Here is a 226,479-nt window from a genome sequence, read left to right on the forward strand (position 1 = left end):
CGCCCTGCGGGAGGACAGGAAGCGCACGAGTTCGATCGCTTCTTTCTTGTGCCTGGAATATTTCGACACGGCGAGGTTCCAGCCGCCGAGACAGGGAGCCGACCGGCTGCCGGGCTCGGCCGGCAGCGTCGTCACCTCGAACTTGCCTTTGACCGGAGAATCCTCGCCGTTCGACAGCGCATAGGCGTAAGGCCAGTTGCGCATGAAGACGGCATTGCCGGTCTGCCAGACGCCGCGGGCCTCCTCCTCCTTGTAGGCGAGCACACCTGCAGGGGCGATCTCCCTCACCCAGCCATGCGCCCGCTCCAACGCCCGGGCGGCCGCCTCGTTGTTGATGGTGATCTCGCCCTCAGGCGAAACGATCTGCCCGCCGCCGCTCGAGGCGACCCATTCGAGGCCGTTGCAGGTGAGGCCTTCATAGGGGGCGCCCTGAAAGACGAAACCGTAGATCTGACGGTTGCCGGCGGCGCGTTCCTGATCCTGGATCTCTTTGGCGGTTTCGGTCAGCTCCTCCCACGTCGTGGGCGGTTTCCTGCCGTATTTTTCCAGGAGGTCCTTGCGGTAAAAGAGCGCCGGCGCATCCGTATACATCGGGAATGCGACGAGCCGCCCCTCGACGGTCTGTGATTCGATCACGGAGGGGAAATGGTCGCCGATAACGTCGGCCATGGCGTCGCGCAGGTCGACGAATTGATTGGCAAGCTGCGGCGCCCAGATGACGTCTACACGGTAGATGTCGATATCGTCGGTGCCAGCCGCCAGCCACAAGCGATATTGCCCGAACTGGTCGCTCGTCGAAGCCGGCATCTCGACGATGTCGACCTGGTGGCCGGTCTCCGCCTCGAATTCCGCAAGCTGCGTACGCAATTCCTGAATATCGGCACCGACGGAGCCGGAGACGATCGAAAGCTCGGCTGCAGAAACCTCGCCGGTGCCAAGAGCCAATGTCGCAGCAACGGCCATCGCCGCGCGGCCAAACCGCATGTTCCCCTCCCATCCGGCCGGTATTTCCCGGCTCTTTCCTGCCTTGCGTTGCGATCTCAACGATCGTCCGCAGCGCTGGTTGCGGGAAAGTCTAGCCGGTCACGGCGGCATATTGGGAGTCCTTTGCGGGAAGGCTGGCCGCGATCTTGTCGATTCTGTGCTTTTCTTCCTTCCTTGGATTGCGCGAAAGCTGGCCGCGACCAATCGACCGTGATCGTCCCTCAGATGCTCTCAAGGCCGGCCACGTCACTTCAATGTCATGTTTTTCTTATGGAATATGGCAACTCTGGTCGATGTTGGCGCGATCGTTTAAGGAGAGCGCATGAGATCGAGATTCCCCAGGGGCAGGGAGGCCATGCAGGGACGGCATCATCTCTCTCCACGACGACTGGTGCGGCGTTTTGCGCCCGGTCTCGGGAGAGCTCGGGGCAGCGGTTTCGTCCGCCCATTCGCAAAACCGGGTCGCGCCCCTTGGCGGGCGGCCCGCCATATCGGAACCCTCGGACGGCTCGGAGATCTCGAGGCGCGGCTTGCCCGCTCTCCCTCGGAGATCCGCCGCTCGCAAGGGCTGCGCTATCACGTCTTCTACGAGGAGATGGCGGCCGTTGCCGACGAGGAAACCTATCAGCGCCGGCGCGACGCCGACGCTTACGATCTCATCTGTGACCATCTTCTGGTGCTCGATCACGCCGTGCCACGGCGACCGTTCCTGCGCTCGAAGCCCGAGATCGTCGGGACCTACCGGCTGCTGCGGCAGGAGATCGCCGAGATCAACGGCGGCTTCTATTCGGCCGGCGAATACGATGTCGGATCACTCGTCGCGCGTTATCCGCATCTGCGATTTCTGGAGCTCGGTCGCTCCTGCGTGCTGAAACCCTACCGCGACAAGCGGACGGTTGAGCTCCTCTGGCACGGCATCTGGAGCTACGTGCTGATGCACGGCATGGACGTGATGATCGGTTGTGCCAGCATTCCGGGCACCGATCCCGACAAGCTCGCTCTGCCTTTGAGCTTCCTGCATCACAACGCGCTGGCGCCGGAAGAATGGCGGGTGCGGGCGGTCGAGGAGCGTTACGTCGAGATGAACCGCATGGCGCCGGATGAGATCGACGCCAAGGCGGCGCTTCGGCAACTTCCGCCGCTGATCAAGGGATATCTCCGCCTCGGCGGCTATATCGGTGAAGGTGCCGTCGTCGACTATCAGTTCGGCACGACGGATATCCTGATCATCCTGCCGGTCAGCGCGCTCAACCCGCGCTATGTGGACCATTTTGGCAATGATGCGAGCCGGTTCGCAGCGCCTGCTCCGCCGTCCGGACGGCGGCGGTTCGTGCCGCTGCGGCGCAACCTGACGTAAAGCGCCCCCTCGCCTCCGTGATGGCGGGAGGCGTGCTCATAAGCGACGACGAGTTCGCGGAACGCGGGCTCTGCGAGCCATCGCGGCACCATCGTTTTCAACACCCCCTCGCCCTCCGAACGGCCTTTGCCGGTGATGACGAGGACCAGGACATGGCCGCGCGCCTGCGCGCCCCCCAGAAAAGCCAGGAGGCGATCATGGGCGCGTTGCTGGGTCATGCCGTGCAGGTCGATGCGCGCATCCGGCTCAGTACGGCCGCGCAGGAGGCGGCGCTTCAGCCGGGGTTCCAGCGCTGCCGCAGCACGCGGTGCGGAGCGAGGTTTCGGCTCTGAAGAGGTTATGGCGTCGACCGGAGGTGGCGCCGGGCTCCGCTTTCCGGACGTGAGGGCGGCAGCGCTCGTCTGCGGGACCACGTCACCATCCGGCATCGTGCCCTCGGCAGCGAGCTCGTCGCTGAGAGACCGGCTCCTCAGGGGCCGCACGGTCCGGCGAACCTTATCCCAAAGCGCCTTGTCCTCGGGCGAAAGCTGTTTGCGGGCCATCTCAGGCGTTCGCTTTCGGGAGGAGAAGACGGAGGACGCCGCGATGTCGGATGTCGCCGGCGGCCTTCCCAGCGTCCTCGCCTGAACCTGCAAAGATATCGGCCCGCCCCGCGCCCTTGATCGCCGAGCCCACATCCTGCGCGACCATCAGGCGGCAGAACGGGCCTGGCCCGAAGCCTGGAAGCGGGGGCGCGGAGACGAACACCGGCAGATGGAAGGCGGCAAAGCGCGGATCGACGGCGAGGCTGCGCCCGGCGCTGAGCGGGACACGTGCCGCGCCCAGAGGGCCGTCGTCGGAGGCGAGATCGACGATCTCTTCGAAAAAAATGAACGAGCGGTTCTCGGCCATGAGGCGGCGTCCGGCCTCGCGATGCGCCTTGAGCCAATGTTCGAGGCCGGCTTTCCCGGCAGCGTCTTTGGCAAGATAGCCGCGCTCGACGGCGAGGCGGCCGATCGACGTGTAGGCGTGCCCCGATTTTCCGGCAAAGCCGATGCGCATATGCCGGCCGTCACCGAGAGAGAGGCGTGCGGAGCCCTGGACATGGATGAAAAAGAGATCGACGGGATCCGCCACATAGGCCAGTTCCAGACCGCGGCCCGCCAAGGCGCCGGCTTCGATCGCTGCACGATCGGGGCAAAGCGGAGGCCGGTCCGTGAGCTCGATTTGGACGGCCTCCTCGGGCGGCCGATAGATCGGCACGCCGAACGCCTCGGAAAGCCTACTCCGGGCTTCGATCACGGGTTCGTAATAGCCGGTAAGGAGGCCCTCGGCGGCGGAGGGCGCCAGCGCAAAAAAGGTCTCGAAGAAGCTGCAAGCTTCGGCGGATGACAAGTCGGCCTGCAGACGCAATGCAGCGCCCGCGGCTGCCTTCAGACCCGGAAGGGTGTCCGGCGAGGACGTGTCCTCAGCGCCGAGCCGTTCCGCCGATTTGCGGAAGGCCCGAAAGGCGGCGCGATGATCGTCCTCAGCCCAGCCTGGGAGGGATTTGAGAGACGGCTGACGACGCCCGTCCGCGTCGGAGGCGGACGAGGTCAGCGTTGCGATGGGCGAGGTCGGGGCATCTCCAGCCACCTTCGGCGCTCAGCTGGAGCCGGTGGCGACCAGCTCCCAGTTGGGATCGCGGCTCGTCGTGGCACGGGCGAAGGTCCAGACTTCGTCGGGCTTCTGGACCGCATTGGGATCGCCCTCGATCACCCGACCCTCATTGTCGTAGGTGACGGAGACGATCTCGGATTTGAAGCGGACGGAGACACGCGCAACCTTGTCTTCGAGCTCCGCCTCGGTGAGCTTGGCGCTCTCGAAGCCGACAAAGCTCGTCTCGAGCCTCTCGCCACGCTGCTCCCGCTCGCTCATGGCGGTGGCGAAGCTCTCGTAGACGTCGGCGGAGAGAAGGGACCGCAAGGTCGTGCGGTCGCCCGCAGCGAAGGCCTGCACGACCATCTCGTAGGCGGCTTTTGCGCCTTCCAGGAAAGAATCGGGCTCGAATGCGGGATCCGCGCGGCTAATCGCCACAAGCCCATCATAAAGCGGCGTATCGGGCTTGGCATGGCGCTTCAGAGCGCTCCAATCGGGGGCGCTCGGCATTTCCCGCTCGGGCACCTGACCGGGACGCGGCAGGGTCACGACGTTCTCGGCCGTATGACGGGCCGCGACAGGCGGTTTGCGGCCGTTCTCATAGGGCGAAGGTTCGCTGCCGGTGCGACGGCCCAGGACGCTGCCGAGACGCATAAAAATGACGACCGCGATCACCAGGAAGATCAGAGAATAAATGTCGAAAAAGCCGCTCATGCCGATATCGTGCACGCTCCCTACGGGCGTTCGCTTTCTTTCCCGGCAATGTAAGCACGATCCTGGCCGAGTCCAGCAGGTCACAGGAAAGTCTTTAAAAAACCGGCCGAGACACCATATCGCAGGATCAGGATTGAACCCATGCCAATTTTCCTTCTCCTCCTCCTCATCCCGCTGATCGAGGTCGGCACGTTCGTCGTCGTCGGTCAGTATATCGGCCTCGCGCCGACGCTGCTTCTGACGCTGCTGACGGCGATCCTCGGCACAGCGCTTCTGCGTCATCAGGGGCTGAGGACCATTTTGCGCATCCGCAGTGATCTCGAATCCGGGCGCATGCCGGCGCGCAATCTCGCTGATGGTGCGCTGATCGCCGTGGCCGGGGTCATGCTTTTGACGCCGGGCTTCGTCACCGACACGCTCGGATTTCTGCTGTTCGTTCCGGCGGTGCGCGCTCGGATCTGGCAGTTCATCCTGTCGCGGGTCGATCTTCGCGTGGTCGGCACGCAGAGTTATCAGTCCGCCAATTATCAGTCGACACGGCGTGGCCCCAACGGGGAGACCGTGGTCGACCTGGATGAGGGCGAGTTCGAGGTCCGCGAGATCGATCCGGATCAGAACCGCCGGCGCTGAAGACTGGGGCGCGATCGGCGCCACCCGGCTGCCGACCAAAAATGGCGCAGTGGCGCCGGAAAGTCGCCTGACGGGGCAAACCGGGGGCAATCACGGGCGGTGCGCGGTTGTGGCTCACCGTCCCGCATGCTAGGCGCGGGCAACCGTTCCCAATGACAGCTTTGGAAAGACGATATGGTCAATAATGCCAGCAATGGCGGCGAGCAGGCCGCCGGCACGGATGCGAAGAGCCAGGCATCGGCGCAAGGGCCGGGAATTCATGTGCTTGGCCAGTACATCAAAGACCTTTCTTTCGAAAATCCCAGCGCGCCGAACTCGTTGCGGCCGGCGAGCGCCAATCCGTCGCTCGACGTCAATGTGAACGTCAACGCGCGTCCGATCGCCGACGGTCAGTTCGAAGTCGAGCTGAAGCTTGATGCGAAGGCAAGCCGCGGCGATGAGACACTTTTCGTCACCGAAGTCGTCTATGCGGGCCTTTTCCAGATCCGCAACGTTCCGCAGGAGCATCTCCATCCGATCATCCTGATCGAATGCCCGCGTCTGCTCTTCCCCTTCGCGCGCCAGATTCTCGCCGACGCGACCCGTCAGGGCGGTTTCCCGCCGTTGATGATCGATCCGGTGGATTTTGCCGCGCTTTATCGCCAGCGGGCCGCGCAGGCTCAGGCGGACGCCCCGACCACGGCCTGAGGCTTCTGAGAGACGCGCTCGTCTTCGTCCTTCCAGACGTTCAGCCAGAGCGCGTCCTCACCCATTTCAGCTTCCACGAAGGCCCGGTGTGCGGCGCGCATCTCCTCGTTCAACCGCGAGGGCAAAGCGTGCGGCCGCGGCCCCACCTGCCGGAGCGTGCCGGTATTCGTCGCGCCTTCTGAGAAACTGCCCAGCGCGAGCAGCGCCTGGCGGCCCCCCTGCAATTCGACATAGACCTCGGCGAGGATCTCCGCATCGAGGAGAGCGCCGTGCTTCGTGCGTTTGGAATTGTCGATGCCGTAGCGGGCGCAGAGCGCATCGAGAGAGTTCATGCCGCCCGGATGTCGGCGCCGCGCCAGCATGAGCGTATCGACGAAGCGATCATCCGGAATGACGGAATAGCCGGCCTTTGCGAGCTCCATATTGATGAAGCCGCGGTCGAAGGATGCATTGTGCGCGACGAGCGGCGCATCGCCGACGAATTCCAGAAAGTCGCCCACGCATTCCAGGAACGCCGGCTTGTCGCGCAGAAATTCCTCCGTCAGGCCGTGGACGGCAACCGCGTCCGGACTGATCGCGCATCCTGGATTGATATAGGCGTGATAAAAGCGACCGGTGGCGATCCGATTGATGATCTCCACGCAGCCAATCTCGATCAGCCTGTCGCCCTTGAGCGCGTCGAGGCCGGTGGTTTCCGTATCGAAGACGATTTCCCGCATGACCCGATCATGGATTTTGGAGCGCTCGGACACAACCGATCGGAACGCGAAAGGCAGCTTTTTCCTGGGTGATTCTCGGCGGCCCGTTCTCGCCGCGGAACGCGCTCTCAGATCATGGTGGAGGTGGCGCGCAGGATCGTATCGACATCGCGTTCAGCCGCCTCGAAACCAAATCCCGTATCGATGACGAAATGCGCATGGCGGCGTTTGTCGGCGTCCGGCACCTGTCTCGCCAGAAGCTTTTCAAAAAGCTCCTCTGTCATGTCGCGGCGGGCGAGGACCCTTTCGCGCTGCGTTTCGGGTGCTGTCGTCACGACCACCACACAATCCATCCACTGCTCGGCGCCGGTTTCAAACAAGAGGGGAATGTCGAGAACGATGATCGGCGCGCCCTCGCGGGCGGCCTGTTCGCCGAATTCGACCGTTTTCGCCCGCACGAGAGGGTGGACGATCTGCTCCAGGCGCGCGAGCTGGTCGATGTCGCCAGCAAGGGCCGCGCCGAGCTTTTTCCGGTCGACTTCGCCGTCTGTCGTCACCCCCGGAAAGGCATGTTCGATCGGTTCGACCGCGGCGCCCCGATAGAGGTCGTGCACGGCACGATCGGAATCGTGCACGGCAACCCCACGGCGCCGAAACATCGCCGCCGTCGTCGACTTCCCCATGGCCATGGAGCCGGTGAGTCCAATTACGAACATGAGTCCCTTTCGCGTAGATCGGCGACAACGACATCCCGCAGCTCCGCGTCCACGACGGGACGGACGCCGAACCAGCGCTCAAACCCCGGCACCGCCTGATGGAGCAGCATGCCGAGGCCGTCGACCGTGGTCAAACCGACCGAGGCGGCGCCGCGAAGAAACGGCGTTTGAAGCGGCACATAGGTGAGATCGGTGACGATGGCTGAGTCCTTGGCACGATCCCAGGGGACCAGTAGCTCCGCCCCGGAGAGCCCCGCCGAAGTTGCGTTGATCACTAAATCAGCCGACGAGAGTCGTGCTGGGAGAGCGTCGAGGCTAAAAGCCCGGACCTTGCGGGGAAAGCGTTCCGCAACCTCACGGGCACGGGCTTCCGTGCGGTTGAGGAGCTCGACCCTCCCCACGCCGCGTTGCACGAGCGCGTCGATGACGGCGCGGCTCGCACCGCCCGCGCCGACAATGAGTGCGCATTCGGTCTTTTCCGTCCAGTTCGGGGCCGCCTGATCGAGCGAGGCGAGGAAGCCGATCCCGTCGGTGTTGTCGGCCACCAGCCGACCGTCTTCGAGCCAGAGCGTATTGGCAACGCCCAGGCGTTCTGCTGCACCGCAGCATGTCGATGCTGCAGCACAGGCGACCTCTTTGTGCGGTACGGTGACGTTGGCGCCGACATAGCCGGAAGAGGAAAAAGCGCCGTAGAACGACACCGCCTCCTGCGGTGAGACCGGACGCGCACTATAGTCGCCTTCAACGCTATAGCGTTTAATCCAAAAGCCGTGGATCAGGGGCGAACGCGAATGTGATACGGGCCATCCCGTCACGCAGGCGCGGCGCATTTCAGAAGGTCCCGAGGCCGTTTTCGCGCAGGAAGCCGAGGAGCGGCAGCAGCGGCAGGCCGAGGACGGTGAAATAGTCGCCCTCGACACTTTCAATCAGGCGAATGCCGGGCCCCTCAAGCTGATAGAGACCGACGCTGGAGAGAATCTGCGGACCTGCGGCCGCAAGGTAGCGACCGACTTCATCGGCCCGGATCGCACGCAAAGTGATGCCCGCGCTGTCACGGGCTTCAAAGAGCGTCTTGCCGGCGCGCATGCAGGCAACGGCTGAATGAAGATAGTGCGTCTTGCCGGACAGCTCGAGCAGCTGCTGGCGGGCAGCGTCCATGTCCTCGGCCTTGCGGAACAGGCGCCCGTCGAGCTCCAAAGTCTGGTCGGCAGCGATGACGAGAGCCTGCGGCTCTGCCTCGCTCGCCAGCGTGGCTTTCGCAAGGGCGAGCGTGGAGGCGATATCGCCTGCTCCGGCCCCGGCCCGGAGCAGAGGTTCGGACGCCGCCATCTCGTCGAGATCGGGCGAGACCTGGCGGAAGGCGAGCCCCGTGCCCGCAAGCAGGGCTTTGCGGGCCTTGCTGCCCGAAGCGAGAACAAGCTCTGTCATGCCATTTGCTTTCCGCGCCGTTCTCCGAGAAGCGCCAACACCGCGGCTGCCGTTTCCTCGATCGATCGCCGGCTCACATCGATCAAAGGCCAGCCGTATTTCGCGCACAGGCGTCGTGTCTCCAGAACCTCCTGGGACACGGCCGTGCGATCGAGATAGGCCGGGTTGTCATCCTCCGGCGAAAGGCTCAAGACCCGGTTTTGGCGAATTTGGACGATGCGATCCGGGCTCGCGACGAGCCCGACCACCAGGCAGCTCTTGGCACGCGTCACCAAAGCGGGGACGGGAATGCCTTTCACGATCGGCAGGTTTGCCGTCTTGATGCCGCGATTGGCGAGGTAGATCGACGTCGGCGTCTTCGACGTGCGGCTGACGCCGAGAAGCATCACATCGGCTTCGTCGATATCGCGCGGCAGCTGGCCGTCATCGTGCATCATCGTGAAATTCAGCGCTTCGATGCGCTCAAAATAGCTCGCATCGAGCGCGTGCTGGGCGCCGATTCGGCCTGTGGATCGCGTTCCGAGATAGGCCTGAAAGGCCTGCAAGACCGGATCCAAAACCGACACGGCCGGGATCGACAATTCGTTGCAGCGGGCTTCCAGGAGCTCCGCCAGCTTCTCGTCGACGAGAGTGTAGAGGACGATCCCGGGCGAGTTTTCCAACTCAAGCACAATGCGCTCGATCTGCTTGGCCGTGCGCACCAGGGAGTGAATGTGTTCGACCGCATGAATGCCGGCATACTGGGCCGCAGCGGCACGTCCGACGTTGATCAGGGTTTCGCCCGTCGCATCGGAAATGAGGTGGAGATGAAAGAACCGCGTCGGCGCCAAGGGGATGACCGTGGATAAAGGGGCCGTTTTTTCACGTCGGGAGCGAACGCGCCGTTTGCGCCCCCACTGTCCCGACGACGATCCACAATTTGGATGGCGCGGACACGATTGGCAACAGGCTGTGGGAAGGAGTCGACAACGCGATGCGATTCACAGCACGTGCGATGAGATGGAAAAGCGCGGTGTGCGGCCGTAAAGGCTTTTTCTGCGCGGCTTCCGGAGAGTCACTTGCGCCGCTATCCCCGGTGTTTTCCCCTGGGGGAGCACGAAGACGGGGCGCCTTTGCCGCGGATTGATGTGTTGTGGGGGGAATTGAATCCGGCTAATCCACCGCCCAATAGAAACAGAAGAATCCTTAAAACCTTTAATTTGGGGTTAAGAGCACCTGTGGCTTCGGCAAGATCGCTTCTTCGAGTCCTCGACGGCGAAAGCCTAGAGACACCTCCGCTTTGGATGATGCGCCAGGCAGGACGCTACCTGCCGGAATATCGGGAAACGCGCAGTCAGGCGAACGGGTTCCTGGACCTGTGCTACACGCCGAAACTCGCAACCGAGGTGACGCTTCAACCGATCCGCCGTTTCGGTTTCGACGCAGCCATTCTGTTTTCCGACATCCTGGTCATTCCCGATGCGCTCGGTCAGAAAGTGGCTTTTGAGGAAGGGCACGGACCGCGCCTGGAACCGATCGACCCGGCGCGCATCGGAGAGCTCGCTGGGAAAGACGTCACGGCGTTCCTTGCACCGGTCCTGGAGACGGTCGAGCGGGTGCGGACGGAACTTCCCCAGGAGACGACGCTCCTTGGCTTCTGTGGCGCTCCCTGGACCGTGGCGACCTACATGGTCGCCGGCACGGGCACGGGCGACCAGGGGCCGGCTCGGCGCCTCTCGCTTGGTGAGCCGGACCGCTTTCAGGCGCTCATGGATATCCTCGTCGACGCTTCCGCGCGGTATCTCGTGGCGCAGTTGAGGGCGGGTGCTGACGCGGTTCAGATCTTCGACACATGGGCGGGCGTTCTCGACGAAAAAGGTTTCGAGCGCTGGGCAATCGAGCCGGTGCGCGCCATCATCGAGAAGGTTCGGAGCGAAGTGCCAGGCGCGAAGGTGATCGCCTTTCCGAAGGGCGGCGGAGCACGGCTGACGCGTTATGCCGAAGGAACCGGCGCCGATGCGATCGGGCTCGACTGGTCGACGCCGCTTGACGATGCGCGGAAGAGTGCGGGCGGGAAGCCCTTGCAGGGAAATCTCGACCCGATGCGCCTCATCGTCGGCGGCAAAGCTCTGGAGGACGGCGTGCGCGGCATCCTCGAGGCGATGCGCGGTTATCCCCATATCTTCAATCTCGGACATGGGATTACGCCGGACACGCCGGTGGAGCATGTCGAGGCGTTCGTAAAGCTCGTACGAGGCCAATAGACGATGGATGGCCTTGTCGCGGCAGTCTCGGAATTCTTCTGGTATGTCAATCCGTTATGGATCAAGGCATGGCATGTGATCTCGATCATCGCGTGGATGGCGGGGCTCCTCTATCTGCCGCGCCTGATGGTCTATCACACGAAAGTCGCCGCGGGTTCGGAGCAGTCTGAACTCTTCAAGGTGATGGAGCGGCGGCTCCTCAAGGCGATCATGACGCCTGCGATGGTTGCGAGCTGGATCTTCGGCCTTTGGGCGGCGACGATCACCTATGCCTGGGACCAGGGGTGGTTCCATTTCAAACTGGCTCTTGTCGTCCTGCTGACCATCTCCCATCTGTTCATGGCACGGTGGGTGCGGGAGTTCGCCGAGGATCGCAATGCGCGGCCCGAGAAGTTCTATCGGGCGATCAATGAGGTGCCGACGCTCCTGATGATCGGTATTGTGATCCTGGTCATCGTGCGGCCGTTCTGACGCGGATGAATTAGCGCTTGTGATTCCGGTCGGACCGGGTTAAGCGGAAAGAACTGGCGTGAATGGCTAGCTGCGGCGCAAGCTGGGGGCCGGCCGTTAGTTTCCCGCACCGGGGCGGTGCCTCCCTTTTACCCATGCCTCCTCTACCGTGTTTTGCACGGGACTCAATCACATGGCAGAAATCAGACTCCAAGACCTGAAGGCGAAGTCGCCTACCGATCTTCTTGCTGTTGCGGAAGAGTACGACGTTGAAAACGCCAGTACTTTGCGCAAACAAGAACTTATGTTCGCGATCCTGAAGAAGGTCGCGGAACATGACATTACCATCATTGGGCAGGGCGTTATTGAGGTTCTGCAGGACGGCTTCGGCTTTCTGCGGTCTCCTGACGCGAATTATCTGCCCGGGCCCGACGATATCTATGTTTCGCCGTCGCAGATCCGACGTTTTTCATTGCGAACCGGCGATACGATCGAGGGCGAGATCCGGAGCCCGAAAGAGGGTGAGCGCTATTTTGCGCTTCTCAAGGTCAATACGATCAATTTCGAGGAACCGGACAAGGCCAAGCACAAGGTCCATTTCGACAATCTGACGCCGCTTTATCCGGACGAGCGCTTCAAGATGGAGCTCGACGATCCGACGGTGAAGGACATGTCGGCCCGGGTCATCGATCTGGTGGCGCCGCTCGGCAAGGGACAGCGCGGACTGATCGTGGCGCCGCCGCGAACCGGCAAGACGGTTCTGTTGCAGAATATCGCGGGCTCGATCACGTCGAATCATCCGGAATGCTACGTCATCGTGCTTCTGATCGACGAGCGGCCGGAAGAAGTCACGGATATGCAGCGTACGGTGCGCGGCGAAGTGATCTCCTCGACGTTTGACGAACCAGCTGTGCGGCACGTGCAAGTCGCCGAGATGGTCATCGAGAAGGCGAAACGGCTCGTCGAACATGGCCGTGACGTCGTCATCCTGCTCGATTCGATCACGCGTCTCGGCCGTGCCTACAACACGGTCGTGCCGTCTTCGGGCAAGGTGCTCACCGGCGGTGTCGACGCCAACGCGCTGCAGCGGCCGAAACGTTTCTTCGGTGCGGCGCGCAACATCGAAGAGGGCGGGTCGCTGACGATCATCGCGACGGCTCTGATCGATACGGGCAGCCGCATGGACGAGGTGATCTTCGAAGAGTTCAAGGGCACGGGCAATTCGGAAATCGTGCTCGACCGCAAGGTTGCCGACAAACGTGTCTTCCCGTCGATGGACATCCTCAAGTCCGGGACCCGAAAAGAAGAGCTGCTGGTGCCGCGCGCGGACCTGCAGAAGATCTTCGTCCTGCGCCGAATCCTCGCTTCTATGGGTGTGGTGGACGCGATCGAGTTCCTGCTCGACAAACTCCGACATACCAAATCGAATTCCGAGTTCTTCGATTCGATGAACACCTAGAGCGGCCGAGGCGTCTGAGAATTCAGGCGCCTTTGCCCTATCTGGGCTGTGCTTTGCCGGAAGTGTGGCCGCTGCGGGTGCGCGAGAGGAGGTCGCCGATCTCCTCGGAGCGTGTGACGTCCGGATAACATCTTTCCATATCGCAGAGCCTGAGCCCCGTCTCTGTGGCGGTGGTTGGCGTTCGATATTCCGCGATCAGAGCGGGATCGGCTTCCGCGGCGATGATGTCGTGGAGGGCCGTCTCCGTCTGTGATCTGGATGCAAAGACGGTCAGGTGGCGAGCGCGGAGGAGCGTGTCCCAGGCATTCTGGAGACTGGCCGTCGCGATGAGATTGCGGGCGACCGACCGCGTCTGGTGGCGAAGGATCGTCTCTGCTTGCTCGAGATAGCGTCTCTCCCCGGTGAGCAGAAAGAGTCGCGTAGACGCTTCCGCGATCACGCCTGTAGCCGCCGGCGTGGCTTCATCAGAGTCCGAATGAAGACGCGCAAAGAGCGCTTGGTTCTCTGCATTTCCGAGATAATAGGAACCTGAGTCGTCGTTGTAGTAGGATGCTTCAAGCTTGCTAAAGTGGAACTTTGTTGAGTCGATATAGTCTTTTTCTCCTGTCGCGACGTGCAGTTCCAGGGCGGCCCGCATCATCTGCGCATGGTCGGTCGCAAGGGCGTCGGCAGTGATTCGGCCATCGCACCAGGCATGAGGCAGGGATCCGGTCTCAGCCCGAAGTTTGGTGAGAAAGGCGAAAGCCTCAGAAGCGGCTCTCAGGAGATCGGGACGGGACAGCACGGCGGAGGTGCGTGCGAGAGCCGCGATCAGAACGGCGTTCCAATCGGTCAGAACTTTGTCGTCGCGTGAGGGCTGGGGACGGCGGTTGCGAACCTTTAGGAGGCTCTCGCGATAGCGGGTGAGGGTGGCCTCCTCGTCTGCTCCACGCCAGTCAAAGGCCGTGGGGCGGAGGCGATTGAGGATGTTGTGGCTCTCCCAATTACCGCCCGGAGTTACATCGTAGATCTCGCAAAAATGGCGGGCGGCGTCGGGTCCGAGGACGTTTTCAATCTCTTGGGCGCTCCAAACATAGGTAGCACCTTCCTCATGGTCGGTGTCTGCGTCGAGGCTGGTCGCGAAGGCGCCGCAGGGGAGGCGCATCTCTGTAAGAAGCCAATTGGCTGTTTCCTCCATGCGTGCACGGAACAGAGGCGCTTGAGTCTTTTCGTAGGCAAGGCAGAGAAGATAGAGAAGCTGTCCATTGTCGGAGAGCATCTTCTCGAAATGCGGCACGAGCCATGTGTCGTCGACCGCGTAGCGTGCGAAGCCGCCGCCCAAATGGTCGTAGATGCCACCCTGGCAGATATTGCGGAGCGTGATCAGCACAGCGTCGGAATAGGCGGTGTTGCCGGTTCGCAAATGCGCACGCCAGAGCATTTCAAGTAGCGGTGCCTGAGGAAACTTTGGAGCGCCGGAAAGACCGCCACGGTCGAGATCAAAATGGGCGAGGATCTGGGCCGCGGAGGCGTTGAGAAGCTCTGGGTCGGGAAGGTCCTCGGGCGGGGGCGCGGAGTGTTGTCCGCGCGTGAGGTGGGTCGTGATGGCCTCTGTATTCGTGGTGACCGTTTCCGGCTTATGATGCCATGTCTCCGTCACGGCCTGGAGGACCTGGCGGAAGCTTGGACGACCCCAACGCGGCGTCGGGGGGAAATAGGTGCCGCCCCAGAAGGGTCTTGCCTCTGGCGTGAGGAACATGGTGAGCGGCCAGCCGCCGGGCTCGCCGAGGGAGTGGAGGGCGGCCATATAGACTTGGTCGATATCGGGGCGCTCTTCGCGGTCGACCTTTATGTTTACGAAATTCTGATTGAGATAATCTGCTGTTCCAGGATCGGAAAAACTCTCGTTTGCCATGACATGGCACCAATGGCAGGCGGCGTAGCCGATCGACAAGTGAATGGGGAGCCGGCGGGCGCGCGCTTCTGCGAGCGCCGCGTCATCCCAAGGCTGCCAGTGGACGGGATTGTCGGCATGCTGCTTGAGATAGGGACTGGCGGTCTCGGCGAGGCGGTTGCGGGCCATAATGTCTCCGGTGACGTGGCATAGGGCGACTACAGAAGACATGGACACGATTTACGCATTGTCGAGCGGGGCGCTGCCCGCCGGCGTCGGGATTGTTCGAATTTCCGGACCGGACGCCGGGATGGCCCTGCGCGCACTTGCCGGGGGTTTGCCGGAACCTCGGCGGGCTGTGGTCAGAGCGTTGGTGGACCCAGAGAGCCGGGATGTGATCGATGTGGGTCTCGTCTTGTGGATGCCTGGGCCGGGGACTTTTACCCGGGAAGATACGGTGGAGCTGCAGTGCCACGGGAGCCGTGCTGTGATTGCGCGGCTGATCGAATCGCTTGCGCAATGGCCGGGACTGCGTATGGCGGAGCCCGGAGAGTTTGCCCGTCGAGCGTTCCTGAATGGTCGGCTCGACCTGACGGAGGCTGAGGGTCTTGCGGACCTCGCGGCGGCGGAGACCGAGGCTCAAAGGCGGCAGGCGCTGAGCCAGGCGAGGGGCGCTCTCGCAGAGAGGCTGCTGGCCTGGCGGGAGACGTTGCTCGGATGCGTGGCCGAGGTCGAGGCCCAGCTCGACTTTTCCGACGAGGGGGATGTCGGGTCTGAGGTCGAGGTTGCGAGCCGGTTGCGGGGCGTCCTTCTGGAGGTGCGTGAGCTTCTCTCGGGGGCGCGCCTTGCGGAGCGGGTGCGGGATGGGTTCGTCGTCGTCCTGGTCGGCGCACCCAATGCGGGGAAATCGACCCTGCTCAACGCGTTCGCGCGGCGTGACGTCGCCATTGTCAGCGCAGAGCCTGGGACGACCCGGGACCTCGTGTCCGTACCGCTCGAGCTTTCCGGTTACGCAGTGACGCTCATCGATACGGCGGGATTGCGGGAGACGGTGAGTGCGGTCGAGGCTGAAGGGGTTCGGCGGGCGCGTCTTGCGGCCGAGGAGGCGGATCTGGTTCTGGAACTCGTGCCTGCTGGTCAGAACGCGCTAGGTGCAGATTCGCCTGCGACGTCCGGTGGACCCGATCGTTGGGTGATCGAGACCAAAGTGGATTTGGTCGAGGGCGGTGATCTCCAGGGGGCTGGGCGGCACAGGGTTTCGGCGGTGACGGGAGTGGGCCTGCGGGAACTTGAATTGGCGCTTGGCGAATGGCTGGCGCGTCAGGGTTTCGGCGGTTCGGCCGGAGGGGTGGGTGCGGTCGTGGCGAACGCACGTCAGAGAGAGGGGTTGCTGCGCTTGGCTGAGCGCCTCGAATCGGTTCTGAAACGAGGGCAGTCTCGTGGGGTCGACGAGCTCCTGGGAGAGGAGCTGCGCGGGTGTCTCAGAGCGATCGGCCGGGTCAGCGGTGAAGTCGACCCAGAGAGCGTGCTCGGTGCCATCTTTGGCCGGTTTTGTATCGGAAAATAGAATCGGAGAGGCGAAATGTGTTTCACGTGAAACGCGGATTGAACCACCGGCTTTCGTTCCACGTGAAACATAACTTCCCATTCGAGCCAGAAGGCACTAGATCGTCAGCATGATTTCCAATTGCGACGTCATTGTCATCGGCGGTGGGCACGCCGGGTGCGAGGCCGCGGCCGCCGCCGCGCGTGCCGGGGCGCGCACGATCCTTGTGACCCACCGAGCGGACACGATCGGAACCATGTCCTGCAATCCGGCGATCGGCGGGTTGGGCAAGGGACATCTCGTGCGGGAGATCGATGCCCTTGATGGCCTGATGGGCCGGGCCGCGGACGCGGCGGGGATTCAGTTTCGCATGCTCAACCGGCGAAAGGGTCCCGCGGTGCAGGGGCCACGCGCTCAGTCGGACCGTGCGCTTTACCGAGCCGCCATGCAAAGCGTGCTTGGCGGGCAGACGGGGCTCGCGGTTGTCGAGGGTGAGGCCGCCGACATTCTTATTGGTGCGGGACGGGTCGAAGGTCTGGTCTTGTCGGATGGGCGTGAAATCCATTGCGCCTCGGTCGTCATCACCACGGGCACTTTTCTTCGCGGGATGGTCCATATTGGCGAGCGTTCCTGGCCCGCGGGTCGTGTCGACGAGAAGCCGTCGCTTGCTCTCGCCGAGACGCTCGATCGCCTCGGGTTGCGCCTGGCGCGTTTGAAGACTGGGACACCGCCTCGTCTCGACGGGCGAACGATCGATTGGGCGTCACTCGACATGCAGCCGGGGGATGACCCACCCGAGCCGTTTTCGGCGATGACGGACCGGATCACGACGCCGCAGATAAAATGCGGGATCACGCGGACGACCGACGCGACGCATGAGATCATTGGGCGCAATCTCGCGAGGTCGGCGATCCATGTCGGAAATATCTCCGGCCGTGGTCCGCGATACTGCCCGTCGATCGAGGACAAGGTCGTGCGGTTCGCAGACCGAGAGAGCCATCAGATCTTTCTGGAGCCCGAAGGACTCGGAGACGATACGGTCTACCCGAACGGCATCTCCACATCGCTTCCGGCTGAGGTTCAAGCGGCGTTCGTTCGAACTATACCCGGCTTGGAGAAGGTGGAGATCCTGCGACCGGGTTATGCGATCGAATATGACCATGTCGACCCGCGGGAGCTCGAAGCGACGCTGGAGCTAAGGCGACTGCCGGGGCTCTTTCTCGCCGGGCAGATCAACGGCACAACGGGATATGAAGAGGCCGGGGCGCAGGGTCTCGTGGCCGGCGTGAACGCTGCGCGTCGGGCCGGGGGCGGCGAGGGGATCACGGTCAGCCGTTCGGACGCGTATCTCGGTGTGATGATCGATGATCTCGTGACGAAGGGGGTCAGCGAGCCCTACCGAATGTTTACGTCGCGTGCCGAATATCGTCTGGCGCTGCGCGTCGACAATGCTGATGAGCGTCTGACGGGGCTCGGTGAGGAACTTGGCCTGGTCGGGCCAGAGCGGTCGAATCGGTTCCGGAAGAAATCGGAGAGCCTCAGGCGCTTTCGTGCGCTCCTGAGGGAGTGCAGTGTCACGCCGAGTGAGGCGCGGCGGCGGGGCCTCCCGATCAATCAGGATGGGATCCGTCGATCCGCGTTTGAGCTCCTGGCGTATCCGGAGATCGAATGGTCGGCGGTTGCCGCGATATGGCCCGAGCTCGGCGAGGCGGATTCCGCGACCCAGAAGCACCTCACGACGGACGCACGATACGCTGTCTATCTGGAGCGGCAGGAGGAGGACGTGGCGGCTCTGCGGCGCGATGAGGCCATCGGGATCCCGAGTGATTTTTCCTACGCCGATCTCTCCGGCCTCTCCAACGAGGTGCGTGAGCGGCTCGAGCTCGTGCGGCCGGCGAGCCTGGCGCAGGCGGGTCGTGTCGAGGGTGTGACGCCGGCGGCACTGACGCTCATCCTCGCCCATCTCAGGCGTGCTGCGAGGGATCGCCGTGCGGCCTGAGAGGGTGGATGCTTCACGTGAAACAGTGCTGACGCGTTGCCGCGATTTTGTGACGCCAGAGACGGAGGCCCGGCTTGTTGCGTTTGTCGAGCTTCTGGAGACGTGGCAGCGCACGCACAATCTCGTCTCACCACGAACCCTTGATGAGGTGTGGGGCAGGCATGTTGGCGACAGCCTGCAGCTTGTCCCGATCGCGCTCGCGCACAAGCCTTCCTCCTGGCTCGATATCGGGAGCGGGGCGGGTTTTCCAGGCTTGATCGTTGCAATCGTCCTGCGGGACAGGTTGGAGACCGTCGGGCTCGTCGAAGCCAATCACAAAAAAGCGGCGTTCCTCCGTCAGGCTGTGCGGGTCTGCAGCCTTGATAATGTCACCATCCATGCACGGCGAATTGAGGCGCTGCATAACGACTTTGCGGGGCGCTTCGATGTCGTCAGCGCTCGGGCGCTCGCCCCTCTGCCGAGCCTTCTTGGCCTTGCGGCACCATTTCTCACCGAAAACGGTCTTGTCCTTGCGATGAAGGGCAAGGAATATGTGCATGAAGAAGTGGCGGCGTCTGACATCTGGCAGTTCGATCGGATATTGTATCCGAGCGTCGCCGAGGGCGACGGCACCATCGCCGCCATCTCCCATCTGAAACGCAGGAAGGCCTAGACCATGCCGCAAGCCTTGGAGCGGCTCCCGAGCGTTCCCCGAATCCTTGTCGTGGCCAACCAGAAAGGCGGGGTCGGCAAGACGACTACGGCGATCAATCTCGGTACCGCGCTGGCAGCGATCGGCGAAGACGTCCTTATCGTGGACCTCGATCCGCAAGGCAACGCATCGACCGGGCTTGGGATCGGCCGTGAGAGCCGGGCGCGCTCCACCTACGATATCCTCATGGACGGGATGCCCGTGCACGACGTCGCGCTCGAGACCGTCGTGCCGCGTCTCTCCATCGCGCCTTCGACGCTCGATCTCCTGGGTGTCGAGCTTGAAATCGCCGCTTTCCAGGATCGTGCCTATCGCCTGCGGCATGCGCTGACAGGGCTCGGAGGGCAGGGGCAATCGCCCTACACTTACGTGCTGATCGATTGCCCGCCGTCGCTCAACCTCCTGACCATCAATGCGATGGCCGCAGCCCATGCTGTGCTCGTGCCGCTGCAGTGCGAGTTTTTCGCGCTCGAGGGTCTGAGCCAGATCTTGTCGACGGTCGAGCGGGTGCGCCGCGGGCTCAATCCGGAGCTGTCGGTCCATGGCATCGTGCTGACGATGTTCGATGGGCGCAACAACCTGTCCGGCCAGGTGGTGGACGACGTGCGCTCGCATATGGGCGACAAGGTGTACAACACCGTCATCCCCCGTAATGTGCGGATTTCCGAGGCACCGTCGCATGGAAAGCCGGCGATCCTCTATGACATCAACTGCGCCGGCAGCCAGGCCTATCTGCGGCTCGCCAGCGAGGTTATTCAGCGCGAACGGCTGCTTCGGGCGGCGTAGCGCGCGATCAAGGGAGTGTTGAGTGATGGCTGCTGAACCACCACGGCGCCTCGGACGCGGCCTCGACGCGTTGCTTCAGGACTATGCCGTGCCGGACATGCAAGAGGCGCCGGCAGTCCCGCAGAAGCCTCAGACCGCGCTCATCGCTACCGTTCATCCCAATCCGCGAAACCCCCGGCGTGAGTTCTCCGGGGAGGAGCTCGAAGATCTTGCGGCCTCGATCCGGGCGCATGGCCTGGTTCAGCCGATCGTGGTGCGGCCGAAGCCCGGCACGCCCGGCGAATTCGAGATCATCGCCGGCGAGCGGCGCTGGCGAGCAGCACAGCGGGCCGGCGTCCACGAGGTCCCGATCACGCTGCTTGAGGTGTCGGATCGTGAGGCGCTGGAACTCGCGATCGTCGAGAACGTGCAGCGGAGCGATCTCAATCCTCTGGAAGAGTCGCTTGGCTATCAGGCCTTGATCGAGGAATTCGGCTACAGCCAGGGCGATCTCGCCGATGTCATTGGCAAGAGCCGCGTCCACGTCACGAATACGCTGCGGCTCCTGAAGCTGCCGGAGAAGGTCCGTGACCACCTTCGGACCGGCAAGCTGACGGCTGGCCATGCGCGGGCTCTTATCAACACGGTGGATCCGGAAAAGCTCGCAGAGATCGCCATCGCCAAGGGGCTGTCGGTGCGAGACACCGAAAAGCTCGCACAGAAATCCGACGAGCCGGATGTCAAATCGGGGTCTCGGAGCCGAGAGAAGGACCCCGATACGGTTGCGTTGGAGCGGGAGCTGGGAGACCGGCTGGGCCTCCTCATCGACATCCGTCACAAGGCGGACGGGAAGGGCGAGGTGCGCATCAAGTACCGGGATCTGGAGCAGCTCGATATGCTGTGTCAGAGGCTGAAGGTCTAAGAGGGCTTAGCGGCGACCCACACGGCGGGCGACTTGTGCAAGACGCATGAGCGCGAGAGAGGTGATTGCGTAATCGAGGGCCGGGAGTTTCCGTGTCTCCAAGATCGCTTCGTCGATCGAGGCGCGGGCGCGTCGTAAGGCTTCGGGCGACCAGATCTGCAGCGCGCGCTTGACGCTGTCCTTTCTACGGAAATGCAGGGGCGGACGGGCTCGATCGACTGCGGCAGCGAGCCCGCTTTTGCGCACCTCAGCCTGAAGCCCAGCCAGCATCAAAAGATGGTTGAGCATCTGGGCGAGGAGCGCCGAAGGGGAGGCGCCCTCGGCCTCGAGACGCGAGAGGTCGGCGGCAACCTCCTGGATGTCGCCGGTCAACGCCCGGTCGATGAGGCGATCGTTGCGAAGCTCGGTGCTCTCGCCGACGACCGTCGTCACCTCATTAAGAGTGACCTCGGCCCCATCGCCTGCATAGAGGATCAGCTTTTCGATCTCACGCCGGGCGACGCCGCGGTCGGTGCCGAGATGCACGATGAGATAGTCGAGCGCGTCGGGCTCGATCGTTACGCCTGCCTCTCGGAGCAGGCTGCGGGCGAGATCGGCGATGTCGCCGGCGCTGCTCTCATAGAAGGGGATCGCGGCCGCGTTGGGTGAATCCTCGAACAGCCGGCGGAGCGGAGCGCCGGCCCGAAGCTCGTCGGCTTCCACGACAATGATGGCGGCTTCAGGTGGGTCTTCGACGAGGGGTCGCAGCGACGGAACGACATTGTGGCGACCGTCGAGGATTTTCAGGCGGATGAGCGGCGCGCCGCCAAACAGCATGTCCGCATGGGCTTCGTCGGCGATGCGGCCAGGATTGCCTGAGAGCTCGTCGGAGCCGATCCGGAGAACCGTGGCGCCCTGCGGGTCCCGCGCCGACAAGATCGACACGAGAGTCGCAGCCCGTTCGGAAACCGCACCCTGATCCGTGCCGTAAAGCAAGAAGAGTCGCAGGTTTGCCGGCGGCTCTGTGGTGAAGGCTGTGGCCTGGGCGGCCTTAACGGCCACCATCGTCAGTTCCGTGCGAGATAGCTTGCAAGCCGCGTCTTCAGGATGCCCGCAAGGGTCTCGGCGACCCGGTCCTCTGCGTCGCGCTCCGCCCGCAGCTTTGCGAATGCCTGGCTGGAGCGGTCATAGGACGCGACCGTGTTCAGGACGGCACCCAGCACCTGGTGACCCGTCGAAATGTCGAAGAGACGATATTGCAGGCGCCCGGAGAGCTGATAGGCGGTCGGAACACCAGTCACGGCCTCGATGCCGACAGAGCTCGAGTTGAGCGCGAGCGTATATTCGAGCCGATATTGCGGAGGGACGGTTTCGCCGTCCTGGAGGCCGAACAGCAGCGAGTTTCGGAACACCTGTTCCGGCCGCGTGGTCGGCATTTCGACCTCGATGGCGCGGAGTTCTTCTTGAACTGACCGACCGCTCGCATCGGGCGCATAAAGCGGTCGGACGGTGCAGCCGGCGACGACGCCGGCTGCAAGAAGGATGAGAAATCCGCGCCTAGCCGACCACATTCACGATCCTCCCAGGAACGACGATCACCTTGCGTGGGGGACGACCTTCCAGAAACCGCTGGACCGTCTCAGAGGCAAGTGCAGCCGCCTCAATCGTCTCTTTCGATGCGTCCCTGGCGACGACGAGATCGTCGCGCTTCTTGCCGTTCACCTGCAAGGGGAGGGTGACTTCGTCCTCGCGAAGAAGAGCTGCATCGGCCTCCGGCCAGGCCGTTTCGGCGACAAGCTTGTCGTGCCCGAGCGTCTGCCAGCAGGCTTCCGCCAAATGCGGCATGAAGGGTGCGCTCAAGAGTACGAGGGCCTCCAGGGCCTCCCTGTGAGCCCACCGACCCGAGTCGCGATCGCCGCTATCGTGACTGCCGATCTGGTTCGCCAGATCGTGCACGAACGCAATGGCGCGGTTGAAGCGCAGGTTCTCGATCGCGTCGGTCACATCGCGGATTGCGGCATGTGTCGCTCGCCTCAGGGCCTCGTCAGCTTCGCTGAAGCTCGATGGCAGAGCCGACCCGGCCGGCGGCAGAGCGTCTTGTGCCGAGGTCACGAGCCGCCAGACCCGCTGCACGAAGCGATGGGCGCCTTCGACGCCCGCTGCCGACCATTGCACGTCGCGTTCGGGCGGCGAGTCCGACAGCATGAACCAGCGAGCGGTGTCGGCGCCATAGTTGCGGCTGATCTCTTCAGGACCGACCGTGTTGCGCTTCGATTTCGACATCTTCTCGATGGGACCGATCTCGACGGCCGCACCCGTCTTCGCATGTCGCGCGCGCCGCGCCCCTTCCGTCTCTTCCACAACCACATCTTCAGGCGGCAGGAACGGTCCGTTCGGTTCGCGATAGGTTTCGTGCACCACCATGCCCTGCGTGAAGAGGCCAGCAAACGGCTCTTTCAGGTCGAGATGGCCGGTCTTCTGCATGGCCCGCACGAAGAAGCGGGAATAGAGAAGATGCAGGATCGCGTGCTCAATACCGCCGATATACTGGTCGACCGGAAGCCAGGCGTCGGCAACATCCGGGATGGTCGGCGTGTCAGCCTTCGGTGCCGTAAAGCGGGCGAAATACCACGAGGAATCTACGAAAGTGTCCATCGTGTCGGTTTCGCGCCGGGCCGGCTTGCCGCATTTCGGGCAGTCGACATTCTTCCAGGTCGGATGACGATCGAGAGGATTGCCGGGCTTGTCGAAATCGATGTCGTCCGGGAGTTGGACCGGCAGATCCGCAATCGGCACCGGCACCGATCCGCAGCTCTCGCAATGGATCATCGGGATCGGGCAACCCCAATAACGCTGCCTGGAAATGCCCCAATCGCGCAACCTGAAGTTGACTTCACGGGCTGCCTGAGGGCCGTCCCCGACCGTGCGGGCTTCCAGGCGACGGGCAACCGCGTCCTTGCCTTCCTCGATGGTCATGCCGTCGAGGAAGTCGGAATGGAACAGGCGTCCAAGTCCGGTATAGGCTTCGTCCGTAACGGCAAAAGTCTCGGGATCGGCGTCTTCCGGCTTCACCACCGGCTTGACCGGCAGGCCGTAGCGGTTGGCGAAATCAAGGTCGCGCTGATCGTGTGCCGGGCATCCGAAGATCGCGCCGGTGCCGTAACCCATCAAAACGAAATTGGCGATGTAAACGGGAAGGACCGCTCCCCCGATGAAGGGATGGCGGACCCTGAGACCCGTGTCGTAGCCGCTCTTCTCCGCCGTTTCGATCGCCTCCGCGGACGTGCCGCGGCGATGACATTCGGCGATGAAGGCGGCGGCCTTCTCGTCCGTCGCCGCGAGCTTTGCCGCGAGCGGATGGTCGGGGGAGAGCGCCATGAAGGCGGCGCCGAAGAGGGTGTCCGGACGGGTGGTGAAGACTTCCAGATACGCTTCGTCGGCGGGTGTGTCGTCGGCGAACTCGAAGCGGACCTTCAGCCCTTCGGAGCGGCCGATCCATTTCTCCTGCATGACGCGGACTTTTTCCGGCCAGCGGGAAAGGCCCTTCAGCTCTTCGAGAAGATCATCGGCGTAATCGGAGATGGCGAAGAACCACTGCGTCAGCTCGCGCTGCTCGACGACGGCTCCCGAGCGCCAGCCGCGGCCGTCGATCACCTGCTCGTTGGCGAGCACGGTCTGGTCGACGGGATCCCAGTTCACCTTGGCGCTCTTGCGCTTGACGAGGCCGGCTTCCAGGAAATCCAGGAAAAGCCGCTGCTGCTGGGCGTAATAATCCACGTCGCAGGTGGCGAACTCCCTGGACCAGTCGATCGAAAAGCCCATCAGCTTCAGCTGGTCGCGCATCGTGGCGATGTTCGCGTAGGTCCATTCCTTGGGATGGACCTTGTTCTGCATGGCAGCGTTCTCCGCCGGCATGCCGAAGGCGTCCCAGCCCATCGGGTGCAGCACGTTGTAGCCGCGGGCACGCCGATAGCGGGCGACCACATCGCCCATCGTGTAGTTGCGGGTGTGACCGATATGGATGCGTCCCGACGGGTACGGGAACATCTCCAGGACGTAATATTTGGGCCGTGGATCCTCGTTGGAGCAGCGGAAAAGGCCGCGCTCCTCCCAGATGGATTGCCAGTAAGCCTCGACGTTTCGGGGATTATAACGCTCTGTTGACGCAGTCATGAACGGCATGGTTGTTGGGAACGGGCGAGCCGCCTTTGCAGCGGCCGAAGAGCTTCAACACGATTGCCAGAGCCGGTCAACCTCGCCGCGCGGCGATCGGTTGTGCGCACAGTGCGGGTAGGACATGGACAAGGCAAACAAAGAGCACGAGGCGTTGGCTGAGATCAGACGCCGGGTCGACGCTGCGGCGCGTGAGGCGGGGCGTGATCCTGAAAGCGTGACGCTGGTCGCCGTCAGCAAAACCTTCGATGCGGACGAGATCGAGCCCGTCATCGCCGCCGGCCAGCGCGTCTTCGGCGAGAACCGCGTGCAGGAGGCGGCCGGGAAATGGCCGGCTTTGCGTGAGGCGACGCCGGACGTGACGCTGCATCTGATCGGGCCATTGCAGTCAAACAAAGCTTCCCAGGCCGTGGAGCTTTTCGACGCCATCCATTCCGTCGACCGCGACAAGATTGCCGGTGCGATTGCCAAGGAGATCGCGGCCCAGGGGCGATCGCCGGAGCTCTTCGTTCAGGTCAACACCGGCGAGGAGCCGCAGAAGGCGGGCATTACGCCGCGGGAGACGACAGATTTCGTCCGCCGCTGTCGCGATGAACACGGACTTGAGATCTCAGGTCTCATGTGCATTCCGCCGTTCGAGGAGGCGCCCGGGCCGCATTTCGCGCTCCTGGCAAAGCTTGCCGGCAAGCTCGGTCTCAAGAAGCTCTCGATGGGCATGAGCGCCGACTTCGAGACGGCGATCGCGCTCGGCGCCACCCATGTGCGCGTCGGCAGCGCGATCTTCGGCTCAAGGCCGCGTCCCTGAGCGGTCGCTCGCTGTCGGTCCTCACACGCGCTTCGGGCGACCGGCATCTGCCGGCGCCAGGATGACCATCTGCGTCCTCTCCGACAGAAACGGCAGGATCCGGCGCATGGCCGAGCGTGGTATGGCGACACAGCCTTCCGTCGCTTGAAGACCGGGCCGCGCGAGGTGGAAGAAGATGGCACTCCCCATCCGTCGCTGCCGTGGCGCGGTGTTGTGGGAGAGGCCGATCACCGCATCATAGAGCCCGTCCGGTCGCCACATCGCTTCTGCCGAGATGCTGACGGGCAGGCGCACGGCGCGATTGTAGGCGGGCGAGGTGGGCTCGTCGCACCAGCCGTCGCTTCGCCGCAACACGATCGTCGGAAGCTGCGAGCGCGGCATTGGCGGCCTTCTGTCGGGCCGCAGGGCGCACCATTCGAGGACATAGCGCCCGATGGGGCTCTTCCCGTCGCCTTCGCGCTTCTGCTTCGCGTGCGTCACGCCAGTGCGGCCGATGGCGCAGCGCAGGGTGAGGCCGCGAAACGTCAGCAAGGCGGCGTGCGGAGGGCTCGGCAACGGCCGCACATAGATGCGTTCAGGGTCGGCGGATTGAGGCGCCGTGCGGCGTGACGACGCGGCAGCCCGTTTCGGCTGTTTGCGGCGCGATTGTGGGCGAAAGCGGGGGTCGGGAGGCAACATTGTTCAAGAATGCGTGCTTGATGGGCTGAGGTGCAAGGCTGGCGAGGGCAGGGAACTTAGCCTAAATTGCAAAATTGACGATTCCGGGCGGAGATAAGGCGCGAATGACGGCCAGACGAATTCTCATTGTCGATGATGACAAGGAACTCTGCGGAGCATTGACGGAGCAGCTCGCGCTTTACGAGGAGTTCGAGCTCGCTTCGGCAACGACCGCTGCGGCCGGCATCAAGAGCGCCAAGGAAACCCATGTCGATCTCATCATCATGGACGTCGAATTGCCGGACATGGACGGACGAGAAGCCGTCAAATTGCTGCGCAAGAGCGGCGTCAATGTCCCGATCGTGATGCTGACCGGGCACGATACCGATTCCGACACCGTGCTCGGCCTCGAGGCCGGGGCCAACGATTACGTCGTGAAGCCGTTTCGTTTCGCGGTCCTCCTTGCTCGTATCCGGGCGCATCTGCGCCAGCACGAACAAAGCGAGGATGCGACCTTCGCCATCGGTCCCTACACGTTTCGTCCCGCCGCAAAAGTCCTCCTCGACGCGTCTGGCGGAAAGGTCCGCCTGACGGAAAAAGAGACGGCGATCTTGAAATATCTCTACCGCGCCAGCGAGGCGACGGTGTCCCGTGACACGCTTCTTTCGGAAGTGTGGGGCTACAATTCCGGGGTCACCACCCATACGCTCGAGACCCATATCTACCGCCTCAGGCAGAAGATCGAGAAGGATCCTTCGAACGCCGAGATCCTCGTCACCGAGGCCGGCGGCTACAAGCTTGCACGCACCTAGGAGAGCCGCGTGAGCCTCGGATCCGACGTCCAGCTCCTGCACGAATCCGCCTTCTTCAGGGGCTTCGAGGACGATCATCTGCGCTTGATCGCCTTCTCGGCGGAAAGCCGGCATGTGCGCAAAGACGAGGTCGTGGTGGAAGCGGGGCGGCCGCAGCACTCGGCCTATCTCGTCAGTGAGGGCCTCCTCCTTGCGCGCAGCGACCGCCGGGGCGGCGAGGAAGAGGGACGACCGGCGCGGCGCTTCGAGCGAGGCGCCCTCATCGGCGATCTCGCACTCATCACCGAGATGAAGGCGCACGAGACCATCGTCGCAGCGGAAAATTCCAGCGTGCTGCAGATCCGCCGGTCGATGTTCAAGCGGCTTCTGGACGAATATCCGGATATCGCCGAAGCCTTGCGCGACAAGCTGACGGAAGGGCTTGCCGACACGGTCGAGGAGATCAAACGGGCCGGGCTGCGCCTCGGCACTGCGGGATCATAAGCCCTTCGTTGTCTGGACGTTTCAGGCTTCGGCGAAGGTCGCGATCACGGGTACGTGGTCGGAGGGCCGTTCCCATCCGCGCGCTTCCTTGATGACCTTGATGCCTTGCGCACGGGCGGCCACATCGGTTGCTGCCCAGATATGATCGAGACGTCTCCCACGGTCTGAGGCTTCCCAATTGGGCGAGCGATAGCTCCACCAGGTGAAGAGCTTGTCCTCCGGCGGGACGAACCGGCGCATGACGTCGACCCACGGGCCGGCCGCCTGGAAGCGCAGGAGCCCCTCCGTCTCGACGGGGGTGTGGCTCACGACTTTCAGGAGCTGGCGGTGCGACCAGACATCGGTCTCGAGCGGGGCGATGTTGAGATCCCCCACCAGGATGGAGCCGGGCTGTGCCAGCCTCTCTGCGGCCTGCGTCAATTCCTCGATGAAGGCGAGCTTGTGGGCGAATTTCACGTTCTTGTCGGGGTCCGGCTCGTCGCCACCCGCCGGGACGTAGAAATTGTGCAACGTCACATGCTGCTGGCCGGACTCGACCTTTGCCTCGATGTGACGGCAATCGATGCGGTCGCAGAAATGATTGCGATCGACGCCGAAGAGGGGACGTCGCGAGACGATGGCGACGCCGTTGTAGCCCTTCTGCCCGGAGAGGGCGAGGTGGGGGTAGCCCGCCTCGCGGAAGGCCTTCTCCGGGAAGAGAGCGTCCGGGCATTTGGTTTCCTGCAGGCAGAGCACATCCGGCTCATGCTCGGCAAGAAACTGAAGAATGAGACCGATGCGCAGACGCACCGAATTGATGTTCCAGGTGGCGATTGAGAGTGACATCTCTTCCGAATGGCCTGCCGTGACACGGAAATCCAGTCGCTGCGCGCGAGGTCAACAGGAAAGCCCAGAACTTTTCTGAAATAGAAAGGCGCCCAAGCGTGGAGCCTGGGCGCCTTCGCGGGAACGAACCGGATAAAATCCGGCTGATCAGACCCGAGCGAGACGGGGGGCGTTGTATCGGCCGGGTCGATCTCCGCGGCGGAGAGATGGGGCTTCTTGTCGCTGAGACAACCCCAGCTTCCGACACAAAGATTTGTAGCCTGAAAGAAAGGCGAAAAAAATATCTCTCAGAAAGATTTAATCACCAAGAGACCGCTCGCGGGCGCGGTTCGTGACGCCGCTGTAGTTGATCTTGAAAAGCTCCGGCGAAAGCGGTCGGCCGGTCTCCACATTGTAGAGCGCGACCGTGGTGTCGAGGCCCTGTGCATCGCGCACCGTCCATTGACGAAGCTCGTAAGTGGACGGATCGAAAAACAATGTGAGCGTCCCGCCGCCGAACTGCGCATCGTCGACGACGACTACCTGGATCAGATCGGATTCGACCTGAACGCCGCGCACCCGGCTCGACTTGGCGAGATTGAGCTGATCGTCGAGGAGGAATTTGAGGGGCGTTTTGGACAAAGGCCACAAATCGTCGGTCTTCATGCTCGCATCGCGCACGAGAACCGATTTGCCGTCCGACTTCACCTTCAGCTTGGAGGGCGGGTCGTAGTCGAAAAGGATCCGGCCGGGACGCTCGATATAGAACTTGCCCTGGCTCTTCTCGCCGGTCGGGCCGAACTGGATGAACTCGCCATGCATCGTCTTGAGATTGGCGAGCTTGGCTGAGATCGACGCCAGCGCCTGCTGCTGGTCTGCGGTGAAGGCAAAGGCGGAGCCGGCGGCGAGGCCGAGCGCCACGACGCCGACGGCCATGGCGGCGAGTGTCTTCGATAGAATGCGCATCAGATCCTCCAAGGATCGCAAAGGTCGTGAACCGGAAATGTCGGGCATGAAAACGGTAAGACCAGCCAAAGGTGGCGGAAATCCGCTCAGGCTGCCTCCTCGCCGACCAGGATCTCACGCTTTCCTGCGTGGTTGGCCGCGCTGATCAGCCCTTCGTTTTCCATGCGTTCGATAATGGAGGCGGCGCGGTTGTAGCCGATCGAGAGCCGCCTCTGGACATAAGAGGTCGAGGCCTTGCGGTCGCGCAAGACGATGGCGACCGCCTTGTCGTAGATATCGTTGGAATCGTCGGACCCGGCGAGTGCGTCCCAACCCGTTTCGCCTTCCGCTTCCTCGTCGGTGATGGCGTCGCGGTAATCGGGCACGCCCTGGCCCTTCAGATGCGCCACGACCTCTTCGACCTCCTCGTCGCTGACGAAGGGGCCGTGCACGCGCTGAATGCGGCCGCCGCCCGCCATGAAGAGCATATCGCCCTGGCCGAGGAGCTGTTCGGCGCCCTGCTCGCCAAGGATGGTGCGCGAATCGATCTTCGAGGTGACCTGGAAGGAGACGCGGGTCGGGAAGTTCGCCTTGATCGTGCCGGTGATGACATCGACCGAGGGGCGCTGCGTCGCCATGATGACGTGAATGCCGGCGGCGCGGGCCATCTGGGCGAGACGCTGCACGGCGCCTTCGATCTCCTTGCCCGCCACGATCATCAGATCGGCCATCTCGTCGATGATGACGACGATATAGGGCATCGGCTCGAGCTCGAGCTCTTCGGTCTCGAAGATCGCCTCGCCCGAATCGTGGTCGAAGCCGGTCTGCACGGTGCGGCGAATCACTTCGCCCTTCTTCTTTGCCGTGGCGATGCGCTGGTTGAAGCCGTCGATGTTGCGGACGCCCACCTTCGACATCTGCTTGTAGCGCTCTTCCATCTCACGGACGGTCCATTTGAGCGCGACGACCGCCTTCTTCGGGTCGGTGACGACGGGGGTGAGGAGGTGCGGGACGCCGTCATAGACGGAGAGTTCCAGCATCTTCGGGTCGATCAGGATGAGGCGGCACTGCTCCGGCGTCAGCCGGTAGAGGATCGACAGAATCATCGTGTTGATCGACACCGATTTGCCGGAGCCCGTGGTGCCGGCGACGAGCAGGTGAGGCATCTTGGCGAGATCGGTGATGACGGGTTCGCCGCCGATCGTCTTGCCGAGCGCGAGCGCCAGGCGTGCCCGGCTCTTCTCGAAATCGACCGAGCCCAGGATCTCCTTGAGGAAGACGGTTTCACGGCGGGCGTTCGGCAATTCGATGCCGATGACATTGCGCCCGGGGATGACGGCGACGCGGGCCGCGATCGCGCTCATGGAACGGGCGATGTCGTCGGCGAGGCCGATGACACGCGAGGATTTGATGCCGGGCGCGGGCTCAAGCTCGTAAAGCGTGACGACCGGTCCGGGGCGCACATTGATGATCTCGCCGCGCACGCCGAAATCTTCCAGGACGCCTTCCAGAGCGCGGGCGTTCTTCTCCAGGGCTGCGGGGTCGTGATTGAGGCTGCCCTTGGGGTCCGGATCGGCGAGCATGTGCAGGGGCGGGTGTTCGTAGCTGTCGGAGGGCAGAAGCGACGGCTGCGACTCGCGCTTGGCGCGACGGCTCGGCTTCAGTTTCGGCGCCGGCGCAGTGACGAGCGAGGAGGCCTGCGGCTCCTCGTAGGTCTCTTCGTCGTCGTAGTCTTCTTCCTCATAGGCGTCGAACGGCGCCTCGCTTGCGGCCAGCGAAGGTTCGTGGCGGGTGCCCGCGATGGTGGCCGGGCGCTCGGAACGTTCCAGCGCTGCGCGCACGGCGCGATGCGAGCCGCGACGCAGACCACGGCTCACCGCAGAAAGCGCTGAAAAGCCGTGATGCATGACGAAGCCTGCGACCACGGACAGGCCGCCGCGCGGCGCGTCCTCATCGGAGAGGTCGATGTCGTCCTCGTCCTCGGCTTCATCAAGGGCTGCGGGGGTGTTCATCGGCGCGTGGGCCGCGTCACCGATCGGACGGGACCTCGCAGCGGCAAAGAGAAGGCCCAGGCCGATGCCGGTCGCCAGGACGCCGATCGCCGCGCGCATGCCGATGATGAGAGGATCGCCAAAGATCCAGGTCGGCAGGCGCAGCATGATGTCGCCGACCGCGCCGCCGATGCCGATCGGGAGAGGCCATGATTGCGGCACCGGCAGACAGGCGAGTGCCAGCGCCGTAACGGCCGTTCCCGCAAGCCAGAAGCCCAGCTGCTGGAAGGGCTGGGCGGGGACACGCATGCGCAGAAGCGCCAGCGCCAGAAGCGCGGGCGGCAGAAGGAGCGCGATGATGCCGAGCCCGAAGAACTGCATGGCGAGGTCAGCGAAGTTCGCCCCCCATGCCCCGAGGAGATTGCCGACAGGCGCATCGGTGATGTTCGAGAGGCTCGGGTCTGCGACCTTCCAGGTGGCCAGAGACAGCACCATCATCGCCAGCAAAAGGAAGAGCACGAAGCCCGCCAGCTGCACGATGCGCCGAACCGCCATGCGACGGAGGGCATAGGTGGAATGGAAAAACTCGCTGCTTGCGCCGAAGGCCATGGGAGATCGTTCGTCCCTGCGTTGGTGGACTTCCGCGACAATAGGCGGGCTGGGTTAAACGCTTGTTAACCAGAGCGGCCCTGAGCGCCCTTGCAAAATAAAACGGCCCGGGCGTGGTGCCCGGGCCGCATCGCAGAAAGCTTTGAGTGGAATTTAGACGCGCTGCGAGCCGACGCCGAATTCCGGGTAGGCTTCGACGCCGATTTCCACCGCGTCCAGACCCAGAGCCTCTTCTTCCTCGCTGACCCTGAGGCCGACGGTGAATTTGAGGACGAGCCAGATGATGGTGCTGACGACGACGCAGAAGACGCCGATCGAGGCGATGCCGATCGCCTGGGTGACGTAGTTCGTGTCGGCGTTGGACAGCGGCACGATGATCGTGCCCCAGATGCCGGCGACGAGGTGGACCGGGATGGCACCGACGACGTCGTCGATCTTCAGCTTGTCGAGGAGCGGCACGACCAGGACCACGATGAGGCCACCGACGGCGCCGACGAAGAGAGCGGTCGGCACGGTGGGGGCGAGCGGTTCGGCCGTGATCGAGACGAGACCGGCGAGGGCGCCGTTGAGGGCCATCGTCACGTCGACCTTCTTGTAGACGACCTGGGTGAGGATCATCGCCACCACGACGCCGGACGCGGCGGCGAGGTTGGTGTTGACGAAGATGCGCGAGATCGCAGAGGCGTTCTCGAACCCGTCAAGGGCGAGCTGGGAGCCGCCGTTGAAGCCGAACCAGCCGAGCCAGAGGATGAAGGTGCCGAGCGTGGCGAGCGGGATCGAGGAGCCGGGGAAGGGGTGCACGGCGCCGTTCGGCCCGAACTTGCCGCGGCGGGCGCCCAGAATGACCGCGCCGGTCAGGGCACACCAGCCACCGACGGAGTGGACGAGCGTGGAACCCGCGAAGTCGGAGAAGCCCATCTCGGACAGCCAGCCACCGCCCCACTGCCAGGAGCCGGTGATCGGATAGATGATGCCGGTCAGGATCACGGTGAAGATCATGAACGGCCACAGCTTGATGCGCTCGGCGAGCGTGCCGGAGACGATGGAGGCTGCGGTGGCACAGAACACCATCTGGAAGAACCAGTCGGACGCGGCCGCATAATCGCCGCTCGTCTCACTGGCCGGATCCGGGATCGCCTTCGGGATCGGGACGCCGAAATAGCCGCCGTCCACGTTCATGTACATGAGGTTGTAGCCGATCACCCAGAACATCAGACCTGCGACCGAGTAGAGGCCGATGTTCTTGAGGCACTGCATGGAGACGTTCTTGGAGCGTACGAGCCCCGCCTCCAGCATGGCGAAGCCTGCTGCCATCCACATCACGAGGAAGCCCGTGACGAGGAAGGAAAACGTGTTGAAGGTGAAAGCGATAGCCGCCGCATCGGCGGCCGGAGCAGCCTCGGCCGCAGGCGCTGCAGCGTCCTGTGCCAGGGCCGGCTGCACGGCGGCGATGGCGGCAATGGCCGCAATCGCCGGCACCGCCTTAAGCCAGTGTTTGTTCTTCATGAAGTGTCCCTCTCTCCCGTTCTCCGACGTCATTGTCAGAGAGCCTCCGCGTCGGTTTCCCCGGTGCGGATGCGCACCGCCTGTTCGACGTTGACGACGAAGATTTTGCCGTCGCCGATCTGGCCGCTCTTGGCGGCGGCGGCGATCGCCTCCACCACCCGATCCGCATTGGCGGAATCGACGACGACCTCGATCTTCAGTTTGGGCAGGAAGCTCACCGCGTATTCTGCGCCGCGGTAGATTTCCGTGTGCCCCTTTTGCCGGCCGTAACCCTTCACTTCCGTCACGGTGAGGCCCTGCACCCCAAGCTCCGTGAGGGCTTCACGCACCTCGTCGAGCTTGAAAGGTTTGATGATCGCAATGATCAATTTCATCTCGGTCACAATCTCCCTTTGGCTGGGCCGGCGTGCGGCCGACCATCCGGACGACGCGTCTGGACCGCCGCCTTACGTGACTTTCTTTACAAGCCGCGTGCCAGAATGGGGAACGATTTGCTAAGTGCCCTGAGTCACTTACGGAATCCCCACAAACTGGAGTGGCTTGCAGGTCGCGTCGTGAAAAGTGCCTACGAGATGTGCAAAATTGCAGTTTTGCCCAAAGTTGCGCCAGTGAATGCGGCGGCAGGGCGGCGCAAAGACGGCAGAAGAGAGTAGTGGGGCGCGTCTCTTCGCCAAGGGCAAAAATAAAACCCGGCCGCAGTGCGGCCGGGTCGTTCGATAACGTGCTCGCGGGTGTTTACTGAACCACTTCGCCGTGGAGATTGACGTCGAGACCCTCGGTTTCGACTTCCGGCGAGACGCGGGTGCCGACCGTGATATCGATGACTTTCAGGATCACGAACGAGCAGATGGCCGTCCAGGCGATCGTCGCCGCGATGCCGTAGACCTGCGTCATCACCTGGCCCGCATTGCCTTCGATGAGGCCCGGCGTGCCCCCGATCGCTTCGCGGGCGAAGACGCCGGTCAGAAGCGCTCCGACGATGCCGCCGACAGCGTGCACGCCGAAGGCGTCGAGCGAATCGTCATAGCCGAGCATCGGTTTCAGCCAGACCACCGCCCACAGGCAGACGAGGCCGGCGGCCGCGCCGATGATGAGCGCCCCGGTCGGATCGACGAAGCCCGAGGCCGGGGTGATGGCGACAAGGCCTGCCACGGCGCCGGAAATGATGCCGAGGACGCTCGGCTTGCCGCGCACGGCCCATTCGCCGAACATCCAGGCAAGAGCTGCGGTTGCCGTCGCGATCTGCGTCACCGCCATCGCCATGCCGGCGGTGCCGTTGGCGGCAAGCGCGGAGCCCGCGTTGAAGCCGAACCAGCCGACCCACAGAAGCGAGGCGCCGATGATCGACAGGACGAGGTTGTGCGGCGCCATGTTCTCCGAGCCGAAGCCGCGGCGCTTGCCGAGAACGAGGGCTGCCACGAGGCCGGCGACACCGGCATTGATGTGGACGACCGTGCCGCCCGCGAAGTCGAGCACGCCCGCATTGGCAAGGAAGCCGCCGCCCCAGACCCAGTGGGTGACGGGGGCATAAACGATGAGGCTCCACAAGCCGATGAACCACAGCATGGCCGAGAACTTCATGCGGTCGGCGAAAGCGCCGGTGATGAGGGCCGGCGTGATGATCGCGAAGGTCATCTGGAAGGTCATGAAGACCGTCTCGGGGATGGTGCCGCTCAAAGCGTCGCTGCCGACGCCCGCCAGAAGCATTTTCGACAGGCCGCCGACATAGGCGTTGAAGGCGCCTCCGTCGGTGAAGGCCAGCGAATAGCCGCATACCATCCACAGAACCGTCGCCAGGCAGCAGATGGCGAAGCTTTGCATGGCGGTCGCCAGAACGTTCTTCCTGCGCACCATGCCACCGTAAAACAGGGCGAGCCCGGGTATCGTCATCATCAGCACGAGTGCGGTCGATGTCAGCATCCAGGCGGTGTCGCCGCTGTCGAGGGCCGGCTCTGTCGCGTCCTGGGCCCAACTCGGCTCAGCACCGAGCAAGGCGAAGGCGCCGATCAGGCCCGCCCCCCATAAAATTCCCCGCTTGTTCATTGACTGTCCTCTCTCCCAAAAGCCTGTTGCCGTCAGAGCGCCTCGTTGTCGGTCTCTCCCGTGCGGATGCGGACCGCCTGTTCGACGTTGACGACGAAAATCTTGCCGTCGCCAATTTGACCGCTTTCGGCGGCGGCCGTGATGGCTGCGACCGCGCGGCCCGCGCTCGCAGCCTCGACGACGACTTCGATCTTCAGCTTCGGCAGAAAGCTGATTGCATATTCCGTGCCGCGGTAAACTTCCGTGTGTCCCTTCTGGCGTCCGTAGCCCTTCACCTCAGAGACGGTGAGGCCCTGGACGCCGATTTCGGTAAGCGCATCGCGCACTGCATCGAGCCGGAAGGGCTTGATGATCGCCATGATCAGTTTCATCGCTTCGATCTCCCCAGCTGCGGCGGCGCGGGCGAGCTCAGCGCTGCCCGTTCTTTGTGCCGCCGTGGTTGCGCCTGCCACTATCGACGCTCCCGCAAGGATGCGGGCTGCGGCATAATGCTTGAGCATTCGCCGCGCCGAAAGGCAGGGCTTCCCTGGGTTCTGGAGAGACGAGAGATGCGATCCGCGCCCTCAGGCGCGTCAATTGCCTAAAAAAGCATCACTCTTTTCGGGGGCGCGGCCGGATGAGACCTTCCTGGGCAACGGAGGCCACAAGCGTGCCATCACGCGTGTAGATCGCGCCGAGCGACAGGCCGCGGGCGGAGGAGGCCGACGGGCTCGTCTGGGTGTAGAGAAGCCAGTTGGTGGCGTCGAAGGGGCGATGGAACCACATCGCATGGTCGAGGCTTGCCACCTGCATGTCGACGGAGAAAACCGAACGTCCATGCGGAAAGAGCGCCGTATCGAGGAGCGTCATATCCGAGGCGTAAGCGAGGGCGCATTTGTGCAGGGCACTGATGGCCGGGATCGGCCCGTTGGCGCGGAACCACACGTCCTGGCGCGGCGGCAGGGCACGCCGTGCCACGTAATGATCGAGATCGACGGGACGGAATTCGATCGGGCGCTCGCGGCTCCAATAGGCTTTGACCGCGTCCGGCGCCTGGCTCTTCATCACCAGCTCTTTGAACTCGGCCTCCGACATCAAATCCTCAGGGGCCGGTACGTCCGGCATGGGTCGTTGATGCTCAAAGCCGTTTTCTTCCTTCTGGAAGGACGCCGACATGGTGAAGATCGCTTCGCCATGCTGGACGGCGATGACGTTGCGGGTCAAAAAGCTCGAGCCGTCCCGGATGCGGTCGACCTCGTAGATGATCGGCACCGTGGGATCGCCGGGGCGCAGGAAATAGCCGTGCAGCGAATGGGCGTGGCGATCGAGAGGCGCGGTGCGCGTGGCCGCAACCAGGGCCTGTCCGATCACCTGGCCGCCGAAGACGCGCTGCCAGCCCACCTGCGGGCTGCGGCCCCTAAAGAGGTTGTGCTCCAGCGTCTCCAGGTCGAGAATGTCGAGCAAGGTTTGAATTCCGTCCGTCATGTTGATGAACCCGGAGCATAATCCTAAGGCGGGATCGGCAGAGCCGAAGCGGGCGCAACCGTTGTCGCGCGGCGCCTGGAAGTCAAGAAGGGCGGAAGCCTGAACAGAGATGGCGGCCTCGTCGTCGCCGATAAATGAAAGAAGAGGGCGAGAATGGCGGACAGCAAGCGTGCGGATGTGGTGATTGCGGGTGGTGGGTCGGCCGGGCTTACGGCGGCGCTTGCCATCAAGCGCGGCGCGCCGGACCTCGATGTCATGCTCATCGATGCCGCCGGGAGAAAACCTGCCGGCGCCGATCAAAGGGCTTCCGCGATCGCGGCGGCGGCCAAGCGCATGCTCGATACGCTCGGTGTCTGGGGGCACGTGGCCGACGAGGCGCAGCCGATCAACGCCATGGAGATCACCGACAGCGCCACCAGCGATGCCGTGCGCCCGATTTTTCTCACCTTCCAGGAGCCGCTCTCCGATGGCGAACCCTTCGCCCATATGGTGCCGAATGGCGTTTTGACCGGGGCCTTGCAGGACGCGAGCGTTGCGGCGGGCATCGAGATCATCGCCCCGGAGACGGTGCGCGACTTCACCGTCGAGGGAAGCTCAGTCACGCTCTCGCTTGGCTCCGGCAAACGGGTCGATGCGCGCCTTCTCGTCGCTGCCGACGGCGTGCGCTCGGGGCTGCGCGGCAAGGCCGGGATCGCCACCGTCTCCTGGCGCTACAAGCAGATGGCGATCGTGGTCACGGTCGCGCATGAGCGGCCCCATCACGGTGTCGCCCGCGAGCATTTTCTGCCCACGGGCCCCTTTGCCATTCTGCCGCTCAAGGGCAACCGGTCCTCTCTCGTCTGGACCGAACGCGAGGCCGACGCCAAGAAGCTTCTCGCCGAAGACGAGTTCGTGTTTCAGATCGAGCTGGAGCGGCGCTTCGGCCATCATCTCGGCGAGCTTTCGCTCGACGGTCCACGGCAGGGCTATCCGCTCGGGCTCACGCTGGCGCGCGATTTCGTGCGGCCCCATTTCGCGCTTCTCGGCGATGCGGCGCACGGCATTCATCCGGTTGCCGGCCAGGGGCTCAATCTCGGTTTCCGGGATGCGGCAGCCCTTGCGGAGATCGTCGTCGACGCCAATCGCCTCGGCCTCGATATCGCGCATATCGAGACCTTGAAGCGCTATGAACAATGGCGGCGGTTCGACAGCTGGCAGATGGGCGTGACGACCGATGTCCTCAACCGGCTCTTCTCCAAGGAAAACAAGATGCTGCGGACGGCCCGCTCGGTCGGCCTCGGGATCGTCGACCGTCTGCCCTTCCTGAAGCAGAATTTCATCAAAGAGGCGGCTGGTCTTGGCGGCGAACTGCCCCGGCTGATGCGCGGCGAGGCGCTTTAGCACAGAGGGATGCGCTAGAAGCCTGTCGTTCGTCCCGGATCGGCTGAGAGCGGGGCTCCCGCTCTCTCGCTGCGGCTCTGTCGTGCCGCCTCGCGGAAAAGCGCGCGCATGTCCTGAAGCGCCTGTCTGAGCGGTGCCTCGTCGCGGCGCGCTTCGGCGAGGGCAATGCCGCCCTGCCACAGAATCAAGGCTTTGGCCGCAGATGCCTGAGCGTCGGCCGGGCGCGCGCCGATGCGCGCAAGCTCGTTTGTGAGCCAGGCTTCGAGATGGGCGAGGATTGCGGCGGCCCGTGCCGATGCCTCGGGAGCCGGATCGCGAAACTCCGCCGAGGCTCTGCGGATCGGACAGCCGCGCTCGGTGCGTGTCGCGACGGAATGCGACAGAAGATCGACGAGGGCGGCGAGACGCGCATCAGGTGAGTCCGCAGCTGCGGCGATCTCCTCGAGCGCCGCCTGCATCTGCTCGGCCATGATCGCGGCGACCGCCTCGGCGAGAGCCGACTTGGAGCGAAAATAATAATAAATGTTGCCGAGCGGAATGCCCGCTGCCGCACCGATCTCGGCGAGCGAGGTCGCCGCAAAACCCTTTTGCCAGAAAAGATCGGCAGCGGCGTTGACGAGCCGCTCGCGGCTTTCCGCGCCGCGCTTTTTTGCCACCTGCGCCCCCCTGCTTCCGCCTAATCTTCCAGGCGACGGGCCTCTTCCTCAAGCAGAATTGGAATGCCGTCGCGGATTGGATAGGCAAGCCTGGCAGCGCGGCTGACGAGCTCCTGTCGCTCGCGATCGTATTCGAGCGTCGTGCGGGTGACCGGGCAGACGAGAATCTCCAAGAGCTTCGGATCGACCTGACGCTGGCTTGACGTTTCATCCGGCGGTCTGGCGGCCTCTTCGCGCATCATCCTGTCCTCCTGCATGTCCTCGTCTCGGCCGACTATTGCACGGGGGCCTGATCGTGCGAGCCTGCCAGCGACAATTCGGCGATGGCGATCAATGTCTCCGCCCGCTCTTTCAGGCTCGGCGCCTCCAGAAGCGCCTGCTTTTCGGCCGGGCCCCACGGGCTCATCATGCACAAAGCCGTGAGCAGGCCGACATTCGAGGCGCGTTCCACGCTCTCCCAATCGGCTTCGAGGTCGTGGGCGGTGAGATAGCTGCGGAAAGCCGAAAGAAGAGCCGCCCGATCGATCTCCTCCTCGCCCTGGCGCGGCTGAAAGTCAGACGTGAACTTCTCAAAACACACCTGACAGGCGCGGTAGTCCGCTTCCGTTTCCAGCTCCTGCCGGATCACGAAGCGCGATACACCGGTGAGGGTCACGAGATAGCGGCCGTCGCCCGTTTCGGCGATCTGGGTCAGCCGCCCGGCGCAGCCCACCTGGCAGAGAGGGGCCGTGTGACAATCCTCGCTGCACCCGATCACCGGCTGGATCATCCCGATGAGCCGCTCTCCGCGCAGCGCGTCGTCGATCATGGCGACGTAGCGCGGCTCGAAGATGTTCAGCGGCAATTGTCCACTCGGCAGCAGCAAAGCGCCGGAGAGCGGAAACACCGGGATCCGGTCGGGAAGGTCGGATGGATCTCTGTAACAGCGATTTCCGGCCTGGATGGCCATTCGCAACACCTCGTCGAATGCTTTCCAGTCTAGAACTAGGCGAAAAGCAGAGACGACAAGCGCTGACGGGACTTAGCCGTCGCCGGATCCTTGGTTCCCCAGGCTTCGAAGAACTGCACAAGCTGCTTGCGCGCCGCCTGATCGTTCCATTCGCGGTCGCGGCGCACGATCTCCAGGAGACATTCCGCCGCGCCCGTACGATCACCACGTGCATTGAGGATGAGTGCAAGGTCGAAGCGTGCCTGATGGTCTGCGGGATCCTGCTCGAGCCGCACTTTGAGAGCGTTGGGGTCGCCGAGGCTTTCAGATTGCTCCGCGAGTTCGAGTGCCGCACGTGCCTGCACGAGAGCTTCGTTACTGGCGAGCGCCGGTTCGATCCCGTCGAGCAGCCCCCGGGCCGCGTCAAGATTGTGGAGGCTGATCTCGCAGCGCACGAGGCCGGCCAGGGCTGCCGCGTTCTCCGGCTCTTCCTGCAGCGTCTGGGCATAGAGATTGGCAGCCCCTGCCGGATTGCCGCCTTCGAGTTCGGCATCTGCCGCGGCGAGGGCCGCCTCGGCGGAACTCGGCCCGACGGGGCCCGCAATCCGTTGCAGGAAATCCATCACCTGGCTTTCGGGAAGAGCGCCCATGAAGCCGTCGAGAGGTTGGCCGTCCTTGAAAGCGATCACGGCCGGGATGGAGCGAATCCCGAGCTGGCCGGCGATCTCCGGGTGATCGTCGATGTTCATCTTGACGAGCTTCACCTTGCCGCGGGCCTTCTTCACCGCGGCTTCGAGGATCGGCGTCAGCTGCTTGCACGGGCCGCACCAGGGGGCCCAGAAATCGACCAGAACCGGAACCTCGCGCGAGGCCTCCATAACGTCGACGCGAAAGGCCTGCGTTGTGGTCTCCTTGATGAGCCCGGAGGCGTCGTTTTGGGACTGCGGGGCGCTCGTCTGGCCGCCGAGGATGAATCCTTCTGCGCTCATTTGCGGCTTCCTTCCATGTGTCGTGGCGATATGTGGCGATCGTAGCCGGGAAAGCAATTGGGTCAGGCGTCGCCTTGACGGGCGATGTCGCCGCGCACCCGCCTGTCGCTCGAACTTTCATCCGAGATGGCGAGTTCAAGGATGGGGCGTGTCCATGAGACGGGCCCGGAGGCGGGCTCCTGACCAACGACCCGCGCGCCCATCTTTTCGTAGAAGGCCTGCGCCGGCGGATGCGAGATGATCTTGATGGCACGGATGCCGCGCGCGGCCGCTTCACGCTTCAAATCGGCGATGAGGGCGGCACCCAGCCCGGTTCCCTGCGCCTCGTCGGCGACGAAGAGGAGGTCGAGCTCAGGCGCCGGCGTCGTCGTCAGGCTGTAATAGCCCAGGATTTTGCCGGCCTGTTCCGCCAGGACAAAGATGTCCTCGGCGATCTGGGATTCACTGATCGCATAGCCGTCCAGCATCGCCCGGTAGGCTCCGCGATAGGCGGTGGAGGCCTGCGTCAGGGCGTTGAGGGCGGCGCGGTCGTGCTCTTCAGCGCGACGCAGGATGATCGGATCAGGCCGCATCGCCGGACGCGGCAAGGATTTGCGGCTCGTGGCCGGTCGCCTTCAGAAACGTGAAGAGATCGTCGCGGCCGATCTTGGTCGTCGCGGTGTTTTCCAGCGGGTGGAAGTTCAAGACGTCGTAGGAGAGGAGAGGTTCGTCCAGGATGACGGTGACGCGCTGCTCCGTGTCGTTGATGACGGAGAACGGCGTGACGGAGCCGGGGCGCACCCCCAAGAGCTCTTCCAAAAGCTCCGGCTTGCCGAAGGAGAGGCGCGCCGAGCCGAGCCGCTTATGAAGCGTCTTCATATCGATCTCGGCGTCTTCCTTGGCCACGAGCAGAAAGACCTGGTCCTTCTTGTCCTTCAAGAAGAGGTTCTTGGTGTGGGCGCCTTCGATCGTGCCGCGCAGGCGTTTCGATTCCTCCACGGTGAAGAGCGGCGGGTGTTCCATCGTTTCCGTCGAAATGCCGATCTCTTCGAGGAACGCCATCAGTTCGGCGCGACCTTTCGCCATGTCTCTTGCCCCGCAAGCTTCGTAAAGGCGTCGCCATAACCAAGGCCGGACACGGGCACAAGCCAAGGCGGCGGCGACAGGCCCCGGCGGGCCGTGCGCAGGAGAGAGGAGGGTGGAAGAGCGGCCGATCTCCGTCCGAGAAAATTGTTCTCGCGATCAACGCATTTCAGGTGTTGCAATGGCCAATCGCTTGCGCCATATAGGCGACCGCTCCCGCCGCACGGCGGCGCAGCGATGGATGCGGGTGTAGCTCAGGGGTAGAGCACAACCTTGCCAAGGTTGGGGTCGTGGGTTCGAATCCCATCGCCCGCTCCAGTTTCTCAAGAAAATCAAAGGGATTGAATGGCGACCCTCAGGGCGTCACCCTTGATTTTTTTTCAAAGATTCCACCGTCGGTTTTCTGTCAGCGGGATGTGTTGGTCGGGGCGACGTCGGTCGTTGCCTTCGAAACCGGCACCCCTGTGTCTGTAGCCTCGATGGTCTGCATCTGCAGAGGTGCGGAAAAGGCGAGTGGAGAAAGAGCTGCGCGCTCCCTCGATCGCGTCTGTGCCTGCCTCAAGCCCGAACCGATCCGAGTTGCTGATGTGCCAGCCGGCCCGCAGAGACGTTGCGGGCTTCATGACGCGGTTTTGACGAAATCGACGAAAGCCCTCACGGGTGCAGGAAGCAGGCGGCGGCTTGGATAATAGAGAAAAGGACCGCTGAAGCTCTGCCACCAGGGTTTCAGTACTGGCTCCAGAAGCCCTTTTTTCAAATATGGGGCCAGCCAGCCTTCGAAGAGATGGATGATGCCGATGTCGGCAATGGCCGTTTCAACGATGAGATCGCTGGAGCCGCCGGCCTGCACCGTCAAGGGACCGGACGGATCGATTCGCAGAACTTCACCGTCGCGTTCGAATTCCCATGTCGCCATGACGCCGCTCGGAAAACGAGCGCAAAGACAGGCGTGAGATAACAAATCGCGAGGATGCTCCGGTGTGCCGCGGCGTTTCAAATAGCCAGGGCTGGCCGCAGTCGCAAAACGCTGCGATCGCGGTCCGATCGGAACGGCAATCATGTCGGCTTCGAGGCGTTCTTCGTATCGGATGCCTGCATCGCATCGAGACGCCATGAGATCGGCATAGCTCTCGTCGACCACCACCTCCACACGGATATCCGGATATACGGCCAGGAAGGGTGGAAGGATCGAAGGCAGGATCAAGCGCGTCGCAACCGTCGGCACGTTGAGGCGAACGGTGCCGGCGGGACGATCCCGATAGCCGTTTATGACTTCGAGCGCCGCATCCATTTCGGAAAATGCTGGCGCCAGTCGTTCCAGAAGCCGGCTGCCCGCATCGGTCAGGGCCACGCTGCGTGTCGTCCTATTGAAGAGGCGAACGCCGAGTTCATCCTCAAGACTTCGCACCGTCTGGCTGAGCCAGGACGGACTTTTCCCATTCAGTCGCGCGGCGTCGCGAAAGCCGCCTGCCCTCGCCACATCGACGAAAATCCTGAGCTCATTAGGCTCAATCTTCATTGTTCACTACACCATACAGCCTGTTCGGATTGTGCCGTATTGTTTGTGCAGGATCAACGCGCCACCTATCGAGGATCGCGTATGAGGAGATGATCCGATGACAAAGATTGCTTTGGTGACCGGCGGAAGCCGTGGTCTCGGGAGGAGCGCCGTTATCAATCTCGCCAAGAGCGGCGTGGATTCAATTTTCACTTATCATTCAGCGGAATCGGAAGCGAAGGATGTCGTTGTGTCGGCGGGGAGGGCGGGCGCCCAGGCCATCGCCCTCAAACTCGATACCGGTAACACGGGCAGCTTCGACGATTTCGTCGCGCAGGCGAAAGACGCGCTGAAGCAGCTCGGAACGAACAAAATTGATTATCTTGTCAACAATGCCGGTATTTCGAACCACACGGCGTTCTCCGATGTGACACCTGACGAATTGGACAAGCTATACAACGTCAATTTCAAGGGTGTGTTCTTCCTTACTCAGAAACTTCTGCCGCTCATCAATGACGGCGGGAGCATCATCAACATCTCGTCGGGCGTCACCCGTTTCGTCAATCCGGACAGCGTCGCGTATGCGGTGTTCAAGGGCGCCGTAGAAGTCTTCACGCGATATCTGGCGCATGACCTGGGCAAGCGGAACATCAACGTCAATACGGTCGCTCCGGGTGCTATTCAGACCGATTTCAGCGGCGGCATCGTTCGGGACAACCCAGACGTCTACAAGATCGTCTCCGAGATGACGGCGCTCGGTCGCCCCGGGCTGCCGGAAGACATTGGCAAGATGATCACGTCGCTCCTTTCCGATGGAAATCACTGGATTAATGCGCAGCGCATCGAAGTCTCCGGTGGCATGCGCCTGTGAAGGATCGGTGATAACGACGGCTCTCTCCTGCTTGTGCAGGCAGAGAGCGCAACAGGCCGGATAATGCGAATTTGACAGAAAGACCTTTGGTGACGCACGCAGGCCGCGGTCTCGGTAAGGCCGTCGTGGAAAGCTGTGCGGCGATGGCGAGGCAGTGCTCGATCAGTTCATTTATGATCGCGCGGACGATCACGCCCATCGGCTTTGGTCGTTCCGGTCACGCAGCCAGCCGCGGCCGTGCCATGGCGTTCCGAAGCTGCCGTGCGAGTTCGTCGAATATCGCGCCGCGAGCCCCATTCGCTCTGTGAAGGGTGATCGCAAAGGATGGCAACGGCGGAAGGCCTGCATCTTCTGAGATGATGTCGAAATCGGCAGGAACGGTGCTCGCCAGCCAGGCGGAGATGGCGAGGTCCATTTTGACGATGATGCGCGTCGCGTCGAGCCCACCGGTCTCAAACACCATGCGGCTGGCAAGCTTCTCTTCCGCAAGCGCCTCCGATACGGCTGGCCGGAACACGCAGGTCTCACCAACAAGCGAGATCGGCAAGGGGGATCGCTTGTGTGCCTGACCGGCGCGGGCTCCGACCCATACGAGACGATCGATCGCCAACACTTCGCCCCCCTCCGAATCGACCGCCCTTTCGATCACTGCAAGGTCCAGGTGTCCGCGCCCGACCATGTCGAGAAGATCCGGCGACGCGGCGCAGACGAGTGTCAGCTCGACCTTCGGAAAAGCCTCGCAGTAGCTCTTCAAGCTGGCTGCGAAGCAGGAGTCGACCAGATCGAAGGGCAGGCCGAGCCGGACCGGGCCAGAGACGTCGCCCCGCTCGATCTCGGACCAGATCTCGTCGTTGGTGATGATCAGGGGGCGGATTCGTCCAAGGAACCTTTCACCGGCGGGCGTAAGCCGCAGGCCGCGCGGGTGGCGCAATAGAAGCGCGGTACCGACCAGGGCCTCGAGCCGTGCGATCTGCTGACTGATCGCGCCCTGGGTCAAATGCAGAATATCGCTTGCTCGCGTCATGCTGCCCTGGTCCGCAACGGTCGCGAAGGTCCGGAGAAGGGCGATGTCGAGATTGCGCGCCATGTCTCATTAATGACACTAATATCGAGCTTTAGCAAGATTAGCTTCGCTGCATCCACTCGGGACGGTAACGAACGGGGCCCTGCAACTGGATCGCTCGTGATGGACGCCCTCGCTTCCCTCTTGCTGTTTGCCCTCATCGCAACCGCCAGCCCTGGTGGCGCCACGACGTTGGCTACGATCTCCGGTGCCAATTTCGGCTTCCGTCAGTCGCTTCCGTTGATCGTCGGCATCTCGGTCGGCCTGGCCTCGATGGCCGCCTTGGCAGGCTTTGGGTTGGCCGGTCTCCTGCTGACGCTGCCCTCGCTCGCCCTCGGCATGAAGATGGCGGGCTCGGTCTATCTTCTGTGGCTTGCCTGGCAGACCGCTCGCCGTGGCGCGCCACGATTGGACGGCAACGCCAAGCCGAACGGGTTCTTCGCGGGTCTCTGGATGCTCTGGCACAATCCGAAGGGATGGGCGATGACGACGGGCGCGGCCGCCGCCTTTGTCGCGATGGCGTCCAGTCCGGGCCAACTCGGTGTGCTGCTTGGCACCGTGTTCGGTACCTTCGCTCTCGCCTCTCTCTCCTTTTGGTGCGTGGCGGGCTTGATGCTCGCCCGTGCGGTCCGCAGCGACGGACAGTGGCGCATCCTCAACAGGGCGCTCGGCCTGCTTCTGGCATGCTCCGTCGTGCCCGTCTGGCTCTGAACGCAACGGCGCATTTTAAGGCGCCGTTTCCGCCGCCACGGAACGGTCTGCTTCGAAGCTCACCGGGCGCAAACGCCCAGCGTTGGCCGACGCGGACGGAAGGCCAGCGGGGCCCGGGATGTGACAATCCGGAAATCGCCTTTCTCTCACCCGCAGCTCTCCCGGCTTTGTACGGGTGAGATAAATATGACACATTTAGTTAGGTTTTATCCTGCGGACGGCGTTGTGCCATCTGCAAATGTTGACTCCACTCGTCAGGTTTTGCACGGCGGCTGCCGGCATTCTGAAGAAGAGAGAGCACATGATCCTCCACCGCACCCGTCTGGGCTTCAACGTCGCCGCTCTCGGCTCATTCGTCCTGATGGGCGTGCCCGGAAACGTTCACGCGCAGGATCTGGACGAGCCGATCGCACTGCAGCCGATCGTCGTCGAGGCGGAGAGCGATCAGATCCTGAAGCAGGATGGCTATGTCGCCAAACAGGATCGGGCCGGCACCAAGGTCGATACGCCGATCGCGGACATTCCGCAGGCGATCACGGTGGTCACGCAGGATCAGATCGAGGACCAGGAGCCCCGGACGCTCAACGAGACGCTGGGCTATACGGCCAGCGCCAATCCCAACAATTTCGGTTTCGATTCACGCTTCGACGCGTTCACGCTGCGTGGGTTCAACGCCTATTACAACGGCATCTTCCGTGACGGGCTGCGCCAGTACAATTCCCCGACGGCACTCTTCAAGACGGAGCCTTACGGCATCGAAGGCATCACCATTCTGAAAGGGCCCGCTTCCTCGCTTTATGGCGTCAGCGGCCCGGGCGGCATCGTCAACATCGTCACCAAGCGGCCGAAGGAAGAGACCTTTCGCGAGGTGGAGCTCGTTGGCGGCAGCTACGACCGCTATCAGATCGGCATCGATTTTTCGGGACCGGCGAACGATTCCGGGACCCTGCTTTACCGGCTGACCGGGCTCGCACGCGATGCCAACGCGGAACTGCCCTCCTATCCCGACAACAAATACTATCTGGCGCCGGCTTTCACGCTGAAGCCCAATGAAGATACGACGCTCACCGTCTTGAGCGAGTTGTCGCGCACGATCACGGGCGGCACGGCCTCCTATTACAATCCGGCCTATGGCGTCGTGTCCGATCTCTACGAGGGCGATCCCGACTACAACGACTTCGTTCAGAACCAGGGGCGGATCGGTTACGAGCTGGAGCACCGCTTCAGCGATCTTCTGACGGTCCGTCAGAATCTGCGCTACAGCAAGGTCGATGCCGACCTCCAGTATTCGGGCCATTATGCGAGCGGCGCCGATCTTGCCCGCTACTGGGGCCATTACGAGGAAGACGCGGCCTCCTTCGTCGTCGACAACATGGCGCAGTTCACCTTCGATACGGCGGCGATCTCGCATACGGCGCTTGCCGGGATCGACTACACATGGGCTGAATACGACGCTTCGAGCGCGCTCTCCTATGCCTCGATCGACGACATCGCCAGCGCCCCGCTCGCCTATGACGGCGGCCAGGAAATGAACGGCATCGGCGCCTATCTGCACGACCAGATGGAATGGAACGGCTTCACCTTGTTCCTGAGCGGCCGCTACGACTGGGTCGAGACCACCTCCATCGACACCGACCGCGTCGAAACCGACTATGACGATGAAGACTTCTCCGGCCGCGTCGGGCTCTCCTATCGCAGCCGGTGGGGCGTCATCCCCTACGCCAATTATTCGACTTCCTTCTCGCCGAACATCGGCCGCGTCTACGACGATGTGACGAGCGACGAGAGCCGAGCGGCGCAGCCCACCATCGCCGAGCAGCTCGAAGTGGGCGTGAAATACGAGATCCCCGACACCAATGCGATCGTGAGCGCCGCCTATTTCAACATCGAGCAGACGGACGGGGTGGTCTTCGACACGACGACGGGAATCAACCGGCAGCGCCAGCTCGATCTCACCTCGGAGGGGATCGAATTCGAGGCTCAGGCCTCGCTCGACAACGGCCTCAATCTGATCGCCTCCTATACGCATCTCAAGATGACCATCGACAAGGGCGCGACCGGCACTGCCGGCAACGAATTGTCCGGCGTGCCCAACAACATCTTCTCGCTGTGGGGCCTTTATCAGTTCCAGCCGGGCTCGCCGCTTGCTGGTCTCGGGATCGGGGCAGGCGTGCGCTATGTCGGCGAAAGCTATGGCGACGACGCCAACACGTTGAAGAACGACGATCGCTACTTCATCGACGCCTCGCTCTCCTACGATTTCGGCGCCCGCGATCCGCGGCTCGCCGGGGCCAAATTGCAGATCAACGCCAAGAACCTGCTGGATGAGCGGGAGCCGGTGTGCACCTCCGGCTATTGCTACCGCGACGAGGGGCGGACGATCATCGGCAGCCTGCGCTATCGCTTCTGATGGCGGCAGACGAGGGGGCGGAGACGGCACGTCAGAGCTGGCTGATCTCACCGATCGCCACGCTCGCGGCGATCGGCGGCCTCTATGTGGCGCAAAGCGTTATCGGCGGGCTGACCTGGGTTGGCCTGCCGGCGGTGCTGCGCAATGAAGGTGCCGATCTCGGCGATATCGGCCTCGTCTCGCTGATCGCGCTTCCCTGGGCGCTCAAATTTCTCTGGGCGCCTTTGGTGGAGCGCTACCGGCTGCCGCGGCGCGGGCGCAATCGTTCGGGTGCGATCGTGCTTGCAGGCACCTCCCTGGTCGTCGCCACTTTCTGGCTCATCGGGGCGCTGCCTCTTCACGCGCTTTGGCCGATTTTTGGGCTTCTCACGCTCGCCGCCTTCGCCACGGCGACCGTCGATATCGCGTGCGACGGCTATGCGGTGGAAAATCTCTCCACGCGACAGCAGGGCTGGGGCAACACCGCCCAGGTGGGCGGTGCCTATCTCGGTTCGGCGCTCGGTGGTGGGCTGTTTCTGGTGATCGTCGGCCACAGCGGCTGGACCGCGGGCGTATGGACGATGGCCGTTATGGTGATGCTCCTCGCGTTGCCCTTTCTCATCCAATCGCGGGCCGCCAATTTCGAGGCCGAGCGGACGCATCTTCCCTCGCTTCGGGCGGCGCTCGCGCGTCCTGAAATCCGCCGAGGTCTCGTCGTGGCGGCGGTCTACGTCGTCGCCCAGAAGACGGCCTTCAACATGCTGTCGCCCTATCTTGTCGACCGTGAGGTCAGCCTCGCCACGATCGGTATCCTCAATGGGCTCGGCTCGATTTTTCTCGGCGTTTCCGGATCACTTCTGGGGGGCGCCTGCGTGCGCCTCTGGGGGCCACGGCCGGTTCTGGTGGCGGCTCTGGCTCTGCAGGCGTCCGTTCTTGCGTTTCTCTCCTTCTCGGCGACGGCGCCGTGGATCCCACTCTGGCTCGTCATCGGCGTGGCATTGGTGGCGACGTCGGGGCTGATGGCCTTCGGTTTCGTGGCGCTTTATTCGCAGTTCATGCGCTGGTCCGATCCGCGCCAGGCCGGGATCGATTTCACGCTCTTCCAATGCGTCGATGCGCTTCTGTCATTGAGCGGCGGGGTCGCGGCCGGGTTTCTCGCCGAACGTTTCGGCTATTCGCTCTTCTTCGCCGGGGCCGCCGGTCTCGCGGTTCTGGCCTTGCCGGCGATTGCTCTGGTGGCGGGCGGCAAGGCGCCGGGGGCCGTCGACCCTCGGTCTTGAATGCCCACTCCAAATCGCCGATGCTCGCGCAACTTCCCGCCACAGGCTGCCGAGTGAGACGTGATCGCCCCACCCGAACTGCATGAAGCCGCCGCGTTTTTCGTGCCTGAAGCCGCGATGGCGGAGATGTCGCGTCGGGCCGCCGATGACGGGAGCCCAGTCTCCGTGCTAGAGGCGGCGCGCGCGGTGTTCGCTTCGAGACCCCGCCGCGGATCGCCGCCGCAAGGTTCTGCCCAGCACCCAGGCGGAAGGTCCCTGTCGGGTTTCAAGGCAGATGTCTGCGCAGTCGCGGGCTCCTCCTCCCCTCTGCCCGCCAGCGGATCTTCGTGATGGATTTCTCCGCCCTCCTTACCGGCCTCGATCCCGTCGCAAGCGGCCTCGTGGTGCTTTGTCTCGTCGCCGTCACCGGCCTTGCTCTCGGCAATGTGCGGATCGGCTCCGTCTCCCTCGGCATTGGCGGCGTGCTGTTCGCCGGCATCGTCTGGGGTCATCTCGGCTTCACCGTCGACCCGGAAGTTGCGCATTTCCTGCGCGAATTCGGCCTCATCCTTTTCGTCTACTCGATCGGCATCCAGGTCGGGCCGGGCTTCTTTTCGGCGCTCAAGCGCTCCGGCCTCGCGCTCAACGGGCTCGCTGCCGGTCTCGTCTTTCTCTCCATCCTCGTCGCGGCCGCATTGCACCTTATCGTCGGCGTGCCTCTGCCGGTGATGCTCGGCCTGATGTCCGGGGCGACGACCAACACGCCGTCGCTCGGTGCCGCCACTCAGATGCTGACGAGCGTCGGGGCGGGTCCGGAGGCGCTCGCCGCACCTGCGCTCGGCTATGCCGTCGCCTATCCTTTCGGCATTCTCGGCATTCTCCTGACCATGGGGATCGTGCGGGCCGTGCTGCGCATCCGGCCCGAAGCCGAGCAGGCGGCCTTCGAAGCAGAGCGGGCCGCCAAACAGCAGGGGCTGCAGACCGTCAACGTCAAGGTCACCAACCGCAACATGCAGGGGCTGACGATCGGCACCCTGCCGGGGCTCGAAGAGATGAGCCTCGTCGTTTCCCGCATCATGCGCGACGGTGTCGTGGAGGTCGCGCATCCGGAGACGGAGGTGCGGCTCAACGATGTCCTGCTTCTCGTCGGCCCGACGGAGAAACTGCCCGGCATGGTCCGCATCCTCGGCCAGCAGGCGAAAACCGATCTGAAGGCGATCCCGTCCGACGTGAAGTGGAAGCGCTTCGTCGTCACCAATTCCAACGTTTTTGGCGCCTCTCTCGGCAGCCTCGATCTGCTGCACCGCCACGATGTCGTCATCAGCCGGGTCACGCGCTCCGGCATCGAGCTCGCCCCGCATGACGGGCTGCGCCTGCAATTCGGCGACATCTGCACGGTCATCGGCCATCCGGAAAACCTCGACAAGGCCGCCCAGGTCCTCGGCAATCGCAGTCAGGCTCTGGAGCAGGTGCAGATCCTGCCGATCTTCCTCGGCATTGCGCTCGGTGTTCTCTTCGGCTCCATCCCGGTCGCTTTTCCGGGCATGCCGGCGCCGGTGAAGCTCGGGCTTGCGGGCGGCCCGCTGGTCGTCGCCATCATCCTGTCGCGCCTCGGCCATATCGGCCCGCTCGTCTGGTTCATGCCGTCGAGCGCCAATCATGCCTTACGTGAGATCGGCATCGTGCTCTTTCTCGGCATCGTCGGGCTCAAGGCGGGTGAGAGTTTTGTCTCCATCCTCGTGGAGGGCGACGGGCTCGTCTGGCTCCTTTATGGCGCCCTCATCACCATCATCCCGCTTCTCATCATCGGCTTCATTGGCCGCCTCGTCGTGCGGCTCAATTACCTGACATTGTGCGGGCTTCTCGCCGGCAGCATGACCGATCCGCCGGCGCTCGCCTTCGCCAATGCCATCCGTCCCTCCGAGGCGCCGTCGCTCGCCTATGCGACGGTCTATCCGCTCGTCATGGTGCTGCGCATCCTGGCGCCGCAGGTCCTCGTCCTGATCTTCTGGTTCTGAGGCGCTCGCAGTCTCAGAAGAAAAGCTTCACCAGAGTGAGGCTGAACGTCGAGATGAAGAGGAAGGCGAGGAGGCCGAGAAGCGCGGGGCGCAGGCCCTCCGCCTTGAGCTTGCGCACATCCGTCTCAAGCCCCATCGCGGCGAGCGCCATCGACAGAAGAAAGGTCGTGGCGAGGGCGATCTCGCTTTTGGCCGTCTCCGGGATTTCCACGAGGCTGTTGACGCCGACGAGCGCGATGAAGCCGAGCACGAACCAGGGGATGGGCGCGCGGGCGGCGGAATTGCCGGAGGCGGCGAGACGCTCGCGGGCGAGAATGCCGAGGCCGAGCACGACGGGGGCCATCATCATCACGCGCGACAGCTTGGCGATGGTGCCGAATTCGCCGGCCTCCGCACCGTTCTGATAGGCGGCCGCGACCACCTGGGCGATCTCGTGCACCGAGGCTCCGGTCCACAGCCCGAATGCATGCGGTCCGAGACCCAAGAGCGGAGCGAGGAACGGGTAGGCGAACATGGCGATCGAGCCGAAGATGGTGACGCAGGCGACCGCATAGGCGACGTCCTCGTCATGGGCGTTGGTCACGGTGTTGGTGGCGATGACGGCGGAGGCCCCGCAGATCGACGTGCCGGCGGCGATCAGTTCGGCGAGCTTGCGTTCCACACCGAGCTTTTTCCCGCACCAGACCGTGAAGGTGAAGGTCGAAAGAAGCGTGGCGATGATGATGGCGACCCCGGTTCCGCCGACCTCGATCACCTGCGCAGCCGTCAGCTGCAGGCCGAGCAGAATGATGGCGAAGCGGAGGATGCGGCGCATGGAAAAGCCGACACCTGGCTTGGCGACGGCTGGCGTGCCGATGAGATTGTGAAACAGAATACCGATGAGGATCGCGATGATCATCGGGCTGAAGGCGCCGAGCCCCGGCAGCTGACGAAGCCCGAAGGCTGCCGCTGCGATCGCCGCGGCGAGACCCACGCCGGGGAGGATGCTGCCGAAAAACGAGCTGGGTGTCTCGGTCGCTGACGCGGCGAGGGATTCGTCTCGGTCTGCGTCGACAAAGGTGTCTGCGGTGATTTCGGGTTCGTCGCTCAATGCGGTCAAGATCGGTCTCCGTCCGGGAGGCCGATCTTTTCGCATTTAGCGCTTCAATCACTCCAACGCATAATTTCGGTTGTAGTGATCAAAAATATCTATGAGTCAGGCGTCTGGGAGGCCTGCGAGAATCTTGTCGAGAGTCGCCGGATAATCGCGTACCCGCACGCCGCAGGCGTTATAGATGGCGTTGGTGATGGCCGCCCCGACGCCCGCAAGAGCGAGCTCTCCGAGCCCCTTGCCGGCGAGTAGACTCGCCGCCGTGTCGCGCTCCTCAAGGAAGACGACCTCGAGCTGCGGGACGTCGGCGTTCACCGGAACGTGGTATTCGGCGAGGTCGTGATTGACCAGAAGGCCGGTGCGGGGATCGATCACCAGCTCCTCTTCGAGCGCCGAGCCGATCCCCCAGATCTGACCGCCATAACATTGTGACGTGGCCGTCTTCTCGTTGAGGATACGCCCGGCGGCGGCGACGGTCAGAAGCCGGCGCACCCGCGTCTCGCCCGTCACGGCGTTGACGGCCACCTCGCAGAAATGCGCGCCATAGCTTGCCTGATTGGTGGTGTCCGCTGTCTTCCCCGGCTCGATCGTGCCGCGGCCGGTAAGCGTCTCGCCTTCCAGAATCTCGTCGAACGGGATTTGCCGGTTGCCCGCGATCGCCTGGCCGTCCTTCAGCGTGAGGTCCGAGGCGTCGACCTCGAGGCGTTTTGCAAGCTCCGTCACGAGGTCTTCGCAGGCCAGATAGACCGACGACCCGGCGCTGTTCGCCCCCCAGGAGCCGCCGGACCCCGAGGAGGCTGGCAGTTCCGTATCACCCAAAAGCACGGTCACGTGTTCGGGCGGAAGTCCCAGCATTTCGGCGGTGATCTGCTGCAGGATTGTGTAGGAGCCCGTGCCGATATCGGTCATCGCCGTTTTGACCGTGGCGCGCCCGTCGGGAGTGAGCTCCACCTCGGCAGAGGATTTCATCAGCTGATGGCTGCGTGAAGCCGCGGCCATGCCATAACCGATCCACCATTCGCCCTCGCGCCGGCTTGCCGGCTTGTCGGGACGGTTCTGCCAGCCGAAGCGACGGGCCCCTTCCTCGTAGCATTCCAGGAGTTTTCGCGAGGAAAAGGGAAGGTCGTCCTGCGGCGCGGCTTCCGGTTCGTTCAGCTTGCGAAACTCGATCGGATCGAGGTTCAATCGGATGGCGAGCTCGTCCATGGCGCTCTCGAGCGACAGCATGCCGACGGCTTCGCCGGGTGCGCGCACCGAAGCCGTCATCAAGACATCGGTCTCTGCAAGCCGATGCGTGATTTTCCGGTTCTCGCCCGCATAGAGAAACACCGTCGAAATTGCGACCGGCTCGAAGAACGAATTGCCGGTCGAGTTGACGACGAAGTTTTCGTGCGCGAGCGCGGTGATGCGGCCGTCCTTCGTCGTGCCGATGCGCACGCGCTGGATGGTTTCGGAACGCCGGGAGGTCGTTTGAAAGACGTGCTGGCGGCTGAGCGCGACCTTCACCGGCTTGCCCGCCGCCCTCGCGCCGAGTGCCGCCAGAACGGCGTCCGGCCCAATGCCGAGCTTGGAACCGAAGCCACCGCCGACATAAGGGCTCAGAAGGCGGACGTTCTCGACCGGCACGCCGACGCCGTTGGCGATCTGAATGACGTTCGTCTCCAGAAGCTGGCACGACGACCAGACGGTCAGCTTGTCGCCGTCCCATTTGGCGACGCTTGCATGCGGCTCCATCGGGGCGGCGCTGTGGCTCGGCGTTGTATAGGTTTCGTCGAACTGAACCTCGGCTTCCGCAAAGACGGCCTCGAACTCCCCACGCAGATTGTCGGGCTGCATGGCGCCTGGCCCCGGATTGACCGCCTCGTTGAGCTGGTCGCGCAGGCTGTAGCGGCCCTGGCCGGGTTCGTAGAGGGTTTCGACGAGCGTGGCCGCATGCCGGGCCGCCTCGAAGGTTTCGGCAACGACGAGCGCCAGCGGCTGGCCATAATGGAAGACCTCGCCGTCGATCGTCTGCGCGGCCGGTGCCATCGGCAGGGCGGAGGCGCGCAGAACATCATTCCCCGAGATGACGGTCAGAACGCCTGGTGCCGCCTCCGCTTTGGATGTGTCGACGGACCGGATTTTCGCTCGCCCGATGCCTGCCGTCACCATGAAGCCGTAGGCGACGTCCTCACCGGCGAGATGCTCGTAAGCGTATGGCGCGCGGCCTGAGACTTTGAGGGCACCCTCGTAGCGGTTGAGGGGCTTGCCGAGAACGCCCTGCGCGCCGCGATCAAGGCGCGTTTCGCCGACCGCCTCGTCCATCGCATAGGTGTTTGCGTCGGTCATTGTGCGGCCTCCTTGGTCGCCTCGGAGAGAACGGCGATCAGCGTCCGCCGGGCGAGGGGGATCTTGAAATCGTTATGGCCGTGGCCTGTCGCCTCCTTGAGAAGCAGATCCGCGGCCTCTTCGAACAGCGCTTGTGATGGCTCCTGGCCGATCAGAGCTTCCTCGACCGCCCTGTCGCGCCACGGCTTGTGGGCGAGGCCGCCGAAGGCCATACGGGCCGAGGCGATGTTGCCGTTGTCCACGGCGACGATGGCGGCGACCGAGACGAGCGCAAATGCATAGGAGGCGCGGTCGCGCACCTTGCGATAGATGTGCCGGCCCTTCGGTGGTGGCGGCAGCACGACGGAGGTGATGAGTTCGCCCGGCTGCAGATTGCTTTCCACCTCCGGCGTCTGACCGGGAAGACGATGAAAATTCTTCAGCGCGATCGTCCGGCTTCCGCCGTCCGGGAGCCGGGTCTCGACGCTCGCGTCGAGCGCCAGCATGGCGACCGCCATATCGGAGGGATGAGTGGCGATGCATTGATCGCTTGCGCCCAGGATCGCGTGAATGCGGTTGAAGCCGTCGAGCGCGGCGCAGCCCGAGCCCGGATTGCGTTTGTTGCAGGGCGCGGATGTCTCGTAAAAATAGTAGCAACGCGTGCGCTGGAGGAGATTGCCGCCGGTCGTCGCCTTGTTGCGCAGCTGTGCCGAGGCGCCGGCCAAAAGCGCCCGCGACAGGACCGGATAATCGCGCCGCACGGCCTCATCGGCGGCGAGATCGGCATTGGTCACCATGGCTCCGATCCTGAGGCCGCCATCCTCTGTCGCCGAGATCTCCGTCAAAGGCAGCCGCGAGACGTCGACGAGCGCCTTCGGCGTCTCGACTTCGAGTTTCATGAGATCGAGAAGATTGGTGCCACCGGCGATGAAGCGCCCGGTCTGCTCTTCGGCGAGGCGGCCGGCTTCCTCAAGATCGCCGGCGCGCGAATAGGCAAATTCCCTCATGCCGGCTCCTTGCTTTCGGCCTTGGTGACGTGTTGGGCCTCGCCGGCACGTTCGTCGCGGGCGGCGCGGATCGCGTCGACGATGTTGGGATAGGCGGAACACCGGCAGATATTGCCGCTCATGCGCTCGGAGATCTCTTCGTCGGAGAGGTCCGTCTGGCCGTCCAGGCTTGCGCTCACGTGGCTCGGCCAGCCGGCGCGAAACTCGTCGAGCATGCCAAGCGCGGAGACGATCTGGCCTGGCGTGCAGTACCCGCATTGAAAGCCGTCATGGTCGAGAAAGCTCGCCTGCATCGGGTGCAGGGCTTCGGGTGTGCCGAGGCCTTCGATGGTGGTGACGGCATCGCCGTCATGCATGACCGCAAGCGTCAGGCAGGAATTGATGCGGCGGCCATTGACGAGGACAGTGCAGGCGCCGCACTGGCCGTGGTCGCAGCCTTTCTTGGTGCCGGTGAGCGCGAGGTGGTCGCGCAACGCATCGAGAAGCGAGGTGCGCGGATCGAGGTCCAGCTCATAATCGGTCTCGTTGACGGTGAGTGTGATCACAGATCGTCCTTTCTTGCAGACGGCGCCCTGTCTCGCTGCGCGGCGGACAGGACCGGGACGAGGAAATGGACGTACCAGCCAAGCCCGGTCGATGGGTCGAGGCCCGTCCATTGCGGGCAATTCCCGCGATGGGTCTGTTGCAAGAACACATGAACGGGAAAGGCGTTGCTTCTGGCCGTCGTGCCGGGATCTGTTTCCGTGAGCCGGCGAAGCGCCACCCGCCTCAGAGAGGATCGGTCAATTGCGCGTCATCGAGCGCCGAGGCGCGGAGCCGCGCCGCATCGCGGGCGGGAGGGGCACCGAAGAAACGCGCATATTCGCGGCTGAACTGGGACGGGCTCACATAGCCCACCGCGAAGCTGACGCTGCCCGCATCGGCATTTTGCGTGAGGAGCATGTGGCGGGCGCGCTGCAGCCGAAGCTGCTTCTGGTATTGCAGCGGGCTCATGGCCGTCACCGCCTTGAAATGGCGATGAAAGGACGAGGCGCTCATGCCGGCGATATCGGCTGCGTCCTCGATCCTCAGGGGGCTGTCGAAGCGCTGTTTGATCCACGCAATGGCGCGGCTGATCTGACTGAGCCGGCTGTCGGACAGAGCAATCTGCCGGAGCGTGCCGCCCTGCGGTCCTCGCATCAGCCTGTAGACGATCTCCCGCTCAATCAGCGGCGCGAGGATCCGGATATCCCGAGGTCGGTCTAAGAGGCTGACAAACCTCACAATTGGATCCAAGAGCTCAGGAGTCAGAAAGCTAACTGAGAGGCCCGGAGCGAGCGTTGTCTCGGCCTCTCCATCGCCCATTTCCAGAAGCATCGCGGCGAGGAGCTTCGGATCGAGACGCACCGCCAGGGCGAGATAGGGCTCTTCCCGGCTCGCTTTGAAGATCTCCCCCACAACGGGGAGATCCACCGAGACGACGAGGTAGTTGCCTTTGCCATATTCGAAGAGCTTCTCGCCGAGCATGGCGCGCTTGGCACCGCCAGCGATCACGCACAGAAGCGGCTCGTAAATCGAGGCCGTCGGGTGCGTCATCCCATCCGACCGCACGAGGGTGAGGCCTGGCACCTGGGTCTGGCAGCGGTGGCCATCACAATGGCGGCGGATCAGCGTGCTGAGAGCATCGAGGCCCGCAAGGGATTCCGGCATGAGCATTGTCCGCGAGAGTGCAGGGCAGAGATAGATGCTTGCGGGTCAGGTTGCCACAAGGAAAGCTCGCGGCTGAGAGGATCAGGCAAAAAGGTGACAGCATCCGCGTGGCGACCGGGCGGCCGGCACGCCATTTCGGTCCCGATCCGTGAAGCCGTCGCTCCGACGCGTCCGGGTAAATCCGGCGGGATTGCAGAGAGCGACGCATCGCCGTCGCGGCGGCGACCGGTCGGATTTCTCGGCCCGGCGGATCCACCATTTGCGGCCTCGTCTCGGGCGAACCGGCGAGGCCGACCCACGCGAAAGGATGAATGCATGCGTTACAATCCGCTCGGCCAGACCGGCCTTCTTGTCTCGGAACTGTGCTTCGGCACCATGACGTTCGGCGGCAACGAGGGGCTCTGGGGCCAGATCGGCAATCTTGGACAGCAGGATGCCGATGCACTTCTCAGCCGCGCCCTCGATGCCGGCGTCAATTTCATCGACACGGCCAATGTCTATGCCGAAGGCCGCTCGGAGACGATCACCGGGCAGGCGCTCAAGAATCTCGGTGTGGCGCGCGACGAGGTCGTGGTGGCGACGAAGTTTCTGGGGCGCGTCGGTCAAGGACCGAACGGCGCCGGCGCCTCGCGCTATCACATCCTCGCTCAGGCCAAGAAGAGCCTCACACGTCTGCAGCTCGACCACATCGATCTCTATCAGATCCACGGATTCGACCCGCTGACACCGATCGAGGAAACGCTCGAAGCCCTCGATACGCTCGTGCGCCAAGGTCTTGTCCGCTACGTCGGGGTGTCGAACTGGGCGGCCTGGCAGATCGCCAAAGCCCTCGGGATCTCAGAACGCAAGAACCTCGCACCGTTTCGCTCGCTGCAGGCCTATTACACCATTGCCGGGCGCGATCTCGAGCGCGAGGTCGTGCCGATGCTCACCTCCGAGAAGGTGGGGCTGATGGTGTGGAGCCCGCTCGCCGGCGGTTTCCTGTCGGGCAAGTACAGCCGTGACGATGAAAAATCGGGCGACGGACGACGCGCGACCTTCGATTTTCCGCCGGTCGACAAGGACCGTGGCTATGCCGTCATCGACGAGATGCGCAAGATCGCCGAGGCGCATTCCGTGAGTGTCGCACAGATCGCGCTCGCCTGGCTCCTGCACCAGAAGGTGGTGACGAGCGTCATCATCGGTGCCAAGCGTATGGAGCAGCTCGATGACAATCTCGCTGCCGTCGATGTGCGTCTCTCCGACGACGAGCTCACGACGCTCGATCAGGTGAGCCGGCTTGCCCCGGAATATCCGGGGTGGATGCTGGAACGGCAGTCGAGCTACCGCAAGTCTGAGGCCTGAGCCGTTTCGGTCGCGAGCCTGGGGGCGGCTTCGGCCGCCCTCTTTGTCTCCGAAGAGCGCTGAAAGAGGTGAGCCGCCTTCAGGAAAGCGGGTCTGGCGCCGTCGGCTCGAAACGTTCGGCCTCTTCGAAAAGCCAATCGAGGAGAAGCGTGAGGGCGGCCGTCGGGCGCGGTCGCCAGAGCGCGATGTAGTCGTTGCCACTCGGGCAAAAGCCGAAAGGTGCAACGAGCCGGCCCGCCGCGACATCGTCCGCCACGAGCGGCCAGGGTCCGATCGCCACGCCAAGGCCAGCGGTCGCCGCTTCCAGGAGATAGTAGAAACGCTGATAGACGGTCGCCGCCGGGGCGGCTTCGAGTTCACTGGCGGGATTTCTCTCGCCGCTCGCGCCCGCCCATTGCACCCAGGCGCCCGGCCGCGTGCGCGTGTGAAGAATGGGCAGGCCGGCGATGTCCTGCGGAAGGAGCCGCGCAATGGAAGGGGAGAGAACGGGCCCGATCTTTTCGGCAAAGAGGGGCCGGGTCAGAAGGCCGGAGGGCCAGGGACCGGTGCCGACCCTAAGCGCGAGGTCGAAATCGATGCGCGCGAATTCTTGATCGTGATCGCAGGCCGTCAGACGCACCTCGATCTCCGGGTGCCGCTCTTTGAAGACGTGGAGACGGGGGATGAGCCAGCGCATGGCGAGCGTCCCGCTGCAGGCGAGATCGATGAGTGAGGACCGCCTGGTCGCGACGCGTGCCACAGCCGCCTGCAGTTGATCGAAGCCGGCCGTCAGGCCGGGGAGGAGCGCCCGCCCTCCCTCCGTCAGGCGGATGGCGTTCTTCGGCCCTTCAAAGAGGGAAACCCCGAGAACGTCTTCAAGCTGCTGCACCTGACGCGAGACCGCGCTGTGGGTGACGTTCAGCTCTTCGGCGGCCAAAGACATCCGGCCGTGCCGACCGGCGGCCTCGAAGGCGCGCAGCGCGTTGAGTGAGGGAAGGCGTCGCGTCATGTGAGTTTATCGAACATTGCCTGTACGAGAATATCGTTTTTCAACGAGGCAACAAGCGACTTCTATCGTCATATGGACGATAGGCGAGTTCTAAAAACGCACTTCGAGAACGATTCGGCAGCTCGGTGCTGGCATTGGCTGAGCCTTTGCGTGGCGCGTTCACGCCAGCGCCGGCGGCTGTCGGAGCTGGAGGAGTGGCAACTCACCGACATGGCAATTTCGGATCCGGAACGAAAAACCGAGTGCCAAAAATGGTGGTGGCAGTCTTGAGGCCGTGATCGAGCAATAAGAACTTCCGTCAGCCCACTTCGGGGGTGAAACCTCAGCGGCTGTCGGCGAGATCCATGCTGGCCGGGAAGAATTGCGAAATCCAGGTCTCCGTCAGCGCCTCGCCGTCCTTTTTGAGGAAAAGCCGCAGGTCCACCGGCTCTTTTCCGGTGACGTGAACTTCGAAGGCCGCCCGGAAAAGGCCGTTGCTGTCGACGACCGGATAGGCGCTGCAGCGCCCCAATGTGCCACGTGAAACATTAACCATGGCGGTCACGCCGTCTTCGCGCGTGAAGCGGTGGAGATCGCCGCCGGTGAAGTCGACGACGAATTGATAGACGTCCTTCGGACGCGGCTGCCCCGGAACGCCGCCGGCCCCGATAAAGGTGTCGACGACCCGCCCGGCCTTCGTCGCGTAAGGCTCGTCGAATCCCCAATGCAGGCGGTACTTGAGATCGAGCGTCTTGCCGGCCTCGACCTTCTCCTCCGGTGTCCAATAGGCGACGATGTTGTCGTAGATCTCGTCGTCCGTCGGGATCTCCACGAGTTGCACCGCGCCCTTGCCCCATCCTTCGAGCGGTTCGACCCAGAGGGAGGGGCGGCGGTGATAGAAGACACCGTCGTCCTGGTAATGGTCGAAATGGCGATCGCGCTGAAGCAGCCCGAATCCCTTCGGGTTGTCATCGCTGAAGCTGTTGGTCATCACGGCGGGCGGATTGTTGAGCGGGCGCCAGATGCGTTCGCCGCTGCCGGTCCACATGGCGAGCCCGTCGGAATCGTGGATCTCGGGCCGCCAGTCTTTCGCGTGCTGTCGGTCTTTCTGCGAGTACCAGAACATCGAGGTCAACGGGGCGATGCCCAGGCGGGTGACCGCCTGGCGCGGGAAGAGGACCGCTTCCGTCTCCATGACGACGCGGGCCTCGCGGGCGCAATCGAAGCGGTAGGCGCCGGTGAGGCTCGGACCCTCAAGGAGCGCGTAGACGGTGAGCCGGTCGGGATCGCCCGGCACCCCCTCAAGGAAGAACCGGCTGAATCGCGGAAATTCCTCGCCCGTGGCGAGTCCGGTATCGATGGCAATGCCACGGGCCGACAGCCCGTACTGCTTGCCACTTCCCGGCGAACGAAAATAGGAGGCGCCGAGGAAGGACAGCCAGTCCCATTTGAGGTCTTCCGCCATCACCCGGAAACCGGCAAAGCCGATGCTTTGCGGCAGGCTGCGGGCGATGTGGCCCGCCGGCATATCGAAATAGCTCTGGCGGTAAAGAACCTCGTGCGCCTTGCCGTCTTTGACCACGGCGACGGTGACGGGGTCCTTCTGATAGCGGCCGAGATGAAAAAGCTGGATCGGTGCCCCGCTGTCCCCGCCGAGATGCAAGGTCCGGTCCTTGCGATAGCTGATCTGGAAATAGGCGTCGTAATCGATCTTATCGAGGATTTCCGCCATGGCGGAGGCGGGCGGCTCCCAGGGCGCTTCAGAGAGCGTCTTCGCCGTCTCCTTCAGAAGATCGAACGAAAAGGGCTGCGTCGGCCCGTAAAGGATACCGTCGGTCTCGACATTGGGCGCTGCGAAGCTCCGGCTCGCAAATGGGCTGAGGGCGAGCGCTCCCCCTCCGGCGAGCGCAGCGCGGCGTGAAATCTTCATCATGTGTCGTCCAGGCGGGTGTCGTTTCTTGCCGGCTAAGATTGGTCTGCGGCAGAAAGGTGACGAAACGGCAGGTTTTCTCACCGAAGCGACGCAAACCTCACCCTGTGGTCGAAAACGTTGCTCGGCGTACAGTGTGGGGTCGCAGATTGTAGCCCTGCCAGGGCGAAGGCGACGGGCGAGCGCCGCTTAGTCGGCCCCGCCTTCCGGGCTGGCGCGAAGATAGCGCGCCGTGCGGCTTGCCGGTCCGAGGCTTGCCGCCTCGCCGCGCGTGACGAGATCGCAAAGATGCGCGAGCGTCGACTGCGCTGCGGCCTCACGCAGGTTTTCGGCGATGCCTTGATAGACCCGCTCGACGATCGAATCGATGGTCAAAGGCTCCTCGCCGAGGGCTGCAAGGATGGTTTTCTCGCGCTGGCGGCGATGTTGGAGGAGCGCACGGACAAGCCGTTTCGGTTCCGTGACGGGGCCGCCATGACCGGGCCAGTAGATGTCGTGGTCGCGATCGAGCAGGCGTCTCAGGGAGGCCATGTAGTCGCCCATATTGCCATCCGGCGGGATCACCACCGAGGTCGACCAACCCATGACGTGGTCGCCAGAGAAGAGGGCCCTCTCTTCCTCGAGCTCATAGCAGAGGTGGTTGGCGGCGTGGCCGGGGGTCGCGAGAGCTGTCAGCGTATAATCGGGCCCTTCGATCTTTTCACCGTCCTCAAGCACGCGGTCCGGCTTGTAGGCGAAAACGCTGTCATGCGTGCTGCGGCAGCCGGCAACCAACGCCCCCGTCGCTTCGGCGAGGGGGCCGATCGCCGGGTAGTGGTCGCGGTGCGTGTGCGTCAGCAGGATATGACGCAGCTTTTTGCCCGAAACGGCTGCCAGCAGCGCCTCGATATGGGCGGCATCGGCGGGACCCGGGTCGATCACCGCAACCTCACCGGTGCCGATGATGTAGGTGCAGGTGCCGCGAAAGGTGAAGGCGCTCGGGTTGGGCGCGAGCACCCGGCGCACGCGCGCCGACAGGCGGACGCATTCGCCGGGAGCGCCCTCCAGCGTGAGGTTGAATGGAAGCTCGCTCATCGTCGCCCGGCTCCTTCTTGTTTCGCGTCTTCAGCCGGCCTTGCTGCCGCGCAGTTCGCTCAAAGTGCGCGCGGGGGTGATGGCTTCCGGATCGATGAAGCAATGCAGGATCGCCGGCTTGCCGGAGGCGAGCGCCCGCTCAAACGCCGGCGCGAATTCCTCCGTCGTCGCCACCGTCTCGCCATGGCCACCGAAGGCGCGGGCATAGGCGGCAAAATCGGGATTGGAGAGCCGCGTCCCAGAGATGCGGTCGGGATAGCGCGATTCCTGATGCATCCGGATCGTCCCATACATGCTGTTGTCGACGACGATCACGATGATCGGAATGTCGTGCTGCACGGCGGTCGAGAATTCCTGGCCGTTCATCAGGAAGCATCCGTCGCCCGCGAACGCGACGACGATGCGCTCCGGATAAAGGCGTTTGGCAAGAACCGCGGCCGGCACGCCATAGCCCATGGAGCCAGAAACCGGCGCAAGCTGCGTCGCAAAGCGGCGGAAACGGTAATAGCGGTGGATCCAGCCCGCGTAATTGCCGGCGCCGTTGCAGATGATCGTCTCGGGGGGCACGCGGTCGCGCAGCCAGGTCATCGCCTCGGCATACTGGAAGCGGCCCGGCACAGGGAGCGGCTTGCCCGACCAGTCGAGGAAGTCTTGATGGGCGGCGCCAGCCTCCTGCGCGGGGGCGCCGACATCGAGTTCGGCCCGCACGAGTGCCTTTGCGAAGGCCTGCGGCGTCGCCTGGATGGCAAGGGTCGGCTGGTAGACCCGACCTAGCTCCTCGGCCCCCGGATGCACGTGCACGAATTTCTGGGCCGGCACGGGCACGTCCACAAGCGTGTAGGATGACGACGGCATTTCGGAGAAACGCCCACCGACGAGGAGAATGAGGTCGGCCTGGCGCACGCGTTCCGCCAGCTTGGGATTGGGCCCGATACCGAGATCGCCGGCGTAGTTGGGGTGATCTGAGGGAAAGAGATGGGCGCGGCGGAAAGAGGTGGCGACGGGAAGGCCGGTGCGCTCCGCAAAAGCCGCGAAATCCGCAACGGCCGTCTCGCTCCAGCGCGAGCCGCCGAGAATGGCCATCGGGCGCCGGGCGCTGCGGAGAAGATGGCCGAGCTCCTCGAGATCCTCGGCCCCTGGCCAGATCTCGGCCGCTTCGACGCGCGGCGCATCCTCGACGACCGCCTCGTCGACAAGCATGTCCTCGGGCAGAACCACGACGACCGGGCCGGGACGGCCTTGCATGGCCGTGCGAAAGGCGCGGGCGACGAGCTCCGGCAGGCGCTCCGCATCGTTCACCTCGACGACCCATTTGGCGAGGCCGCCGTAAAACGCCTTGTAATCCACCTCCTGGAAGGCACCGCGCTCCCGCATGCCACGCTCCACCTGCCCGATGAACAGGATCATCGGCGTGGAATCATGTTCGGCAATGTGAATGCCATGGCTCGCATTGGTGGCGCCCGGCCCGCGAGTGACGAAACAGACGCCGGGGCGGCCGGTCAATTTGCCGTAAGCTTCGGCCATCATCGCTGCGCCGCCCTCATTGCGGCACACGAGCACATCGATGGCGCGGTCATGCATCGCATCAAGGGCTGCGAGATAACTCTCCCCCGGCACGCAGGTGAGACAGCTGACGCCCTGCGCAACCAGCTGATCGATCAGGATCTCGCCGCCAGTGCGGGATTTCGATCCGGTCTCAGTCACTCGCTTTTCCATTCACCCCTCGTCTGTCTCGCACTTGCAATCGATGCCCTCATGCGCGCAAGAAGAGGTTGGCGCAAGCCGGCCGAAGCTTTCTGCAGCCCTCAGTATGCGGTAAGCGGATGATCCGGGTCCACCTTCCGCCCATGTGAATGGCGGTTCTACGCACGGCGAAAATCTATGGTTCAGCTGACTCTTCCGAAAAACTCGACAGTTCACCGCGGCAAGGTCTGGCCGAAGCCCGCGGGCAGCAAACACAAGGAATTCCAGATCTATCGCTGGGATCCCGAAGACGGCCGCAACCCGCGTCTCGATACCTATTATGTCGATACCGACGATTGCGGACCGATGGTTCTCGATGCCCTGTTGTGGATCAAGAACAAGGTCGACGCGACTTTGACGCTGCGCCGCTCCTGCCGGGAAGGCATTTGCGGCTCTTGTGCCATGAACATCGACGGCTCGAATACGCTCGCCTGCACGACGGGCTGGGGCGATATCAGCGGCGTCGTGAAGATCTACCCGCTGCCGCATATGCCGGTGGTGAAGGATCTGGTGCCGGATCTGACGCATTTCTACGCGCAGCATGCGCTGATCGAGCCGTGGCTGCAGACGGTGTCGCCGACGCCGGAAAAGGAGCACCTGCAGAGCCACGAAGACCGTGAAAAGCTCGACGGGCTCTACGAGTGCATTCTCTGCGCCTGCTGCACGACCTCATGCCCGAGCTATTGGTGGAACGGCGATCGCTATCTCGGCCCGGCGGCACTGCTGCAGGCCTATCGCTGGATCGTCGATTCGCGTGACGAGCGCACGGGTGAGCGTCTCGATCAGCTGGAAGATCCGTTCCGGCTTTACCGCTGCCACACGATCCTGAATTGCGTGCAGGTCTGCCCGAAGGGGCTGAACCCGGCAAAGGCGATCGGCGAAATCAAGAAGATGATGGTCGAGCGGCGCGTCTAGGCGACGCCGGCCTCCCGCCAAAGACAGGCATCGCGGTTTTTCAGGCGGCGGTGCCTGAGGCAAAAAAAAGCCCCGCAGCGTGAAGCTGCGGGGCTTTTTCGTGTTGTCTTGCGGCGATCTAGATGATCGGCGATCCCTGCGGGAAGAGCCAGGTGCCGCCGTCGGCCCACTGGCGCTCCGGCAGGCGGGCGCGGAACCACTTCACCATCGCGTAGTAGAAGCTCTCCTCGCTGCGCGCGGGCGTGCGTGCTGCAACCGGAGCCTGGGCCGGTGCCTGCATCGGCCGCTGCTGCCGCACCTGGATCGGTCGGCCGGCCTGGCGCGGCACGCTCGGCACCGTGCGATAGACGCGGGCACCGTTCTGCGCGGTTGCCTGGGCCGTGTGCGCCGCGGGCTTCTGCTCTACCGGACGGACGCTCGGGAAGAGCCAGGACGAACCATTCACGCGCGTCTGTGCGACGCCGTTGGTCCGGGCCGTTGCCGTCGCGCGGCTTGCTGCCTGCTGCGGCTGTGCCTGGCGGGTCGCACGGATCGGTGCGCCGGCGTTCGAGCGGTAGAGATACCCCGCGGTCGCGACACCGTTCGTGGCGCGAGCCGGTGCGGTCTGGCGACCATTGGACTGCTGCTGGGCCGGCCTTTGCGCCGTCTCAGCCTGTGCACGCTGATGTGTCCCCGGGAAGAGCCAGCTGCCGCCGGTCTGGGCCGCGCGGGCTGGTGCCCTCTCGCGACTTGGTTGCGCGGCCGTGCGGAAGAGCCAGCTCGTCTGGCCTGCACGGGCGGTTTCCGCCGCTTTTTCGGGTTGCGATTGGGCAGGCTTGCCGTTGGTCTGAGCCTGGGCGCGCTGATGCGTGCCAGGGAACAACCAGCTTCCGCCGGTCACAGCCGGCTGGGCCTGCTGTTTGGCGGCCTTTTGTGCGCCGTTCTGTTTCTGTGAGCCGTTCTGAACCGCAGCATTGCGATAAAGCCAGCTTCTCTGCGGCGTGCCATTGGCGGCTTGCGCTTGCGGCTCGGCTTTGACAGCCTGGCCGCGCCCGTTCGGGAAGAGCCAGCTGCGCTGAACCACCTGCGGGGCCGGTTTTGCAGCCTCGGCTTTGCCGTTCGTGCGCGTTGCGCCATTCTGGGGCGCGGCGTTGCGGTAGAGCCAGCTCGCCTGCGGAGCGCCGGTCTGGCGTGCGGGTTCGGCTTTCTGGCTCGATGCCTGCGGTTGAGGCGCAGAATTGCGGTAAAGCCAGCTCACCGGTGCCTGGGGCTTCTGCGGCTCGGGCTTTGCATCTTCCTTCGCCTTGGAGCCGCCAGTGAACCAGCTGCTGATGGTTTCGAAGGGCGACCCGAGCGACGATGCTTCGGCCTTGCCCTTTTCCTTGGCTTCGGCGGCGAGACGGTAAACCCAGCTCATCACTTCGGCCGGGGTCGACTGTTCGGGCTCTTCGCTCTCCTGCGGCGCAGGCTTGCGATAGAACCAGCCCTGAGGCGCCGACACTGCGGTGTCCTTGAGCGCCGCCTTGCCGTTTGCATGGCCGTTCGCCTTGCCATTCACCTGTGCGGCAGGCTTACGGAAAAGCCAGCTCGACGGGGTCTCGGCGGGCGCAGCCTGCGGAGCGGGGGTCACCGTGCCGTTGGTCTGCGGCGCGGCGGACTTGCGGTAAAGCCAGCTCGGAGAGGTTTGTTCTCGAGCCGGTGGTGCGGCTTTCGCCGCGGCGGCGGGACTCTGGGCAGGCGCGCTCCGCGCCTGTGGGAAGAGCCAACTGCCACCGTTGTTTGGCGCTCGGGCCGGCTGGCCGCGCGCGCCATTCACCGGTTGGGTGGCGGGCATCATGTTCCTCGTGTTGATGGGCTGAGAGGCTGAGCGGTTCGCGGACGGGCTGAAGGGGGGATTGCCCCCGTAGGCCGACCTTGGGGTGGGCGCCTGCGATTGACGGGCCGGGCGCGCGGCCGAAACTTGCTTGTCATGTGAAGACGCAGCGGAAGCCGGGCGCGCCATGCGCGGCCGAAGCCAGCTTGCCTGCTGTTCGTCGCCGCGGCGATCGCCGCGCGAGATGTCGGGGGTTTGGATGTCGCGTGTCGTGCGCGCCGACCCTACCGGATGAGGGGTTGCGGGATGAGGGGTTGCCGGACGAGATGCGACAGCGCCGCCGTCAGGGCGGGCGGCCCGCCCGTCCTCCCGATTGAGACGGCTCGTCAGGTTCCGACGGAAGAGATCTGCGATCTCCCGCATCGGCTCCTGCAGCCGTTTGGCGACCATGTCCTCCATCGAGAGGCCCTGCCTTATCGCGATCGTCATCATGTCGAAGAAACGCAACAGGAGTGCAGCCGAACGAAATTCGGCCGAATTCGGCCAAGTTCGTCGATTGCAAGAGGGATTCTACAACGATTCACGCCTTTTCTCCAGGAGGGGCTCTGATCGAAACCGTCGCGGAGGCGAATCGAGTCGGCGCCAGGGAAGCTGCACGCCGCCGGAACCGCCGATGAGCGCGCTTTCGCTCCGTCCTGTCCGCGCGCTTGTGCCGCTGCGCAGCCGTACCCGGCGCTCAGCGGTCCATGCACAAGGACAAACGGTGCTGGCATTCAAGTTTCCCCTTCGAAAGCACGCCTGGAATGTGGCTTTTCAATCCACTGACACCGGCGAGTCTAACCTGTCAAGAATCCTCCAGACAGGTTTCGTACTCTACTGACTCTGGATCATGTCAGCGAATATTTCTTAATGAATAATTAACGCTAGTAATGGTCGAAGTATTAACCAAACTGAACCGCCTGGGGTAGAGTCATCATAGGTCCGCCAACAGAGGAGTCGGTTCTGCCGCGAACAAGTTGTGGCGGGTCGCTTGAGCACGGATCAGGCGAAAAGCCGTTGCGCCATACCTGCTATCGACGCTGCCAATTTCGCCAGGTCTGCACCTCCTCAGGACGTGGCCACACCAACTTTTCAGCGCGAAAGCCTGCAAAACCGCGCGAATTGATTCGCTTTCCGCACCAAAACGGGGATGAGCTCGCTCCGGAGGCGTGCCCCCAGAGAGGCGATTGCGAGGTCCGTTCGCAGCCGACGCCATCTCTGCGGAGGCCTTCCTCGCGCAGACATAGCTTACGAAGGAAAGCGCCGGCCATGATCGACCATCTCGGCATCACCGCGAGGGATTTCGCAGCCTCTCGCCTTTTCTATGAAAGAGCTTTGGCGCCGCTGGGCATGGAGGTGATCATGACGGTCGGCAAGGAAGAAACGGGCGGCTATGAAGGCGCAGGCTTCGGCGCCCGCGGGAAGCCCTGTTTCTGGGTCCAATCCGTGCCGGACGGGCAGATCTCAGGCGTTCATGTGGCCTTTGCCGCGCCCGATAGAGCGGCGGTGGACGCTTTTTACGAGGCCGCTCTCACAGCTGGCGGACGGGACAATGGTGCACCCGGCCTGCGGCCACACTACCATCCGAATTACTACGGCGCCTTTGTCCTCGATCCTGACGGCAACAATATCGAAGCCGTCTGTCACCGGCCCGCATGAGCGGAAGAACGGCGTGCCCATAGGCAGCCGTATCGCAGGTGGTTTCGGTCTCGCGTCCGATCCTCAGCCCAGAACCGGATCGCCGCCACCGGCCGGCTTGAAGACGAGGGCGACACCGTTGATGCAGTGACGCTTGCCGGTCGGCTTGGGTCCATCGTTGAAGATGTGACCGAGATGCCCGCCGCAATTGGCGCAATGCACTTCCGTGCGCGGATAGATGAGCTTGAAGTCGCGTGAGGTCGCGACGGCGGTGGGCGCTATCGCCTCATAGAAGCTCGGCCAGCCGGTGCCGGAATCGAACTTGGCTTTCGAGCTGTAGACGGCGTTGTCGCAGCCGGCGCAGTGGAAGACACCCTGGCGATGTTCGTCATTGAGGGGTGATGTGTAGGCGCGCTCGGTCCCTTCGTCGCGGAGCACCGAAAACTGCCGGTCGGTCAGCTTCTTTTTCCATTCGTCACGGCTCAGCGTCACCGGAAAGTCGCCGGCGGCTTCAGCATCCGCCTGGCGCGGCGAGAAAACTCCGAGCCCTGTCAGCGCGGCCACCGCCGCGCTTCCGGCAAACAGACTGCGTCGTGAGAGCATGAGGCTCCTCCTTGAATGGACCCGATCTAAAATGGGTGCCTTACAGGAGGAGGGAAAGGGGCTTCACCGGCTCGTGAGGAGCGGTGATGCCGGGGTCAGCTTCCGACGCGCTTTGGCTGCCCGGTGGCAAAATCGGTGGTGATGAGCGGAAGGCCCGCCTGCTTCCAGGCAGCAAGGCCGCCTTCAAGATGAGCCGCCTTTTTGAAGCCCGCCTCGATCGCCTTGCGGCTGGCAAATTCAGAACGCTTGCCCGAACCGCAATGGAAAACGACGTTCTTGCCGGCCTGTGTCGGCAGGCTCGTGACATCCAGCTCCGACATCGGCGCCAGCAATGCGCCAGGAATGCGCTCGAAGGCAAATTCCGCCGGTGTGCGCACATCGATCAGAACGATCTCGTGCGCATCGAGCGCCTTGCGCACTTCCTGCGGCGTCATGATCTCGAAGGGGACGCCGTTGATATCTTCGGTCTTGCTCATGTGTTGTCTTCCTTCGCAGTGAAGGGGAGGTCGGGGTCCTTGGCCAGGCTCTCGACGCAATAGGTCTGCAGCTGTTCGGTCAGCTTGGCTGCGCTCCCCTGCAGTGCCGTATGCGGGATGAGCGGCCCGAAGTTGATCTTGAAGGTCTTGCCGCGCTTGTTGAGCAGCTCGTGGAACACGGTCATGTCCCTGAGCTCCGTGAGCCCCTGGTTGCCGAAGAGATAGAAGAGCCAGGAATTGCGCGCGGTGACGCGGCAGGGGAGGACCGGGACCTTGTGCTTCTGGGCCAGCGACACGGCCGAAACCTGCCACGGCCGTTCGTTCAGACGGCCGCCCTGCCAATAGGCGATGCGGCCCGCAGGAAAGACCACGATGGCACGCTCTTCGGCGAAAGCCTTGGAGGAGAGCCGCAGCGTCTCGCGCGTTTTCGTCAGGCTGCGATGCTCTTCGCGCCATTCGACCGGAATGAGATGTTCCACCAGACGTTCGTTCACGCGCACGGCGTCACGGTTGGTGAAGATGGAGATGTCGCCGCGCACCTGGCGCACGGCATCATAGACAGCGACCCCGTCGGCGATGCCTGTCGGGTGGTTTGCCGCAATAATAAAGCCGCCCTCACGCGGAATGCGCGAGATCCCGGAGATCTCCAGGTTGAGGGACAGAAGCTCGCTGATGTAGCGCATCCCCGCCGTGCCGGGCAGCGGCCCCAGCGTATCGGCCATCTCGACCGCTTCGCTATAATGGAGGATTTTATAAAGGAGTGGCCGGTAAAGCGGCCAGAGAGGATTGGCGACCAGTCCAATGCCGCGTTCGGCGATGAGCTGATCGACGATATGGCCACGCCTTTGACGGACCGCCGTTCTCAGCGCCCGCTGGCGCGCCCTCTGCATCCAGCCTAGTTCAGCCATCGCCATCTGCGCCGCCCTTCGTGACAAACCGCCTAGGACGTGCCAGAAGTCGGGTCAAGTCGAGTCTCAGGCTCTCCTGCCAAAAGGCTCGCCAGGTGTTGCACCATCACACGAGAGTCTCGTCATGTCGCATTCCTGGCGCGCGATCGCCGCAACCGCCGCGCTTGCAGCCTCCCTCGCCGCCTGTCAGTCCGCCTATTTCGGCGGCCAAAGCAGCAATCGCTATTCTCCGCCTCCTCCGCCGCGGCCGTTGACGGCAGCGCCGGTCGGAACCGTTTCCCAGAGCGAGCTTCCGCCCCCGGGCGGGGCAAGCGCCTCCAACGATCCGATGATGGGTGAACCGCCGGATCTGCGGCCGGGCTCCGACGGCAGCGTGCAGACGGCGACGGCCACGCCTCCGTCTTCGGGCGGCGCCGCTATCGGCCGCACCGATCTTCTCGGCGGCTGGACGGTGTCCTCCGGCGGTGACAGCTGCCAGCTCTTCATGTCCTTGACGAGCTGGTCGGGCGGCTATCGCGCCTCGACGCGTGGGTGCACCTCGCCGGCGCTTCAGAACGTCTCCGCCTGGAACCTTTCGGGCAATCAGGTCACGCTGCTTGACCAGGGCAGCAGCACGGTCGCTCGCCTCTATTCGACCTCCAAGACTCAGTTCAATGGTCAAACAGAGGCAGGTGCCGCAATTTCAGTCGCCCGTTAGCCTGCTTATTGTGCATGTGCTGTTGCACAAATGCGGCAGCACTCATCAATTGGTTTGGTAGCGATTTCAATAGATTGTCGCCCTTTCTTGGCTTTGTCACACTTCGATGACGCCGAGTTCTTCGCGTCGGTCTTGCCGGGGTCAAGCTTCCGGCAAGCTCGTCACGTGAAGCTCGGTCGAACGCAAGGAGTGGATGATGAGAAAGCCATTTGCAGTCGGGGCGCGCATCGTTCGCCCCGCCGTTCTGGCCGCAGCGGCCGCCGCGCTCTCAACCAGCGCCATGGCGACAAGCCCGATGCTGTCCGTGCCGAAATGCGCCGAGCATGACGACATGGTGCGGATCCTCGCGAAAGAATACAAAGAGACCCCAAAGGCCCTCGGTCTCGTGGGCGGCCAGCGCGTCATGCAGGTCTTCGTCTCCAAGCAGGGGACGTGGACGATCGTGGTGACCCGCACCTCCGGCGACACCTGCATCGTGGCGGCCGGCCAGAATTGGGAAGAAGTCCCGATGGAAGTCGGCCAGCTCGATCCGCGCGCCTAAGCCACCCGTCTCGAACGCCCTCCCGACACGGCGATCGTGTCGGCGAATCTCTGCCCGACGAATTCACACTTGCACCCGGGCGCCGGCCATAGCACATCGCGGGCGATGAAAAATCCGGTTTCCCGCACCTATGATCGCCTGGCGGCGGAAGGTGGCATCACCCCCGATCCCGTCCAGAAGGAGCTCGCTTCCCGGCTCGATGCGCTTCTTGGTGCGCTTGCAGACGAGCGCACCAAATCGAAAAAGAGCCCGCTCGGATGGCTGTTTTCCAAGGGGCGCCGACCCGAGCCTGTTCCCGGCCTCTACATTTGGGGCCCGGTGGGGCGCGGTAAGACGATGCTCATGGACATCTTCTTCCAGGCCGCCCCCAACACCCGCAAGCGCCGGGCGCATTTCCATGATTTCATGGAAGACGTGCACGAGCGGATCGCCCGCTTCCGCCAGCGCCTCAAGGCCGGCGAGGTGGACGGCGACGATCCGATCAAGCCGGTGGCGCGCGATATCGCGGCCGAGACCCGGCTCCTTTGCTTCGACGAATTCGCCGTCAACGACATCGCCGATGCCATGATCCTCGGCCGGCTTTTCGAGAAGCTTTTCGCGGAAGGGGTGACGCTCGTCGCCACTTCCAACGTGCCGCCCGACCGTCTCTATGAGAACGGCCTCAACCGGCCGCTTTTCGTGCCGTTCATCGACCTCATCAATAAGTCTAATGCCGTCTTCCATCTCGATGCGCCGCACGATTACCGCCTCGACAAGCACGGCGAGGAGCCCCTCTATGTGACACCGCTCGGAGAGGCGGCCGAGAATATCCTCGACGCGCATTTCGAGCGCCTTTCGGGCGAAGCCCGCGGGGCGCCTCAGCAGCTCAGCCTGCGCGGCCGTCATCTCGACGTGCCGGAAGCGGCCGGCGGCGTCGCCCGCTTCAGCTTTCACGAGCTTTGTGAAAAGCCTCTCGGCAGTGCCGATTATCTGAAGCTCGCCAAGACCTTCCACACGATCATCGTGTCCGGCATCCCGGTCATGAGCCCGCAGACCCGCAACGAGGCGAAGCGCTTCATCAATCTCATCGACACGCTCTACGATCAGAAGATCCGCCTCATCGCGTCGGCAGAGGCAGAGCCGGATGCCTTGTGGCAGGGCACGAGCGGCGCGGAAGCCTTCGAGTTTCAGCGCACGGCCTCGCGCCTCACAGAGATGCGTTCGGACGCCTGGCCGGGCGAGGCATCCGAGCGCCAATGAGCGAGGCCGGGCTCTCACAGGCCCGGATCGGTGCGCATTTCCGCGCCCGCTGCAGAGCTGGCCAGCGCTTGCCACCGTGCGACATTCGCGCTACTCCGCGCACTCTCTTTTGAGAGTTCTTCGCTCTCGTTATCTACGTCTAGGGAAGGTTCTTCATGGCTCGCAGCAAGATTGCGCTCATCGGTGCTGGACAGATCGGCGGCACGCTCGCCCATCTCGCCGGACTGAAGGAGCTCGGCGACATCGTCCTCTTCGATATCCAGGAAGGTATTCCGGACGGCAAGGCGCTCGATATTGCCGAATCCTCTCCCGTCGACGGTTTTGATGCCCGTCTCGTCGGCACCCAGTCTTACGAGGCAATCGAAGGCGCCGACGTCGTCATCGTGACGGCTGGCGTGCCGCGTAAACCGGGCATGAGCCGCGATGATCTTCTCGAGATCAACCTGAAGGTGATGGAGCAGGTCGGTGCGGGCCTCAAGAAATACGCTCCCGATGCCTTCGTGATCTGCATCACCAATCCGCTCGACGCCATGGTGTGGGCGCTGCAGAAATTCTCCGGCCTCCCCGGCAACAAGATCGTCGGCATGGCGGGTGTGCTCGATTCCGCCCGTTTCCGCTATTTCCTGGCGGAAGAGTTCAATGTCTCCGTCGAAGACGTGACGGCTTTCGTGCTCGGTGGCCACGGCGATTCCATGGTGCCGCTGGTACGCTATTCGACGGTTGCCGGCATTCCTCTGCCGGACCTCGTCAAGATGGGCTGGACCACGCAGGAGCGCCTCGACAAGATCGTGCAGCGCACCCGTGACGGTGGTGCCGAGATCGTGTCGCTGTTGAAGACCGGCTCGGCCTTCTATGCGCCGGCGGCTTCCGCCATTGCCATGGCCGAGAGCTATCTGAAGGACAAGAAGCGCGTTCTCCCCTGCGCTGCGCAGCTTTCCGGCGAATACGGTCTCGACCAGATGTATGTCGGCGTGCCGACGGTGATCGGTGCCGGCGGTGTGGAGCGTGTCGTCGATATTTCGCTCGACCGCAGCGAGCGCGCGGAATTCGAGAAGTCGGTTTCCTCCGTGCAGGGGCTCATCGAGGCCTGCCGCAAGATCCAGCCGGCGCTCAACAGCTAAACGGCGGGGGGCCGGGATGAATATCCACGAATACCAGGCAAAGGCCGTCCTCAAGGAATACGGGGCACCGGTCGCTGCCGGCGTCATGATCACGTCAGCCGACGAGGCGGCAGCGGCAGCCAAAAAGCTGCCGGGTCCGCTTTATGTCGTCAAAAGCCAGATCCATGCAGGCGGCCGCGGAAAGGGCCGTTTCAAGGAGCTCGGCGAGGATGCCAAAGGCGGCGTGAGGCTCGCCAAGAGCGTTGAGGACGTCGTCGCCAACGCCAAGGAAATGCTCGGCCACACCCTTGTCACCAAACAGACGGGGCCGGCGGGCAAGGTGGTCAACCGGCTCTACATCGAAGATGGTGCCGACATTGCGCGAGAACTCTATCTCTCGCTCCTTGTCGACCGCGGCACCGGCCGTGTCGCCTTCGTGGCCTCGACCGAGGGCGGCATGGACATCGAAACCGTCGCCGAAGAGACGCCGGACAAGATCCTGACGCTGCCGATCGATCCGCTTTCCGGCGTCAGTGATGCCGATGCGGCGAAGCTCGCCGAGGCGCTCAAGCTCGAGGCCCCGGCGAAAGACGAATTCGGGCAGCTTGCCCGAATTCTCTACAAGGCCTTCTCCGACGAGGATATGAGCCTTCTGGAAATCAATCCGCTCATCGTCATGAAGGACGGGCATCTTCGCGTGCTCGACGCCAAGGTCTCCTTCGACGGCAACGCGCTCTTCCGGCATCCGGAGATCGTCGAGCTTCGCGACAAGACCGAAGAGGACGCCAAGGAGATCGAGGCTTCCGAGCACGATCTCGCCTATGTGGCGCTGACCGGCGATATCGGTTGCATGGTGAACGGCGCTGGCCTCGCCATGGCCACGATGGACATCATCAAGCTCTACGGCGCGGAGCCGGCGAACTTCCTCGATGTCGGCGGCGGTGCCTCCAAAGAGAAGGTGACGGCCGCCTTCAAGATCATCACCGCCGATCCGAATGTGAAGGGCATCCTGATCAACATCTTCGGCGGGATCATGCGCTGTGATGTGATCGCGGAAGGCGTCATTGCCGCCGTCAAGGAAGTGGGCCTCAAGGTTCCGCTGGTGGTTCGCCTCGAGGGCACCAATGTGGCGCTCGGCAAGAAGATCATCGAGGAAAGCGGCCTCAACGTCATCGCCGCCGACGATCTCGATGATGCGGCCAAGAAGATCGTCAAAGCCGTCAAAGGCTGACCGATGGCTGAGTTCATTGCCGTCTGGCTTCCTCTGATCTGCATCTTTCTCGTTTTCGGCGGCTTGATGGTGATCGTGTCGAGAAAACAGATGCGCAGCTATGCGAAGCATGTGGCAGAGGTGAAGGCGATCAACGACGAGATCGTTGCCGTCAACCGTGATGTGATCGCCGAGCTTCGGGAGATCAAACAGATTCTGAAGGACAAGAACTGATGTCCATTCTCGTCGACAAGAATACCAAGGTCATCGTCCAGGGGCTGACGGGCAAGACCGGAACGTTCCATACCGAGCAGGCGCTCGCCTATTACGGCACCAAGATGGTTGCTGGCGTGCATCCGAAGAAGGGTGGCCAGACCTGGGAGAACGGCGTCGAAGGCGCCGCCGAACTGCCGATTTTCGCCTCCGTCGCGGAAGCCAGGGAAAAGACCGGCGCCACCGCCTCCGTCATCTATGTGCCGCCCGTCGGGGCGGGCGCTGCGATCGAAGAGGCGATCGACGCGGAAGTTCCCTTCATCGTCTGCATCACCGAAGGCATTCCGGTGATGGACATGGTCAGGGTGAAGGCGAAGCTCGACAAGTCGAAGTCCCGGCTTCTCGGCCCCAACTGCCCGGGCGTCTTGACGCCGGAAGAGTGCAAGATCGGCATCATGCCCGGCTCCATCTTCAAGAAGGGCTCGGTCGGTGTCGTGTCGCGCTCCGGCACGCTCACCTACGAAGCGGTGTTCCAGACGACGAATGCCGGGCTCGGCCAGACGACGGCCGTCGGCATCGGCGGCGATCCGGTGAAGGGCACGGAATTCATCGATATTCTGGAAATGTTCCTCGCCGACGACGCGACGGAATCGATCATCATGATCGGTGAGATCGGCGGTTCGGCGGAAGAAGACGCCGCCCAGTTTCTCGCCGACGAGAAGAAGAAGGGGCGGTGGAAGCCGACCGTCGGCTTCATCGCCGGACGCACGGCGCCTCCGGGACGCACCATGGGCCATGCCGGTGCCGTCATCTCAGGCGGCAAGGGTGGTGCCGAAGACAAGATTGCTGCGATGGAAGCGGCAGGTATCGTGGTTTCTCCCTCGCCTGCCAAACTCGGCGATACGCTCGTGGAGGTTCTCAAGGGCTGAAGCCTTTTGCGCCGCGCCGCGAGCCGTGCGCGGGCGGCGCCCCTGCCTCTCGAGGCGAAGACGTGGAGCGGAATTTTCCGCTTTTTGGATCGTTTCGCAGTTGGCGAAAGCGGCCGATTACACTAACTCCGCGTTTGCAAAAGGCGTATAGATTGCGCCAGGTCGTCGCAGGGGCGGGCGTCGGCGCAAACCGGGAAAGGCGTAGGATCAGTTCCTGCGGAAGGCTATGGCACGGCAAATCTCGAACGAAGCCCTCCGACAATCTTCGTTTCTTTATGGCGGCAACGCCGAATACCTGGAGCAGCTTTATGCGCGTTACCAGGATGATCCTGCCTCCGTCGGCGACGGATGGCGGGATTTTTTTCAAGAGCTGAAGGACGAGAAGAACGACGTCATCCGTGAGGCGCGGGGCGCGCCCTGGCAGCGCCCCGACTGGCCGATCGTCGCAAACGGCGAACTCGTTTCCGCTCTCGATGGCAATTGGCAGGGCGTCGAGCGGCATATCGATACGAAGATCCGTGCCAAGGCCCAGAAGGCCGGCGTCGATCTCTCCGAGCCGGAAGTCCTGCAGGCGACCCGAGATTCCGTCCGCGCGTTGATGATGATCCGCGCCTATCGCATGCGCGGCCATTTCCACGCGAACCTCGATCCGCTCGGCATCGCCGCCATGCGCGACCACGAGGAGCTGCATCCCTCCTCCTACGGTTTCACCGAAGCCGATTACGAACGGCCGATCTTCCTCGATTGGGTTCTCGGGCTCGAATTCGCCACCATTCCGCAAATGCTGGCGATCCTTCGGCGCACCTATTGTTCGACGCTCGGCGTCGAATTCATGCATATCTCGGCCCCGGACGAGAAGGGATGGATTCAAGAGCGCATCGAGGGCCCGGACAAGGAGATCACCTTCACCGATGAAGGCAAGCGGGCCATCCTCAACAAGCTGATCGAGGCGGAAGGCTTCGAGAAGTTTCTCGATATCAAGTATACCGGCACCAAGCGCTTCGGCCTCGACGGTTCGGAAGCGCTGATCCCGGCCCTTGAGCAGATCATCAAGCGCGGCGGTCATCTCGGCTTGCGGGAAATCGCCTTCGGTATGGCACATCGCGGCCGGCTCAACGTGCTCGGCCTCGTCATGGGCAAGCCGCTGCACGCCATCTTCCACGAATTCAAGGGCGGCTCGGCGCAGCCCGACGACGTTGAAGGTTCGGGCGACGTGAAGTACCATCTCGGCGCTTCCTCCGACCGGGAATTCGACGGCAACAAGGTGCATCTCGGCCTCACCGCCAACCCGTCGCACCTGGAGATCGTCGATCCGGTGGTGCTCGGAAAATCCCGCGCCAAGCAGGATCGCTGGGAAGACCCGAACGAGGAGGGAATTCGCGAGCGCTCGAGCGTTCTGCCGCTTCTCATTCACGGTGATGCGGCCTTTGCCGGCCAGGGCGTTGTCGCGGAATGTTTCGGGCTTTCCGGCCTGAGAGGCCATCGCACCGGCGGCTCGATCCATTTCATCATCAACAACCAGATCGGCTTCACCACCAATCCGCGCCTGTCGCGCTCTTCGCCTTATCCCTCTGATGTCGCGAAGATGATCGAAGCGCCGATCTTCCACGTGAACGGAGACCATCCAGAGGCGGTGGTGTTTGCCGCGAAGGTGGCGACGGAGTTCCGCCAGCGCTTCAAGAAGCCGGTCGTCATCGACATGTTCTGCTACCGGCGCTTCGGGCACAACGAATCCGACGAGCCGAGCTTCACGCAGCCGCTGATGTATCGGGAGATCCGCAAGCATCCCTCGACATTGTCCATTTACGGCAAGAAGCTGATCGAAGAGGGGCTGACGAGCGAAGAGCAGATCGAAGAGCGCAAGGCCGAGTGGCGCGCGCATCTCGACGAGGAGTTCGAGCTCGGCCAGAACTACAAGCCGAACAAGGCCGACTGGCTCGACGGCATGTGGATGGGGCTGACGACGCCGAAAGCCTCCGACGAGCGCCGGGTCGGGCGCACGGGCGTCGAGTTCGAACGCCTCAACCAGATCGGCATGGCGCTGACCGAAGCGCCGAAGGATTTCAAGATCCACAAGACCATCCGGCGCTTCCTCGACAACCGGCGCAAGATGCTGGAAACGGGCGAGGGCATCGACTGGGCGATGGGCGAGGCGCTCGCCTTTGGCAGCCTGCTTGCCGAGGGCCACAAGGTGCGGCTCTCAGGCCAGGACGTGGAGCGTGGCACCTTCTCGCAGCGCCACACGGTCCTCTACGATCAGGAGACGGAAGAGCGCTACGTGTCGCTCAACAATCTCGGCCGCAAGCAGGAGACCTTCGAGGTCGTCAATTCGATGCTGTCGGAAGAAGCCGTGCTCGGGTTCGAATACGGCTATTCGGTTTCCGAGCCGCGCGGCTTGACCCTCTGGGAAGCGCAGTTCGGCGATTTCGCCAACGGCGCGCAGGTGATCTTCGATCAGTTCATCTCGTCGGCCGAGCGCAAATGGCTCAGAATGTCGGGTCTCGTCTGCCTCCTGCCGCATGGCTATGAGGGGCAGGGGCCGGAGCATTCCTCCGCCCGGCTGGAACGCTTCCTGCAGATGTGCGCGGAAGACAATATGCAGGTCGCCAATTGCACGACGCCTGCCAACTACTTCCACATTCTGCGCCGTCAGCTGCACCGAAATTTCCGCAAGCCACTCATTTTGATGACGCCGAAGAGCCTGCTGCGCCACAAGCGGGCGGTCTCCAAACTCGATGAATTCGTGAAGGACACGTCCTTCCATCGGATTCTCTTCGACGATGCCGATCGCAACGAGGGCGAGGGCATCCGCTTGAAGCCGGATGCGGACATCCGCCGTGTCGTCGTCTCCTCCGGCAAGGTCTATTACGACCTCTTCGAGGAGCGCGAAGAACGCGGTATCGACGATGTCTATCTCTTGCGGCTGGAACAGTTTTATCCGTTCCCGATGACGGCGCTCACCAAGCAGATGGCACGCTTTCCGAACGCAGAGCTCGTCTGGTGCCAGGAAGAGCCGAAAAATATGGGCGGATGGGCTTTCGTGAAGCCGCGCCTGGTCAATATCCTGAACACACTGGAGTTGCCGCAGGAGAAGCCGCGCTACGCCGGCCGGCCGGCCTCGGCGGCGACCGCGACCGGCGTCATGTCGCGGCATCTGCAGCAGCGGGCGAAATTTCTCGACGAGGCGCTCGGCGAATAGGCCGGGCGCTCCATTGTAGCTTATGACAGGCGCCGCAACGGCGCGACGAAACGGGACGATCAATGACAACGGACATCAAGGTTCCGACGCTTGGCGAATCGGTCACGGAAGCCACCGTCGGCCAGTGGTTCAAAAAGGAAGGCGAGACGGTGTCTCGCGACGAGCCCCTCGTCGAACTTGAAACCGACAAGGTCACGGTGGAAGTGCCGGCGCCTTCCGAAGGCACGCTGGAATCGATCGTCGTCAAGGCTGGCGAGACCGTCGAAGTCGGCACGCTTCTCGGCTCCATCGCCGCGGGCGACGGCAAGGCCAAACCGGCCGAGAAGCCGGCTGCCGCAGCGTCTAATGGCAGCGGCAAGGCGGAGAAATCCGCCGCGGCGCCGAGTGCCGAGCCGGCCGCAGAGGATGAGGGCGGGGAAGGCGAGCTGATTGACATCGTCGTTCCCTCCGCCGGTGAAAGCGTGACGGAGGCCGATGTCGGCGAATGGCTGAAGCAGGAGGGCGACGAGGTCGCTCTCGACGAGGCCGTCGTCGAGCTCGAGACGGACAAGGCGGCGCAGGAGATCCCGGCGCAGGCCGCCGGTGTCCTGGCTGAGATCATCAAACAGCAGGGTGAGACGGTGACCGTCGGTCAGGTTCTCGGCCGCATCCGTGTCGGCGCCAAGGGGGCGAAGAAGGCGGAAGCTCCGGCGCCCAAGACGGAGAAGACGGAAGCGGCACCCGCTGCCGGCGAGCGCAAGCCCGCGCCTTCCGCCGCCAAAATGATGGCAGAGAAGGGCCTCGCCGCAGCCGATATGGATGGATCCGGCAAGAAGGGCCAGGTTCTCAAAGGCGATGTGCTGAAGGCGCTCGAACAGGGTTCCGAGCAGCCGCAGGCGAAGCCCTCGGCGCCTCGCGCCCCGTCGCCGGAAGCCGACGAGGTGCGTGAAGAACGGGTGAAGATGACCCGCCTCCGCCAGACCATCGCGCGGCGGCTGAAAGAGGCACAGAACACCGCGGCGATGCTCACCACGTTCAACGACGTGGATATGGGCGCCGTCATGGATCTCCGGAAGACCTACCGCGACCTCTTCGAGAAGAAGCACGGCGTCCGGCTCGGCTTCATGGGCTTCTTCGTGAAGGCGGCGGTGGCTGCCCTCAAGGAGATCCCGGCCGTCAATGCCGAGATCGACGGCACCGACCTCGTCTACAAGAACTATTACCACATCGGCGTGGCCGTCGGGACCGACAAGGGCCTCGTCGTGCCGGTCGTGCGTGATGCGCAGGACATGTCGGTGGCGGAAATCGAGAAGGAGATCGGCTCTCTCGGCAAGAAGGCGCGCGACGGTTCGCTCACCCTTCAGGATATGCAGGGCGGCACCTTCACCATCTCCAATGGCGGGGTCTACGGCTCTTTGATGTCGACGCCGATCCTCAACGCGCCGCAATCGGGCATTCTCGGCATGCACCGCATCGAGGAGCGGCCGGTCGTCAGGAACGGTCAGGTCGTGGTCCGCCCGATGATGTATCTGGCGCTCTCCTACGATCACCGCGTCGTCGACGGCCAGGAAGCCGTGACGTTCCTCGTCCGCATCAAGGAAGCCATCGAAGATCCGCAGCGTCTCGTGCTCGATCTTTGAGGCATCGCGGAGGGGGCCTGAATGGAAGCGGCAGCGGCCGGTCTACCCGTTGAGATGACGCTCCTTGGCTGGAGCGTCATCCTTCTCATCGTCCACATCATCGTTCAGTCCGGCGCGGCGACGCGGGAGACGGGGCTCGATTACAATGCGAGCCCGCGCGACGAGGGCAACAAGGCCTGGGGCGTCATGGCCGGACGTTCCTCGCGGGCGCTCAAGAATTTTCTTGAAACCTATCCAGCCTTTGTGGCGATGGCGCTGGCCCTTGCCGTGACCGACAAGACGGGCGGCCTCGGGGCGATTGGCGCGCATGTCTGGTTCTGGGGGCGTATCGTCTATCTGCCACTCTATCTTTTCGGTATTCCTTATATCCGCAGCATCGTATGGATGATTTCCGTCGGCGGCATTTTGTTGATGCTATGGGCGCTCTTCTTCTAGGACCGGCGCTGTAGGGTCAGGGCCGCGAGACAAGGGGGGCCCATGAGTGTCGAATTCTTCGTCACTTCGCTTTTGATCATCCTCATTCCCGGCACCGGCGTCGTCTATACGCTGGCGGCTGGTTTGTCCGGGGGACAGCGGCGCGCGATCATCGCGGCCTTCGGTTGCACGCTCGGCATCGTGCCGCATCTGACAGCCTCGATCCTCGGCCTGGCCGCACTCCTGCATGCGAGCGCCACGCTCTTCGCCTTCATAAAATATCTGGGCGTCGCCTATCTTCTCTATCTCGCCTGGCAGACGCTCAAATCCGCGGGACCGCTGGCGCTCTCGGGCCGAGAGGAGACGCCGAAGCGTGCGCTATCGATCGTGCGCAACGGTATTCTCATCAATGTTCTCAATCCAAAGCTGTCGATCTTCTTCGTCGCCTTCCTGCCGCAGTTCATCACGCCGGGGGAAGTCTCGCCGACGGGGGAACTCCTCGCCCTGTCTCTTCTGTTCATGGCGATGACGTTCGTCGTTTTCGTCCTCTATGGCGTGTTTGCGGCTGCCATGCGTGCAAAGGTCTTGCAAAACGCACGGCTTATGCGCTGGCTGCAGCGAACGGTGGCCATCGCGTTCGCCGGTTTCGGCCTGCGTCTCGCTTTCGCCAGTCGTTGATGCGGCCGGGCTGCCACCTACCTTAGTGACCTATCCTTCGAGAATTCTGGAGTAATCAGCCGACATGCCTGACACCTACGATCTCATCGTCATCGGCAGCGGACCGGGCGGCTACGTCTGCGCCATCCGCGCCGCACAGCTCGGGCTCAAGACGGCAGTCGTGGAAAAGCGCCCGACCTTTGGCGGCACCTGTCTCAATGTCGGCTGCATTCCTTCCAAGGCGCTTCTCCACACCTCCGAGATGTTCGAGCAGGCGGCGCATGGCTTTGCCGATTTTGGCATCAAGGTGAAGCCGGAGCTCGATCTGGAAGCGATGCTGGCGCACAAGGACAAGACGGTGAAGTCGAATGTCGACGGCGTCGCCTACCTCTTCAAGAAGAACAAAATCGACACGTTCGAGGGTGTCGGCCGCATCGTTCAGGCCGGCGAGGTCGAAGTGACGCCCGAGAAGGGAGAGGCGACGCGCCTTTCCACCAAGGCGATCGTCATCGCGACCGGCTCCGAATCGGCACCCTTGCCGGGCGTCGAAGTGGACGAGAAGAAGATCGTGTCGTCGACCGGCGCGTTGAAGCTCGGCAAGGTGCCGGAGAAGCTCGTCGTCGTCGGTGCCGGCATCATCGGGCTCGAACTCGGTTCCGTGTGGCGGCGGCTCGGCGCCAAGGTCACGGTCGTGGAGTTCCTCGATCGCATCCTGCCCGGCATGGACGGGGAGGTGGCCAAACAGGCCCAGCGCCTCTTCAAGAAGCAGGGGATCGACTTCCGTCTCGGCACCAAGGTGACGGGCGTCGAAAGCGAAAAGAAGGGCCTGCGTGTCTCCGTCGAGCCGGTCAAGGGCGGGGATGCGGAGAAGCTCGATGCCGATATCGTGCTCGTGGCGATCGGCCGGCGTCCCTATACGGAGGGGCTCGGGCTCGAAGAGGCGGGGGTCGCGCTCGACGAGCGCGGCCGCGTTGCCACCGCCAAGGATTACAAGACGAATGTCGAGGGCATCTATGCGATCGGCGACGCGATCGCCGGACCGATGCTCGCCCATAAGGCGGAGGACGAAGGCACGGCCGTTGCCGAAATCCTCGCCGGCCAGAAGGGTCACGTGAATTACGAGGTGATCCCGAGCGTCGTCTATACGGAGCCGGAAATCGCCGTCGTCGGGCGCTCCGAAGAGGAGCTGAAAGACGCCGGCATCGCCTATCGCAGCGGCAAATTCCCGTTCAGCGCCAATGGGCGGGCCCGTGCGATGAACGCCACGGACGGCTTTGTGAAAGTCCTGGCCGACGAGAAGACGGATCAGGTGCTTGGCGTGCATATCGTCGGGCGCGGCGCCGGCGAAATGATCCACGAGGCGGCTGTCCTCATGGAATTCTCAGGCGCCGCGGAAGATCTTGCACGCACCTGCCATGCGCATCCGACGATGTCTGAGGCCGTTCGAGAAGCGGCGATGGCGGCCTGGTTCAAACCCGTTCATATCTGAGGGCGGGACTGCCCCCAGCCTGGCCCCTGTCGGCCTGGCCCCTGAGAACCTCGGCCGAGGGCGTTGGGCCGGGCCCCCAGGGATGGCGAAAAGCGGCAAGGCAAAAAAAAGCGCCGGCTCTTCGGCCGGCGCAGACGTTATCCGGTTGCTATTGGCAACCTGGACTGGAGTACGTGAAAAACGCGTGGGCGCCTATTTGGTTCCGCCCATGCAGGCCGTGTCGCCCGCCGCACACTCTTTTTTTGGAGCGGCGTTGCGTTCGCTGCGGGTCGCGACTTGCGAAAGTGTTGTGGGGGTGGTTGCCATCGCCACCTTTTCCTCAGCAACCGGCGCTTTGGAGGCCATCACCTGCTGCCGGTGAAAGCTGCAATCGGCGCTGGCAGCAGATGCCAGCAGGAGGAAGGCGGCGGTCGCGCTGACGCATGTCAAAACCTTGCGCATGAATTTCTCTCCTTGTTCCCTCTTGTCTCTCCGCGGACAAAGCTTTCGCTCACGTCCGACGAAGAAAGTTAGGGCGGAAACAAGGCCGCGCTAAGATCGATTCTGCCTCAATATTCGTCATCTCGAAAACGTGATGACGCAAGAAGACGTGTCACGAATGCCGTTGATGCGCGGCACGGGGATGCGCCTTTGCATAGATATCGAGGAGCCGGGCGGCATCGACATCGGTATAAATCTGTGTCGTCGACAGGCTCGCATGGCCCAGAAGCTCCTGGATCGTCCTGAGATCGCCGCCGTCGCCAAGGAGATGCGTGGCGAAGGAGTGGCGCAGCGCATGTGGCGTGACGCTCGGCTCGAGACCCAGGGCAGATCGAAGCCGTTCCACCAGTTTTTGGACGATGCGGGGCGACAGGGAACCACCCTTGGCGCCGCGAAACAGGGGCTCGCTCGGCGCCAGAAGGTAGGGGCAGAGGCGGATATAGGCTTCGATCGCCTCGCTCACCTTCGGCAGAACCGGCACGATCCGCGTCTTGCTTCCCTTGCCGGTGACACGAAGCGTATCGCGGCCTCCGATAGGGGCATCGGCCCGCGAAATGCCGAGCGCTTCGGAGATGCGCAGGCCGCTGCCGTAAAGAAGGAGAAGGACGGCGCGGTCGCGCGCGGCGAGCCAGGGCTCTTCGGTCAATGTGTCGGCGGCGTCCGTCAGCGTCAGGGTATCGGTGACGGAGAGCGCCTTCGGAAGGCTTTTCTTCTGCTTTGGACTGCGCACGGCCTCGAAAGCCGAGGTGGTCGGGACGTCGTGCCGGGCACAGAAGCGGGCTAGCGAGCGGCAGGCGGCGAGCTGGCGGGCGAGGCTGCGCGAGCCTGCGCCGGATGCGCGCCGAGCGGCGAGGAAGGCGCGGATATCGGCCGGCGTCAAAGCGGCGATGTCGGCCGTTGTGGGCGGTGCGCCGAGATGCTTCGTCAGAAACTGCGCCAGCTGCGAAAGATCGCGCTCATAGGCTTCGAGCGTCTTTGGCGACAATCGCCTCTCGTCGCGGAGATAGCTCAGCCAGCGCTGCAGGAGGGCGGCGAGATCGGGTGCGAGCGCGACAAGGAATGCGTCTTTGGAGGCCATGGCGCGAGTATCACGCGCCATGGTTAAACAAATGCGTAGGGACGTAAGGCGTTGTATCGACGCCCTTTTCCATATGAGTCAGAGAATTGACTGACCCGCCTTCTTCCAATCCGCAAGGAAGGCCTCGAGACCCTTGTCGGTGAGCGGATGCTTGATGAGGGAGCGCAGCACCTGCGGCGGCACCGTCACCACGTCCGCGCCGATCATCGCCGCCTGCTTCACATGGTTGGGCGTGCGCACGGAGGCCGCCAGGATCTCCGTCTCGAAGTTCGGATAATTGTCGTAGATGATGCGGATCTCTTCGATCAGCTCCATGCCGTCGAGATTTATGTCGTCGAGGCGACCGATGAAGGGGGAGATGAACGCCGCGCCGGCCTTGGCCGCGAGCAGGGCCTGATTGGCCGAAAAGCACAAAGTGACATTCACCATGCGGCCCTCGTCCGCGAACGTCCGGCAGGCCTTGAGACCGTCCAATGTCAGGGGCACCTTGATCGCCACATTGTCGGCGATCTCGGCGAGCTTGTGCCCCTCCTTCAGCATCGTGTCGTAATCGGTTGCCGCCACTTCGGCCGAAACCGGTCCCGATACGAGATCGCAGATCTCTGCGATGACGTCGGTGATCGGGCGCCCTGCTTTCATGATCAGCGAGGGGTTGGTGGTGACGCCGTCGAGGAGCCCGGCTTCTGCAAGCTCGCGGATCTCGGCGGTGTCGGCGGTGTCCACGAAGAATTTCATAGCGTTTGCCTCATCGCTGCGCTTGTCGTCGCGCGTGATAATCGTCTGCCCTCTCTAGAGCTTTCGTCCACCCCTTTGAAGGCACGACGTGCATGGACGTCTTGCAAAGGTGCCGTGCGACCTTCGCGAATTTCGCGGCAGGCGGTCGTCGCAACGCCCTTAGAGCGCCAAGGCGGAGGCGAGCACGGCCCCCACATAAAGCACGAGAATACCCACTGTTTCGAAACCGACATTGGCGAAGCCGTAGCGCTCGCGGCGGATGAGGCCGAGGAGCAAAACGGCGGTCATGGCGATGCCGATCAGTGCCCAGAACTGCGTCGAGGGATCGATGGCGTTGTAAATCGACCCGTCACGATAGGCGACGTCGGCCGCCGACAGGAAGAGAACGTCGAACGTGTTGCCGCCGATAATGCCGCCGAGGGCGAGCTGCAAAGCCCCCCGCCGTACGGCAGCGAGCGTGGTCACGAGCTCTGGCAGCGAGGTGACGGTTGCCGTCATCAACGCGCCGATGACACTGCCACTGATGCCGGTCTTTTCGGCGATCGTCGTTCCGGTTTCCGCTACCACATAGCCGGCGACAGCCACCACGATCACCATCCCCGCAAAGGACAGTACGAGAGAGGGCGTCGAGCGTCCTTTCTCGTCTTCTTCCGGCCTATCGTGGCGGGTATCCTCCGTGTCGAAGGGTTTCCACATCGGCTGATCCCGGTCCTGACGGCCGAGCCTCAGGCCAAAAACGTAGATTGCGATCAGGATGATGCTCGCCGGGTGCACGCCGAAGAAGGTGACCGGCGGGAGCACGCCGGCGATCATCGGAATGCTCAGAAGAAGGATGAGCAGAGCCGATTGCGAGAGGTTGGTCGGGTCGGCGGCCGCATGTTCCAGATTGGCCTTCCGATAGGCGATGTCGGCAAGGGCGAGAAAGGCGGTCTGCGCGGCGATGCCGCCGAGCGAATTGGCATAAGCGAGGTCGATGTTGCCGGTCGCGGCGGCCGTGACGGAGGTCACCGTGCCTGCAGCGGATGTCGTCGCGCCCAGAAGCACCGCGCCCGCGATCGCCTCACCGAGACCCGTCCGGTCGGCCAGAACGTCGGCGACCGAGGTGAGCTTCGTGCCGATATAGGCGATGGTGGCCGCGGCTACGGTGAAGAGCCCGACAGCGAAAGTCAGAGAGAGTTCCGGCAAGAAAGATCCGCTTGGTTTGCCTAGCCAACTGAAGAGGCCATGCGCGGTTCCAGCTTTCCCGGACGCTCCTCATCGGCGCTGCAGTTCGGAACCTTGCGATTTTGCTTCATGCTTGCGAATCGCGGCGGGGCGCGCTTGGAAGGCGCTTCGGCGAGCGTTTAGGCTCGTTAAGCGGATTTAACGAAAGCCGAGGCTCGCTTGCCTGATACGTTTCCGCTCCAGGTGCTTCTCCCTTATGCCCTGGAGCGCAGCTACACCTATCTCGCCGACCGCCCTCTCGAGCCCGGAACGATCGTCGTCGTGCCGCTCGGCCCGCGCGAGGTCTTGGGTGTCGTCTGGGACGACGAGCCGCCGCAAACGCTCAACGCCGCGAGACTGAAGCCGATCGCAGCGGTTCTTCCGGCCTTGCCGCTGCCGCGTCCACTCATGCGCCTGATCGATTTCGTCGCCGATTACACCTTGTCGCCGCCAGGTATGGTGCTGCGCATGGCGCTGCGGGTGACGGCGGCACTCAGCCCGGAAAAGCCGGTTCCGGCCGTGCGCGTGACGGGGATGGCGCCAGACCGGTCGACCGCCGCCCGCCAGCGCGTTCTCGATCTGGCGGGCGATGGTCTCGCCTGGTCGAAAAGCGGCCTTGCCACGGCGGCGGGCGTTTCTGCCTCAGTCGTCGACGGGCTCGTCAAACAGGGCGCGCTGGAGATGGTGCTTTTGCCGCCGCGCCCCGTCACACGCTCGCCGGTCCCCGATTTCGCGCCGCCGGAGCTCTCCGGTGCGCAGGCCGAGGCCGGCGCGCAATTGCGTGCGCTGGTGCGCGATGAGGCGTTTTCGGTCGCTCTCATCGACGGCGTAACGGGCGCCGGCAAGACGGAGGTGTTTTTCGAGGCCGCGGCGGAAGCGTTCGAAAAAGGCCGTCAGGTTCTGATCCTGATGCCAGAAATCGCGCTGACCTCGCAGGCTCTTGAGCGCTTCGCCGGCCGATTCGGCACGCCACCGGCCGAATGGCATTCGGAGATGTCGCCGAAATTGCGCGAACGCGTCTGGCGCGGCGTCGCCGACGGGACGGTTCGCGCCGTCGTCGGCGCGCGCTCGGCCCTCTTCCTGCCGTTTTGCGAACTCGGCCTCATCGTCGTCGATGAAGAGCATGACGGCGCCTACAAACAGGAAGAGGGCGTCATCTACCATGCCCGCGACATGGCCGTCGCTTATGGCCATCTCGCTCATTTCCCCGTGGTGCTTTCGTCGGCGACCCCGTCCGTCGAAAGCCGCGTCAACGCGCAGCGCGGACGCTACCGTCATATCCATCTCGATCAGCGCTACAGCGGGGCGGGCCTGCCCGACGTTGACGTCGTCGATCTGCGCGAAGCGCCGCCGGAGCGCGGCCGCTCCTTGTCGCCGAAGCTCGTCGAAGCCGTCCGCCAAACTCTTGCGCAGGGCCACCAGGCGCTTCTCTTCCTCAACCGCCGCGGTTACGCGCCTTTGACGCTCTGCCGCCATTGCGGCCACCGCTTCACCTGCCCGAATTGTTCGACCTGGCTCGTCGAACATCGGTTTCGCGGCGTGCTCGCCTGCCATCATTGCGGCCATGAAGAAAGGCGCCCCGAAGCCTGTCCCGCCTGCGGCGCCGAGGACAGCCTCGTCGCCTGCGGACCCGGGGTGGAGCGGCTGCAGGAAGAGGCGCTCGATCTCTTTCCGGAGGCGAGGAGCCTCGTCTTGTCGAGCGACCTTGCCGGCGGCGTGCAGCGGCTGCGGCTGGAGCTCGCCGCTGTCGAAAAGGGCGAAGCCGACATCATCATCGGCACGCAACTCGTCGCCAAAGGCCACAATTTCCCGAACCTTACGCTCGTCGGCGTCGTCGATGCCGATCTCGGTCTGGCGCAGGGCGATCCGCGCGCGGCGGAGCGCACCTTCCAGCTTTTGACTCAGGTCGCGGGCCGGGCCGGACGGGCCGGCCAGTCAAGCCGAGCGTTCCTGCAGACCTGGCAGCCCGGCCATCCGGTCATGACGGCGCTGGCGGGCGGCCAGCCGGAGGCATTCTTCGAGGCCGAAGTGGAGAGCCGGCGCCGGGGCGCCCTGCCGCCGTTTTCGCGCCTTGCCGGGATCATCGTCAGCGGCCCTGAGCGCGCGGCGGCCCAGGAGCATGCGCGGGCGATGGCGCGGGCTGCGCCGCGCGAAGAGGGGGTAGAGCTCCTGGGGCCGGCCGAAGCGCCGCTGGCGCTCATCCGAGGCCGCTACCGTTTTCGGCTTTTGGCACGCGCGGGCTCGTCCAACCAGTTGCACCGCTGGCTGAGGGCCTGGCTCGCTGCGGCTCCGAAGGCCCGCGGCAACCTCAGGGTCGCCGTCGATGTCGACCCGCAGAGCTTCTTGTGATCCACGCGGGGAGAGGTCGCGCCCCGTTTTCCGAGCAACATTCGAGGCGATAACGATGATGTGAGGGCGCGCGGGCGGTGGGTCCTCAGGGGTGTCGGTTCGTCAGAAGGTGACGGCCGCCTGTGCGGTCACGCCGAACATGTCGACCGACCAGTCTTCGTCCTGAGCCGTGCCGCCCGCAGCGACGTTCTCAAAATGCGAATTGCCGTCGGTCTCCATATGCCAGTAGCGGCCGCCGAGGCCGATCGTGAAGCTGTCGGTCAGCCGGTAATTGACCATTCCCTCAAGCTGGTAGCCCCAGCCGGTGCCGGTTTCGGGGACTGAACCGGCGAGGTCGGGGCGCAGGTGATGCGTGTCGGCCCCGTCGAAATAGACATAGGGGAGGATTGCGCCCTCAGCGCTCACCAGGATGCGGTCGCCGATAAGAGCATCGGCTTTCAGGCCGATGCGTGCCGAGTGCCAGTCGTTTTCCTGCGAGATGACTTTTGCGCCGTCGGGGACATCGCCCGGCAGGCAGATCTCAAAAGCGGCTTCCTGCTGGCATCCGTAGGCGTGCACCTGCTGGCGCAGCCAATTGTAGCCGGCAAACACACCAAGACGCATGTTCGGCCGTTCAACGAGGTATTTGCCGCCGTCGATCGTGACGTAATAGACGTGACCGTCGTCCTGATCGCTTTTCGTGCTCGAATAGTCCGGAAGCGCCGGCGGAAAATCCTCGTCCTGCAGCGAACCGCGCAGGCTCCAGCCGAGGCCGGCATTGCCCTTGGCGAAAATCCCGTCATTGGTGATGTCACCGAAGACTTCTCCGGCATGGGTATCGAGATCGTCATAGGTGAGGCGGGAGAGCCTGATGTCGCCGGTCGAATCGTAGAGCGTTTTTTCGGTCTTGCCGGTCGCGTACCAGTATCTCGTCCCGAGCGTGGCGCTGTAGGAACGGTCGAGCGCGCCGGGCTTTCCGGAAACGCCGAAATCTGCGGCGAGTGCCGTCCCGTGAAAGGCCGCAAGGCCCAATCCCAAAGCGCAAGCGACCGAGGTTGTCGTTGTTCTTCCAAAACGCATTTGCCGCCCCCAGACTGCGTGTTGCGGTGACAAGCAATGCAGCGAAAGGTTAAAAGAAATGGTTAATCGTTTCTCTCTGCCGGGAAGCGCCAAAATCGCCCTGTATCTCGGCCCTCGGGGCGGCAAGCGAGCGGCGCTTTCGGCGGCTTCCGCGGAGGCAAACCTTTCGTAGGGGGTGGCGGCGTTTGTCGGCCTGCGGGCCGCTCGCCGTGTTGCACCCCCCAAAACGCTGTGCTAAGGGGCCCCCGGCTTGGCATGAGGGGGGCCCCGGCCCCTCCACGGTTGTCTAAACCCACCTGCTTCCGGAGCAACGATCCGGAGCTCTAGCAAGAGATAGGAAACGCGTGGCGGACTCCTCCTCCCCTGTATCTGGCGTGGCTGATCGGTATGCGGCGGCTTTGTTTGAGCTGGCGCTGGAGGAATCGGCTCTCGAACAGGTCGAAGCCGATCTCGATCGCTATTCGCAGATGCTCGACGAGAGTGCCGATTTCCGCAGGCTCGTCGAAAGTCCGGCTTTTTCCTCCGAGGATCAGCTCGGGGCGATGAAAGTGCTGAACGAACGCGCAGGCATTACTGGCCTTGCGGCGAACTTCGTCGGCGTTCTGGCGCAGAACCGGCGGCTTTTTACGCTGCCTGGCGTCATCCGGTCGTTCAAGCGGCGTGCCGCGGAGCATCGCGGCGAGGTGACGGCACAAGTCACTGCGGCGCAGGCCTTGAGCGAGGAGCAAAAAAGCGCCCTGAAAGCGGCGCTGAAAGAGCGCCTCGGCAAGGATGCCAATCTCGATCTCAAGGTCGATCCTGCGATTCTTGGCGGCCTCGTCGTCAAGCTCGGTTCGCAGATGATTGACACCTCGCTCAGGACCAAGCTCAACATGATGAAATCACGTCTTAAAGAGGCCAGCTGATGGATATTCGGGCCGCAGAGATCTCCTCGATCCTGAAGGAGCAGATCAAGAATTTCGGCAAGGAAGCCGAGGTCACCGAGGTTGGCCAGGTCCTGTCCGTCGGTGACGGCATCGCCCGCGTCTACGGCCTCGACAAGGTTCAGGCCGGTGAGATGGTCGAGTTCGACGGCGGCATCCGCGGCATGGCGTTGAACCTCGAAGAAGACAATGTCGGCGTCGTCATCTTCGGCTCTGACCGGGAAATCAAGGAAGGCTCCACCGTCAAGCGGACCGGCGCCATCGTGGAAGTTCCGGTCGGCAAGGGCCTGCTCGGACGCGTCGTCGATGGTCTCGGCAATCCGATCGACGGCAAGGGCCCGATCGATTCGACCGAGAAGCGCCGCGTCGACGTGAAGGCGCCGGGCATCATCCCGCGCAAATCGGTGCACGAGCCGATGTCGACCGGCCTCAAGGCCATCGATGCGCTCATCCCGATCGGCCGTGGCCAACGCGAGCTCATCATCGGCGACCGTCAGACCGGCAAGTCGGCCATCATTCTCGATACGATCCTCAACCAGAAGCCCGCCTGGGATCGCAAGGACGAGGACCGGATCCTTTATTGCATCTACGTCGCCGTCGGTCAGAAGCGTTCGACGGTCGCGCAGTTCGCCAAGACGCTCGAAGAGCGCGGCGCGCTGGAATATTCCATCATCATCGCGGCGACTGCCTCCGATCCTGCTCCGATGCAGTATCTGGCGCCGTTCACCGGCTGCGCGATGGGCGAGTTCTTCCGCGACAACGGCATGCACAGCCTGATCGCCTATGACGATCTCTCCAAGCAGGCCGTGTCTTATCGTCAGATGTCGCTGCTCCTTCGTCGTCCGCCAGGACGCGAGGCCTATCCGGGCGACGTCTTCTATCTGCATTCGCGGCTCCTGGAGCGCGCGGCGAAGATGAACGACGATTACGGCGCAGGTTCCTTGACGGCTCTGCCGGTCATCGAAACGCAGGCGAATGACGTGTCGGCCTATATTCCGACCAACGTCATCTCCATTACCGATGGTCAGATCTTCCTGGAGACGGATCTCTTCTACCAGGGCATCCGTCCGGCGGTGAATGTCGGCCTGTCGGTGTCGCGCGTCGGTTCGTCGGCTCAGATCAAGGCGATGAAGCAGGTTGCCGGTTCGATTAAGGGCGAGCTTGCGCAGTACCGCGAAATGGCGGCGTTCGCGCAGTTCGGCTCCGACCTCGACCGCGCCACGCAGCGTCTTCTCGATCGCGGTGCGCGTCTGACGGAGCTCTTGAAGCAGCCGCAGTTCTCGCCGCTCAAAACCGAGGAGCAGGTCGTCGTCATCTATGCAGGCGTCAACGGCTATCTGGACAAGATCAGGGTTGCGGACGTGCGTCCTTTCGAGGACGGGCTTCTGGTTCTGATGCGCAACGAGCACCAGGATGTGCTCGACCAGATCCGCACCGAGCAGCAGCTTTCGGACGAGCTCCGTGAGAAGCTGACGGCGATCCTCGACAAATTCGCCAAGAATTTCGCGGCGTAAAGCTCTGAGGAGAAGCGGCTCATGGCGAGCCTGAAGGACCTACGCAACCGAATCGCCTCGGTTAAGGCGACGCAGAAGATCACCAAGGCCATGCAGATGGTGGCCGCGGCGAAGCTGCGTAAAGCCCAAGAGGCGGCTGTCGCGGCCCGACCCTATGCGGAGCGCATGGAAAAGGTGCTCGCCAATATTGGGGCCTCGGTCGCCGGCAGCGAGAGCGCGCCGGCGCTCATCGCCGGAACGGGCAAGGACGACGTGCATCTGCTCGTCGTCTTTACCGCCGAGCGCGGCCTCGCCGGCGCTTTCAATGCCTCGATCGTCCGCAAGGCGCGTGTGGATGCGCGCCGGCTCGTGGGCGAGGGCAAGACGGTCAAGCTCTTTCTTGTCGGCAAGAAGGGCAATGACATGATGCGCCGCGAGTTCGACAAGGAAATCGTGGATCGAACGGACTTCCGCGGTGTGCGGCAGTTCGCTTTCAGCGATGCGCTCGGCGTTGCGGACAAGCTTCTCGCTATGTTCGACGCGGGCGCGTTCGACGTCGCGACGATCTATTATTCGCGGTTTGAATCAGTGATCACGCAGGTGCCGGTCGCCCAGCGGGTCATCCCCGTCGATCTCGGTGATGTGGAAGAGGCCGACACCTCGCTGCATTACGAGTACGAGCCGGACGAGGAGACGATCCTCGCCGATCTTCTGCCGCGCAATCTCGCCGTGCAGATCTTCCGGGCTCTTCTGGAGAATGCAGCCTCCGAACAGGGCGCGCGCATGACGGCGATGGACAACGCGACGCGCAATGCCGGCGAAATGATCGACAAGCTGTCCCTGTCGTACAATCGTCAGCGGCAGGCCCAGATCACGACAGAGTTGATCGAAATCATCTCCGGTGCAGAATCGCTTTAACGCGCCGATGAACGGCGAATATAAGAGATCAGTCCTGGGTTCGTGCGAGCGGCGCCCCGGGAGAGGACAAGGATAAAGGCATGGCTGAGACAAACATGGGACGCGTCGCGCAGGTGATGGGCGCCGTGGTGGACGTCGAATTCGACGGCGAGCTGCCGGCGATCCTGAACGCCCTCGAAGTGGACAACCATGGCAACCGTCTGGTTTTGGAAGTGGCGCAGCACCTCGGCGAAAACACGGTGCGCACCATCGCCATGGATCTGACCGAAGGCCTGGCGCGCGGCCAGGAGGTCAAGAACACCGGGCGTGCCATCGCGGTGCCGGTCGGCGACGAGACCCTGGGCCGGATCATGAACGTCATAGGCGAGGCGATCGACCAGGCCGGACCGATCAAGACGGCCGAGACGCGCGGCATCCACCAGGAAGCGCCGTCCTATATGGAGCAGTCGACGGAATCGGAGATTCTCGTCACCGGCATCAAGGTCATCGATCTGCTCGCACCTTACGCTCGTGGCGGTAAGATCGGCCTGTTCGGTGGCGCCGGCGTCGGCAAGACCGTGCTCATTCAGGAGCTGATCAACAACGTCGCCAAGGCGCATGGCGGTTATTCGGTTTTCGCCGGCGTGGGTGAGCGCACCCGCGAAGGCAACGATCTCTATCACGAGATGATCGAATCCGGCGTGAACAAGGATCCGAAGGAGAACAACGGTTCGACCGAAGGATCCAAATGCGCCCTTGTCTACGGCCAGATGAACGAGCCTCCCGGAGCGCGTGCGCGTGTCGGCCTCGCCGGTCTGACGGTCGCCGAATATTTCCGCGACCAGGGACAGGACGTTCTGTTCTTCGTCGACAACATCTTCCGCTTCACGCAGGCGGGCTCGGAAGTGTCGGCGCTTCTTGGTCGTATTCCCTCGGCCGTGGGTTATCAGCCGACGCTCTCCACCGATATGGGTGCCTTGCAGGAGCGCATCACCACGACGACCAAGGGCTCGATCACCTCGGTGCAGGCCATTTACGTGCCGGCCGACGATCTGACCGACCCGGCGCCGGCCACTTCGTTCGCCCACCTCGACGCGACGACGGTGTTGAACCGCGCCATTTCGGAAAAGGGCATCTACCCGGCGGTCGATCCGCTCGATTCCACCTCGCGCATGCTCGATCCGCGCATCGTCGGCGAGGAGCATTACGAGGTCGCCCGTTCGGTGCAGGAGACACTGCAGCGCTACAAGTCGCTGCAGGATATCATCGCCATTCTCGGCATGGATGAGCTCTCCGAAGAGGACAAGCTGACCGTGGCGCGGGCGCGCAAGATCGAGCGCTTCCTGTCGCAGCCGTTCTTCGTGGCCGAAGTGTTCACGAACACACCGGGCAAGCTCGTCGACCTCGCCGACACCATCAAAGGCTTCAAGGGCCTGGTCGCCGGTGATTACGACGATCTGCCGGAAAGCGCCTTCTACATGGTCGGTACGATCGAAGAGGCGCAGGAGAAAGCCCAGCGTCTGGCCGAGGCGGCCTAAAGCGGCTTTCAACCGGGGAGCCTTAAATGGCCGAACCATTTCAATTCGATCTCGTCACGCCTTCTGCCCTCCTCGTTTCCGAGGAGGTGCAGCAGGTGGTCGTGCCGGGGCAGGAAGGCTTCTTCACGATGCTGCGGCAGCACGCGCCGTTGATGACGACGCTGAAGCCCGGCTTCCTGGAAGTCCTGAAGACTGGCGGTGAGACGCAGCGCATCTATGTGCGCGGTGGCTTCGCTGACGCGACGCCCGACAGCCTCACCATCCTCGCCGATTTCGCGGTGCCGGAGACGGAGCTCAATGCCGATATCATCGACGAGCATATCCGTGAGGCCGAGGCGGAGCTGGAGGCGGCCGCCGGCGACATGAGCAAGTATCCGGTGGCGCATAAGCGCGTCTCCGATCTGCATGATGTGCGCCGCTGGATCATCCCGGCCTAGGCGCGGTTACGCGGCGATGCTGCGCCGCCACACGCAACAAGATTGACACGCTCGGGGGAGGCGCGTAACGCTCCGCGTGACCGCCTCTGCCGACGCTTGTATGCATCCGGGCCATTGAGCCCTTTCAACTGGACCTTTCTTAGCGATGGCATTGAAGATATCCGGCAAAAACGTCGATATCGGCGAGGCTCTGCGATCTCGGATCGAAGAGACCGTCGAGGCAGCGGTGAAGAAGTATTTCGACGGTGGCTATGCCGGCCACGTCGTGGTGGCCAAGAACGGCCGCAACTTCCACACAGATTGTTCCGTGCATCTCGATTCCGGTGCCGTCTTCGAGGCGAGCAGCACCAGTGCTGACGCCAATGACGGTTTCGATGCGGCGGCGGAGCGGCTGGAGAAGCGTCTGCGGCGCTACAAGCGGCGCATCAAGGACCACAAAGGCAAGCCGAGCCACAAGCTTGCCGGCGCGGCTGCGAACGCCTTCATCATCGAACCCCCGGATGAAGAGGAAGAGATCGGCGAGGAATACGCGCCCGCGATCGTTGCTGAGACCACGACGGAGATCCGCCGCATGACGGTCAGCTCCGCGGTGTTGCAGCTCGATATGACGGACGCCCCGGTCGTCGTCTTCCGCAACCATTCCCACGGCGGTCTCAACGTCGTTTATCGTCGGCCCGATGGCCATTTCGGCTGGATCGATCCCGTCTTGAACGAGCCTTCCGAGCCGAACAGCGGCGGAAGCTGATCGGGGCGTGGTGCACCCCGGCGATCAATCTTGGTGAATCCTCATGGACCTAAGCGACCTCCTGAAGCCTGAAGCAGTGGTGCCGAACCTCAAGGCCGTCAGCAAGAAGCAGGTCATTCAGGATCTCTGCGCCAAGGCCGCGCGGCTGACGGGTCTGTCGGAACGCGAGTTGTTCGACACGATCCTGCAGCGCGAGCGGCTCGGTTCGACGGGTGTCGGGCAGGGGGTTGCCATTCCGCATGGCAAGCCCCGGCAGATCGACAAGATCACAGGCGTGTTCGCGCGACTGTCGAAGCCGGTCGATTTCGAATCGCTCGATGATCAGCCGGTCGATCTCGTGTTCCTGCTGTTGGCCCCGGAAGGTGCCGGGGCCGACCATTTGAAGGCGTTGGCTCGTATCGCCCGCGTGCTGCGGGACGGTCAGGTGGCAGCGAAACTCCGTGCCACCACCGACCCGGACGCGATCTATTCGCTTCTGGTCGACCGCAGCACGTCGTCCCAAAGTGCCGCCTGAGGGCGCCCCGTTCGGGCATTAGGCCTCGAAGCGTCGGGCAAAGCGTCAGTGGACGCTGAGCGGTTCCAGATCGTTGCTGCGGGCATTGGCGAGGGCCGCGGCGCGCGAATCCGTCAACAGGATTGGCGTTCCATCGGCCGTCAAAAGGGCCCAAAGCTCGAGCCCTGGCGCAAGCTCAGGGGCGGAGGGGAAGAGGCTCGCCACATCATCCGACTTCACCGGTCGGACATAGGCGATTTCGCCGCCTCCGAACTGAGCGAATGCGGCAGTGTCTGCCTTGTGCTGTTCGCAATCCGTCATCTCGTACTCCTTTACGGCCGCCTGTGCGGCCGTGTCCTTCTTTGAAGCGACCTAGCGGCCGGACCCGAAACGGCGTGCCGGACGCAATCGGAATATGGGAACGCGTCGGGCCTCTCACAAGAAGCATGCCGGGATGGGCTGAGGCTGGTGTCGGTATCATCGGCTAAGCCTTTCACCTTGGTGATTGTGAGAAAGTTAATCATCTTGTTGGTCTATTGGGGTGGCTTGCACCCACAGCGGGTGCGGCGAATGGGTCACACTTCTTGAAAGCCTTCCGAGGATAGCTGTCGCCATCATCTTGGATCGTCTAGTTTTCTTCGGCGTGGCGAGCGCGGGGCGAGTTCGGGGTCGAGCGCAAAGTGCATGTCGGGAATACATATTTGAGGTCGTGCCTGCGGCTGGGCCTTCCGTCCCGCTTCGTTCTGAAGCGAGCAGCGCGTGTCGGCCTCATGGCGGGATGCGCGTTTCTTGTCTTTCAGGCTCCCGCGGCACAGGCCTTCGAGCTGTTCGGCTATCATCTTTGGGGTGACAAGGAGCCGGACGAGACGGTTCTCGAGCCGCAAACCTATACACTCACGCTCAACGTCAGCCCGGACGACGATGATATCGGCGATCGGATCGAGAACGCCTCGCAGCTCTATGGGAAGCGCGAGGAGCCGGCGGCTGGCACTGCCGGTTTCGTGTCGCGTGCGCGCGGCGATTATGCCCGCATTCTGACAGCTCTCTATGCGCGTGGCCGTTATGGCGGTGTCATCACCATCACGATCGGCGGACGGCCCGTCGAGCAGATCACGCCGGACGTGACGCTGCCGGCCGATGTCCCGGTGACAGTGACTGTCAATCCAGGCCCGGTCTATCACTTCGCCGCGATCGACATCGTCAATCCGCCAGATTTCAATACGCGCAAGACGCACCGGATCGATACGCCTCAGGAGCTCGGCCTGACCCAGGGCGCGGCGGCGGAATCCGGCGCCATTCTGAAGTCGGAAACGAGCCTGACCAACGCCTGGAAGCAGTTCGGATATCCCAAGGTGAAGGTCGAGCGTGAGATCGTTGCCGATCACGCGACGCGCACCGTCGATGTCCGCCTGGCTGTCGATACCGGACCCTACGCCCGCCTCGGTCACGTGAGCGTCAGCGGCACGGAGCGTATGGATCCCGGCTTCGTCGGCTACATGACCGGCATCAAGGGCGGAGAAGAGTACAACCCGGACCGGATCAACCGGGCGCGCGAGCGCTTGCGTCGGCTCGAGGTGTTCCGCTCGATCACCATTCAGGAGGCCGAGGCCGTCGGGTCCGACGGTTTCCTGCCTCTCTCCGTCCAGGTGGCGGAACGCAAGCGCCGGCTGATCGGCGGAGAGGCGAAATACTCCACCATCGATGGTGCGACGCTCGGCGCCTATTGGGTCCACCGGAATCTCTTCGGTCACGCCGAGCGGCTTCGCATCGAAGGCAGCGTCTCGGGGATCGACGGCGCCGATTACGAGAATTTCGATTACATGCTCGCCACGACCTTCACCCGGCCGGGCATCATCACTCCGGACACCGATCTCGTCACCAATGTCACCGCCAAGCGGGAAGACAACGACACCTACGAAGAGCAGAGCATCTCCGGTCAGGTCGGCCTCACGCACCGCTTTACCGAAGATCTCAGCCTCGATACGGCGGTGAAGCTGGAGCGCTCGCGCATCGAGGATGCGCTCGGCATCAATCATTATCTGATCGCCTCACTGCCGACGAAGCTCGAATACGACAGCCGCGACAACAAGCTCGATCCGGCCGAAGGTATTCACGCGACGCTGTCGGGCGAGCCATTTTACGAGTTCTACGAGGAATATCCGGCGCTGCGGTCTGAAGCGGAGCTCGCGGCCTATTACAGCTTCGACCGCCGCGGCTATTACGTGGTGGCGGCCCGTGCCAAAGCGGGCAACGTCGTCGGCCCATCGATCGACGATCTGCCGGCGAGCCGGCGGTTCCTTGCTGGTGGCGGCGGATCGGTCCGCGGCTACAGCTACGAGACGATCGGCGTCGATCTGCCGAACGGCGAGACCACGGGCGGCAAGTCGCTCCTGGAAGGCTCACTCGAATTTCGTGCGCGCGTCACCGATTCGATCGGCCTCGTGCCTTTCGTCGACATCGGAACCGTCAGTGAGGACGCCATTCCCGATTTCTCCGAAGATCTGAAGATCGGCGTCGGCCTCGGCCTTCGCTACTACACCGGTCTCGGGCCGATCCGGGTCGATGTGGCGATGCCGCTCGATGCCGGCAAGGACGATTCCGATTACGCCATCTATGTCGGCATCGGGCAGGCCTTCTGATGAAGAAACGGACCACCCTTCTTGCTTCTCTGGCCCTTGCGGGCACGATCGGCGCCGTGAGCCTCGGCGTCCCCCTCGCTCTGGCGCAAGAGAACGACAAATCCTGGCTGCAGAATTTTCTGGAGAGCAAGCTCTCCGCTCCTGGGCGGCAGATCTCCATCGGCGCCATCAGTGGAACTCTCTCCTCGAACCCGTCGATCGCCTCGCTCACCGTCTCCGACGATGCCGGTCCCTGGCTGACGCTGCAGGATGTCTCCGTCTCCTGGAACCGGAGCGCACTCCTGCGCGGTCGCCTCGACATCGACAGCCTCAATGCCGCCTCCCTCAATGTTGCCCGTAAGCCCAATCCCGGGCCGGAAACGGCGCCTTCCTCCGATTCCGGCGGTGGGGGGTTTTCTCTGCCGATCGACGTCAAAATCGATGAGATCGCCATCCCGCAGATTCATCTCGGGGCGCCCGTCATCGGACAGGAAGCCGACCTCAGCCTGAAGGGGGCTGCGGCCGTTACCTCAGACGAAACCTCGGCCTCGCTCCAGGTCGAGCGCCAAGACGATCCGGGCGGCAGCTTCAATGCCCGTTTCAGCCTTGTCCCTGGCCAGAACGTTCTCGACATCGAGGCGAGCTTCGATGAGCCGGCCGGCGGTCTCGTCAGCACGGCAGCCGGGATCCCCGGCGCGCCGCCGCTTGCGTTCGCGATCGACGGCGAAGGCCCGCTCAACGATTTCACCGCCCAGATCGCGCTGAGCGCCAAGGGCGAGGAGAAAATCAAAGGTCAGGCTGCCGTTCAACGTCAGGACGCGGCCTACCACATCACGGCCAACCTCTCCGGCTCGCTTTCAGGGATTGCAACCGGCGACAGCGCCCAGCTTCTTTCGGGAGAGAGCCAGCTTGCGGTCGACGTGTTGCGCAGCGACGATGGCCGGATCAGCATCCGTCGCGTCGATCTTCAAAGCCAAAGGGTCAACCTTTCCGCCACCGCTGAACTTGCCGCCGATGGCTTTCCGAGCCGGGGCGAGGTCAACCTCAGCGTCAATGAGGGACAGTCGGCTCCCCTCACGCTGCCGGGTTACAATGGTGAGGCCTCGATCGGCGGGCTCACCCTCACGGCTTCGCTGAGCGGGGATGACGAGAAGAGCTGGCAGGCGGAAATTGCTGCCAGGACCGTCACGCATCCGCAAGGCAATCTCGCGAGCCTCAACCTCCGCGGCTCCGGCCAGGCGCAGTCGCTCGGCGATCCGCAGGGGCGCCAGGCGACCTTCGATGTCCAAGGGCAGGCGGAGGGGATCGAGCCCCGCGACAGCGCTCTTGCGCAGGCCGTCGGGCAGGCGATCAGCCTGAACGCCAAAGGCAGCTGGCAGGCGGGCTCGCCGGTGCGCGTGGAAGAAAGCCGCGTTGTCGCCGGAAACACCGAAGCGAGCTTTACCGGCGCGGCGTCGCTGCGCTCGATCCTCGGCCGCGCCGCTTTATCGACCGCGGATCTTTCTCGCTTCTCCGGCCTCGCCGGGCAGGATCTCGCCGGTGCCGTCGATGTCGACGCCAATGGCAGCGTCGACCTCAAATCGATGGGCTTCGATCTGACCGTCGGCGCGAACGGCCGAGGGCTCGGCGTGGGTATCGCCCCTCTCGATGCCCTTCTCATCGGCCCGGTGCGCCTCGAAGGTGGTGTGGCGCGCAACGAGACCGGCGGCTTCGCCTTCCGCGATCTTCACCTGGATTCCGACGCCCTCGCCCTGACTGCGGACGGCAGCTACGCTGCGGACACCGTCGATCTCGCGCTGCGGGCCGAGATCGACGACCTCGCTCGCGCCACAGATCGCGCGAAGGGGGCGGCACGCCTCGTCGTCGATATTTCCGGCACGCAGGCGGCGCCCCAGATTTCCGCGACGGCGACGGGCGACAACCTCGTCATGATGGACAAGCGGCTCACCGGCGCCAAGGCGAGCTTCAACGGTACAGTTGCAGGCAGCAAGGTCGACGGTGAGTTCTCGCTTGCCGGCAGTCTCGGGGGCGTGCCGATCGACGGGTCGGGGCGCATCGCCTCGCTCGAGGGCGGGGTCCGGCAGCTGCAGGATCTTCTGGTCTCCGCGGGGGCGGCAAAGCTCGCCGGCGATGCTGCGATGCGTGCCGATGGCCTCGTCTCCGGTGATCTCAGCCTCGATGCGCCCAACATCGCCGCGATCGCGCCGCTCTTCCTTATGGAAGCGGAAGGCGCCGTCGATCTCGATATTGCGCTTTCCTCCGACGAGGGTCAGCAGGATGCGCGGGTTTCCGGGACCATCGACAATCTGAAACTGGAGCAGGCCTCGGTCACCTCGGGGCGCATCGACCTGTCGGGCGAAAACCTGCTTCAGGCGCCCGCTCTCCAGGGCATGTTCGATTTTCGCGGCATCCGCGCCGGCGGTTTCGACGTGCGCAGCCTGGAAGGAACCGCTGAGCAGACGGAAGGCAACACGGATTTCCGGGTGACTGCCGACACTGCGGATGGCGGAGGGCGGCTGGCCGGCCAACTTCAGCCAATCGACAAGGGTTTTTCCGTCAATCTCGAGACTCTCTCCTTCTCGCATCAGGGCGTGGCCGCCGAACTGCAACGTCCGTCGCGCATCGTCCTCGAAAACGGTACGGTCGGCATCGACGATCTGGCGCTTGCTGCGGGCGGCGGCCAATTGACCGTCAATGGCTCGGCCGGCAACGAGCTCGATCTCCAGGTCGTGCTCGATGCGGTCAATGCGGCGGTCGTCAACGCTTTTGCGCCCGATCTCGATCTCGCCGGCACCATCTCCGGTCAGGCGAAGGTCAAGGGAACGTCGGCTCGCCCGGAACCCGCCTTCGACGTCACCTGGCGCGGCGCGACGGCCGCCCCGGTTCGGCAGGCCAATGCCGGCCCGTTCGATATTTCTGCGAAGGGAAATTACGTCGACGGCTCCGTCGATATCGATGCTGCGATCAATGGCCGGCGTGGTGAGCGCCTGGAGGTGAACGGTACCGTGCCTGTCTCCGGCGCGGGCCGTATGGACGTGAACGCCCGTATCGTCAGTCTGCCGGCTGCGGCGATCAATGCCATCCGCCCCGATCTCGGCGCCGAAGGGAATATCACGGGCACGGCCAGCGCCCGGGGTACGCTTCAAGCACCTGCGGCGCGCTTCGATCTCACCTGGCAGAACGCCTCACTCCAGCAGACGCGCTCCATCGGTCTCGGCGCTTTGACGCTTTCCGCCACCGGCGCCTACGACAACGGCGCTGTCCGCTTGCAGAACAGCCGCATCACGGGCAGCGGCGTCGAACTCGCGATCAACGGCAGCGTCGCGGTGACAGGCAGCCAGAGCCTCGATCTCCGGGTCAACGGAACCGCGCCGCTTGAACTCGCCAATACATTCCTGGCAAGCCGCGATGCGGCGCTCAGCGGACGCGCGCAAATCGATGTCGGCGTGCGCGGCGCGCTCACCTCGCCGCAGATCTCGGGCAGCGCGACGACAAGCGGAGCCACTTTCGCCGATCCGGAAACCGGGACGGTTCTGCGCAACATCCAACTGCGCGCGAATTTCACCGGCGACCGCGTCGTCGTCGAAAGCCTCAACGCCCAGTACGCGCCCTCCGGCACGCTTTCGGGCTCGGGCTCCGTCGGCCTTTCCGGCGGCTACCCGCTCGATCTGACCTTGGCTGTGCGCAATGGGCGCTATTCCGATGGCGATCTCGCGACGGCGCGCTTCGATGCCGATCTTTCGATCCGTGGGGCGGCGCTCTCAGGGCCGACGATCGGTGGCGAAGTGCGGCTTCAGCGCGTCGATATCACGGTTCCCGAAAGCCTGCCGGGCGGGGCGCTCGCCCTCGATGTGGAGCATCTCCATGCGACGGCGGCGATCCTGCGGACGGTGCATCAGGCGATGCCGCGTTCGCGTCCGGCCGATGGGGCCGACACCGGCGGTGGCGTCAATCTCGACCTCCTCATCAACGCTCCAAACCGCATCTTCGTGCGTGGCCGCGGCCTCGATGCCGAGCTCGGCGGTCGTGTGACGTTGCGCGGCTCGACGTCCAATATCGTCGCCACCGGCGGCTTTGAACTCATCCGCGGGCGTCTCGACATCCTGACGAAGCGCATCACCATCGACAGCGGCGAGGTCAATTTCATTGGCGATCTCGATCCCTATCTCGATTTCTCCGCCACGACCGACAGCGGCGATATCACGGTGACGATCTTGATTTCCGGGCGCGCCTCCGATCCGGCGGTAACCTTCTCGTCCGTGCCACAGCTGCCCCAGGATGAAGTCCTGGCTCAGCTTCTCTTTGGCCATTCGCTCGCCGATCTGTCGCCTTTCCAGATTGCCCGCCTGGCGGCCGCCGCCGCAGAGCTCGGCGGTCTGACCGAAGGCCCGGGCCTGTTCGGTCGGCTGCGTGAGGCGACGGGGCTCGACGATCTCGACATCGTCACCGACAGCGAGGGCAACACCGCCGTCCAGGCCGGGCGCTACATCAGCGACAACATCTATCTCGGCGTGCAGAGCGGCACCGGGGCCGATTCGACCAAGGTGACGATCAATCTCGATGTCACCAAGGGCGTGAAGGTGCGCGGCGAGCTCGGGGCGGAGGGCGATTCCGCTCTCGGTATCGCGCTCGAACACGAATATTGAGGAAGCCCGCACAGGCTTCCTCTGCATTGCCTCGCGTTAGAACCAGTTTCTTTGTTTTCCTGATTTCTCGCTCAGACGTTGCTTTGAGAGATGCAATTTGCGTGGTCCTATAGAACGACGTTTCGTTCTAAGGGCATCCCATGGTCGTCTCCCGGTCCGAAAAGCTGCATGTCTTCCCGGCCTTCCACAAGGTGGCAGGGAGATGTGTCCTGGTCGTTGGCGGCGGCGACGAGGCGGCCGCCAAGGTCCGACTTCTCGGGGAGAGCCTCGCGGAGATCTCCGTCGTTGCAGCCGAGCTATCGCCGGCGCTGAAGGAGGCCATCGTCTCGACGGGCGCCCTCCATCTTCCCCGCGACTTTGAGGCGTCCGATGTCGAGGGCGCCGTTCTCGTCTTTGCCGCCTCGGGCGAAGAGGCGGAGGATCGCCGGGTCGTCGCGGCGGCTCGTGCGCGGGGCATTCCTGCGAACGCCGTCGACCGGCCCGAACTCTGCGATTTCTATACGCCAGCTCTCGTCAACCGGGCGCCTCTCGCCGTTGCCATCACCACCACGGGCGCAGCGCCGGTGGCGGCGCGGCGGCTGCGGGCGCGTCTCGAGGCGATGCTGCCGCGCGATTACGGTCGCTTCATCGCCTTTGCCGATTCCCTGCGGGGACGGGTGCGTTCGCGGCTGTCCGACGGGGTGGCGCGCCGACGCTTCTGGGCTGGTTTCTTCGACAGCGCGGCGCTCTCTCTATTTTCGGCGGGCGACCGGGACGGCGCGGTCCGCGAAGCCGAGCGCTTGATCGATCATGCGGCTGTGCCCGCCCGTGGCTTCGTCTCGCTCGTCGGTGCCGGGCCAGGTGCGGAAGATCTTCTCACGCTGCGGGCGCAACGTGTGTTGCAGGAAGCGGATATCATTTTCCACGATGCGCTGGTGCCGGAGGCTGTGATCGCTCAGGGCCGCCGCGATGCGGAGCGCGTGAATGTCGGAAAGCGGAAGGGCTGCCACGCGAAATCGCAGGAAGAGATCAATCGCCTGCTGATCGCTGCCGCGCGCGAGGGGCGTCGTGTGGTGCGGCTCAAGGCTGGCGATCCGATGGTCTTCGGTCGCGCGGGCGAAGAACTCGCGGCGCTCCGCGCTGCGGGTATCGCCCACGACGTGGTCCCCGGGGTGACGGCGGGGCTTGCGGCAGCGGCGGATCTCGAGCTGCCGCTGACGCTCCGGGGCACCGCGTCGTCTCTCGTCTTCACCACAGGTCACGACATGTATGGCGAGGCATTGCCGGATTGGGCGCGACTTGCGGCCGGCGGAATGACGCTTGCGATCTATATGGGCAGAAGCGTCGCCGCCGATATCGCAGCGCGGCTGGCCGATGCCGGCCTCAGCGAAGATACACCCGTTGCCGTCGTTGAAAATGCGAGCCGGCCCGACAAGCGCATGCTGGTCGGCACGCTCAATGATCTGCCGGCCCTTGCGGACCGCGAGGATCTCTCCGGCCCAAGTCTCGTCGTCGTCGGCGAGGCTGTTGCGGCCGCCCGACTCGATCGGGCCGAACCCCTCCACGTTTCAGAAAGGCTCGCAGCATGAGCGGCAAGCGCCAGGACCTTCAGGTCGTCACCGCCAACCGGCTCGAAGACGGGGCCGTCGTCTGGCTCGGTGCCGGAGGCCATTGGTTTGAAGATATCAACGCGGCCAAAGTCTTTGCGCCGGAGAAGGTTGCGGAAGGCCTTGCGGACGCGGATGCGGCAGTCTCACGCCAGGAGATCGTCGGTCCGGACGCCATCGCCGTCACGCAGGCGGAGGGCGAGATCGTGCCGGTGAGGTTGCGCGAGCGCATCCGGGCGCAGGGCCCGAGCATCCGGCCCGACGTCGGCCGCCTCGACGTCGACCGCCCGACAAAGCTTTTCGAAGACGCGGCCTAAACCGCTCTCTCCTTTTTTTCAGCGAACGGAAGTCTCATGTATCGCTACGATGAATTCGATCACCGCTTCGTGCAGGAGCGGATCCGGCAATTCCGCGGGCAGGTGGAGCGGCGGCTGTCCGGAGAGCTTTCGGAAGACGAGTTCAAGCCGCTCAGGCTGATGAACGGCGTCTATCTGCAGCTCCACGCCTATATGCTGCGTATCTCCATTCCCTACGGCACCCTTTCGGCGCGGCAGATGCACATGCTGGCCCATATCGCGCGCACGTATGATCGCGGCTACGGGCACTTCACCACGCGCCAGAACCTCCAGTTCAACTGGCCGCGGCTCGTCGATATCCCTGCGATCCTCGACGACCTCGCGAGCGTGGAGATGCATGCCATCCAAAGCTCGGGCAATTGCATCCGCAACGTGACGGCCGATCATTTTGCCGGTGCGGCCGGCGACGAGATCGCCGATCCGCGGCCCTATGCCGAAATCCTCCGGCAGTGGTCGTCGATCCACCCGGAGTTTTCCTTCCTGCCACGGAAGTTCAAGATCGCCCTCATCGGGTCGGAGCGGGACCGCGCCGCTATCCAGACGCACGATATCGGCCTCCAGCTGAAGCGAGACCAATCGGGCGCCCTCGGCTTCGCCGTCTATGTCGGCGGCGGCCAGGGGCGCACGCCGATGATCGCCAAGAAGGTGCGCGACTTCCTGCCTGAGGCCGACCTTCTCGCCTATGTGACGGCGATCCTGCGCGTCTACAATCTGCACGGGCGACGCGACAACAAATACAAGGCGCGCATCAAGATCCTCGTTCACGAGACGGGAACGGAGGAACTGAAGGGGGAGATCGAGCGCGAATTCACCGAGCTTCAGGGCCGCGACCTGACGCTTCCGGCCGAGGATACTCGTAAGATTGACGCGTATTTTGCGCTTCCCACGCTCGAGCCACGTCCGGCGCGTTCGGAGGCTTTTGAGCGGGCGCGCGCAGGAGATCGTGCTTTTGCAGCTTGGGTCGACCGCAATGTCGAAGCCCACAAACTGCCGGGCCATGCCATCCTGACGATCTCGCTGAAATCGATCGGAGCGGTGCCGGGCGATGCTTCCGCCGACCAGATGGATGCGATCGCCGATCTCGCCGAACGTTACGGCCACAGCGAAATCCGTGTCAGCCACGAGCAGAATCTCGTCCTGCCGTATGTCGCGCTCGACGATCTCAAAGCGGTCTACGATCAACTTGTCGCGATCGGCCTCGCGGAGGGCAATGCCGGGCTGATCACCGACATCATCGCCTGCCCGGGGCTCGATTACTGCGCGCTCGCCAATGCACGCTCCATTCCGGTCGCTCAGAACCTCTCCAAACGTTTCGGAGATCCAAATAGACAGCGGCAAATCGGGGAATTGAAGATCAAGATTTCGGGCTGCATCAACGCCTGCGGCCACCATCATGTCGGCCATATCGGCATTTTGGGGGTGGAGAAGAAGGGCCAGGAATTCTACCAGATCACGCTCGGGGGGTCGGGCGATGAGACCACCACCATCGGCGAGATCGTTGGCCGGGGCTTCTCGTCCGAGGAGGTAGTTGATGCAGTTGAAACCCTGGTCGATCGGTATCTCGATCTTCGGCTGGATGAGACAGAGAGTTTTCTCTCCGCTTACCGGCGGCTGGGGCAGGAACCCTTCAAGGAGGCGCTCTATGCGACCGTTTGAGCCTGCAACAGGATCAGCGGGGCCGCGCCGTGCGTGCGATGGCGATGTCGCCGCGCGTGCCGCCGACCTTGAGGCGCGCTACGGCGATGCGACACCACAGGAGATCCTGCGCATCGCACTCGACGAGTTCGATCTCGACGATATCGCGGCTGTGACGAGCTTCGGCGCCGAATCGGCCGTCTGGCTGCACATGCTGTCGGAGATCGAGCCATCGACGCCGGTGCTTTTCATCGACACCGGCAAGCATTTCCCGGCCACGCACCGCTATCGCGAGACGCTGACGGAGACACTCGGTCTCAAGGATGTGCGGCTGATCAAGCCCGACCCGGAGGATCTCAAACGCGAAGATCCGGTGGGGATGCTGTTTTCGCAGGATGCCGATCGCTGCTGCCATCTGCGCAAGACCTTGCCGCTCGCCGGTGCTCTTCAGCCCTTTTCGGCCTGGATGAACGGCCGCAAGCGCCACCAGAGCGCCACCCGGGCGCGCATGCCGGCCTTCGAGGTCGACGGGCCCAGGCTCAAGGTCAATCCGCTTGCCGGCTGGGGCCCTCAAGATATCCGCGCCTATTTCGAGCGTTTCGACCTGCCGCGCCATCCGCTGGTGGCGGAAGGCTATCCGTCGATCGGCTGCATGCCGTGCACGTCGCGCATCAAGCCGGGCGAGGATGAGCGGGCAGGGCGCTGGCGCGGGCGCGACAAGACCGAATGCGGCATCCATCTCGCTCCGTGATGCGAGCCGGTCGTCGACCGGAGCGATCTCAAGAAATGGCCCTCAGGACATGACCATGAGTGATGAGACGCGCCTTTGGCGCAAGGGCGGCTTTGCCGCCGATGAATGGCGCCTCCTCCAGGCTGATGAGGCCGTCGTGGCGGAAGACAAAGTCATTCTGCCCGCCGCCCGCCTGGACGAGGTGGTGGCGGAGGCGCGCCTCACTCCGATGGGCGCGCTTCTGAGCGCCGGTGAACCGGTCGATCTCCTCGTGCCGCATCTGGCAGGCCTTGAGCTCGTGGCGCTCGATTTCCCGGCCTTCACCGATGGACGCTCGTTTTCGAAGGCCGAGATCTTGCGCTCCCGTCATGGATTCTCCGGGGAGGTCCGCGCCGTCGGCGACGTCCTCATCGATCAGATCCCGCTGATGCTGCGCTGTGGATTCGACAGTTTTCTGGTGCGCAACAAGCCAACGATTGCCGCCCTCGAGCGCGGAGCGCTGCCTGGCGTCGATCTCTTCTACCAGCCCGGTCAGGGCGCGGAGGCGGCCGTAGCCGGGCGTTCCTGGGCGCGGCGCCCGGCGATCCGCGAAGCCTCGTTGCGCTGAGCCAACGCTCAGGTCTTGCGCTTGCGGAGCCGCGAGATGAGGCCGAAGGCGGCGTTTGAGGTGATGAGCACGATCAAGATCCGGGCGATGTGATGCGTCGCCACAAAGGCGACTTCCACCTGCAGCGAGAGGGCGACGAGGCTCATCTCCGTCAAGCCACCGGGCGAATAAGCGAGCATCAAGGCGAGCGCGTCGAAACGCGTAAAGTGTCCGATCGTGTAGGCAAAGCCGTAGGTCACGGTGAGCAGGATGACGGTCGAGCCCAGTGACAGAAGCATCACCTTCAGCACTGTTGCCGCCGGCGTCGAGCGGAAGCGGCAGCCGATGACCGTGCCGAGAACGAGCTGTGCGGCGATCACCAGCCCATAGGGCGGGACGAAATGCGTGACGCCGGAGAGATGAATGGCGGCGCTGACCGTCATCGGTCCGATCATCTCGGGCGAGGGAAAGCGAAACAGGCGCCCGATGATGACGCCCAAGACGGCCGAGACGAGGAACCAGAAGGCTCCCTCGATGAAGGGTGTCCCGGCTCCGGCGCTGCCCGTCCCGCTCGTGATCGTCTCGCCGGAAAGCCATTCGACCAGGAACGGCAGCGTCATGACGACGAGAAGGATGCGCGCGGCATGGACGAGCGCGATCATGCCGCCGTCACCGCCGCGCTCTTCTCCGAGCACCGTCATGACGACGAGACCTCCCGGCATGCCGGAGAAATAGGCCGTCACCCAGTCGAAGCCTGCCACCACACGAAAATAGGTGATGCACAAGACCGCAGAGACGGCGACGAACAGGACGAGTCCGAGAAGTGTCGGGATCCAGTCGGCCAGATGTCCCATCAAATCCGGCCGGAAACCAGATCCCAGCAGAACGCCGATGATGATGATCATCGGGGGGCGCACGATGGAGGGTGCTGCGATCGGCGCCTTCAAAAGCGCACCGATGGTGCAGAAGGTCATCGGCCCGAGCATCCAGGCGAGAGGCAGGCTGAAATAGTAAAACAGCGAGCCCCCCGCGCCACCGAGAGCGAGCGCGGTGATGAATTTGCGATAGGGGAAGCGCTCGCGCTTGAACGGCCCAAGGCTGGAGGCGAGAGCGCGGCGGTATCGGGGAGACGCTGGTTGCGCCGGAGAGGGGCCGAGGGAGTCGGGGGCGGGCTTGTCAGACAATCCTTTGGTATTCCACAACGATTTCAGGAAGCTCTGGGAACGGCGCCAAATGAGGAGCCGGAGGGGAGGAGAGGATCGAAATGGGTGTGCGGGTGCTGTCGATCGGCGAGTGCATGATCGAGCTATTCAAAACTAGCTTGGGTTCCTACGCCATCCAATATGGTGGCGATACCTTCAATACGGCCGTTTATCTCGCACGCGAGGGGGTCAAAACGGGCTATGCGACGGCCCTTGGCGGGGATGACCCGTTCAGCGGGGCGATCGTCTCTCTCGCTCAGGTGGAAGGTCTTTCCGTAGATGCCGTCCTGCGTGTGCCGGAGCGGCTTCCGGGCCTTTACGCGATCGAAACTGATTCGGACGGTGAGCGGCGGTTCTTCTATTGGCGGCAGAATGCGCCGGCCCGTCAGCTCTTCGAGCTCGAGGAGAGTTCGCGTATCGAAGCGGCAATGGAGGCGGCGGAATGGATCTATTTCTCCGGGATCACGCTCGGCATCTATTCCGACGCGGGGCTCGAACGTTTTGAAGCGGCGCTCAAACGCGCGCGGCAGGCGGGGACGAAAATCGCTTTCGACAGCAATTATCGTCCGGCCTTGTGGGCAGGCGATATCGAGCGGGCTCGCTCCGTCTTCCGCCGCTTCCTGCCGCTTGCCACGCTGCTTCTGCCGTCGTGCGACGATGAAAGGCTGTTGTGGGAACTCGATACCGATGATGACGTCATGGCCGCCCTGCAGGATTTCGGGGCAGAGGAGATCGTCCTGAAGCGTGGCGACGCGGGCGTGCTCGTGCGCCATGACGGTGGTGAGGTCGAGGTTCCGATCGGCGAGAAGGTCGTTCCCGTCGATACGACGGCGGCGGGCGACAGCTTCAATGCGGCCTATCTCGCCGCCCGTCTGCAGGGGACCGAACCCGAAGTTGCCGTTGCACGGGGACAGGCCCTGGCGCGTCGCGTCATCATGGTGCGCGGGGCGCTCATTCCGCGAGAGGAGGCCTGACGGCTGACGCCGTCAGGGGGCTGGAGGCGACCTCAGCCGATCGTCTGCAAGGAAGGGAAGGTCTCCAGGAGCCAATAAGACAGGCTCGCCATATCTCCGGTCAGGAAGAGAATGCCGGTCAGGACGAGGAGACCGCCCATCGCCTTTTCCACCGTCGCCATGTGGCGGCGGAAGCCGGAGGCCCAGCGCAAGAAGGGGCCGGCGAAGAGCGCCGCAATCAGGAACGGCAAGCCCATACCCATGCCATAGATGAAGAGAAGGAGCGCCCCTTCGGGGGCGGAGCCCTCGCGTCCGGCAAGGGCGAGGATGGTGCCGAGAGCCGGGCCGACGCAGGGCGTCCAGCCAAAGGCGAAGGCGAGGCCGATCAGATAGGCGCCGAAGAGCCCCGGTGGCTTCTCCCGCACCTGGAAACGCGCCTCGCGATAGAGGAAACCGAAGCGGAGAAGCCCCAGAAAATGCAGGCCGAAGCCGATGATCACGACGCCTGCCACGATCGCCAGCCAGTCCTTGTATTCCGCCAGGAGCCGGCCGATGCCGGAGGCCGTCATGCCCAACAGCACGAAGACCGTCGTGAAGCCCAGCACGAAGGCCAGGGCGGCGGTGAAGACCTTGCGCGTCAGGCCGGAAGGAACGTCCCCCTGACCTGAAAGCTCATCAAGAGACACGCCGGCGATAAAGCACAGCGAGGCCGGAACGATCGGAAGAACGCAAGGCGAGACGAAAGATAAGAGGCCGCCGATAAAGGCGCCGACCCAGGTGATGTCGAGCACGGTCTGTCCTCTGGGATGCGAAGGTTGCGCCCTGCGCATTCAGCGCTTGGGCAAAGTTTGAAGTTCCTCTACATATGGCTCGGATGGCGATAAAAAGAGATTCAAGAGAACGTTATGGTACCGCGCTGCGATGTCGCGGGCGAAGCGACCATAGCGCGCGACCTCATCGCTGACGAGAGCTGGCCAGGACCCCAATGCCTCTTGCAAGAACGCTGACAGAGACCGACGAGCCCGAACTGCCGAGCCTTGCCGAAAAGGCGGCCGCGGCGAGCGCCTTCCTGAAGGCGCTGTCGCATGAGAGCCGTCTGATGATCTTGTGTCATCTGGCCGACGGCGAAAAATCGGTGACGGAGCTGGAAACGCTCCTGGCGCTGCGCCAACCGACGGTGTCGCAACAGCTTGCGCGTCTGCGCCTGGAAGGGCTGGTGGCGACCCGCCGCGAGGGAAAGACGATCTTTTACAGCCTCGCCTCCGGGCGAGCCCGACGGCTCATCGACGTCATCTACGACATGTTCTGTGGCGAAGATGAAGGCTCCGCGTTGCCGGAGAGGAGCCGGCGGAGCTCTTCCACCAGCTCCTGAAAAGGCTGGCTGGTCCGGTAATCCGGCCGGCGTGGGCGCGCTGCGGTGTTTTTCACCTCACCGATGATGCGGCCTGGTCTCGGCGAGAAGACGGCGATGCGGTCCGCCAGAAACGCCGCCTCATACAGGGAATGCGTGACGAAAAGCACGGTGAACTGCTGCTCTGCCTGCAGCGCCATGAGCTCGTCGCCGAGGCGAAAACGGGTCATCTCGTCGAGCGCCGCAAACGGTTCGTCGAGAAGCAGAAGGTTCGGCTTCGTCACCAGCGCGCGTGCGAGCGAGGCGCGCATCGCCATGCCGCCGGAGAGCTGGCGCGGCAATGCCTCGGCAAAATCGGCGAGGCCGACATTCGCCAGCGCGGCTTTCGCATCTGCGTCGGCCGATTTTCGCGGCTGTTTGCGCAAGGTGAGCGGCAGGCGGACATTCGCAAGGACACTTGCCCAGGGCATCAAGGTCGGCGTCTGAAAGACGTAGCCGATCTCGGCGGGCCGATCGGATGCAGCACGCTCGACAGTGATGCGGCCCTCGCTCAACGGCTCCAGGCCCGCCGCAACCCGCAAAAACGTGGTCTTGCCGCAGCCGGACGGGCCGAGAAGCGCGACGAATTCCCCGGGCTCGACCTCGAGAGACACGGCTTCCAGTGTGCTGAGGCCGTCGGCAAAGGTCTTGCTCACGCTCTTGGCCGCGATACGTGCACCGGGAGATCCGGAGTTCGTGCCACTTATCATGCCCGCACCAGAGGGGCTCCCTTGACCGAGACTGGGGAATGTGGCGGAACGCTGGGACAAGTTGTCGCTTCTTTCTTCTCTGCAGGCTGTCTTCATGACCTACCGCGTCATCCCGGTCGAGCCCTTCGATTATATCGTCTTCGGAGGAACGGGCGATCTCGCCCGCCGCAAACTCCTTCCTGCCCTTTATCACCGCATGCGTGATGGCCAGATTCCCGCCGAAGGGCGGATCATCGCGGCCTCCCGCCGCAAGATGAGCGACGATGATTATCGCGCCATGACGGAAGAGGCGCTGACGGAGTTCGTACCGGAAGGCGAGCGCTCGCGCGAAACGCTCGACGCTTTTCTCGGAATGCTCTCATACCGTTCGCTCGATGCCTTGTCGGACGACGGCTGGGACGCGCTGCGCGATGAGCTCGATCGCGATAAAGAGCGTGTGCGCGCCTTCTATCTCGCGGTCGCTCCGAACCTCTTCGACGATCTGTGTCAGCGTTTCGCCCAGCACGGGCTGGTGACGCCCAATTCGCGGGTCGTTATCGAAAAGCCGGTCGGGCGCGATCTCGCCTCTGCGGTCAAGGTCAACGATGCCGTCGCTCAGGCCTTTCACGAGAGCCAAGTCTTCCGCATCGATCATTATCTCGGCAAGGAGACGGTGCAGAACCTGATGGCTCTGCGCTTCGCCAACACGCTTTTCGAGCCTCTGTGGAACTCTGCCCATATCGATCATGTGCAGATCACGGTGGCCGAATCGATCGGGGTCGGCTCGCGCGGCGATTATTACGACACGTCCGGCGCGCTCCGCGACATGGTGCAGAACCATATGATCCAGCTTCTGTGCCTCGTCGCGATGGAGCCGCCCGATTCTTTCGATGCCAATTCGCTCCGCGACGAGAAGCTCAAGGTTCTCCGAGCGCTGAAGCCGATCGATGCCACGAATTACGACCGCCTGACGGTGCGCGGCCAGTACCGCGCCGGTGCTGCGGAAGGCGGCGCGGTTCCCTCCTATGCGGAGGAGATCGGCGACAAGCGCAGCCGCACGGAAACGTTTGCGGCGTTGAAGGTCGAGGTCGCCAACTGGCGTTGGGCCGGCGTGCCCTTCTATCTGAGGACCGGCAAGCGGCTCGCCGACCGGGTCTCGGAGATCGTCATCACCTTCCGGGCGATCCCACACTCCATCTTTCCCAAGGATTCCGGCGTCATTTCGCAGAACCGGCTCGTCCTGCGCCTGCAGCCGGACGAAGGCGTGAAGCAGTGGATCATGATCAAGGATCCGGGCCCGGGCGGCATGCGTCTCAATTACGTGCCGCTCGATATGAGCTTCGCAGAATCCTTCCAGGAGCGTTATCCCGATGCGTATGAGCGGCTGCTCCTGGACGTCATTCGCGGCAACCAGACGCTGTTCATGCGGCGCGATGAGGTGGAGGCCGCCTGGGCGTGGACCGATCCGATCCATAATGCCTGGGACGAGGACGGCAGTCCGCCCGTGCCCTACACGGCGGGCACCTGGGGACCGTCGGCTGCCATCGCCCTTATCGAGCGTGACGGCCGCACCTGGCATGAGGATACCGATTGATGGTGCATAACTGGCACAATTTCGAGGACCGGGACGCACTCGCCGAAAGTCTTGCCGACCTCACGGAGCGCACCCTTGCCGCAGGTATTGCCAAGAACGGCGTGGCGAGCCTGGCACTCTCCGGCGGCTCCACGCCTAAGCTCTTTTTCGAGGTCCTGTCGCAGCGTCCGCTCGCTTGGGAGAAAGTCTTCGTTACGCTCGTCGATGAGCGCTGGGTGCCGGTAGAGCACGAGCGGTCCAACGCACGGCTCGTGGCCGAGCATTTCGGCAAAGGCCCGGCCAAAGCCGCCCGCTTCATTCCGCTTTATACGGGAGCAGACACGCCGGAGGATGGCGTGGGTGCGGCGACGCTTGCGACCGAAGCATTGCCGGAAACCTTCGACGTCGTCGTCATGGGCATGGGATCGGACGGCCACACCGCCTCCTGGTTCCCGGGCGGGGACAATCTCGCCGCGGCCATCGATCCGGCACAGGAGCTGCCGCTCCTGCCGATGCGTGCGGAGGCAGCGGGCGAGCCACGCATCACCTTCACTCTGCCCCGGCTTCTCAGCGTCAAGACCTTGATCCTGCATATCGAAGGCGAGGAGAAACGCGCCGTCCTCGACAAAGCGCGCCTTGACGGCGACATCGAAGAGATGCCGATCCGCGCTATCTTGAGACAGGACCGGGTCCCCACCGAAATCTTCTATGCGCCGTAAGGCGAAGGAGTTCTTATGTCAGTTCGCTCCGAAATCGCAGCCGTGACGGAACGCGTCGCGGCGCGCTCGGCCTCAACGCGTCAGGCGTATCTCGATCGCATCCACAAAGCCCGCGATGCGGGTCCGCGCCGTCAGACCCTGTCGTGCGGCAACCTCGCCCATGGCTTCGCCGCCTGCGCTGCATCCGACAAGGCGGCGCTCGCCGGCGATACGACGCCCAATCTCGCGATCGTCACGGCCTACAACGACATGCTCTCGGCGCATCAGCCTTACGAGCGTTTTCCCGACGTGATCCGCAAGGCGGCGCACGAGGCGGGCGGTGTGGCACAGGTCGCGGGCGGCGTGCCGGCGATGTGCGATGGCGTCACTCAGGGACAGACGGGCATGGATCTGTCGCTCTTCTCGCGCGACGTCATCGCCATGGCGGCCGGGATCGCGCTGTCGCACAACATGTTCGATGCCGCCGTCTTTCTCGGCATTTGCGACAAGATCGTTCCCGGCTTGACGATCGCGGCGCTGTCCTTCGGGCATCTGCCGGCGGTTTTCGTGCCGGCAGGGCCGATGCCGTCGGGTCTTCCCAACGACGAAAAGGCACGCATCCGCCAGCTCTACGCCGAAGGCAAGATCGGGCGCGCGGAGCTCCTGGAGTCGGAATCGAAATCCTACCATGGACCCGGCACCTGCACCTTCTACGGCACGGCCAATTCCAACCAGATGCTGATGGAGATCATGGGCCTGCACCTGCCCGGAGCCTCCTTCGTCAATCCGAACACGCCGCTGCGGGACGCGCTGACGCGCGCGGCAGCGAAGCGGGCGCTCGCCATCACCGCTCTCGGCAACGACTACACCCCGGTCGGCGAGATCATCGACGAGAAGGCGATCGTCAACGGCATCGTCGGCCTGCACGCGACCGGCGGCTCGACCAATCACACGCTGCATCTCGTGGCGATCGCACAGGCCGCCGGAATCGTCGTCAATTGGGAGGATTTCGCCGCGCTTTCGGAGGTCGTTCCGCTCGTCACGCGCATTTATCCGAACGGTCTTGCCGACGTGAACCATTTCCACGCGGCCGGAGGCATGGGCTATCTGATCGGCACGCTCCTCGATGAAGGCTTTCTGCACGAGGATGTGCGCACGGTCGCCGGCGGTGGCCTTTCGCAATATCGCCGCGAGGCGGTGCTCGACGCCGAGGGCGAGGCCACCTGGCGCGAGGCGCCGGAGACGAGCCACGACGAGAATGTTTTGCGCTCCGCTGCCAATCCCTTCCAGGCGACGGGCGGCTTGAAGCTTCTCACTGGCAATCTCGGCCGCGCCGTGATCAAGGTTTCCGCCGTCAAGCCGGAGCGGCATATCGTCGAGGCGCCTGCGATCGTGTTTCATTCGCAGGAGGATCTCCTTGCGGCCTTCAAGGCGGGTGAGCTCGATCGCGATTTCGTTGCTGTCGTGCGCTTCCAAGGGCCGAAGGCGAATGGCATGCCGGAGCTGCATAAGCTTACGCCGCAACTCGGTGTGCTGCAGGACCGCGGTTTCAAAGTGGCCCTCGTCACCGATGGGCGCATGTCCGGCGCTTCCGGCAAGGTGCCTGCCGCCATCCATGTCACACCGGAGGCCGTCTCTGGCGGTCCGATCGCAAAGCTCAGAACCGGTGATGTCGTCCGTGTCGATGCGACGGCCGGCACACTCTCGGCCCTTGTCGACGAGGCGGAATGGTCGGCGCGGGAGGCTGAGACGGGCGATCTCTCCGGCAACCAGTTCGGCATGGGGCGCGAACTCTTCGCCGCCTTCCGCACCATGGCGGGCGATGCCGAAGAGGGGGCAGGTGTCATCCGACCTGCCGCCGTCACCGAGGCCGCTTGACGCGCAAAAGAGGGGGCGTGCGCAGAGGTCGCGCTCGCCTTCTTGGAGGAAGTCCTAGATAGGCGAAGATCGTGGGTATCACGCCCGCGGGGGGCTGGGCGAATTCAGGAAAGAAGACCAGAGACGATGCATCACAAGACCGAAGAACTCGAAAGCCTTCTCGGCGCACAGCCCGTCGTTCCCGTTCTCATTCTGGACGATGCGGAGGTTGCCGTGCCGCTCGCGCGCGCTCTTCACGCCGGCGGTATTTCCACGATCGAGATTACGCTCAGGACTGAAGCCGCTTTCGAGGCCGTGCGGCGTATCGTGGAGGAGGTCGAAGAGGTCGCGGTCGGTGTCGGCACCGTTCTCGCCCCCGACCATCTGAAGCGTGCGGAACGATCCGGCGCGCGTTTTTGGGTGTCGCCCGGCATGAGCCCGCAGCTTCTGGAAGCGGCGCGTCATTGCGTGCTGCCGGGCCTGCCGGGTTCTGCGACGCCGTCGGAGGCGATGGCACTGGTGGAAGCCGGCTACCATCACCAGAAATTCTTCCCCGCCGAGGCGGCCGGCGGCGCCGCCTACCTCAAATCCCTCGTCTCGCCGCTCGGAGAGATCCGTTTCTGCCCGACGGGCGGCATCAATCCCGGCAATGCCGGCGATTATCTCGCGCTTCCCAATGTCGCCTGCGTGGGCGGTTCCTGGCTCGCGCCGAAGGAGGCGATTGCCGCCGGCGATTGGGCGAAGATCGAAAGCCTCGCCCGAGAGGCCGTCAACCTGCGCAAGCCATGAACTCTCGCCGCTTTTGAAGATCCCCACGAAAGATCCCCCAGGAGGAATGACACGATGAAGCCTGCCGCCCGGACAGCGCTTGATGCCCTGAAGGTGCATGAAAGCAGTCTTGCCGCGCGCCATCTGCGCGAGCTTTTCCAGGAGGATCCGGGCCGGTTTGAGCGCTTTTCGGCGAGCCTTGGCGATCTCACGCTCGATTATTCGAAGAACCGCATCACCGCGGAGACCTTCGATCTTCTGATCGCGCTCGCCCAGGCTGCGGAAGTGGAGGCTCTGCGGCATGCCATGTTCACCGGCGAGGCCATCAACCTCACCGAAAAGCGGGCCGTGCTGCACACCGCCCTGCGGGCGCCGGAATCGGCTGCCGTCGAGGTGAATGGCGTCGATGTCATGCTCGGCGTGCATGACGTTCTGGAGCGTGTGGGCGAATTCGCCGAAGGGGTGCGCTCGGGCAAGATTACGGGTGCGAACGGCAAGGCTTTCACCGATGTCGTCAATATCGGCATCGGCGGTTCCGATCTTGGTCCCGCGATGGCGGTGGCGGCCCTCACGCCCTTCCGCGATGGCGGGCCGCGCGTGCATTTCGTCTCCAATGTCGACGGGGCGCATATCCACGACACGCTCGCCGAACTCGATCCGGAGCGTACGCTCTTTCTGATCGCGTCGAAGACGTTCACGACGCTCGAGACGATGACCAACGCCGCCTCGGCGCGCGATTGGATCGTGGAGCGGCTTGGAGAGGAGGCGGTTTCGGCGCATTTCGCCGCCCTTTCCACCAACCTCAAGAAGGTCGGCGAATTCGGCATCGACGAAGAGCGCGTCTTCGGCTTCTGGGACTGGGTCGGCGGGCGCTATTCCGTCTGGTCGGCGATCGGCCTGCCGCTGGCGATCTCGATCGGCTTCAAGAACTTCAAGCGCTTTCTCGCCGGGGCGCGGCAGATGGACGAGCATTTCCGCACGGCGCCGCTCGCCGAGAACCTCCCCGTCATCATGGGGCTCATCGGGATCTACCACCGCAATGTCTGCGCCTATCCGACCCAGGCGGTGATCCCCTACGACCAGCGGCTCAGCCGTTTCGCCGCGCATCTGCAGCAGCTCGATATGGAATCGAACGGCAAGCGGGTGACGCGCGAAGGCAAGGCGGTCGATTACCAGACCGGGCCGGTGGTCTGGGGCGAGCCGGGCACCAACGGTCAGCACGCCTTCTTCCAGCTCATCCACCAGGGGACCGAGGTCGTGCCCGTCGATTTCCTGATTGCGGCGGAACCCAACGAAGCGATGGGCGACCATCATGCCAAGCTCCTCGCCAATTGCCTGGCGCAGGCGCAGGCGCTGGCCTTCGGCCGCACCGAGGACGAGGTGCGCGCGGAGCTTTCATCCCAGAAGATGGCGCCGGCGGAAATCGACCGGCTCTCCCCGCACAAGGTGTTTCCGGGCAACCGGCCGTCGAACACGCTCATCTACAAGCGTCTCGATCCGCACACGCTCGGTATGCTGATTGCGCTTTACGAGCACCGGGTCTTCGTGATGGGCGCGATCTGGGACATCAATTCCTTCGATCAGTGGGGTGTGGAGCTCGGCAAGGCGCTCGCCTCCAACCTCCTGCCGGTCATCCGCGACGGAGCGACAACGGACGGTCTCGATTCCTCCACCGCCGGCCTCGTGGAGCGCTATCGGGCGCTGTCGCGGTAAGTCCTCATCCAGGAAAGGCCCGCCTCCACCGTCGTGCGGGGGCGGTATTCGGCGCCGATGGCGCCCCGATAGCCCAGACGCTCGATCTCCGGCAAAAGCCAGGAATAGGCGACTTCACCCTCGTCGGGCTCGTTGCGTCCCGGCACGCCGGCGATCTGGACGTGGCCGATCTTCGGCATCAGCGCCGCGATGCGGCGGGCGAGGTCGCCTTCCATGATCTGGGCGTGATAGCAGTCGAACTGGAGCTTCAGATTGTCGGCCGCCACCATGTCGATGATGCGTGCCGCCTCCGCGCTCGATGACAGGAAGTAGCCCGGTACGTCGCGCGCGTTGATCGGCTCGATCAGAATGGTCAGGCCGTGCTGCGCCGCCCGACCTGCGGCATAGGAGAGGGCGTTCACAAAAGCTTCCTTGCAGCGGCGGACAGGCGTCTCGTCGTCGGCAATGCCGGCCATCACATGCACGGAGGTGCCGTCGAGATCGACGGCCCATTCGATCGCCTCATCGATCGCGGCGAGGGCTTCCTTCTCCCGCCCGGGGAGCGCGGAAAGCCCGAATTCGCCGTCCTTACCGGTTCGCGTATTGAGGCCGAGAAGCGGCAGGCCGGTTTCGTGCAGCGCTTGTTTCAGCGGTTCGCGTGACGCGTCATAAGGGAACTGAAACTCAACCGCGTCGAAGCCTGACTTTTTTGCTGCGACGATTCGCTCCTCCAGCGGCCGGTCCGTCCATAAAAATCCGAGATTGGCAGAGAGCTTGAGCATTTCACTTTTATCTTCAGCTATTTCCGTCGAAAAGAGCAGTCCACTTTTCGGCTGGCAAGTGGCCAAATGGCTTCCGCGATTGACGCGCCTTCCTTCGCTCTCTAGAGCCGGTTCAGGGATGGTTGCCCGTCGAAGGGCTGAAAACGATCTCGGGCGCGGCTGACCCCTACCGGGAGCCAAAACCGGGGCCGTCCAGCGCCACAGCTCCGCTGTGGGCGGGTCATCCGTTCGTTTTTGTGAAGGCCCGCCGTGACGCAGTCCTGCTTCCTCCCTGCTTTTGCGCCCATGCGCGGTCGCCTCGCCACCCGAAAATCGGAGGATTGAACGCGTGTCGGAAAAACTCGGATTGATGATTTGCGGCCATGGCAGCCGCAACAAAGCGGCGGTCGACGAATTCGCCCGTCTTGCAACGGAAGCGCGCAAGCTCTTCCCGCAATGGCCGGTCGAATACGGTTACCTGGAATTCGCCGAACCGGTTCTGCGCACCGGCCTCGATAAGCTGGTGGATCTCGGTTGCACGCGCATCCTCGCCGTTCCCGGCATGCTGTTTGCCGCTGGTCACGCCAAGAACGACATTCCCTCCGTCCTCAACACCTATCAGGCCGAACGCGGCGTTCCGATCGATTATGGCCGCGATCTCGGTATCGATCCGCGCATGATCCGCGCTGCCTCCGACCGTATCTCAGAGGCGCTCGCCGCTTCGCCCTCCGATGTGCCGCTGCATGAGACACTTCTCGTCGTCGTCGGCCGGGGCGCCTCCGATCCCGACGCCAATTCCAACGTCTGCAAGATCACCCGCATGCTGTGGGAAGGCTTCGGCTTCGGCTGGGCGGAGACGGCCTATTCGGGCGTCACGTTCCCGCTCGTCGAGCCGGGCCTCGAACATGCGGCCAAGCTCGGCTACCGGCGCATCATCGTCTTCCCGTACTTCCTCTTCACCGGCGTTCTGGTGAGCCGCATCTACATGGCGACGGACGCGGTGGCCGAGCGCCATCCGGAGATCGAATTCCTCAAGGCGGGCTATCTCAACGATCACCCGCAGGTGATCGCGACCATGGCCGACCGGGTCAATGAGATCCTGAATGGCGCCAATCTGATGAACTGTCAGATGTGCAAGTACCGGGAGCAGATCCTAGGCTTCGAAGCGGAGATCGGTCTGCCTCAGGAAAGCCACCACCATCATGTGGAAGGCGTCGGCGCCGCCTGCGATCTGTGCAACGACGATGGCAGCTGCAACGGCCGCTGTCAGGACGAGCCGCACACGCACGGACATGGGCATGATCACGACCATGGGCATCACCATCACGGCCACGGGCATGATCATGACCACGGACATTCCCACGATCACGATCATCCGCATGCCGGGCACGATCACGGGCACAGCCACGATCACGACCATGGTCATGGCCATGACCACCATCATCATCCGTATCCGCATGCCGATCACCCGCTCGGCCCGCGTTCGATGAAGCGGCACTGAGCGAACATGGACTATCTGCGCGACGGCGCCGAAATCACCCGCCGCTCCTTTGCGATCATCGAAGCGGAATGCGAGTTGTCTGGGGTCCCTGTCGACCTCAGGCCGCTCGCCAAACGCGTCGTGCATTCCGGTGGGATGCCCGATCTTGTCGCCGATCTCGCATGGTCGGAGGGGGCGGGTGCCGCGGGGCGTGCGGCTCTTCTGGCCGGTGCACCGATCCTTTGCGATGTGGCCATGGTCGCTGCGGGAATTGCCCGGCGGCATCTGCCCGCCGGCAACCCCATCGAAGCGGCGGTTGCGCAGCCCGATGCGGCGCGGCTTGCCGGCGAGCTTCAAACGACCCGGACAGCCGCGGGCTTTTCGGCTCTTGGCGAACGGCTTTCGGGTGCCATCGCGGTCATCGGCAACGCGCCGACGGCTCTCTTCCACCTTCTGGAACTTGCCGAAGACCCCGATTTGCGCCCGGCCTTCGTCATCGGTTTCCCGGTCGGTTTCGTCGGTGCGGCGGAATCCAAGGAGGCGCTGATCGCCAACCCTCTCGGCTTGCCTTTCGTGGCGCTCAGGGGTCGGCGTGGCGGATCGGCGATGGCGGCTGCGGCGCTTAACGCGCTCATGATCGGTGAGGAGGCCGCATGAAACCCTGGCTTTTCGTCATCGGCATCGGTGAGGATGGTCTTTCTGGTCTTTCCGCCGCCGCTCAGCGGCTGGTCGACGACGCCGAAATTCTCATCGGCGGCGAGCGCCATCTCGCCATGCTGCCCGAGGACGAGCGGGAAAAACTCGCCTGGCCCAGCCCTTTAAGTGAACTCGTGAGTCGTCTGACTGAGTATCGCGGGCGGCGGGTCGTGGTGCTTGCGAGCGGTGATCCGATGCATTTCGGGATCGGTGCGACGCTTGCCCGCTCCATCCCGCCCGAAGAGATGCTCATCATCCCGGGTCTGTCGGCTTTCGCGCTCGCGGCCTCAAGGCTCGCCTGGCCGTTGGAGCGCGTCGAGATGGTGACGCTGCATGGCCGACCGATCGGTCGGCTGGCGCTGTCCGTCTATCCCGGTGCGAAGCTCCTCATTCTCTCGCATGACGGCACGACGCCCGCTGCCGTTGCCGCCTATCTGACGGCGCGCGGTTTCGGCGACAGCCGCATGGTGGCGCTTGCCCATATGGGCGGGCCGAAAGAGACCGGCATCAAAGGTCGGGCGCGTGACTGGTCGGCGGAGACCGCCGATTTCCACACGCTTGCGGTCGAATGCATCGCCGGGCCTGGCGCCCGCTTCATGCCGCGCTCCGGCGGATTGCCGGATGATGCGTTCACACACGACGGCAAGATGACGAAGCGGGAAGTGCGCGCGGCCGCGATCGCGCGGCTTGCCCCGTTCCCGGGCGCTCTTCTCTGGGATATCGGCGCGGGTGCCGGATCGGTCGCCATCGAGTTCATGCGTGCGGCGCATCATGCGCGTGCGATCGCGCTCGAGCCGCGGCTGGAGCGACGGGCCATGGCGGCGAAGAACGCCTTGGAACTCGGCGTGCCGGAGCTCGACATTCGCGAGGGCGAGGCGCCGGAGGCGCTTGCGGACTGGCCTGCGCCCGATGCCGTCTTCGTGGGCGGTGGCGTGCGGCCGGAAACACTTGCACTGGCGCGCCGGGCCTTGAAGCCCGGCGGCCGGCTCGTCGTGCATGCGGTGACGCTTGAAAGCGAAGCCGTCCTTCTCGCCGAGCATCAAAGCTCAGGGGGTGAGCTTACACGCCTTGCGGTCTCGCATGCGGAGGCGATCGGCCCGTATCACGGCTGGCGACCTGCGATGCCCGTCACGCAATGGGCGTGGGTTAAGGGGAGCGTTGGCGAAACCAGAATGGATGACGGAGGTCTGCTCCCGGAATGAGTGGCAAACTTTATGGCATTGGTGTCGGGCCCGGAGATCCGGAGCTCATCACCTTGAAGGCGGCGCGCATCATCGAAAGCGCCGAGGTGATCGCCTATCCCGCCCCCGATCCCGGCGAGAGCTTTGCACGAGCGATCGCGGCAAAGCACATTGCAGGCGATGCACGCGAGATCGTCATCCGCATTGCGATGCGCGCCGGACATGTCCCGAGCGAGCCTTATGACCGCGCCGCGGAAGAGATCGCGGCCGAGCTCGAAGACGGTCGGGACGTGATTGTGCTGTGCGAAGGCGATCCGTTCTTCTACGGCACCTTCATGTATCTGCACGACCGGCTGTGCCCGCGCTTCGGCTGCGAGATCGTGCCGGGCGTTTCTTCGCTCACCGCCGTTGCGGCGGCCGCGAGCCGGCCCCTGACACGGCGCACGGGCACGCTCAATGTCTTTCCGGCGACGCTCGACCCGGCGATCCTCAAGGCGCGCCTCGGTGAAAGCGAAGCGGCGGCGATCCTGAAAGTCGGCCGTCATCTGCCGCAGCTCAAGGAGCTCATCGCCGATCTCGGGCGGCTCGACGAAGCCGTCTACGTCTCGCATGCGAGCCTGCCGCAGCAAAAAGTGGTGCCGCTTGCCGAGCTCGAAGCCGACGAGGCGCCTTATTTCTCGATGATCCTGATTGCGAAGGTTGAACGATGACGCCCGTCTTTCTCGCTTTGACCGAACGGGGCCTTGTGACCGCGAACAGGTTGCGGGAAGCGATCGGGGGCGACGTCCATGCCCTGAAGAAGGCCGTGGAAAGCGGTGCTGCTCCCGCCAATTGTGTCTTCGAGGATACGGGGGCGCATTGCCGGATGCTGTTCCAGGCCGGTCGGCCGATCGTCGGTATCTGTGCGGCCGGTATCCTGGTGCGCGTCCTTTCCCCGCTTCTCTCCGATAAGCGCAGCGAGCCCGCCGTCCTCGCTCTTTCCGAGGATGGTCGCACCGTGGTGCCGCTTCTCGGCGGCCACCACGGCGCCAACGGTCTGGCGCGGCAGATTGCGGCCAAACTCTCGGGCTTCGCCGCTATCACCACGGCCGGCGATACCCGCTTCGGCATCGCGCTCGACGAGCCCCCGCACGGCTTTGCGCTCGCCAATCCGGAAGACGCCAAGGATGTGATGTCGGCGTTTCTCGCTGGTGCGACGGTGGAGCTTGAAGGCGATCTACCTTGGATCGAGGAGAGTGCCCTGCCGCGCGGAGCCGACAGCTCCGTAAAACTCGTCGCCACGACCGAAGACCGCAAGGGCGATGCGCAGACGCTCGTCTATCACCCGAAGGCGCTTGCAATCGGAGTCGGCTGCGAGCGAGGCGCCGACACGGAAGAGGTGATGACCCTCGTCCAGGAAACGCTCTCAGAAGCCGGGCTCTCTCTGCATTCGGTCGCCTGCATCGTCTCGCTTGATCTGAAGGCCGACGAGACGGCGATCCTGGAAACCGCCAAGACGCTCGGCGTGCCGGCGCGCTTCTTCACCGCTGCGCGCCTCGAGGAAGAAACACCGCGCCTCGACAATCCTTCGGAGGCGGTCTTCCGCGAAGTCGGCACGCATGGGGTCGCCGAAGCGGCAGCCCTCGCCGCCGTCGGCCCCGAGGGGCTTCTCGTGGTCGCCAAGAAGAAGAGCGCGCGTGCCACCTGCGCCATCGCCGAGGCACCAGCGCCGATCGAGGCGGCGTCTGTCGGGCGCGCCCGCGGCAAGCTCGCGGTCGTCGGTATCGGGCCGGGTGACGCGGAATGGCGGACGCCACAGGCGGACGCGCTCATCGCCGGTGCCGATACGGTCATCGGCTATTCCTACTATCTTGACCTCATCGGCCCTCATATCACCGATAAGGTCCGCATCGATTCGCCGCTCGGCGAAGAGCGGGACCGTTGCCAGAAGGCGCTCGAACTCGCGGCCGAAGGCCGCTCGGTGGCCCTCATCTGCTCCGGCGATCCGGGCATCTATGCGATGGCCACGCTCGTTTGCGAAGTCTTGGAAGGTGCTGATCCCGCGTCTGCGGTGAAGCGTGTCGAGCTCGTCGTGGCGCCGGGCATTTCAGCCTTCCAGGCTGCGGCCTCGCGCCTCGGTGCGCCGATGGGCCACGATTTCTGCCTCATCTCGTTGTCCGATCTTCTGACGCCGTGGGAGACCATCCGCTCGCGTGTCGAGGCAGCGGCGCAAGGCGATTTCGTCGTCGCCTTTTACAATCCGGTGTCGCAGCGCCGGCGGCATCAGCTTGCCGATTCCCGCGAGATCTTTCTCGCCCATCGTCCGGCGGAGACGCCGGTGGTGATTGCCCGTCTTCTCGGGCGGGAGGGCGAGCGCTTGCACTTCACCACCCTTGGCGAATTGTCCGTCGACGACGTCGACATGATGAGCCTCGTCGTCGTCGGATCGTCGACGAGCCGAACCTTCACAGCAGGCGGACGCGAATTCCTTTTCACGCCGCGCGACTACCACCGCAAAGTTCAGGCCCCCGAAAAGGAGACGACAGCGTGACCAGTCTCGACAAAAATCCCACCGGCAAGGTGCATTTCATCGGTGCGGGGCCAGGCGCACCTGACCTCATCACCGTGCGCGGGCTGAAGCTCATCGAAAGCTGCCCGGTCTGTCTTTATGCGGGCTCTCTCGTTCCGGAAGCGGTCGTGGCGGCCGCGCCGAAGGATGCGCTCGTGCGCGATACGGCGCCGATGGCGCTCGACGAGATCCTCGCCGTGATGGAAGAGGCTTGCCGCAAGGGCCAGGACGTTGCCCGCGTTCATTCCGGCGACCCCTCGCTTTACGGGGCGATCGCCGAACAGATCCGGCGGCTGAAAGAGCTCGGCATCGCCTATGACGTGACGCCTGGGGTTCCCGCCTTTGCGGCCGCTGCGGCAGCTCTCGGACAGGAGCTCACCATCCCCGAGGTGAGCCAGTCGGTCGTCATCACGCGGACCGCCATGCAATCGTCGAAGATGCCGGAGGGGGAAAGTCTTGTTGCCTTCGCCAAGACCGGTGCGACTTTGGCGGTGCATCTTTCGGTGCGCAATCTTCTCGCGATCGAGCGTGATCTGACGCCGGTCGTCGGTGCGGATTGCCCCGTCATCGTCGCGTATCGCGTCGGCTGGCCGGATGAGGATTTCATCCGCACCGATCTCGCCAATGTGCGTGAGAAAGTGCGCGAGAAGAAGCTCACCCGCACCGCGCTCATCTTCATCGGCCGGGCGCTCGATGCGGACGAATTCCGCGACAGTGCGCTTTACGACGCGTCGCATTCCCACATCCTTCGCGCCGCCACGCGCGAAGCTTGAGGCCCCACGCCTTACGCGGCGCGGTCGATCACATGCAGGAAGGAGCCCGATACGCTGCCGCGGCAGAGGCCAACCTCGCCAAGCGGCGTATCGGCAGCATCCCGGCTGTCGAAGAGGCGCTCCGCCGGGCCTTCGCTCACGATGCTGGCGTAGTGGAATTCATGTCCGCCGAGAGGCCCTGCGAAGGGCCTGCCGGCAAGCGGCGTCAGCCGGCGGTAGCCGAGATGGAGACGCCGCGCGGCGAAACTCGTCACGAGCGGTAGAAGCCCAAGCATCTCGTGCCGTCTGCCTTCGGCGTCGATCAAACCGTCGCCGAGCGTCATGAATCCCCCGCACTCGCCATAGACGAGCTGGCCTTTCAACGCCGCGTTGCGCATGGCACGTTTGAAGGTTATGGCTGCGGCGAGCTTTCCCGCATAGAGCTCGGGATAGCCACCAGGCAGAAAGATCGCACCCGCATCGTCTGCCGGTGCCTCGTCGGCGAGCGGCGAAAAGGTGGTGATCTCGACGCCAGCGGCACGCCAATCGGCGAGCCAATGGGGATAGGCGAAGCGGAAGGCAACGTCGTCCGCGAGGGCGATTTTTTGGGCGAGCGGGGGAAGGGTCGCGGCGTTCTCGTGGCTGTCGCCGAGCGGTTCGGCCGCCTGGAGGACGGCATCGAGATCGACATGTTTCTCGATCAGTGCTGCCGATGCCTCAATGACGGCATCGAGCGTCTGATGCTCCTCCGCCTGGACGAGCCCCAGATGTCGTGACGGCAATGCCAGTCGCTCATCGCGCGGCACGATTCCGATCAGCGGCACGGATGCACGCGCAAAGCCTTCCTGGATAAGACCCTGGTGGCGCTCGGAACCGGCGCGGTTGACGATCGCGCCTGCAAGCGAAAAACCCTCGGCAAGCCGCGCGAAGCCCTCTGCCACGGCCGCCGTCGATTGCGACATGCCGTTGGCTGCGACGACGAGGAAGGTCGGAAGCGCGAGGTGCGCGGCGAGGCTTGCGGTCGAACCAAGACCGTTCGCACCGCCGTCGTAAAGCCCCATCACGCCTTCGACGACGAGAAGGTCCGCGCCTTCCGCCTGACGGGCGGCAAGTGCGCGAAGCCGTTCCGGCCGCATGGCGAAGGGATCGAGATTGGTCGCCGGCGCGCCCGAGGCCGCTTCCAGAAAGCGCGGGTCGATGTAATCGGGTCCGCACTTGGCAGCCTTCACCTTGAGCCCGCGCCGGATCAGGGCGCGGATGAGGCCTGCCGTCAGAACCGTCTTGCCGGAATGGCTGGAGCCTCCGGCGATAAGAAATGCCTTCGGCCCGCTCTTCATGCGGTGCCACCGGCCTCCTTGGCGTCGAGATCGAGGCCCGTGCCGAGAGGGTCCGGATCGAGCTTGCGGCCTTGCAGAGCCCCGAGCCAGTCGAGGCCTTTGCGCAGTTTCACCACTTCGCCGAGAACGACGAGGGCGGGGGGCTCCATCTTGGCAGCCGCGCAATCCTCCGCCGCGCGGCCAAGAACCGTTTCCAGAACGCGCTGGCGTGATGTCGTGGCTTCGGAGACGATCGCCACAGCCTCGTCGGGACCGCGACCTGCCGCCATCAGCGCATCGGCGATGCCGGCCAGGTGCTTGATCGCCATATACATGACGATCACCGGCGAGGCCTTGGCGAGGGCTTGCCAGTCGATCGAGGAGGGGGTGAGGCCCGTCTGATCATGGCCTGTGAGGAAGGTCACGACATGGTTGATGTCGCGGTGCGTGGAGGGAAAGCCCGCATAGGCGAGCCCACCGACACCGGCCGTCACGCCCGGCACGATGCGGAAGGGGATGTTGTGGGCAACGAGCGTCAGGGCTTCTTCGCCACCGCGCCCGAAGATCAAGGGATCGCCGCCTTTCAGACGGCAGACGCGCTTGCCTGCGCGCGCCAGCTCGACGAGATGCAGCGAGATATCGCGCTGTTTGGCCGAGGGCTTGCCGCCGCGTTTGCCGGCATATTCGATGACGGCGCCGTTCCGCGCGTATTTCAGCACGGACGGATCGACGAGCGCATCGTAGATGACATGATCGGTCTGGGCGAGGGCGTTGGCAGCGTGCAACGTCATCAGACCGGGGTCGCCCGGACCGGCGCCGACGAGCCAGACATGGCCGGGTTCGAACTGGGGCAGGTCCGCAAAGAGGGGGGAGGGGGGCAGAGCGTCCATGTCGCTCTTTTTGCAGGAGGAAAACGGCAAGACAAGTGCCTTCGCGGGCTTGCCTGTGCTGCATTCAAGGCGTTTTGATCACAGCACAATCTGGCGGCGCGTTTCGGTCTATCGGCACACGCGGGAATGAATGGAGAGCTCATGGCCAAGGTGATGATCCTCGGCGGCACGGCGGAGGCCGGAGAACTGGCGGCGCGGCTTGCGGGAGACACCCGTCTCGACACCGTCACCTCGCTTGCCGGGCTGACGCGTCTGCCTCAGACGGTGGCCGGCAATGTCCGCCGTGGCGGCTTTGGCGGGCCTGACGGGCTCGCCCAGGCTCTGCGAGAGGGCGGTTATGACGCACTCGTCGATGCGACGCATCCTTTTGCCGCACGCATCGCGCAGCACGCCAAAGAGGCGGCCGAAATGGCGCAGGTGCCGCGCATCAAACTCGTGCGCCCTGGTTTCGAACGCCGGCCGGAGGACCATTTCATCGAGGTTGTCGATATGGCGGGGGCCGCGGCCTCGATTCCGCAGGGGGCACGGGTCTTTCTCGCCGCGGGACGTCGCGAAATCCGGGCCTTTGCGGCGCGCCAGGATCTGTGGTGCCTGATGCGCATGATCGAACCGCCAGTGGCCGGAGAGGAGTTTCCGCGCGGCGAGGTCATTTTGGGTCGCCCGCCCAACGATCCGCAGGCCGAGATTGCGCTCTTCAAGGAACACGGGATCGAATGGATCGTGTCGAAAGATTCAGGTGGCCGTGCAAGCGCCAAGATCGAGGCGGCACGCCTTTTAGGCCTGCCGGTCGTGCTGGTCCGCCGACCGAAACCGCCGGAGGGGCCGAAGGCGGCTCAGCTTGAAGCGATCCTCGACTGGCTGGAGACGACGCTCTTTGCGGTGGTCGATGCGCCGGCCTCTCCAGCCTGAGCGCTCCGCGCACGTCCGTCGCGCGCAATCCAGCTGTCCAAAAAGCCGTCGAGCCACTGGCGCACGGGCGGATCGTAGCGGAACCATTTGGCCATATGGTCGGGCCTCGGCCGCGCGCCCGGCAGATTCATGCGCTCGGCGCCGCGCACGGTCCAGCGGCAGGCCATCGCATAGGTGAGCTCGGAGTGGAATTGCACGCCGAAAGCGGCCGGACCGATCGAGAACGCCTGGTTTTGAAAGAGCTCTCCACGGGCCAGCAGCGTCGCGCCTTTCGGAAGGTCGAAGCCTTCCCGGTGCCATTGATAGACATGGCTCGGCCAGTCCATCATCGCGGCTCCTTCGGGCGTTGCGTCCAGGCGATAAAACCCGATCTCCGCACAGCCTTCGCAATGGCTTTTGACCTCGCCCCCCAATGTCTTCACCAGCATCTGGGCGCCAAGGCAGATGCCGAGGAAGGGGGCTTCTTCCTTGAGAGGGACATTGATCCAGTCGATCTCGCGCTTGACGAAATCGTCGGTGTCGTTGGCGCTCATCGGACCGCCGAAGATGACAGCGCCGCTGTGATCGGCCATCGTCTCAGGCAGCGGATCGCCGAAGCGCGGCCGACGGATATCGAGGGGGTAGCCTTTCGCCTGCAGCATCTGGCCGAGCTTTCCAGGGCTCGATGTTTCCTGGTGCAGGATGACAAGCACAGGCCGTCTGGCGGCGTCTTCCGAGAGCTGACGCCTCAGATAATGGATTGTTGCATCACTCATCGTGTCATTCGCGCTCGCTCTGGGCGTGACGCTCAGCCACGGCGTGCTTCAGGCCGATGCGCGCATTGCGATCGACGCCCAGAAGCTCGGCGACGCGCCAGACGAGATTGTCTTCGAATTCATGTACTTCGCCGTCAACATAAATGACTTCCCAGAGCCTTTCCACCGCGCGGATGCGCTCTTCGATGGTCATCTGCCGTTTCAACACGCTGGTGAAGCGGTAAAGGTCGATCGCTTCGGCGTCGACGCGCTCGGCCTCGGCGATCAGACGCTCCAGATCGTCCCCGCTCAGACCGTAATCCGCCTTGAGAATTTCGCGCATGCGTGCGCGCTCATCTTCGCCGGCAGCGCCATCGACGGCGACGCAATGGACGAGCAATGCGGCAAAGGCCAGTCGCTGATCGTCGTCGGTGAACGGGCGTTGTTGTTCTTCGCCCTTGAAAGTCAGGAAGTTGCGCAGTGCATCGAGCATTGTTGGATCCCTTTGGCACTGAAGCTAGTGCAAGAGGCGTGCCGTTGCCAGTGACGGCTTGGTAAGGCGCGCCAACGTTTGGGTGTGACCCGCTCTAAATCTCGATCAGGTCGAGGTCTTGTCCCAGAGCCTGCTCGGCTGTTGCCACCACGCTTCTGTGATGCGTGAAGAGGATCGGCTGGAAATGTGTGCTCGAGGCTGCAAGCGTTTTGATGCCGGCCGCTGTGCGCTCATCGTCGAAGGTCTGGAACAGATCGTCGCCGATGAAGGGCGCCGGCTCGTTTTGGCGGCAGTAATCCTCCAGAAAGGCGAGACGAAGGGCGAGATAGAGCTGGTCGCGCGTCCCGTCGCTCAGACCGGAAATGGCGATCTGCTCGCCGCTCTTCCGCACCGCTTTGAGTTCCGGCTCGTCTGCCTCGTTGAGCTCCTGCGCAAGTGTTGCAAATGCGTCGGCGGTCAGCATCGAGAAGAGGGTGCCGGCGCGCTCCATCATCGGATCGCTCTCTTTTGCCCGGTGGTGCTCCATCGCGGCCGTGAGAAGCGCCGCTGAGAGTTTCAAGACCGCCCATTGGCGCGCGGCCTCGACGATTTCGACCTCCGCAGCCTGTTTTGCGAAGGCCGCGGCCTCCGAGCCGGGCGCGCGTTCCAGGCGTTCGCGCTCGCCACGCTTTTCTGCGAGACGGGCATAGAGCTCCGCCATCTCCTGGTCGAGTTGCTCTTCGTCCCGCCTCAGCGTTTCCATGTCGATCTCGGCGCGACTGCGATCGAAGGCGGCGAGTTCGGTTCGCACGGCGTCTTCGTCTGCGCCGTCCGATATCTCTGCAAGGCGCTCCCGGCAGCGGGCAAGATCTGCCGCCAGCCGATCGCGTTCCCGCAGCCGCGCGATCAGCTCGCTCGGATCGGCCTCCGGGGTGGCGGTGAGCGCCTCTTCGAGCGCCTTGCGGGCGCGCTCGCAACTCTCTTCACTCGCGATACGGGCCGCCTTTGCGTCGGCGAGCGCCGTCTGGGCCGCTCGCCGTTGTGCCGCGTCGGTGCGGGCTTCCTGGACCCGTTCCTCGAGAAGCTTGATGGCATGGCCGGCTGGAAGTCCTGCGAGCTCTGTCTTAACCTCCGCGACGACGGCTCCCACCCTCGTCTCGAAATCGGCAATGTCGCGGCGCATCCCGGCAACCCGACGCTCGCGGGCATCGCGCTCGCGTCGCAAATCGGGCAAGCGCTCCCACAGACGGATATTGGCGGCGGCCTCTGCGATCGTTGTCTTCGGCGACAGACCGACCGCGTTGGCCGCTGCGCGAAAGCGTTCCTGCCAGAGGCGCTCTTGCTCGTTCAGCCTTGCTGCCTCCTCCTCAAGGCGCTTGATGCGCAACTCGGCGTCCTCACGGCGTCCGGCGAGCGCGCGGCTCTCGGCCCAGGTGGTGGCAAGCGCCCGCAGCCGCTCCTCGATGGCGCGCAGCAAGGCCGGCTGCGGCAGAGCTTTTGTCTCTTCAAGGCCGATACCCTCGGCGATCGCGGCAAGCGCCGGCGCAAGCTCGTCGGCCAGGCGCTGAAGAGCGGAAAGTTCGCTCTCTCGCTCAAGCAGGACGCGCCGGTCGTCGAGGAGACGGGAAATCTCACCGCGCCATGCCATCATGTCGTCGGCGCCGACAGGCGTTACGCCGCAATAAGCGAAGAGCTCGCGATAGGCCCGTTCGGCTTCCTGGAGGGTTTCTCGCGCCTTTGTCTTCTGCCGTTCAAGCGCTTCTGCCTCGCGGAGCTGCGTCTCTCGTTCCGCCTCGTCGATCGCCAACCGGGCGAGTGTTTCGGCACCCGCCAAGGCGTGATCTGCCAGCCGGTCCGCCTCCTTGGTCAAGACTTCGAAGGTGGCGACGGCATGTCGAGTGGCCTCTCCGGAAAGGGGAGCCGTCTCACCGAGGAGGGGACCACGAAGTCCGGCAAAAGCCTGATCACGCAATACGCGTGCCTCATCGATCTCCGCGGTGCTGGGTGGTGCGCTCTTGCCTGCCTCCGCGCTTTCGACGCGGAGTGCTTCCTGCTCCTGATGGTTGCGCATGAGGGCGGTCTCGACTTGACGCAACTCTTCTGAAGCTGCCTTCAGCCGGTTGCGGTGAACGGCAAGCGTTTCGCTGGAGGGAAGTGCGGCCGCAGCGATGTGACCGAGATCGTCGACCGGCGGAACGAGGGCTGCCGCGCTTTCCGCGAGTCTTTGCCGCTGCAACAGGCAGCCGCGGTCAAGCTCGTCGCGCTTTTCCAGTCGGTTCAGATCCGGGCGGAGCGCCAGGAGTTGGTCTTCCCAGCGCCTTGGATCGATCAATGGGACTGCCGGCGCTTCGCGAGCGAGTTCGTTGAGAGCATTGCGCTCTTCCGCAAGACGTCTTTCGGTCGTCTCCCGCGCGCTTTTGAGGCTCTGTCCCTCGTTGACGGTGCTTTCAAGGGCGGCGAGCGCGGCATCCGTCGGCTGCAGACGTTCAAGATCGGTGGCGGCGATCCCGAGCCGGCCGCCGAGGTCTGCCATCTGCGCCGTGTAATCGTCGCGCTCGGCGATGACGCGGGGAAGGTCGCGCTGGCTCTTGGCATAGTCGCCCGAATTTCCGTAAAGCGCGCTGATCGCCTCGGCCTTATCGATGAGCGCCTGATCGACAGCGATGGCTGCGAGCTTTGCTTCTGCCGCCTGCACGCGGTCGTGGACCGCGCCCAGCGCCTCTTCTGCGCGGGCGGCCTCGTGCAGCCGGACTTCCAGACGTTCGGCAGTGCCGGACGGGTAGGCTGCGAGATCTGAGAAATCGGCGAGCCGTGCCGTTTCGCGATCGATCTCCGCGACCGTCGGTTCGATCTGGCGCAGCCGCTGCAGCGTCTGCAGTTTCTGACGTATTTTCGCGCGGGCAGAGGCCATAGCCTCGTGTTCTTCCTGAAGCTCGTCGATTGCGCGGTTGAGGTCGCGCCAGTCGCCGGCGCGCAGCTGGCTCGCGCGTTCCTCCTTGCGTGCATCTTCATGGCGCTCGCGGATCTGGTAGAAGAGGCGGTCTTTGGAGGCGCGTGGCGCGAAGATGCGCGTGGCGTCTTCCTCCAGCCTCGTTTTGGTGGCCCGCAGATGCAAAAGCCCCGACGCGGCAGCAAACAAAAGACTGCCGAGTTCACCTTCGGCGGCGAGCATGGCATCGGCTCCGGCACGCAGCCGCGTTGAATCAAGACCGAATGCCCGCTCGAATACATCGCGAGACAGACCGCCGGTGAAGGGCAGAAGCGCGTCGTCACGCAATGGCGTTTCGCTGTCGTCGTCGGAGAGCAGCGTGAGCTTGCGTCCGCGCTTTCGCCGAAATGTGAGGCTCGTTCCGTCCCCCGCCCGGAGGCTTGCGGCCACACGAAGTGCTTTCGTCCCGTGCAGGAATTCAAAGCCGTTGGTTCGTTCTGGAAAGCCGAAAAGGAGGTCGGAGATGGCGGCAAGCGCGGAGGATTTGCCGGCTTCGTTGCGCCCATAGACGAGATGCAGCTTCGCCCCGTCGCGGAAGCTGATCTGCCGCTCGGAAAATGCGCCGTAGCGTAGCAGCGTGAGGCGCTCAAAGCGCATCGGCATCCTCCCAGGCTGCGAGACGGACGCGCAGAAGATCTGCGGCTTCGGCGAGAAGAGCGGTGGTACCTGCACCGAGCGGTGTCTTCTCCGCGCCAAGCCCGCCCGGCAGCTTGGCGGTGATTTCGGCGATGATCGCGTCAGCCTGCTCGGCGATCTCCGGATCGTGCACGAGCGTTTGAAGCAACGGTTCGATATCGAGCTTCTGATCAGGGCTGACCGCGTGTGCCGGTGTTGCCGGCTCGCTCACGCGCAGATCGAGCTTTTCCAGCCAGATGTCGGGATGGCAGCGATGGCATGCGGCCTGCACGTCATCGACGAGATTGGCCCGATCGGCGACCAATCGCCGCCGCAGCGGCGAGGCGCCAGTGAGGCGGAGACGCAGGGCCAGGAGCCGGTCTTTTGCGGCCTCGGCATGGGTGGCGATGCGTTCTTCCACCGCTGTCAGAAGCTGCGGCATGGTCTCGATGCCGGCAATATCGAGCGTTGCCTCGGCAAAACGGGCCTCATCGACCAGAAGTCGCTCTTTGTTTGTCACATGCCCGTCCTCGACGGTGACCAGGACGGCGCCTTTCTCACCGATCTCGCGGATAGAGCGGGCCTGAAGATTGCCAGGAAAGACGATCGGCGGATCCTCGGCCACGATCTCGAAATCGTGGACATGGCCGAGTGCCCAGTAATCATAGCCGCGCGCGGCGAGCTCCTCGGCCGAACAGGGGGCATAGCTCGCATGCGGCGGGCGTCCCGTCAGCGCCGTGTGCAGGACGCCAACGTTGAAATAACCGGGGACGGGCGGTGGGTAGGCGAGCGCGAGATTGTTGCGCTCCGCACGTTCACGGAACCCCTGGCCGTGCAGAGCCACTTTGAGAGTGTCGATGCGGAAGCTCTCCGGCTTCGCGGTGTCGAAGGCATGCACCGAGCCTGGAAGCGCGATGCTCTTCGTCACCACACTGTCAGCGTCGTGATTGCCTTTGAGGAGAAAGACCGGGATGCCGGCGCGGTCGAGACGCGCGACCTCGCGGTTGAAGAAGAGGCCGACATTGTTGTCCGGCCATTCGCCATCATAGATATCGCCGGCAATGACGAGGAAGGCGACTTTGCGTTCGATCGCCTGGGCCACAAGGTTTTGGAATGCGCGTCGGATCGCCTGCGCAAAGCGTGCGGCGATGTCTGGATCCTTGACGCTCAGGCCTTGCAGCGGGCTACCCAGATGCAGATCGGCGGCGTGCAGGAAAGTGAAGGATGCCAAGGAATCCTCGTCGCAGGCAAAGAGCGGATAGGTTCAGCTATGGGATGCGTGGGCGATGATCGCAAGCCGGCCTTTGTCGAGACGGGTCGTCGCGCGACATCGTCGGTCGCGCTCCTGCCTCTTGAGGACCTTATCCCCTCTATGCAGATTGCGCCCAGGCGGGGCGCAGATCGATCACAACGGAGAGGTTCCCCATGGCGCAAATACAACCGGATCCAGACGCGGTCGACAAGCAACCCTCGGAATCCGTACAGGCCGCTGACGGCCGCTTCCGTATCGCCGACCTTTCGCGCTTTCACGCGGATCCGGACAAGTTCTTCGACTTTTCCTACCGGCAGACGCTGCACGATATGGTCGAGGCTGTGATCGAGGCCGAAGCGCCGGTGCGGGAAGATATCCTGGCGCAGCGCATCGCCCGCGCTCATGGCTGGCAGCGGACTGGCCGGCGCATTCGCGACCAGATCGCCAAACATCTGCGCGAGGTCGATCGTACGGAAGAATCGTCCGGCGACTTCCTGTGGAAGAAGGGAACGGTTGCGAGCCGCGTCGCCTACCGGCCGCCGGCAGGGCCTGCGCATCGCCGCGCCGTCGGCGAGATCGCCATCGCGGAATTGAGCGACGTGGTGGAGGCCAATCTGGCGCTGCTCGACGAGGATGATCCGCCGCTGGTGCTGGCCCGGCTCATCGATGTGGAGCGTCTGTCGGCGAGCGCCCGCGCGCGGCTCGAAGAGGCGATCGAACGCACGCGGCCGTAGCCTGGGAATGTTGGTCCTCTAGGAGGGCCGATCTAGGCAGAGGTGGCTTCGCTGTCGGCAGTCAGAAAGCGGTAGCGCTCATCGAGATAGGACGCCCACGGATCATCCGGGCCGAGCTCGTCGATCAGCGGCCGGAAGAGCGCCTCGGTCGAGCAACTGACGAAGTCGCCCGGCGTTTCGAGAAGGCCGCTGAAGACGGCAAAGGCGTCCCGGCCGAATGGTTTGAGCGCTGGCGATGTCACTTTGCGCAGAGCCAGATTGGCGGACGGGGCGATATGCAGGACGCGGACCCGCTCCGCGCCTTCTTCGTGCGCTTTCTGCATTTGAAAGGCGAGCATCTGCTGGCGCAGGAGCTGATAAAACGGCTCGTAGAAGAAATCGGCCAGCGAGAGCCCGAGATCTGAGCGGATCGGACCATCTGGAGCGAAGGTGAGATTCCCATAACGTGAGATGCGGACCTCATGGCCTGCCGGCGCGAGCGGTGCGCCGTATCTTTCAGTGTATTTCCACTCGATCAGCAGCGTCTCGCGCCGGCCCTGATGCTGGAAGGCGAGGCAGGCATCGGCGCTGGTGCAATTGGCGCCGCGGGTGCGTCCCCCGTTGCCAGTTCCTTTCGCCACTGAGCGGCTTTCGTTGAGATAGTCGCCGCCGATCCATTCGAAAGCCACATACCAGGGACGTCCTTCCGGCCCGGCTTCGATCGGGAGCATGCGAGGTGGGGGAATGTCGAGCGCCTGCGAGACGAGCCGTGACAGGATTTCGGGTCGCTCGGCGAGAGGCATCAGGAAGTTGAGACAGCACGCCTGCGATGAAAGCGCATGGTCGGCTGCAAGATGCCAGGTGATGTGGCGCTCAGAGAAATAGGCGGCGGCACTGGTGCGAATCATCGGGGCGAGGTTGAGACGCTCACCACCCGGCTTCAGCCAGAAATCATAGCCGCGGTGCCCGATTTGCTTCGGGAAATTCTCACGAAAGTAAGCCGACTGGCTGTACTTTTCGGAGGCGGCGAAAGACGCGCCTCGCGAAGCCTTTGGCCTCCGTCCTGTCACCGGCGCGCCGGACGGGCTGAAGCTGCTCTGGTTTGATCTGTCAGGGATGCCTCCCGGGTTGGACAGGGAGGCGATGGTGCCGCATGCCGGACTCGAACCAGCGACCCCCTCATTACGAATGAGGTGCTCTACCAACTGAGCTAATGCGGCCCGACCGAGCCTTGGCTCGGCGACAGGATGTCGTCGATCGACACCGGGCTTTGAGGGGCAGTGCCCCTTAGCGCGCCACCTCTTAGCGAAATGTCGGCGCGCGGGCAAGCGGGGAAGACACCCGTTTGCCATGGGCGTTTGCCATGGCGAAAGTCTCAGAAAAGCCTGAAGCGGCTGCGTCCGGCCTCTTCATCGGGTTTCTTTTCCTCTGGCCCCGGGTCGTCCGGGAGGCGCGGCCTATTGCCCTGGCTGCCATTGGCGCGAGGCGAAGCATCCTCGTCGTCGGAATGGGCATCCTTTGGCGCATCGACCGGGACGGGCGGTGCTTTGGGTGGTTCGCCCTTCCCCTCGGCCAAGGGGTCAGGCCGCCTGGGAGCCGTATTCGCCGATGTGGCGGGCGTCGGCGTGGCCGGGGTGGGAGTAGCCGGGGTGGGAGTAGCCGGGGTGGGAGTTGCCGGCGTCGGAGTCGCTGGTGTCGGGCTCGCCGCAGGCGAGGCGATCGACGGCTTTTCATCCGTCGGTTTTGCTTCTGCTGAGCGGCCGGCTGTGCTCTCGACAGACTTGCTGTCGGGCGCGACTGGCGCGGCAAAGGATGTCGTGGCCTGTGAGCCCGCCCCGCTCTCCTTCGGTTTTGCGGCATCGGTTGTCGCGGAACCCTTTGGGGTCTCTGGCGTACCCGTCGCCGCCGGCTTGTCGGATGCTGCGGGAGAAGAGTCCCTCGGCTTCGGCGGCTGGATGGCTCCCACACCGGCTGCTGCGCCGGCTCCGCCAATGATGGCGGCTGTCTTGGGCTGCTGTGTCTGCGGAGACTGCGTCGGTGACGATGGCGAGCCTGCCGCCGGACCCGACTTGTTTTTATCGGCCGCCGTTGCAGTCTGCGGCTCGGCCTTTGTCGCCGCCGCGGCGGGCGAAACCGAGGCGACGGGCTTTGTCGCTTCCGGCTTTCCGGCATTGGCGGGTTTCGTCGCTCTGTCTGTCTGCGTGGGCGCTGTGGCAGGTGCCGTCTCCGGTCCGCTGGCCGCAGATGTCGTGGGCACGGGCGTTGTGGTCAGTGTTGGGGTCGGACCGTCGTCGTGCAGAGGACTGATCTCGCGCGGACGGAAGCTCGCCTCGTCGATATCGATGGTGCGCCGGCTCTCCGGCTCCTCGATCGGCACCTTCCATTCCACCGCGTCGATGCGGCCGGTCACCGGCGAAACCGGCGCCCATTCGTCGAGGATCACGCCATCGGCCGTCCAGGCCGGATCGCGCGGGGCGTGCACGGCGCGCGACAACCATTCGCGCGCGCGGCCGCGGTCGCCATGCTCGCCTTCCTCGATCTCGGCCATCATCAGAAGCGCGTTTTGCGTCGGACGCGTGCGGATCATCGGCAGGAGCGTCTCGCGGGCGCGCTCCCAGTCACGCGAGCCGATCGCCGCGCGTGCCATCACCATTCGTGCGGCATCTTCCTGCGGGCGCAGCTTCATCAGGGTTTCGAGACGCTGGAAGCGGTCGCGGGCGGAATCGCCCGGGCGCACATTGGCGTAGGCGTCGGCAATGTCTGGATGCGGATTGGCCTTCCACGTGGTCTCCAGAACGCGCGTCGCGCGACGGATGTCGCCGAGGCGGGAGGAGAGGCGGCCGGCGAGAACCGCCGCCGGAACGAGGCCCGGCTGCAGGCCATGGGCCTCGAGCGCTGCTTCCTTGGCTTTGTCGGGCTGACCGTCCTCCCAGTCGATTGCCTGGGCGGTCAGGATGACGGCGCGCAGACGGCGCGCTTCCTTGCGATCGATGTCTCCGGTCTCGGCATAACGCGAAAGCGTCTTCAGAGCCTCTTCCCAGGAGCCTTCCGCCGTCTGATAGCGCATCAGGGCGCGCGAGGCCCAGGCAGCCGAAGGCGAGGTCTCGCGCGCCTGTTCGGCGAACGCGCGGGCCGTGTCGTGATCCCCTTCGCGGGCTGCTTCGATGAACAGGCCTCTCAGGCCCACGATGCGTGTCCGCTCGTGGCCAAGCATGCCCTTAAAGGCTTCACGCGCTTTGGCGTGGTCGCCGCGCAGCTGGGCCGTTTGTGCCCGAAGCAGCAGAGCCAGAGGCTCGTTGTCGCGGCGCGCCAGGTCGTGGGACGCCCGCTCGGCTGTGCGCAGATCTCCGGCGGCGACGGCGAGAAGGCCCGTCGACAGCGCTTCGCGCTGGCGGCGTTCGCGGCGGCGGCGCCAGGATTGGCGGGCTTTCCACGGGAAACGCAGGATGAGCACGATCAGGCCGACGATGATGAAGCCGGCAGCGAGCGCCAAGAGAGCAGCGAGGGCGGCGCGGGCAAGCCCGACCGTATAGGCCGTGTCGGCGAAGGTGAGGGTCACTTCGCCGGGAGCCTCCTTCAGCCAGGAGAAACCCAGCACGAAGGCGAAGACGACGGCGATGAGAATGAGGAAGCGAATCATGTCAGGTCCTCAGCCGGCGGCGTTGAGGCGGGAGAGAGATTTCGCCCGAAGATCTTCCGCGAGCGCGTCTGCGTCGGCCCGAGCCTTGAGCTTTTCGGCCCAATCGGCGGAGGGCTGGCGCACATCTTCAGGCAGGCTCTGCCATTCGGCATAAGCCTCACTGAGGCGGCCGGCAGCGAGATCGGCCTCGATACGGGAGACGATGGCATCCGGTTCGTCACCCTGACGCGGCCCTGCCGGCCGCACCTCGACGAGGCCGCGCGCGCTGGCAAGGAGCCGGTCCATCACGCCGACATCCTCGGCGGGTGCATCGGCCGCGCGCAGGATCTTCGGAACATAGGTGTGAAATTCCGCTGCGAGAGCTTCGCGCGTCGGCAGCCCTTCCGCTGCGTGCGCCGAGAGCGTTTCGGTCACGGCACCTTCGCCAGCAAAGCCTGCGACGGCCTTGAGCTCGGTTTCGTAAGGTTCGCCGCTTGCCACCGCGTCGGCGAAAGCTTCGGCTGCAACGGCCGGCGCGATCGCGGTGGCGTTCTCGATGCTTCCTTCGAGCGTTGCAACACGCTGGGAAAGCTCCTCGAGCTGGGCTCGCGTCTGCTCAGTCGTGCCCTGTGTCTCCTGAAGCGCGCTCTGTACCTCCGTGACCGAATCGCGAACCTTCGAAAGGTCGTTGCTGTTGGCCGCGCCGGAAACGCTCTGCTGCAGCGTTGTGAGCATCTGCTGGTTGGTCGTCACCGCCTGTTGCAGCGGGCCGAGATCGACGGGTGCGGCGTTTTCCAGATTCCCGAGGCGCCCGGAAAGTTCATCGAGACGGCCGGAGAGGGCTTGAAGCTCTTCTTCGCTGGCGCCGGTGCCGGCACGCGTGGTGGCTCCGGCGGGCGCGTCCTCACCGCTGTTCGCTGCGGCGCTCATCTGCTCTTCGAGCGAGGCGACACGGCTGCGCAGATCATCGAGTGCGCCCGGTTCTCCCGCTGCGCTGCCGCTTTGCTCTGAGAGGTTTGCCACGGAACGCTGCAATTCTGAGACTTCCGCGCGGAGATCGTCTGATCCGGCTGTTGGTGCGGTCGAAGGCTGGTTCTGCAGGGCGCGGAGCTGCTCCTGGAGTTGTGCCTGCGCACTCTGGACGCGGGCAATCGCCGCGTCGTTGTTGCTATTGCCTGTCGCGCCCATTCCTCCGCTGCCATTCGTGCCCGGAAGTGTCACGCCGTATTGGGGCCCATAGGTCTGGAGCGCCCAGGCGCCACCGAGGGCAACGCCTCCGCCGACGATGCCGGCGAGGAGGAGCCCGCCAAATCCGACGCCGCGCTTCGCTGGCTTTGGCGGTGGCGGCGTCTTGCCGGAAGTCGATTTTTCGGCCTCAGGCTTTGTCGCGCCTTTGTCGCCTCCGCTTGCGTTGGCAGGTTTTGCGCCGGTGTTCGGGACGGCTGCCGGTTTGCCCGCCGTCGTGGAGCCGGATGCCGTGGCGCCGGCCGTGCCGGTAGCGCGCGTGGCGGTCTTGTTGTCCGCTCTTGCCGGCTCTTTTTCGGGCGTTTTGTCTGAGGTCGCGGCCGTTTTGTCCGCGGTGACCTTCTCCGCGACGGTGGCCGATGCCGAAGGCTTCGCTTCCGCCTTCGAGGTCGCTGTGCCGGATGTCGCGGCGGCGGCGCCCTTGGCCGCTGCGTCCGTCTTGCTGGCACTCGTGCTGTCGGCGCCCCGGCTCGCGGCGCCGGTCTTCACGGCATCCTCGCGATGTGCGCTTTCATCTTCCGATGGCTTTACGGGCCCGGCCGGCGCGCCGGTCTTGCCAGGCTCTTCCTGGCGTCCCTCGCGGTCGCTAGCCATTTTCGGCGTTTCAGTCTTTTTGGGGTCGGCGGGGCCGCCCGCGGAGCTCTGCTTCACTTCTTCGGCCTTCAGATCGATTGTCACGGGTTTACGCTTGTCGCCCGAGGCGGACATACGCTTGTCCTCAGGTTGCCTGGCCACCTGCCCCTCCTGCAGCTGAAAGCCGATCGCGGCGATCGGTTCCTCAATTGTTATGCCCTAATGCGGGCGTTGGTGGAACGCCTCGCCCATTCTGCCGGCCTATCCGTCGCAAGAAGGCCCTCGGTAGCGCGCAATCATATCAAAGAGCGAAGCCTGATCGGGGCGATCTGACACAAGGACTGGGCCGCGGGCAATGGGTCTGAGCGGCGCGGCGGCCTGGTCGGACAGGCAGAAGCAGACGATGTTCTCTCCGAGCGGTGTCAGCCCGGCGGTTTCCAGAGCGCGCGCGAAGGTGGCGGCACTTTGCTGTGAATAGATGAGGATACCGGCTTCTTCACCTGAGGCCAGCATGTCGCGCGCACGGCTCTTCAGCTCGTTGACCGGCTCTGAACGGTAGATCTCTCGCAAGACCACTTCGAAGCCGGCGGTCGCCAGCTTGTCCTCGAGTGCCCCGGCGCGGCTATTGGCGGCGAGGTAGAGGACCGGGCCGTCTTCGGGCTTCAGTGTTTCGCGAGCCAACACGGCAAGCGCGTTCACATCGCCGCCTGCGCTGCGGACGTCTGGGAAGCCGAGATGATGTCCTTCGGCGGCCGTGCGGTCGCCTACCGCAAGCAATGGCAGATGCTGCAGGCGGGCGAGTTCCGCATGGGCGGCAAGAGCCCGCACTGCATTGGCGCTCGTCACCAGCACCGCCTGAAAATCGTCCTCCGGCAGAGGCGCCTGAAGCGGCACCACGGCAAGGGCCGGCGACCGCACCACCTCATGGCCGAGAGCAATCAGCGTATGGGCCGTGCGGCTACCATCAGGTTCGGGGCGGGTGACGACGAGGCGCATCAGGCGATCCCGATCTTGGCCAACAGTTCGGCAGAGGCGCGGCCGCGCACCTCGGCTCCCGTCTCGCGACCGATCTTCTCTGCATCTGCAGCCAAACCTTCGGCGGAGCCTTCCAGGACTTCCGTGCCGTCGGGCGAAAGCAGAAGGCCTCGGAAGGAGAGCTTATCGCCCTCCACCTGTGCCCAGCCGGCGATCGGTGTGCGGCAGGAGCCGTCCAGCGTGTCGAGGAAAGCGCGTTCGCAGGTGACGGCAGAGGCGGTCTCGGTATGACCGATCTTGGTGAGGAGATCGCGCATCTTTGCATCGTCCTCGCGGCACTCGATGACCACTGCGCCCTGACCGCAAGCCGGCGGGAATTCCAACGGATCGAGAAGCGCCGTTGCATGGCTGTCGACACCGAGGCGGCACATGCCGGCATAGGCAAGCAGTGTCGCGTCGAGTTCGCCGTCTTCGACCTTCTGGATGCGGGTCGGCAAATTGCCGCGCAGAAGCGTGATCTCGAGGTCGGGTCTGGCTCGCCGCAAAAGCGCCTCACGGCGCAAGGAGGCGGTGCCGAAGCGGGCACCTTCGGGCAGATTTTCAAGCCCGCCGCCGTGATGTGAAATAACTGCATCGCGAATGTCAGCGCGCGGCAGATAAGCGGCGAGCGTCAGCCCTTCCGGGAGGCGCGTCGGCATATCCTTGGCGGAATGCACGGCGATATCGATGGATTTGTCGATCAGCGCCTCTTCAATTTCCTTGGTGAAGAGGCCTTTGCCACCTGCTTCCAGCAGTGCACGATTTTGAATACGGTCGCCCGAGGTCTTGATGACGACGATCTCGATGTCGGCTTCGTCGATCCCGGTCGCGACCAGCGCGTCACGCGTCGCATGCGCCTGCCATAGAGCCAGGCCGCTGCCGCGTGTCCCAATTCTGAGCCGTTCCATTTGCCCCTTCAGCTTAGCCGGTGCTACACGCCTAGGGTCTAATCAGCCAAGGGGATAAGTGCAATGGACCCGGTCCTCCCCGGCGTCCCCCCAGGCGCCGCATCGAGTGTCCTCGGCATCGAAACGAGCTGCGACGAAACCGCCGCATCCGTCGTGACTCGGGGCCCGGACGGGAAGGGAAAAATCCTTTCAAATGCGGTGTTCAGCCAGATCGCGGAGCATTCCGCCTTTGGCGGGGTCGTGCCGGAAATTGCTGCACGCGCGCATGTGGAAGCCCTCGACGGCATCATTGCCGCAGCCCTTGCGGATGCGGACAAACGTCTTTGCGATGTCGATGCGATTGCTGTGACCTCCGGGCCGGGCCTCATCGGCTGTCTCCTCGTCGGCGTGACCACGGCGCGGGCGCTTGCGGCCGCTGCCGGGCTTCCGCTTCTCGGTATCAATCATCTGGAAGGCCATGCGCTCACCCCGGTTCTTACCGATGATGTTGCCTTTCCCTATCTCCTTCTCCTCGTTTCCGGCGGACATACGCAACTCGTCGCCGTCGAAGGCTATGGTTGCTACCGACGCCTCGGTTCCACCATCGACGATGCGCTCGGCGAAGCTTTCGACAAGACGGCAAAGCTCCTTGGTCTTGGCTATCCGGGCGGTCCGGAAGTGGAGAAACGTGCTCTCAGAGGAAATCCGGGCCGCTTCAACTTGCCGCGGCCGCTTCTCGGCACAAAAGGCTGCGACTTTTCATTCTCGGGCCTGAAGACGGCGTTGCGCATCAAGGCGGAGACACTGGTTCCGCTGTCTGAGACGGATATCGACGATCTTTGTGCCGGCTTCCAGGCGGCCGTGGCCGCGATTGTCGCCGAGCGCACAGCCCATGCGCTCACCCTGCAGCCGTGGAACGCCCTCGTTGTCGCCGGCGGGGTCGCCGCCAACCGGGCCGTCCGTTCCGCCCTGTCCGACCTTGCCGACAAAGCCGGCATCGCCTTCGTGGCGCCGAGATCCGACCTATGCACCGACAATGCGGCGATGATCGCCTGGGCCGGGCTCATGCGCCTTAGCGCAGGCGAGGCGGTCGAGGAGATCGTCGCCCGTCCGCGTTGGCCCCTCGATCAGGCCGCGGAACCACTTCTCGGCTCGGGCCGTCATGGAGCTCGCGTTTAATGAGTACGTCTTTTCGCAAAGTCGCTGTCGCGGGAGCCGGCGCTTTCGGCACCGCGCTTGCTCTTGTTGCAGACCGCGCCGGGGCTTCGGTGACCCTCTGGACAATCGACGAAGCCGCCGCCGCACGACTGGCAGCAAGCCGTGAAAACAGTGATTTTCTGCCCGGTCCGCGTCTGCCGGAGACGATCCACGTCACCAGCAACACATCGTGTCTCGGTGACGCCGATTGCGTGCTTCTCGTCGTGCCGTCGCAGGCGACCCGGTCGCTGCTGGCCGGAATTGGCGAAACGCTTTCGGACGACGCCGTGGTTGTCGCCTGTGCCAAGGGCATCGAGCAGGAGACCGGTGCGCTGCAGGGTGAGATCGTGCGGGCGGCGCTGCCGAACCATCGGATCGGGGCATTGTCGGGTCCGGGCTATGCCGCGGAGATCGCCAGGGGGCTGCCGACCGCCGTCACGGTGGCAGCGAGTGAGATTGCCGTCGCGGAGCAGGTGGCCGCCACCCTCTCTTCCGACAGTTTCAGGGCTTATGCGAGCGACGACATCATCGGCGCGGAGCTTGGCGGCTCGCTCAAGAACGTCATTGCCATCGCCGCCGGCATCGTCGAAGGCCGCCGGCTCGGCGAGAGTGCCCGCGCCGCTCTCGTCACCCGCGGTCTTGCCGAGATGAGCCGTCTCGGCGCGAGAATGGGGGCTCGGCCTGAGACTTTCATGGGGCTCTCTGGTCTCGGGGATCTCATGCTGACGGCGATGAGCCGGCAATCGCGCAATACGAGTTTTGGCATTGCACTGGCCGAGGGTCGATCAGTTGCCGAGCTGACCGCTCCAGGCAAGCCGTTGGCGGAGGGCGCTTTCACTGCCGCCATCGCCGCGCGTCTTGCCCGCGAGCACGACATCGACATGCCGATCACGAACGCCGTCGCGGCGGTGCTTTCGGGCAGGCTCTCCCTCGACGAGGCGATCGCAGCCCTGGTCTCCCGGCCCTTGAAGCAAGAGATCGCCTGAGGCACGAAGACGGACCGCTGCAAGTCCTTGAAAGGGGTGGGTATGGCCTATTGGCTGTTTAAGTCGGAGCCGCACAAATGGTCGTGGGACGACCAGGTCAAAAAAGGTGCGAGGGGACAGGAGTGGGATGGCGTGCGCAATTATCAGGCGCGCAATTTCATGCGCCAGATGAAAACCGGTGAGCGCGGGTTCTTCTACCATTCCAATGAAGGCAAGGCGGTCGTCGGGGTTGTCGAGATCGTCGCCGAGGCGCATCCCGATTCCACGGACGAGAGCGGGAAATGGGAGTGCGTCGACATCAAGGCCGTGGCGCCGTTGAAGGAGCCCGTCTCGTTGGAGACCATCAAGGCGGACGAACGCCTCTCCGAGATGGTGCTCGTCAAAAATTCGCGCCTGTCGGTGCAGCCTGTCAGCGACGACGAGTTCGCAATGATCTGCCGACTGGGAGGGTTGGTAGCCGACGACGTCAAAGCCGGTTAAGAGCTGACGCAAGGCTTTTTTGAGGTTGCGGGGCGGTACCCATTCGCCTTGCGAGGGGGAGACGGAATGGCTTTTGCCGGAATCAATTATTTTGCCGTCATTGTGGCCGGGTTTGCCGCATTCGGCTTCGGCGCCATTTATTACGCGGTGCTGGCAAAGCCGTTTACTGCCGCGACCGGCCTCATCCAGGTGAAGGTCGATGATGGCGATGAAAACGTCGATCGCACGCCGCTTCTCGTCTCTCTCACCGGCGAGATATTCATGGCCTGGATGCTTGCGGGTCTCATCGGACATATCGGCGAGGTGTCGATCATCACCGGCCTCGCCTCCGGCTTCTTCGTGTGGTCGGGATTTATCCTGGTGCCGCTCGTCGTCAATCACCGCTACCAGATCATGCCTTGGACGCTCACCTTCATCGATTCCGGCCACTGGCTCGGCGTCGTCATGCTCCAGGGCTTCATCATCGGTGCGTTCGGGACGTAAGATCGGGGTGACCAAAGACGGCCACGGAGCACGCTCTTGCATTTTGGCAGCATGAATTATTGGGCGATTCCGCTCGCCGCAGTTTTCGGCTTCCTCACCCATCTCCTGTGGCTGCGTATATTGCCGGCCGCCAAGGGCGTTAGCGGCGATGTCCGGCGCTCGCTTGCAGTGGGCGTCCCCGCGGTTCTGCGGCAGATCCTCGTCTTCATCCTTATTTTGATTATGGCCTATGTGCTCGCCGGCGCGATCGGCCATCTTGGCCCCGGTCAGACGACCACCCGCAACGGCGTCGTTTCCGCGGTTATTCTCTGGGCCGGCTTTGTCGCCACGACCTCCGGCGTCAACGGTGTTCTCGCCGGGCAGCCTGCGCGACAGACTTTCATGACGATCGGTCGCTGGTTTTCTGTCCTCGTCGCCGAAGGCTTTTGTCTCGGCGTTTTCGGGGCATGAAGGCCCGCCCTGGTCACGACTTCGAAGCGCTCGATATTATGTACGAAAGTGCGAGGACCGTGGCATGGACAGCCGCGGCCGCCTCGGCATAATGCCGCGGTATAATCCGGGCTGTAAGGTCCGACACAACCTTGGGGAGGCTCATCCATGTCTGACGCGAAAGTACATTCCGTGACGCCCGAATGGGCCGAGCGTGCCTTCATCGATTGGGACAAGTACCAAGAAATGTACGCCCGGTCCGTTGAAGACCCGAACGGTTTCTGGGGTGAGCAGGCGCAGCGCATCGACTGGATCAAGCCCTTCACCAAGGTGAAGAATACCTCCTATGACTACCACAACGTGTCGATCAAATGGTTCGAGGACGGCACGCTCAACGCCTCGGTCAATTGCATCGACCGCCATCTTGCCGACCGCGCCGATCAGGTTGCCATCATCTGGGAGGGCGACGAGCCTTCCGATGACAAGCACATCACCTATCGCCAGCTTCACGAATATGTCTGCCGCCTCGCCAATGTGATGAAGGCGCACGGCGTGAAGAAGGGCGATCGTGTCACGATCTATATGCCGATGATCCCGGAAGCGGCCTATGCGATGCTCGCCTGCGCCCGCATCGGCGCCATCCATTCTGTCGTGTTCGGGGGCTTTTCGCCGGATTCCTTGGCGAACCGCATCGAGGACTGCCGTTCCGATTTCATCATCACCGCGGATGAGGGCGTACGCGGGGGCCGCAAGATCCCGCTGAAGGCGAATACCGACAAGGCTATCGAGCGCGCCGAGAAGGATGGTGCTTCAGTCCGCAACGTCCTCGTCGTGAAGCGCACTGGCGGCAACGTCACCATGAAAGAAGGCCGCGATCTCTGGTATCATGAGGAGATCGAAAAGGTTGACGCCGATTGCCCGGCCGAGGAGATGGGCGCCGAAGATCCGCTCTTCATCCTCTATACGTCGGGGTCGACCGGAAAGCCGAAGGGCGTGATGCACACGACCGGCGGCTATATGGTCTATACCTCCATCACCCATCAATATGTCTTCGACTATCATGACGGCGATATCTATTGGTGCACGGCTGATGTCGGCTGGGTGACGGGCCATTCCTATATCGTCTACGGGCCGCTCGCGAACGGTGCTACGACGCTCATGTTCGAGGGCGTGCCGAACTACCCATCGGGCTCACGCTTCTGGGAAGTCTGCGACAAGCACGGCGTCAATATCTTCTACACGGCGCCGACCGCCATCCGTGCTCTGATGGGGGCCGGCGACGAAGCGGTGACGAAGACCTCGCGCAAGTCCCTGCGGCTCCTCGGCTCCGTTGGTGAGCCGATCAATCCCGAAGCCTGGGAATGGTATTATCGTGTCGTCGGCGAAGAACGCTGCCCGGTTGTCGACACCTGGTGGCAGACGGAGACAGGCGGCATTTTGATCACGCCGCTGCCGGGCGCCATCGCGCAGAAGCCGGGTTCGGCGACGAAGCCTTTCTTCGGGGTGCAGCCGGCGGTCGTCGACAACGAGGGAAACATTCTCGAAGGCGCCACGGAAGGCAATCTCGTCATCCTCGATTCCTGGCCCGGCCAGATGCGCACGGTCTATGGCGATCACGACCGTTTCGTGCAGACTTATTTCGCCACCTACAAAGGCACTTACTTCACCGGTGACGGTTGCCGGCGCGATGCGGACGGGGATTACTGGATCACCGGCCGCGTCGATGACGTGCTCAATGTTTCCGGTCACCGCATGGGCACGGCGGAAGTCGAATCCGCGCTCGTTGCCCATCCGAAGGTGTCGGAGGCTGCCGTCGTTGGTTACCCGCACAACATCAAGGGTCAGGGCATCTATTGCTACGTCACCTTGATGGCGGGCGAAGAGCCGACCGAGGAGCTGAAGAAGGAGCTCAGGAACTGGGTGCGTTCCGAGATCGGACCGATCGCCTCGCCGGACCTCATCCAGTTCGCGCCCGGCCTTCCGAAAACGCGGTCCGGTAAGATCATGCGCCGCATCCTCAGAAAAATCGCCGAGGACGACTTCTCCAATCTCGGCGACACATCCACCCTCGCCGAGCCTGCCGTGGTCGACGACCTCGTCGAGCATCGGCAGAATCGCGCCAACTGAGGTAAACGGCTTTTGGTTTGGCAACCTGGGGTCCTGGCGGCTTGCGCTGGCACCCCAGGTGCGGAATTTTCTTAAATTCTCAACCAAACCAGAACTTTTTTCGTCCGATCCCCGATGACGGCCGCATAATCTAAGCAAAATCAGGGCTCTGGGGGCTTTGAATGCGGATTGTGTGGAAGTGGGCGACGGCCCTCGTTGTCGTCGCAGGAGTTGCGTTTGCGGGTGTCGCCGAGGCGCGGGAGCCGGTGCCGTTCAAGGACACTTATCGTCCTGGCACGATCGTCGTCAAAACCAAGGAGCGCCGGCTTTATCTCGTTATGCGTGGGGGGCAGGCCCTGCGCTACACGGTTGGCGTCGGTCGGCACGGCAAGCAATGGGAAGGGCGCACGCGCATTTCGCGCAAGGTGGTCGATCCCACCTTTTCGCCGCCAAAGGAAGTCAAACACGACATCCCCTCACTGCCAGATCTGATCCCGCCAGGACCGCGCAATCCGCTTGGGCCGCGCGCCATGACACTTGCCGGCGGTGAATACGCCATCCACGGCACCAACCGGCCGAAATCGGTTGGCGGTTTTGTCTCCTATGGCTGCATCCGCATGTACAACCAGGACGTGGTCGATCTCTTCGAACGCGTGCGCGTCGGAACGCCGGTTGTTGTTTTGCCCTGACACCAATCGGTTTGTTTTCATCGCTTTTTCGGGACCTATGCGGGCCGTCGTTCAATAACGATTGCGGCATGCCGCATTTGGCTCTTGCCGGATGCCGGCCGGGGTGCATGTCTTGCCTCAGAGATAGGCGGCCGCTGCGAGAAAGGGCGCTATTTGCGTTCGTTTCGTGCGTCAGGCGGCTGAAAGAAGAGGCGAGGAGACCCGATGCCCGACCGCTACGAGCCGGAGAAGAAGAAACGCATCGAAGAGGCCACAGCGAGGCTTGAAGCAGAGGCTGAAGAGGCGGGGATCGAGGCCGCGCCACTCAAACGCTTTGCCGAGATCTTTTTTGCCCATGCCGCGGGCGAGGATATCGCCGTCTATCCGGCCGAAAGCCTGGCGGGTATCGCCAAGACCGCCTTCGCCTTCATCGCGCAGCGCGATCCGGACGTGCCGAAGGTCAGCCTTAGAGACATCGATGCGGCCGACGAGCGCGGTCGTCCGGTCACCGCGATCGATATCGTCGGCAAGAACCGACCGTTCATCTTCGATTCCGTTCTCGGGGAGATCCAGGCCGCCGGGCAACCGATCCATCTTGTCCTGCATCCGATCTTTGAGGTTTCGCGCGATGAAGCCGGACGCCTGACCGAATTTGCTGCCGCGGGTGCGGAATCGAAAGGCCGCCCGAATCGGGAGAGCTTTCTGCATATCGAGATCGCTCGCCTGCCCGACGAGGCGGCGAAGAGTGAGCTCGAAGCGTCCTTGAAGAGCCTTCTGCAAGAGGTGCGGGTTGCGACCGAAGACTGGCGCGCCATGCGCGACCGCTTGCGCATGGCGATCCGGGACTACCGTGTCGATCCGCCCGAGCTTGACGAGGACGAATTGGAAGAGGCGATCGCCCTTCTGGAATGGCTCGAGGACGACAATTTCACTTTTCTGGGCACGCGTGAATTCACCTACGAACAGGATTCGGGTGGCGCACTCGACCACGCTCATGGCGAGGGGCTCGGCCTGCTGCGTGACCCCGAGGTGAAAGTGCTGCGCCGTGGCGCCGAACTTGTCACCATGACGCCGCAGATCCAGGAATTCCTGATGAGCCCGGAACCGCTCATCATCATGAAGGCCAATGTCCGCTCGCGCGTGCATCGCCGCGACCATATGGACTATATCGGCGTCAAGATTTTCGATGAGAACAACCGCGTCACCGGCGAATTGCGTGTCGTCGGCCTGTTCACGTCGAGCGCATTCACCCGTTCCGTTCAGTCGATCCCCTATATCCGCCGCAAGGTCGACCAGATCCTGAAGCGCGCCGGCTTCGATCCCTTTAGCCATTCCGGCCGCACGCTCCTCAACATCCTTGAGAGTTTTCCGCGCACCGAGCTTTTCCAGGCCGATCTCTCCACGCTCTATGATCAGGCTATGGCCGTCCTGCATCTGCAGGAGCGTCCGCGCGTGCGTGCGCTCAGCCGGGCCGACAAATTCGGCCGCTTCGTCTCCGTCCTCGTCTATGTGCCGCGCGACCATTATTCCTCGGACATCCGCGCCAAGATCGGTGAGGCGCTGGCGGAGATGTATGACGGGCGGATCTCCGCCGCCTATCCAGCTTTCCCCGAGGGACATCTCGCGCGTGTGCATTTCATCGTGGCGCGGGAGGCCCGTGATCCCGAAACGGCTCCCGTGGATCCCGACCAGGGTGAGGTTGAGGCACGCATTCGAGCCATCACCCGCACCTTCGAAGACGGGCTGCGCGAAGCGCTCGCCAACGCCTTTCCGCAGCAAACAGAGCTTTTCGGAGAGTATCGGGACGCCTTCGGACGTGAATATCAGGCGGCCTTCACCCCGCAAGATGCGGTCGAAGACATCCGCATCGGTCGTGAGCTTTCCGACCGATCGGTGATTGCCGCGCATTTTCACCGGCGCATCGCCGGCGGATTGAGGCGCACGGCTTTGCGTTTCCATCATCTCGATGCGCCGATCCCGTTGTCGCGGCGCGTGCCGCTTCTCGAAAACCTCGGCTTCGCCGTTGTCAACGAGCGCACCTACCTGGTTCGCCCGGCGACCGGCTCGGCCGTTTACATCCATGACATGACGCTTGCCGCCAAGGATGAGGCGGGTTCGGGCGAAGTCGATCCTGTCGGCGATGCCGCTTCTCGGCTCCAGGAGGCGATCAGTGCCGTATGGGGTGGGCGTGCCGACAATGACGGCTTCAACGCGCTTGTCCTTTCCGCCGGCATCACCTGGCGTGAGGCTGCGCTCTTGCGCACCATCGGGCGGTATCTGCGGCAGACGCAGCTGCCTTATTCGCTCGACTACATCTGGCATACGCTCGGCCGCAATGCGCTTTTGGCGCGCCTTCTCGTAGACCGCTTCCGGGCGCGCTTCGATCCCGCGATCGAGGACCGTGAGGCCGCAGAGGCTGATGCCGAAAAGGCTCTGGACGGCCCGCTCGACCGAGTAGACAGTCTCGACGAGGACACGATCTTACGCGCCTACCGGGCTGTCATTCTCGCGACCAAGCGTACCGATTATTTCCAGACGGATGCCGAAGGTGCGCCGCCGCTCGCGATCACCATCAAACTCAAGCCGCGCGACCTCGCCTTCCTTACGCCGCCTCGGCCGTTCCGGGAGATCTTTGTGCACTCGCCACAGGTCGAAGGCGTGCATATGAGATTCGGGCCCGTCGCCCGTGGCGGTCTCAGATGGTCGGATCGGCCGCAAGATTTTCGCGTCGAGGTTCTCGGTCTCGTCAAGGCACAGCAGGTGAAGAATGCCGTTATCGTGCCGGTCGGAGCGAAGGGCGGTTTCTTTCCTCGGCTCCTGCCGGCGGAGGGCAGCCGCGAGGAAATCTTCGAAGCGGGACGCGATGCTTATGTCGCCTTCGTTGATCGGTTGCTTGCGCTCACCGACGATCTTGAGGGTGACGAGGTCATTCCGCCCGAAGACGTCGTGCGCCACGACGAGGACGACCCGTATCTTGTCGTTGCCGCCGACAAGGGCACGGCGACCTTCTCCGACACGGCTAATGCCGTCTCCGAGGCTCATGGGTTCTGGCTTGGCGATGCGTTCGCCTCGGGGGGCTCGGCCGGCTATGACCACAAGGAAATGGGCATTACTGCCCGCGGCGCGTGGGAAGCGGTGAAGCGACATTTCCGCGAGGTCGACCACGATATCCAGAGCGAACCGTTCACGGTTGCCGGCGTCGGCGATATGTCGGGCGATGTCTTTGGCAACGGTATGCTTCTGTCGCGTGCGATCCGTCTCGTCGCTGCCTTCGATCACCGCGACATCTTCATCGATCCCGACCCGGACCTTGAGGCGAGCTTCAAGGAGCGTCAGCGGCTGTTCGAACTTCCGCGTTCGTCGTGGAAGGATTACGACGCGAGCCTCGTCTCCAAGGGCGGTGGTGTCTTCTCTCGCCACGACAAGACAGTGCCGCTTTCGCCTGAAACCTGTGCGCTTCTTGGCCTTTCCGGGACCTCCGCGCGCCCCAATGAGGTCATCCGCGCCATTCTGAAGGCGCAGGTCGATCTTTTATGGTTCGGCGGCATCGGCACCTATGTGCGAGCGCCGCACGAAAGCGATGCCGAAGTGGGTGACAAGGCAAACGACCAGATCCGCGTCACCTCTGCAGAGGTCGGTGCGAGGGTGGTCGGGGAAGGTGCCAATCTCGGCATGACGCCCCAGGCGCGTGTCGATTACGGCCTGCGGGGCGGGCGCTGCAATTCCGACGCGATCGACAATTCTGGTGGCGTCAACTCCTCCGACCTTGAGGTCAATATCAAGATCGCCCTGGCGCCCTCGCTGAGGTCGGGCAAGCTGGAGCTGGAGGAGCGCAACCGCTGCCTGGCCGCGATGACCGATCAGGTCGCCGACCTCGTCTTGCGCAACAATATCCAACAGACGCTGGCCATCAGTCTGGAGCAGATACGCGGCCTCGACGCCCTCGCCAATCAGGCGCGTTTCATGAACGAACTTGAAGCCGCGGGCCGGCTCGATCGGGCAGTGGAAGTCTTGCCGGACAATTCCACCCTGTCGGAGCGCCAGGCCCAGCGCCAGCCGCTGACCCGGGCGGAAATTGGCGTTCTTCTCTCCTATGCCAAGATCGTTCTCTTCGATGATCTCGTGGCAAGCGACATCCCCGACGATGAATACCTCGCGCGCGAACTCTTCCGCTATTTTCCGGAGAACATGCAGGAGCGGTTTGGTGATGAGATTTCAGGCCATCGTCTGAGGCGGGAGATCATCGCCACGCAGCTCGCCAATTCGCTCATCAACCGCGGCGGGCCTACCGCCATCGTCCGATTGCGTGATCGCACCGGTGCGACGCCGGCTGATATCACCCGCGCTTACACGGCCGTGCGCGATGCTTTCTCCATGCAGCGCCTGCATGCGGAGCTTGAAACCCTCGACAATAAGATCGGCGGCCAGCTGCAGCTTGAGCTCTATCTGCGGGTGCAGGATGTGCTTCTCGATCGCATTGGTTGGTTCCTGCGCAATGTCGATCTCCGGTCCGGCATCGGTGCAGTGGTCGAGCGTTTTCAGGAGACGCTGGAGGCGCTGCGGCAATTGCTGCCCGACCTCCTGCCAGAATTCGCCGCAAATGCGGTCAAATCGCGAAAAGCCTGGCTCGTCGAGGCGGGCGTCCCCGGCGAGCTTGCCGAGGAGCTCGCCATCCTTCCCGAACTTGCCAATGCGATCGACGTGGCACTTATCGCGGAACGCTGCGGCCGGCCGATCGAGGCGGCCGCAGCGGCCTATTTCGAGGTCGCAGATCGCTTCTGTTTCTCCAGGCTCGAGGCGATGATCCTCGCTGTCGAAAGCCCCGATTATTACGAGAATCTGGCGACAGAGAAGGCGCGCGATCAGCTCGCCTCCGCGCATCGGGTGCTCGCCCTCGACGTTCTCTCCTATGCCAATGGAGGGTTCCCCGACGTCTCCGCCTGGGAAGAGGAATATGGCCGCAATGTCAGCGCGACCGCGAGCCGGGTGGCCGCGATCCTTGCCGATGGCCGTGCGACGACGGCGAAGGCCACAGTCGCCGCGAGCCTCCTTGCCGAGCTTGCGGAACAGCAGATGTCGAAGACATCAGGTTTCGCCGAAAGGCACTGATGGCGGGGCGCGGCACGTTTTGCCGCGCCGCCTCCGCGAGTGTCTGATTGAGGCTACACTGTCCCCGACAGAGCAAGCTGCGCGACCGCGAGATCCTGAACCGCAATCCCGGTGCTGTCGAAAATCGTCCGCTCGTCTTGACGTTTGCGCCCTTCGGCCTTGCCGGCCAGCACGTCGAGAAGGGACGAGGCAGTTCCGGATTTGAGGTCGATACGCTGGAACTCGCCAAGCGTCGCGGACTGAACGAGGTCGTCGTAGAAGAGACACGATCGAGCGAGCAAGGGCACGGGAAGTTCCTGCTTGCCGGCCGTGTCAGCGCCCATGGCGTTGATATGCTGGCCGGCGGGTGACCAGTCTTCTGGAAACAGCTCGGCTTGTGACGGCGTGACGGTGATCAAAATGTCGGAGCAGCGCACGGTGTCTTCGCGCTCCGCAAGGATGAACTGGCGTTGCGGATGAGCCTCAGAAAGCATCTCGGCAAGGGCTTTCGCCTGACCGTGTTCGGGTCCCCAAATGCGCACCGTCTCGATGTCGCGCACCGCCATGGCGGCCTCGACCTGGCTTCGGGCCTGCATGCCGGTGCCGAGTATACCAAGGTCTGTGCTGTCGGGACGTGACAAGGCGCGGATCGCGACGGCCCCGGCTGCGGCGGTGCGAGCCTCCGTCAGCCAGTTGGCTTCCACACAGGCGAGCGCTTTGCCGCTTGTGGCATCGAACAACAGTGTGGTCGACTGATGGTTGGTCAAATCGCTTTTGGCGGCATTGCCCGGCCAATAGCCGCCGGCCTTCAGCCCCACCAGCGCGAACCTGTCGATCTCGCCGGATTTCACGCCGAAGGTGCCGAGGCCGCTTGCAAGCCGCTCCCGCACGACAGGCAGGTTGCGCGCAGAGCCTTCCGCCACATCGCGGAAAGCCGTTGCCACGGCCTCGATGGCATTCTCCAGGGTGACGCAGGTGCGCGCCTGCGTTTCGGTGACGAGACGCATGTGTCTTCCTTGCTTTTGTTGGTTGGCCACTCAGGCGAGGGCGAGCTTTCTCAGGCGCTCGAAGAGAGGGTCGCGCTCGTTGGCGTATCTCTCCATGATGGAGAAGTGATTGGCGCCCGGCTCGACATGGAAGTCGACGCTGGCGCCAGCCTTCTGGCAGTGTTCGGCGAATAGTGCCGATTGTGCGACCCAGCCCGGGCTCTCAGCACTTCCGACGATGATGTCGAGGGCGACATCTGTCCTTGGTCGCATTCTCAACGGACTGACTGCAGCCACCTGTTCGGGGCGGAGCCGGATCGACTCGTTGACGGTGATCCCAAGCACGGGCTGGAGTTCATAGATGCCGCTTATCAGCGCCGCCGCCGCAAGACCTCCAGGCGGGGGGCCGTCCGCTGTCGCAAGAGCGCAGGCGAGAAGATGAGCCCCGGCGCTGTGGCCTGAGGCGGTGATGCGGGTCTTGTCGGCGCCAATCTTTGCGGCGAAGGACGGCAGCGCCGCGAGGCATCTTTTCGTTTGCTCGACGATCTCCGGAAGCTCCACCTTCGGACAGAGGCTGTAATTGGCGATGACGAGAGAGATGCCGGAGCGCACGAAAGGCTGCGCGAGAAAGCTGTAGTCGCGCTTGTCACGTCCGCGCCAATAGCCGCCGTGCAGGAAGAGATGGAGAGGGCTGTCTGGAGCGGCCGGGAAGATATCGACCGTTTCGTCATGTCCCTCGCCGTAGGAAATGTCGGCGAGATAATCGGGCTGGCTAAGACGAGCTTCTTCGCTCAGCGTGTCGGCCCGCGCATGGTAAGCCTCCACATCGTCTGTCGAGACGCGAGGATTATATTGCCATTCGTGATCTCGGGCGATGGCGGCCTCTCGGACTGTCGGCATCAGGCGGCCTCCTTCTTTTCCATGAGCAGATCCCACAGCACGCGCCGGTATTCGGCGAATTTGCGGCTTTCACGGATCTCTTCGGCGCGTCCGGCACGCGGGCGTTCGATGTCGACATGGATGACGTTTTCAATGCGACCCGGACGTGCTGACATGACGACGATCCTGTCGGCGAGCATGATTGCCTCGTCGATCGAATGCGTGACGAAGAGAACGGTCTTCTGCATCGTCTCCGACAAGGTCAGCATCTCTTCCTGAAGCACTTCGCGTGTCAGAGCATCCAAAGCGCCGAACGGTTCGTCGAGGAGGAGGATGTCGGGGTCGATTGCCAACGCGCGTGCAATACCGACGCGCTGCTGCATTCCGCCGGACATCTGGCGTGGATAGTGATTGCGAAACTTGGAAAGGCCGACCGTTTGCAGCGTGCGGGTAATCCGATCCTCGTGCTCATTGCGAGGAACGCCCCGTGCGTCGAGGGCGAAAGCGATGTTCTGGCTTGCGGTCATCCACGGGAGGAGGCCGTATTGCTGGAAAACGAAGCCACGTTCCGGCCCCGGTCCGGTGATTTCGCGCTCGCCCAACTTGATTGAGCCGCCGGAACGGTCCTCCAGCCCCTGCACAATGCGCAGCATCGTCGTCTTACCGCAGCCGCTCGGGCCGACGACGGTGATGAACTCGCCAGGCTCAACGGTCAGATCGAAGCCGGAGAGGGCCTCCACCTCGTTGCCGCGGCGGTCGAGAAAGGTTTTGGAGAGGTTCGCGATCGAAAGAACGGCCATTGAGTATTTCTCCGTAGTCCCCGAAGGGCGGCTTGTTCCGCCCTTCGGGTATTCGATGTTCAGCGCTCGTAGCGCCCGATGTCCTCGAGAACCTCTTGCGTCACCGATTGGTCGACGACGCGATCTGCTGGCAGCACCTCAGCTTGCAGGCCGGTGTCGACGTTCAGCTGCTGCATGTATTCGGCCGCATTATCGCTGATCAGGCCGTTTGGATCCCAGATGCCGCCTTCGGTGTAGAATTTGTAGAAGGCATCAAGGTCCTCGTCGGAATAGTCGAAATGCTGCTTGGCGACGGCGAGCGCCTCATCCTTGTTGTCGAAGACGAAGCGGGCGGCGAGGAGTTCCGCCTTGATGAAGCGCTTAAGGATGTCGCGCCGGTTCTCGATCATGTCGTCGCTGGTGTCCCAGGGGATCATGACATAATCGGGCAAATCCTTGCCGACGATGGAGAGAAGCTCTGCCTTGCCGCTGCGTTCGACTTCGGGTGAAAACGACGCGACGGTGGCATCGACCGAGCCGGAAATCACGGCGTTGAGCCTTGCGCTCGACCCTTTGAAGGAGACCCAGTTGATGGTGTCGATCTGCTCATCCGTCACGCCGGCTTTGTGGAGCAGGGCGAGGGTCACGACATGCGGCAGCGAGCCGGGGCTCGAAATGGCAACGTTCTTGCCGGGAAGATCTTTGATGCTCTCCACACCGGCGCCTGGCCGTACCCAGAACGCGTAGTGCAGGCCGTTGTGAACGCCACCGACGGTTTTGACCTTGGCCCCCTTGGCCGCTGCGACGAGTGTTTCCGACATGCCCGCTTCGATGATGTCGGTCGATCCGGCAATCAGGGTGCGGATGGGCACCGAGCTGTCGGCGATATGGGTGAATTCCACATCGAGATCCTGGTCCGTGTAGAAGCCTTTATCCTGAGCGACGAATTCGACCAGGTTCAAAAACATCTTGGCTGGAAGGGTCAGCCGAACCGTGTCTGCGGCGTTGGCCGCCGTGGCTCCCATAAATCCTGCCGCGAGCGTTGCGGACAAGGCGAAAGACCTTGCCCAACCGAGCGTATATTTCATGCTGTCTGTTCCTCTTGTTGCTTGTGGCGCATTCGACCCGGGCGTTATCGCCACGAGCCGAGACGCTCCTCCAGCCATTTGACGGCGAAGGTCAGGATGTTGCCGATAATGGCCAGGAGGAAGACCGGGACGAACGCCTTCGCCGTCTCGAACTGGTTTGTGTAGTTGATGATCAGACCGCCGAGCCCCGCGATCGACGTCAGGAACTCTGCAATGACCATCGCGATGATGCCGCGGCTCACGGCAAGGCGCATTCCTGAGGCGATGTAGGGCACCGCGGAGGGCATGATGATCCGACGGAAGGTCATCCAGCGCCCGGCGCCAAACGCCTTGCCGATGTCGAGATAGCTCTTCTCGACATTGCGCACGCCCGACAAGGTGTTGATGATCACGGGAAAGATCGAGAAGAGCGCGACGATCACCACTTTCGACAGAAAGCCGACCCCGACCCAAAGCATGAGTAAGGGAACGAGCGCGATGAGTGGCATCGAGTAGAGCGCGTTGATGTAAGGATCGAGAACGATTTCCGTCGTTCGGTTCAATCCCATCGCGACGCCAATGATCACCCCCAGGACAGCTGCAATCGTAAAGCCGACGGCAAAGCTCGACATGGATTGCGCCGTGGCGGTGAACAGTTCGCCATCGGCTGCGAGCGCATAGGTGGCCGCGAGCACATCGCTGGGCACGGCGACTAGGAGTGGGTTGCCGTAATGACCGAAAATTTCCCACGCGCCGATCAGGATCACAGCGGTGATGATCCTGATCATCGTGTCCCGTGACAAAGCGGATTTGCGCTGGGCACTCTTCGGCTGGGACTGCGTCGCTGCCGTTGACGAGTTGGAGCGAGGGGAACTCATCCTGTCATCCTCTGAGACGAATTTTGTATCTTTTGTGTAAGTGGAAACGATCTCAAATTGATTGTCAAACTGTTTGTCAGACAAGATGACATAACGCTCGATAAGGTGTACGTTGCTGCACAGATTGCAAGCGAGGTGATGAAGCCGTGAGCAGAATCCAGCGTGTCGTCGCTCCGGTCAGGGGCCAGGCGGAGGAGTTTCTCCGTCGAGCAATCGAAAAGGGTGACCTGCTGCCGGGTGATCGGCTTATCGAACGAGAGATCTGCGAAACCCTCGAAGTGAGCCGTCCGCTCGTTCGGGAAGCGCTCCGGGCTCTGGAATCGGACGGGCTCGTGCGGCCGCTTCCTCGCGGCGGGATCGCCGTAACTGTGCTGACGCCCGAGGAAGCGATGCAGATCTATGTGGTGCGTCGGGAGATCGAGGGGTTGGCGGCGTCGCTCTTCGCTTCAACGGCCAGTGAGAAAGAGCGCGTGAAACTGCGGCGCATCATCTCTGATCTGCATGCGGCCCTCTCGGCGGACGATACCGAAGGGCTTCTCGACGCCAAGAACCGCTTTTACTCGGCACTTTCGGTAGGGTCTGGAAACAAGGTGCTGCAGGAAGTGTTGCGCAACCTTCATGGCCGCATCCGGCTTTTGCGCGGGACGTCGCTGTCACGCCCGGGACGCACCGCGCAAATGGTGGCCGAACTCTCCGATATTGCCGACGCGCTTCTGCAAAAGGATGCCGTCACAGCCCGGCGTCGGACCGAAGCGCATATCGACAATGCTATACAGGCGGCGAAAGAAGCGTTCCAGGATACGGTCGCCGCGGCCGAATAGATCGCCTCGGTACGCGGTGCGCCCGACGTGGAGCCCATCTTTTCGTTGCAGGCGGCTCATGTGACCCGCCTGCATTCTATGACGTTTTCGCCATTGGTCGTGATCAATGCCGGAAGTGGCGAAGCCCCGTGAACACCATCGCAAGGCCCGCCTCGTCGGCTGCGTCGATCACTTCCTGGTCGCGCAGTGATCCGCCCGGCTGAATAACGGCCGTGGCGCCCGCTTCTGCGGCGGCCAGGAGGCCATCCGCAAAGGGGAAGAAGGCATCCGAGGCGACGACGGAGCCACGCGTCAGAGCATCTTCGAGCCCGGCGGCGCGCGTCGCCTCTTGCGCCTTCCAGGCGGCGATGCGGGCGGAATCGACCCGGCTCATCTGACCGGCGCCGATGCCGACAGCCGCTCCGTCCTTCGCATAGACGATCGCGTTCGACTTCACATGCTTGCAGATGCGGAAGGCGAAGAGCAGATCGGCAAGTTCCTGTTCGGTCGGCTCGCGCTTCGTGACCACTTTGAGATCCGCCATCTTGACTTGCGCGGCGTCGATCTCCTGGACCAGAAGGCCGCCGGCAATCGACTTGACCATCATGCCTGGCGCCGGCATGGCGGAGCCCGTCAGGAGCACACGGAGATTGGCCTTTGCCTTGAGGATCTTGAGCGCCGCTTCGTCGGCGTCGGGCGCGATGACGACCTCGGTGAAGAGAGCCGTGATGGCCTTGGCCGCCGCCTCGTCCAGCTGCCGGTTTGCGGCCACGACCCCGCCATAGGCGGAGACGGGGTCACACATCAGCGCTTTGGCATGCGCTTCGGCCAGCGTGTCAGCGACGGCGACACCGCAGGGATTGGCGTGTTTGATGATGGCGATCGCCGGCGTTTCCGGATCGAGATCCGCGGCAAGCTGGAAGGCTGCGTCGGCGTCGCTCAGATTGTTGTAGGACAGCGGCTTGCCGTTGACGAGGCAGGCATTCGCAGCACCAGGTTTGCTCTTGTCGGTGGAATAAAGCGCCGCCTTCTGATGCGGATTTTCGCCGTAGCGAAGTTCCGATGCGCGGGTTGCGGCGAACACCATACGTTCCGGGAACTGCGTCTCCGACTGCTCGGCGAACCAGCTGGAGATGGCGGCGTCGTAGGCGCCGGTCCGTGCAAAGGCTTTTGCAGCAAGCTCGCGGCGCAGCGCCTTGTCGACGCCGCCGGAGACAACGGCTTCTGCGACACGTCCATAATCGGCGGGATCGGTCACCACGGCGACGAAGGCGGCGTTCTTGGCCGCGGCGCGGATCATTGCGGGTCCGCCGATGTCGATATTTTCGATGATCTCGAGCGGATCGCTGCTTTTGGCGGCCGTCTCTTCGAACGGATAAAGGTTGATCGCGACGAGATCGATCGGCCCGATCCCGTGTTCCTGCATGGCGGCCTGGTGCTCGGAATCGTCGCGGATCGCTAGAATCCCGCCATGGACCGCCGGATGCAGCGTCTTTACGCGCCCGTCCAGGATCTCGGGAAAGCCGGTGATCTCGCTCACGTCCTTGACGGGAAGTCCGGCTTCCTTGAGCGCCCGCGCCGTGCCGCCGGTCGACAGGATTTCGGCGCCAGCCTCGACGAGCGCCTTGGCGAACTCGACCGCTCCGGTCTTATCGGACAGGGAAATAAGGGCGCGTTTGACGACAACGCGTTCAGGACCGGAAGAGCCCTTTTTGGAAGAAACCGACATGGTGAGCCTCGGGGACGTCGCGAAGAAAGGAAGAGCGTCCGGTCTTAATCCCTCAGGCGAGGCGCGCAAGTCTCCAGGCGACAGCGTGTGCATCGCCGACCTCGCCGCTCACCACAATCTGCAGGCTGCGGCCGGATCCTCTGGAAAGAGAAAAAATCGTGCTTTCTTCAAGAGCCAGAGGTTGATCGGCCGTGAAGCGCCAGACCGCCCCATCGGAGAGGACGAGATCGATATGCGGCGGCATGTCTGTGTCTTCGGGCACTTCGACCCCGACGCTCGGCTCCAGATGAAAGCGGATGTCGAAGGGGGTTCGCTCCGAACCGTTGCCTTCGAAGAGGTCACGTCCTTCCAGCGCGAGACCGTTGCCGGAGAGGACGAGCTGGCGCCTGTGCACGAAACCCAGCGTCTTTGCGTAGCCGTCATGGGATAGTTCGAGCAGAATCGTGCCGTCTTTTTCCTGGCGGCGGTTTCTCTCGACGCGTTTCGGGCCACTGACGAGGAGGACACGCTCGCCTTCAGTTTCCAATCGACTGGAGGACGTATCGGCGAGCGTTGCGGTGGAATGCGCCGCGGTCAGCCGAGCGGCGCGCCTCAAGGCTTCATAGCGGGCGCGGGGTGCTCCGCAATTGATGATAAGGCGCTGGCCGTTATGGGAGAATTCGAAGGCGAGGGTGCCGGCATGCGCTTCGGCGCTGAAGGCGAGCGGCGGCGGCGGGCCGGCATCGACGATCAAAGCCGCCTCTCCGGCTTCCAGGCGTTCGAAGGCCGAATAGGGGGCGGAGGCGACGGGTTTGCCGAGCGCCTCGTCATAAGCGAGTACGGTGGAGAGCTGATCGCGGCCGCCTGCGGAGGCACCGTTGAACTGGGCGAAGGCGCCGTCGGCATGGCGGAAGAAGCGCAGCATCGGCATGGCGCGGTCGATCGCGCCCAGGATCGCTTCCGGAGGGTGCTGGCCGCGCGCGACCACCGTCTGACGCAGGGGCAGAAGGTCGAGAAGCGCTTCCAAAATCGCCGCAGGAGAGCGGGAGATATGGCCGCCATCGGGCAGGAATTGCACGCCAATCTCGTGACTTACGCGCTCCAGCCCACGCTTGGCGAGACGCTCCTGGCGCGACAGGCACAGCCCGGCCATGGCAAGCGCAATCGCCACCTGCAGGCGCGGCAGGCCAGGCTCGGCGGCGTAGAAGGATTTGCGCAGGAAATGCGCGTGGCGCAGCATGGAACGCACGTAAAGGCGGTAGAAATCGTGGTCGGCGCCTTCGAGCACCAGCGCCGATTGTGACAACAGCGACATGGTGCGCCGTGCTGCCACCGGCGGTTCCCAGGCGACGGCATGGTGGCGCCTTTCGGCGCTCATCCAATCGTGCACGATGACCTGCGCATTGGAGCGGGCAACCGGCGTCGCGGCCGCTTTCAGATGGCGCAGCCAGCCGAAGCCATGCAGCTCTTCGGCCCAGTCCGAACTTGGCGGGATCATTTCGAAGGGTGATTTTCCCTTCGTCTCAACCCATTGTCCTGCAAAGGAAAATCGGCCCGAATAGACCTCTTCCGCGATCGTCGGATCGGCGGTTCGGAGGTCGGGCGGGGCAATCAAAAGCTGTGATCTGCCGCCGCCACCAATGAAAGCGGGTGTTCCGATGAGCGTGCCCAAGCGGAGACGGCGGCTCACGCGTTCGGCGCGTGAGAGCGTCAGCCTCCATCGGTCGCTCGAGGCCAGGGGTGCCATATTATTGGCGCGTAACGGGGTTTGCGATTCTTGGCAAGCGAGGCGAGAGGCCCGGAAACCGCGCGCCCACTGCTTTTTCGCTCAATTGAGCCGCCGCCAGCGGGCGGCGAAGAAGCCGTCGACGCCGCGAAGATCGCCACCAAACGCCATTCCAGGCAGCGAGCGGAAGAAACCCTCAGGCGTGGAAAAGTCCTCAAGCTCGGGGAATTCCGCGGTCTTGAGCGGCATCGGCTCGAACATGTCGTGGCTCTTGGTGAAGATGTGGGCCTGCTCCTCGCCCTCCTCGGGCTCGAGCGAGCAGGTGGCGTAAACGAGAATCCCGCCTGGTTTCAGCCAGTTAGCGGCCTGCGCCAGCATCTTTTGCTGGAGCTCGCGCAGCGTCACGATGTCGTCTTCGCGCTTCGTCCAGGGCAGATCCGGATGCCTGCGGATGGTGCCGGTCGCCGAGCAAGGCGCGTCGAGAAGGATAAAATCGAAGGATTCCGCGGGCTGGAAGGAAAAAACGTCGGCCTCGGCGAATTCCGCCGAGAGACGCAATCTTTCGAGGTTGCCCTTGAGCCGGCGCATGCGCGAGGCGGATTTCTCGACGGCCGTCACGAGAGCACCGGCGGCTGCAAGCTGCGCTGTCTTGCCGCCGGGTGCGGCACAGAGGTCGGCGACGCGCTTGCCCGAGATATCCCCGAGGAGACGCGCGGGGATTGCGGCGGCGGCATCCTGCACCCACCAATCCCCGCTGTCGTAGCCGGGGAGTTTGGAGACGGTGTGAAGACGATCGAGACGGATGCTGCCATTCGGCAGAAGATCGCCCGACAAACGTTCCGCAAGGGCGGCGGGATCTGATTTCGCCGTCAGATCGAGCGGGGGCGCGTCGGCATGGGCGGCGAGGATCGCGGCGGTGCGCTCCGGACCCCAGTTTTTCTCCCAGCGCGCAATCATCCAGTCCGGCGCGCCGTTCACTGAAGCCGCGGAGGCCAAGATCTCGCTGCGCTCGCGCGCGATGCGCCGGAGCACGGAATTGACCAGCCCCTTGGTCTTGGCGGTGCGCCGGTCGCGGCCGGCCGCCGTCACGGCGAGATTGATCGCCGCGTGGTCGGGAACGTCGAGATAAAGAATCTGCGTGGCACCAAGATGCAAGAGGGCGGAGAGGCGGTGGGCCTTCTCGTCGAGAGGGCGTTCCAGGCGCTTTCGGATGGCATCCTCGATCGCGCCGCGGTGGCGCAGCGCCGCATCGAGGATCGCCCGCACGAGCCCCTTGTCCTGCGCCGACAAGGCACGAAAGCCCGGCGCGCCGCCGGCCTCCAGAAGGGGACCGAGCGGAGAGCCGTCGCGCACCACTTTGAGGAGGATGGCGGTCGCGGCATCGCGTGCGGCAAGGCCCGGCGGGCCGGGCTGCGCGGTGCCCCTTCCACTTGCCTTGGCGCCCGACTTGCCGCCGCTCTTGCTGGCGCCTTTTCCAGCGCGATGCGGCCGTGCTCCGGATGCGGCGCGGCTTTCCTGCGTGTCATGCGGTTCGCGGACATCGCGACGCGCGCCCTCGTCAGCGCTCATGAGCGGCTCGCCGATTTTTTGTCGTCATCCTGTCTTCCTAACCGCGCGACCAGCGCTTGGCCATCGCCGTATCGCAGCTCTGCGGCAGGGGCGCCGCAAAGCGACGGCGCCACCCGGGTGGCGCCGTTCGAATCGTCCCTCTGCGTGTCGCATGCAGGAATGGTCAAAAGATGGTGGCGAAGGCCGGCTCACCGTCCCTGTGGCTTCTCGTCCGTGCCCTTCTTCTGCGCACGGACGTCGCGACGCCCTTGCGGATTCAGCGCCAGGAAACCTCAGCCCGGAAGAATCGGCCCCAGAAACTCAGCCCCAGAAACTCAGCCCCAGGGGCCGCTGCGTCTGCGACCGGTCTGCGGCACCGTGCCGGAGCTCGGACGGCCCGTGCCGGCCGAACCCCAGGGCCCGGAAGGGCCGCGCGCGGCGGGGCCGGACTCCATTGCGGGGCGAGAGGCCTGGCGCGGAATGGCCGGCCCGCCGCCGCCTGATGCCATCTCCTGCAGGGCGGCGATGCGGTTTTCCGTCGACGGGTGCGTGGAAAAGAGGTTGTCCATGCGCGCACCCGACAGGGGGTTGATGATGAAGAGATGCGCGGAGGCGGGATTCTGCTCCGCGCTCATCATCGGGCGACGTTTGGCCGAGCCGGCGATCTTGCCGAGCGCGGAGGCGAGCCAGAGCGGATTGCCGGCGATCGCCGCCCCGTCGCGGTCGGCGGAATATTCGCGCGTGCGCGAGATCGCCATTTGCACGAGCATCGCGGCGAAAGGCGCCGTCAGCGCGGCGAGAAGCACGCCGGCGAACCCAAAAGGCGAGTTGTTGTCGCGCGAGCCGCCAAAGAAGAGCGCGAAATTGCCGAGCATCGAAATGGCACCGGCGAGCGTCGCCGTGATCGTCATCGTCAGAGTGTCACGGTTCTTCACATGCGCGAGCTCATGCGCCATGACGCCCGCCACCTCTTCGTGGCTGAGCTGCTGCAACAGCCCGGTCGTCGCGGCGACGGCCGCATTTTCCGGATTGCGGCCGGTGGCGAAGGCGTTCGGCTGGTCGCTGTCGATGAGATAGACTTTCGGCATGGGCAGATCGGCGCGCTCCGCAAGCTGGCGGATCATGCCGACGAAATCGGGCGCCGAACGTTCGTCGACCTCATGCGCATTGTGCATTTTGAGGACGAGCTTGTCGGCGTTCCAATAAGAAAAGAGGTTCATGCCGGCGGCGAAGAGAAAGGCGATGAAGGCACCTCCGGAACCGCCGACGAGATAGCCGACGCCCATGAAAAGGGCGGTCAGGGCGGCCAGCAACATGGCCGTCTTCATCATGTTCATCGTCTTGTTTGCTCCGACCCGTAAATGGCGTGTCTGCATATTTTGGGTGTCGATGAGCCGGCTTCAATCCGCAACTCGACCAAGGCCGAGAAAGCCGCATCAAATCAGGTTCTTAAGCCATCGCCACGCAATCGTCCCAGTCTCCAGCGGGCACGTCGGTGAGTTCTTCTGCACAATTTTGCAGCATTCGACGTGCGCCTGGAAGGCGGCGGATACGGTTTGGCTTCACCGCGGCAAGATCTCTGACGCAACGTCACGCAAGCCCGGCACCAGTTAGCTTGTGAACGTTGCCGCCGTTGCAGGGTCGGTTTTGGGCGAATTGGCAGGGCGGAGCAGGTTTTCGGCAAATACGCGGGAAGCGGGCTCGCCGCAAAATCTCACGAACCGTCTCAACGAAGTCCTGCAACGTCATCTCGAGGGGGTTACATGTCGAAGTTTCGGTCGATCGGGTTACGTCTCGCCCTGGCGAGCGTCGGCCTCATCGCTTTTCTTTTAATCATCGGGATCGCCACGGTCTCAACTTTCGTCACGAATTCGGTCAACGAGCTGGCAACGCAGCGGCTGGAGGAGACCGGGCAGGCGCAAGCGCAGAATGTGCGCAGCCGGCTCGGCGGAATGATGCAGACCGCCAAGACGCTCGACAGCTCAATCGAGGCGCTGATGGAGGCGGGATACCGTGAACGCTCCGGCGCAACGCGGGTCCTGGAGCAGCTGATGGAGCGGGATGCCGCCCTCGCGGGAGCCTGGGCCGTGTTCGAGCCGAATCTCTTCGACGGACGCGACGCAGAGCTGGCCGGTCAGGCTGCCGTCAAGACGCAGACCGCAACCGGCCGCTTTGCACCCTATTACTACAATTACGGCGCCGGCCTGCAGGCGACGAGTGCGGGAAACACCGATCTGCCGTGGTATCAGGAGCCTTTCCAGAGCGGCCGGGCCTTCATGACGGACCCGACGATCTACACGATCGACGGCAAGGACATCATGCTGGCTTCGGCCGCGTTTCCGCTCGACGTGGATGGAAAGACGGTCGGCGTGGCGGGTGTCGACATCGAGCTTTCGGGCCTGTCGAAGGAATTTGCCGCGATCCATCCTTATGATGTCGGCCATGTGCGCCTCGTGTCGCATGGCGGGTTGTGGACGGCGACGGACGAAGCGGAAAATCTCGGCAAGTCCGTCAGCGACACGGAGCCGGAGCTGGCGCCCGGGATCGAAAAAGCCCTGAGCGAGGGAACCCGTCAGCTCGTGCGTGACGATGCCGGTATCCTTCACGTCATCGTGCCGACGCCGATCCAGGATTTCGGGCGCAATTGGGCGGTCATCGTCTCCGTGCCGGAGGCCGTGATCATGCGCCCGGCACACCAGCTGTCGCAATGGCTTGTGATCGGAGGGTTGGCGCTGGTGGTGCTGCTTGGAGCAGTGCTTGCGCTCCTCACACACCGGATGATCCGGCGCCCGCTGGCACGCAGCGTCGGCACCATCCGTGCGCTTCAGGACGGGCATCTCGATACGCCGATCGTCGATACCGACCGTGGCGACGAGATCGGCGACATCAACCGCGCCCTTTCCGATTTCAAGGCGAGCATGATCAAGGCGGAGGAGCTTGCCGCCGCGCAGGCCCGCGAGCGGGAATTGCGCGAAAAGCGGGCGAGCCGGATCGAGGCGCTCAATGCCCGGTTCGACGAGGCGGTTTCGGGAATTCTCGAAACGGTCGGGGCGTCCGCCACGACACTCAAGCTGACGGCGGAGAGCATGTCCGCGATCGCCGAGGAAACGAGCAGCCAGGCAACGACCGTCGCCGCCGCCTCCGAACAGGCCTCGACGAATGTGCAGACCGTTTCGGCCGCGGCCGAGGAATTGTCGTCCTCGGTTCAGGAGATCGCCCGACAGGTGCAGCAATCGACCGATATGGCGAAGACGGTGAGCGACAGCGCCGAGCAGAGCCGCGGCGTGGTGCAGGGGCTTGCCGTCTCGGTGAAGAAAATCGACGAGGTCGTGCATCTCATTGCCGACATCGCCAACCAGACGAATCTTCTCGCGCTCAATGCGACGATCGAAGCGGCGAGAGCCGGCGAATCCGGCAAGGGCTTTGCGGTCGTCGCCGCCGAGGTGAAAAGCCTCGCCACGCAGACGGCGAAAGCCACGGAGGACATCAGCCGGCAGATCGGCGACGTGCAGGCCGGAACGGGCAGCGCCGTGGAGGCGATCGAGAACATCGTCACCGCCATCCAGGAGGTGAGCGAGGTCACCGTCGCGATCGCCGGATCGGTGGAAGAACAGAATGTCGCCACACAGGAGATCGCCCGCAACGTCCACGAAGCGGCGTCCGGCACATCCGAAGTGTCGAGCACCATCGTCGGCGTGACGCAGGCGGCCGGCGAGACTGGCTCCGCCTCCGGCCAGGTGCTGTCGGCGGCCGAGGAGCTCAACCAGCATGCCGGCTCGCTGCGCGCCATGGTGCGCGAATTTCTTGAGGATGTGCGCGCCGCGTAAGGGACGGCCACGTCGCCTCACCGAAAAGATCTCCGAAGCTTTCCCGGTCGGTCGAAATGAGCGGCCGGGATTGCTAGATATCGCTCAGTGACGAGGCGATGATGACGGAGACGCGGATGAACGAGGCGCCGAACAAATCTTCCGGAGAGGGAATTCAGGCCGAAACGGCGGCGACGCCGCGGCGCGAGCTCCCGGAGGCCGCCAAACGGGCGCTCGCCGAAGCCGAAGAGCGCCGCAGACAAGAGGCCGAGGCGCGCGCCGCCGCGGAGGCGGCCCGGGCAAAAGAGTTCAACGGCGGGGAAGGCCCCGAGCCGGTGCGCTTCGGCGACTGGGAGCGCAAAGGCCGGGCGATCGATTTCTGACGGGCTGATCAGGGCGAATTGATCAGTCTGGATTGATCGGCCTGAATTGATCAGGGGGACGGCGGGCCGGCGCGTTTGCCGGCTTCAAAACCGCGGCAGGCGAGGGCCACGACGCGGGGGATCAAATTCTGCGAGGCGACATAGCCCTGAATGGCTCGCAGACTGCGGCCAAGCTCGGCCGCGGCTGCGTGGCGGGTAAGATTGTTGCGCCTCAGGAATGCTTCGAAATCGGCGCCGGTCATCTGCTCTTCCGCGAGGCGTTCCACGCTGGTGGCCGGCATGTCGATCCGGCCGCCGTCCCATTCGAGCGTCTCGCCATCATCGGCAAGAACGACGCCGGCAAAAAGGGCGGGGTCGTCGCGAAGCGGCGCATAAATTCTGAACTGGCCGATCAGCGGGGAGAGGTCGATGATCTCCGAACGGCCCCGGCGCGAGCCTTCCGCCCAGGCCACGGACACGCAGAGACGCTCAAGCGGACGAATGCTCGCAAGGCGGGGCATCGGCCGCGGATCCCGGGCGGGAGCCTGAGGCAGGGGCTCAATCGCGCTCATTGTATTCGGCCCATTTCGTCATCAGCAGTGGTTTGTTCCTTCGTGCCCATTCCAGCGCTTCTTTCGTTGCGCCCGCAGGTGCTCCGCCGCGGGTGATCCGCAACGAACGGATATCGACGACGCATGACCAGCCATTTCCCTTCAGATGAAAATGCGGGGGAAGATGGTCATCCGCATAGATCACCAGCTTGCAGGCCGCAAAGCCCTGAACGGTCGGCATGTCGGGACCCAATCTATGCAATGATTGCATATTTTTCCAGACGGAAGGCGGGGGTCCAGAGCCTTCGGTGTCGCGGGCTTCAGGCTCGATCGCTGCAAGCGGCGGGCACCCCCAAAGCCGCTCGCATATTGTCAATTAACCGGCATCCGCTATTGTAGGAACATGTTCCTAGATCGATTCGCCCTGTCGCTTCTCGCTTTTGCCGTGCCGGCTCTGCCGGCTGCGGCGGGTTCCGAGCTGCCGGGGCTCTACCGGGCGGTGGTGGAGCGGGTCGTCGACGGTGATACGCTGGCGGTGCGGGCGACGATCTGGCTCGACCAGGAGGTGCGGGTGCTGGTGCGGCTGCGCGGCATCGACGCGCCGGAGCTGCGTGCGCGCTGCGCGGCGGAAAAGGCGCAGGCGCTGGCGGCGACGGATGCGCTCGCCGCGCTCGTCACCGATCCCGCCGTCACCTTGAGCGAGGTGGAGAGCGACAAATATGGCGGTCGGGTCGTCGCCGATGTGCGCGATGCGAAGGGCCGCGATCTCGGCGCCCTGCTGCTGCAGGAGGGGCTGGTGCGGGCCTATGCCGGCGGCCACCGGGACGGATGGTGCGGAAAGCTGTCGCTCAAGGCGGATTGAAGACGTTTCAGCGCGGATGTGCGATGGGGCGGCGGCTTGGGCCGGCCGCCCCGATCTCTGGCGTCGGGCTCAGACTTCGACGAGCTTGTCGGGCAATTCGTTCGGGTTTTCCCGGCCCGCCGGAATATGCTCCTCGAGGATTTTTCCGCAGGCGGCGATCGCCTTCACCAGGCCGTCGGCCAGGGCACCCTTGCGGCTGTCCTCGATGAGCTCGGCCACGATCTCGTCCCAGACGCTCTGGTCGACATGGGCGTCGATGCCCTGATCGGCGATGATCGCCGCATAGCGCTCCGCCAGCGACACGAAGATCAGGATGCCGGTGCGGCCTGCGGTTCCGTGGAGATTGTGCGCCATGAATTGCTGCATGGCATGACGCTCGGCGCGCTGGCGGCGGACGAATTCCGGCACCAGGAGAGGCCGGAGCGACGGCAGCGAGGCGAGGAGCCCGAGAAGGATCAGGAGCACGATCTCGCCGGCTGCCACGACGCGGGCATCGAGGCCGTCGCCCCAGAGGTCGTGCGATTGCGCGAGCCATTCATTGCCGGGCGCGGGGGCGGTGAGCCAGGCTTCGGCGAGCGGGTAGAGGAAGGCGACGGCAATGCCGGCAAAGAGCGTGGCAAGCGCCGCCCACAGAAGCGGGATGAAGCGATAGCTGTCGCTCGTCTCTGCAGCGACGGCGAAAATTTCGCCGGAGGTGCCGCGTTCGGCCGTCCGGATCGCTTCGGCGATGCGGGCGTGTTCGGTGGGGTCGAGAATGGCCATGTCCGTCTCCTACCAGCTGCCCGACGAGCCGCCGCCGCCGAAAGAGCCGCCGCCGCCGGAAAATCCGCCGCCGCCGCCACCGAAGCCGCCGCCGTAATTGTTGAGGCCCCCGACAAAGCCGCCGGTGCGGCGCCGGCCCTTTCCGCGCGGGCCGAAGAGGCCGGAGAACATGATGATGAAGAAGACGGCCAGGAAGATCATCGTGAAGATGGTGGGGCCGATGTCGCCCTCCGGCACGCGTTCCTTGGCGCGCTTGACCCAGGCCTCGCGGTCGCCGCCGAGGACGGCGACGATGTCTTCGACGCCGCGGGTGATGCCGCCGGGAAAATCGCCCGCCTTGAAGCGGGGGATGATCGAGCCTTCGATGATGAGTTTGGAGATCGCGTCGGTGAGGGTGGGCTCGAGGCCGTAGCCGACCTCGATCCTCACCTGACGCTCGTTGGGCGCGACGAGGAGAAGGACGCCGTTGTCCTTGTCCTTCTGCCCGATCTGCCAGGCGCGGCCGAGATCGACACCGTATTCTTCGATGGAGCGGCCGCCGAGCGAGGGGACAGTCGCAATGACGAGCTGGTCGGAGGTCTTCTTTTCCAGATCGTCGGAGAGGGCGACGAGCTCCGCCTCTTCGGTGGGCGAGAGGAGATCGGCCGCATCGACGACGCGGCCGGTGAGTTTCGGAAAATCCTGGGCGGCGGCCGGCGCGATGAAGGCCGGCGCGACGAGGATCAGAACAGCAGCAAAAAGGGCGCGCAAAACGTCTCTCGTCTCAGATCAGTTGCCGGTGCCGGTGGCGGGTTCGTTGGCCGGCTGATTCTCGTTGGCCGGGGCGTTGCCGTTCGCCGGAGCGTCGAACGTCACGCCCGGCGCATTGCCGCCGCCGAAATCGACCTGCGGGGCGTTGGCGTTTTCAGGTGCGGTCTCGAAATTCGCCATCGGCTCATAGCCGGAATAAAGCGTCATCGCCCAGAGCCGGCCCGGAAACGTCTTGAGCTCGGTGTTGTATTTGCGGACGGCCTCGATGTAGTCGCGACGCGCCACCGCGATGCGGTTTTCCGTGCCTTCGAGCTGCGATTGCAGCGCCAGAAAATTCTGGTTGGATTTGAGATCGGGATAATTCTCGGTGATGGCGAGAAGCCGGCCGAGGGCGGCGCCGAGCTCACCCTGCGCTTCCTGGTAGCGGCGCATGGCTTCCGGATCCGTCGGATCGACGTTGAGATTGGTCTGCGTCGCCTTGGAGCGGGCCTCCACGACGGAGGTCAGGACGTCTTTTTCCTGACGGGCAAAGCCCTTCACGGTCTCCACGAGGTTCGGGACGAGATCGGCACGGCGCTGATACTGGTTCTCGACCTGGCTCCAGGCGGCCTTCGCCTGTTCTTCGTAGGTCGGAATGGTGTTGACGCCGCAAGAGGCGAGAAAGATGGCCACGAAGCCGATGAGAGCGACGCGAAGGCCGGTGAGCGGGCGCATGAAAACCTCCGGTGAATGCGGGCGAAAGGTAGTGCCGTGTGCCCGAGGCGCAAGCGATAATCGCGGGCAATCTGGCCGAAAAGCGAGGATTTGCCGCGGATCGGCCCGGCCTAGCCCCCGGCGTGGCGCCCCGCGAGAAGCCAATAGACGAAGGCTCCGACCGTGCCCGCGGCGGCGAAGATCGCGATGTCGGAGAACTCCGACGCCGGCGGCCCGGCAATGCCGAGGATGGTCGCGGCCGAACCGACCACCGCGCCGAAGACGAGATGCAGGATGAGCGAGCGCCAGCCGAAGCTTTCCGCAAACAGGATCATCAGGAACGCCGGGATGCCGGCGACGGCGCCGACGACGAAGGCGGCGAAGAAGGAAATGAGCGCTGCCTTGAAGGCGTAATCCTGAAGCGCTTCACCCGGATGAAGCTCCGGCGGGACGGAGAAATAGAGGACCGCCGCCGCCGCCCAGCAGGCGGCGATGAAAGCGAGCGGTATGAGGAGGATGATCCGCCAGACCCGGGCCATGCCGGTGGCGCTCAGCCTTCCGCTGCGAGCGCCGGCGCCGCTTCGCGCTCGCGCTTCTTCAGACGTTCGCTGGCGCTCTTCAGCTGGCCGCAGGCGGCGAAGATGTCACGCCCGCGCGGCGTGCGGATCGGCGAGGCGTAGCCGGCGCGGTTCACCACCTCGGCGAAGCGCTCGATCTGGTCCCAGTCGGAGCATTGATAGGGGCTGCCGGGCCAGGGATTGAACGGGATGAGATTGATTTTCGCCGGGATGCCTTTGAGGAGGCGCACGAGCTCCTTCGCCTCGGCGAGCGAATCGTTGATGCCCTCGAGCATCACATATTCGAAGGTGATGCGGCGGGCGTTCGACAGGCCCGGATAGGCGCGGCAGGCATCGAGAAGCTCGGCGATCGGCCATTTGCGGTTGATCGGCACGATCTCGTCGCGAAGATCGTCGCGCACGGCATGGAGCGAAATCGCCAGCATGCAGCCGATTTCCTCGCCGGTGCGGAAAATACCCGGAACGACGCCCGAGGTCGACAGGGTGATGCGCCGCTTCGACAGAGACAGGCCCTCGCCGTCGGAGGCGATCAGAAGCGCGTCGCGGACATTCTCGAAATTGTAGAGCGGCTCGCCCATGCCCATCATGACGATGTTGGAGACGAGGCGGCCTTCCGTCGGCACGATCGCGCCTTGCGGCGTCGCAAGATCGGGAAAATCGCCGATGCGCTCGCGCGCCACCAGGATCTGCGAGACGATTTCGCCGGGGGTCAGGTTGCGCACGAGCTTCTGCGTGCCGGTGTGGCAGAAGGTGCAGTTCAAGGTGCAGCCGACCTGGCTCGAGACGCAGAGCGTGCCACGGCCTTCTTCCGGGATATAGACGGTTTCCACATCGACCGGGCGGCCCGCCGTCGGGCCGGGACGATCGGCGCCCTGCGCCGGAAAGCGCATCAGCCATTTGCGCGTGCCGTCGACGGAAATCTGCTCGGAGACGATTTCCGGGCGCGCAATGGCGAATTTGTCGTCGAGTGCGGCGCGCAGCTCCTTGCCCATATTGGTCATGGCATCGAAGGAGGTGGCGCCGCGCAGATAGAGCCAGTGCCAGAGCTGGTTGACGCGCATACGGCGCTGGCGTTCCGGCACGCCGATTTCGCCGAGCGCGTCGGCGAGCTCCTCGCGGCTCAGGCCGACGAGGGAACGGCGGACGGCGGAAGCATCCGTGGAAAGCGGCTGTGCGGACGCGTCGAAGCGCGGCGCAGCCGCGGGTGTGGCAAGGCTCATATCGTTCATGGCGGTGTCGAAGGTGGGTCTTAGCACAGGCTCATGCAAACGAAAACGGACCGCCCGCAGGACGGTCCGTTTCGAAAATCTCGGCTTTTGGCCGTTATTTACATTCGGAGGCGACCTTGTTGCTCGCCGCCGTCACCCCGGAAAGGGAGAATTGATAGCTCGTCTCGTTGCCGCGGCGCGATGTGCCGGTGACGACCATCTGGCGCCCGCTCTTCATCGCCGCATAGAGCTGCGGCTCCTCGGCCTCGTTCAGAAGCCAGGCGCTGTCGCCCTTGGTGAACATCGTGAACTTCTTGCCGTCGATGTCGACGGTCACCGTCGACTTGTCCTCAAAGGCGTAGCCGACGACGAAGTTCGCCTCATGGCCGATGTTTTCAGCCGGGCTGGAGCGCACGAAGAAGGCGACTTTGCCGTGATTGAGATTCGTCGGCATCTCCTTCTTCGGAGTGGAGTGGATGAAGCAGACGGTGCCCTTGTCGCCCGGATAGCTCCAGGCCGTCCAATCGTTGAACTGACCCAGCGAATTCGGCGTCTGAGCGAAGGCTGCGGTCGCGACGATCAAAAAGAGGCTCGTCAGAAATGTCCTTAGCATGCCTGTCCCGCAATCGGTGGTTTCTACGAAGCCGCGCCGCATCGGCGAGGCGTCGGTCGTGATGGTCGCTCTAGAGATGCGTCATCGTGGTTACTAAATCATGAACCGAGCATGGGCCACAGGCGAAGCCTGCCGACATCCGTTTGATCGGCTCGATGCGCGGACATGGTTGTTTGGGAAAAAACGGCCAGAATTTGACGAAGGGGGCGTTTCCTCAGGCTCCGGCGCCCACTTCTTCCTCAAGGGCCGTCGCGGCGGCGGTGCGATGCTCCTCGCGAATGGAGGAGGAGACGGCGGCCAGCGCTGCCGCCAGAACCGAGGCGTCATCGAGAAAACCGAGGCCGACGATGAAATCCGGCACGAGGTCGAAGGGGGAAACGAAATACGCGAGGGCTGCCACCACCGTCAGCTTGGCGCGTGTCGGCGTGCGCGGATCGAGCATGGCGTAATAGGCGGACACCACTTCATGCATGAAGGGAATCGTGCGCAACGCCTTCCTGACCGTCGGCCAGAACCGGCGCTTGATTTCCGCTTCCTTGTCGGCCGCATCCTCCGGGCCGAGAATCTCGATATCAGGTACCGTACGTGGCATCTGGCGCTCCCATCTGATGGTGTTCAATTGGGGCGCGAGTGGTCCTTTCGCAAGACGCGGGGCTTGGCTAAGAGGGAGCAGAGCGAGGGTCAGGGCCCGCCTGGCGGGCTTTCAAGGGGAGGACAGAATGCAGCTCAATTCCGATATCGCAGCGATCGTGACCGGCGGGGCTTCAGGTCTCGGCGAGGCGACGGCGCGCATGCTCGCCCATCAGGGCGTGCGGGTGACGATCTTCGACATGAACGAGGAGAAGGGCCAGGTGACGGCCGGCGACATCGGCGGCACCTTCGTGCCGGTCGACGTGACCGATGCCGCGAGCGTTGAAGCCGGGGTCGAAAAAGCGCGCGCGGCGCATGGCGTGGAGCGCATCCTGGTGAATTGCGCGGGCATCGCGCTCGGGCGCAAGACGCTCGGCACCGACCGCAAGACGGGCGAGCTCAAGGCGCACGACATGGCCTCGTTCCGCAAGGTGGTGGAGGTCAACCTCATCGGCACCTATCAGATGATCGCGCAGTCGGTTCCGGAGATGTCGCAGTTGCAGCCGATCACGGCGGACGGCTGCCGGGGCGTCATCGTCATGACCTCTTCGGTGGCGGCGACGGACGGGCAGATCGGCCAGGCGGCCTATGCCGCCTCCAAGGGCGGCGTTCTCGGCATGACGCTGCCGGTCGCGCGCGACCTCACCGAATACGGCATTCGCGTCTGCGCCATTCAGCCCGGCGTGTTCGAGACGCCGATGGTCTCCGGCATGCCCGAGAAAGTGCGCGAGAGCCTCGCCGCCGGCGTGCCGTTTCCAAAACGTCTCGGCCAGGCGCACGAATACGCGCATGTCGTGAAGTTCATCTGCGAGAACGATTATATGAACGGCGAATCGATCCGCCTCGATGGAGCGATCCGCCTCGCGCCTCGGTGAGGGGGCGGGTGGCGGTCAAATGAATCACGCGGCGTCGCCCATCAAACCCTTCGCCTCGTTGAGCGCGATGAACGAAAACAGCGGAAAGCCTGTTTCGCCGAGCGCGCGCAGCCTGGGCAGGATGTGGCGTGTGAGGCCTGCCAGCTCACGTGCGTCGACGTCCTCGGCATGTCCGTCGAAGATCACATCGATGCGAATCAGGTCGTCGCCGTCGCAACTGCTCGCCGCCCGCACATTGATTTGGGCGACCCTGAGATCGGCGACTTCGCTTGTGAGGATATCCTGGACGAGATCGTGCACGTCGCTCTTTTTGAACTCATGCCGCATGATCGGAAACTCGCGCTGACCGCGCGCGACGCATTCAGTTACGTCGCGCGTTAGGCAGATGACGGTTCAGACGTAGACTAGAGCGTTTCACCCTTTGATGGAAGCATATCCGGCGTTGTGGAGGTAGTTGGCGCACTCCTCGGGCTTGATGAACTCATTGTTAGTCGGATGGAAGGATAGTCCCCGTGTTATAGAAACGCTCGAAAAGCTGTTGAGAGTCGCTTATTCGCAGCATTCGTTCGGTCTCGTCTTTGCTCAAATTCGGACGAAACACGTGATCAAAATTCTCTCGTCCGTTCATATCTATTTTGACTGCATATCCAATTCCAGCCTCCATGGAAGCAGCGCCACCGACCGTCGCCCATATGTCGTAACCCAAGAAAAGGGGCGTAACAAAATTTGCGCCTGCAACGAACGACGAGTCTTCCTGATCCATGAGAGCCCATTCCCTGACGACGACATCTTCAGAAACCAGGATGAGGCTCGACCAGTCGTTGACCAGCGTGGATGACTCAACGCTGCCCAGGACGAGAAGGGTTGTGTTGCCATCGGCCCCATCCACGCCTTGGGTGGAAATACGTCCGCTCACTTCGAGGTCGCCGAAGATGGCCGTGATCTGGCTCGGCGGGACGAAATCGCCATTGATCCGAAGCGTGCCGTAGTGGATCGCACCACGGCCCTCGAATTCACGAGGCAGCAGCTCGAAGCGAGCCAAGCTGAGACCGACAGGATCCTTCAACTGAACGATCTCGGCCGAGACAGTTTCGACCCAAGCTTCCGTTGCCATTTCCGCCCACGGCATATGGAACCCCTTTCCGAACGACAGTGGTCATGACGGGGAGGATAGAGGAAAAAGCGCATGTCTCTAGTCTAGTATACGAAGAATGCTGCCGCTTCGCGGATTGCAAGACCACCGAAAGGTGGCAGGCCTTGGCGAGGACGACTTCAAGTCTGCCAAGGTCTCAGATAAAAAGCCCGGCTTCGGCGGGGCTTTTTTGTTGCGCTCAAAAAGGTGTGCTGCTGCGAATATGCACGCCGGCGTGCGATCGCATTCCTGACGGTCCACCTCAGTTTGGAAACTGGCCACAAAAAAGGGGCGCCGGAGCGCCCCTTTCGCGAACTCTGATGTCGGCCGGCGTCAGTAGACGCGCTTCTTCGGCTCGATATAGGGCACGTCGTTCGACATCGTGTAGGTGTGCACCGGCCGGTCTTCGAGGCGCACCGTGTGGGCGGCTTCGTCGATGAAGGCGAGGCTGTGCTTCATCCAGTTCTGGTCGTCGCGATCCGGGAAATCCTCGCGCGCATGGGCGCCGCGGCTTTCGTGCCGGTTGGCGGCCGCTTCCATCGTCACCACCGCCTGGGTGATGAGGTTCTGGAATTCCAGCGTCTCGACGAGATCGCTGTTCCAGATGAGGGAGCGGTCGGTGACGCCGATGTCTTCGGCGCCGCGCCAGACGTCGTCGATCAGCTTGCGGCCTTCCTCGAGCACCGGGCCGTCGCGGAAGACGGCGCAGTTCGACTGCATCACCTTCTGCATGCGGTCGCGCAGCGCGGCTGTCGGCGTGCCGCCCTTGGCGTAGCGGGCGCGGTCGAGGCGGGAGAGGGCGAAATCGTCGGAGCCCGCCGGAAGATCCGGATGGCGCTCGCCGGGGCTCACCGTTTCGGCGCAGCGATCGCCGACGGCACGGCCGAAGACGACGAGGTCGATGAGCGAGTTGGAGCCGAGGCGGTTGGCGCCGTGGACGGAGACGCAGGCGGCCTCGCCGACGGCCATCAGGCCCGGCACGACGGCATCGGGATCGCCGCCGACCTTGGTCAGCACTTCACCGTGATAGTTCGTCGGCACGCCGCCCATATTGTAATGGACGGTCGGCAGGACCGGGATCGGCTCCTTGGTGACGTCGACGCCGGCGAAGATCTTTGCGGTCTCCGAGATGCCCGGCAGGCGCTCGTGCAGGACGGCCGGATCGAGATGCTCGAGATGCAGCTCGATATGGTCCTTTTCCTTGCCGACGCCGCGGCCTTCGCGGATTTCGATGGTCATGGCGCGCGAGACGACGTCGCGGGAGGCGAGATCCTTCGCGGACGGCGCATACCGCTCCATGAAGCGCTCGCCTTCGGAGTTCGTCAGATAGCCGCCCTCGCCGCGTGAGCCCTCGGTGATGAGGCAGCCGGCGCCATAGATGCCGGTCGGGTGGAACTGCACGAATTCCATGTCCTGCAGCGGCAGGCCGGCGCGCAGCACCATGCCGTTGCCGTCGCCGGTGCAGATATGCGCCGAGGTGCAGGAGAAATAGGCGCGGCCGTAACCGCCGGTCGCCAGAATCGTCTTATGGGCGCGGAAGCGGTGAATGGAGCCGTCTTCCAGGCAGAGCGCGATGACGCCGCGGCACTGGCCCTCGTCCATGATCAGGTCGATGGCGAAATATTCGATGTAGAATTCCGCCGAATGCTTCAGCGCCTGGCCGTACATGGTGTGCAGCATGGCGTGGCCGGTGCGGTCGGCGGCGGCGCAGGTGCGCTGCGCGGTGCCTTCGCCGAAGCGGGTGGTCATGCCGCCGAAGGGACGCTGATAGATCTTGCCCTCTTCGGTGCGCGAGAAGGGCACGCCCCAATGTTCGAGCTCGTAGACGGCTTTCGGCGCGTTGCGGCAGAGATATTCGATGGCGTCCTGGTCGCCGAGCCAGTCCGACCCCTTGACGGTGTCGTACATGTGCCAGCGCCAGTCGTCCTCGCCCATATTGCCGAGGGCCGCCGAGATGCCGCCCTGGGCGGCCACCGTGTGGGAGCGGGTCGGGAAGACCTTGCTGATGCAGGCGGTCTTGAGGCCGGCCTGCGAGGCGCCGAGCGCGGCTCGGAGACCCGCGCCGCCCGCGCCGATGACGACCACGTCGAAGGCATGGTCGATGATCGGATAGGCTTTGCCGTTCTGTTTGGGGGCGCCTGTCGCGCCGTTCGATTGTCCGTTCTGGCCGTTGGTCGCCAAGTCAGCCTCCAAGGGCGATGATCAGGATGGAAAGGATGCCGAGGATGGCCATCCCGTAGGTGAAGAGGGTGTTGGCGAGATAGCTCAGCACCTTCAGACCTTCGTGGTGGATGTAATCCTCGATCACCGATTCCATGCCGATGCGCATGTGCAGGGAAAGATTGAAGGTGAGGCCGATGAGGATCGCCGCGATGAAGGGGTTGGCGACGCGGTCATGGGCCGTCTGGTAATCCGCCCCGATGAGCGAGGCGAGGATCAAGAGGAAGGCGAGAACCAGCGGGATGTTGGCGAAGGACGTGATCCGCTGCTGGATGAAATGGCCGGTGCCCTCCTTGGCGGAGCCGCGGCCGCGGGCTTTTGCAAGCGGTGTGCGCATGACGGGGCCTTTCTAGAGGGCGAGGAGGATGACGATCCACAAGAGCGCGGTGAGGCCGACGGAGCCGGCGAGCGAAGCCCAGGCGAGCTTCTGCGTCACCGGCTTGTCGTAGCCCGCGCCCGTGTCCCAGATGAAATGGCGGATGGCGCCCATCAGATGCTGCATGAGCACCCAGGTGTAGCCGAAGAGGACGAGCCAGCCGAAAGGCGAGCCGAAAAACCAGGTCGCCCAGCCATAGGCTTCCGGCCCCAAAGCGAGGGCGACGATCCAGCCAATGAAGAAAAGCGAGCCGATATAAAGGCCGATGCCGGTGATGCGGTGCAAGATCGAGGTGACCATGGTGATCGGCCAGCGGTAGATCTGCGTGAAGGGCGACAGCGGTCGCTGTCGTTCAGTCAAATCTTTCATCGAACGCTCCTTGGCCCCTTCATAACGTGCCGATCCTGCGTTGCAAACGCGTCGGTCGGATAATGCTCATGCATGCCATGCATGCGACGAATGGCTTTGCACCGGCGCGGGAAAGCAAACTCCGCCGCGCCAAGACATGCTGTGCTCTTTGCGCGGCCGTTCATCAATAGTCGCTCAAGCGAAAATTCTCAGCTGCACTTTCGGCCTGCCAGTCGCCGTCGGCCTCCTTGACGATCGCCTGGGCGCAGATCGTGCGCTTCGCCTCCGTGTCGAAGGTGAGGGCGGGCGAGCCGTGCAATTGCCAGCCGGCGTTGAGGGCGGCGGAGACGCGCTTGCAGAAGGCGGCGTCGTCGGGGCCGGTGAGAAGACGGTAGAGCTTCATGCTGGATCTCTGTCGGCGATTGCACGCGCTCTGGCAAGCAGGCTTTCCGCGACATGTAAATGCAGCCTTTCGACCATGCGCCCTTCGAGGCCGATGGCGCCCTTGCCGGCATGTTCCGGGCGGGCGAAGGCTGCGACGATCGTCTCGGCTTCGGCGATCTCTTCGGCGCTCGGGGCAAAGATGCGGTTCGCCGTGTCGATCTGGCGGGGATGGATGAGGCTCTTGCCGTCGAAGCCGAGGGCGCGCGCCTGTTCGCATTCCGCTTCAAGGCGGGCGTCGTCGCCGAAATCGTTCAGGACGCCGTCGATGGCGACGAGCCCATAGGCGCGGGCGGCGGCGATGACGCTCATCATCCAGGGCAGGAAGGCGCCGCGGTCCTCTGCGGGGCGCACACCCGTCTCCTTGGCGAGATCGTTGAGGCCGAGGACGACGCCTTTGAGCGGCAGTTTTTCGGACGAGGCGGCGATGTCGGGGAGGTTGAGGAGCGCCTTCGGCGTCTCGATCATCGCCCAGAGCGAGATGCGGTCGAGCGCATCGGCCTGATCGAGGGCGTCGCCGACACGCTCCAGGTCGGCCGCGCTTTCGACTTTCGGGATGAGGAGACCGTCAGGGCGCGCGGCAAGCGCGGCGAGAAGATCCTCCGTCGCCCATTCGCTCGCAAGACCGTTGATGCGCACGATGACGGGCGCGGAAAAAGGCTCGGCGAGCGCCTCGCGCAGGGCCTCGCGGGCGTCTTCCTTGCTGTCGGGGGCAACGGCGTCTTCGAGATCGACGATGATGGCGTCGGCGGCAAGGCCGCGTGCCTTGGCGAGCGCCCGGGGCTTGTCGGCCGGAACGTAGATGAGCGAGCGGAAGACAGGCGGCATGGGTCGTCTCCGAGAATTTTGTCCGGTTGGATGAAGGGCAGCAGTCCGGCCGGCGGGTGCGGCCCGCGATCAGTCCCGAGGCGCGCGCGCGATGGCGGGCCTCAGCGGGTCGGCACCGGCTCGTCGCTGCGGTAATCGTAGAAGCCGCGGCCCGCCTTGCGGCCGAGCCAGCCGGCCTCGACATATTTCACCAGAAGCGGGCAGGGGCGGTACTTGGAATCGGCGAGGCCCTCGTAGAGCATCTGCATGATCGACAGGCAGGTATCGAGACCGATGAAATCGGCAAGCTGCAAGGGGCCCATCGGATGGTGCGCGCCGAGCCGCATCGCCGTGTCGATCGCCTCCACATTGCCGACGCCTTCATAGAGCGTGTAGATCGCCTCGTTGATCATCGGCATCAGGATGCGGTTGACCATGAAGGCGGGAAAATCTTCCGCCACCGCGATCTTCTTGCCGAGCGAGGTGACGAAGCGCTTCGCCTCTTCGAAGGTGGAATCTTCCGTCGCGATGCCGCGCACGAGCTCTGCGAGCTCCATCACGGGCACCGGATTCATGAAATGCATGCCGATGAAGCGTTCGGCGCGGTCGGTGGCGGCAGCGAGCCGGGTGATCGAAATCGACGAGGTGTTGGTGGCGATCATCGCCTCGGGATCGAGGATCGGACAGACCTCGGCGAAGACCTTGCGCTTCACCGCCTCGTCTTCCGTCGCCGCCTCGATGAGAAGATCGGCCGGGGCCAATCCTTCGACGCCCTTGGCGGGGCGCACGCGGGCGAGCGCCGCCTGACGCTCTTCTTCGCTGATGCGGCCGGAGGCGCGTTGGCGGGCGAGCGTGCCTTCCAGGGTGGCAAGCCCCCCCTGCAGCCGATCCGGCGAAATGTCGTGCAGAATCACATCGTAACCGGCCAAAGCGCAGACATGGGCAATGCCTGCGCCCATCTGGCCTGCACCGACTATGGCGACCGTTTTGATCTCATCCGCCATGGATCATCTCTGTTGCTGGCGCTTGCGCTGAATATTGAACAAGCTTCGGGAAAGGGGAAGTGTGCGTCGCAACATTTTCCGCGTTGAAACGGGCCCTTCTCGACGCAGGGGAAGGGCCCGTCACTGAAGGTTACGGAGCCACGATCTAGATCACGCGCCGGCCTTGTCGAGTTCGGCGGTGAGTTCCGGCAGGGCCGTGAACAGATCTGCGACGAGACCGTAATCGGCGACCTGGAAGATCGGCGCCTCCTCGTCCTTGTTGATCGCCACGATGACTTTGGAATCCTTCATGCCGGCAAGGTGCTGGATGGCACCCGAGATGCCGCAGGCGATGTAGAGATCCGGAGCCACGATCTTGCCGGTCTGGCCGACCTGCCAGTCGTTGGGGGCGTAGCCCGCATCGACCGCGGCCCGGCTTGCGCCGACTGCCGCGCCGAGCTTGTCGGCGAAGGGGAGCATGACCTCGTCGAACTTTTCCTTGGAGCCGAGAGCCCGTCCGCCGGAGACGATGATCTTGGCGGCGGCGAGTTCCGGGCGTTCGCTTTCCTGGATTTTCGCGCTGACATAGCGCGATTTCCCAGGATCGGCCGGGGCCGACACCGTCTCGATCGGCGCTTCGCCGCCCGCTTCGGCCGCCTGGAAGGCGGAGGTGCGCACCGTGACGACTTTCCTGGCGTCTTTCGCCTTCACCGTCTGGATGGCGTTGCCGGCATAGATCGGGCGCTTGAAGGTGTCGGGCGCCACGACCTCGATGATGTCGGAAACCTGCATCACGTCGAGAAGGGCGGCGACGCGCGGCATGACGTTCTTGCCGCTGGTGGTGGCCGGCGCGAGGACGGCGTCGTAATCGCCGGCAAGGCCCTTGATCAGATCCGCCATCGGCTCGGCGAGATGATGGGCGAGCGTCTCGTCTTCGGCGAGAAGCACCTTGGCGACGCCCGCAAGCTTCGCCGCCTCTTCGGCCGCCGGGCGCGCATCCTTGCCGGCCACGAGAATGTGAACGTCGCCGCCCATCTCCCTGGCGGCGGTGAGTGCTTTGGCGGTCGCCTCGTTGAGGCTCTGATTGTCGTGTTCTGCGACGAGTAGAATGGTCATTTCGCGATCCCTCAGAGTACGCCCGCTTCGTTCTTGAGCTTTTCGACGAGTTCGGCTGGGGAACCCACCATGACACCGGCCTGGCGCTTCGCCGGCTCGCGTGTCTCGACGACTTCGAGACGCGGAGAGAGGTCGACGCCGTAATCGTCGGCCGTCTTCGTCTCGATCGGCTTCTTCTTCGCCTTCATGATGTTGGGAAGCGAGGCGTAGCGCGGCTGGTTGAGGCGCAGATCGGCCGTCACCACCGCCGGCAGAGTGATCGAGAGGGTCTCAAGACCGCCGTCGATCTCGCGGGTGACTTCCGCTTCCTCGCCCTTGATCTGAAGCTCTTTCAGGAAGGTGCCCTGCGACCAGCCGAGAAGGGCCGAAAGCATCTGGCCCGTCTGATTGCAATCGTCGTCGATCGCCTGCTTGCCCATGATGACGAGGCCGGGCGCCTCGGCCTCGACGATGGCCTTCAGGATCTTGGCGACGGCGAGCGGCTCCACCGTGCCTTCAGCCTGGACGAGGATGCCGCGATCGGCCCCCATGGCGAGCGCCGTGCGGATCGTCTCCTGCGCCTGCGAGGGACCGACGGAGACGATGACGATCTCCTCCGCGCTGCCCGCCTCCTTGAGGCGAATGGCTTCTTCGACCGCGATCTCGTCGAAGGGGTTCATCGACATCTTCACATTGGCGAGGTCGACACCGGAGCCATCGGCCTTGACGCGCGCCTTCACGTTGTAATCGAGCACCCGCTTAACCGGGACGAGAACTTTCATCAGGCAACCTCCGTTGTTTGCCCCCGGTTAGCGTCGCTCACCGACGGTGGCAAGAGAGCGCACCCCAAAGTTTCCGTTAACGTCAGCGGCCTTTCGTGCGTCAAAGCCGCGTGAGGCGCCTCGTCGCAGGCAGTGGGCTGCACCATATCGGCGTGAGGACGCTCGTGAGGTTTCGTCATGAAAGCCATTTTTGCTGTCGCCGCAGCTTTCGCCATGTTCACCCTCGCAACCGCCGCCGGGGCGCAGGAGAAGGCGGGCCAAGCAAAAGGGGGCCAAGACACCGCCATCTTCGCCGGCGGCTGTTTCTGGTGCGTGGAGGCCGATTTCGACAAGGTGCCGGGGGTGAAGGAGACGATTTCCGGCTTCACCGGCGGGACATTGCGCAATCCGACCTATCGCCAGGTCTCGGCCGGGGGCACGGGGCATAAAGAGGCGGTGGAGATCACCTACGATCCGAATGTCGTCAGCTATGAAAAGCTTCTCGACGTCTTCTGGCATTCCGTCGACCCGACGGATGCGGGCGGACAGTTCTGCGACCGCGGCGACAGCTACACGACGGCGATTTTCGCGCTCGACGACAAGCAGCTTGCCGCGGCCAAGGCCTCCAAGGCGGTGACCGAAAAAGAGCTCGGCCAGAAAATCGTCACGGAGATCGAGAAGGCCGGAGAGTTCTGGCCGGCCGAGGCCTATCACCAGAACTATTACAAGAGCGACGAGCGCATCCTGTCGCGCTTCGGCTACGTCACCAAGGCCTATGCCTATAAGGGCTACCGCGAAGGCTGCGGCCGCGACCAGCGGCTGAAGCAATTGTGGGGCGCCGACTATCACCGCGGCATTCCACAGAGTTGATGGAGAGCTGAGCGGCGCAGACCGGTTCTCAAAGCCGGGTTCAGGGCGTTCGGGGCCCGAGAAGGATGACGGCCGTGCCGAGAAGGCAGATCGCGGCGCCCGTCACGTCCCAGCGGTCCGGCCTCAGCCCTTCGACGCTCCACAGCCACAGGAGCGAGGCCGCGATATAGACGCCGCCATAGGCGGCAAAAGCGCGCCCGGCCGCATTCGTCTCAACGAAGGTCAGCGCCGAGGCGAAGACGAGCAAAGCGACGAGACCCGGAGCGAGCCACCAGACCGATCGGTCGAGCCGGAGCCAGGCCCAGAATGCGAAGCAGCCGGCGATCTCGGCAATCGCCGCGACGGCATAGGCGAGAGCGGTTTGCAAGCAGGGCTCCATTGCGAATGGCTGTCGCTGTGCCATAGCCGATCGCGGCGGACAGGCCCAACACGCGGATAAGAGGGGCGTGATCGACGGCGCCGGTGTCAACCTGCCAACGCCCTATTTGCACGGCCGTCCGATCCGGTTTGGCCAGCGATGCGCGCTCCGCCCCAGCGATGCTCGCTCCGCCAATGACAAGCCGAAAGCGCCCGTATTCGCAGGATCTCCTCTCCCTTTTCAGCCGGCTTGTGCTGTATTTTGAGGGCGGGGAATGGGAGCCATGAACGTCCAGCGGCAGCGCCCCGACCGATTGCCCGAAGTCATCGAGTGCCGCCGGCGCGCCGTCGAAGAGGCGTCGGCCGCAAACTCTCGTCAGGGGCTGTCGCCGAGTCCGGACCATGCCGAAGCGATCGGAGGTTTTGTCGAGGGCGAGATCACCATGGACGAGCTGCACGCCATCGGTGTGCGGTCCACGTCGGTCGGCCGGACATGAAAAAGCCCCGTCGAAACGGGGCTTTTTGCTGACACTGTGACCAGCTTGTCATCGCCTGTCACAGCGGCCCTTGCGGGACTTAAATCCCGGATTTCTCCGGGGCCACCCAAGAAATGGGCTTCTTCGATCATTTTGTCAAATCTCACATGCCAAGTGATCGACGAATGCACTCGCGAATTTCTTCCATCTTTTCGGCAGGCAATACCCGAATATCGTAAACTCGCTCGCCTTCGTTGTTTTTACCGCGGTCGAGCAGCTTCAGGCGGTGAAAAGCAACGCACATGATCATGTCTGCCTTCACCCACATGGTTGGTTGGGCATAGGGAAACGGCAGCGGTGGATCCAGTTCCAGAGTACAATTGTATGGCTGCAGGGTTTTGGGCCTTGTCGTGCTCAGAGGCACGATCGTGCACAATTGCTCTCTGCCAGGAAGAGGTGGAGACACCACAATTGCGGGCCGTCGCTTCCGCATCTCGGGGACACGGAAGCCTTCGTTGAGATCGACGCGGAGAATAGTTCCGATTTGTGGATGACGCAGGATGCCCATGAAGAACATCATTTGTCATAATTCTGGGATGAAGAAAGCAGGCTTTATGGCCGCAATATAATTCTCGGAAAGTCTGTCTCTTATTGTTCGACTTGAGCATTGTGTCTCGATGCCGATGGCCGGCGCCGTGGTTCTGCTCAGCGCGGCAGGTCGCGGTCGAAGAGGGGGACGCCGCGGCGGCGGAGCGGCACGACGAGCGCGGCGCCGAGCGCGAAGCCGCCGATATGCGCCCACCAGCCGATATTGCTCGATTCCGGCGTCGACATGGCAAGATTGGCGATCTGAAAGACGAGCCAGGCGCCGAGCACGATGAATGCGGGAAGGCGCAGCGGAATGCGGCCGAAGGCCAGGACCCAGAGTTTGACCTTCGGATGCAGGATCAGATAGCCGCCGACGATGGCCGCGACCGCGCCCGAGGCGCCGATGAGGGGCGCTTCGGAGGCGGGATTGGCGAGCGTGTAGATGTAGCCCGACCCCGCCGCGCCGAGGAGATAGAAGGCGAGATAGCGCAGATGGCCGAGCGCATCCTCGATGTTGTCGCCGAAGATCCACAAGAACAGCATGTTGCCGCCGAGGTGGATGAGGTTGCCGTGCAGGAAGGCATAGGTGATGAAGCTCAGCTCTTCCGGGATCAGCACGAAGCTCGGCGGCAATTCGGCGATGTCGTTGACGACGGAGGGGATGAGGCCGAGCGAGAGGGCGGCCATCTCCACGCGCGCGCTATCCAGGCCGCCGGTCAGGACAAAGCATGCCGCCGTGATCGCGATGATCGACCAGTTGACATAGGGCCGGCGGATATAGCCGAGCGGATTGGCGTCGTGGAGCGGCAGGAACATCGCTCAACCGGGGTTCGAGCCGCCGGGCCGCCGCATCAGCGGTTCTGGCCCGGCACCCACAGGACGTCGGTTTCGCCTTTGCTGTTCACCCAGCGGGCGGCGACGAAGAGGAAATCGGAGAGCCGGTTCAGATACTGGATTGCCGGGGCGCCGACCTTTTCCGGCTCGCGGTCCGCCAGGGCGACGACGAGGCGTTCGGCGCGGCGCGCAACGGTGCGGGCAAGGTGCAGATGCGCGGCCGCCCAGGTGCCGCCCGGCAGGATGAAGGAGCGCAGCGGCGACAGCTCCTTGTTGAGGCGGTCGATGTCGCGTTCCAGGCGCTCCACCTGGGAGGGGACGATGCGCAGGCGCTCGTAGTCCCGGGGCTTGCCGTCATCGGGGGTGGCGAGATCGGCACCGAGATCGAAGAGGTCGTTCTGGATGCGGGCGAGCATCTGGTCGATCTCTTCCGTCGGTGCGCCGGCCGTCAGGTTGAGGCCGGCCCGCACGACGCCGAGAAGCGCATTGGTTTCGTCGACGGTGCCGTAGGCTTCGACGCGCGGATCGTATTTCGAACGGCGCTCGCCCGTGCCGAGCGCGGTGGTCCCGTCATCGCCCTGGCGCGTGTAGATCTTGTTCAGGACAACCATCGGCCTCGTCTCCGTTTTTTGGCGGAGCCGAAACTAAGGCAATTCGCACAAGATTGAAGCACGTCACGCGGGAGAGTGTCGCAGCGTTTCGCCGAGCGAAACCGCGGCGCCGCCCGTGGACCTTTCTGCGGTCGTCACGGGCGGCGGGGAGCTGATGAGGCCGAAGACGCCGAAGACGCGGGGCTGAAGGCCGCGACTTGGATCGCGACCTAGAACTTGTAGCCGACCATCACGCCGGCATGGGTGAGGCCGTCATTGTCGTCGCACAGGCCGGCATTCGAGGAATGGTCGATGCGGGCCATGACGCGCAGATGCTGCGTGACGTTGACGCCGATGCCGGCGCTTTCCCGAAACAGCGCCGAGCAGCCGAGGCGGGCGCCGGTTTCCACGTGATCGGTGTTGCCGTCGTGGATGGTGCCGCCGAAGGTGCCTTCCAGGAAAATCCGGTTGGTCAGATTGTAGTCCCAGGTGAGGCCGGCATAGATCTGATTGGTGCCGCCCGAGGTGGTGACGGTGCCGCCGATATGCGGGCGCGGGCGCAGGAGGAAATCGACGAAGCGGTTGTCGAAGGGCGTCATCGGATTGCCGAAGAGCACTTCGCCGTTGAGGAAGACGCCTTCTTCCTCGTCGGTGAGGCGATGGCGATCATCGAGGAAGCCCGTCGCGCCGATGCGCACTTCGTCAAAGAAATGATAGGTGCTGACCGGCTCGGCCGCATAATAGACGGGGTCGGCGGGCTCGGCCGGCAGATCCGCCGCCAGCGCCGCAGACGTCCCGAAAAGCGCAACCAAACCTGCGCCAAAGCTCAATAACCGCATCACAGCCCCGTGAAATTGTTCCTTCGGCTTTAGCTTTGCCGGCCGGGCGCGGCAACGGTGTTTGCCGGAAAGGTGGCCAAAGGCGGCCAAAGCTTCAGCGATTGTTGCCGCAAAGGCACGCTTGCCCAGCGGATTTCTCAGTGGGGTCTGGGCAGATTTCAGCGGGTGCTGAGCCAGAGGCCCGCCATCAGGACGATGACGGCGAGAAGCTGCAGACCGACGCGCCAGCGCATCAGGCTTTGCGAACGATTGGGGCTGCCGCCGCGCAGCATGTTCCACAATCCGAGTACAAGCACGACGACGACGGCAAGGACGGCGACCGGACCAAGATATTCCATGGTTTTCCTGCCTTGGCTGAGGACCAGAAAACCGCATTAAGCCAGCCACAGACGAGACGCAAATCTGAGAGGCGGCGGAAGCGGGCTGTCGTTTTTCCTAATTGGTGGCGCGCGTCGCGGCTTTGTGCAGCAACCGGCGCGGCAGAAGCCTCCGGCCGAAGGCGGCGATCCTGGTCTGGCGGGTGACGGGATAATGGGTCGCCGGACTGGGCGCCTCGCAGGCCTCGATCAGAACCTCGAGGACGGCTTCGGGCCCGAGCTGCCCAAAGGTGTTGCCGCCCTTTTCCATGGAGGCGAGGCGGCGGCGGTAATAGGCGGCGTGGACGGAGGCGTCGATGTCGACGTTGCGATGAAAGGCGGCGATGGCGTTTTCCGTCATGCGGCTTGCGATCGGGCCGGGCTCGATCGCCACGACCTCGATGCCGGTGTCGGCAAGCTCGATGCGCAAGGTGTCGGTGTAGCCTTCGAGCGCGAATTTCGAGGAATTGTAGGCGCCGCGGAAGCCGAGCGCGACGAGGCCGAGAACGGAGGAATTCATGACGATGCGGCCGGCATTCTGGCGGCGCATCACCGGGATCACCCTTCGCGTGAGCTCGTGCCAGCCGAAGAAATTGGCATCGAACTGGGCGCGCAGGACGGCAGAGGAGATGTCTTCAAGGGCGCCCGGCTGCGAATAGGCGCCGTTGTTGAAGAGGGCGTCGAGGCGGCCCTCCGTGGCGGCGAGCACGGAGTTCAGGGCGGCGTCGATCGAGGCCTCGTCGGCATAGTCGAGATAGAGAGCTTCGAGACCGTAGCCGGCGCCGGCTTCGCGCAGGGCCGCGAGATCCGTCTCCTTGCGCGCCGTGGCAAAGACGCGCCAGCCGCGCTTTGCCATGCCGAGGGCGCAATGGCGGCCGATGCCGGACGAGCAGCCGGTGATCAAGATGCTGCGGGCCATGGGCGCCTTTCTTCTGGTTCCCCCGTCCGGGGAGCGTGAAATCGAGCTTTTCTTCAGCCCTTGTCCCCGCTTCCTCCTAGGCAATCAAGTGGCGGCGGCTTAAGGCGGAAGGAGATCCGAATTTCGCCGTCATAGCCGCCCACAGCCGTCCATCGCGGCCGAAGCTGCTGCAACCGCCGCAAACGCCGCCAACGCCGCAAACGCCGCAAACGCCGATGTCCGACACCACCAGCATCGTCCTCACCATCTTCGGCCTCATCGGGATCGGCTATCTCGCGGCGCGCTTCAAGCTCCTGAAAATGGAGACCGGCGGGGCGCTCGCCGATTTCGTCTTCACCATCGCCATTCCGCTCCTCCTCTTTCGCACGCTGGCGCATGCGGATTTCCACGGCCTGTCGCCGTGGCGGATCTGGATTGCGTATTTTTCAGGCGTGCTCGTCACCTGGACGGTGGCGCATGTGCTGGTGCGGCGGCTGTTCAAACGCGACACGCGCTCGGGCGTCGTCGCGGGCGTGTCGGCGGCCTTCGCCAATACGGTTCTGATCGGCATTCCGCTGGCGCGCGCCACCTATGGCGATCCCGGCACGGTGGTCGTCCTCATTCTCGTCTCGGTGCATCTGCCGGTGATGATGGCGGCAAGCCTCGCCCTCAACTCCTGGGCGCGGCGGCGCGACGGGCTCGTGGCGGAGGTGGAGAGCAGCCGCGCCATGTGGGGGGCGTTTGCGCTCGAACTCATCCGCCATCCGCTCATCATCGGCATCATCCTGGGCGGTATCTGGCACGTCTTGCATCTGCCGATCCCGGGGCTCGCCGAAAAACTGATCGACAGCCTCGCCGACGTGGCAGGACCGGTGGCGCTTTTCGCCTGCGGGATGGGTCTCGCCCGTTACGGCATCGCCCGCAACATCCCGGCAGGCGCGCTCATCGCCGGCATCAAACTCTTCTTCATGCCGCTCGTCGTTTTGCCGGTGGCGCTTCTCGTCGGGCTCGGCCCGGTGCCGACGGCCGCTCTGGTGCTGGTGGCGGCCTGTCCGACCGGCGTCAACGCTTTCCTCATCGCCACCCGCTTCGGCACGGGCGAGGCGCTCGCCTCCAACACGACCTTGATCTCGACGGCCTTCGGCGTCGGCGGCGTCGCCTTCTGGCTGATGGTGTTGCGCGCTTTTACCTGAACTTCGGCTACGGGAATCTCAGGCGACGGAGGCGGCCGCCCGCGGCGCAAAGCCCAGGCTGCGGCGTATCTCCTCGGGCGTGGCACCCGCCTCGCGCAGATCGCCCAGAGCGGTCGAGCCGGCGGATTTCGCGAGCTTGCGGCCCTCCTTGTCGAGGATCAGCCGGTGATGGTGGTAGAGGGGCGCGGGCAGGCCGAGCAGCACCTGCAGGAGGCGGTGGACCGAGGTCGCCGCTTCGAGATCGGCGCCGCGCACGACATGGGTGACGCCCTGATAGGCGTCGTCGAGGGTGACGGCGAGATGATAGCTCGCGGGCACGTCCTTGCGCGCCAGAATGACGTCGCCCCAGCCGCTCGGATGGGCGCTCACCCGTGTGGTTTCGCCGGTCTCCAGGTCGAGTTCCTGCCAGGCAAGAGGCTCAAGGCCCGCGAGCGCCCGGCGCATGTCGAGGCGCAGCGCATAGGGGGCGCCGGTCGCGATCCTTTCGGCGCGCATCTGCCGCGACCAGTCGCGTTCGAGGCCGGGATAATGCGGGGCGCCGTCGGGATCGCGCGGCCAGACATGGCCGGTCTTTTCCTTGTCAGAGATGGCGCCACGGATCTCCGAGCGGCTCAAGAACGCCGGGTAGAGAAGGCCGAGACGATCCAAGGCGGCCAGCGCGCCGGCATAGGCCGGAAAGCGATGGCTCTGGCACAGAACCGGCTGTTCGAAGGCGATGCCGAGCCAGGCGAGATCATCGAAAATCGCGTCGGTGAATTCCGGTCGGGCGCGGGTGTAGTCGATGTCCTCCATGCGCAGGAGGAGACGTCCGCCCACGGCCTTGGCGGCATGCTCGTTGAGAAGCGCGCTATAGGCATGGCCGAGATGCAGATAGCCGTTCGGGCTCGGCGCGAACCGGAAGACGGGTTTTTCAGGCGCGCGGTTCAATCGAGGGAGGCGTCCTCGTGCGCCGTTCGCGATAGAGAATGAAAAGGCCGCTCAAGATGATAATCGCACCTCCCAGAACCGTCGAACGCGGCGGAACATCGCCGAATATGACGAAGCCGAGGGCGGTGATCCAGAGAATCTCGCTGTAGACGAAAGGCGCAAGCAGGGTGGCGGGCGCGAGTTCGTGCGCCTTGATCAACAGCCAGTGGCCGAGGCCGCCGAAAAAGCCGGTGGCGATGAGGAGACCCCAGAGAAAGGTGCTGGGAACGGTCTCCCATTGGGCGATGCCGAGCGGCGCGATGGCGAAGCTTGCGAGGATCGCCGGCATGACGATCATGCTCTGCGCGGTTTCGCGCCCGGCCATCTGGCGCGTCAGGATGACGTAGAGCGCGTTCGAGGTCGCAGCCCCGACCGAGAGAAGCATCGCCGGCTCGAAGGCCCCCGGCACCGGCTGGATGATGATGAGCGCGCCGATGAAACCGACGACGACCGCCGCCCAACGCTGCGGCCCCGCCCATTCGCCGAGCATCGGCCCGGCAAGGGCCGTGACGATGAAGGGGCCGATGAAGAAGATGCTGACGGTCTGGGCGAGCTGAAGATGGCGCACGGCCAGGAAGTTGAACAAGGTCGAGCCGACGAGGCAGCAGGCGCGTGCCACCTGGAGCTTCTTGTTGCGCGGCAGACAGAGCGCCATGTCGCGCCACGGCCGGAAAATGACGAGCGTCAGGACAAAATGCGTGAGAAAGCGCACCCAGACGATCTGCATCGCCGGCAGCCATTGGCCGAGATATTTCGCCGTCGTGTCGAGACAGGCGAAGCAGAGAAAGGCGAGCATGATGAGAAGAAGCGCACGCAGGCGCGCCGCGGCGGCGCCAGCGCCTGCGTCTTCGGAGAGAGAGACCATTTCGCATGCAAAGGGCCTTCCAGGCCGGAAAGCAAGCTCTCATCGTTCTCTCACCTCTCGCCCTCATCTCTCGTTCTCATGGGCGGCGGCACGGCTCCCTTGCGCAAAAGGCGTTGCAGAGCGGGCGTATTTGCTTTTCACATGGATGTGAGACGCGTTGGAGAGGCTTCCCATGTTGCGCCTTTGGCAGGATCTGACGAGCCCCGAACTCGCCCGATGCGATCCTGCGCGCACCGTGGCGATCCTGCCGATCGCGGCCACCGAGCAGCACGGGCCGCATCTGCCTCTCGGCACCGATTGCCACATCGCCGAAGGGCTTGCGGGGGAGCTCGCGAAAACGCTCGATCCCGATGTCGAAGCGCTGCTTCTTCCGACGGTCAGCGTGGGTGCCTCGCTCGAACACATGTCCTTTGCCGGCACGCTGTCGCTTTCGGCGGCGCAGATGACGCAGACGATCGTCGCCATGGGTGAAGGGGTGGCGGCGTCGGGCCTCAAGAAACTCATTCTGATCAGCTCGCATGGCGGCAACACGCCCTCGGCCGGGGCGGCCGTGCTCGAACTTCGGGCGCGCCACGGGCTTCTGGCGGTGACGACGAGCTGGCGGCGCTTCGGTCTGCCGGCGGAGCTTGCCGACGATTCGGAGCGCGCCGTCGGCATTCACGGCGGTTTCGTGGAGACCGCGCTGATGCTGCATTTCAAGCCCGATCTCGTCCGGCATCTTTCTCTGGAGAATTTTCCCTCGCGGCAAAGCGGGCTTACCGAGCGCTTTCGCCATCTTCGCGCCTATGGCGATGTCGGCTATGGCTGGCTTGCCGAGGATCTGAATGCCGAAGGCGTCGTCGGCAATGCCGCCGCGGCGAGCGCCGAAGCGGGGGCGGCGATCGCGCGGCACCAGGCGCGGGGCATGGCGGAACTCGTGCGTGAGGTGGCGGTTGCCGACATGCGCGAGTGTCTTGCCGAACAATGAGGCGCGACAGGGCTTTACGGCGGCCCGCAGCTTTGATTGAACCAGCGCCGGGCGCGCCGGAACCCGGCATCGGCACCGCGCCCTGAGGCGCTTTGTGAAAGGCGACGAGGAGGACATTTGAAGGACGCATCGATCGCCATCATCGGGGCTGGTCTCGCCGGTCTCGCCGCCGCCAGGCGCCTGCGTGCGGCGGGGCTCGACCCCATCCTTTTCGAAGCGGCCGGAAAATCCGGAGGGCGGCTCTCCTCGGAAGAGGTCGCCGGCGTGCCGGTCGATGCGGGCGCGGTCTATGTCACGGCCCGCGAAGAGCCCTTCAAATCCTTCATGCAAGAGGCGGTCTTCGCCGGCAAGGCGACCGGCTGGGCGCCCTCGGGGCGCGAGAGCGACGAGCCCTGGCTCATCGGCCTTCCGAGCATGGACGGCCTCACCGATTTCGCCGGAAAGGGGCTCGATATCCGCACGCATACGGCCGTCGAACGGATCGGCCGGGCGAGCGAGGGCTATCTCCTGCAAAGCAATTCCGCGCCGATCGGGCCGTTCGATGCGGTGATCGTGGCGCTTCCCGCGTCTGCCGCCGAACCGCTGCTGCATGCCCATGGCAAGCCCTTCGACCGCCTGTCGGAGGTGGTGATGCGGCCGGCGATCGCCGGGCTCTTCGTCTTCGACGGCGCCGTGCCGATCATGGCCGACTGGATTTCAAGGCGCGGCGATTTGAGCGTCGCCATCCGCAACAGCTCGAAGGCCGGCCGCGGCGATACGGAGAGTTTCGTCGTGCACGCATCGGCGGGGTTTTCCGAAGCGCATTTCGGCGCGCGCGAAGACGAGCTGGCGGAGCGGCTCCTCGACCTTCTCGCCGCCGAGGCGGACGGGCCGCTGCCGCCCTTGATGGCCCGCAAGATCCGGCGCTGGCGCCAGGCGCTCGTCGCCGAACCGGCGGGCGAACCCTGCCTCGTTGGGGCGAAAGGGCGGCTCGTCGCCTGCGGCGACTGGTGCATCGCCGCGCGTTCGGAGGCGGCGTTCATTTCCGGCACCGCGGCGGCCGACGCGGTGCTCGCCTCGGTCGCGGATTAGGGCTTCTACGTTTCCCGCCGGTCCTGTGCCTCGGTGTGTCGGCGCCTCAGGCGGCCTGCGAGCGCCGCTTGACGGCGGTCAGCCGCTCTTCGGCGAGCTGGTCGGCGATCGCGGCCGTCGTCGTCCTCTCTTCCGCGGCGCGCGCAAAGATCGACGCAAGCGTCGAGCCGACCGCCTCCACCTTGTCGCGCATCTCCGTCTGCGAGCGGCCGGCGCCGGCCAAAGCGAGCGCCACGACGCCGCCGGCATTGATGGCGTAATCGGGTGCATAGAGAATGCCGCGTTCGCGCAGCCGCACGGCGTCGTCCGCCTCGGCGAGCTGGTTGTTGGCGGCGCCCGCCACGATCGCGGCGCGGATCTGCGGAATGGTGGTGCAGTTGAGCCCGGCGCCGAGGGCGCAGGGGGCGAAGAGATCGACCGGCGCGGCGTGGATTTCCGTCACGGGCACGGCGAGCGCGCCCCAGGCCTCTTCGGCGCGCGCCAGGGCTTTCGCGTCAATGTCGGAGACGAGAAGATCGGCACCGGCCTCGTGCAGCTTTTCCGCGACGCGCCAGCCGACATGGCCGAGCCCCTGGACCGCGACGCGGATGCCTTCCAGCGAGCTCGAGCCGAAACGGTACTCGACGGCGGCGAGAATGCCGTGGAAGACGCCGAGCGCCGTATAGGGCGAGGGATCGGCGACGCCCGAAGCCGGCGTGCCGCGCACATGCTTCGTCGCGCGGGCGACATCGGCCATGTCGGCGGGGCTGGTGCCGACATCTTCCGCGGTGATGTAGCGGCCGGCGAGTTCTTCGATGGCGGCGCCGAAGGCCTCAAAAAGCGCCGGGGTCTTGGGCGTGCCGGGGGCGAGAATGATGACGGCTTTGCCGCCGCCGAGGTTGAGGCCGGCGAGTGCGTTCTTGTAGGTCATGCCGCGCGACAGGCGCAGGACATCCTCAAGGGCGGCGCCTTCATCGGCGTAACGCCAGACGCGGCAGCCACCGAGGGAGGGGCCGAGCGTGGTGTCGTGAATGGCGATGTAGCCGGCGAGGCCTGCCGCCTCGTCTTCGATGCGCACCACCTCTTCGTGTCCTTCGAAGGCGGGATGGCTTGCGAGCTCGGCTTCCGACAAGGCGATGACGGGCATGGCTCAGGTCCTTTTTGTTTTTTTAGGCGTTTCCTCTTGGCGCAGAGATAAGCGCCCGGCGCGAAAGCTTCTGGCTGGAGGAGCGCCAAAAAGCCGCGGGCGGAGGGGCAAATGACTTTCTGCCGCGACGTCGTGCGAAAGATTATTCCGCCGCGCTGTCGCCGCACTTGTGCGAGAAAGCGCCTGTGCGTCCGCCGAATCGACCGGATGCGACGACCGGAGACTGCCCGATGGCGCGCCGATTGCTCTCGCTTCTCGTTCTCGCCCTCGCGCTCTTGCCGGGGGCGGCGCTGGCGCATCCGCATGTGTGGGTGGATGTCGCCTCGGAGGTTTCCTTCGACAAAAGCGGGCGCATCGTCGGCATCCGGCATCATTGGCGCTTCGACGAGGCGTTTTCCGCCTATGCGACGCAGGGGCTCGACGCCGATGGCGACGGCAAATTGTCGGCCGAAGAGCTGAAGCCCTTGGCGGAGGTCAACGTCACGTCGCTGGCCGATTATGACTTCTTCACTGTGCTCACCGCCGGCGGTGAGCCGGTGAAGCTCGGCGATCCCGTCGATTACTGGCTGCAGCCGAGCGGCAAGCGGCTCATTCTGCACTTCACCCTGCCGCTGAAAGAGCCGATCGCGGCGAACGCGCCGGTCGAGCTCGAAGTCTCCGATCCGGAATATTTCGTCGCCTTTTCGCTGCCGTCGAAGGAGGCGGTGCGGCTCGTCGATGCGCCGGCCTCCTGCAAGCTCGAGGTGACGCTCGGCGAGGAGCCGGATGCGACGGCGGCGGCGATGCTGGCGACGATCGGGGCGGACCAGCGCGAGCTTCCCGCGGAATTCAAGAGCCTGACGGCCGGCACGGAGAATGCCGCGATGATCACATGTCCCTGATGCGGCGAGAGGGGAGTGTGCGGCCGGATGCGCCTGTCGCACTTGTCGCGCTCGTGCCGCTGATCGTCCTGGCGGTCTTCGTCTGTCTCGTCTCCGATGCCGGGGCGGCGACCTCCCCATTTGGCGTGGGCCTGCCGGGCGAGGGCGGCGGCGCCGGGCTCGTGCCGATGATTGCCGCCCTGCAGAAGGGGTTCTACCGCGAATTGACGGCGACCCTGTCGCGCCTCGCCTCCGACGGGTCGGCCTTCTGGTGGCTCGGCAGCGTCTCCTTCATCTACGGCATCGTGCATGCGGCCGGACCCGGCCACGGCAAGGTGGTGATCTCGTCCTATATCCTCGCCAACGAGAAGACGGCGCGGCGCGGGGTTCTGATCGCCTTCCTGGCGGCGTTCCTGCAGGCGGTCGTGGCGGTGGCGCTGATCGGCGCACTTGCCGCGGTTCTGGGGCTGACGAGCTTTGCCATCACCGATACGGCGCGGGCCTTCGAGATCGGCAGCTACGGGCTCGTTCTGGCGCTCGGTCTCTTCCTGCTGTTGCGCAAATCGCGGCGGCTTTTCGCGCGGCTGCGCCTCGGCATGCGTCCTGCGACTGCCGGCCTCGCGCCGGTCGCGGCCGGGGCGCATGGGCATGACGTGCATCTCCGCGCGGCGCATCTTCAGGACGGGCATGCGCATGGCCACCACCCTGATGATCATGGGCACGAACATGGGCACGGGCATACTCATGATCACCATCATGATCATGGCGCGTGTTGCGGGCATGTGCCGGATGCGGCGCTGGTGGAGAAGAGCCGGGGACTGGCCGGGGCGGCCGCGGCCGTCGTCTCCGTCGGCCTGAGGCCGTGTTCGGGCGCCCTCATCGTCCTCGTCTTCGCGCTGTCGCAGAAGATCTTCTGGGCCGGGGTCGCGGCGACGTTCTTGATGGCGCTCGGGACCGGGCTCACGGTCGCGGTTCTTGCCGCGCTCGCCGTCGGCGCCAAGGGCGTGGCGGCGAAGCTTCTTCAGACGCGGCCCGGCGCCGGCGCGGCCTTCGTCTCGGTGCTCGAATGGGGCGGGGCGTTCGCGATCACCGCGCTCGGCGGACTTCTGCTGGCGGGGGCTCTCGCCTAGGCTTCTGCCGCCGCCCGGTCAGGTGTCCTGTTCGGCGGCGATTTTCGCCTTGGCGTCCTGATGCTGGCGGATCGCCTCCGAGAAGGCGGCAAAGATCGCCCGCGAGGGCGGATCGCTCTCCGCCCAGTATTCCGGATGCCATTGCACGCCGAAGGCGAAGCTCGCCGCATCGGAGACGCGCACGGCCTCGATGGTGCCGTCATCGGCGGTCGCTTCCACGACGAGGCCGCGGCCGAGCCGGTCGACGCCCTGGCGGTGGACGGAATTCACGCGGATGCGCTGATTTCCGACGATCGTTGCGAGACGGCTGTCCGGCGCGAAGGTGACGTCGTGGGCGAGCGCAAAACGCTGATCGGGTTCGTCGGCCTGCGAGCGATGGTCGAAGCGGCCCTCGATCTCCTGGACCTCCGACAAGAGGGCGCCGCCGAGCGCGACGTTCAGCTCCTGAAAACCACGGCAGACGGCGAGGAGCGGCAGGCCGCGCTGCAGGACGAGGCGGATCAGGGGAAGCGTCGTCGCATCGCGCGAGGGATCGAACGGCCCGTGCTTCTCCTCCGGCGTCACGCCGTAGCGGTCCGGATGCACGTTGGAGCGCGAGCCGGTGACGAGGACGCCGTCGGCCATCTCCACGGCGGCATCGAGATCGATGCGGTCGGCCATGGAGGGGAGGATGAGCGGCACCGCACCGATGCTGGTGATGGCCCTCAGATAGGTTTCGGCCACGGCATGCCAGACATAGCCGTCGGCGGGACGGACATCGGCGGTGACGAGAATGATGGGGGTGTTTCTGCTGCGCATCGTGGCAGGCATCCTAATGCGGTCGGTGGGCAAAAGTCAGCCCGTCTTCTCGCGTCACGTGCGGCCTTTCTCAATCTCTTGCCTGCCGCTTCGCCGCAGAGAGCCGCGCTGGACAGAGTTTGGCGAAAATGCAAGTTTTCCCGCCCGCTAAAGAAGACGACCCAAGGGAGGAAACAGAGCATGGATCGTCGCTCGTTTTTGAAGACAGCCGGGCTCGGCACCGGTGCGGCCGCGGCCACGACCCTGGCCACGCCGGCGCTGTCGCAAAACCGCATCCAAATCACGTGCGTCACCTCCTGGCCGAAGAACTTTCCGGGCATCGGCGAGGCGCCGGAACGGTTCGCCACCCTGATCGACGGGGCGACGGACGGGCGCATCACCATGAAGGTCTATGGCGGCGGCGAGCTCGTCCCGCCCCTGAAGTGCAACGACGCCGTGCAGGAAGGCACGGCGCAGATGTACCATTCGGCCGATTATTACTATCAGGGCAAGCTCACCGGCTATTCCTTCTTCTGCGCCGTGCCGTTCGGCTTCATGCCGGCGGAGATCGACGCCTGGATCCAGAAGGGCGGCGGTCAGGAATTGTGGGACGAGGTCGGCGGCCAGTTCGGCATCAAGCATCTGCCCGGTGGCAATTCCGGCTCCCAGATGGGCGGCTGGTTCAACAAAAAGATGCAGACCGTCGACGATTTCAAAGGCCTGAAGATGCGCATTCCGGGCTTCGGCGGCGACGTCATCACGGCGCTCGGCGGCACCTCGGTGACGCTCGCCGGTTCGGAAATCCTGCCGGCGCTGCAATCGGGCACGATCGATGCGACGGAATGGGTGGGGCCGTGGAACGACCTCGCCTTCGGTCTCTACAAGGTCGCCAAGAACTACCATTACCCGGGCTTCCACGAGCCGGGCTCGCTTCTGAGCTTCGGGATTTCGCGTCCGTTCTGGGACGGGCTTTCGGAAAGCGACCAGACGCTGATGACGGCGATCGCCTATGCCGTCAACAACGAGACGCTGTCGTCCTACAACACCAACAACGGCCAGGCGCTGAAGACGCTCGTCAACGATCACGGCGTGGAACTCGTGGAGTTCTCCGACGAGATCTACCGCGAATTCGGCAAGGCGGCGAAAGACGTTCTCGACAAGGCGGGCAATTCCGATCCGCTGACGAAGAAGGTCTACGAGGCGTTCCTGGATTTCCGTGCCAAGGCGGTCGACTGGACGAAGATTTCCGACCAGAGTTACGCCAACAAGCGGGCGCTGACGCCTTTCGCGTGAGGCTTCGGTCGCGGGTGATGCGACCTGACGCCGAAACGCGTTCTATGGGCGCGTTCGAGGGGGCGCGTTCGGGGGGCGCGTTCGAAGGAAGGGTGTTCGGGGCGGGTTCTCCCGCCCCTTTTCAGTTTTCCGCGAAGGGTTTAGGCGCTTGGGCGGGCCGCCTGCCGCGCCTGAAGGGGAGAGAGCGTGAAAGCCATCATCGCCGTGATCGACGGTCTCAACTACCGCATCGGCCGCGCCGTCATGTGGCTCGCCGTCCTGACGGCGCTCGTGCAGTTTGCGACCGTCATCCTGCGCTACGTCTTCTCCATCGGCTTCATCCCGATGCAGGAATCGATCTGGTACATGCATGCGATCCTGTTCATGACCGGAGCCGGCTTCACGCTCCTGCAGGACGGGCATGTGCGCGTCGACGTCCTCTACCGAGAGGCCTCGCCGCGCAAGAAGGCGCTCGTCGATCTCTTCGGCGCGCTGTTTCTGCTCCTGCCGGTGTGCGTGGCGGCCTTCTGGCTGTCGCTCGGCTATGTCAGCAATTCCTGGCGCATCCTGGAGCGTTCGACGGAAGTGAGCGGCCTGCCGCTCATCTTCGCGCTGAAGACCTTCATCTGGGTCTTCGCCATTCTCGTCGGGCTGCAGGGGGTGGCGATGGCGCTGCGCGCCATCGTTGCGCTCAAGGAGCATGACGACAGCTATACGGCGGCTGGAATTGCGCGCGACAGCGTCCATTAATTCACGCAACCAAACGGGCCTCGTCCGCAGAACGGGCGATCGGCAAAGTTCATGATCGACCCTCTCCTTCTTTGTCTCTTGATGTTCGTGGCGGCCTGCGGGCTTTTGACGGCGGGCTTTCCCGTGGCCTTCACGCTCGCCGGAACGGCGCTCGGCTTTGCCCTCATCGGCTCCGCCTTCGACGTCTTCTCGCTGTCGCTTCTGACCGCCTTCCCGCAGTCGATCTTCGGCACGATGACCAACGAGACGCTCGTGGCCGTGCCGCTCTTCGTCTTCATGGGGGTGATGCTGGAGCGATCGCGGATCGCGGAAGAACTCCTCGACAATATGGGGCGGCTCTTCGGGTCGGTGCCGGGCGGTCTGGCGTTTTCGGTGTGCATCGTCGGCGCGCTTCTCGCCGCCTCCACCGGCATCGTCGGCGCCACCGTCGTCACGATGGGGCTGATGTCGCTGCCGACGATGGTGAAGCGCGGCTACAACAAGCGCCTCGCCTGCGGCACGATCGCGGCCTCCGGCACGCTCGGGCAGATCATCCCGCCCTCGATCGTGCTCGTGCTTCTGGGCGACCAGCTTTCCGTCGCCTATCAGAACGCGCAATTCTCCATGGGGATCTTCGCCCCCGACACGGTCTCGGTGAACGATCTCTTCGCCGGCGCGCTGCTGCCGGGGTTCATGCTCGTCGGCCTCTATATCGTCTATCAGATCATCTACGTCTTTCTGCATCCGGCCGAAGCGCCGGCGATCCCGCATGAGGAACTCGGCGAGCTTTCCGGCTTCGCTTTCTGGGGTCAGGTGATCCATGCGCTCGCCCCGCCGGTTCTGTTGATCGTCGCCGTGCTCGGCTCGATCTTGATCGGGCTCGCCTCTCCAACGGAGGCGGCGGGCGTCGGCGCGATCGGCGCGACGATGCTCGCCGGCTACAAGTGCGACGAACGCCGCGCCGGGCCGATCCTGATCGGCGTTCTGTGCATGGCCGGCCTTCTCCTCCTCACCTCGTTCTACGATCTGCGCTCGCAAAGGAGCGTGGTTTCGGTCGAGGAATGGGTGGCGATCGGGGCGGCGGTGGTGCTCACCCTCGGTCTTGCCTGGGGCGTGGCGATGGCGCTCTGGCGCACCTTCGCCTGGCACGATCAAAACGGCGAGCGGGTGCTCGCGGCCGTCTGCCAGTCGACGATGGCGATTTCGGCGATGGTCTTCACCATCATCATCGGTGCGCGCATGTTCTCGATCGTCTTCATCGGTCTCGGCGGCGCCGATTTCATCGAGGAGTTTCTGACCGCGCTGCCCGGCGGCACGCTCGCGGCGATCCTTCTCGTCATGCTCGTCATGTTCGTGATGGGCTTCTTTCTGGATTTCCTGGAAATCGTCTTCATCGTCGTGCCGATCGTGGCGCCCATTCTCCTGCAGATGGAAATGCCGGGCGGCGGCACGATGAGCCCGGTCTGGCTCGGCATCATGATGGCGGTGAACCTGCAGACCTCGTTCCTGACGCCGCCCTTCGGCTTCGCTCTCTTCTATCTCCGGGGCGTGGCGCCGCCCGATATCCGCACCACCGACATCTATCGCGGGATCGTTCCGTTCGTCTGCATCCAGGTCTTCGCGCTCGTCCTGTTGTGGTTCCTGCCGGATGTGGCAACCTGGCTGCCGCTCAAGCTCTACGGGAATTAGAGCGTTTCGCAGCTCAAGGGGGATCAGATGCGCGCGGGCGAGCTCTTCGATCTGAAAGGACAGGTGGCGCTCGTCACCGGCGCTTCATCGGGGCTCGGGCGGCGCTTTGCGCGCGTGCTGGCTGAAAACGGTGCCAAGGTGGTGCTGGCGGCGCGGCGCCAGGACAGGCTCGAAGAGCTGGTGCGCGAGATCGAAGGAGAGGGCGGCTCGGCGCTCGCCGTCGCCTCGGACGTCACGGACGAGGCGGGCGTTTCGGCCGCCTTCGATGCCGCCGAGGCGCGTTTCGGCACCGTCACGATCCTCGTCAACAATGCCGGCATCGCGCCGGCGGGGCCCGCCATCTCGCTTCAACGCGAGCATTGGCGGAAGGTGATGGAAACCAATCTCGACGCGGCGTTCTTCGTGGCGCAGGCGGCCGCAGAGCGCATGGCGAAGGCGGAGACGGGCGGCGCCATCGTCAACATCGCCTCCGTCCTCGGCTTTGCCGTTTCCAAGGGGACGGCGCCTTATGCGACCTCGAAGGCGGCGCTCATCCATCTCACCAAGGCGCTGGCGCTCGAATGGGCGCGCTACGGCATTCGCGTCAATGCGATCGCCCCGGGCTGGTTTCTGACGGAGATCAACCGCGATTTCCTGGAGAGCCCGGCGGGCGAGGCGATCGTCAAACAAAATCCGATGCGCCGCTTCGGCGAAGAGGGCGATCTCGACGGGGCGCTCTTGTTTCTCGCCTCACGGGCCAGCGCCTATGTGAGCGGCACGACGGTGACGGTCGATGGCGGGCAAGTGCTTGCGGGCGGCGGATAATTCGGTTTCGGCCGAATGAACCATCGAGCCCGCCTGGGCGTTTCTCCGGCATCCTCGTCAGGAGATGCCATCATGCCAGCCAAGTCGAAAGCCCAGCAAAAGGCCGCCGGGGCGGCGCTTTCCGCCAAGCGCGGCGAGACCAGGACATCCGATCTCAAAGGCGCCTCGAAGTCGATGTATGATTCGATGGATGAAAAGGAGCTCGAAGAGTTCGCCACGGGAGACCGCAAGGGCAAGCCGGACCACATATCCAAGAGCTGAGCGGCCTTGCCGGCCTCGGGCAGGTTGCGGGTGACGCCTTCGAGATGGCGATCGGGGAGACGGAAATCGGGCGGGGGATCGATATGCGCGGAGGCAGGCTCGGTCTGGTCGCGGGGCTGATCAGCGCCGGCCTTCTCACGGCGTGCGCCGACGAAAGCCAGAAGCCCTATCTCATTCTCGCGGGCGGCGGTTTCATCTTCAATTACCGGATCTCCGAAATGCATTACGGGGTGGTTCTCGCGCCGAAACGCAAGCTGCCGGACGGCGCCGTGGTGGAGGCGCGTTTCGAGGACCCGAGCGGCGGACCGGCGATCCAATTTTCGCAAAAAGTGCGAGGCGACGAGAAGAAGTTCGTCTTCGACACGCCGGGCCTCAAAGGCACGAGGAAGGACACGCCCTATCACGTGGCGATCGTGCTGAGGGCGCCGGATGGCGCCGAGCTGCAGCGCATCGACAAGGATTTCGTCTCTTCCGTGGAACAGAAGGAGATGCCCGACCGGCCGCTGACGATCGGCCCGGGCTACACGCCGAACGTGCACGGTCAGAAGGAGGCGTTTCCCAAATGAGCCGCATGCAGGATGACGCCTCGGCTCCGGTGCCGGGCGTGCCATCTGCGAGGCTGCAGGCGAGGTGGGTGCCGGGGATGGAGCCCGGGTGGCGCCAGGTGGCGAACCTGCGAGGCGCACAAGATTCAGAAGCGGCAAACCTTTTTCTGCGATATACACGTAGAGATTGAAGAATCTGTGGCGGGGCTTGATTGTCGTTGGAAAAGCGCAACTTTGAGGTCTTATGCAGCGTAACAGTTTTCGCTCCGAGCCCCGGCCATCCCCCGCCAGCACTCAGGAGTCACGCCGGAGCAGGGTCTTGATCCGAACCCTTCTGATCATCGCTGCGGCTGCCGCTGTCGGTTACGCCTTCAGCCTCAGCCTGGATTTCTTCGAGGCGCTGTACGACTTCAGCCGCCATCACGAATCCTGGCAGCTCGACGAGATTTTCGGGACGGCCGTCATCATGACGGTGATCCTGCTCGGCGTCGCCATCTGGCGGGTCGTGCAGCTGCGCCAGGAGATGGCGGCCAAGGATGCCGCCCAGCGCGAGGCGCAGCGCCTGGCCCGGCACGACGTCTTGACCGGGCTCCCCAACCGCCGGCGGCTGTTCGAGATCTTCGAGAGCCATGTGATCGCCGCGCGCGATGGCGGGCGACGGATCGCCGTTCTGATCATCGATCTCGACCGCTTCAAGCCGGTCAACGACCTGCACGGCCACCAGATGGGCGACGAGGTTCTGTGCATCGTCGCCGAGCGGCTGACGCGGCTTGCGGCCGGCCGGGGTGTGGTGGCGCGCTTCGGCGGCGACGAATTCGCCGCGCTTCTCGAATATCAGGACGAGACCGACGAGCTCCTGCGGCTCGTCCATAAGATCGTCCACGACATGGCGCTGCCGATCCGTGTCCGCGGCATCAGCATGCGCATCGGCGCGAGCGTCGGCGTGGCGCTCTATCCTGACGACGGAGAAGCCGCTGACGTGCTTTTGCGCAACGCCGACATCGCCATGTACCATGCCAAGGCGGAGGAGCGCGGCAGCTTCCATTTCTACAAAGCGGGGATGGATTCGGCGCTTCTGGAGCGGATCGCGCTCGAGCAGCAGATGGACGATGCGCTGACGAAGCGTGAGATCGTCCCCTACCTGCAGCCCGTGGTCGACCTCAAGACGGGCGGGATCGTCGGCTTCGAGATGCTGGCGCGATGGCTGCATCCGAACAAGGGGCTGCTGTTGCCGGACCGGTTCATCGCCATGGCGGAGGACAGCGGCAAGCTGACCCGCATGACGCTCGTGCTTCTGGAGCAGGCGATGGAAGCTTCGGTCGCGTGGCCGTCGAGCTTCACGCTATCGATCAATCTCGCGCCGGTGCAGCTTCTCGATCCGGCCCTGCCGAGCCAGCTCCTCGACATCCTGGCGCGCGCCGGCTTTGCGCCGCACCGGCTGGAGGTGGAGCTCACGGAAACGGCGCTGGTGGAGCGCATGGACGAGGTGAAGGCCGTGCTTGCGGCGCTTCGCAAGGCGGGGATTCGCGTCGCGCTCGACGATTTCGGCACCGGCTATTCCGGGCTCTACCATCTGCGCGAACTGCATCTCGACACGCTCAAGATCGACCGCTCCTTCATCGCCGGCATGCTGGAGAGCGAAGACCGGCAGGCGATCGTGGAGGCGGTCCTGCATCTCAGCCAGGCGCTCGGTATCGACACCACGGCGGAGGGCATAGAAGAGCTGGCGCTCGGCGAGAAGCTCGCCGAGCTCGGATGCCAACTCGGTCAGGGGTTCTATTACAGCGAGCCGCTGCCGTTGGAGGCTGTCGACGACCTCATCGGCCGCAACTGGCCGGTGCGCGCGAGCGCCTGAGGGCTGTTGCCCGGCGGGCAGATGCTCACTGGGGCAGATCTCACTGAGGCAGATCTCAGGGGGCAGATGCTCGGGGGCAGGCGCGCAAAAGGCGCGCGCGATCGGCTCAGCTGTAGAAGACGCCCAGGATCTGGAGGAAGGCGCCGAGGACCAGGATCACGATGCCGAACTGGCCGGCCCGGCGAATGTTCTCGAGGATCGCCCGCTCTTCGTCGTTTTGCGGCGGACGAGGCTCCGGCATGCCGGGCTTCTGTGCCTGAAAGGCGATGCCGTAGCGCATCACGAGAAGAATACCGACCAGGTTGAAGATCACCCCGAAAAAGGTGAGGACCATCTCAATCTCCCATGTTCCAGGCGACCCGCGGTGTCGCTGGATTGCCAACCGAGGCTCCGGGCCGCAAGCAGGCTCGCGACCGGCAGCAGAAAGGGGGCGCATCCCTTAGGCATCGGTTGCTGCAGAGACGGTCTTCCGCTCTGCAAGCGCAGCGACGCCGGATCGGCGAGCCCCCTCATGGCCATGCGACAGCCCCATGGCCGGAGTGTCAACCTAGCCTGACTCGTCAGATGGTGGCAGCGGACAGTTTGTCTCTGCCTTTTGCGGCTCTTTTCTCTCCTGGTCTCGGCTGTTTTCTTGGCCGGGGCCCGCGGCTTTTTCCTGGGTCCCGGCCCTTCGTCTTTGGGCCTGGCGCCGATAGGCGGGTGTTAACGGCGGGGTCCACATAAAAGCCCGGCGGTGAGAGGCGTGTCGGGGACGCAGAGGCGGAGATGCCGGCGGGGAATACAGGCGGGGAAATGCAGCGGATACCGTGGCCGGGAGGCCGGCGATGAGCGGGGATGAGATGCCCGCGGGCCAGGAGATCGGCGCCCGCTTCCGGCGCTTTCAGGCGCTCATTCTGGCGCTTCTCGCGGCGGCGACGCTCGGCCGCGCCTATCGGTTTTCGGTTGCCGCGGAGGCGGAGGGGCCGGCGCGGCTCGTCGATTTCGACATGTTCCACATGGTCGCACGCCTCGTCTGGGCGGGGCGGCTCGACGAGGCGTATCGGCACGACAGCCTCTGGCCGCTCCTTCAGGCGCGCGGCGGCCTCGATGCCATGACCTGGGCCTATCCGCCGCCCTTCAACCTCGTCGTGGCGCCGCTCGGGCTTCTGCCGGCCGGTGCCGCCTATCTCGTCTTCGTCGGCGGCTCGCTCGCGCTCTATCTCTTCGCGCTCAAGCGGCTGGCGGGAGAAAATTTCGCTCTGGTGGCGATCTTGATCTTTCCCGCCCTTGGGATCGGCATCAGCGGCGGGCAGAACGGCTTTCTGACGGGCGCGCTGATCGCGCTCGCCTGTTTCGGTTTCGAGAGGCGGCGATGGCAGGCGGGCGTGCCGCTCGGGCTGATGATCATCAAGCCGCATCTTGCCGCCGGCCTTGCGGTCAGGACGCTGCTTGCCCGGCGGTTCGCGGCGGCGGTGGCTGCCGCGCTCACCGTGGTGGCCGCCTGTCTCGCTGCCACGCTTTGCTTCGGTGTCGGCATCTGGGCCGCCTTTCTGGAGGCGACGCGCGAGACCGGGAGCTTTCTCAAAGAGGGGGTCTTTCCGCTCCACCGCATGGTGTCGATCTACGCGACGGCGCGCAGTTTCGGGCTCGGTGGGGCGCCGGCCTTCGCGGCGCAGGGGCTGGCGGCGCTCGTGGGGCTGGCCGCGATCGTCCGGGTGACGTTCGGGGCCTTCACCTTGCGTCAGAGCCTCGGTGTGACGGCGGTCGCCTCGCTCCTCGTCACCCCTTACGCCTACGATTACGATCTCAGCCTGCTCGGGGTCGGCCTGGCGCTGCTTCTGCCCGATCTCCTCGGCACGGCGGGGAAGGGCGCCATCGGGGGGCTGTTTGCGCTCTGCTTCATCACCTGCGGCTATTGGCTCGTCGAGGCGGTGCCGCAATTGCTGGCGACGGATGGGGCGGGGGAGGTGGCGAAACCCGACGCGCTTCCGGCGCTTGCGGGCCTGACGCTGGTGGCGCTCTTTGCGCTGATCTGGTGGCTGACGGAGCGCTCTGCCGCCATGGCGGCAAGGGGGGCAGCAAGGGGGGCTGCAAGGCGGGCCGCATAGCGGGCCGAGGTCGCCGCGGACATGTCGGCGGCGGGAACAAAGGCTTGAGTTTTTCGATGGAATGGTGGGCGCGACAGGGATTGAACCTGTGACCCCTACGATGTCAACGTAGTGCTCTCCCGCTGAGCTACGCGCCCTTCCAAAGGGGTGCCGCCCGAAGGCGACTCGCGGGGATATATCCTCTGCGTTTCGGCCGTGCAAGGCCCCGAGGGCAGAGTTCTTGACCCCGCTTCAAGATATTGTTTGCGGCCCCGGCGCCGCCGGCCCGTCTGTCAGGCCGCGATCAGGCGATCGACCTCGTTGACGAGGTCGCGCAGATGGAACGGCTTCGACAGGATTTTCGCATCCTGGGGCGCGGCCATGTCCGGGTTGAGAGCGACCGCGGCAAAGCCGGTGATGAACATGATTCGTAGATCGGGATCGAGCGCGGACGCCTTGCGCGCCAACTCGATGCCATCCATCTCCGGCATGACGATGTCGGTCAAAAGCAGATTGAAAGGCTCGTCGAGCAATCGATTGTAAGCCGAGAGACCATTGTCGAACGCGAGAACGTCATAACCCGCATGTTCGAGAGCTTTGGTCAAAAAACGACGCATGTCTTCGTCGTCTTCGGCGAGCAGGATTCGACCTCGCATGCTTCTCCAGCGCCTTCCGTCTTGAACCCGTCCGTTGTGAGCCCGCTCGGTAAATATCGGGTAAGCGGCCCGGAGACAATGACGGGGCCGGTTCGTTATGGACAGGGGCGCGGCAGATCGGCAACATATCCGCATATGACAAGAGGATTTTGATGGACGAGCGCGTGGGAGACGAGCTGCCGCCCCTGCGGCCTTTCAGCCTGTTGGGTCGCTCCGACCCGGTCTCGCCCTTCCTGTTCAATTCCCCGCACAGCGGACGCTTCTATCCGAAGAGCTTTCTCGCCCAGTCGCAGCTCGATGCGACGGAGATCCGGCGTTCGGAAGATTTCATGATCGACATGCTGTTTGCGGGCGTCGCGGAACGCGGGGCGCCGCTTCTCTCCGCCGTCTATCCGCGCGCCTATGTGGATGTGAACCGCGAGCCCTACGAGCTCGAGGCGAAAATGTTTCGCGAGCCGCTTCCGGGCTACGCCAACAGCCGATCGATCAGGGCGGTGGGCGGGCTCGGGACGGTGCCGCGCATCGTCTCCGAAGGCCGGGCGATCTATGCCGGGCCGATCGCGCTCGCCGAAGCGCTTCAGCGCATCGACGCGATCTATGTGCCCTATCACGAGGCGCTCCGGCAGCGACTCGCGACCATTCATGCGCAGTTCGGCTACGCCGTTCTCGTCGATTGCCATTCGATGCCGTCGTCGGCGCGCAACGCCGCGCCCGGCATCCGGCCGGATTTCGTCATCGGCGATCGTTTCGGCTCGAGCTGCGCTCCAGAACTCACCGATCAGGCCGTGGAGATGCTGCGGCGGCGCGGCTATTGCGTGACCCGCAACAAGCCTTATGCCGGGGGCTTCATCACCGAGCATTACGGGCGTCCGCAGACCGGACTGCATGTGATGCAGGTGGAAGTGAACCGGGGGCTCTACATGGACGAAGAGGCGATCCGCCTCCACGACGGGTTCGAGAGCGTGCAAGCTCTCGTCGAGGATCTGGCCGAGGCCCTGATGGGCGTCTCGATCGCCCCGCCGATCGCCTTCGACGAGGCGGCGGAATAAATCGTGACAGGTCTTCGTGCGGATGCGGCCTTCGAAAGGGTCTGCCTCCCAACGCGCCACGCCTTCGAAAACGGCAGGGGCAGAAAGAAAAATGGCCGCACCGAGGTGCGGCCAAGTCTAGGGAGGAAACGCCCAATGAGGGCTGCGATACAACGTATCGCAACGCACAATCTATGCTGCTTTGCACAAGATGCAAGAGGCTTACGACACAGATTGTCCGTCGGGTTCCGATATAGTCACCCTGAGCGGCAATGCAAACGTTTTGGGTAATTCATCAACCCTCTGATTCAAAAGAACTTTTTCCACACAGTGGCAAAACGGCAACCCTGCTATGCATTCCATGGAAAGCTTTTTCCCCTTCCTGCACCGTCTCGCCGACGTGGCGGCCGATGCGATCCTGCCGCGTTTCCGCGCGGCGATCGCCGTCGACAATAAGCTTGCGGCGGGCTTCGACCCGGTGACGGAGGCCGATCGCGGCGCCGAACGCGCCATGCGCGATCTCATCCGCAAGACCTATCCCGAGCACGGCATCATCGGCGAGGAATACGGCGCCGAAAGTGAGGACCGCTCGCATGTGTGGATCCTCGATCCCGTCGACGGCACGCGCGCCTTCATCTGCGGCCTGCCGCTCTGGGGCTGCCTCACGGGGCTTCTGATCGACGGCAAGCCCGCGGCCGGGATGATGTCGCAGCCTTATATCGGCGAGCGTTTTTTCGGCTCGGCGGAGACCGGCAGCTTTCTGGCGCGCGGCGGACAGACGCGGCCGATCACGGTGCGCGCCTGCGCGGCGCTCGACCACGCGCATATTTCCACGACCGATCCCAATCTCTTCAGCGAAGCGGAAAGGCCGGCCTTCGAGCGGCTTTCGGCCCGGGCGCGGCTGACGCGCTACGGCTATGATTGCTACGCCTATGCGATGGTGGCGATGGGCGGCGTGGATTGTGTCGTCGAATCCGGGTTGAAGCCCTACGACATCGCCCCGCTCATCCCGATCATCGAAGGTGCGGGCGGCGCGGTGACGAGCTGGACCGGCGAGCCGGCGGCGGGCGGCGGGCGGATCCTGGCGCTCGGCGACAGGCGCCTCAAGCCTGAGGTGGAGGCGCTCCTGGCGACGTGAACACGGCGCGCCAGGCCTCGTCGGGCTCGCCGATGAAGGCATCGAAGGCGGCCCAGAAGATCTCGCGGTAGCGGTCGTCTTCCTGAAGGATCTCGTGCATGGCGCCGGCGATGCGGACATTGCCGACGGTCTTGATGCGCAGGGTGAAATCTTCGATCGCCCGGTTCGAGACGATGCTCTCCTGGCCGGCCATGGCGATGAGGACGGGAAGCGGCACGCGTTCGGCAAATTCCGGCAGAGCGAGAAATTCCGCCGCGCGCAGGGCCGAATGCACCCAGGCCAAGGTCGGGCCGGAGAGGCCGAGCTCGGGATGCGCCTCGATCAATTCGCGGACGCGCTCATAGCGTCTTTTGTCGGAGGTGACGCGGTTGCCCTCGAAGGGGCGGAGCTGAACGAGATTGCCGCGGAAGGGGCCGGCATACATCTCGCCGAGGCCGAGATAATTGAGGATGCCCGTGACGACGCGCAGAAAATGCGTGCGCCCGCCTGAAAGCGCCAGAAGCGGCGCTGTCAGCACCATGCGCTCCACCTGGGTGCGGGCGCGCGCGGCATAAAGGAGCGCGATGGCGGCGCCGGTCGAATGGGCGAGGATGTTGTAGGGCGGATGGCAGCGGGCGAGCGCCACCTCGCGCATCACCGTTTCGAGATCGACGAGATATTCGGAGAAATCGTCGACATGGCCCTTTCTCGGATCGCGCAGGCTGCGCGAGGAACCGCCCTGGCCGCGCCAGTCGAAGGTGACGACGGAATAGCCGCGGCGGCGCAATTCGCCCACGGTCTCGAAATATTTCTCGATGCATTCCGCCCGGCCGTGGAGAACGAGGATTGTGCCCCGCTTCGCCGACGCCGCCGGATGCCACCAGGCGGTGCGCAGCTTGCGGCCATCGGGCGTCAGCACGAATTCGGCGTTCGTGCCGTCCGGGATCGGATTTTGCTCGGTTTCAAACAGAATGGCCAAGGCTGCGCCTCCCGCAGCGCTGATACTGGGAAGTGGGTCGGGCGGCAAGCAGCGGCGTTGGTTCCCGATGGGGCGCCCGGCGCGGCCCCCGGCGCGATGGCGTCCGATGGAATGGCGTCTGATGGGATGGTGCCCCATGCGCGCGCCCCAAAAAGGGGAGCCGACGACCCGAAGGCCGCCGGCTCCGTCACCGGACGCTGGAGGGGGCAGATGCAGCGCCCGATCTCTGAGGCTCCGCCGAGGGTGCCGGAGCCGTCATGGGCTTAGCGGTGACGCCAGCCGCCGTGGTGACCACGATCGGGACCGCGGTGCTTGGGGCCGATGCGGCTCACGCTGATGACCTGGCCGTTATAGGCGTTGACCCGGAGCATGACCGGGGCGCCGCGCCGGCCGCGGGCGGCGAGCGAATAGACGCGACCGCGGGTGTCGAAATAGCGGACCGGGGTGAAGCCCTGGCGGCGCAGCTTGCGCGAGATGCGGTGCGTGCTGAGCTTCTGGTTCCAGTGGCGGCGGTTGTCATGGCGCCAGCCGCGGCCGCGATAATCGACCTTGGTGACGGCATCGCTGCGTTCTGCCGTGATGCCGGCCTGACCGGCGGCGGCGATCGGCGCGGCACTGGCGCCGGCTGCGAGCGGCAGGAACGAGAGCGTCGCAAGACCGGCGGCGGCGAGAATGTTGAGTTTCATGGCTTCGTCTCCTCAGTGATGCGGAGGGGCTGCCCTCCATCGATGTTTGGAGACTAGGCGGAGCTCACTGAACTCGTTCAGAACCGGCCGTTCATCTGGCGTTCAGCGGCGAAAGCCCGGGAAACCGCGATTTTCGGGAGCTGCACGAAAAGGCTTGAAAGGGATTTTGGGAGTTCCCATTTCTCGATCGGGACGCCGAAAGGGTCCCGCGGAAAGGGCGGATCGGCTTTTGAAAGAGTCGTCTTTTCCTTCCCAGAATGTCGCTTCAATGGAGGACTTCAGATGCGTCAGTATGATTTGAGCCCGCTTTACCGTTCGACCGTCGGCTTCGACCGGTTGTTCAACATGCTCGATTCCATGGCAGGCTCGGAAAACGGCGGCCAGAGCTACCCGCCCTACAACATCGAGCGGACCGGCGAGACCGCCTACCGCATCACGATGGCCGTGGCCGGCTTCGGCGAGCGCGATATCGACATCGAATCGAAAGAGAACATTCTCACGATCAAGGCGCAGCGCAACGAAGACGAAAACGAGCGCGAACGCGAAATTCTCTATCGCGGGATCGCGGCACGTTCCTTCGAGCGCCGCTTCCAGCTCGCCGACCATGTCGAAGTGACCGGCGCCACGCTGGAGAACGGCCTTCTCCACATCGATCTCGTGCGCGAGATCCCGGAGGCCATGAAGCCGCGCAAGATCGCGATCAGCGGTTCGGACAAATCCGAAAAGCAGATCGACGCGTCGATCGCGACCAGCAAGGCCGCCTGACCCCCCCGACCCGACCTCCAGTCATCGGTCGAAGGCGCCCCGCGAGGGGCGCCTTTTTTATGGTCTGACTTTTTGTGGTCCGATCGCGCGAGCCGCGCGCGGCGGATCTGCGCCTAGGCCCTCAGATCGGCGCGGAGGAGTTCGACGAAACGGTCGACCTCGTCTTCGCGGGTCTGGAAATTGGTGATGAGGCGCACGAGGATTTCGTCTTCGCCTGCCTCGATCTTCAGGCCATGCGGGCGCGGCCATTCCAGGAAGACGGCGCCGGCCTTGCGCAGGAAGTTCGCCCGCTCGCGTCCCAGAAAGGCGAAGCTCTCATTGGTCTCGCTCGGCCAGGCGAGGCGGGCCTCGTCGGAGCTTTCGATGCCGGCGCGCAGGCGCTCGGCCATGGCATTGGCGTGGGTGGCCAGCCGCAGCCACAGATCGTCGGCGAGATAGGCCTGGAACTGGGCGGCGATGAAGCGGGTCTTGGAGAAGAGATGGCCGGCGCGCTTTCTGAGATAGGGAAGCTCGGCCGCCATCTTCGGATCGAAGAAGACGAGGGCCTCGGCGGAGACGCAGCCGTTCTTGGTGCCGCCGAAGGAAAGAATGTCGACGCCCTGGCGCCAGGTGATGTCGGCCGGGTTCTCACCGAGTTGGACGAGCGCATTGGCAAAACGCGCGCCGTCCATGTGAACCGGGATGCTGCGGTCATGGGCGATGGCCGTCAGCGCCTCGACCTCCTGGCGCGTATAGATGGTGCCGACCTCGCTCGCCTGCGTCAGCGACAGCGCCATCGGCTGGCCGGCATGCACGAAATCCGGTGAAAAGCGCGACACGGCATCCTTGAACTCGCCCGGATCGATCTTGCCGAGCGGGCCGTCGAGCTGCATCAGGCGGGCGCCGCCCGTCTGGAATTCCACCGCGCCGCATTCGTCGACGACGATATGGCTTTCGCGGTGGCAGAAGACGGCGCCGCCGGGCTTGTTGACCGCGGCGAGCGCGAGGGCGTTCGACGAGGTGCCGGTGCCGACGAAGAAAACGGCCACTTCCCGCTCGAAAAGCGCGTTGAAGCGGTCTTCGACGGCGCGGTCGAGGGCGCTCACGCCATAGGCATCGGCATGGCCGGCCGCCTGGTGGGCGATCGCTTCCACGATTTCCGGCGCCGCGCCGGACCAATTGTCGCTGGCAAACTGCATATTGGCGGCTTAGGGCCGGCGCGCGTCTTGCGCAAGAGGGCGCGGCGGCCTGCGACGCCGGGAAGGGGGCTCCCGGGGCCGCCGTTTCGAGGTTTACGCGGCAGGAAACGGGGCCTTGGAGAGTTCTGTCGATCGCGGGCGGTTTTTCTCGATGTTTCTCGGCTGTCTCTCGGCTGTTTCTCTGTTGCTTCGGGCGGCGTTGCCGGCGCCTTCCTCAAGGTGATGTGCGAAAGCCCGGCCGCACCCGCAGGCTCCCGCGCGGCCGGTCAAGTCTCCGCTTCGGGCTTTGACAGACGAGCCCGCGAGGAAGGCGGCAGGAGAAGTCATTCAGGATCGGGGAATTTTGGCGAAGTCCCATCTCTCCTTTGACGAGGCGGGAAATTCTGGCATAGACGGTTGGCGAAAGCTGCCCAGCCGCGGCCGTGAAGCTTCTCTCCGCGACGGCGAAGCTTGCCACGGATTTCACCCTGCGGCACCGGCGACGACGCAACAACCCCGTTCGGCCTTCGAACGGTGCGGAGAGTCGACTTGTCGTCTCTTGCAAAATTTGAGATGGTGAATGAATAGGACAGGTCTTCTGTCCTAGTTGGTGGAGGGCGCCGGTCCCGAGATCGCCGACGACGAAGACGGGGCATGCAAGGGCCGAGCGAAGGGCATTCCGCTCAACCCGAATGTGCCCAACCAGTTAAGTATGAGCTTAGGCGTTAAGCCGATTGCTCGAGCCGCATGTCCTGAACGAGGCGTGCGACCCGAACGGAAGAGGTGCCCCGAGACGAACGGTTTCGCAGCGGGGCGAGATGGCGGAGGCAGGCCGTGACGATGGAACCTCACCTCAAGAGCGAGCGGATGCGCGCAGCGGCGCAGGCGTTTGAGCGCGCGGAGCGCGTGCGCGGAACGCGAAAAACGCCGGCTGCCGGCCAAGGTCTTCTCGATCCGCGCGGCGAGCGCGATGCCTGCGGCGTCGGCTTCATCGCCGATCTGAAGGCGCGGCCTTCGCACACGATCGTCGAGCACGGGCTCAAGATTCTCGACAATCTGACGCATCGCGGCGCTGTCGGCGCCGACCCCGAGGTCGGCGACGGCGCGGGCATGCTGGTCCAGCTGCCGGACGCGTTCTTCCGCGGCGAAGCGGAGGCCCATGGCTTTTCGCTGCCGCCGCTCGGCCGCTATGCCGTCGGCGTCATCTTCATGCCGCAGGACGCGGAGCTGCGCCGGCATCTGGAAGGCGTCGTGGAGCAGGTGGTGGCCGAGGAAGGCCAGACGGTTCTCGGCTGGCGCGACGTGCCGGTCGACAATTCCTGCCTGTCGAAGGCGCAGAAGATCCGCGCGGCGGAACCGGTGCACCGGCAGGTGTTCATCGGCGCGGCGGACGGGCTCGAGGGCGACGATTTCGAGCGTCGCCTCTACATTCTGCGCAAGGTCATCTCCAACCGCATCTTCCACGAGAGCGACGGACGCGACAAAGGCTTCTACATCGTCTCGATGTCGAGCCGCACCGCGGTCTACAAGGGCATGTTCCTCGCCCATCAGCTCGGCGAATATTACAAGGACCTGTCGGATCCGCGCTTCGCCTCGGCGCTCGCCCTCGTGCATCAGCGCTTCTCGACGAACACCTTTCCGTCCTGGAAGCTCGCCCATCCCTACCGGATGGTCGCCCATAACGGCGAGATCAACACGCTCAGAGGCAACGTCAACTGGATGGCGGCCCGCCAGGCGTCGATCTCCTCGCCGCTTCTCGGCGACGACATCGATAAATTGTGGCCGATCTCCTATGAGGGGCAGTCGGACACGGCGTGCTTCGACAATGCGCTCGAATTCCTGACCATCGGCGGCTACGAACTCGCCCATGCGGCGATGATGCTGGTGCCGGAGGCCTGGGCCGGCAATCCGCTGATGGACGAGAAGCGGCGGGCTTTCTACCAGTACCATGCGGCGCTGATGGAGCCGTGGGACGGGCCGGCGGCGATCGCCTTCACCGACGGACGCCAGATCGGTGCCACGCTCGACCGCAACGGGCTTCGGCCGGCGCGCTATGTCGTGACCGACGACGGCTTCGTCATCATGGCGTCCGAAGCCGGCGTCCTGCCGGTCGACGAAAGCTCGATCGTGCGCAAATGGCGGCTGCAGCCGGGTCGGATGCTGCTCATCGATCTTCAGGAAGGCCGCATCATCGACGACGGCGAACTGAAGGCGCGGCTTTCGGAAGGCAATCCCTATCGCCAGTGGCTCGCCCGCACGCAGATCGTTCTGGAAGACATGCCGGAGGTCGCCTCGCGCGCGCCGACGACGGCTGCCTCGCTGCTCGATCGCCAGCAGGCGTTCGGCTATACGCAGGAAGACCTGAAGATCCTGATGGCGCCGATGGCGGTGACCGGGCAGGAGGCGATCGGATCGATGGGATCGGATACGCCGGTCTCCGTGCTCTCCGACAAGCCGAAGCTGCTCTACACCTATTTCAAGCAGAACTTCGCCCAGGTGACGAACCCGCCGATCGATCCGATCCGCGAGGAAATCGTCATGAGCCTCGTCTCCTTCATCGGGCCGCGGCCGAACCTCTTCGATCTCGAAGGCCTGTCGGAGAGGAAGCGGCTCGAAGTGCGTCAGCCGATCCTCACCAATGCCGATCTCGAAAAGATCCGCGGCATCGGTGACATCGCCGACAACCATTTCCAGACGAAGACGCTCGACATCACCTACAATGCGAGCCTCGGCGCCGACGGCATGGAAGACGCCCTCGACCGGCTGTGCCAGCGCGCCGAGCGGGCGGTGCTCGACGGCTACAACATCATCATCCTGTCGGACCGCCTGGTCGGCCCGCAGCGCATCGCCATGCCGGCGCTTCTGGCGACGGCGGCCGTGCACCATCACCTGATCCGCAAGGGGCTCCGCACCTCGGTCGGCCTTGTGGTGGAGACGGGCGAGGCGCGCGAAGTGCATCATTTCGCGGTGCTCGCCGGCTACGGCGCCGAGGCGATCAACCCCTATCTCGCCTTCGAGACTTTGGCGCAGATGCATGAGCGCGGCGACTTCCCGGACGTCGTCGATGCGCGCGAAGTGGTGGAACGCTTCATCAAATCCGTCGGCAAGGGGATTTTGAAGGTGATGTCCAAGATGGGCATCTCCACCTACCAATCCTATTGCGGTGCGCAGATCTTCGACGCTGTCGGCCTGTCTTCGGCCTTCGTCGACCGCTTCTTCTTCGGCACGGCGACGATGATCGAAGGCGTCGGCCTCGCAGAGATCGCCGAGGAGACGGCACGGCGTCACCGCCTTGCCTTCGGCGACGACCCGGTTCTGAGGCGCACGCTCGAAGTCGGCGGCGAATACGGCTTCCGCATGCGCGGCGAAGACCATGTGTGGACGCCGGATGCCGTGGCGCATCTGCAGCATGCGGTGCGCGGCGAAGGTTTCGACCGCTTCCGCACCTTCTCCGAGATGGTGAACGGCGAGGCGGCGAAGCGGCTGACGATCCGCTCGCTCTTCCGCATCCGTGAGGCGGAGGCCATGGACGTCGAGCCGGTGCCTCTGGAAGAGGTGGAGCCGGCGGCGGAGATCGTGAAGCGTTTCGCGACCGGCGCGATGAGCTTCGGCTCGATTTCGCGCGAGGCGCATACGACGCTCGCGGTCGCCATGAACCGGATCGGCGGCAAGTCGAACACCGGCGAGGGCGGCGAGGAGCCGGAGCGCTTCGTGCCGAAGCCGAACGGGGATTCGGAGCGTTCCGCGATCAAGCAGGTCGCCTCCGGCCGCTTCGGCGTGACGACGGAATATCTCGTCAATTCCGACATGATGCAGATCAAGGTGGCGCAGGGTGCAAAGCCCGGCGAGGGCGGCCAGCTGCCCGGCCACAAGGTCGATGCGGTGATCGCGAAAGTCCGCCATTCGACGCCGGGCGTCGGCCTCATTTCGCCGCCGCCGCATCACGACATCTATTCGATCGAGGATCTGGCGCAGCTCATCTTCGACCTGAAGAACGTCAATCCGGCGGCCGACGTGTCGGTGAAGCTCGTGGCAGAAGTGGGCGTCGGCACGGTTGCGGCCGGCGTCGCCAAGGCGCGCGCCGACCACATCACCATTTCCGGCTATGACGGCGGCACGGGCGCCTCGCCGCTCACCTCCATCAAGCATGCGGGTCTGCCCTGGGAGATCGGCCTTGCCGAGACCCACCAGACGCTGGTGCATGAGGGCTTGCGTTCGCGCGTGGCGCTGCAGGTCGACGGCGGGCTGAGGACCGGACGCGACGTGATCGTGGGGGCGCTGTTGGGCGCCGACGAATTCGGCTTCTCGACCGCGCCACTGATCGCGGCCGGCTGCATCATGATGCGCAAATGCCATCTCAACACCTGCCCGGTCGGCGTCGCCACCCAGGATCCGGTGTTGCGCAAGCGCTTCCGCGGTGCGCCGGAGCATGTGATCAACTACTTCTTCTTCGTGGCCGAAGAGGTGCGCGAGATCATGGCGGCGATGGGCGTGCGCAAGCTCGAAGAGCTCGTCGGACGCTCCGACCGGCTCGACACGATGCCGCTCATCAAGCACTGGAAGGCGAAGGGGCTCGATTTCTCCAAGCTTTTCCATCGCCAGGAGGCGCCTGACGAGGAGGTTCGCTGGACGCGGCGCCAGGAGCATCCGATCGAGACGGTGCTCGACCGCAAGCTGATCAAGGAAGCAGCGCCCGCACTCGAACGCGGCGAAGCGGTGCAGATCGATGTGAAGGTCGCCAATCTCGACCGTTCCGTCGGCGCCATGCTGTCGGGCGAGATCGCCAAGCGCTACGGCCATGAGGGCCTGCCCGACGACACGATCGTGGTGAAGATGAAGGGAACGGCCGGCCAGTCCTTCGGGGCGTTTTTGGCCCGCGGCGTGACCTTCGACCTCGAAGGCGACGCCAACGATTACGTCGGCAAGGGGCTGTGCGGCGGGCGCATTGTGGTGCGGCCGGCGGAGGGCTTCCAGCTTCCGGCCGAGCAGGCGATCATCGTCGGCAACACGCTGCTTTACGGTGCCATCGAGGGCGAGTGCTATTTCTCCGGCGTCGCCGGCGAGCGCTTCGCCGTCAGGAATTCCGGGGCGATCGCGGTCGTGGAAGGCTGCGGCGACCATGGCTGCGAGTACATGACGGGCGGCATCGTCGTCGTCATCGGCGAGACGGGCCGCAACTTTGCGGCCGGCATGTCGGGCGGCATCGCCTATGTGCTCGACGAGGATGGCTCGTTCGAACGGCGCTGCAACCTCGCCATGGTCGAGCTCGAACCGGTGCCGGAGGAAGAGGCGCTTCTGGAAGAGCTGCACCACCATGGCGGTGACATGGAATGGCACGGCCGCGTCAACGTCTCCTCCAACATGAACACGCATGACGAGGAGCGGCTTTTGACGCTCATCACCAACCATCACCATTACACGGGCTCCAAGCGTGCCAAGCACATCCTGGAGAACTGGGCGGACTTCCGGCCGAAATTCGTGAAGGTGATGCCGGTCGAGTATCGTCGTGCCCTCGTCGAGATGGAAGAACGCCGCATGGGCGGCGGGCGACGCATCGCGGCGGAGTGAGGCAAAGGTCGGGGCCGGCGCCAGGCCGGCCCATCACGACAGGTGCGGAACGCGCAACGAGAGACACGCGAGCAAGGGCGGCGCGAGTAGGGGCATGGGGCCGATCTGCGGGCATTTGCCTGCCAGGCGGAACTGGAAATCCAAAAAAGGCTGCGGCATGAAGCCTGACCGGATCGGGATCTCCGGCGGCGGGCTTTCGGCACGACGAGTGCGGGGCGGCAGCGGGAATGACGGGTGAAGCGTAGTTATGGCTAAAGTCACGGGCTTTCTGGAGATCGATCGGCAGGAACAGCGCTACCAGCCGGCGTCCGACCGCATCCGGCATTTCAAGGAATTCGTCCTGCCCTTGCCGGAGCCGGAGGTGCGCCGGCAGGCCTCGCGCTGCATGGATTGCGGCATTCCCTATTGCCACGGGCCGACGGGATGCCCGGTGCACAACCAGATCCCCGACTGGAACGATCTCGTCTGGCAGGGCGATTGGGAGGAGGCCGCGCGCAACCTCCATTCCACCAACAATTTCCCCGAATGGACGGGCCGCATCTGTCCCGCGCCCTGCGAAGAGGCGTGCACGCTCAACATCGAAGACGTGCCGGTCACCATCAAGACGGTGGAGCAGGCGATCTCCGACAAGGCGTTTCAGGAAGGCTGGATCCGTCCGCAGCCGGCGGAGCGAAAGACCGGCAAGCGCATCGCCATCATCGGTTCGGGCCCGGCCGGCATGGCGGCGGCCCAGCAGCTCGCGCGCGTCGGCCACGACGTGCATGTCTATGAGCGCGAGCCGAAGGCCGGCGGGCTCTGCCGCTACGGCATCCCCGACTTCAAGATGGAAAAATACCATATCGACCGGCGCGTGACGCAGATGGAAGGCGAGGGCGTCATCTTCCATTACGGCGTCAATATCGGCGTGACGAAGCCGATGAAGGAGCTCGTCGACGAGCACGATGCGGTGTTGATCGCGACCGGGGCCGAGCGGCCGCGCGATCCGGGCATCGGCGGCATGGATCTGACCGGCGTGCATTACGCCATGCCCTATCTCATCCAGTCGAACCGGCGCGTGAACGGCGAGCCGGTGCCGGAGATCGATCATCCCGACGACATCTGGGCCGGACGCCGGCATGTCGTGGTGGTCGGCGGCGGCGATACGGCCTCGGACTGCGTCGGCACGGCGTTCCGCCAGGGCGCGATCTCCGTGACGCAGCTCGATATCCGCGCCTGCCCGCCGGAGAAGGAGAACAAGGCGCTGGTGTGGCCGTACTGGCCGACGAAGCTTCGCACCTCCTCCAGCCAGGCGGAGGGGGCGGAGCGCGAATTCCAGGCGGCGACGCTCGAATTCGTCGGCAAGAACGGCGTTCTGACCGGCGTGAAATGCGCCCGCGTCGATGAAAAGCGTCAGCCGCTCGAAGGCACGGAATTCATCCTGAAGGCCGATCTCGCCTTCATCGCCATCGGCTTTTCCGGACCGCTGGAAGACACCTTCGTCAAGGAATTCGGCGGCGCGCTGAAGCAGGACCGGCGCACCAACATTCTCGCCGACGAGAAGAGCTATCGCACCTCCGTCGACAAGGTGTTCGCGGCCGGCGATGTGCGGCGCGGCCAGTCGCTGGTGGTGTGGGCGATCCGCGAAGGCCGGCAGGCGGCGCGCTCGATCGACCAGTTTCTGATGGGCGAGACCTCGCTGCCGCTGTGACGGCAGATCTAAGCGGCGATGTGAGTTCAGATATAGCGAGGGCCGGGGCCTCGGCGCGTTTCGACGCGTGAGGTCTATTCGGCTGCCGCTGCGCGTTCGGCCGGGTCCGGAGTCTCGACTGTCGCGTCAGATGAGGTTTTGGCTGCGGCGCCTTCATCGCTTTCGGCCGGCTTTTCGGCGGCTTTGACCGGCGGCGTGCGACGCTCCGGCGGCCAGCGGTAATCGTCGATGCGGCCGGCGGGCGGCGGCGTGCCGGCGATCATTTTGGCGAGCAGGGCTTCCGCCTCGGGCTCGGCGTTCCCGTCTTCGACCTTTTGCGGCGCGGCCTCGGCGGGCGAGGAGGGCGGCACGGATTTGTCCGCCGCCGTTTCGGCCTCGGGTGCAGACGCTTTCTCGTCGGCGCCTGTCGGCTCTTCCTTGTCGGCGCCTGTCGGCGCTTCGGCACGGATCCGGGGGGTGTAGGTGGACAGGCCGCCGGCGTTGCCCAAGATCAATTTGTCGATCGGGATCATGGCGCTGATCGCAGGCCGGGCTTCCTTCTCGGCCGGGGCCTCGCCCTCTTCGAGGGCGGCCAGGAACGGCGAGCCGGTCTTCAGGATTTCCTGCAAATCGCGCTCGATGAAGAAGGCGAGCTTGCGCTGGCCGGCGCGGGTGAAATTGAGCCCGTCGCCGACGCGCAGCTGCCGGTTCTGGCCGTTCATGTCCGGGCCGGAGGCGACGTATTTGCCTTCGTCGTCGGCAAAGCCGTTCCACACATCGACGAATTTGACCGGCGAATCTTCCAGCGTCTCGCGGTAGATGGAATTGAAGGCGCTGTAATCGCGCGACATGACGGAGGAGGCGACCGGCACGAGGCCGACCCAGATGCCGGGCTCGCCGCTTTCGGCGATGACATTGGCGAGTTTTGCGACGCGGTCGCCATAGGCCTCGTTCCATTCGTCGCCGCGCACCGCGAGCTTGCCGATCTCCTGGCGGTCGTTGCCGCCGAGCATGACGACGACGGCATCCGGCTTGTGCTCCGCGATGAGCTCGGGAAGCCGCGCCGGCCAGTCGTAGAAATCGTCGCGCACCAGGCCCGAGGAGCCGTTGGCGGCCTGGATGATCATGACTTTCGGGTTTTCGGCGAAGGCTTCGTCGAGACCCTTGGCGATGCTGCGGGCGAAGAAATCGCCGACGACGAGGACGCGCTTTGCGTCTTCCGCCTTCTCCACGATGTCGACCTGCGGCTCCACGGGCGCCCGCGGCGTGCTGCGGCGCGTGGACCGGCTCGGGGCGGAGCGCTGCGGGGCGCGCTGGCGCGTCTGCGGCTCCTGGCGCTGCGGCTGGGCGTTGCGCCGCGGGCCGAACAGGAAGCGGAAGAGGGACGGCTGGCGGTCGTTCTGGGCGACGACGATCGCCTCCGCCGCTGCGGCGCGCGAGGCGACGAATTCCGT

At 64.1% G+C, this 226,479-nt stretch carries 206 protein-coding genes, 3 tRNA genes and 1 pseudogene (2 of these 210 only partly in view); 99 read left to right on the top strand and 111 right to left on the bottom strand.

The genetic code is table 11. The features are described from left to right. Positions 1-984, bottom strand: partial view of an ABC transporter substrate-binding protein gene (locus L0F51_RS15275; protein WP_370642424.1) — the 5' portion only. The gene continues 282 nt to the left of window position 1, outside the view; only the first 984 of its 1,266 coding nucleotides appear in the window; its start codon is at positions 982-984; the stop codon falls past the left edge of the window. A 355-nt stretch (positions 985-1,339) separates the two neighbouring features. Here L0F51_RS15275 and L0F51_RS15280 point away from each other — a divergent pair, with 355 nt between their 5' ends. Continuing rightward, positions 1,340-2,341: a GNAT family N-acetyltransferase gene (locus L0F51_RS15280; RefSeq protein ID WP_234630021.1), complete on the top strand. Its 1,002-nt coding sequence runs from the start codon at positions 1,340-1,342 to the stop codon at positions 2,339-2,341. Here the strand turns inward: L0F51_RS15280 and L0F51_RS15285 are convergent. The 3 genes from L0F51_RS15285 to L0F51_RS15295 are packed head-to-tail and all read right to left on the bottom strand — an operon-like array spanning position 2,242 to position 4,672. Further along, positions 2,242-2,883: a Smr/MutS family protein gene (locus L0F51_RS15285; protein WP_234630022.1), complete on the bottom strand. Its 642-nt coding sequence runs from the start codon at positions 2,881-2,883 to the stop codon at positions 2,242-2,244. The two genes, L0F51_RS15280 and L0F51_RS15285, sit on opposite strands and share 100 nt — an antisense overlap. 1 nt (position 2,884) lies before the next feature. After that, positions 2,885-3,955 (bottom strand): MltA domain-containing protein, encoded by a 1,071-nt coding sequence (locus L0F51_RS15290; RefSeq protein WP_234630023.1) that lies wholly within the window; start codon positions 3,953-3,955, stop codon positions 2,885-2,887. Between the two features lie 9 nt (positions 3,956-3,964). Beyond that, complete coding sequence (locus tag L0F51_RS15295; RefSeq protein ID WP_234630024.1) at positions 3,965-4,672, bottom strand: Tim44/TimA family putative adaptor protein; 708 nt, start codon at positions 4,670-4,672, stop codon at positions 3,965-3,967. Positions 4,673-4,813: 141 nt separating this feature from the next. Between L0F51_RS15295 and L0F51_RS15300 the strand changes: the two genes are divergently transcribed. Beyond that, positions 4,814-5,302, top strand: a complete 489-nt coding sequence (locus L0F51_RS15300; RefSeq protein ID WP_234630025.1) for an FxsA family protein — start codon at positions 4,814-4,816, stop codon at positions 5,300-5,302. Between the two features lie 174 nt (positions 5,303-5,476). After that, positions 5,477-5,989, top strand: coding sequence for a protein-export chaperone SecB (gene secB, locus L0F51_RS15305; protein WP_234630026.1), 513 nt, complete (start codon positions 5,477-5,479; stop codon positions 5,987-5,989). Here secB and dnaQ read toward each other — a convergent pair. From dnaQ to L0F51_RS15330, 5 genes are all read right to left on the bottom strand, one after another. Continuing rightward, complete coding sequence (gene dnaQ, locus L0F51_RS15310; protein ID WP_234630027.1) at positions 5,962-6,708, bottom strand: DNA polymerase III subunit epsilon; 747 nt, start codon at positions 6,706-6,708, stop codon at positions 5,962-5,964. The genes secB and dnaQ overlap by 28 nt on opposite strands. A 107-nt stretch (positions 6,709-6,815) precedes the next feature. After that, entirely contained in the window at positions 6,816-7,403 is a 588-nt protein-coding gene (gene coaE, locus L0F51_RS15315) for a dephospho-CoA kinase (protein WP_234630028.1), read from the bottom strand. Further along, positions 7,394-8,233, bottom strand: coding sequence for a shikimate dehydrogenase (locus tag L0F51_RS15320; protein WP_234630029.1), 840 nt, complete (start codon positions 8,231-8,233; stop codon positions 7,394-7,396). Before L0F51_RS15320 ends, coaE begins: the two co-directional genes overlap by 10 nt. A gap of 1 nt (position 8,234) precedes the next feature. Further along, complete coding sequence (locus L0F51_RS15325; protein ID WP_234630030.1) at positions 8,235-8,831, bottom strand: Maf family protein; 597 nt, start codon at positions 8,829-8,831, stop codon at positions 8,235-8,237. Continuing rightward, entirely contained in the window at positions 8,828-9,661 is an 834-nt protein-coding gene (locus L0F51_RS15330) for a pyruvate, water dikinase regulatory protein (RefSeq protein ID WP_234630031.1), read from the bottom strand. Before L0F51_RS15330 ends, L0F51_RS15325 begins: the two co-directional genes overlap by 4 nt. Positions 9,662-10,048: 387 nt before the next feature. On the opposite strand from L0F51_RS15330, the gene hemE reads away from it, so the two are divergent. The 3 genes from hemE to rho all read left to right on the top strand — a co-directional run bounded on the left by hemE (position 10,049) and on the right by rho (position 12,983). Next, positions 10,049-11,074, top strand: coding sequence for a uroporphyrinogen decarboxylase (gene hemE / locus L0F51_RS15335; RefSeq protein ID WP_370642425.1), 1,026 nt, complete (start codon positions 10,049-10,051; stop codon positions 11,072-11,074). 3 nt (positions 11,075-11,077) lie between these two features. Then, positions 11,078-11,545, top strand: coding sequence for a protoporphyrinogen oxidase HemJ (hemJ, locus tag L0F51_RS15340; protein WP_234630033.1), 468 nt, complete (start codon positions 11,078-11,080; stop codon positions 11,543-11,545). A 172-nt stretch (positions 11,546-11,717) separates the two neighbouring features. Beyond that, positions 11,718-12,983 (top strand): transcription termination factor Rho, encoded by a 1,266-nt coding sequence (gene rho / locus L0F51_RS15345; RefSeq protein WP_234630034.1) that lies wholly within the window; start codon positions 11,718-11,720, stop codon positions 12,981-12,983. Between the two features lie 37 nt (positions 12,984-13,020). Here rho and L0F51_RS15350 read toward each other — a convergent pair whose 3' ends face one another. After that, positions 13,021-15,045: a thioredoxin domain-containing protein gene (locus tag L0F51_RS15350; protein WP_234630035.1), complete on the bottom strand. Its 2,025-nt coding sequence runs from the start codon at positions 15,043-15,045 to the stop codon at positions 13,021-13,023. 40 nt (positions 15,046-15,085) lie between these two features. Between L0F51_RS15350 and mnmE the strand changes: the two genes are divergently transcribed. From mnmE to L0F51_RS15375, 5 genes are all read left to right on the top strand, one after another. After that, entirely contained in the window at positions 15,086-16,423 is a 1,338-nt protein-coding gene (gene mnmE, locus L0F51_RS15355) for a tRNA uridine-5-carboxymethylaminomethyl(34) synthesis GTPase MnmE (RefSeq protein WP_234630036.1), read from the top strand. A 109-nt stretch (positions 16,424-16,532) separates the two neighbouring features. Beyond that, on the top strand, positions 16,533-18,401 hold the full coding sequence (mnmG, locus tag L0F51_RS15360) for a tRNA uridine-5-carboxymethylaminomethyl(34) synthesis enzyme MnmG (RefSeq protein WP_234630037.1): 1,869 nt from the start codon (positions 16,533-16,535) through the stop codon (positions 18,399-18,401). Between the two features lie 49 nt (positions 18,402-18,450). Continuing rightward, entirely contained in the window at positions 18,451-19,053 is a 603-nt protein-coding gene (gene rsmG / locus L0F51_RS15365; protein WP_234630038.1) for a 16S rRNA (guanine(527)-N(7))-methyltransferase RsmG, read from the top strand. A gap of 3 nt (positions 19,054-19,056) precedes the next feature. Beyond that, positions 19,057-19,878 (top strand): ParA family protein, encoded by an 822-nt coding sequence (locus L0F51_RS15370; protein WP_234630039.1) that lies wholly within the window; start codon positions 19,057-19,059, stop codon positions 19,876-19,878. A gap of 25 nt (positions 19,879-19,903) precedes the next feature. After that, entirely contained in the window at positions 19,904-20,779 is an 876-nt protein-coding gene (locus L0F51_RS15375; protein ID WP_234630040.1) for a ParB/RepB/Spo0J family partition protein, read from the top strand. Between the two features lie 6 nt (positions 20,780-20,785). On the opposite strand, the gene holA is transcribed toward L0F51_RS15375, so the two are convergent. From holA to leuS, 3 genes are read right to left on the bottom strand one after another with little or no spacing between them, the layout of a single operon-like run. Next, a complete protein-coding gene (gene holA, locus L0F51_RS15380) occupies positions 20,786-21,823 on the bottom strand; it encodes a DNA polymerase III subunit delta (RefSeq protein ID WP_234630041.1) in 1,038 nt (345 codons plus the stop codon). Positions 21,824-21,825: 2 nt separating this feature from the next. Beyond that, a complete protein-coding gene (gene lptE / locus L0F51_RS15385) occupies positions 21,826-22,329 on the bottom strand; it encodes an LPS assembly lipoprotein LptE (RefSeq protein WP_234630042.1) in 504 nt (167 codons plus the stop codon). After that, a complete protein-coding gene (gene leuS, locus L0F51_RS15390) occupies positions 22,316-24,931 on the bottom strand; it encodes a leucine--tRNA ligase (protein ID WP_234630043.1) in 2,616 nt (871 codons plus the stop codon). The genes lptE and leuS overlap by 14 nt, the downstream gene beginning before the upstream one ends. A gap of 124 nt (positions 24,932-25,055) precedes the next feature. Here leuS and L0F51_RS15395 point away from each other — a divergent pair, with 124 nt between their 5' ends. After that, positions 25,056-25,736, top strand: coding sequence for a YggS family pyridoxal phosphate-dependent enzyme (locus L0F51_RS15395; RefSeq protein ID WP_234630044.1), 681 nt, complete (start codon positions 25,056-25,058; stop codon positions 25,734-25,736). A gap of 21 nt (positions 25,737-25,757) precedes the next feature. Here L0F51_RS15395 and L0F51_RS15400 read toward each other — a convergent pair whose 3' ends face one another. After that, a complete protein-coding gene (locus tag L0F51_RS15400) occupies positions 25,758-26,414 on the bottom strand; it encodes a L,D-transpeptidase (RefSeq protein WP_234630045.1) in 657 nt (218 codons plus the stop codon). Positions 26,415-26,518: 104 nt separating this feature from the next. On the opposite strand from L0F51_RS15400, the gene L0F51_RS15405 reads away from it, so the two are divergent. After that, the gene (locus L0F51_RS15405; RefSeq protein ID WP_128290476.1) at positions 26,519-27,205 is read left to right on the top strand and encodes a response regulator transcription factor; all 687 of its coding nucleotides are present in this window, start codon (positions 26,519-26,521) and stop codon (positions 27,203-27,205) included. A 9-nt stretch (positions 27,206-27,214) separates the two neighbouring features. Further along, entirely contained in the window at positions 27,215-27,688 is a 474-nt protein-coding gene (locus L0F51_RS15410) for a cyclic nucleotide-binding domain-containing protein (protein WP_234630046.1), read from the top strand. Positions 27,689-27,709: 21 nt separating this feature from the next. Here L0F51_RS15410 and L0F51_RS15415 read toward each other — a convergent pair whose 3' ends face one another. The 8 genes from L0F51_RS15415 to tesB form a co-directional block, all read right to left on the bottom strand. Continuing rightward, positions 27,710-28,513, bottom strand: a complete 804-nt coding sequence (locus tag L0F51_RS15415; RefSeq protein WP_234630047.1) for an exodeoxyribonuclease III — start codon at positions 28,511-28,513, stop codon at positions 27,710-27,712. A gap of 297 nt (positions 28,514-28,810) precedes the next feature. Further along, positions 28,811-29,458: an outer membrane lipoprotein carrier protein LolA gene (locus L0F51_RS15420; protein ID WP_234630048.1), complete on the bottom strand. Its 648-nt coding sequence runs from the start codon at positions 29,456-29,458 to the stop codon at positions 28,811-28,813. A gap of 86 nt (positions 29,459-29,544) precedes the next feature. Beyond that, positions 29,545-31,983, bottom strand: coding sequence for a DNA translocase FtsK 4TM domain-containing protein (locus L0F51_RS15425; protein WP_234630382.1), 2,439 nt, complete (start codon positions 31,981-31,983; stop codon positions 29,545-29,547). Between the two features lie 207 nt (positions 31,984-32,190). Continuing rightward, complete coding sequence (locus tag L0F51_RS15430; protein ID WP_234630049.1) at positions 32,191-33,543, bottom strand: ammonium transporter; 1,353 nt, start codon at positions 33,541-33,543, stop codon at positions 32,191-32,193. Positions 33,544-33,578: 35 nt separating this feature from the next. Continuing rightward, on the bottom strand, positions 33,579-33,917 hold the full coding sequence (locus L0F51_RS15435; protein ID WP_092812142.1) for a P-II family nitrogen regulator: 339 nt from the start codon (positions 33,915-33,917) through the stop codon (positions 33,579-33,581). Between the two features lie 361 nt (positions 33,918-34,278). Next, positions 34,279-35,586: an ammonium transporter gene (locus tag L0F51_RS15440; protein WP_234630050.1), complete on the bottom strand. Its 1,308-nt coding sequence runs from the start codon at positions 35,584-35,586 to the stop codon at positions 34,279-34,281. Positions 35,587-35,618: 32 nt separating this feature from the next. Beyond that, positions 35,619-35,957: a P-II family nitrogen regulator gene (locus L0F51_RS15445; protein ID WP_234630383.1), complete on the bottom strand. Its 339-nt coding sequence runs from the start codon at positions 35,955-35,957 to the stop codon at positions 35,619-35,621. A gap of 220 nt (positions 35,958-36,177) precedes the next feature. After that, positions 36,178-37,050 carry an acyl-CoA thioesterase II gene (gene tesB / locus L0F51_RS15450; protein WP_234630051.1) on the bottom strand — a complete coding sequence of 291 codons (873 nt, stop codon included), beginning with the start codon at positions 37,048-37,050 and terminating at the stop codon, positions 36,178-36,180. A 153-nt stretch (positions 37,051-37,203) separates the two neighbouring features. Between tesB and L0F51_RS15455 the strand changes: the two genes are divergently transcribed. Next, positions 37,204-38,430, top strand: coding sequence for a ubiquinone biosynthesis hydroxylase (locus tag L0F51_RS15455; RefSeq protein WP_234630052.1), 1,227 nt, complete (start codon positions 37,204-37,206; stop codon positions 38,428-38,430). A gap of 14 nt (positions 38,431-38,444) precedes the next feature. On the opposite strand, the gene L0F51_RS15460 is transcribed toward L0F51_RS15455, so the two are convergent. The 6 genes from L0F51_RS15460 to L0F51_RS15485 form a co-directional block, all read right to left on the bottom strand. Further along, positions 38,445-39,086, bottom strand: a complete 642-nt coding sequence (locus tag L0F51_RS15460; protein ID WP_234630053.1) for a TetR/AcrR family transcriptional regulator — start codon at positions 39,084-39,086, stop codon at positions 38,445-38,447. 20 nt (positions 39,087-39,106) lie between these two features. Further along, entirely contained in the window at positions 39,107-39,328 is a 222-nt protein-coding gene (locus L0F51_RS15465; protein WP_370642427.1) for a Trm112 family protein, read from the bottom strand. A 32-nt stretch (positions 39,329-39,360) separates the two neighbouring features. After that, a complete protein-coding gene (locus tag L0F51_RS15470) occupies positions 39,361-40,035 on the bottom strand; it encodes an LON peptidase substrate-binding domain-containing protein (RefSeq protein WP_234630054.1) in 675 nt (224 codons plus the stop codon). A 35-nt stretch (positions 40,036-40,070) separates the two neighbouring features. Continuing rightward, positions 40,071-41,003 carry a thioredoxin gene (gene trxA, locus L0F51_RS15475; RefSeq protein WP_234630055.1) on the bottom strand — a complete coding sequence of 311 codons (933 nt, stop codon included), beginning with the start codon at positions 41,001-41,003 and terminating at the stop codon, positions 40,071-40,073. A gap of 62 nt (positions 41,004-41,065) precedes the next feature. Further along, on the bottom strand, positions 41,066-41,575 hold the full coding sequence (locus tag L0F51_RS15480; protein ID WP_234630056.1) for a GNAT family N-acetyltransferase: 510 nt from the start codon (positions 41,573-41,575) through the stop codon (positions 41,066-41,068). Continuing rightward, positions 41,565-42,068, bottom strand: coding sequence for a prolyl-tRNA synthetase associated domain-containing protein (locus L0F51_RS15485; protein WP_234630057.1), 504 nt, complete (start codon positions 42,066-42,068; stop codon positions 41,565-41,567). Before L0F51_RS15485 ends, L0F51_RS15480 begins: the two co-directional genes overlap by 11 nt. Before the next feature lie 240 nt (positions 42,069-42,308). Here L0F51_RS15485 and L0F51_RS15490 point away from each other — a divergent pair. Next, positions 42,309-42,383, top strand: a tRNA-Gly gene (locus L0F51_RS15490). Between the two features lie 301 nt (positions 42,384-42,684). Here the strand turns inward: L0F51_RS15490 and L0F51_RS15495 are convergent. After that, the gene (locus tag L0F51_RS15495) at positions 42,685-43,584 is read right to left on the bottom strand and encodes a LysR family transcriptional regulator (protein ID WP_234630058.1); all 900 of its coding nucleotides are present in this window, start codon (positions 43,582-43,584) and stop codon (positions 42,685-42,687) included. 97 nt (positions 43,585-43,681) lie between these two features. Here L0F51_RS15495 and L0F51_RS15500 point away from each other — a divergent pair, with 97 nt between their 5' ends. Next, positions 43,682-44,434, top strand: a complete 753-nt coding sequence (locus tag L0F51_RS15500) for an SDR family NAD(P)-dependent oxidoreductase (protein ID WP_234630059.1) — start codon at positions 43,682-43,684, stop codon at positions 44,432-44,434. A gap of 217 nt (positions 44,435-44,651) precedes the next feature. Here the strand turns inward: L0F51_RS15500 and L0F51_RS15505 are convergent, their stop codons facing one another. Then, complete coding sequence (locus tag L0F51_RS15505) at positions 44,652-45,521, bottom strand: LysR family transcriptional regulator (RefSeq protein ID WP_234630060.1); 870 nt, start codon at positions 45,519-45,521, stop codon at positions 44,652-44,654. Between the two features lie 99 nt (positions 45,522-45,620). Here L0F51_RS15505 and L0F51_RS15510 point away from each other — a divergent pair, with 99 nt between their 5' ends. The 4 genes from L0F51_RS15510 to L0F51_RS15525 all read left to right on the top strand — a co-directional run bounded on the left by L0F51_RS15510 (position 45,621) and on the right by L0F51_RS15525 (position 51,874). Further along, positions 45,621-46,208 carry a LysE family translocator gene (locus L0F51_RS15510; protein ID WP_234630061.1) on the top strand — a complete coding sequence of 196 codons (588 nt, stop codon included), beginning with the start codon at positions 45,621-45,623 and terminating at the stop codon, positions 46,206-46,208. A gap of 301 nt (positions 46,209-46,509) precedes the next feature. After that, positions 46,510-48,618 carry a TonB-dependent siderophore receptor gene (locus tag L0F51_RS15515; protein WP_234630062.1) on the top strand — a complete coding sequence of 703 codons (2,109 nt, stop codon included), beginning with the start codon at positions 46,510-46,512 and terminating at the stop codon, positions 48,616-48,618. Continuing rightward, positions 48,618-49,877 (top strand): MFS transporter, encoded by a 1,260-nt coding sequence (locus L0F51_RS15520; RefSeq protein WP_234630063.1) that lies wholly within the window; start codon positions 48,618-48,620, stop codon positions 49,875-49,877. Before L0F51_RS15515 ends, L0F51_RS15520 begins: the two co-directional genes overlap by 1 nt. A 329-nt stretch (positions 49,878-50,206) precedes the next feature. Then, positions 50,207-51,874 carry a putative transporter gene (locus L0F51_RS15525; protein WP_234630064.1) on the top strand — a complete coding sequence of 556 codons (1,668 nt, stop codon included), beginning with the start codon at positions 50,207-50,209 and terminating at the stop codon, positions 51,872-51,874. A 13-nt stretch (positions 51,875-51,887) separates the two neighbouring features. Here L0F51_RS15525 and L0F51_RS15530 read toward each other — a convergent pair whose 3' ends face one another. From L0F51_RS15530 to L0F51_RS15550, 5 genes are all read right to left on the bottom strand, one after another. Next, entirely contained in the window at positions 51,888-52,859 is a 972-nt protein-coding gene (locus L0F51_RS15530) for a YeiH family protein (RefSeq protein WP_234630385.1), read from the bottom strand. A 210-nt stretch (positions 52,860-53,069) separates the two neighbouring features. Then, complete coding sequence (locus L0F51_RS15535; RefSeq protein WP_234630065.1) at positions 53,070-55,292, bottom strand: xanthine dehydrogenase family protein molybdopterin-binding subunit; 2,223 nt, start codon at positions 55,290-55,292, stop codon at positions 53,070-53,072. Further along, entirely contained in the window at positions 55,289-56,278 is a 990-nt protein-coding gene (locus L0F51_RS15540) for a xanthine dehydrogenase family protein subunit M (RefSeq protein WP_234630066.1), read from the bottom strand. The genes L0F51_RS15535 and L0F51_RS15540 overlap by 4 nt, the downstream gene beginning before the upstream one ends. Then, the gene (locus L0F51_RS15545) at positions 56,275-56,823 is read right to left on the bottom strand and encodes a 2Fe-2S iron-sulfur cluster-binding protein (RefSeq protein ID WP_234630067.1); all 549 of its coding nucleotides are present in this window, start codon (positions 56,821-56,823) and stop codon (positions 56,275-56,277) included. Before L0F51_RS15545 ends, L0F51_RS15540 begins: the two co-directional genes overlap by 4 nt. 223 nt (positions 56,824-57,046) lie before the next feature. Beyond that, on the bottom strand, positions 57,047-57,967 hold the full coding sequence (locus L0F51_RS15550; RefSeq protein ID WP_234630068.1) for an AraC family transcriptional regulator: 921 nt from the start codon (positions 57,965-57,967) through the stop codon (positions 57,047-57,049). A 315-nt stretch (positions 57,968-58,282) separates the two neighbouring features. Between L0F51_RS15550 and L0F51_RS15555 the strand changes: the two genes are divergently transcribed. After that, positions 58,283-59,311 (top strand): aldo/keto reductase, encoded by a 1,029-nt coding sequence (locus L0F51_RS15555; protein ID WP_234630069.1) that lies wholly within the window; start codon positions 58,283-58,285, stop codon positions 59,309-59,311. 79 nt (positions 59,312-59,390) lie between these two features. Here L0F51_RS15555 and L0F51_RS15560 read toward each other — a convergent pair whose 3' ends face one another. The 4 genes from L0F51_RS15560 to L0F51_RS15575 form a co-directional block, all read right to left on the bottom strand. Further along, positions 59,391-60,299, bottom strand: a complete 909-nt coding sequence (locus L0F51_RS15560) for a LysR substrate-binding domain-containing protein (protein WP_234630070.1) — start codon at positions 60,297-60,299, stop codon at positions 59,391-59,393. 322 nt (positions 60,300-60,621) lie between these two features. Further along, entirely contained in the window at positions 60,622-62,211 is a 1,590-nt protein-coding gene (locus L0F51_RS15565) for a glucan biosynthesis protein (RefSeq protein WP_234630071.1), read from the bottom strand. Between the two features lie 186 nt (positions 62,212-62,397). Then, positions 62,398-63,282, bottom strand: coding sequence for an MBL fold metallo-hydrolase (locus L0F51_RS15570; protein ID WP_234630072.1), 885 nt, complete (start codon positions 63,280-63,282; stop codon positions 62,398-62,400). Positions 63,283-63,312: 30 nt separating this feature from the next. Further along, a complete protein-coding gene (locus tag L0F51_RS15575) occupies positions 63,313-64,986 on the bottom strand; it encodes a thiamine pyrophosphate-binding protein (protein WP_234630073.1) in 1,674 nt (557 codons plus the stop codon). A 177-nt stretch (positions 64,987-65,163) separates the two neighbouring features. Here L0F51_RS15575 and L0F51_RS15580 point away from each other — a divergent pair, with 177 nt between their 5' ends. After that, the gene (locus L0F51_RS15580; protein WP_234630074.1) at positions 65,164-65,940 is read left to right on the top strand and encodes a succinate dehydrogenase iron-sulfur subunit; all 777 of its coding nucleotides are present in this window, start codon (positions 65,164-65,166) and stop codon (positions 65,938-65,940) included. Between the two features lie 118 nt (positions 65,941-66,058). Here the strand turns inward: L0F51_RS15580 and L0F51_RS15585 are convergent, their stop codons facing one another. Beyond that, on the bottom strand, positions 66,059-67,921 hold the full coding sequence (locus tag L0F51_RS15585) for a hypothetical protein (RefSeq protein ID WP_234630075.1): 1,863 nt from the start codon (positions 67,919-67,921) through the stop codon (positions 66,059-66,061). Between the two features lie 1,119 nt (positions 67,922-69,040). Between L0F51_RS15585 and L0F51_RS15590 the strand changes: the two genes are divergently transcribed. Beyond that, positions 69,041-69,430, top strand: coding sequence for a VOC family protein (locus L0F51_RS15590; protein WP_234630076.1), 390 nt, complete (start codon positions 69,041-69,043; stop codon positions 69,428-69,430). A gap of 63 nt (positions 69,431-69,493) precedes the next feature. Here the strand turns inward: L0F51_RS15590 and msrB are convergent, their stop codons facing one another. From msrB to L0F51_RS15605, 3 genes are all read right to left on the bottom strand, one after another. Further along, positions 69,494-70,012, bottom strand: coding sequence for a peptide-methionine (R)-S-oxide reductase MsrB (gene msrB, locus L0F51_RS15595; RefSeq protein WP_234630077.1), 519 nt, complete (start codon positions 70,010-70,012; stop codon positions 69,494-69,496). Positions 70,013-70,107: 95 nt separating this feature from the next. Continuing rightward, positions 70,108-70,488: a rhodanese-like domain-containing protein gene (locus L0F51_RS15600; RefSeq protein WP_234630078.1), complete on the bottom strand. Its 381-nt coding sequence runs from the start codon at positions 70,486-70,488 to the stop codon at positions 70,108-70,110. Next, positions 70,485-71,423 (bottom strand): 1-acyl-sn-glycerol-3-phosphate acyltransferase, encoded by a 939-nt coding sequence (locus L0F51_RS15605; RefSeq protein ID WP_370642428.1) that lies wholly within the window; start codon positions 71,421-71,423, stop codon positions 70,485-70,487. The genes L0F51_RS15600 and L0F51_RS15605 overlap by 4 nt, the downstream gene beginning before the upstream one ends. Before the next feature lie 97 nt (positions 71,424-71,520). Between L0F51_RS15605 and L0F51_RS15610 the strand changes: the two genes are divergently transcribed. From L0F51_RS15610 to lpdA, 12 genes are all read left to right on the top strand, one after another. Continuing rightward, positions 71,521-72,093 carry an AprI/Inh family metalloprotease inhibitor gene (locus L0F51_RS15610; protein ID WP_234630080.1) on the top strand — a complete coding sequence of 191 codons (573 nt, stop codon included), beginning with the start codon at positions 71,521-71,523 and terminating at the stop codon, positions 72,091-72,093. A gap of 193 nt (positions 72,094-72,286) precedes the next feature. Next, positions 72,287-72,634 carry a hypothetical protein gene (locus tag L0F51_RS15615; RefSeq protein WP_234630081.1) on the top strand — a complete coding sequence of 116 codons (348 nt, stop codon included), beginning with the start codon at positions 72,287-72,289 and terminating at the stop codon, positions 72,632-72,634. A gap of 105 nt (positions 72,635-72,739) precedes the next feature. Next, positions 72,740-73,873, top strand: coding sequence for a cell division protein ZapE (zapE, locus tag L0F51_RS15620; RefSeq protein ID WP_234630082.1), 1,134 nt, complete (start codon positions 72,740-72,742; stop codon positions 73,871-73,873). Between the two features lie 155 nt (positions 73,874-74,028). Next, a complete protein-coding gene (gene mdh / locus L0F51_RS15625) occupies positions 74,029-74,994 on the top strand; it encodes a malate dehydrogenase (protein ID WP_234630083.1) in 966 nt (321 codons plus the stop codon). Between the two features lie 16 nt (positions 74,995-75,010). Continuing rightward, complete coding sequence (sucC, locus tag L0F51_RS15630) at positions 75,011-76,204, top strand: ADP-forming succinate--CoA ligase subunit beta (RefSeq protein WP_234630084.1); 1,194 nt, start codon at positions 75,011-75,013, stop codon at positions 76,202-76,204. 3 nt (positions 76,205-76,207) lie between these two features. Continuing rightward, the gene (locus L0F51_RS15635; protein WP_234630085.1) at positions 76,208-76,417 is read left to right on the top strand and encodes a hypothetical protein; all 210 of its coding nucleotides are present in this window, start codon (positions 76,208-76,210) and stop codon (positions 76,415-76,417) included. Continuing rightward, on the top strand, positions 76,417-77,325 hold the full coding sequence (gene sucD / locus L0F51_RS15640) for a succinate--CoA ligase subunit alpha (protein ID WP_234630086.1): 909 nt from the start codon (positions 76,417-76,419) through the stop codon (positions 77,323-77,325). Before L0F51_RS15635 ends, sucD begins: the two co-directional genes overlap by 1 nt. A gap of 226 nt (positions 77,326-77,551) precedes the next feature. Next, complete coding sequence (locus tag L0F51_RS15645) at positions 77,552-80,524, top strand: 2-oxoglutarate dehydrogenase E1 component (RefSeq protein WP_234630087.1); 2,973 nt, start codon at positions 77,552-77,554, stop codon at positions 80,522-80,524. 62 nt (positions 80,525-80,586) lie between these two features. Further along, positions 80,587-82,143, top strand: a complete 1,557-nt coding sequence (odhB, locus tag L0F51_RS15650; RefSeq protein ID WP_234630088.1) for a 2-oxoglutarate dehydrogenase complex dihydrolipoyllysine-residue succinyltransferase — start codon at positions 80,587-80,589, stop codon at positions 82,141-82,143. 21 nt (positions 82,144-82,164) lie between these two features. Continuing rightward, positions 82,165-82,578 (top strand): MAPEG family protein, encoded by a 414-nt coding sequence (locus L0F51_RS15655; protein WP_234630089.1) that lies wholly within the window; start codon positions 82,165-82,167, stop codon positions 82,576-82,578. 42 nt (positions 82,579-82,620) lie between these two features. After that, positions 82,621-83,235, top strand: a complete 615-nt coding sequence (locus L0F51_RS15660) for a LysE family translocator (RefSeq protein ID WP_234630090.1) — start codon at positions 82,621-82,623, stop codon at positions 83,233-83,235. Positions 83,236-83,299: 64 nt separating this feature from the next. Then, positions 83,300-84,703: a dihydrolipoyl dehydrogenase gene (lpdA, locus tag L0F51_RS15665; protein WP_234630091.1), complete on the top strand. Its 1,404-nt coding sequence runs from the start codon at positions 83,300-83,302 to the stop codon at positions 84,701-84,703. Positions 84,704-84,895: 192 nt separating this feature from the next. On the opposite strand, the gene L0F51_RS15670 is transcribed toward lpdA, so the two are convergent. The 4 genes from L0F51_RS15670 to L0F51_RS15685 all read right to left on the bottom strand — a co-directional run bounded on the left by L0F51_RS15670 (position 84,896) and on the right by L0F51_RS15685 (position 88,181). After that, complete coding sequence (locus tag L0F51_RS15670; protein WP_234630092.1) at positions 84,896-85,144, bottom strand: hypothetical protein; 249 nt, start codon at positions 85,142-85,144, stop codon at positions 84,896-84,898. 151 nt (positions 85,145-85,295) lie between these two features. Next, on the bottom strand, positions 85,296-86,261 hold the full coding sequence (locus tag L0F51_RS15675) for a tyrosine recombinase XerC (RefSeq protein WP_234630093.1): 966 nt from the start codon (positions 86,259-86,261) through the stop codon (positions 85,296-85,298). A 78-nt stretch (positions 86,262-86,339) separates the two neighbouring features. After that, positions 86,340-86,996, bottom strand: a complete 657-nt coding sequence (fsa, locus tag L0F51_RS15680; RefSeq protein ID WP_234630094.1) for a fructose-6-phosphate aldolase — start codon at positions 86,994-86,996, stop codon at positions 86,340-86,342. A gap of 159 nt (positions 86,997-87,155) precedes the next feature. Further along, the gene (locus L0F51_RS15685; protein WP_234630095.1) at positions 87,156-88,181 is read right to left on the bottom strand and encodes a sodium:calcium antiporter; all 1,026 of its coding nucleotides are present in this window, start codon (positions 88,179-88,181) and stop codon (positions 87,156-87,158) included. Between the two features lie 198 nt (positions 88,182-88,379). Between L0F51_RS15685 and L0F51_RS15690 the strand changes: the two genes are divergently transcribed. Further along, positions 88,380-90,548, top strand: coding sequence for a primosomal protein N' (locus L0F51_RS15690; RefSeq protein WP_234630096.1), 2,169 nt, complete (start codon positions 88,380-88,382; stop codon positions 90,546-90,548). 102 nt (positions 90,549-90,650) lie between these two features. Here L0F51_RS15690 and L0F51_RS15695 read toward each other — a convergent pair whose 3' ends face one another. Beyond that, a complete protein-coding gene (locus L0F51_RS15695; protein ID WP_234630097.1) occupies positions 90,651-91,607 on the bottom strand; it encodes an omptin family outer membrane protease in 957 nt (318 codons plus the stop codon). A 344-nt stretch (positions 91,608-91,951) separates the two neighbouring features. On the opposite strand from L0F51_RS15695, the gene L0F51_RS15700 reads away from it, so the two are divergent. From L0F51_RS15700 to ptsN, 7 genes are all read left to right on the top strand, one after another. Then, positions 91,952-92,512, top strand: a complete 561-nt coding sequence (locus L0F51_RS15700) for a F0F1 ATP synthase subunit delta (protein ID WP_128290522.1) — start codon at positions 91,952-91,954, stop codon at positions 92,510-92,512. Then, on the top strand, positions 92,512-94,044 hold the full coding sequence (gene atpA / locus L0F51_RS15705; protein ID WP_234630098.1) for a F0F1 ATP synthase subunit alpha: 1,533 nt from the start codon (positions 92,512-92,514) through the stop codon (positions 94,042-94,044). Before L0F51_RS15700 ends, atpA begins: the two co-directional genes overlap by 1 nt. A gap of 21 nt (positions 94,045-94,065) precedes the next feature. Beyond that, a complete protein-coding gene (locus tag L0F51_RS15710) occupies positions 94,066-94,941 on the top strand; it encodes a F0F1 ATP synthase subunit gamma (RefSeq protein WP_234630099.1) in 876 nt (291 codons plus the stop codon). An 80-nt stretch (positions 94,942-95,021) separates the two neighbouring features. Next, complete coding sequence (gene atpD / locus L0F51_RS15715) at positions 95,022-96,458, top strand: F0F1 ATP synthase subunit beta (RefSeq protein WP_234630100.1); 1,437 nt, start codon at positions 95,022-95,024, stop codon at positions 96,456-96,458. Positions 96,459-96,484: 26 nt separating this feature from the next. Beyond that, positions 96,485-96,895, top strand: coding sequence for a F0F1 ATP synthase subunit epsilon (locus L0F51_RS15720; RefSeq protein ID WP_234630101.1), 411 nt, complete (start codon positions 96,485-96,487; stop codon positions 96,893-96,895). 145 nt (positions 96,896-97,040) lie between these two features. Then, complete coding sequence (gene hpf, locus L0F51_RS15725; RefSeq protein WP_234630102.1) at positions 97,041-97,640, top strand: ribosome hibernation-promoting factor, HPF/YfiA family; 600 nt, start codon at positions 97,041-97,043, stop codon at positions 97,638-97,640. Between the two features lie 43 nt (positions 97,641-97,683). Then, positions 97,684-98,154, top strand: coding sequence for a PTS IIA-like nitrogen regulatory protein PtsN (ptsN, locus tag L0F51_RS15730; RefSeq protein ID WP_092812938.1), 471 nt, complete (start codon positions 97,684-97,686; stop codon positions 98,152-98,154). Positions 98,155-98,199: 45 nt separating this feature from the next. Here ptsN and L0F51_RS15735 read toward each other — a convergent pair whose 3' ends face one another. After that, positions 98,200-98,454, bottom strand: a complete 255-nt coding sequence (locus L0F51_RS15735; RefSeq protein WP_092812941.1) for a DUF1150 domain-containing protein — start codon at positions 98,452-98,454, stop codon at positions 98,200-98,202. Between the two features lie 449 nt (positions 98,455-98,903). On the opposite strand from L0F51_RS15735, the gene L0F51_RS15740 reads away from it, so the two are divergent. The 7 genes from L0F51_RS15740 (at position 98,904) to L0F51_RS15770 (ending at position 110,311) form a co-directional block, all read left to right on the top strand. Then, positions 98,904-100,772, top strand: a complete 1,869-nt coding sequence (locus L0F51_RS15740) for an autotransporter assembly complex family protein (RefSeq protein WP_234630103.1) — start codon at positions 98,904-98,906, stop codon at positions 100,770-100,772. After that, positions 100,772-105,397 (top strand): translocation/assembly module TamB domain-containing protein, encoded by a 4,626-nt coding sequence (locus L0F51_RS15745; RefSeq protein ID WP_234630104.1) that lies wholly within the window; start codon positions 100,772-100,774, stop codon positions 105,395-105,397. Before L0F51_RS15740 ends, L0F51_RS15745 begins: the two co-directional genes overlap by 1 nt. A gap of 140 nt (positions 105,398-105,537) precedes the next feature. Next, a complete protein-coding gene (gene cysG / locus L0F51_RS15750) occupies positions 105,538-106,965 on the top strand; it encodes a siroheme synthase CysG (protein WP_234630105.1) in 1,428 nt (475 codons plus the stop codon). Further along, a complete protein-coding gene (locus L0F51_RS15755; protein ID WP_234630106.1) occupies positions 106,962-107,300 on the top strand; it encodes a DUF2849 domain-containing protein in 339 nt (112 codons plus the stop codon). Before cysG ends, L0F51_RS15755 begins: the two co-directional genes overlap by 4 nt. Positions 107,301-107,336: 36 nt before the next feature. Then, a complete protein-coding gene (locus L0F51_RS15760; RefSeq protein ID WP_234630107.1) occupies positions 107,337-108,995 on the top strand; it encodes a nitrite/sulfite reductase in 1,659 nt (552 codons plus the stop codon). After that, positions 108,982-109,725: a phosphoadenylyl-sulfate reductase gene (locus L0F51_RS15765; RefSeq protein ID WP_234630108.1), complete on the top strand. Its 744-nt coding sequence runs from the start codon at positions 108,982-108,984 to the stop codon at positions 109,723-109,725. The genes L0F51_RS15760 and L0F51_RS15765 overlap by 14 nt, the downstream gene beginning before the upstream one ends. Before the next feature lie 55 nt (positions 109,726-109,780). Continuing rightward, positions 109,781-110,311, top strand: coding sequence for a DUF934 domain-containing protein (locus L0F51_RS15770; protein WP_234630109.1), 531 nt, complete (start codon positions 109,781-109,783; stop codon positions 110,309-110,311). Between the two features lie 8 nt (positions 110,312-110,319). Here the strand turns inward: L0F51_RS15770 and L0F51_RS15775 are convergent, their stop codons facing one another. Next, a complete protein-coding gene (locus L0F51_RS15775) occupies positions 110,320-111,474 on the bottom strand; it encodes an AbrB family transcriptional regulator (protein ID WP_234630110.1) in 1,155 nt (384 codons plus the stop codon). 80 nt (positions 111,475-111,554) lie between these two features. Between L0F51_RS15775 and L0F51_RS15780 the strand changes: the two genes are divergently transcribed. Continuing rightward, complete coding sequence (locus L0F51_RS15780; RefSeq protein WP_234630111.1) at positions 111,555-112,466, top strand: sugar kinase; 912 nt, start codon at positions 111,555-111,557, stop codon at positions 112,464-112,466. Between the two features lie 32 nt (positions 112,467-112,498). On the opposite strand, the gene L0F51_RS15785 is transcribed toward L0F51_RS15780, so the two are convergent. Continuing rightward, positions 112,499-113,236: a cytochrome c biogenesis CcdA family protein gene (locus tag L0F51_RS15785; protein ID WP_234630112.1), complete on the bottom strand. Its 738-nt coding sequence runs from the start codon at positions 113,234-113,236 to the stop codon at positions 112,499-112,501. 194 nt (positions 113,237-113,430) lie between these two features. On the opposite strand from L0F51_RS15785, the gene L0F51_RS15790 reads away from it, so the two are divergent. Then, the gene (locus L0F51_RS15790) at positions 113,431-113,817 is read left to right on the top strand and encodes a helix-turn-helix transcriptional regulator (RefSeq protein WP_234630113.1); all 387 of its coding nucleotides are present in this window, start codon (positions 113,431-113,433) and stop codon (positions 113,815-113,817) included. Here the strand turns inward: L0F51_RS15790 and L0F51_RS15795 are convergent. Then, positions 113,739-114,491, bottom strand: a complete 753-nt coding sequence (locus tag L0F51_RS15795; protein WP_234630114.1) for an ABC transporter ATP-binding protein — start codon at positions 114,489-114,491, stop codon at positions 113,739-113,741. The genes L0F51_RS15790 and L0F51_RS15795 overlap by 79 nt on opposite strands. A gap of 148 nt (positions 114,492-114,639) precedes the next feature. Between L0F51_RS15795 and zwf the strand changes: the two genes are divergently transcribed. From zwf to pgi, 5 genes are all read left to right on the top strand, one after another. Beyond that, the gene (gene zwf / locus L0F51_RS15800; protein WP_234630115.1) at positions 114,640-116,118 is read left to right on the top strand and encodes a glucose-6-phosphate dehydrogenase; all 1,479 of its coding nucleotides are present in this window, start codon (positions 114,640-114,642) and stop codon (positions 116,116-116,118) included. Next, entirely contained in the window at positions 116,118-116,816 is a 699-nt protein-coding gene (pgl, locus tag L0F51_RS15805) for a 6-phosphogluconolactonase (protein WP_234630116.1), read from the top strand. Before zwf ends, pgl begins: the two co-directional genes overlap by 1 nt. A 15-nt stretch (positions 116,817-116,831) precedes the next feature. Beyond that, positions 116,832-118,673, top strand: a complete 1,842-nt coding sequence (edd, locus tag L0F51_RS15810) for a phosphogluconate dehydratase (protein ID WP_234630117.1) — start codon at positions 116,832-116,834, stop codon at positions 118,671-118,673. A gap of 126 nt (positions 118,674-118,799) precedes the next feature. Further along, on the top strand, positions 118,800-119,441 hold the full coding sequence (gene eda, locus L0F51_RS15815) for a bifunctional 4-hydroxy-2-oxoglutarate aldolase/2-dehydro-3-deoxy-phosphogluconate aldolase (RefSeq protein WP_234630118.1): 642 nt from the start codon (positions 118,800-118,802) through the stop codon (positions 119,439-119,441). A 54-nt stretch (positions 119,442-119,495) separates the two neighbouring features. Then, entirely contained in the window at positions 119,496-121,133 is a 1,638-nt protein-coding gene (gene pgi / locus L0F51_RS15820) for a glucose-6-phosphate isomerase (protein ID WP_234630119.1), read from the top strand. Here the strand turns inward: pgi and L0F51_RS15825 are convergent. Beyond that, the gene (locus L0F51_RS15825; protein WP_234630120.1) at positions 121,112-121,894 is read right to left on the bottom strand and encodes a hydroxypyruvate isomerase family protein; all 783 of its coding nucleotides are present in this window, start codon (positions 121,892-121,894) and stop codon (positions 121,112-121,114) included. The genes pgi and L0F51_RS15825 overlap by 22 nt on opposite strands. Positions 121,895-122,243: 349 nt before the next feature. On the opposite strand from L0F51_RS15825, the gene L0F51_RS15830 reads away from it, so the two are divergent. Genes L0F51_RS15830 through cobM form a run of 6 tightly spaced genes read left to right on the top strand, consistent with a single transcriptional unit; the run spans position 122,244 to position 128,551 of the window. Beyond that, complete coding sequence (locus L0F51_RS15830; protein WP_234630386.1) at positions 122,244-123,374, top strand: sirohydrochlorin chelatase; 1,131 nt, start codon at positions 122,244-122,246, stop codon at positions 123,372-123,374. A 6-nt stretch (positions 123,375-123,380) separates the two neighbouring features. Continuing rightward, a complete protein-coding gene (locus tag L0F51_RS15835) occupies positions 123,381-124,010 on the top strand; it encodes a precorrin-8X methylmutase (protein ID WP_234630121.1) in 630 nt (209 codons plus the stop codon). Next, positions 124,007-125,251, top strand: coding sequence for a precorrin-6y C5,15-methyltransferase (decarboxylating) subunit CbiE (gene cbiE / locus L0F51_RS15840; protein ID WP_234630122.1), 1,245 nt, complete (start codon positions 124,007-124,009; stop codon positions 125,249-125,251). Before L0F51_RS15835 ends, cbiE begins: the two co-directional genes overlap by 4 nt. Continuing rightward, on the top strand, positions 125,248-125,940 hold the full coding sequence (gene cobI, locus L0F51_RS15845) for a precorrin-2 C(20)-methyltransferase (protein ID WP_234630123.1): 693 nt from the start codon (positions 125,248-125,250) through the stop codon (positions 125,938-125,940). The genes cbiE and cobI overlap by 4 nt, the downstream gene beginning before the upstream one ends. Next, positions 125,937-127,760, top strand: a complete 1,824-nt coding sequence (gene cobJ, locus L0F51_RS15850; RefSeq protein ID WP_234630124.1) for a precorrin-3B C(17)-methyltransferase — start codon at positions 125,937-125,939, stop codon at positions 127,758-127,760. The genes cobI and cobJ overlap by 4 nt, the downstream gene beginning before the upstream one ends. After that, entirely contained in the window at positions 127,757-128,551 is a 795-nt protein-coding gene (gene cobM / locus L0F51_RS15855; RefSeq protein WP_234630125.1) for a precorrin-4 C(11)-methyltransferase, read from the top strand. The genes cobJ and cobM overlap by 4 nt, the downstream gene beginning before the upstream one ends. 11 nt (positions 128,552-128,562) lie before the next feature. Here cobM and L0F51_RS15860 read toward each other — a convergent pair whose 3' ends face one another. Together L0F51_RS15860 and cobA are read right to left on the bottom strand one after the other, a co-directional pair. After that, a complete protein-coding gene (locus L0F51_RS15860) occupies positions 128,563-129,867 on the bottom strand; it encodes a cobyrinate a,c-diamide synthase (protein WP_234630126.1) in 1,305 nt (434 codons plus the stop codon). Beyond that, positions 129,864-130,736, bottom strand: a complete 873-nt coding sequence (gene cobA / locus L0F51_RS15865; RefSeq protein WP_234630127.1) for a uroporphyrinogen-III C-methyltransferase — start codon at positions 130,734-130,736, stop codon at positions 129,864-129,866. The genes L0F51_RS15860 and cobA overlap by 4 nt, the downstream gene beginning before the upstream one ends. 141 nt (positions 130,737-130,877) lie before the next feature. On the opposite strand from cobA, the gene L0F51_RS15870 reads away from it, so the two are divergent. Next, positions 130,878-131,645, top strand: coding sequence for a cobalt-precorrin-6A reductase (locus L0F51_RS15870; RefSeq protein ID WP_234630128.1), 768 nt, complete (start codon positions 130,878-130,880; stop codon positions 131,643-131,645). On the opposite strand, the gene L0F51_RS15875 is transcribed toward L0F51_RS15870, so the two are convergent. From L0F51_RS15875 to L0F51_RS15890, 4 genes are all read right to left on the bottom strand, one after another. After that, positions 131,570-132,400: a glutamine amidotransferase gene (locus L0F51_RS15875; protein ID WP_234630129.1), complete on the bottom strand. Its 831-nt coding sequence runs from the start codon at positions 132,398-132,400 to the stop codon at positions 131,570-131,572. The genes L0F51_RS15870 and L0F51_RS15875 overlap by 76 nt on opposite strands. Positions 132,401-132,404: 4 nt before the next feature. Beyond that, positions 132,405-132,872, bottom strand: a complete 468-nt coding sequence (locus L0F51_RS15880) for a TerB family tellurite resistance protein (RefSeq protein ID WP_128290552.1) — start codon at positions 132,870-132,872, stop codon at positions 132,405-132,407. A 94-nt stretch (positions 132,873-132,966) separates the two neighbouring features. Then, positions 132,967-136,437, bottom strand: a complete 3,471-nt coding sequence (locus L0F51_RS15885) for a YhaN family protein (protein ID WP_234630130.1) — start codon at positions 136,435-136,437, stop codon at positions 132,967-132,969. Then, on the bottom strand, positions 136,427-137,686 hold the full coding sequence (locus tag L0F51_RS15890; protein ID WP_234630131.1) for a DNA repair exonuclease: 1,260 nt from the start codon (positions 137,684-137,686) through the stop codon (positions 136,427-136,429). The genes L0F51_RS15885 and L0F51_RS15890 overlap by 11 nt, the downstream gene beginning before the upstream one ends. Before the next feature lie 194 nt (positions 137,687-137,880). On the opposite strand from L0F51_RS15890, the gene L0F51_RS15895 reads away from it, so the two are divergent. After that, complete coding sequence (locus L0F51_RS15895; protein WP_234630132.1) at positions 137,881-138,441, top strand: DUF3320 domain-containing protein; 561 nt, start codon at positions 137,881-137,883, stop codon at positions 138,439-138,441. Positions 138,442-138,473: 32 nt separating this feature from the next. Here the strand turns inward: L0F51_RS15895 and L0F51_RS15900 are convergent, their stop codons facing one another. The 6 genes from L0F51_RS15900 to hemC all read right to left on the bottom strand — a co-directional run bounded on the left by L0F51_RS15900 (position 138,474) and on the right by hemC (position 145,779). Next, the gene (locus L0F51_RS15900) at positions 138,474-139,490 is read right to left on the bottom strand and encodes a hypothetical protein (protein WP_234630133.1); all 1,017 of its coding nucleotides are present in this window, start codon (positions 139,488-139,490) and stop codon (positions 138,474-138,476) included. Positions 139,491-139,564: 74 nt separating this feature from the next. Beyond that, positions 139,565-139,640 (bottom strand) — tRNA-Thr (locus tag L0F51_RS15905). Positions 139,641-139,795: 155 nt separating this feature from the next. After that, positions 139,796-142,060, bottom strand: a complete 2,265-nt coding sequence (locus L0F51_RS15910; RefSeq protein ID WP_234630134.1) for a heme biosynthesis HemY N-terminal domain-containing protein — start codon at positions 142,058-142,060, stop codon at positions 139,796-139,798. Positions 142,061-142,069: 9 nt separating this feature from the next. Continuing rightward, on the bottom strand, positions 142,070-144,019 hold the full coding sequence (locus L0F51_RS15915) for a hypothetical protein (RefSeq protein ID WP_234630135.1): 1,950 nt from the start codon (positions 144,017-144,019) through the stop codon (positions 142,070-142,072). A 99-nt stretch (positions 144,020-144,118) separates the two neighbouring features. Continuing rightward, positions 144,119-144,853, bottom strand: a complete 735-nt coding sequence (locus L0F51_RS15920; RefSeq protein WP_234630136.1) for a uroporphyrinogen-III synthase — start codon at positions 144,851-144,853, stop codon at positions 144,119-144,121. Beyond that, on the bottom strand, positions 144,853-145,779 hold the full coding sequence (hemC, locus tag L0F51_RS15925; RefSeq protein ID WP_234630137.1) for a hydroxymethylbilane synthase: 927 nt from the start codon (positions 145,777-145,779) through the stop codon (positions 144,853-144,855). Before hemC ends, L0F51_RS15920 begins: the two co-directional genes overlap by 1 nt. A gap of 63 nt (positions 145,780-145,842) precedes the next feature. On the opposite strand from hemC, the gene tsaD reads away from it, so the two are divergent. The 8 genes from tsaD (at position 145,843) to L0F51_RS15965 (ending at position 157,216) form a co-directional block, all read left to right on the top strand. After that, positions 145,843-146,937: a tRNA (adenosine(37)-N6)-threonylcarbamoyltransferase complex transferase subunit TsaD gene (gene tsaD / locus L0F51_RS15930; protein WP_234630138.1), complete on the top strand. Its 1,095-nt coding sequence runs from the start codon at positions 145,843-145,845 to the stop codon at positions 146,935-146,937. Continuing rightward, complete coding sequence (locus tag L0F51_RS15935; RefSeq protein WP_234630139.1) at positions 146,937-147,941, top strand: NAD(P)H-dependent glycerol-3-phosphate dehydrogenase; 1,005 nt, start codon at positions 146,937-146,939, stop codon at positions 147,939-147,941. The genes tsaD and L0F51_RS15935 overlap by 1 nt, the downstream gene beginning before the upstream one ends. A gap of 42 nt (positions 147,942-147,983) precedes the next feature. Next, positions 147,984-148,421, top strand: a complete 438-nt coding sequence (locus L0F51_RS15940) for an EVE domain-containing protein (protein ID WP_234630140.1) — start codon at positions 147,984-147,986, stop codon at positions 148,419-148,421. A gap of 66 nt (positions 148,422-148,487) precedes the next feature. Beyond that, positions 148,488-148,904, top strand: a complete 417-nt coding sequence (locus L0F51_RS15945) for a DUF1761 domain-containing protein (protein WP_234630141.1) — start codon at positions 148,488-148,490, stop codon at positions 148,902-148,904. 36 nt (positions 148,905-148,940) lie between these two features. Beyond that, positions 148,941-149,354: a DUF1761 domain-containing protein gene (locus tag L0F51_RS15950; RefSeq protein WP_234630142.1), complete on the top strand. Its 414-nt coding sequence runs from the start codon at positions 148,941-148,943 to the stop codon at positions 149,352-149,354. A 147-nt stretch (positions 149,355-149,501) separates the two neighbouring features. Beyond that, entirely contained in the window at positions 149,502-151,460 is a 1,959-nt protein-coding gene (gene acs, locus L0F51_RS15955; protein WP_234630143.1) for an acetate--CoA ligase, read from the top strand. A 161-nt stretch (positions 151,461-151,621) separates the two neighbouring features. Continuing rightward, positions 151,622-152,128 (top strand): L,D-transpeptidase, encoded by a 507-nt coding sequence (locus tag L0F51_RS15960; protein WP_234630144.1) that lies wholly within the window; start codon positions 151,622-151,624, stop codon positions 152,126-152,128. Positions 152,129-152,332: 204 nt separating this feature from the next. After that, positions 152,333-157,216 (top strand): NAD-glutamate dehydrogenase, encoded by a 4,884-nt coding sequence (locus L0F51_RS15965; protein WP_234630145.1) that lies wholly within the window; start codon positions 152,333-152,335, stop codon positions 157,214-157,216. 53 nt (positions 157,217-157,269) lie between these two features. Here L0F51_RS15965 and L0F51_RS15970 read toward each other — a convergent pair whose 3' ends face one another. From L0F51_RS15970 to L0F51_RS15990, 5 genes are read right to left on the bottom strand one after another with little or no spacing between them, the layout of a single operon-like run. Next, positions 157,270-158,202, bottom strand: coding sequence for an ornithine cyclodeaminase family protein (locus tag L0F51_RS15970; RefSeq protein ID WP_234630146.1), 933 nt, complete (start codon positions 158,200-158,202; stop codon positions 157,270-157,272). Between the two features lie 30 nt (positions 158,203-158,232). Then, positions 158,233-159,081, bottom strand: coding sequence for an alpha/beta hydrolase (locus tag L0F51_RS15975; protein ID WP_234630147.1), 849 nt, complete (start codon positions 159,079-159,081; stop codon positions 158,233-158,235). After that, complete coding sequence (locus L0F51_RS15980) at positions 159,081-159,860, bottom strand: ABC transporter ATP-binding protein (RefSeq protein ID WP_234630148.1); 780 nt, start codon at positions 159,858-159,860, stop codon at positions 159,081-159,083. Before L0F51_RS15980 ends, L0F51_RS15975 begins: the two co-directional genes overlap by 1 nt. A gap of 59 nt (positions 159,861-159,919) precedes the next feature. Next, a complete protein-coding gene (locus L0F51_RS15985; protein ID WP_234630149.1) occupies positions 159,920-160,927 on the bottom strand; it encodes an ABC transporter substrate-binding protein in 1,008 nt (335 codons plus the stop codon). A 44-nt stretch (positions 160,928-160,971) separates the two neighbouring features. After that, the gene (locus tag L0F51_RS15990) at positions 160,972-161,694 is read right to left on the bottom strand and encodes an ABC transporter permease (RefSeq protein ID WP_234630150.1); all 723 of its coding nucleotides are present in this window, start codon (positions 161,692-161,694) and stop codon (positions 160,972-160,974) included. A 236-nt stretch (positions 161,695-161,930) separates the two neighbouring features. Here L0F51_RS15990 and L0F51_RS20215 point away from each other — a divergent pair, with 236 nt between their 5' ends. Continuing rightward, the gene (locus L0F51_RS20215) at positions 161,931-162,605 is read left to right on the top strand and encodes a GntR family transcriptional regulator (RefSeq protein WP_234630151.1); all 675 of its coding nucleotides are present in this window, start codon (positions 161,931-161,933) and stop codon (positions 162,603-162,605) included. Between the two features lie 103 nt (positions 162,606-162,708). On the opposite strand, the gene purH is transcribed toward L0F51_RS20215, so the two are convergent. From purH to htpX, 4 genes are all read right to left on the bottom strand, one after another. Then, on the bottom strand, positions 162,709-164,313 hold the full coding sequence (gene purH, locus L0F51_RS16000; RefSeq protein WP_234630152.1) for a bifunctional phosphoribosylaminoimidazolecarboxamide formyltransferase/IMP cyclohydrolase: 1,605 nt from the start codon (positions 164,311-164,313) through the stop codon (positions 162,709-162,711). Between the two features lie 52 nt (positions 164,314-164,365). Further along, positions 164,366-165,982: a heparinase II/III family protein gene (locus L0F51_RS16005; RefSeq protein WP_234630153.1), complete on the bottom strand. Its 1,617-nt coding sequence runs from the start codon at positions 165,980-165,982 to the stop codon at positions 164,366-164,368. Between the two features lie 138 nt (positions 165,983-166,120). Beyond that, positions 166,121-167,587, bottom strand: coding sequence for an RsmB/NOP family class I SAM-dependent RNA methyltransferase (locus tag L0F51_RS16010; RefSeq protein ID WP_234630154.1), 1,467 nt, complete (start codon positions 167,585-167,587; stop codon positions 166,121-166,123). A gap of 314 nt (positions 167,588-167,901) precedes the next feature. After that, positions 167,902-168,903 (bottom strand): zinc metalloprotease HtpX, encoded by a 1,002-nt coding sequence (gene htpX / locus L0F51_RS16015; protein WP_234630155.1) that lies wholly within the window; start codon positions 168,901-168,903, stop codon positions 167,902-167,904. 426 nt (positions 168,904-169,329) lie between these two features. Between htpX and L0F51_RS16020 the strand changes: the two genes are divergently transcribed. After that, positions 169,330-171,393, top strand: coding sequence for a methyl-accepting chemotaxis protein (locus tag L0F51_RS16020; protein ID WP_234630156.1), 2,064 nt, complete (start codon positions 169,330-169,332; stop codon positions 171,391-171,393). Between the two features lie 116 nt (positions 171,394-171,509). Continuing rightward, positions 171,510-171,755, top strand: a complete 246-nt coding sequence (locus L0F51_RS16025) for a DUF1674 domain-containing protein (RefSeq protein WP_234630157.1) — start codon at positions 171,510-171,512, stop codon at positions 171,753-171,755. 50 nt (positions 171,756-171,805) lie between these two features. On the opposite strand, the gene L0F51_RS16030 is transcribed toward L0F51_RS16025, so the two are convergent. Both L0F51_RS16030 and L0F51_RS16035 read right to left on the bottom strand, forming a co-directional pair. Continuing rightward, positions 171,806-172,255, bottom strand: a complete 450-nt coding sequence (locus L0F51_RS16030; RefSeq protein ID WP_234630158.1) for a hypothetical protein — start codon at positions 172,253-172,255, stop codon at positions 171,806-171,808. A gap of 37 nt (positions 172,256-172,292) precedes the next feature. Further along, positions 172,293-172,526, bottom strand: coding sequence for a DUF4160 domain-containing protein (locus tag L0F51_RS16035; protein ID WP_164879511.1), 234 nt, complete (start codon positions 172,524-172,526; stop codon positions 172,293-172,295). Positions 172,527-172,688: 162 nt separating this feature from the next. Between L0F51_RS16035 and L0F51_RS16040 the strand changes: the two genes are divergently transcribed. Then, on the top strand, positions 172,689-173,147 hold the full coding sequence (locus L0F51_RS16040; protein ID WP_234630159.1) for a thermonuclease family protein: 459 nt from the start codon (positions 172,689-172,691) through the stop codon (positions 173,145-173,147). 69 nt (positions 173,148-173,216) lie between these two features. Here L0F51_RS16040 and L0F51_RS16045 read toward each other — a convergent pair whose 3' ends face one another. The 7 genes and pseudogenes from L0F51_RS16045 to L0F51_RS16075 form a co-directional block, all read right to left on the bottom strand. Further along, entirely contained in the window at positions 173,217-173,909 is a 693-nt protein-coding gene (locus tag L0F51_RS16045) for a TPM domain-containing protein (protein ID WP_234630160.1), read from the bottom strand. 9 nt (positions 173,910-173,918) lie between these two features. After that, positions 173,919-174,659 (bottom strand): YgcG family protein, encoded by a 741-nt coding sequence (locus L0F51_RS16050; protein ID WP_234630161.1) that lies wholly within the window; start codon positions 174,657-174,659, stop codon positions 173,919-173,921. A gap of 126 nt (positions 174,660-174,785) precedes the next feature. After that, a pseudogene (locus tag L0F51_RS16055) lies at positions 174,786-175,373 on the bottom strand (LemA family protein); the annotation flags it as partial. 110 nt (positions 175,374-175,483) lie between these two features. Next, a complete protein-coding gene (locus L0F51_RS16060) occupies positions 175,484-175,891 on the bottom strand; it encodes a hypothetical protein (protein WP_234630163.1) in 408 nt (135 codons plus the stop codon). 11 nt (positions 175,892-175,902) lie between these two features. After that, positions 175,903-177,150: a 23S rRNA (adenine(2503)-C(2))-methyltransferase RlmN gene (rlmN, locus tag L0F51_RS16065; RefSeq protein WP_234630387.1), complete on the bottom strand. Its 1,248-nt coding sequence runs from the start codon at positions 177,148-177,150 to the stop codon at positions 175,903-175,905. 103 nt (positions 177,151-177,253) lie between these two features. Beyond that, positions 177,254-177,751, bottom strand: a complete 498-nt coding sequence (locus L0F51_RS16070; RefSeq protein ID WP_234630164.1) for an invasion associated locus B family protein — start codon at positions 177,749-177,751, stop codon at positions 177,254-177,256. Between the two features lie 214 nt (positions 177,752-177,965). After that, positions 177,966-178,343 (bottom strand): YkvA family protein, encoded by a 378-nt coding sequence (locus L0F51_RS16075; protein ID WP_234630165.1) that lies wholly within the window; start codon positions 178,341-178,343, stop codon positions 177,966-177,968. Between the two features lie 127 nt (positions 178,344-178,470). Between L0F51_RS16075 and L0F51_RS16080 the strand changes: the two genes are divergently transcribed. Further along, the gene (locus L0F51_RS16080) at positions 178,471-179,256 is read left to right on the top strand and encodes an SDR family NAD(P)-dependent oxidoreductase (protein ID WP_234630166.1); all 786 of its coding nucleotides are present in this window, start codon (positions 178,471-178,473) and stop codon (positions 179,254-179,256) included. A 24-nt stretch (positions 179,257-179,280) separates the two neighbouring features. Here L0F51_RS16080 and L0F51_RS16085 read toward each other — a convergent pair whose 3' ends face one another. From L0F51_RS16085 to L0F51_RS16130, 10 genes are all read right to left on the bottom strand, one after another. Further along, positions 179,281-179,583 (bottom strand): hypothetical protein, encoded by a 303-nt coding sequence (locus tag L0F51_RS16085; RefSeq protein WP_234630167.1) that lies wholly within the window; start codon positions 179,581-179,583, stop codon positions 179,281-179,283. A 160-nt stretch (positions 179,584-179,743) separates the two neighbouring features. Continuing rightward, positions 179,744-180,385: a hypothetical protein gene (locus L0F51_RS16090; protein WP_234630168.1), complete on the bottom strand. Its 642-nt coding sequence runs from the start codon at positions 180,383-180,385 to the stop codon at positions 179,744-179,746. Positions 180,386-180,721: 336 nt separating this feature from the next. After that, positions 180,722-182,569: a succinate dehydrogenase flavoprotein subunit gene (gene sdhA / locus L0F51_RS16095; protein ID WP_255701454.1), complete on the bottom strand. Its 1,848-nt coding sequence runs from the start codon at positions 182,567-182,569 to the stop codon at positions 180,722-180,724. A 1-nt stretch (position 182,570) separates the two neighbouring features. Beyond that, positions 182,571-182,945 (bottom strand): succinate dehydrogenase, hydrophobic membrane anchor protein, encoded by a 375-nt coding sequence (gene sdhD / locus L0F51_RS16100; RefSeq protein WP_234630169.1) that lies wholly within the window; start codon positions 182,943-182,945, stop codon positions 182,571-182,573. A 12-nt stretch (positions 182,946-182,957) separates the two neighbouring features. Continuing rightward, positions 182,958-183,353, bottom strand: a complete 396-nt coding sequence (sdhC, locus tag L0F51_RS16105) for a succinate dehydrogenase, cytochrome b556 subunit (protein WP_234630170.1) — start codon at positions 183,351-183,353, stop codon at positions 182,958-182,960. 163 nt (positions 183,354-183,516) lie between these two features. Next, positions 183,517-183,735: a DUF1737 domain-containing protein gene (locus tag L0F51_RS16110; RefSeq protein ID WP_234630171.1), complete on the bottom strand. Its 219-nt coding sequence runs from the start codon at positions 183,733-183,735 to the stop codon at positions 183,517-183,519. Further along, a complete protein-coding gene (locus L0F51_RS16115; protein WP_234630172.1) occupies positions 183,732-184,601 on the bottom strand; it encodes a CoA ester lyase in 870 nt (289 codons plus the stop codon). Before L0F51_RS16115 ends, L0F51_RS16110 begins: the two co-directional genes overlap by 4 nt. Before the next feature lie 101 nt (positions 184,602-184,702). After that, positions 184,703-185,584, bottom strand: a complete 882-nt coding sequence (locus tag L0F51_RS16120; RefSeq protein WP_234630173.1) for a 3-hydroxybutyryl-CoA dehydrogenase — start codon at positions 185,582-185,584, stop codon at positions 184,703-184,705. A 150-nt stretch (positions 185,585-185,734) separates the two neighbouring features. Then, positions 185,735-186,679, bottom strand: a complete 945-nt coding sequence (locus L0F51_RS16125) for an electron transfer flavoprotein subunit alpha/FixB family protein (protein WP_234630174.1) — start codon at positions 186,677-186,679, stop codon at positions 185,735-185,737. An 11-nt stretch (positions 186,680-186,690) separates the two neighbouring features. After that, positions 186,691-187,440, bottom strand: a complete 750-nt coding sequence (locus tag L0F51_RS16130) for an electron transfer flavoprotein subunit beta/FixA family protein (protein ID WP_234630175.1) — start codon at positions 187,438-187,440, stop codon at positions 186,691-186,693. A gap of 177 nt (positions 187,441-187,617) precedes the next feature. Between L0F51_RS16130 and msrA the strand changes: the two genes are divergently transcribed. Beyond that, positions 187,618-188,289, top strand: a complete 672-nt coding sequence (msrA, locus tag L0F51_RS16135) for a peptide-methionine (S)-S-oxide reductase MsrA (RefSeq protein WP_234630176.1) — start codon at positions 187,618-187,620, stop codon at positions 188,287-188,289. 40 nt (positions 188,290-188,329) lie between these two features. Here the strand turns inward: msrA and L0F51_RS16140 are convergent, their stop codons facing one another. Next, the gene (locus L0F51_RS16140) at positions 188,330-188,656 is read right to left on the bottom strand and encodes a YnfA family protein (RefSeq protein ID WP_234630177.1); all 327 of its coding nucleotides are present in this window, start codon (positions 188,654-188,656) and stop codon (positions 188,330-188,332) included. A 274-nt stretch (positions 188,657-188,930) separates the two neighbouring features. Between L0F51_RS16140 and L0F51_RS16145 the strand changes: the two genes are divergently transcribed. After that, positions 188,931-189,143, top strand: a complete 213-nt coding sequence (locus L0F51_RS16145) for a hypothetical protein (RefSeq protein WP_234630178.1) — start codon at positions 188,931-188,933, stop codon at positions 189,141-189,143. 142 nt (positions 189,144-189,285) lie between these two features. Here the strand turns inward: L0F51_RS16145 and L0F51_RS16150 are convergent, their stop codons facing one another. The 6 genes from L0F51_RS16150 to L0F51_RS16175 form a co-directional block, all read right to left on the bottom strand. After that, positions 189,286-189,702: a type II toxin-antitoxin system PemK/MazF family toxin gene (locus L0F51_RS16150; RefSeq protein WP_234630179.1), complete on the bottom strand. Its 417-nt coding sequence runs from the start codon at positions 189,700-189,702 to the stop codon at positions 189,286-189,288. Between the two features lie 125 nt (positions 189,703-189,827). Then, entirely contained in the window at positions 189,828-190,526 is a 699-nt protein-coding gene (locus L0F51_RS16155; protein WP_234630180.1) for a rhomboid family intramembrane serine protease, read from the bottom strand. Positions 190,527-190,561: 35 nt separating this feature from the next. Continuing rightward, entirely contained in the window at positions 190,562-191,155 is a 594-nt protein-coding gene (locus L0F51_RS16160; RefSeq protein WP_234630181.1) for a cob(I)yrinic acid a,c-diamide adenosyltransferase, read from the bottom strand. A gap of 209 nt (positions 191,156-191,364) precedes the next feature. Then, positions 191,365-191,973, bottom strand: coding sequence for an acyloxyacyl hydrolase (locus tag L0F51_RS16165; protein ID WP_234630182.1), 609 nt, complete (start codon positions 191,971-191,973; stop codon positions 191,365-191,367). Between the two features lie 158 nt (positions 191,974-192,131). Continuing rightward, positions 192,132-192,311 (bottom strand): twin transmembrane helix small protein, encoded by a 180-nt coding sequence (locus L0F51_RS16170; protein ID WP_128290599.1) that lies wholly within the window; start codon positions 192,309-192,311, stop codon positions 192,132-192,134. A 97-nt stretch (positions 192,312-192,408) separates the two neighbouring features. Then, positions 192,409-193,248: an SDR family NAD(P)-dependent oxidoreductase gene (locus L0F51_RS16175; RefSeq protein ID WP_234630183.1), complete on the bottom strand. Its 840-nt coding sequence runs from the start codon at positions 193,246-193,248 to the stop codon at positions 192,409-192,411. A 215-nt stretch (positions 193,249-193,463) separates the two neighbouring features. On the opposite strand from L0F51_RS16175, the gene L0F51_RS16180 reads away from it, so the two are divergent. Beyond that, a complete protein-coding gene (locus L0F51_RS16180) occupies positions 193,464-194,420 on the top strand; it encodes an AEC family transporter (protein WP_234630184.1) in 957 nt (318 codons plus the stop codon). 18 nt (positions 194,421-194,438) lie between these two features. Here the strand turns inward: L0F51_RS16180 and gluQRS are convergent, their stop codons facing one another. Both gluQRS and L0F51_RS16190 read right to left on the bottom strand, forming a co-directional pair. Beyond that, positions 194,439-195,347: a tRNA glutamyl-Q(34) synthetase GluQRS gene (gluQRS, locus tag L0F51_RS16185; protein ID WP_234630185.1), complete on the bottom strand. Its 909-nt coding sequence runs from the start codon at positions 195,345-195,347 to the stop codon at positions 194,439-194,441. Further along, positions 195,331-196,251: a DMT family transporter gene (locus L0F51_RS16190; protein ID WP_234630186.1), complete on the bottom strand. Its 921-nt coding sequence runs from the start codon at positions 196,249-196,251 to the stop codon at positions 195,331-195,333. Before L0F51_RS16190 ends, gluQRS begins: the two co-directional genes overlap by 17 nt. 172 nt (positions 196,252-196,423) lie before the next feature. Between L0F51_RS16190 and L0F51_RS16195 the strand changes: the two genes are divergently transcribed. Both L0F51_RS16195 and L0F51_RS16200 read left to right on the top strand, forming a co-directional pair. After that, positions 196,424-197,218, top strand: coding sequence for a creatininase family protein (locus L0F51_RS16195; RefSeq protein ID WP_234630187.1), 795 nt, complete (start codon positions 196,424-196,426; stop codon positions 197,216-197,218). Between the two features lie 117 nt (positions 197,219-197,335). Next, on the top strand, positions 197,336-198,289 hold the full coding sequence (locus L0F51_RS16200) for an NAD(P)/FAD-dependent oxidoreductase (RefSeq protein WP_234630188.1): 954 nt from the start codon (positions 197,336-197,338) through the stop codon (positions 198,287-198,289). Positions 198,290-198,335: 46 nt separating this feature from the next. Here L0F51_RS16200 and L0F51_RS16205 read toward each other — a convergent pair whose 3' ends face one another. Next, a complete protein-coding gene (locus L0F51_RS16205) occupies positions 198,336-199,415 on the bottom strand; it encodes a Glu/Leu/Phe/Val dehydrogenase (RefSeq protein WP_234630189.1) in 1,080 nt (359 codons plus the stop codon). Positions 199,416-199,645: 230 nt separating this feature from the next. Between L0F51_RS16205 and L0F51_RS16210 the strand changes: the two genes are divergently transcribed. Next, positions 199,646-200,296, top strand: a complete 651-nt coding sequence (locus L0F51_RS16210; protein ID WP_234630190.1) for a DUF1007 family protein — start codon at positions 199,646-199,648, stop codon at positions 200,294-200,296. Beyond that, complete coding sequence (locus L0F51_RS16215; protein WP_234630191.1) at positions 200,287-201,405, top strand: nickel/cobalt transporter; 1,119 nt, start codon at positions 200,287-200,289, stop codon at positions 201,403-201,405. Before L0F51_RS16210 ends, L0F51_RS16215 begins: the two co-directional genes overlap by 10 nt. 18 nt (positions 201,406-201,423) lie before the next feature. On the opposite strand, the gene L0F51_RS16220 is transcribed toward L0F51_RS16215, so the two are convergent. After that, positions 201,424-202,203 carry a gamma-glutamyl-gamma-aminobutyrate hydrolase family protein gene (locus L0F51_RS16220; protein ID WP_234630192.1) on the bottom strand — a complete coding sequence of 260 codons (780 nt, stop codon included), beginning with the start codon at positions 202,201-202,203 and terminating at the stop codon, positions 201,424-201,426. Between the two features lie 180 nt (positions 202,204-202,383). On the opposite strand from L0F51_RS16220, the gene L0F51_RS16225 reads away from it, so the two are divergent. The 7 genes from L0F51_RS16225 (at position 202,384) to L0F51_RS16255 (ending at position 209,337) form a co-directional block, all read left to right on the top strand. Beyond that, positions 202,384-203,475, top strand: coding sequence for a TRAP transporter substrate-binding protein (locus tag L0F51_RS16225; protein ID WP_234630193.1), 1,092 nt, complete (start codon positions 202,384-202,386; stop codon positions 203,473-203,475). Positions 203,476-203,661: 186 nt separating this feature from the next. Further along, positions 203,662-204,204 carry a TRAP transporter small permease subunit gene (locus tag L0F51_RS16230; protein WP_205649797.1) on the top strand — a complete coding sequence of 181 codons (543 nt, stop codon included), beginning with the start codon at positions 203,662-203,664 and terminating at the stop codon, positions 204,202-204,204. A gap of 51 nt (positions 204,205-204,255) precedes the next feature. Next, on the top strand, positions 204,256-205,872 hold the full coding sequence (locus L0F51_RS16235; RefSeq protein ID WP_234630194.1) for a TRAP transporter large permease subunit: 1,617 nt from the start codon (positions 204,256-204,258) through the stop codon (positions 205,870-205,872). 27 nt (positions 205,873-205,899) lie between these two features. Then, positions 205,900-206,676, top strand: a complete 777-nt coding sequence (locus tag L0F51_RS16240) for an SDR family NAD(P)-dependent oxidoreductase (RefSeq protein ID WP_234630195.1) — start codon at positions 205,900-205,902, stop codon at positions 206,674-206,676. Between the two features lie 72 nt (positions 206,677-206,748). Further along, the gene (locus L0F51_RS16245) at positions 206,749-206,937 is read left to right on the top strand and encodes a DUF3008 family protein (RefSeq protein WP_234630196.1); all 189 of its coding nucleotides are present in this window, start codon (positions 206,749-206,751) and stop codon (positions 206,935-206,937) included. A 44-nt stretch (positions 206,938-206,981) separates the two neighbouring features. Next, a complete protein-coding gene (locus L0F51_RS16250) occupies positions 206,982-207,503 on the top strand; it encodes a hypothetical protein (RefSeq protein ID WP_234630197.1) in 522 nt (173 codons plus the stop codon). Between the two features lie 298 nt (positions 207,504-207,801). Further along, positions 207,802-209,337, top strand: a complete 1,536-nt coding sequence (locus L0F51_RS16255; RefSeq protein WP_234630198.1) for a bifunctional diguanylate cyclase/phosphodiesterase — start codon at positions 207,802-207,804, stop codon at positions 209,335-209,337. Between the two features lie 106 nt (positions 209,338-209,443). On the opposite strand, the gene L0F51_RS16260 is transcribed toward L0F51_RS16255, so the two are convergent. Beyond that, positions 209,444-209,671, bottom strand: a complete 228-nt coding sequence (locus L0F51_RS16260) for a hypothetical protein (protein WP_234630199.1) — start codon at positions 209,669-209,671, stop codon at positions 209,444-209,446. Positions 209,672-210,161: 490 nt separating this feature from the next. Here L0F51_RS16260 and L0F51_RS16265 point away from each other — a divergent pair, with 490 nt between their 5' ends. Then, entirely contained in the window at positions 210,162-211,424 is a 1,263-nt protein-coding gene (locus L0F51_RS16265; protein ID WP_234630200.1) for a glycosyltransferase family 87 protein, read from the top strand. A 62-nt stretch (positions 211,425-211,486) separates the two neighbouring features. Here the strand turns inward: L0F51_RS16265 and L0F51_RS16270 are convergent. Together L0F51_RS16270 and cpdR are read right to left on the bottom strand one after the other, a co-directional pair. Then, positions 211,487-211,561 (bottom strand) — tRNA-Val (locus tag L0F51_RS16270). Positions 211,562-211,696: 135 nt separating this feature from the next. Beyond that, positions 211,697-212,059, bottom strand: a complete 363-nt coding sequence (gene cpdR / locus L0F51_RS16275) for a cell cycle two-component system response regulator CpdR (RefSeq protein WP_092813218.1) — start codon at positions 212,057-212,059, stop codon at positions 211,697-211,699. 152 nt (positions 212,060-212,211) lie between these two features. Between cpdR and L0F51_RS16280 the strand changes: the two genes are divergently transcribed. Further along, positions 212,212-213,108, top strand: a complete 897-nt coding sequence (locus tag L0F51_RS16280; RefSeq protein ID WP_234630201.1) for an N-formylglutamate amidohydrolase — start codon at positions 212,212-212,214, stop codon at positions 213,106-213,108. Between the two features lie 331 nt (positions 213,109-213,439). Beyond that, positions 213,440-214,225, top strand: coding sequence for a histidinol-phosphatase (hisN, locus tag L0F51_RS16285; RefSeq protein WP_234630202.1), 786 nt, complete (start codon positions 213,440-213,442; stop codon positions 214,223-214,225). On the opposite strand, the gene L0F51_RS16290 is transcribed toward hisN, so the two are convergent. Beyond that, positions 214,191-215,183 (bottom strand): alpha/beta fold hydrolase, encoded by a 993-nt coding sequence (locus L0F51_RS16290; protein WP_234630203.1) that lies wholly within the window; start codon positions 215,181-215,183, stop codon positions 214,191-214,193. The two genes, hisN and L0F51_RS16290, sit on opposite strands and share 35 nt — an antisense overlap. 263 nt (positions 215,184-215,446) lie before the next feature. Continuing rightward, positions 215,447-215,869: a hypothetical protein gene (locus tag L0F51_RS16295; RefSeq protein WP_234630204.1), complete on the bottom strand. Its 423-nt coding sequence runs from the start codon at positions 215,867-215,869 to the stop codon at positions 215,447-215,449. A gap of 282 nt (positions 215,870-216,151) precedes the next feature. On the opposite strand from L0F51_RS16295, the gene L0F51_RS16300 reads away from it, so the two are divergent. Beyond that, a complete protein-coding gene (locus tag L0F51_RS16300) occupies positions 216,152-216,634 on the top strand; it encodes an Hsp20 family protein (RefSeq protein WP_234630205.1) in 483 nt (160 codons plus the stop codon). Between the two features lie 113 nt (positions 216,635-216,747). Here L0F51_RS16300 and L0F51_RS16305 read toward each other — a convergent pair whose 3' ends face one another. Next, complete coding sequence (locus L0F51_RS16305; RefSeq protein ID WP_234630206.1) at positions 216,748-217,812, bottom strand: low specificity L-threonine aldolase; 1,065 nt, start codon at positions 217,810-217,812, stop codon at positions 216,748-216,750. Positions 217,813-218,631: 819 nt separating this feature from the next. Between L0F51_RS16305 and gltB the strand changes: the two genes are divergently transcribed. Then, entirely contained in the window at positions 218,632-223,359 is a 4,728-nt protein-coding gene (gene gltB, locus L0F51_RS16310) for a glutamate synthase large subunit (RefSeq protein WP_234630389.1), read from the top strand. A 247-nt stretch (positions 223,360-223,606) separates the two neighbouring features. Further along, entirely contained in the window at positions 223,607-225,046 is a 1,440-nt protein-coding gene (locus L0F51_RS16315) for a glutamate synthase subunit beta (RefSeq protein ID WP_234630207.1), read from the top strand. 74 nt (positions 225,047-225,120) lie between these two features. Here the strand turns inward: L0F51_RS16315 and L0F51_RS16320 are convergent, their stop codons facing one another. Further along, positions 225,121-226,479: the 3' portion of an SGNH family hydrolase gene (locus L0F51_RS16320; protein WP_234630208.1), read on the bottom strand. 63 nt of this gene lie beyond the right edge of the window; only the last 1,359 of its 1,422 coding nucleotides appear in the window; the start codon falls outside the window, past its right edge — the gene reads right to left on this strand; it ends in the stop codon at positions 225,121-225,123.

The organism is Afifella sp. H1R, from assembly GCF_021462425.1.
GTDB lineage: Bacteria > Pseudomonadota > Alphaproteobacteria > Rhizobiales > Afifellaceae > Afifella > Afifella aestuarii.

What these genes read in the sequence shown, in the direction of transcription:
- purH (WP_234630152.1), bottom strand. Translation starts at nt 164,313, where the DNA reads ATGTCGGTTTCTTCCAAAAAGGGCTCTTCCGGTCCTGAACGCGTTGTC.
- L0F51_RS15535 (WP_234630065.1), bottom strand. Translation starts at nt 55,292, where the DNA reads ATGACCGACGCAAACACCTATGCGATGGACGAGGCGGTCGGCGAAACG.
- L0F51_RS16040 (WP_234630159.1), top strand. Translation starts at nt 172,689, where the DNA reads ATGTTCCTAGATCGATTCGCCCTGTCGCTTCTCGCTTTTGCCGTGCCG.
- L0F51_RS15600 (WP_234630078.1), bottom strand. Translation starts at nt 70,488, where the DNA reads ATGAGCAAGACCGAAGATATCAACGGCGTCCCCTTCGAGATCATGACG.
- hemC (WP_234630137.1), bottom strand. Translation starts at nt 145,779, where the DNA reads ATGGAACGGCTCAGAATTGGGACACGCGGCAGCGGCCTGGCTCTATGG.
- L0F51_RS15885 (WP_234630130.1), bottom strand. Translation starts at nt 136,437, where the DNA reads ATGCGCTTTGAGCGCCTCACGCTGCTACGCTACGGCGCATTTTCCGAG.
- L0F51_RS15420 (WP_234630048.1), bottom strand. Translation starts at nt 29,458, where the DNA reads ATGCGCATTCTATCGAAGACACTCGCCGCCATGGCCGTCGGCGTCGTG.
- holA (WP_234630041.1), bottom strand. Translation starts at nt 21,823, where the DNA reads ATGGTGGCCGTTAAGGCCGCCCAGGCCACAGCCTTCACCACAGAGCCG.
- L0F51_RS15645 (WP_234630087.1), top strand. Translation starts at nt 77,552, where the DNA reads ATGGCACGGCAAATCTCGAACGAAGCCCTCCGACAATCTTCGTTTCTT.
- L0F51_RS16020 (WP_234630156.1), top strand. Translation starts at nt 169,330, where the DNA reads ATGTCGAAGTTTCGGTCGATCGGGTTACGTCTCGCCCTGGCGAGCGTC.
- L0F51_RS16175 (WP_234630183.1), bottom strand. Translation starts at nt 193,248, where the DNA reads ATGGCCCGCAGCATCTTGATCACCGGCTGCTCGTCCGGCATCGGCCGC.
- L0F51_RS15825 (WP_234630120.1), bottom strand. Translation starts at nt 121,894, where the DNA reads ATGCTCAAGCTCTCTGCCAATCTCGGATTTTTATGGACGGACCGGCCG.
- L0F51_RS15740 (WP_234630103.1), top strand. Translation starts at nt 98,904, where the DNA reads ATGGCGGGATGCGCGTTTCTTGTCTTTCAGGCTCCCGCGGCACAGGCC.
- L0F51_RS15920 (WP_234630136.1), bottom strand. Translation starts at nt 144,853, where the DNA reads ATGCGCCTCGTCGTCACCCGCCCCGAACCTGATGGTAGCCGCACGGCC.
- L0F51_RS15835 (WP_234630121.1), top strand. Translation starts at nt 123,381, where the DNA reads ATGGACTATCTGCGCGACGGCGCCGAAATCACCCGCCGCTCCTTTGCG.
- cobJ (WP_234630124.1), top strand. Translation starts at nt 125,937, where the DNA reads ATGACGCCCGTCTTTCTCGCTTTGACCGAACGGGGCCTTGTGACCGCG.
- L0F51_RS16280 (WP_234630201.1), top strand. Translation starts at nt 212,212, where the DNA reads ATGGACGAGCGCGTGGGAGACGAGCTGCCGCCCCTGCGGCCTTTCAGC.
- L0F51_RS15540 (WP_234630066.1), bottom strand. Translation starts at nt 56,278, where the DNA reads ATGAGGGAATTTGCCTATTCGCGCGCCGGCGATCTTGAGGAAGCCGGC.
- msrB (WP_234630077.1), bottom strand. Translation starts at nt 70,012, where the DNA reads ATGCTCTCACGACGCAGTCTGTTTGCCGGAAGCGCGGCGGTGGCCGCG.
- L0F51_RS16250 (WP_234630197.1), top strand. Translation starts at nt 206,982, where the DNA reads ATGGCGATCGGGGAGACGGAAATCGGGCGGGGGATCGATATGCGCGGA.
- L0F51_RS15515 (WP_234630062.1), top strand. Translation starts at nt 46,510, where the DNA reads ATGATCCTCCACCGCACCCGTCTGGGCTTCAACGTCGCCGCTCTCGGC.
- atpA (WP_234630098.1), top strand. Translation starts at nt 92,512, where the DNA reads ATGGATATTCGGGCCGCAGAGATCTCCTCGATCCTGAAGGAGCAGATC.
- L0F51_RS15525 (WP_234630064.1), top strand. Translation starts at nt 50,207, where the DNA reads ATGGATTTCTCCGCCCTCCTTACCGGCCTCGATCCCGTCGCAAGCGGC.
- L0F51_RS16030 (WP_234630158.1), bottom strand. Translation starts at nt 172,255, where the DNA reads ATGCCCCGCCTTGCGAGCATTCGTCCGCTTGAGCGTCTCTGCGTGTCC.
- L0F51_RS15445 (WP_234630383.1), bottom strand. Translation starts at nt 35,957, where the DNA reads ATGAAACTGATCATGGCGATCATCAAGCCCTTCCGGCTCGATGCAGTG.
- L0F51_RS16025 (WP_234630157.1), top strand. Translation starts at nt 171,510, where the DNA reads ATGAACGAGGCGCCGAACAAATCTTCCGGAGAGGGAATTCAGGCCGAA.
- L0F51_RS16235 (WP_234630194.1), top strand. Translation starts at nt 204,256, where the DNA reads ATGATCGACCCTCTCCTTCTTTGTCTCTTGATGTTCGTGGCGGCCTGC.
- L0F51_RS16315 (WP_234630207.1), top strand. Translation starts at nt 223,607, where the DNA reads ATGGCTAAAGTCACGGGCTTTCTGGAGATCGATCGGCAGGAACAGCGC.
- acs (WP_234630143.1), top strand. Translation starts at nt 149,502, where the DNA reads ATGTCTGACGCGAAAGTACATTCCGTGACGCCCGAATGGGCCGAGCGT.
- zwf (WP_234630115.1), top strand. Translation starts at nt 114,640, where the DNA reads ATGACCTACCGCGTCATCCCGGTCGAGCCCTTCGATTATATCGTCTTC.
- L0F51_RS15375 (WP_234630040.1), top strand. Translation starts at nt 19,904, where the DNA reads ATGGCTGCTGAACCACCACGGCGCCTCGGACGCGGCCTCGACGCGTTG.
- L0F51_RS15280 (WP_234630021.1), top strand. Translation starts at nt 1,340, where the DNA reads ATGCAGGGACGGCATCATCTCTCTCCACGACGACTGGTGCGGCGTTTT.
- L0F51_RS15710 (WP_234630099.1), top strand. Translation starts at nt 94,066, where the DNA reads ATGGCGAGCCTGAAGGACCTACGCAACCGAATCGCCTCGGTTAAGGCG.
- L0F51_RS16090 (WP_234630168.1), bottom strand. Translation starts at nt 180,385, where the DNA reads ATGCCGTGGGCGGAAATGGCAACGGAAGCTTGGGTCGAAACTGTCTCG.
- L0F51_RS15660 (WP_234630090.1), top strand. Translation starts at nt 82,621, where the DNA reads ATGAGTGTCGAATTCTTCGTCACTTCGCTTTTGATCATCCTCATTCCC.
- rho (WP_234630034.1), top strand. Translation starts at nt 11,718, where the DNA reads ATGGCAGAAATCAGACTCCAAGACCTGAAGGCGAAGTCGCCTACCGAT.
- L0F51_RS15560 (WP_234630070.1), bottom strand. Translation starts at nt 60,299, where the DNA reads ATGACGCGACGCCTTCCCTCACTCAACGCGCTGCGCGCCTTCGAGGCC.
- zapE (WP_234630082.1), top strand. Translation starts at nt 72,740, where the DNA reads ATGAAAAATCCGGTTTCCCGCACCTATGATCGCCTGGCGGCGGAAGGT.
- L0F51_RS15550 (WP_234630068.1), bottom strand. Translation starts at nt 57,967, where the DNA reads ATGCCGGAATCCCTTGCGGGCCTCGATGCTCTCAGCACGCTGATCCGC.
- cbiE (WP_234630122.1), top strand. Translation starts at nt 124,007, where the DNA reads ATGAAACCCTGGCTTTTCGTCATCGGCATCGGTGAGGATGGTCTTTCT.
- L0F51_RS15790 (WP_234630113.1), top strand. Translation starts at nt 113,431, where the DNA reads ATGCCTCTTGCAAGAACGCTGACAGAGACCGACGAGCCCGAACTGCCG.
- L0F51_RS16265 (WP_234630200.1), top strand. Translation starts at nt 210,162, where the DNA reads ATGAGCGGGGATGAGATGCCCGCGGGCCAGGAGATCGGCGCCCGCTTC.
- L0F51_RS15295 (WP_234630024.1), bottom strand. Translation starts at nt 4,672, where the DNA reads ATGAGCGGCTTTTTCGACATTTATTCTCTGATCTTCCTGGTGATCGCG.
- L0F51_RS15695 (WP_234630097.1), bottom strand. Translation starts at nt 91,607, where the DNA reads ATGCGTTTTGGAAGAACAACGACAACCTCGGTCGCTTGCGCTTTGGGA.
- L0F51_RS15970 (WP_234630146.1), bottom strand. Translation starts at nt 158,202, where the DNA reads ATGCGTCTCGTCACCGAAACGCAGGCGCGCACCTGCGTCACCCTGGAG.
- hemJ (WP_234630033.1), top strand. Translation starts at nt 11,078, where the DNA reads ATGGATGGCCTTGTCGCGGCAGTCTCGGAATTCTTCTGGTATGTCAAT.
- L0F51_RS15465 (WP_370642427.1), bottom strand. Translation starts at nt 39,328, where the DNA reads ATGATGCGCGAAGAGGCCGCCAGACCGCCGGATGAAACGTCAAGCCAG.
- L0F51_RS16155 (WP_234630180.1), bottom strand. Translation starts at nt 190,526, where the DNA reads ATGTTCCTGCCGCTCCACGACGCCAATCCGCTCGGCTATATCCGCCGG.
- leuS (WP_234630043.1), bottom strand. Translation starts at nt 24,931, where the DNA reads ATGACTGCGTCAACAGAGCGTTATAATCCCCGAAACGTCGAGGCTTAC.
- ptsN (WP_092812938.1), top strand. Translation starts at nt 97,684, where the DNA reads ATGGACCTAAGCGACCTCCTGAAGCCTGAAGCAGTGGTGCCGAACCTC.
- L0F51_RS15655 (WP_234630089.1), top strand. Translation starts at nt 82,165, where the DNA reads ATGGAAGCGGCAGCGGCCGGTCTACCCGTTGAGATGACGCTCCTTGGC.
- L0F51_RS16260 (WP_234630199.1), bottom strand. Translation starts at nt 209,671, where the DNA reads ATGGTCCTCACCTTTTTCGGGGTGATCTTCAACCTGGTCGGTATTCTT.
- L0F51_RS15945 (WP_234630141.1), top strand. Translation starts at nt 148,488, where the DNA reads ATGGCTTTTGCCGGAATCAATTATTTTGCCGTCATTGTGGCCGGGTTT.
- L0F51_RS16170 (WP_128290599.1), bottom strand. Translation starts at nt 192,311, where the DNA reads ATGGAATATCTTGGTCCGGTCGCCGTCCTTGCCGTCGTCGTCGTGCTT.
- coaE (WP_234630028.1), bottom strand. Translation starts at nt 7,403, where the DNA reads ATGTTCGTAATTGGACTCACCGGCTCCATGGCCATGGGGAAGTCGACG.
- L0F51_RS15935 (WP_234630139.1), top strand. Translation starts at nt 146,937, where the DNA reads ATGAGTACGTCTTTTCGCAAAGTCGCTGTCGCGGGAGCCGGCGCTTTC.
- L0F51_RS15910 (WP_234630134.1), bottom strand. Translation starts at nt 142,060, where the DNA reads ATGATTCGCTTCCTCATTCTCATCGCCGTCGTCTTCGCCTTCGTGCTG.
- trxA (WP_234630055.1), bottom strand. Translation starts at nt 41,003, where the DNA reads ATGAGCGCAGAAGGATTCATCCTCGGCGGCCAGACGAGCGCCCCGCAG.
- L0F51_RS16225 (WP_234630193.1), top strand. Translation starts at nt 202,384, where the DNA reads ATGGATCGTCGCTCGTTTTTGAAGACAGCCGGGCTCGGCACCGGTGCG.
- cpdR (WP_092813218.1), bottom strand. Translation starts at nt 212,059, where the DNA reads ATGCGAGGTCGAATCCTGCTCGCCGAAGACGACGAAGACATGCGTCGT.
- L0F51_RS15350 (WP_234630035.1), bottom strand. Translation starts at nt 15,045, where the DNA reads ATGGCCCGCAACCGCCTCGCCGAGACCGCCAGTCCCTATCTCAAGCAG.
- pgi (WP_234630119.1), top strand. Translation starts at nt 119,496, where the DNA reads ATGAAGCCTGCCGCCCGGACAGCGCTTGATGCCCTGAAGGTGCATGAA.
- L0F51_RS15300 (WP_234630025.1), top strand. Translation starts at nt 4,814, where the DNA reads ATGCCAATTTTCCTTCTCCTCCTCCTCATCCCGCTGATCGAGGTCGGC.
- L0F51_RS15720 (WP_234630101.1), top strand. Translation starts at nt 96,485, where the DNA reads ATGGCCGAACCATTTCAATTCGATCTCGTCACGCCTTCTGCCCTCCTC.
- htpX (WP_234630155.1), bottom strand. Translation starts at nt 168,903, where the DNA reads ATGAACATGATGAAGACGGCCATGTTGCTGGCCGCCCTGACCGCCCTT.
- sdhD (WP_234630169.1), bottom strand. Translation starts at nt 182,945, where the DNA reads ATGCGCACACCGCTTGCAAAAGCCCGCGGCCGCGGCTCCGCCAAGGAG.
- tsaD (WP_234630138.1), top strand. Translation starts at nt 145,843, where the DNA reads ATGGACCCGGTCCTCCCCGGCGTCCCCCCAGGCGCCGCATCGAGTGTC.
- L0F51_RS15430 (WP_234630049.1), bottom strand. Translation starts at nt 33,543, where the DNA reads ATGAAGAACAAACACTGGCTTAAGGCGGTGCCGGCGATTGCGGCCATT.
- L0F51_RS15990 (WP_234630150.1), bottom strand. Translation starts at nt 161,694, where the DNA reads ATGATCAGGATCATCACCGCTGTGATCCTGATCGGCGCGTGGGAAATT.
- L0F51_RS16165 (WP_234630182.1), bottom strand. Translation starts at nt 191,973, where the DNA reads ATGCGGTTATTGAGCTTTGGCGCAGGTTTGGTTGCGCTTTTCGGGACG.
- pgl (WP_234630116.1), top strand. Translation starts at nt 116,118, where the DNA reads ATGGTGCATAACTGGCACAATTTCGAGGACCGGGACGCACTCGCCGAA.
- eda (WP_234630118.1), top strand. Translation starts at nt 118,800, where the DNA reads ATGCATCACAAGACCGAAGAACTCGAAAGCCTTCTCGGCGCACAGCCC.
- sucC (WP_234630084.1), top strand. Translation starts at nt 75,011, where the DNA reads ATGAATATCCACGAATACCAGGCAAAGGCCGTCCTCAAGGAATACGGG.
- L0F51_RS15395 (WP_234630044.1), top strand. Translation starts at nt 25,056, where the DNA reads ATGGACAAGGCAAACAAAGAGCACGAGGCGTTGGCTGAGATCAGACGC.
- L0F51_RS16125 (WP_234630174.1), bottom strand. Translation starts at nt 186,679, where the DNA reads ATGACCATTCTACTCGTCGCAGAACACGACAATCAGAGCCTCAACGAG.
- L0F51_RS16195 (WP_234630187.1), top strand. Translation starts at nt 196,424, where the DNA reads ATGTTGCGCCTTTGGCAGGATCTGACGAGCCCCGAACTCGCCCGATGC.
- L0F51_RS15780 (WP_234630111.1), top strand. Translation starts at nt 111,555, where the DNA reads ATGGGTGTGCGGGTGCTGTCGATCGGCGAGTGCATGATCGAGCTATTC.
- L0F51_RS15370 (WP_234630039.1), top strand. Translation starts at nt 19,057, where the DNA reads ATGCCGCAAGCCTTGGAGCGGCTCCCGAGCGTTCCCCGAATCCTTGTC.
- L0F51_RS15400 (WP_234630045.1), bottom strand. Translation starts at nt 26,414, where the DNA reads ATGTTGCCTCCCGACCCCCGCTTTCGCCCACAATCGCGCCGCAAACAG.
- L0F51_RS15485 (WP_234630057.1), bottom strand. Translation starts at nt 42,068, where the DNA reads ATGGCGAAAGGTCGCGCCGAACTGATGGCGTTCCTCGAAGAGATCGGC.
- L0F51_RS15985 (WP_234630149.1), bottom strand. Translation starts at nt 160,927, where the DNA reads ATGAAATATACGCTCGGTTGGGCAAGGTCTTTCGCCTTGTCCGCAACG.
- L0F51_RS16120 (WP_234630173.1), bottom strand. Translation starts at nt 185,584, where the DNA reads ATGGCGGATGAGATCAAAACGGTCGCCATAGTCGGTGCAGGCCAGATG.
- L0F51_RS15505 (WP_234630060.1), bottom strand. Translation starts at nt 45,521, where the DNA reads ATGGCGCGCAATCTCGACATCGCCCTTCTCCGGACCTTCGCGACCGTT.
- L0F51_RS15435 (WP_092812142.1), bottom strand. Translation starts at nt 33,917, where the DNA reads ATGAAATTGATCATTGCGATCATCAAACCTTTCAAGCTCGACGAGGTG.
- fsa (WP_234630094.1), bottom strand. Translation starts at nt 86,996, where the DNA reads ATGAAATTCTTCGTGGACACCGCCGACACCGCCGAGATCCGCGAGCTT.
- L0F51_RS15940 (WP_234630140.1), top strand. Translation starts at nt 147,984, where the DNA reads ATGGCCTATTGGCTGTTTAAGTCGGAGCCGCACAAATGGTCGTGGGAC.
- L0F51_RS15500 (WP_234630059.1), top strand. Translation starts at nt 43,682, where the DNA reads ATGACAAAGATTGCTTTGGTGACCGGCGGAAGCCGTGGTCTCGGGAGG.
- L0F51_RS16215 (WP_234630191.1), top strand. Translation starts at nt 200,287, where the DNA reads ATGTCCCTGATGCGGCGAGAGGGGAGTGTGCGGCCGGATGCGCCTGTC.
- L0F51_RS16245 (WP_234630196.1), top strand. Translation starts at nt 206,749, where the DNA reads ATGCCAGCCAAGTCGAAAGCCCAGCAAAAGGCCGCCGGGGCGGCGCTT.
- cobA (WP_234630127.1), bottom strand. Translation starts at nt 130,736, where the DNA reads ATGGACGCTCTGCCCCCCTCCCCCCTCTTTGCGGACCTGCCCCAGTTC.
- L0F51_RS16085 (WP_234630167.1), bottom strand. Translation starts at nt 179,583, where the DNA reads ATGCGGCATGAGTTCAAAAAGAGCGACGTGCACGATCTCGTCCAGGAT.
- L0F51_RS15440 (WP_234630050.1), bottom strand. Translation starts at nt 35,586, where the DNA reads ATGAACAAGCGGGGAATTTTATGGGGGGCGGGCCTGATCGGCGCCTTC.
- L0F51_RS16220 (WP_234630192.1), bottom strand. Translation starts at nt 202,203, where the DNA reads ATGCGCAGCAGAAACACCCCCATCATTCTCGTCACCGCCGATGTCCGT.
- L0F51_RS15975 (WP_234630147.1), bottom strand. Translation starts at nt 159,081, where the DNA reads ATGCCGACAGTCCGAGAGGCCGCCATCGCCCGAGATCACGAATGGCAA.
- mnmE (WP_234630036.1), top strand. Translation starts at nt 15,086, where the DNA reads ATGGACACGATTTACGCATTGTCGAGCGGGGCGCTGCCCGCCGGCGTC.
- L0F51_RS16060 (WP_234630163.1), bottom strand. Translation starts at nt 175,891, where the DNA reads ATGGCCCGGGTCTGGCGGATCATCCTCCTCATACCGCTCGCTTTCATC.
- L0F51_RS15405 (WP_128290476.1), top strand. Translation starts at nt 26,519, where the DNA reads ATGACGGCCAGACGAATTCTCATTGTCGATGATGACAAGGAACTCTGC.
- L0F51_RS15570 (WP_234630072.1), bottom strand. Translation starts at nt 63,282, where the DNA reads ATGAGCGAGCTTCCATTCAACCTCACGCTGGAGGGCGCTCCCGGCGAA.
- L0F51_RS15875 (WP_234630129.1), bottom strand. Translation starts at nt 132,400, where the DNA reads ATGAGTGATGCAACAATCCATTATCTGAGGCGTCAGCTCTCGGAAGAC.
- lptE (WP_234630042.1), bottom strand. Translation starts at nt 22,329, where the DNA reads ATGTGGTCGGCTAGGCGCGGATTTCTCATCCTTCTTGCAGCCGGCGTC.
- L0F51_RS16010 (WP_234630154.1), bottom strand. Translation starts at nt 167,587, where the DNA reads ATGAGCGCTGACGAGGGCGCGCGTCGCGATGTCCGCGAACCGCATGAC.
- L0F51_RS15495 (WP_234630058.1), bottom strand. Translation starts at nt 43,584, where the DNA reads ATGAAGATTGAGCCTAATGAGCTCAGGATTTTCGTCGATGTGGCGAGG.
- L0F51_RS16205 (WP_234630189.1), bottom strand. Translation starts at nt 199,415, where the DNA reads ATGCCCGTCATCGCCTTGTCGGAAGCCGAGCTCGCAAGCCATCCCGCC.
- L0F51_RS15755 (WP_234630106.1), top strand. Translation starts at nt 106,962, where the DNA reads ATGAGCGGCAAGCGCCAGGACCTTCAGGTCGTCACCGCCAACCGGCTC.
- L0F51_RS15480 (WP_234630056.1), bottom strand. Translation starts at nt 41,575, where the DNA reads ATGCGGCCTGATCCGATCATCCTGCGTCGCGCTGAAGAGCACGACCGC.
- rlmN (WP_234630387.1), bottom strand. Translation starts at nt 177,150, where the DNA reads ATGAGCCTTGCCACACCCGCGGCTGCGCCGCGCTTCGACGCGTCCGCA.
- hpf (WP_234630102.1), top strand. Translation starts at nt 97,041, where the DNA reads ATGGCATTGAAGATATCCGGCAAAAACGTCGATATCGGCGAGGCTCTG.
- L0F51_RS15880 (WP_128290552.1), bottom strand. Translation starts at nt 132,872, where the DNA reads ATGCTCGATGCACTGCGCAACTTCCTGACTTTCAAGGGCGAAGAACAA.
- L0F51_RS16210 (WP_234630190.1), top strand. Translation starts at nt 199,646, where the DNA reads ATGGCGCGCCGATTGCTCTCGCTTCTCGTTCTCGCCCTCGCGCTCTTG.
- L0F51_RS15960 (WP_234630144.1), top strand. Translation starts at nt 151,622, where the DNA reads ATGCGGATTGTGTGGAAGTGGGCGACGGCCCTCGTTGTCGTCGCAGGA.
- secB (WP_234630026.1), top strand. Translation starts at nt 5,477, where the DNA reads ATGGTCAATAATGCCAGCAATGGCGGCGAGCAGGCCGCCGGCACGGAT.
- L0F51_RS15510 (WP_234630061.1), top strand. Translation starts at nt 45,621, where the DNA reads ATGGACGCCCTCGCTTCCCTCTTGCTGTTTGCCCTCATCGCAACCGCC.
- L0F51_RS15770 (WP_234630109.1), top strand. Translation starts at nt 109,781, where the DNA reads ATGAGTGATGAGACGCGCCTTTGGCGCAAGGGCGGCTTTGCCGCCGAT.
- L0F51_RS16035 (WP_164879511.1), bottom strand. Translation starts at nt 172,526, where the DNA reads ATGCCGACCGTTCAGGGCTTTGCGGCCTGCAAGCTGGTGATCTATGCG.
- L0F51_RS16080 (WP_234630166.1), top strand. Translation starts at nt 178,471, where the DNA reads ATGCAGCTCAATTCCGATATCGCAGCGATCGTGACCGGCGGGGCTTCA.
- tesB (WP_234630051.1), bottom strand. Translation starts at nt 37,050, where the DNA reads ATGACGGACGGAATTCAAACCTTGCTCGACATTCTCGACCTGGAGACG.
- L0F51_RS15670 (WP_234630092.1), bottom strand. Translation starts at nt 85,144, where the DNA reads ATGCGCAAGGTTTTGACATGCGTCAGCGCGACCGCCGCCTTCCTCCTG.
- L0F51_RS16160 (WP_234630181.1), bottom strand. Translation starts at nt 191,155, where the DNA reads ATGGTTGTCCTGAACAAGATCTACACGCGCCAGGGCGATGACGGGACC.
- L0F51_RS16240 (WP_234630195.1), top strand. Translation starts at nt 205,900, where the DNA reads ATGCGCGCGGGCGAGCTCTTCGATCTGAAAGGACAGGTGGCGCTCGTC.
- L0F51_RS15585 (WP_234630075.1), bottom strand. Translation starts at nt 67,921, where the DNA reads ATGGCGCGCCCGGCTTCCGCTGCGTCTTCACATGACAAGCAAGTTTCG.
- sdhC (WP_234630170.1), bottom strand. Translation starts at nt 183,353, where the DNA reads ATGAAAGATTTGACTGAACGACAGCGACCGCTGTCGCCCTTCACGCAG.
- L0F51_RS15895 (WP_234630132.1), top strand. Translation starts at nt 137,881, where the DNA reads ATGGCGCAAATACAACCGGATCCAGACGCGGTCGACAAGCAACCCTCG.
- L0F51_RS15860 (WP_234630126.1), bottom strand. Translation starts at nt 129,867, where the DNA reads ATGAAGAGCGGGCCGAAGGCATTTCTTATCGCCGGAGGCTCCAGCCAT.
- L0F51_RS16305 (WP_234630206.1), bottom strand. Translation starts at nt 217,812, where the DNA reads ATGCAGTTTGCCAGCGACAATTGGTCCGGCGCGGCGCCGGAAATCGTG.
- L0F51_RS16190 (WP_234630186.1), bottom strand. Translation starts at nt 196,251, where the DNA reads ATGGTCTCTCTCTCCGAAGACGCAGGCGCTGGCGCCGCCGCGGCGCGC.
- L0F51_RS16110 (WP_234630171.1), bottom strand. Translation starts at nt 183,735, where the DNA reads ATGAAGCTCTACCGTCTTCTCACCGGCCCCGACGACGCCGCCTTCTGC.
- L0F51_RS15760 (WP_234630107.1), top strand. Translation starts at nt 107,337, where the DNA reads ATGTATCGCTACGATGAATTCGATCACCGCTTCGTGCAGGAGCGGATC.
- L0F51_RS16295 (WP_234630204.1), bottom strand. Translation starts at nt 215,869, where the DNA reads ATGAAACTCAACATTCTCGCCGCCGCCGGTCTTGCGACGCTCTCGTTC.
- sucD (WP_234630086.1), top strand. Translation starts at nt 76,417, where the DNA reads ATGTCCATTCTCGTCGACAAGAATACCAAGGTCATCGTCCAGGGGCTG.
- lpdA (WP_234630091.1), top strand. Translation starts at nt 83,300, where the DNA reads ATGCCTGACACCTACGATCTCATCGTCATCGGCAGCGGACCGGGCGGC.
- mdh (WP_234630083.1), top strand. Translation starts at nt 74,029, where the DNA reads ATGGCTCGCAGCAAGATTGCGCTCATCGGTGCTGGACAGATCGGCGGC.
- L0F51_RS15610 (WP_234630080.1), top strand. Translation starts at nt 71,521, where the DNA reads ATGTCGCATTCCTGGCGCGCGATCGCCGCAACCGCCGCGCTTGCAGCC.
- L0F51_RS15965 (WP_234630145.1), top strand. Translation starts at nt 152,333, where the DNA reads ATGCCCGACCGCTACGAGCCGGAGAAGAAGAAACGCATCGAAGAGGCC.
- L0F51_RS15590 (WP_234630076.1), top strand. Translation starts at nt 69,041, where the DNA reads ATGATCGACCATCTCGGCATCACCGCGAGGGATTTCGCAGCCTCTCGC.
- L0F51_RS15615 (WP_234630081.1), top strand. Translation starts at nt 72,287, where the DNA reads ATGATGAGAAAGCCATTTGCAGTCGGGGCGCGCATCGTTCGCCCCGCC.
- atpD (WP_234630100.1), top strand. Translation starts at nt 95,022, where the DNA reads ATGGCTGAGACAAACATGGGACGCGTCGCGCAGGTGATGGGCGCCGTG.
- L0F51_RS15285 (WP_234630022.1), bottom strand. Translation starts at nt 2,883, where the DNA reads ATGGCCCGCAAACAGCTTTCGCCCGAGGACAAGGCGCTTTGGGATAAG.
- hisN (WP_234630202.1), top strand. Translation starts at nt 213,440, where the DNA reads ATGCATTCCATGGAAAGCTTTTTCCCCTTCCTGCACCGTCTCGCCGAC.
- gltB (WP_234630389.1), top strand. Translation starts at nt 218,632, where the DNA reads ATGGAACCTCACCTCAAGAGCGAGCGGATGCGCGCAGCGGCGCAGGCG.
- L0F51_RS16070 (WP_234630164.1), bottom strand. Translation starts at nt 177,751, where the DNA reads ATGCTAAGGACATTTCTGACGAGCCTCTTTTTGATCGTCGCGACCGCA.
- L0F51_RS15870 (WP_234630128.1), top strand. Translation starts at nt 130,878, where the DNA reads ATGGCCAAGGTGATGATCCTCGGCGGCACGGCGGAGGCCGGAGAACTG.
- msrA (WP_234630176.1), top strand. Translation starts at nt 187,618, where the DNA reads ATGAAAGCCATTTTTGCTGTCGCCGCAGCTTTCGCCATGTTCACCCTC.
- dnaQ (WP_234630027.1), bottom strand. Translation starts at nt 6,708, where the DNA reads ATGCGGGAAATCGTCTTCGATACGGAAACCACCGGCCTCGACGCGCTC.
- L0F51_RS15635 (WP_234630085.1), top strand. Translation starts at nt 76,208, where the DNA reads ATGGCTGAGTTCATTGCCGTCTGGCTTCCTCTGATCTGCATCTTTCTC.
- L0F51_RS15830 (WP_234630386.1), top strand. Translation starts at nt 122,244, where the DNA reads ATGATTTGCGGCCATGGCAGCCGCAACAAAGCGGCGGTCGACGAATTC.
- L0F51_RS15320 (WP_234630029.1), bottom strand. Translation starts at nt 8,233, where the DNA reads ATGCGCCGCGCCTGCGTGACGGGATGGCCCGTATCACATTCGCGTTCG.
- L0F51_RS16300 (WP_234630205.1), top strand. Translation starts at nt 216,152, where the DNA reads ATGCGTCAGTATGATTTGAGCCCGCTTTACCGTTCGACCGTCGGCTTC.
- L0F51_RS15675 (WP_234630093.1), bottom strand. Translation starts at nt 86,261, where the DNA reads ATGGCCTCCAAAGACGCATTCCTTGTCGCGCTCGCACCCGATCTCGCC.
- L0F51_RS15470 (WP_234630054.1), bottom strand. Translation starts at nt 40,035, where the DNA reads ATGGCCATCCAGGCCGGAAATCGCTGTTACAGAGATCCATCCGACCTT.
- L0F51_RS15415 (WP_234630047.1), bottom strand. Translation starts at nt 28,513, where the DNA reads ATGTCACTCTCAATCGCCACCTGGAACATCAATTCGGTGCGTCTGCGC.
- L0F51_RS16045 (WP_234630160.1), bottom strand. Translation starts at nt 173,909, where the DNA reads ATGGCCATTCTCGACCCCACCGAACACGCCCGCATCGCCGAAGCGATC.
- L0F51_RS16180 (WP_234630184.1), top strand. Translation starts at nt 193,464, where the DNA reads ATGTCCGACACCACCAGCATCGTCCTCACCATCTTCGGCCTCATCGGG.
- L0F51_RS15425 (WP_234630382.1), bottom strand. Translation starts at nt 31,983, where the DNA reads ATGGCGGTTCGGCGCATCGTGCAGCTGGCGGGCTTCGTGCTCTTCCTT.
- odhB (WP_234630088.1), top strand. Translation starts at nt 80,587, where the DNA reads ATGACAACGGACATCAAGGTTCCGACGCTTGGCGAATCGGTCACGGAA.
- L0F51_RS15580 (WP_234630074.1), top strand. Translation starts at nt 65,164, where the DNA reads ATGGTTCAGCTGACTCTTCCGAAAAACTCGACAGTTCACCGCGGCAAG.
- L0F51_RS16130 (WP_234630175.1), bottom strand. Translation starts at nt 187,440, where the DNA reads ATGAAAGTTCTCGTCCCGGTTAAGCGGGTGCTCGATTACAACGTGAAG.
- L0F51_RS15325 (WP_234630030.1), bottom strand. Translation starts at nt 8,831, where the DNA reads ATGACAGAGCTTGTTCTCGCTTCGGGCAGCAAGGCCCGCAAAGCCCTG.
- L0F51_RS16145 (WP_234630178.1), top strand. Translation starts at nt 188,931, where the DNA reads ATGAACGTCCAGCGGCAGCGCCCCGACCGATTGCCCGAAGTCATCGAG.
- cobI (WP_234630123.1), top strand. Translation starts at nt 125,248, where the DNA reads ATGAGTGGCAAACTTTATGGCATTGGTGTCGGGCCCGGAGATCCGGAG.
- L0F51_RS16150 (WP_234630179.1), bottom strand. Translation starts at nt 189,702, where the DNA reads ATGATGTTCTTCATGGGCATCCTGCGTCATCCACAAATCGGAACTATT.
- L0F51_RS16075 (WP_234630165.1), bottom strand. Translation starts at nt 178,343, where the DNA reads ATGCCACGTACGGTACCTGATATCGAGATTCTCGGCCCGGAGGATGCG.
- L0F51_RS15735 (WP_092812941.1), bottom strand. Translation starts at nt 98,454, where the DNA reads ATGACGGATTGCGAACAGCACAAGGCAGACACTGCCGCATTCGCTCAG.
- edd (WP_234630117.1), top strand. Translation starts at nt 116,832, where the DNA reads ATGTCAGTTCGCTCCGAAATCGCAGCCGTGACGGAACGCGTCGCGGCG.
- L0F51_RS15745 (WP_234630104.1), top strand. Translation starts at nt 100,772, where the DNA reads ATGAAGAAACGGACCACCCTTCTTGCTTCTCTGGCCCTTGCGGGCACG.
- L0F51_RS15455 (WP_234630052.1), top strand. Translation starts at nt 37,204, where the DNA reads ATGGCGGACAGCAAGCGTGCGGATGTGGTGATTGCGGGTGGTGGGTCG.
- L0F51_RS15520 (WP_234630063.1), top strand. Translation starts at nt 48,618, where the DNA reads ATGGCGGCAGACGAGGGGGCGGAGACGGCACGTCAGAGCTGGCTGATC.
- L0F51_RS16115 (WP_234630172.1), bottom strand. Translation starts at nt 184,601, where the DNA reads ATGCCGCCTGTCTTCCGCTCGCTCATCTACGTTCCGGCCGACAAGCCC.
- L0F51_RS15980 (WP_234630148.1), bottom strand. Translation starts at nt 159,860, where the DNA reads ATGGCCGTTCTTTCGATCGCGAACCTCTCCAAAACCTTTCTCGACCGC.
- L0F51_RS15555 (WP_234630069.1), top strand. Translation starts at nt 58,283, where the DNA reads ATGCGTTACAATCCGCTCGGCCAGACCGGCCTTCTTGTCTCGGAACTG.
- cysG (WP_234630105.1), top strand. Translation starts at nt 105,538, where the DNA reads ATGGTCGTCTCCCGGTCCGAAAAGCTGCATGTCTTCCCGGCCTTCCAC.
- mnmG (WP_234630037.1), top strand. Translation starts at nt 16,533, where the DNA reads ATGATTTCCAATTGCGACGTCATTGTCATCGGCGGTGGGCACGCCGGG.
- L0F51_RS15565 (WP_234630071.1), bottom strand. Translation starts at nt 62,211, where the DNA reads ATGATGAAGATTTCACGCCGCGCTGCGCTCGCCGGAGGGGGAGCGCTC.
- L0F51_RS15765 (WP_234630108.1), top strand. Translation starts at nt 108,982, where the DNA reads ATGCGACCGTTTGAGCCTGCAACAGGATCAGCGGGGCCGCGCCGTGCG.